Source organism: Micromonospora marina (genome assembly GCF_900091565.1).
Classification (GTDB): domain Bacteria; phylum Actinomycetota; class Actinomycetes; order Mycobacteriales; family Micromonosporaceae; genus Micromonospora; species Micromonospora marina.
Genome location: NZ_FMCV01000005.1, coordinates 62964 through 293649, shown reverse-complemented (window position 1 = coordinate 293649; position 230686 = coordinate 62964). Strand labels below are relative to the sequence as shown.

The 230686-nt window shown below is 73.3% G+C and carries 211 protein-coding genes, 6 pseudogenes and 1 riboswitch (1 of these 218 running past the window's edge); of the genes and pseudogenes, 143 read left to right on the top strand and 74 right to left on the bottom strand.

Going from position 1 to position 230686, the window contains the following annotated elements; genetic code table 11:
- The 6 genes from GA0070215_RS09850 to GA0070215_RS09825 all read left to right on the top strand — a co-directional run.
- Positions 1-171, top strand: partial view of an MFS transporter gene (locus GA0070215_RS09850; RefSeq protein ID WP_091044259.1) — the 3' end only. The gene continues 1056 nt to the left of window position 1, outside the view; the window shows 171 of its 1227 coding nt (coding positions 1057-1227); the start codon falls outside the window, past its left edge; the stop codon is at positions 169-171.
- Between the two features lie 64 nt (positions 172-235).
- Positions 236-1075 (top strand): GNAT family N-acetyltransferase, encoded by an 840-nt coding sequence (locus tag GA0070215_RS09845; RefSeq protein WP_018785850.1) that lies wholly within the window; start codon positions 236-238, stop codon positions 1073-1075.
- Positions 1076-1151: 76 nt separating this feature from the next.
- Positions 1152-1886, top strand: a complete 735-nt coding sequence (locus GA0070215_RS09840) for an ATP-binding cassette domain-containing protein (protein ID WP_244166928.1) — start codon at positions 1152-1154, stop codon at positions 1884-1886.
- The gene (locus GA0070215_RS09835) at positions 1883-4033 is read left to right on the top strand and encodes a YhgE/Pip domain-containing protein (RefSeq protein ID WP_091044251.1); all 2151 of its coding nucleotides are present in this window, start codon (positions 1883-1885) and stop codon (positions 4031-4033) included. Before GA0070215_RS09840 ends, GA0070215_RS09835 begins: the two co-directional genes overlap by 4 nt.
- A 10-nt stretch (positions 4034-4043) precedes the next feature.
- Complete coding sequence (locus tag GA0070215_RS09830; protein ID WP_091044248.1) at positions 4044-4637, top strand: TetR/AcrR family transcriptional regulator; 594 nt, start codon at positions 4044-4046, stop codon at positions 4635-4637.
- 89 nt (positions 4638-4726) lie between these two features.
- Positions 4727-8212, top strand: a complete 3486-nt coding sequence (locus GA0070215_RS09825; RefSeq protein WP_091044246.1) for an ATP-binding cassette domain-containing protein — start codon at positions 4727-4729, stop codon at positions 8210-8212.
- An 82-nt stretch (positions 8213-8294) separates the two neighbouring features.
- Here GA0070215_RS09825 and GA0070215_RS09820 read toward each other — a convergent pair whose 3' ends face one another.
- From GA0070215_RS09820 to GA0070215_RS09805, 4 genes are all read right to left on the bottom strand, one after another.
- Entirely contained in the window at positions 8295-9362 is a 1068-nt protein-coding gene (locus GA0070215_RS09820; protein WP_018785855.1) for an NADH:flavin oxidoreductase/NADH oxidase, read from the bottom strand.
- A gap of 69 nt (positions 9363-9431) precedes the next feature.
- On the bottom strand, positions 9432-10712 hold the full coding sequence (locus tag GA0070215_RS09815; protein ID WP_026267998.1) for a dicarboxylate/amino acid:cation symporter: 1281 nt from the start codon (positions 10710-10712) through the stop codon (positions 9432-9434).
- A gap of 136 nt (positions 10713-10848) precedes the next feature.
- On the bottom strand, positions 10849-11517 hold the full coding sequence (locus GA0070215_RS09810) for a DUF998 domain-containing protein (RefSeq protein WP_018785857.1): 669 nt from the start codon (positions 11515-11517) through the stop codon (positions 10849-10851).
- Positions 11510-12475, bottom strand: a complete 966-nt coding sequence (locus GA0070215_RS09805) for a glutathione S-transferase family protein (protein WP_091044242.1) — start codon at positions 12473-12475, stop codon at positions 11510-11512. Before GA0070215_RS09805 ends, GA0070215_RS09810 begins: the two co-directional genes overlap by 8 nt.
- Positions 12476-12571: 96 nt before the next feature.
- On the opposite strand from GA0070215_RS09805, the gene pcaF reads away from it, so the two are divergent.
- From pcaF to GA0070215_RS09765, 7 genes are all read left to right on the top strand, one after another.
- The gene (gene pcaF / locus GA0070215_RS09800) at positions 12572-13777 is read left to right on the top strand and encodes a 3-oxoadipyl-CoA thiolase (RefSeq protein WP_091044239.1); all 1206 of its coding nucleotides are present in this window, start codon (positions 12572-12574) and stop codon (positions 13775-13777) included.
- Positions 13778-13893: 116 nt separating this feature from the next.
- Complete coding sequence (locus GA0070215_RS09795) at positions 13894-14712, top strand: SAM-dependent methyltransferase (protein ID WP_018785860.1); 819 nt, start codon at positions 13894-13896, stop codon at positions 14710-14712.
- A 4-nt stretch (positions 14713-14716) separates the two neighbouring features.
- Complete coding sequence (locus GA0070215_RS09790) at positions 14717-16867, top strand: putative bifunctional diguanylate cyclase/phosphodiesterase (RefSeq protein ID WP_091044235.1); 2151 nt, start codon at positions 14717-14719, stop codon at positions 16865-16867.
- A 91-nt stretch (positions 16868-16958) separates the two neighbouring features.
- Positions 16959-17459 (top strand): DUF456 domain-containing protein, encoded by a 501-nt coding sequence (locus tag GA0070215_RS09785; protein WP_018785862.1) that lies wholly within the window; start codon positions 16959-16961, stop codon positions 17457-17459.
- 262 nt (positions 17460-17721) lie between these two features.
- Positions 17722-19296: an amino acid permease gene (locus GA0070215_RS09780; RefSeq protein WP_091044233.1), complete on the top strand. Its 1575-nt coding sequence runs from the start codon at positions 17722-17724 to the stop codon at positions 19294-19296.
- 29 nt (positions 19297-19325) lie between these two features.
- Positions 19326-19703: a nuclear transport factor 2 family protein gene (locus tag GA0070215_RS09775; RefSeq protein ID WP_091044229.1), complete on the top strand. Its 378-nt coding sequence runs from the start codon at positions 19326-19328 to the stop codon at positions 19701-19703.
- Between the two features lie 192 nt (positions 19704-19895).
- Positions 19896-20228: a hypothetical protein gene (locus GA0070215_RS09765; protein WP_208600310.1), complete on the top strand. Its 333-nt coding sequence runs from the start codon at positions 19896-19898 to the stop codon at positions 20226-20228.
- 69 nt (positions 20229-20297) lie between these two features.
- Here GA0070215_RS09765 and GA0070215_RS09760 read toward each other — a convergent pair whose 3' ends face one another.
- Complete coding sequence (locus GA0070215_RS09760; protein WP_091044225.1) at positions 20298-21470, bottom strand: PQQ-dependent sugar dehydrogenase; 1173 nt, start codon at positions 21468-21470, stop codon at positions 20298-20300.
- Positions 21471-21556: 86 nt separating this feature from the next.
- Between GA0070215_RS09760 and GA0070215_RS09755 the strand changes: the two genes are divergently transcribed.
- From GA0070215_RS09755 to GA0070215_RS09735, 5 genes are all read left to right on the top strand, one after another.
- Positions 21557-22921, top strand: coding sequence for a glutamine synthetase family protein (locus tag GA0070215_RS09755; protein ID WP_091044220.1), 1365 nt, complete (start codon positions 21557-21559; stop codon positions 22919-22921).
- 119 nt (positions 22922-23040) lie between these two features.
- Positions 23041-24396 carry an aldehyde dehydrogenase family protein gene (locus GA0070215_RS09750; RefSeq protein ID WP_091044217.1) on the top strand — a complete coding sequence of 452 codons (1356 nt, stop codon included), beginning with the start codon at positions 23041-23043 and terminating at the stop codon, positions 24394-24396.
- 5 nt (positions 24397-24401) lie between these two features.
- Positions 24402-25169, top strand: coding sequence for a 3-oxoacyl-ACP reductase (locus tag GA0070215_RS09745; RefSeq protein ID WP_026268003.1), 768 nt, complete (start codon positions 24402-24404; stop codon positions 25167-25169).
- An 11-nt stretch (positions 25170-25180) separates the two neighbouring features.
- The gene (locus GA0070215_RS09740) at positions 25181-25900 is read left to right on the top strand and encodes a gamma-glutamyl-gamma-aminobutyrate hydrolase family protein (RefSeq protein ID WP_244166927.1); all 720 of its coding nucleotides are present in this window, start codon (positions 25181-25183) and stop codon (positions 25898-25900) included.
- Positions 25901-26103: 203 nt separating this feature from the next.
- The gene (locus GA0070215_RS09735; protein WP_091044208.1) at positions 26104-29766 is read left to right on the top strand and encodes a SpoIIE family protein phosphatase; all 3663 of its coding nucleotides are present in this window, start codon (positions 26104-26106) and stop codon (positions 29764-29766) included.
- Here GA0070215_RS09735 and GA0070215_RS09730 read toward each other — a convergent pair.
- Positions 29763-30074 (bottom strand): STAS domain-containing protein, encoded by a 312-nt coding sequence (locus GA0070215_RS09730; RefSeq protein WP_244166926.1) that lies wholly within the window; start codon positions 30072-30074, stop codon positions 29763-29765. The two genes, GA0070215_RS09735 and GA0070215_RS09730, sit on opposite strands and share 4 nt — an antisense overlap.
- 94 nt (positions 30075-30168) lie before the next feature.
- Here GA0070215_RS09730 and map point away from each other — a divergent pair, with 94 nt between their 5' ends.
- Both map and GA0070215_RS09720 read left to right on the top strand, forming a co-directional pair.
- Positions 30169-31026 (top strand): type I methionyl aminopeptidase, encoded by an 858-nt coding sequence (gene map / locus GA0070215_RS09725; protein WP_091044204.1) that lies wholly within the window; start codon positions 30169-30171, stop codon positions 31024-31026.
- The gene (locus GA0070215_RS09720) at positions 31023-31739 is read left to right on the top strand and encodes a VIT1/CCC1 transporter family protein (RefSeq protein WP_091044199.1); all 717 of its coding nucleotides are present in this window, start codon (positions 31023-31025) and stop codon (positions 31737-31739) included. The genes map and GA0070215_RS09720 overlap by 4 nt, the downstream gene beginning before the upstream one ends.
- 27 nt (positions 31740-31766) lie before the next feature.
- Here the strand turns inward: GA0070215_RS09720 and GA0070215_RS29810 are convergent, their stop codons facing one another.
- The 3 genes from GA0070215_RS29810 to GA0070215_RS09705 form a co-directional block, all read right to left on the bottom strand.
- Positions 31767-31895 (bottom strand): hypothetical protein, encoded by a 129-nt coding sequence (locus GA0070215_RS29810; RefSeq protein ID WP_377467091.1) that lies wholly within the window; start codon positions 31893-31895, stop codon positions 31767-31769.
- Between the two features lie 469 nt (positions 31896-32364).
- The gene (locus tag GA0070215_RS09710) at positions 32365-32898 is read right to left on the bottom strand and encodes a GNAT family N-acetyltransferase (RefSeq protein ID WP_091044340.1); all 534 of its coding nucleotides are present in this window, start codon (positions 32896-32898) and stop codon (positions 32365-32367) included.
- A gap of 47 nt (positions 32899-32945) precedes the next feature.
- The gene (locus GA0070215_RS09705; protein WP_091044194.1) at positions 32946-34160 is read right to left on the bottom strand and encodes a helix-turn-helix domain-containing protein; all 1215 of its coding nucleotides are present in this window, start codon (positions 34158-34160) and stop codon (positions 32946-32948) included.
- A 214-nt stretch (positions 34161-34374) separates the two neighbouring features.
- Here GA0070215_RS09705 and GA0070215_RS09700 point away from each other — a divergent pair, with 214 nt between their 5' ends.
- Positions 34375-34689 (top strand): DivIVA domain-containing protein, encoded by a 315-nt coding sequence (locus GA0070215_RS09700; protein ID WP_091044189.1) that lies wholly within the window; start codon positions 34375-34377, stop codon positions 34687-34689.
- Positions 34686-34940 carry a hypothetical protein gene (locus GA0070215_RS09695; RefSeq protein WP_091044186.1) on the top strand — a complete coding sequence of 85 codons (255 nt, stop codon included), beginning with the start codon at positions 34686-34688 and terminating at the stop codon, positions 34938-34940. Before GA0070215_RS09700 ends, GA0070215_RS09695 begins: the two co-directional genes overlap by 4 nt.
- A 9-nt stretch (positions 34941-34949) precedes the next feature.
- On the opposite strand, the gene GA0070215_RS09690 is transcribed toward GA0070215_RS09695, so the two are convergent.
- The 6 genes from GA0070215_RS09690 to GA0070215_RS09665 form a co-directional block, all read right to left on the bottom strand.
- Positions 34950-35417 carry a nitroreductase family deazaflavin-dependent oxidoreductase gene (locus GA0070215_RS09690; protein ID WP_091044182.1) on the bottom strand — a complete coding sequence of 156 codons (468 nt, stop codon included), beginning with the start codon at positions 35415-35417 and terminating at the stop codon, positions 34950-34952.
- Positions 35418-35515: 98 nt separating this feature from the next.
- Positions 35516-38197 carry an ABC transporter permease gene (locus tag GA0070215_RS09685; protein ID WP_091044178.1) on the bottom strand — a complete coding sequence of 894 codons (2682 nt, stop codon included), beginning with the start codon at positions 38195-38197 and terminating at the stop codon, positions 35516-35518.
- Positions 38194-38925, bottom strand: coding sequence for an ABC transporter ATP-binding protein (locus tag GA0070215_RS09680; protein WP_091044175.1), 732 nt, complete (start codon positions 38923-38925; stop codon positions 38194-38196). The genes GA0070215_RS09685 and GA0070215_RS09680 overlap by 4 nt, the downstream gene beginning before the upstream one ends.
- 19 nt (positions 38926-38944) lie before the next feature.
- On the bottom strand, positions 38945-39526 hold the full coding sequence (locus GA0070215_RS09675) for a PadR family transcriptional regulator (protein WP_091044172.1): 582 nt from the start codon (positions 39524-39526) through the stop codon (positions 38945-38947).
- A gap of 69 nt (positions 39527-39595) precedes the next feature.
- On the bottom strand, positions 39596-40093 hold the full coding sequence (locus tag GA0070215_RS09670; RefSeq protein ID WP_244166934.1) for a ferritin-like domain-containing protein: 498 nt from the start codon (positions 40091-40093) through the stop codon (positions 39596-39598).
- Positions 40094-40203: 110 nt separating this feature from the next.
- Positions 40204-40710: a hypothetical protein gene (locus tag GA0070215_RS09665; protein WP_377467087.1), complete on the bottom strand. Its 507-nt coding sequence runs from the start codon at positions 40708-40710 to the stop codon at positions 40204-40206.
- 206 nt (positions 40711-40916) lie between these two features.
- Between GA0070215_RS09665 and rimP the strand changes: the two genes are divergently transcribed.
- From rimP to GA0070215_RS09605, 12 genes are all read left to right on the top strand, one after another.
- Complete coding sequence (gene rimP / locus GA0070215_RS09660) at positions 40917-41567, top strand: ribosome maturation factor RimP (RefSeq protein WP_018785889.1); 651 nt, start codon at positions 40917-40919, stop codon at positions 41565-41567.
- Positions 41564-42607, top strand: a complete 1044-nt coding sequence (nusA, locus tag GA0070215_RS09655; protein WP_018785890.1) for a transcription termination factor NusA — start codon at positions 41564-41566, stop codon at positions 42605-42607. Before rimP ends, nusA begins: the two co-directional genes overlap by 4 nt.
- 15 nt (positions 42608-42622) lie before the next feature.
- Positions 42623-42958: a YlxR family protein gene (locus GA0070215_RS09650; RefSeq protein ID WP_081635938.1), complete on the top strand. Its 336-nt coding sequence runs from the start codon at positions 42623-42625 to the stop codon at positions 42956-42958.
- A 93-nt stretch (positions 42959-43051) separates the two neighbouring features.
- Positions 43052-46054, top strand: coding sequence for a translation initiation factor IF-2 (gene infB, locus GA0070215_RS09645; protein WP_091044168.1), 3003 nt, complete (start codon positions 43052-43054; stop codon positions 46052-46054).
- A gap of 82 nt (positions 46055-46136) precedes the next feature.
- Positions 46137-47180, top strand: coding sequence for a TRM11 family SAM-dependent methyltransferase (locus tag GA0070215_RS09640; RefSeq protein WP_091044164.1), 1044 nt, complete (start codon positions 46137-46139; stop codon positions 47178-47180).
- 41 nt (positions 47181-47221) lie between these two features.
- On the top strand, positions 47222-47515 hold the full coding sequence (locus GA0070215_RS09635; protein WP_013284668.1) for a DUF503 domain-containing protein: 294 nt from the start codon (positions 47222-47224) through the stop codon (positions 47513-47515).
- A 181-nt stretch (positions 47516-47696) separates the two neighbouring features.
- A complete protein-coding gene (gene rbfA, locus GA0070215_RS09630) occupies positions 47697-48179 on the top strand; it encodes a 30S ribosome-binding factor RbfA (RefSeq protein WP_091044329.1) in 483 nt (160 codons plus the stop codon).
- Positions 48176-49204 (top strand): DHH family phosphoesterase, encoded by a 1029-nt coding sequence (locus tag GA0070215_RS09625; RefSeq protein WP_091044161.1) that lies wholly within the window; start codon positions 48176-48178, stop codon positions 49202-49204. Before rbfA ends, GA0070215_RS09625 begins: the two co-directional genes overlap by 4 nt.
- 145 nt (positions 49205-49349) lie before the next feature.
- Positions 49350-49757 (top strand): hypothetical protein, encoded by a 408-nt coding sequence (locus tag GA0070215_RS09620; RefSeq protein WP_018785896.1) that lies wholly within the window; start codon positions 49350-49352, stop codon positions 49755-49757.
- Complete coding sequence (locus GA0070215_RS09615; protein WP_208600315.1) at positions 49757-49966, top strand: DUF6186 family protein; 210 nt, start codon at positions 49757-49759, stop codon at positions 49964-49966. Before GA0070215_RS09620 ends, GA0070215_RS09615 begins: the two co-directional genes overlap by 1 nt.
- 533 nt (positions 49967-50499) lie before the next feature.
- Positions 50500-51009 carry a P-loop NTPase family protein gene (locus GA0070215_RS09610; RefSeq protein WP_244166925.1) on the top strand — a complete coding sequence of 170 codons (510 nt, stop codon included), beginning with the start codon at positions 50500-50502 and terminating at the stop codon, positions 51007-51009.
- Positions 51010-51056: 47 nt separating this feature from the next.
- The gene (locus tag GA0070215_RS09605) at positions 51057-52379 is read left to right on the top strand and encodes an MATE family efflux transporter (RefSeq protein WP_091044153.1); all 1323 of its coding nucleotides are present in this window, start codon (positions 51057-51059) and stop codon (positions 52377-52379) included.
- Between the two features lie 6 nt (positions 52380-52385).
- Here GA0070215_RS09605 and GA0070215_RS09600 read toward each other — a convergent pair whose 3' ends face one another.
- On the bottom strand, positions 52386-53327 hold the full coding sequence (locus GA0070215_RS09600) for a hypothetical protein (RefSeq protein ID WP_091044148.1): 942 nt from the start codon (positions 53325-53327) through the stop codon (positions 52386-52388).
- An 84-nt stretch (positions 53328-53411) separates the two neighbouring features.
- Positions 53412-53711: a hypothetical protein gene (locus tag GA0070215_RS09595; RefSeq protein ID WP_091044144.1), complete on the bottom strand. Its 300-nt coding sequence runs from the start codon at positions 53709-53711 to the stop codon at positions 53412-53414.
- A gap of 516 nt (positions 53712-54227) precedes the next feature.
- On the opposite strand from GA0070215_RS09595, the gene truB reads away from it, so the two are divergent.
- The 7 genes from truB (at position 54228) to GA0070215_RS29535 (ending at position 61600) form a co-directional block, all read left to right on the top strand.
- The gene (truB, locus tag GA0070215_RS09580; RefSeq protein WP_091044136.1) at positions 54228-55112 is read left to right on the top strand and encodes a tRNA pseudouridine(55) synthase TruB; all 885 of its coding nucleotides are present in this window, start codon (positions 54228-54230) and stop codon (positions 55110-55112) included.
- 32 nt (positions 55113-55144) lie between these two features.
- A complete protein-coding gene (locus GA0070215_RS09575; RefSeq protein ID WP_018785906.1) occupies positions 55145-56071 on the top strand; it encodes a bifunctional riboflavin kinase/FAD synthetase in 927 nt (308 codons plus the stop codon).
- Positions 56072-56253: 182 nt separating this feature from the next.
- Positions 56254-56523 carry a 30S ribosomal protein S15 gene (gene rpsO, locus GA0070215_RS09570; protein ID WP_013284678.1) on the top strand — a complete coding sequence of 90 codons (270 nt, stop codon included), beginning with the start codon at positions 56254-56256 and terminating at the stop codon, positions 56521-56523.
- Between the two features lie 219 nt (positions 56524-56742).
- Positions 56743-59100: a polyribonucleotide nucleotidyltransferase gene (locus GA0070215_RS09565; protein WP_091044133.1), complete on the top strand. Its 2358-nt coding sequence runs from the start codon at positions 56743-56745 to the stop codon at positions 59098-59100.
- A 121-nt stretch (positions 59101-59221) separates the two neighbouring features.
- Positions 59222-60589, top strand: a complete 1368-nt coding sequence (locus tag GA0070215_RS09560) for a M16 family metallopeptidase (RefSeq protein WP_036345631.1) — start codon at positions 59222-59224, stop codon at positions 60587-60589.
- Between the two features lie 46 nt (positions 60590-60635).
- Positions 60636-61397 (top strand): 4-hydroxy-tetrahydrodipicolinate reductase, encoded by a 762-nt coding sequence (dapB, locus tag GA0070215_RS09555; RefSeq protein ID WP_018785909.1) that lies wholly within the window; start codon positions 60636-60638, stop codon positions 61395-61397.
- 74 nt (positions 61398-61471) lie between these two features.
- Positions 61472-61600: an N-acetyltransferase gene (locus GA0070215_RS29535; RefSeq protein ID WP_255327268.1), complete on the top strand. Its 129-nt coding sequence runs from the start codon at positions 61472-61474 to the stop codon at positions 61598-61600.
- 136 nt (positions 61601-61736) lie between these two features.
- On the opposite strand, the gene GA0070215_RS09545 is transcribed toward GA0070215_RS29535, so the two are convergent.
- Positions 61737-62330 carry a GNAT family N-acetyltransferase gene (locus GA0070215_RS09545; RefSeq protein ID WP_091044130.1) on the bottom strand — a complete coding sequence of 198 codons (594 nt, stop codon included), beginning with the start codon at positions 62328-62330 and terminating at the stop codon, positions 61737-61739.
- A gap of 35 nt (positions 62331-62365) precedes the next feature.
- Here GA0070215_RS09545 and GA0070215_RS09540 point away from each other — a divergent pair, with 35 nt between their 5' ends.
- Positions 62366-63670: a glycosyltransferase family 87 protein gene (locus GA0070215_RS09540; protein WP_091044327.1), complete on the top strand. Its 1305-nt coding sequence runs from the start codon at positions 62366-62368 to the stop codon at positions 63668-63670.
- On the opposite strand, the gene GA0070215_RS09535 is transcribed toward GA0070215_RS09540, so the two are convergent.
- Positions 63575-64120 (bottom strand): GNAT family N-acetyltransferase, encoded by a 546-nt coding sequence (locus GA0070215_RS09535; RefSeq protein WP_091044127.1) that lies wholly within the window; start codon positions 64118-64120, stop codon positions 63575-63577. The genes GA0070215_RS09540 and GA0070215_RS09535 overlap by 96 nt on opposite strands.
- 79 nt (positions 64121-64199) lie before the next feature.
- Here GA0070215_RS09535 and GA0070215_RS09530 point away from each other — a divergent pair, with 79 nt between their 5' ends.
- From GA0070215_RS09530 to GA0070215_RS09505, 6 genes are all read left to right on the top strand, one after another.
- On the top strand, positions 64200-65429 hold the full coding sequence (locus GA0070215_RS09530) for a winged helix-turn-helix domain-containing protein (protein WP_091044124.1): 1230 nt from the start codon (positions 64200-64202) through the stop codon (positions 65427-65429).
- Entirely contained in the window at positions 65419-66105 is a 687-nt protein-coding gene (locus GA0070215_RS09525) for a DUF2752 domain-containing protein (protein ID WP_091044120.1), read from the top strand. The genes GA0070215_RS09530 and GA0070215_RS09525 overlap by 11 nt, the downstream gene beginning before the upstream one ends.
- 114 nt (positions 66106-66219) lie before the next feature.
- A complete protein-coding gene (thyX, locus tag GA0070215_RS09520) occupies positions 66220-66957 on the top strand; it encodes an FAD-dependent thymidylate synthase (RefSeq protein ID WP_026268015.1) in 738 nt (245 codons plus the stop codon).
- Positions 66958-67009: 52 nt separating this feature from the next.
- Entirely contained in the window at positions 67010-67936 is a 927-nt protein-coding gene (dapA, locus tag GA0070215_RS09515) for a 4-hydroxy-tetrahydrodipicolinate synthase (protein ID WP_091044117.1), read from the top strand.
- 51 nt (positions 67937-67987) lie between these two features.
- Complete coding sequence (locus GA0070215_RS09510; RefSeq protein ID WP_018785918.1) at positions 67988-69676, top strand: ribonuclease J; 1689 nt, start codon at positions 67988-67990, stop codon at positions 69674-69676.
- A 174-nt stretch (positions 69677-69850) separates the two neighbouring features.
- Positions 69851-71401, top strand: coding sequence for a S1 family peptidase (locus tag GA0070215_RS09505; protein WP_091044114.1), 1551 nt, complete (start codon positions 69851-69853; stop codon positions 71399-71401).
- Positions 71402-71498: 97 nt separating this feature from the next.
- On the opposite strand, the gene GA0070215_RS09500 is transcribed toward GA0070215_RS09505, so the two are convergent.
- Complete coding sequence (locus tag GA0070215_RS09500) at positions 71499-73193, bottom strand: YbjN domain-containing protein (RefSeq protein ID WP_377467076.1); 1695 nt, start codon at positions 73191-73193, stop codon at positions 71499-71501.
- Entirely contained in the window at positions 73142-73621 is a 480-nt protein-coding gene (locus tag GA0070215_RS09495) for a type III secretion system chaperone family protein (protein ID WP_091044106.1), read from the bottom strand. Before GA0070215_RS09495 ends, GA0070215_RS09500 begins: the two co-directional genes overlap by 52 nt.
- Positions 73622-73734: 113 nt before the next feature.
- Here GA0070215_RS09495 and GA0070215_RS29805 point away from each other — a divergent pair.
- The 3 genes and pseudogenes from GA0070215_RS29805 to GA0070215_RS29665 form a co-directional block, all read left to right on the top strand.
- Positions 73735-75264, top strand: a pseudogene (locus tag GA0070215_RS29805) (DNA translocase FtsK 4TM domain-containing protein); the annotation flags it as partial.
- Positions 75247-76389: pseudogene (locus GA0070215_RS29800) on the top strand (LAGLIDADG family homing endonuclease); the annotation flags it as partial. The pseudogenes GA0070215_RS29805 and GA0070215_RS29800, both read left to right, overlap by 18 nt.
- Positions 76390-76503: 114 nt before the next feature.
- Positions 76504-77583, top strand: coding sequence for an FtsK/SpoIIIE domain-containing protein (locus GA0070215_RS29665; protein WP_341844972.1), 1080 nt, complete (start codon positions 76504-76506; stop codon positions 77581-77583).
- Positions 77584-77643: 60 nt separating this feature from the next.
- Here GA0070215_RS29665 and GA0070215_RS09485 read toward each other — a convergent pair whose 3' ends face one another.
- Both GA0070215_RS09485 and GA0070215_RS09480 read right to left on the bottom strand, forming a co-directional pair.
- A complete protein-coding gene (locus GA0070215_RS09485; RefSeq protein WP_026268018.1) occupies positions 77644-77886 on the bottom strand; it encodes a hypothetical protein in 243 nt (80 codons plus the stop codon).
- An 84-nt stretch (positions 77887-77970) separates the two neighbouring features.
- Positions 77971-78285 (bottom strand): DMT family transporter, encoded by a 315-nt coding sequence (locus GA0070215_RS09480; protein ID WP_013284696.1) that lies wholly within the window; start codon positions 78283-78285, stop codon positions 77971-77973.
- 58 nt (positions 78286-78343) lie between these two features.
- Positions 78344-78409: riboswitch (guanidine-III (ykkC-III) riboswitch) on the bottom strand.
- Between the two features lie 95 nt (positions 78410-78504).
- Between GA0070215_RS09480 and GA0070215_RS09475 the strand changes: the two genes are divergently transcribed.
- From GA0070215_RS09475 to pspM, 7 genes are all read left to right on the top strand, one after another.
- A complete protein-coding gene (locus tag GA0070215_RS09475; RefSeq protein WP_208600309.1) occupies positions 78505-79437 on the top strand; it encodes an ornithine cyclodeaminase family protein in 933 nt (310 codons plus the stop codon).
- Between the two features lie 63 nt (positions 79438-79500).
- Positions 79501-81003, top strand: coding sequence for a 30S ribosomal protein S12 methylthiotransferase RimO (gene rimO / locus GA0070215_RS09470; RefSeq protein WP_018785925.1), 1503 nt, complete (start codon positions 79501-79503; stop codon positions 81001-81003).
- Positions 81004-81050: 47 nt separating this feature from the next.
- Positions 81051-81632, top strand: coding sequence for a CDP-diacylglycerol--glycerol-3-phosphate 3-phosphatidyltransferase (gene pgsA, locus GA0070215_RS09465; protein ID WP_026268019.1), 582 nt, complete (start codon positions 81051-81053; stop codon positions 81630-81632).
- A gap of 76 nt (positions 81633-81708) precedes the next feature.
- Entirely contained in the window at positions 81709-82266 is a 558-nt protein-coding gene (locus GA0070215_RS09460) for a CinA family protein (RefSeq protein WP_091044096.1), read from the top strand.
- A gap of 209 nt (positions 82267-82475) precedes the next feature.
- The gene (locus GA0070215_RS09455) at positions 82476-82916 is read left to right on the top strand and encodes a helix-turn-helix domain-containing protein (RefSeq protein ID WP_018785928.1); all 441 of its coding nucleotides are present in this window, start codon (positions 82476-82478) and stop codon (positions 82914-82916) included.
- A gap of 127 nt (positions 82917-83043) precedes the next feature.
- Positions 83044-83895 carry a PspA/IM30 family protein gene (locus tag GA0070215_RS09450; RefSeq protein WP_018785929.1) on the top strand — a complete coding sequence of 284 codons (852 nt, stop codon included), beginning with the start codon at positions 83044-83046 and terminating at the stop codon, positions 83893-83895.
- Between the two features lie 16 nt (positions 83896-83911).
- Positions 83912-84673 (top strand): phage shock envelope stress response protein PspM, encoded by a 762-nt coding sequence (gene pspM, locus GA0070215_RS09445; RefSeq protein WP_091044091.1) that lies wholly within the window; start codon positions 83912-83914, stop codon positions 84671-84673.
- A gap of 56 nt (positions 84674-84729) precedes the next feature.
- Here the strand turns inward: pspM and GA0070215_RS09440 are convergent, their stop codons facing one another.
- Together GA0070215_RS09440 and GA0070215_RS09435 are read right to left on the bottom strand one after the other, a co-directional pair.
- Complete coding sequence (locus GA0070215_RS09440) at positions 84730-88458, bottom strand: fibronectin type III domain-containing protein (protein WP_377467071.1); 3729 nt, start codon at positions 88456-88458, stop codon at positions 84730-84732.
- Positions 88459-88497: 39 nt separating this feature from the next.
- Positions 88498-89319, bottom strand: a complete 822-nt coding sequence (locus GA0070215_RS09435) for a DNA-formamidopyrimidine glycosylase family protein (RefSeq protein ID WP_018785932.1) — start codon at positions 89317-89319, stop codon at positions 88498-88500.
- A gap of 109 nt (positions 89320-89428) precedes the next feature.
- On the opposite strand from GA0070215_RS09435, the gene GA0070215_RS09430 reads away from it, so the two are divergent.
- Positions 89429-90679 (top strand): hypothetical protein, encoded by a 1251-nt coding sequence (locus tag GA0070215_RS09430; protein WP_091044323.1) that lies wholly within the window; start codon positions 89429-89431, stop codon positions 90677-90679.
- A 91-nt stretch (positions 90680-90770) separates the two neighbouring features.
- Here the strand turns inward: GA0070215_RS09430 and GA0070215_RS09425 are convergent, their stop codons facing one another.
- Positions 90771-91559, bottom strand: a complete 789-nt coding sequence (locus GA0070215_RS09425) for an SAM hydrolase/SAM-dependent halogenase family protein (RefSeq protein ID WP_091044084.1) — start codon at positions 91557-91559, stop codon at positions 90771-90773.
- A gap of 193 nt (positions 91560-91752) precedes the next feature.
- Positions 91753-96546 (bottom strand): Lhr family helicase, encoded by a 4794-nt coding sequence (locus tag GA0070215_RS09420; protein WP_091044081.1) that lies wholly within the window; start codon positions 96544-96546, stop codon positions 91753-91755.
- Positions 96547-96723: 177 nt separating this feature from the next.
- Here GA0070215_RS09420 and GA0070215_RS09415 point away from each other — a divergent pair, with 177 nt between their 5' ends.
- The 18 genes from GA0070215_RS09415 to GA0070215_RS09330 all read left to right on the top strand — a co-directional run bounded on the left by GA0070215_RS09415 (position 96724) and on the right by GA0070215_RS09330 (position 116529).
- Positions 96724-97068, top strand: coding sequence for a hypothetical protein (locus GA0070215_RS09415; RefSeq protein ID WP_018785936.1), 345 nt, complete (start codon positions 96724-96726; stop codon positions 97066-97068).
- A 150-nt stretch (positions 97069-97218) separates the two neighbouring features.
- Positions 97219-99954 (top strand): hydrogen gas-evolving membrane-bound hydrogenase subunit E, encoded by a 2736-nt coding sequence (gene mbhE, locus GA0070215_RS09410; protein WP_091044078.1) that lies wholly within the window; start codon positions 97219-97221, stop codon positions 99952-99954.
- On the top strand, positions 99951-100319 hold the full coding sequence (locus GA0070215_RS09405; RefSeq protein ID WP_091044074.1) for a sodium:proton antiporter: 369 nt from the start codon (positions 99951-99953) through the stop codon (positions 100317-100319). Before mbhE ends, GA0070215_RS09405 begins: the two co-directional genes overlap by 4 nt.
- Positions 100319-101782 carry a proton-conducting transporter transmembrane domain-containing protein gene (locus tag GA0070215_RS09400; protein WP_208600314.1) on the top strand — a complete coding sequence of 488 codons (1464 nt, stop codon included), beginning with the start codon at positions 100319-100321 and terminating at the stop codon, positions 101780-101782. The genes GA0070215_RS09405 and GA0070215_RS09400 overlap by 1 nt, the downstream gene beginning before the upstream one ends.
- Positions 101783-101787: 5 nt before the next feature.
- Entirely contained in the window at positions 101788-102198 is a 411-nt protein-coding gene (locus GA0070215_RS09395; RefSeq protein WP_018785940.1) for a Na+/H+ antiporter subunit E, read from the top strand.
- Between the two features lies 1 nt (position 102199).
- Complete coding sequence (locus GA0070215_RS09390; protein WP_018785941.1) at positions 102200-102457, top strand: MrpF/PhaF family protein; 258 nt, start codon at positions 102200-102202, stop codon at positions 102455-102457.
- Positions 102454-102819: a monovalent cation/H(+) antiporter subunit G gene (gene mnhG, locus GA0070215_RS09385; RefSeq protein ID WP_018785942.1), complete on the top strand. Its 366-nt coding sequence runs from the start codon at positions 102454-102456 to the stop codon at positions 102817-102819. The genes GA0070215_RS09390 and mnhG (GA0070215_RS09385) overlap by 4 nt, the downstream gene beginning before the upstream one ends.
- Positions 102820-103083: 264 nt before the next feature.
- A complete protein-coding gene (locus tag GA0070215_RS09380; RefSeq protein ID WP_091044068.1) occupies positions 103084-105798 on the top strand; it encodes an HAD-IC family P-type ATPase in 2715 nt (904 codons plus the stop codon).
- A gap of 90 nt (positions 105799-105888) precedes the next feature.
- The gene (locus GA0070215_RS09375; RefSeq protein WP_167361500.1) at positions 105889-106515 is read left to right on the top strand and encodes a universal stress protein; all 627 of its coding nucleotides are present in this window, start codon (positions 105889-105891) and stop codon (positions 106513-106515) included.
- 133 nt (positions 106516-106648) lie between these two features.
- Complete coding sequence (locus tag GA0070215_RS09370) at positions 106649-109480, top strand: Na+/H+ antiporter subunit A (protein ID WP_091044061.1); 2832 nt, start codon at positions 106649-106651, stop codon at positions 109478-109480.
- Positions 109477-109959: a Na(+)/H(+) antiporter subunit C gene (locus GA0070215_RS09365; protein WP_026268024.1), complete on the top strand. Its 483-nt coding sequence runs from the start codon at positions 109477-109479 to the stop codon at positions 109957-109959. Before GA0070215_RS09370 ends, GA0070215_RS09365 begins: the two co-directional genes overlap by 4 nt.
- Entirely contained in the window at positions 109956-111461 is a 1506-nt protein-coding gene (locus tag GA0070215_RS09360; RefSeq protein WP_091044057.1) for a Na+/H+ antiporter subunit D, read from the top strand. The genes GA0070215_RS09365 and GA0070215_RS09360 overlap by 4 nt, the downstream gene beginning before the upstream one ends.
- A complete protein-coding gene (locus tag GA0070215_RS09355; RefSeq protein WP_091044053.1) occupies positions 111458-112105 on the top strand; it encodes a Na+/H+ antiporter subunit E in 648 nt (215 codons plus the stop codon). Before GA0070215_RS09360 ends, GA0070215_RS09355 begins: the two co-directional genes overlap by 4 nt.
- Positions 112102-112365, top strand: coding sequence for an MrpF/PhaF family protein (locus tag GA0070215_RS09350; RefSeq protein WP_091044049.1), 264 nt, complete (start codon positions 112102-112104; stop codon positions 112363-112365). The genes GA0070215_RS09355 and GA0070215_RS09350 overlap by 4 nt, the downstream gene beginning before the upstream one ends.
- Before the next feature lie 182 nt (positions 112366-112547).
- Positions 112548-112883, top strand: coding sequence for a monovalent cation/H(+) antiporter subunit G (gene mnhG / locus GA0070215_RS09345; RefSeq protein WP_026268025.1), 336 nt, complete (start codon positions 112548-112550; stop codon positions 112881-112883).
- A 163-nt stretch (positions 112884-113046) separates the two neighbouring features.
- On the top strand, positions 113047-114402 hold the full coding sequence (locus GA0070215_RS09340) for a hemolysin family protein (RefSeq protein WP_018785951.1): 1356 nt from the start codon (positions 113047-113049) through the stop codon (positions 114400-114402).
- Positions 114399-115463: a hemolysin family protein gene (locus GA0070215_RS09335; RefSeq protein ID WP_026268026.1), complete on the top strand. Its 1065-nt coding sequence runs from the start codon at positions 114399-114401 to the stop codon at positions 115461-115463. The genes GA0070215_RS09340 and GA0070215_RS09335 overlap by 4 nt, the downstream gene beginning before the upstream one ends.
- A gap of 136 nt (positions 115464-115599) precedes the next feature.
- Positions 115600-116529, top strand: coding sequence for a sporulation protein (locus GA0070215_RS09330; protein WP_091044046.1), 930 nt, complete (start codon positions 115600-115602; stop codon positions 116527-116529).
- A 63-nt stretch (positions 116530-116592) separates the two neighbouring features.
- Here GA0070215_RS09330 and leuE read toward each other — a convergent pair whose 3' ends face one another.
- Both leuE and GA0070215_RS09320 read right to left on the bottom strand, forming a co-directional pair.
- Positions 116593-117255, bottom strand: a complete 663-nt coding sequence (leuE, locus tag GA0070215_RS09325) for a leucine efflux protein LeuE (protein WP_026268027.1) — start codon at positions 117253-117255, stop codon at positions 116593-116595.
- Positions 117252-118499 carry a bifunctional pyridoxamine 5'-phosphate oxidase family protein/GNAT family N-acetyltransferase gene (locus GA0070215_RS09320; protein WP_091044042.1) on the bottom strand — a complete coding sequence of 416 codons (1248 nt, stop codon included), beginning with the start codon at positions 118497-118499 and terminating at the stop codon, positions 117252-117254. Before GA0070215_RS09320 ends, leuE begins: the two co-directional genes overlap by 4 nt.
- A 38-nt stretch (positions 118500-118537) precedes the next feature.
- Between GA0070215_RS09320 and GA0070215_RS09315 the strand changes: the two genes are divergently transcribed.
- On the top strand, positions 118538-119875 hold the full coding sequence (locus GA0070215_RS09315) for an aminotransferase class I/II-fold pyridoxal phosphate-dependent enzyme (protein WP_091044039.1): 1338 nt from the start codon (positions 118538-118540) through the stop codon (positions 119873-119875).
- Between the two features lie 80 nt (positions 119876-119955).
- Entirely contained in the window at positions 119956-120657 is a 702-nt protein-coding gene (locus GA0070215_RS09310; protein WP_018785957.1) for a UdgX family uracil-DNA binding protein, read from the top strand.
- Between the two features lie 168 nt (positions 120658-120825).
- Here GA0070215_RS09310 and GA0070215_RS09305 read toward each other — a convergent pair whose 3' ends face one another.
- On the bottom strand, positions 120826-121479 hold the full coding sequence (locus tag GA0070215_RS09305; RefSeq protein WP_091044036.1) for a 4a-hydroxytetrahydrobiopterin dehydratase: 654 nt from the start codon (positions 121477-121479) through the stop codon (positions 120826-120828).
- A gap of 82 nt (positions 121480-121561) precedes the next feature.
- Here GA0070215_RS09305 and GA0070215_RS09300 point away from each other — a divergent pair, with 82 nt between their 5' ends.
- The 10 genes and pseudogenes from GA0070215_RS09300 to rny all read left to right on the top strand — a co-directional run bounded on the left by GA0070215_RS09300 (position 121562) and on the right by rny (position 131231).
- Complete coding sequence (locus GA0070215_RS09300; RefSeq protein WP_141708168.1) at positions 121562-122089, top strand: hypothetical protein; 528 nt, start codon at positions 121562-121564, stop codon at positions 122087-122089.
- Positions 122090-122109: 20 nt separating this feature from the next.
- Positions 122110-123252 carry an acyl-CoA dehydrogenase family protein gene (locus GA0070215_RS09295; RefSeq protein ID WP_091044029.1) on the top strand — a complete coding sequence of 381 codons (1143 nt, stop codon included), beginning with the start codon at positions 122110-122112 and terminating at the stop codon, positions 123250-123252.
- A gap of 68 nt (positions 123253-123320) precedes the next feature.
- Positions 123321-124633 (top strand): annotated as a pseudogene (locus GA0070215_RS09290) (MFS transporter).
- Positions 124624-124824, top strand: coding sequence for a DUF3046 domain-containing protein (locus tag GA0070215_RS09285; protein ID WP_018785963.1), 201 nt, complete (start codon positions 124624-124626; stop codon positions 124822-124824). Before GA0070215_RS09290 ends, GA0070215_RS09285 begins: the two are co-directional and overlap by 10 nt.
- Positions 124825-125009: 185 nt before the next feature.
- A pseudogene (gene recA, locus GA0070215_RS29530) lies at positions 125010-125861 on the top strand (recombinase RecA); the annotation flags it as partial.
- A pseudogene (locus GA0070215_RS29655) lies at positions 125862-126470 on the top strand (LAGLIDADG endonuclease); the annotation flags it as partial.
- Positions 126471-126647: 177 nt separating this feature from the next.
- Entirely contained in the window at positions 126648-127151 is a 504-nt protein-coding gene (locus GA0070215_RS29520; protein WP_279616549.1) for a hypothetical protein, read from the top strand.
- Between the two features lie 11 nt (positions 127152-127162).
- Positions 127163-127864, top strand: a complete 702-nt coding sequence (locus GA0070215_RS09275) for a regulatory protein RecX (protein ID WP_026268030.1) — start codon at positions 127163-127165, stop codon at positions 127862-127864.
- Between the two features lie 51 nt (positions 127865-127915).
- Positions 127916-128623, top strand: coding sequence for a 3-keto-5-aminohexanoate cleavage protein (locus tag GA0070215_RS09270; protein ID WP_091044023.1), 708 nt, complete (start codon positions 127916-127918; stop codon positions 128621-128623).
- An 841-nt stretch (positions 128624-129464) separates the two neighbouring features.
- Positions 129465-131231, top strand: a complete 1767-nt coding sequence (gene rny, locus GA0070215_RS09265; RefSeq protein ID WP_091044019.1) for a ribonuclease Y — start codon at positions 129465-129467, stop codon at positions 131229-131231.
- 56 nt (positions 131232-131287) lie between these two features.
- On the opposite strand, the gene GA0070215_RS09260 is transcribed toward rny, so the two are convergent.
- The 4 genes from GA0070215_RS09260 to GA0070215_RS09245 are packed head-to-tail and all read right to left on the bottom strand — an operon-like array spanning position 131288 to position 134684.
- Entirely contained in the window at positions 131288-132256 is a 969-nt protein-coding gene (locus GA0070215_RS09260; protein WP_018785968.1) for an amino acid ABC transporter permease, read from the bottom strand.
- The gene (locus GA0070215_RS09255) at positions 132253-132960 is read right to left on the bottom strand and encodes an amino acid ABC transporter permease (RefSeq protein WP_091044016.1); all 708 of its coding nucleotides are present in this window, start codon (positions 132958-132960) and stop codon (positions 132253-132255) included. Before GA0070215_RS09255 ends, GA0070215_RS09260 begins: the two co-directional genes overlap by 4 nt.
- Positions 132961-132996: 36 nt before the next feature.
- On the bottom strand, positions 132997-133875 hold the full coding sequence (locus tag GA0070215_RS09250) for a glutamate ABC transporter substrate-binding protein (RefSeq protein WP_091044011.1): 879 nt from the start codon (positions 133873-133875) through the stop codon (positions 132997-132999).
- A 53-nt stretch (positions 133876-133928) separates the two neighbouring features.
- The gene (locus GA0070215_RS09245) at positions 133929-134684 is read right to left on the bottom strand and encodes an amino acid ABC transporter ATP-binding protein (protein WP_091044008.1); all 756 of its coding nucleotides are present in this window, start codon (positions 134682-134684) and stop codon (positions 133929-133931) included.
- A gap of 198 nt (positions 134685-134882) precedes the next feature.
- On the opposite strand from GA0070215_RS09245, the gene selD reads away from it, so the two are divergent.
- Positions 134883-135872 (top strand): selenide, water dikinase SelD, encoded by a 990-nt coding sequence (gene selD / locus GA0070215_RS09240; protein ID WP_018785972.1) that lies wholly within the window; start codon positions 134883-134885, stop codon positions 135870-135872.
- 212 nt (positions 135873-136084) lie between these two features.
- Positions 136085-136564 (top strand): hypothetical protein, encoded by a 480-nt coding sequence (locus GA0070215_RS09235; RefSeq protein ID WP_018785973.1) that lies wholly within the window; start codon positions 136085-136087, stop codon positions 136562-136564.
- A gap of 79 nt (positions 136565-136643) precedes the next feature.
- On the opposite strand, the gene GA0070215_RS09230 is transcribed toward GA0070215_RS09235, so the two are convergent.
- A complete protein-coding gene (locus tag GA0070215_RS09230) occupies positions 136644-136871 on the bottom strand; it encodes a DUF2277 family protein (protein ID WP_018785974.1) in 228 nt (75 codons plus the stop codon).
- 52 nt (positions 136872-136923) lie between these two features.
- On the opposite strand from GA0070215_RS09230, the gene miaB reads away from it, so the two are divergent.
- On the top strand, positions 136924-138423 hold the full coding sequence (miaB, locus tag GA0070215_RS09225; RefSeq protein ID WP_091044005.1) for a tRNA (N6-isopentenyl adenosine(37)-C2)-methylthiotransferase MiaB: 1500 nt from the start codon (positions 136924-136926) through the stop codon (positions 138421-138423).
- Positions 138424-138516: 93 nt separating this feature from the next.
- Here the strand turns inward: miaB and GA0070215_RS09220 are convergent, their stop codons facing one another.
- Positions 138517-139725 (bottom strand): DUF349 domain-containing protein, encoded by a 1209-nt coding sequence (locus GA0070215_RS09220; protein ID WP_018785976.1) that lies wholly within the window; start codon positions 139723-139725, stop codon positions 138517-138519.
- Between the two features lie 203 nt (positions 139726-139928).
- Between GA0070215_RS09220 and GA0070215_RS09215 the strand changes: the two genes are divergently transcribed.
- From GA0070215_RS09215 to dapF, 3 genes are read left to right on the top strand one after another with little or no spacing between them, the layout of a single operon-like run.
- Positions 139929-140648, top strand: a complete 720-nt coding sequence (locus GA0070215_RS09215) for a class III extradiol ring-cleavage dioxygenase family protein (protein WP_091044002.1) — start codon at positions 139929-139931, stop codon at positions 140646-140648.
- Complete coding sequence (gene miaA / locus GA0070215_RS09210) at positions 140531-141550, top strand: tRNA (adenosine(37)-N6)-dimethylallyltransferase MiaA (protein ID WP_167361502.1); 1020 nt, start codon at positions 140531-140533, stop codon at positions 141548-141550. Before GA0070215_RS09215 ends, miaA begins: the two co-directional genes overlap by 118 nt.
- A 7-nt stretch (positions 141551-141557) precedes the next feature.
- On the top strand, positions 141558-142403 hold the full coding sequence (gene dapF / locus GA0070215_RS09205) for a diaminopimelate epimerase (RefSeq protein WP_018785979.1): 846 nt from the start codon (positions 141558-141560) through the stop codon (positions 142401-142403).
- 323 nt (positions 142404-142726) lie between these two features.
- On the opposite strand, the gene GA0070215_RS09200 is transcribed toward dapF, so the two are convergent.
- Complete coding sequence (locus tag GA0070215_RS09200; protein WP_018785980.1) at positions 142727-144199, bottom strand: NAD-dependent malic enzyme; 1473 nt, start codon at positions 144197-144199, stop codon at positions 142727-142729.
- Positions 144200-144395: 196 nt separating this feature from the next.
- Between GA0070215_RS09200 and hflX the strand changes: the two genes are divergently transcribed.
- Both hflX and GA0070215_RS28390 read left to right on the top strand, forming a co-directional pair.
- On the top strand, positions 144396-145859 hold the full coding sequence (gene hflX / locus GA0070215_RS09195; RefSeq protein WP_018785981.1) for a GTPase HflX: 1464 nt from the start codon (positions 144396-144398) through the stop codon (positions 145857-145859).
- A gap of 50 nt (positions 145860-145909) precedes the next feature.
- The gene (locus GA0070215_RS28390) at positions 145910-147622 is read left to right on the top strand and encodes a hypothetical protein (RefSeq protein ID WP_167361499.1); all 1713 of its coding nucleotides are present in this window, start codon (positions 145910-145912) and stop codon (positions 147620-147622) included.
- Positions 147623-147677: 55 nt separating this feature from the next.
- Here the strand turns inward: GA0070215_RS28390 and lexA are convergent, their stop codons facing one another.
- The gene (lexA, locus tag GA0070215_RS09185) at positions 147678-148460 is read right to left on the bottom strand and encodes a transcriptional repressor LexA (RefSeq protein WP_018785983.1); all 783 of its coding nucleotides are present in this window, start codon (positions 148458-148460) and stop codon (positions 147678-147680) included.
- 490 nt (positions 148461-148950) lie between these two features.
- Here lexA and nrdR point away from each other — a divergent pair, with 490 nt between their 5' ends.
- From nrdR to GA0070215_RS09160, 5 genes are all read left to right on the top strand, one after another.
- Positions 148951-149451 carry a transcriptional regulator NrdR gene (gene nrdR, locus GA0070215_RS09180; protein ID WP_013284751.1) on the top strand — a complete coding sequence of 167 codons (501 nt, stop codon included), beginning with the start codon at positions 148951-148953 and terminating at the stop codon, positions 149449-149451.
- Between the two features lie 38 nt (positions 149452-149489).
- Entirely contained in the window at positions 149490-152387 is a 2898-nt protein-coding gene (locus tag GA0070215_RS09175; protein WP_091043995.1) for a vitamin B12-dependent ribonucleotide reductase, read from the top strand.
- Between the two features lie 206 nt (positions 152388-152593).
- Complete coding sequence (locus GA0070215_RS09170; RefSeq protein WP_091044320.1) at positions 152594-153919, top strand: polysaccharide pyruvyl transferase family protein; 1326 nt, start codon at positions 152594-152596, stop codon at positions 153917-153919.
- Between the two features lie 72 nt (positions 153920-153991).
- On the top strand, positions 153992-154675 hold the full coding sequence (locus tag GA0070215_RS09165) for a DUF2332 family protein (protein ID WP_091043992.1): 684 nt from the start codon (positions 153992-153994) through the stop codon (positions 154673-154675).
- Positions 154676-154806: 131 nt separating this feature from the next.
- Positions 154807-155448, top strand: coding sequence for a class I SAM-dependent DNA methyltransferase (locus tag GA0070215_RS09160; protein WP_091043989.1), 642 nt, complete (start codon positions 154807-154809; stop codon positions 155446-155448).
- A 55-nt stretch (positions 155449-155503) separates the two neighbouring features.
- Here GA0070215_RS09160 and GA0070215_RS09155 read toward each other — a convergent pair whose 3' ends face one another.
- Together GA0070215_RS09155 and GA0070215_RS09150 are read right to left on the bottom strand one after the other, a co-directional pair.
- The gene (locus tag GA0070215_RS09155; RefSeq protein WP_091043986.1) at positions 155504-156454 is read right to left on the bottom strand and encodes a hypothetical protein; all 951 of its coding nucleotides are present in this window, start codon (positions 156452-156454) and stop codon (positions 155504-155506) included.
- On the bottom strand, positions 156451-157047 hold the full coding sequence (locus GA0070215_RS09150) for an RNA polymerase sigma factor (protein WP_091044315.1): 597 nt from the start codon (positions 157045-157047) through the stop codon (positions 156451-156453). Before GA0070215_RS09150 ends, GA0070215_RS09155 begins: the two co-directional genes overlap by 4 nt.
- 195 nt (positions 157048-157242) lie before the next feature.
- On the opposite strand from GA0070215_RS09150, the gene GA0070215_RS09145 reads away from it, so the two are divergent.
- Positions 157243-157476 carry a DUF5522 domain-containing protein gene (locus tag GA0070215_RS09145; protein WP_018785988.1) on the top strand — a complete coding sequence of 78 codons (234 nt, stop codon included), beginning with the start codon at positions 157243-157245 and terminating at the stop codon, positions 157474-157476.
- A gap of 87 nt (positions 157477-157563) precedes the next feature.
- Positions 157564-158112 (top strand): hypothetical protein, encoded by a 549-nt coding sequence (locus GA0070215_RS09140; protein WP_091043982.1) that lies wholly within the window; start codon positions 157564-157566, stop codon positions 158110-158112.
- Between the two features lie 74 nt (positions 158113-158186).
- On the opposite strand, the gene GA0070215_RS09135 is transcribed toward GA0070215_RS09140, so the two are convergent.
- Positions 158187-158873, bottom strand: a complete 687-nt coding sequence (locus tag GA0070215_RS09135) for an iron-dependent transcriptional repressor DtxR (protein WP_026268035.1) — start codon at positions 158871-158873, stop codon at positions 158187-158189.
- A gap of 97 nt (positions 158874-158970) precedes the next feature.
- Between GA0070215_RS09135 and GA0070215_RS09130 the strand changes: the two genes are divergently transcribed.
- Genes GA0070215_RS09130 through GA0070215_RS09120 form a run of 3 tightly spaced genes read left to right on the top strand, consistent with a single transcriptional unit; the run spans position 158971 to position 163638 of the window.
- A complete protein-coding gene (locus GA0070215_RS09130) occupies positions 158971-159828 on the top strand; it encodes a sulfurtransferase (protein ID WP_091043980.1) in 858 nt (285 codons plus the stop codon).
- A gap of 47 nt (positions 159829-159875) precedes the next feature.
- The gene (locus tag GA0070215_RS09125) at positions 159876-161057 is read left to right on the top strand and encodes an acetoin utilization protein AcuC (RefSeq protein WP_018785992.1); all 1182 of its coding nucleotides are present in this window, start codon (positions 159876-159878) and stop codon (positions 161055-161057) included.
- A 25-nt stretch (positions 161058-161082) separates the two neighbouring features.
- Positions 161083-163638 carry a bifunctional acetate--CoA ligase family protein/GNAT family N-acetyltransferase gene (locus GA0070215_RS09120; RefSeq protein ID WP_091043977.1) on the top strand — a complete coding sequence of 852 codons (2556 nt, stop codon included), beginning with the start codon at positions 161083-161085 and terminating at the stop codon, positions 163636-163638.
- A 55-nt stretch (positions 163639-163693) separates the two neighbouring features.
- On the opposite strand, the gene GA0070215_RS09115 is transcribed toward GA0070215_RS09120, so the two are convergent.
- The 4 genes from GA0070215_RS09115 to sigB all read right to left on the bottom strand — a co-directional run bounded on the left by GA0070215_RS09115 (position 163694) and on the right by sigB (position 166130).
- Positions 163694-164101 carry a VOC family protein gene (locus GA0070215_RS09115; protein ID WP_091043972.1) on the bottom strand — a complete coding sequence of 136 codons (408 nt, stop codon included), beginning with the start codon at positions 164099-164101 and terminating at the stop codon, positions 163694-163696.
- A complete protein-coding gene (locus GA0070215_RS09110) occupies positions 164098-164589 on the bottom strand; it encodes an SRPBCC family protein (RefSeq protein WP_091043969.1) in 492 nt (163 codons plus the stop codon). The genes GA0070215_RS09115 and GA0070215_RS09110 overlap by 4 nt, the downstream gene beginning before the upstream one ends.
- An 82-nt stretch (positions 164590-164671) precedes the next feature.
- The gene (locus GA0070215_RS09105) at positions 164672-165034 is read right to left on the bottom strand and encodes an ArsR/SmtB family transcription factor (RefSeq protein ID WP_091043964.1); all 363 of its coding nucleotides are present in this window, start codon (positions 165032-165034) and stop codon (positions 164672-164674) included.
- A gap of 109 nt (positions 165035-165143) precedes the next feature.
- A complete protein-coding gene (sigB, locus tag GA0070215_RS09100; protein WP_091043961.1) occupies positions 165144-166130 on the bottom strand; it encodes an RNA polymerase sigma factor SigB in 987 nt (328 codons plus the stop codon).
- Between the two features lie 220 nt (positions 166131-166350).
- Here sigB and GA0070215_RS09095 point away from each other — a divergent pair, with 220 nt between their 5' ends.
- Positions 166351-167139, top strand: coding sequence for a sporulation protein (locus tag GA0070215_RS09095; protein WP_091044311.1), 789 nt, complete (start codon positions 166351-166353; stop codon positions 167137-167139).
- Here GA0070215_RS09095 and dtd read toward each other — a convergent pair.
- Both dtd and GA0070215_RS09085 read right to left on the bottom strand, forming a co-directional pair.
- The gene (dtd, locus tag GA0070215_RS09090; RefSeq protein ID WP_018785998.1) at positions 167136-167558 is read right to left on the bottom strand and encodes a D-aminoacyl-tRNA deacylase; all 423 of its coding nucleotides are present in this window, start codon (positions 167556-167558) and stop codon (positions 167136-167138) included. The genes GA0070215_RS09095 and dtd overlap by 4 nt on opposite strands.
- Positions 167558-169042 (bottom strand): DUF7782 domain-containing protein, encoded by a 1485-nt coding sequence (locus GA0070215_RS09085; protein WP_208600308.1) that lies wholly within the window; start codon positions 169040-169042, stop codon positions 167558-167560. Before GA0070215_RS09085 ends, dtd begins: the two co-directional genes overlap by 1 nt.
- Positions 169043-169225: 183 nt before the next feature.
- Between GA0070215_RS09085 and GA0070215_RS09080 the strand changes: the two genes are divergently transcribed.
- From GA0070215_RS09080 to GA0070215_RS09070, 3 genes are all read left to right on the top strand, one after another.
- Positions 169226-170446: a S8 family peptidase gene (locus tag GA0070215_RS09080; protein WP_018786000.1), complete on the top strand. Its 1221-nt coding sequence runs from the start codon at positions 169226-169228 to the stop codon at positions 170444-170446.
- Between the two features lie 125 nt (positions 170447-170571).
- Positions 170572-171147 carry an HhH-GPD-type base excision DNA repair protein gene (locus GA0070215_RS09075; RefSeq protein ID WP_091043957.1) on the top strand — a complete coding sequence of 192 codons (576 nt, stop codon included), beginning with the start codon at positions 170572-170574 and terminating at the stop codon, positions 171145-171147.
- 72 nt (positions 171148-171219) lie between these two features.
- Complete coding sequence (locus GA0070215_RS09070; protein WP_091043954.1) at positions 171220-172476, top strand: low temperature requirement protein A; 1257 nt, start codon at positions 171220-171222, stop codon at positions 172474-172476.
- Positions 172477-172480: 4 nt separating this feature from the next.
- Here GA0070215_RS09070 and GA0070215_RS09065 read toward each other — a convergent pair whose 3' ends face one another.
- Complete coding sequence (locus GA0070215_RS09065; RefSeq protein WP_018786003.1) at positions 172481-172792, bottom strand: hypothetical protein; 312 nt, start codon at positions 172790-172792, stop codon at positions 172481-172483.
- Positions 172793-172982: 190 nt separating this feature from the next.
- Here GA0070215_RS09065 and GA0070215_RS09060 point away from each other — a divergent pair, with 190 nt between their 5' ends.
- Positions 172983-173339 carry a DUF3099 domain-containing protein gene (locus GA0070215_RS09060; protein WP_026268038.1) on the top strand — a complete coding sequence of 119 codons (357 nt, stop codon included), beginning with the start codon at positions 172983-172985 and terminating at the stop codon, positions 173337-173339.
- Between the two features lie 39 nt (positions 173340-173378).
- Here the strand turns inward: GA0070215_RS09060 and GA0070215_RS09055 are convergent, their stop codons facing one another.
- Together GA0070215_RS09055 and GA0070215_RS09050 are read right to left on the bottom strand one after the other, a co-directional pair.
- Positions 173379-174275 (bottom strand): carbohydrate kinase family protein, encoded by an 897-nt coding sequence (locus GA0070215_RS09055; RefSeq protein WP_091044303.1) that lies wholly within the window; start codon positions 174273-174275, stop codon positions 173379-173381.
- 53 nt (positions 174276-174328) lie between these two features.
- Complete coding sequence (locus GA0070215_RS09050; protein WP_091043951.1) at positions 174329-175264, bottom strand: pseudouridine-5'-phosphate glycosidase; 936 nt, start codon at positions 175262-175264, stop codon at positions 174329-174331.
- A gap of 88 nt (positions 175265-175352) precedes the next feature.
- Between GA0070215_RS09050 and GA0070215_RS09045 the strand changes: the two genes are divergently transcribed.
- The 3 genes from GA0070215_RS09045 to GA0070215_RS09035 all read left to right on the top strand — a co-directional run bounded on the left by GA0070215_RS09045 (position 175353) and on the right by GA0070215_RS09035 (position 178235).
- Complete coding sequence (locus tag GA0070215_RS09045) at positions 175353-175571, top strand: DUF3039 domain-containing protein (protein ID WP_018786007.1); 219 nt, start codon at positions 175353-175355, stop codon at positions 175569-175571.
- A 40-nt stretch (positions 175572-175611) separates the two neighbouring features.
- Complete coding sequence (locus GA0070215_RS09040) at positions 175612-176262, top strand: trimeric intracellular cation channel family protein (RefSeq protein WP_018786008.1); 651 nt, start codon at positions 175612-175614, stop codon at positions 176260-176262.
- Positions 176263-176513: 251 nt separating this feature from the next.
- On the top strand, positions 176514-178235 hold the full coding sequence (locus GA0070215_RS09035) for a DEAD/DEAH box helicase (RefSeq protein WP_018786009.1): 1722 nt from the start codon (positions 176514-176516) through the stop codon (positions 178233-178235).
- A gap of 152 nt (positions 178236-178387) precedes the next feature.
- On the opposite strand, the gene GA0070215_RS09030 is transcribed toward GA0070215_RS09035, so the two are convergent.
- A complete protein-coding gene (locus GA0070215_RS09030) occupies positions 178388-178621 on the bottom strand; it encodes a DUF7455 domain-containing protein (RefSeq protein WP_013284786.1) in 234 nt (77 codons plus the stop codon).
- 244 nt (positions 178622-178865) lie between these two features.
- The gene (locus GA0070215_RS09025; RefSeq protein WP_018786010.1) at positions 178866-180467 is read right to left on the bottom strand and encodes an RNA polymerase sigma factor; all 1602 of its coding nucleotides are present in this window, start codon (positions 180465-180467) and stop codon (positions 178866-178868) included.
- Between the two features lie 286 nt (positions 180468-180753).
- On the opposite strand from GA0070215_RS09025, the gene GA0070215_RS09020 reads away from it, so the two are divergent.
- Complete coding sequence (locus GA0070215_RS09020) at positions 180754-181575, top strand: inositol monophosphatase family protein (RefSeq protein ID WP_018786011.1); 822 nt, start codon at positions 180754-180756, stop codon at positions 181573-181575.
- Between the two features lie 72 nt (positions 181576-181647).
- Here GA0070215_RS09020 and GA0070215_RS09015 read toward each other — a convergent pair whose 3' ends face one another.
- A complete protein-coding gene (locus GA0070215_RS09015) occupies positions 181648-182163 on the bottom strand; it encodes a LytR C-terminal domain-containing protein (protein WP_208600312.1) in 516 nt (171 codons plus the stop codon).
- A 438-nt stretch (positions 182164-182601) separates the two neighbouring features.
- Between GA0070215_RS09015 and GA0070215_RS09010 the strand changes: the two genes are divergently transcribed.
- Both GA0070215_RS09010 and GA0070215_RS09005 read left to right on the top strand, forming a co-directional pair.
- Entirely contained in the window at positions 182602-182898 is a 297-nt protein-coding gene (locus tag GA0070215_RS09010) for a DUF4193 domain-containing protein (protein ID WP_013284790.1), read from the top strand.
- A gap of 214 nt (positions 182899-183112) precedes the next feature.
- Positions 183113-183919 carry a hypothetical protein gene (locus GA0070215_RS09005; RefSeq protein WP_091044300.1) on the top strand — a complete coding sequence of 269 codons (807 nt, stop codon included), beginning with the start codon at positions 183113-183115 and terminating at the stop codon, positions 183917-183919.
- 45 nt (positions 183920-183964) lie between these two features.
- On the opposite strand, the gene GA0070215_RS09000 is transcribed toward GA0070215_RS09005, so the two are convergent.
- Positions 183965-184456 (bottom strand): DUF3093 domain-containing protein, encoded by a 492-nt coding sequence (locus GA0070215_RS09000; protein WP_018786014.1) that lies wholly within the window; start codon positions 184454-184456, stop codon positions 183965-183967.
- A gap of 85 nt (positions 184457-184541) precedes the next feature.
- On the opposite strand from GA0070215_RS09000, the gene dut reads away from it, so the two are divergent.
- The 4 genes from dut (at position 184542) to GA0070215_RS08980 (ending at position 186899) form a co-directional block, all read left to right on the top strand.
- Complete coding sequence (dut, locus tag GA0070215_RS08995; protein ID WP_208600307.1) at positions 184542-185039, top strand: dUTP diphosphatase; 498 nt, start codon at positions 184542-184544, stop codon at positions 185037-185039.
- A 25-nt stretch (positions 185040-185064) separates the two neighbouring features.
- Positions 185065-185685 (top strand): DUF3710 domain-containing protein, encoded by a 621-nt coding sequence (locus GA0070215_RS08990; protein WP_091044297.1) that lies wholly within the window; start codon positions 185065-185067, stop codon positions 185683-185685.
- Positions 185686-185841: 156 nt separating this feature from the next.
- Positions 185842-186222, top strand: a complete 381-nt coding sequence (locus GA0070215_RS08985; protein WP_013284795.1) for an OB-fold nucleic acid binding domain-containing protein — start codon at positions 185842-185844, stop codon at positions 186220-186222.
- The gene (locus GA0070215_RS08980) at positions 186219-186899 is read left to right on the top strand and encodes a DUF3159 domain-containing protein (protein WP_018786018.1); all 681 of its coding nucleotides are present in this window, start codon (positions 186219-186221) and stop codon (positions 186897-186899) included. The genes GA0070215_RS08985 and GA0070215_RS08980 overlap by 4 nt, the downstream gene beginning before the upstream one ends.
- Positions 186900-186903: 4 nt before the next feature.
- On the opposite strand, the gene GA0070215_RS08975 is transcribed toward GA0070215_RS08980, so the two are convergent.
- Positions 186904-187593, bottom strand: coding sequence for a potassium channel family protein (locus tag GA0070215_RS08975; protein WP_018786019.1), 690 nt, complete (start codon positions 187591-187593; stop codon positions 186904-186906).
- 3 nt (positions 187594-187596) lie between these two features.
- A complete protein-coding gene (locus GA0070215_RS08970; protein ID WP_026268043.1) occupies positions 187597-188262 on the bottom strand; it encodes a potassium channel family protein in 666 nt (221 codons plus the stop codon).
- A 158-nt stretch (positions 188263-188420) separates the two neighbouring features.
- Here GA0070215_RS08970 and GA0070215_RS08965 point away from each other — a divergent pair, with 158 nt between their 5' ends.
- The 5 genes from GA0070215_RS08965 (at position 188421) to GA0070215_RS08945 (ending at position 195633) form a co-directional block, all read left to right on the top strand.
- Positions 188421-190472 (top strand): APC family permease, encoded by a 2052-nt coding sequence (locus GA0070215_RS08965; RefSeq protein ID WP_091044295.1) that lies wholly within the window; start codon positions 188421-188423, stop codon positions 190470-190472.
- A gap of 71 nt (positions 190473-190543) precedes the next feature.
- Entirely contained in the window at positions 190544-191758 is a 1215-nt protein-coding gene (locus tag GA0070215_RS08960) for a class I SAM-dependent RNA methyltransferase (protein WP_091044292.1), read from the top strand.
- Between the two features lie 79 nt (positions 191759-191837).
- Positions 191838-193004, top strand: coding sequence for an anhydro-N-acetylmuramic acid kinase (locus GA0070215_RS08955; protein WP_091043940.1), 1167 nt, complete (start codon positions 191838-191840; stop codon positions 193002-193004).
- Between the two features lie 58 nt (positions 193005-193062).
- The gene (gene dxs / locus GA0070215_RS08950) at positions 193063-195006 is read left to right on the top strand and encodes a 1-deoxy-D-xylulose-5-phosphate synthase (RefSeq protein WP_091043936.1); all 1944 of its coding nucleotides are present in this window, start codon (positions 193063-193065) and stop codon (positions 195004-195006) included.
- Between the two features lie 96 nt (positions 195007-195102).
- On the top strand, positions 195103-195633 hold the full coding sequence (locus GA0070215_RS08945; RefSeq protein WP_091043933.1) for a GNAT family N-acetyltransferase: 531 nt from the start codon (positions 195103-195105) through the stop codon (positions 195631-195633).
- Between the two features lie 292 nt (positions 195634-195925).
- On the opposite strand, the gene GA0070215_RS08940 is transcribed toward GA0070215_RS08945, so the two are convergent.
- On the bottom strand, positions 195926-197116 hold the full coding sequence (locus GA0070215_RS08940; RefSeq protein WP_091044288.1) for a hypothetical protein: 1191 nt from the start codon (positions 197114-197116) through the stop codon (positions 195926-195928).
- 156 nt (positions 197117-197272) lie between these two features.
- Between GA0070215_RS08940 and GA0070215_RS08935 the strand changes: the two genes are divergently transcribed.
- Both GA0070215_RS08935 and GA0070215_RS08930 read left to right on the top strand, forming a co-directional pair.
- Positions 197273-199177 (top strand): DUF6311 domain-containing protein, encoded by a 1905-nt coding sequence (locus GA0070215_RS08935; RefSeq protein ID WP_091043929.1) that lies wholly within the window; start codon positions 197273-197275, stop codon positions 199175-199177.
- Positions 199135-200919: a DUF6311 domain-containing protein gene (locus tag GA0070215_RS08930; RefSeq protein WP_091043926.1), complete on the top strand. Its 1785-nt coding sequence runs from the start codon at positions 199135-199137 to the stop codon at positions 200917-200919. Before GA0070215_RS08935 ends, GA0070215_RS08930 begins: the two co-directional genes overlap by 43 nt.
- A 9-nt stretch (positions 200920-200928) precedes the next feature.
- On the opposite strand, the gene GA0070215_RS08925 is transcribed toward GA0070215_RS08930, so the two are convergent.
- Complete coding sequence (locus GA0070215_RS08925; protein WP_208600311.1) at positions 200929-202818, bottom strand: DUF6311 domain-containing protein; 1890 nt, start codon at positions 202816-202818, stop codon at positions 200929-200931.
- 93 nt (positions 202819-202911) lie between these two features.
- Between GA0070215_RS08925 and GA0070215_RS08920 the strand changes: the two genes are divergently transcribed.
- Complete coding sequence (locus GA0070215_RS08920; protein WP_244166923.1) at positions 202912-203190, top strand: hypothetical protein; 279 nt, start codon at positions 202912-202914, stop codon at positions 203188-203190.
- Here GA0070215_RS08920 and GA0070215_RS08915 read toward each other — a convergent pair whose 3' ends face one another.
- Positions 203191-204426 (bottom strand): peptidase C39 family protein, encoded by a 1236-nt coding sequence (locus GA0070215_RS08915; RefSeq protein WP_091043919.1) that lies wholly within the window; start codon positions 204424-204426, stop codon positions 203191-203193.
- Between the two features lie 381 nt (positions 204427-204807).
- Between GA0070215_RS08915 and GA0070215_RS08910 the strand changes: the two genes are divergently transcribed.
- The 4 genes from GA0070215_RS08910 (at position 204808) to GA0070215_RS08895 (ending at position 210023) form a co-directional block, all read left to right on the top strand.
- The gene (locus GA0070215_RS08910) at positions 204808-205476 is read left to right on the top strand and encodes a response regulator transcription factor (RefSeq protein ID WP_018788976.1); all 669 of its coding nucleotides are present in this window, start codon (positions 204808-204810) and stop codon (positions 205474-205476) included.
- Positions 205473-206630 (top strand): sensor histidine kinase, encoded by a 1158-nt coding sequence (locus tag GA0070215_RS08905; RefSeq protein WP_018788977.1) that lies wholly within the window; start codon positions 205473-205475, stop codon positions 206628-206630. Before GA0070215_RS08910 ends, GA0070215_RS08905 begins: the two co-directional genes overlap by 4 nt.
- A 209-nt stretch (positions 206631-206839) precedes the next feature.
- Complete coding sequence (locus GA0070215_RS08900) at positions 206840-209389, top strand: malectin domain-containing carbohydrate-binding protein (RefSeq protein ID WP_091043914.1); 2550 nt, start codon at positions 206840-206842, stop codon at positions 209387-209389.
- A gap of 247 nt (positions 209390-209636) precedes the next feature.
- Positions 209637-210023: a VOC family protein gene (locus GA0070215_RS08895; protein WP_091043910.1), complete on the top strand. Its 387-nt coding sequence runs from the start codon at positions 209637-209639 to the stop codon at positions 210021-210023.
- A gap of 56 nt (positions 210024-210079) precedes the next feature.
- Here GA0070215_RS08895 and GA0070215_RS08890 read toward each other — a convergent pair whose 3' ends face one another.
- From GA0070215_RS08890 to GA0070215_RS08875, 4 genes are all read right to left on the bottom strand, one after another.
- Positions 210080-210850 carry a hypothetical protein gene (locus GA0070215_RS08890; protein WP_018788981.1) on the bottom strand — a complete coding sequence of 257 codons (771 nt, stop codon included), beginning with the start codon at positions 210848-210850 and terminating at the stop codon, positions 210080-210082.
- A gap of 187 nt (positions 210851-211037) precedes the next feature.
- Positions 211038-213101 carry a 3-hydroxyacyl-CoA dehydrogenase NAD-binding domain-containing protein gene (locus tag GA0070215_RS08885; protein WP_018788982.1) on the bottom strand — a complete coding sequence of 688 codons (2064 nt, stop codon included), beginning with the start codon at positions 213099-213101 and terminating at the stop codon, positions 211038-211040.
- Positions 213098-214291 carry a thiolase family protein gene (locus GA0070215_RS08880; protein WP_018788983.1) on the bottom strand — a complete coding sequence of 398 codons (1194 nt, stop codon included), beginning with the start codon at positions 214289-214291 and terminating at the stop codon, positions 213098-213100. The genes GA0070215_RS08885 and GA0070215_RS08880 overlap by 4 nt, the downstream gene beginning before the upstream one ends.
- A 101-nt stretch (positions 214292-214392) precedes the next feature.
- Entirely contained in the window at positions 214393-215715 is a 1323-nt protein-coding gene (locus GA0070215_RS08875; protein WP_091043906.1) for a ribonuclease D, read from the bottom strand.
- 232 nt (positions 215716-215947) lie between these two features.
- On the opposite strand from GA0070215_RS08875, the gene GA0070215_RS08870 reads away from it, so the two are divergent.
- Positions 215948-217468 (top strand): S1C family serine protease, encoded by a 1521-nt coding sequence (locus tag GA0070215_RS08870; protein ID WP_091043901.1) that lies wholly within the window; start codon positions 215948-215950, stop codon positions 217466-217468.
- Positions 217469-217554: 86 nt separating this feature from the next.
- Positions 217555-218370: a hypothetical protein gene (locus tag GA0070215_RS08865; protein ID WP_091043898.1), complete on the top strand. Its 816-nt coding sequence runs from the start codon at positions 217555-217557 to the stop codon at positions 218368-218370.
- Positions 218371-218520: 150 nt separating this feature from the next.
- On the opposite strand, the gene GA0070215_RS08860 is transcribed toward GA0070215_RS08865, so the two are convergent.
- The gene (locus GA0070215_RS08860) at positions 218521-219093 is read right to left on the bottom strand and encodes a DUF3000 domain-containing protein (RefSeq protein ID WP_018788986.1); all 573 of its coding nucleotides are present in this window, start codon (positions 219091-219093) and stop codon (positions 218521-218523) included.
- A gap of 173 nt (positions 219094-219266) precedes the next feature.
- Here GA0070215_RS08860 and hemE point away from each other — a divergent pair, with 173 nt between their 5' ends.
- The 4 genes from hemE (at position 219267) to GA0070215_RS08840 (ending at position 223602) form a co-directional block, all read left to right on the top strand.
- Positions 219267-220355: a uroporphyrinogen decarboxylase gene (gene hemE, locus GA0070215_RS08855; protein ID WP_208600306.1), complete on the top strand. Its 1089-nt coding sequence runs from the start codon at positions 219267-219269 to the stop codon at positions 220353-220355.
- Between the two features lie 9 nt (positions 220356-220364).
- Positions 220365-221774 carry a protoporphyrinogen oxidase gene (gene hemG / locus GA0070215_RS08850; protein WP_091043889.1) on the top strand — a complete coding sequence of 470 codons (1410 nt, stop codon included), beginning with the start codon at positions 220365-220367 and terminating at the stop codon, positions 221772-221774.
- Positions 221771-222472: a hydrogen peroxide-dependent heme synthase gene (hemQ, locus tag GA0070215_RS08845; RefSeq protein ID WP_018788989.1), complete on the top strand. Its 702-nt coding sequence runs from the start codon at positions 221771-221773 to the stop codon at positions 222470-222472. Before hemG ends, hemQ begins: the two co-directional genes overlap by 4 nt.
- An 89-nt stretch (positions 222473-222561) precedes the next feature.
- Positions 222562-223602 (top strand): IS630 family transposase, encoded by a 1041-nt coding sequence (locus GA0070215_RS08840; RefSeq protein ID WP_091043885.1) that lies wholly within the window; start codon positions 222562-222564, stop codon positions 223600-223602.
- Positions 223603-223678: 76 nt separating this feature from the next.
- Here GA0070215_RS08840 and GA0070215_RS28960 read toward each other — a convergent pair whose 3' ends face one another.
- The 6 genes and pseudogenes from GA0070215_RS28960 to GA0070215_RS08815 form a co-directional block, all read right to left on the bottom strand.
- A complete protein-coding gene (locus tag GA0070215_RS28960; RefSeq protein WP_244166931.1) occupies positions 223679-223786 on the bottom strand; it encodes a hypothetical protein in 108 nt (35 codons plus the stop codon).
- Positions 223741-224088 (bottom strand): annotated as a pseudogene (locus tag GA0070215_RS29650) (hypothetical protein); the annotation flags it as partial. The pseudogene GA0070215_RS29650 and the gene GA0070215_RS28960, both read right to left, overlap by 46 nt.
- The gene (locus GA0070215_RS08830) at positions 223977-224474 is read right to left on the bottom strand and encodes a GNAT family N-acetyltransferase (protein WP_091043882.1); all 498 of its coding nucleotides are present in this window, start codon (positions 224472-224474) and stop codon (positions 223977-223979) included. The pseudogene GA0070215_RS29650 and the gene GA0070215_RS08830, both read right to left, overlap by 112 nt.
- A gap of 87 nt (positions 224475-224561) precedes the next feature.
- Complete coding sequence (locus tag GA0070215_RS08825; protein ID WP_244166922.1) at positions 224562-226076, bottom strand: hypothetical protein; 1515 nt, start codon at positions 226074-226076, stop codon at positions 224562-224564.
- Positions 226077-226201: 125 nt separating this feature from the next.
- Positions 226202-226879, bottom strand: a complete 678-nt coding sequence (locus tag GA0070215_RS08820) for a hypothetical protein (protein ID WP_091043876.1) — start codon at positions 226877-226879, stop codon at positions 226202-226204.
- 55 nt (positions 226880-226934) lie between these two features.
- Entirely contained in the window at positions 226935-227195 is a 261-nt protein-coding gene (locus GA0070215_RS08815; protein ID WP_013284826.1) for a hypothetical protein, read from the bottom strand.
- Between the two features lie 155 nt (positions 227196-227350).
- Here GA0070215_RS08815 and GA0070215_RS08810 point away from each other — a divergent pair, with 155 nt between their 5' ends.
- Positions 227351-227626, top strand: a complete 276-nt coding sequence (locus GA0070215_RS08810; protein WP_018788995.1) for an isoamylase early set domain-containing protein — start codon at positions 227351-227353, stop codon at positions 227624-227626.
- A gap of 8 nt (positions 227627-227634) precedes the next feature.
- On the opposite strand, the gene msrB is transcribed toward GA0070215_RS08810, so the two are convergent.
- Entirely contained in the window at positions 227635-228081 is a 447-nt protein-coding gene (msrB, locus tag GA0070215_RS08805; protein WP_377467035.1) for a peptide-methionine (R)-S-oxide reductase MsrB, read from the bottom strand.
- An 11-nt stretch (positions 228082-228092) separates the two neighbouring features.
- Here msrB and ligD point away from each other — a divergent pair, with 11 nt between their 5' ends.
- Positions 228093-229118: a non-homologous end-joining DNA ligase gene (ligD, locus tag GA0070215_RS08800; RefSeq protein ID WP_091043867.1), complete on the top strand. Its 1026-nt coding sequence runs from the start codon at positions 228093-228095 to the stop codon at positions 229116-229118.
- 14 nt (positions 229119-229132) lie between these two features.
- Here the strand turns inward: ligD and GA0070215_RS08795 are convergent, their stop codons facing one another.
- Genes GA0070215_RS08795 through GA0070215_RS08785 form a run of 3 tightly spaced genes read right to left on the bottom strand, consistent with a single transcriptional unit; the run spans position 229133 to position 229889 of the window.
- Positions 229133-229378: a hypothetical protein gene (locus GA0070215_RS08795; RefSeq protein WP_026268739.1), complete on the bottom strand. Its 246-nt coding sequence runs from the start codon at positions 229376-229378 to the stop codon at positions 229133-229135.
- The gene (locus GA0070215_RS08790) at positions 229375-229638 is read right to left on the bottom strand and encodes a DivIVA domain-containing protein (RefSeq protein WP_091043863.1); all 264 of its coding nucleotides are present in this window, start codon (positions 229636-229638) and stop codon (positions 229375-229377) included. The genes GA0070215_RS08795 and GA0070215_RS08790 overlap by 4 nt, the downstream gene beginning before the upstream one ends.
- Entirely contained in the window at positions 229635-229889 is a 255-nt protein-coding gene (locus tag GA0070215_RS08785; RefSeq protein ID WP_018789000.1) for a hypothetical protein, read from the bottom strand. The genes GA0070215_RS08790 and GA0070215_RS08785 overlap by 4 nt, the downstream gene beginning before the upstream one ends.
- 281 nt (positions 229890-230170) lie before the next feature.
- Between GA0070215_RS08785 and GA0070215_RS08780 the strand changes: the two genes are divergently transcribed.
- The coding region (locus tag GA0070215_RS08780; protein ID WP_141708169.1) for a Scr1 family TA system antitoxin-like transcriptional regulator at positions 230171-230686 on the top strand (516 nt) is incomplete at its 3' end.

Sequence of the window (230686 nt, the reverse complement as noted above, 5' to 3'; positions counted from 1 at the left end):
ATGGTCGCCCCGGTGGTCGTGACCACGCTCGCGATCGGGTGGGGCGTGCCCGGGTGGCTGGTGCTCGGCGTGGTGTTCCTGCTGCTCGGCGTGCTGGTGCCGCCGGTGGTGCGGTGGGCCGCCCGGACCCGGCCGCCGGCGCCCGAACCGGTGCCGGCGGCTGCGGGTTGAGCGCGGTGCGGCAGGTGCCCGGTCGGCCCGCGCGCGCCGGGGTGGATCTGGCAGGCTGGTAGCCGTGCTCACGGTGCCGGTACGCCAACTGGGGGAGTCGGAGCGCCGCGCGGTCGAGCGGCTGCTCGACCTCGACCCGTACGCCGGCGCGCAGGTCGCCGAGCGGGTGGCGGCACGCGGGCTGGCGTGGTGGCGGGCCGAGGCGCGGATCCTCGGGTACGGCTCCCGCCGGCACCTGGAGTCGATCTGCTGGCTGGGCGGCAACCTCACCCCGGTGCTCGCGTCCGAGTCGGCGGTGACCGCGTTCGCCGACCAGCTGAGCGCCGAGGAGCGGCTCTGTTCCTCGATCGTGGGCAGTGCCGACGCGGTGCTCGGGCTCTGGGACCGCCTCTCCGCCTACTGGGGGCCGGCTCGGGACGTACGCCCGAACCAGCCGCTGCTGGCCACCGACGCGCTGCCCGCCGTGGCGCCCGACCCGCAGGTCCGGCGGGTGCGCGGCAACGAGGTCGACCGGCTGTTCCCGGCGGCGGTGGCGATGTACACCGAGGAGGTCGGGGTGTCGCCGCTGGCGGAGGACGGCGGGCGTGGTTACCGGCGGCGGGTGACCGAGCTGGTGCGCGCCGGCCGCGCCTACGCCCGTTTCGTCGACGGGCGGGTGGTCTTCAAGGCGGAGCTGGCGGTGGTGACCCGCCGGACCGCGCAGGTGCAGGGCGTCTGGGTGGCACCCGAGTGGCGTGGCCGGGGCATCGCCACCGCCGCGATGGCCGCGGTGGTCCGCGACGCGCTGGCCCGGGTCGCGCCCACCGTGAGCCTCTACGTCAACGACTTCAACCTGCCCGCCCGCCGGGTCTACGAGCGCTGCGGTTTCCGCCCGGTCGGCACGCTCGCCACAGTGCTGTTCTGAGGATCACTCCCGCCGGACCGTCCCGAACCGGACAACCGGCGCTATGCTGGGCATGTTTTTATACTGACCAGTCAGTTTGGAATTCGGGTTCCTGATGAACATCGTCGAGGCCCGCGGCCTGGGGCTGCGCACCCGCCGGGGCTGGGTCTACCGGGATGTCGACCTCACCGCCGCGAGCGGTGAGCTGCACGCCGTCACCGGCCCGCCGGGCAGCGGGCGCACCTCGTTGCTGCTCGCGCTGGCCGGGCGCTTCCCGCACAACCACGGTGAGCTGCGCCGCCGCGGCCCGGCAGCGCTCGGGCAGGTGGCGGGCGTGCACGAGCCCGATCCGACGCTCACCGTCGCCGAGCACATCACCGAACGACTGCTGCTGCTCGGCCCGGTGCCGCGCCGTCGGCGCCGGCTCGTCCCGGTGGCAGCGGTCCGGGCCCGCCGGGCCTACCGCCGTGACGCCTACGCCGCCGCCGTCGCCGGCGCCGGGCTCACCGACGAGCCGCTGGACCCCGGCCGGTACGGCAGAGACCTCACGCCGGTCGAACGGCAGGTGCTCGGGCTGGTGCTCGCCGGCCTCGGCGGCCCCGGCCTGATCGTCGCCGACGACGTGGACGCCGGTGCCGACCGACCCGAGCGGGAGTGGATGTGGGGCGCGCTGGAACGCCTCGCCGGCCAGGGGTACGCCGTGGTCGCCAGCGCCCGCGCCGTCGAACCCGGGGTCGCCGCCACCGTGCACCGCGTCGGCGACCCGGCAGTGCCCGTCCCCGCCCTTCCCACCGAGCCCGCTCCCGCCGAACCCGCCGAGGTGCCCGCATGAGCGTCCTGCGACTGGCCCTGTTCGAGCTGCGCCGGATGACCCGGGGCCGGCTGCCCCGCGCCGCCCTCGCGGTGCTCACCGTCGTCCCGCTGCTCTACGGCGCGCTCTACCTGTACGCGTTCTGGGATCCGTACGGGAAGATGGACCGGATTCCGGTCGCCCTGGTCGACGCCGACCGCCCGGCCGCCGCCGGTGACGGCAGCGAGGTGCACGCCGGCCGCGACCTGACCGAGAAGCTGCTCGACCGCAAGGTGTTCGGCTGGACCGTCACCGACCAGGCCGACGCCACGAAGGGGCTGCGCGACGGGCGCTACCACCTGATCTTCTCCATTCCGGAGGACTTCTCCGCCACCCTCGCCGCCGGTCCGGAACCGGACCGCCCGGCCCGGCAGGGCGAACTGAAGGTCGTCAACGACGACGCCACCAACTACCTCTCCGGCCTGCTCGCCCGGTCGGCGTTCAGCGAGATCCGGGCCGCCGCCGCGCAGAGCACCGCCGCCACGTACTTCGACCGGATGTTGATCGGCTTCACCGACGCCAAGGCCGAGACCGGGCGCGCCGCCGACGGCGCCGGCAGGATCGCGGACGGGCTCGGCAGCTCCCAGCAGGGCGCGGACGAACTCGCCGACGGGCTCGGTGACGCAGGGAACGGCGCCGGGCAGCTCGCCGGTGGGCTGAGCCAGTCGGTCCAGGGCGCGGACAAGCTCGCCAAGGGCCTCGACCAACTGCGTACCGGCGCGGCCCAGCTCGCCGACGGCGCCGGGCGGGCGGCCACCGAGACCAGGGCGGCGGCGGCCACCGTGAACGCCGCCGCCGACAGGTACGAGCCGGTGCTGCGCCGCAACGCCGACAGGATCGAGAAGGCGGCCACGCTGGTCGCCGACGGCGCGCAGCAGCTCGCCGCCGGTCTGGACGCGCTGCCGGGCCGGGCCGCCGAGGTGGTCGCCACCGCCGAGGAGGTCCGCGACCGGCTCGACGCGGTCGCGAAGGAACACCCCGAACTGGCCGACGACCCGGACTTCGCCGCCGCCCGCAAGGCCGCCGACCGGGCCGTCACGCAGGCCCGCTCGGTGGTGGCCGCGCTGGACGAGACCGACATGGCCACGCTGCGCAAGCAGATGACCGACGTGTCGAAGACCGCCCGCGAGGTCGCCGCCGCCGCGCCGCACCTGGCCGACGACGTCGCCTCCGCCCGCGCGAAGGTCAACGAGCTGGCCGGCGGGCTCGCCACGCTTGCCCAGGGCAGCGCCGAGCTCCGCGACGGGCTGGGCGACGCGTCGACCGGCGCGAACGGGCTGCGCGGCGGCCTCTACCGGCTCGCCAGCGGCGCCCGCCAGCTCGACGGCGGCCTGGCCCAGCTCGGCAGCGGCAGCAACCGCCTGTTCGACGGGCTGACCCGGCTGGAGGGCGGCGCCGGTGACCTCGCCGACGGGCTCGCCGCGGGGGAGCGGAAACTGCCCGGGTACGACGACGCGGCCACGCGCGCCGAGGTCCTCGGTGACCCGGTCGGCCTGATCCGCGACTCGCAGAACCCGGCCGGCTCGTACGGCGTGGGCTTCGCCCCGTACTTCCTGTCGCTGGCGCTCTGGGTCGGCGCGATGATCACGTACATGCTGTTGCGGCCGGTCAACCGGCGGCACGTGATGTCCGGCGCGCCCGGCTGGCGGGTCGTGCTCGCCGGGTGGCTCCCGGCCGCGGCGATCGGGCTGGCCCAGGTCACTGTGCTCTACACGGTGGTGACGCTGGCGCTCGGGCTCGGCCCGCGGCACGGGCCGGCCACGTTCGGGCTGCTCGCCCTCACCTCGCTGGCGTTCACCGCGATCATGCAACTGCTCGGCGTGGCGCTCGGCCCGGCCGGCCGGCTGGCCGCCCTGGCGCTGCTGATGCTCCAGCTCACCTCGTCCGGCGGTACCTACCCGGTGCAGACCTCGCCCGGCTTCTTCCAGGCGGTCCACCCCTGGCTGCCGATGACGTACGTGGTGGACGGCCTGCGGCACACGGTCAACGGCGGCGCGACCGCCCCGGTCGTCACCGCCGCGCTGGTGCTGCTCGCGTTCGGGCTGGGCGCCATGGCGCTGACCGTCGGCGCGGCTCGCCGGTCCCGCCGCCTGACCCCGGCCAAGCTGCACCCCGAACTGACCATGTGAGGATGAGCCGGTGACGGACGGACGGACGCGCCGGCGCGAGGACACCCGCCAGCGCCTCTTCGTGGCGGCGGTGGACCTCATCGCCGAGCAGGGCTTCTCGGCCACCACCGTGGACCACATCGCGGCCCGGGCCGGCGTGGCCAAGGGGACCGTCTACTACAACTTCGAATCAAAGACCGTCCTGTTCGAGGAGCTGCTGCGGCACGGCGTCGGCCTGCTCACCGCCGAGTTCCGGGCCGCCGTCGACGGGCTGCCGCCGCTGGAGGCGCTCGGCGCGCTGGTCCGGGCCCAGCTGGAGTACATCCGCCGCTACCGCGCCTTCGCCCAGCTGCTGCTCTCGGAGATGTGGCGGACCAACCGGGAGTGGCAGCAGACGCTGCGGCTGCTGCGCGGCGAGGCCATCGCGGTGATCGCCGACACGGTGCAGGCCGGGGTGGACAGCGGTGACCTGCCCGCCGACCTGGACGTGCGTACCGCGAGTTCGGCGCTGTTCGGCGTCGGGCTGGTGGTGGCCGTGGACTGGCTGGTCTTCTCGCCGGAGCGGCCGATCGACGAGGTGCAGGAGTCGCTGCTCGGCATCGTCCGGCGGGTCGCCCGGACCTGACCAAGGGCCGGTAATTCGGTTGAATCCGGGCCGTCGTGAGGACGAGGCTGGGGACACCGCCCCACCGATCCGAGTCCGGAGGACCCTCCATGCGCCTGCTCCGAGATCTCTGGGCCACGGCGCCCCGGCGGATGGCGGCGGTCCTGCTGCTGATCGTGCTCGGCGCCGGTGGCCAGGCGGCCGCCGCCGCGCTGGCCGGGCCGGTGCTGGTGCACCGTTCGTCCGGCTGGTTCGTCGCGCTCGCCGCGGCGCTCGTCGCGGCTGTCGTCACTGACCTGCTGATCGGCCTGATCATGGCCCGGCTCACCGCCGACTGGTCGGCCGACGTGCGGCGGCGGCTCTGCCGGGTCGCGCTCGGCCAGGACCTGCCCACCCTGGAGACCACGCCGGTCGGCGAGCTGCTCGACCGGATCGACAACGACGTCTACCAGGTCGCCGCCGAGATGCGGAACACCGGCGTACGGCTGGCGCAGGGTCTCGCGGTCTGCGCCCTGTCGCTGGTGGGCGCGCTGATCGTCTGGTGGCCCGCGGGTGTCGGCATGATCCTGCTCACCGCGCTGCTCGCGGTGACGCTGCGCCGCCCGACCGCCCGTATCGCCCCGGCCCGGATGGCCGAGGAGGAGGCGTGGTCCGACCTCGCGGCCGTGATGGAGGAGGCGGTGCACGGGCAGGACGACGTGCGCACCAGCCTCGCCCGGCCGTACGTGCTGCGCCTCTACGCCCGCCGCGCGGCCGAGGTGATCGCCCGGTGCGTCCGGGTCTTCCGGCTCTCCGCGCGGGTCACCGCGATCGCCGCCGGCGCGGTCGGGCTCGGCGTCGCGGGCGTGGTGCTGGGCGGCGCGTGGGCGCTGGCCACCGGCCGGGTGGACGCCGCGCGGCTCACCGCGATCTGGCTGCTGGCCGTCGCGTTCGGCGCGACGGTCGAGCAGATCGCCCGCTGGGTGCCGCACCTGCAACAGGCGTTGGGCGCGTGGGGCCGGGTGCAACTGCTCGCCGGATCGCCGCAGGAGCCGGACGGCGGCGAGGCCCCGGTCGACGGCGACCTGACCGTGCGCGGGCTCACCTACCGCTACCCGGCCGGCGGGGACGACCGCGGGCCGGCGCTGCGCGACGTGCGTCTCGACTTCGTCCGCGGGCGCTCGTACGCCCTCGTCGGGCGGACCGGCTCGGGCAAGTCGACGCTGGCCAAGGTGCTCACCCGGGCGGTCGACGTGCCGCGCGGCGCGGTGTTCCTCGGCGGCACCGACCTGGTCGACCTGGACGTGGAGGAGCTGCGCCGGTGGATCGCCGTGGTGCCGCAGCGCACCGAGATCCTGGCCGGCACGCTCGCCGAGAACGTGGCGCTGTTCGATCCGGAACTGCTGGACGCCGCCGAGCGGGCGCTCGCCGAGCTGGGCCTGGCCGGCTGGATCGCCGAGCTGCCCGACGGCGTGCACACCCGGCTCGGCGACGGCGGGTACGTGCTCTCCGCCGGGCAGGAGCAACTCGTCGCGTTCGCCCGCATCCTGGTCCGCGACCCGCACGTGGTGATCCTCGACGAGGCCACCGCGCGGCTCGACCCGGTCACCGAGAACCGGGTACGCGAGGCCACCGAACGGCTGCTCACCGACCGGATCGGCATCGTCATCGCGCACCGGCTCTCCTCGGTGCGCCGCTGCGACGAGGTGGTGGTGATGGCCGACGGCGCGGTGCTGGAGGCCGGTCCGCTGCGCGAGTCGGCCCGCTTCGCCGAGCTGCTCGCCACCAGCCACGCCGGGGCGTACGCCGGGGTGGGCGCCCGGCGCGGCGGCGTGGACCTGCTCGACGTGCCCGCCTGGGACGACGCGCCCGCCACACCGACCGCGCCCGCGACCCGGCCGGCGGCCGTGCCGCGCGCCGACCCGCCACCGGCGCCGCCCACGCCGCCCGCGCGGACCATGCGGGAGATCTTCCGGCTGGGCACCAACGACCCGCGGTACGGCCTGCTCTCGGTCGGTCTGTTCGTCGTGATGACGGTGCTCGGCCTGGACGGCGCGGTCCTGCCGTGGCTCTGGGCCGACCTGGTCGGCGGCGGCGACCCGTGGCTGCCGGCGCTGGGCATCGTGGCCGCGCTGCTGGTGGTGCTGCCGTTGCCGTACCTGACCAACCTGTGGTTCCCGCAGTGGTGGATCCGGCAGATGCTGCGGATCAGCGCCCGGCTGGTGCACGGGCAGACCGGCGCGCGCCGGGTCAGCGGGCACACCCCGGCCGAGGTGGTGGCCCAGGGCGGCGACACCGAACGGGTGGTGCGCCTCGCCGACAACCTGATGGACCAGGTCATCTCGCTGGTCATCGTGGTCGCCATGACGCTGGTGACGGGGAGTCTCGTACCGGCGCTGTTCTTCGTCGGCACGATGGTGGTCTCCGGGCTGGCGGCGACGCTGTTCGGACCGAAGCTGGAACGCACCGCCGCCGGCACGGTGAAGGCGCGCGCCGCGTTCGCCACCGCGCTGGTCTCCGCGCTGTCCGCCGCCCGTACGGTGAAGCTGGCCGGCGCGACCCGCCCGGTGCTGCGCCACCTCGCCCGGCTGGACGAGGTCCGCAGCGAGCGGCAGCGGCGCGAGATCGCCATGCAGGTGTGGGCGCGGTCCACCCCGTCGGTGGCGAGTGGTCTGCTGCCGATCGGCGCGTGGGCGCTCTACCTGGCCGGTGAGCTGTCCGCCGGGGCCACGCTCGTGGCCGTCTCCACCCTGGGCGCAGCCCGCTGGTTCGCGTGGACCACCGCGTCACTGGTGTCGCAGTACCCGTCGGCACGGGTGTGGACCAGGCGGACGGTGGCGATGACCGGCGAGGCCGTGTACGCGGCGCCGGTGCCCGGACTGGACCTGGTCGCCGGCACCGCGCCCGCGCCCGAGCCGCCGCCCCGGCACCCGCTGCGCCGCCTGGAACTGTCCGGCTTCGGCGCGCTGCACTCCGACGGCACGCTCGCCGTCCGCGACGTCGACCTGGTGGTCGAGCGCGGACAGTTGGTGCTGGTCGTCGGCCCGGTCGGGTCCGGCAAGTCGTCGCTGCTGCGGGCGCTCGCCGGGATCGTGCACCACGTCGGCGAGCTGCGCTGGAACGGCGACCCGGTCACCGAACCGGAGATGTTCCTGCGCCCCAACCAGGTCGGGTACGTGGGCCAGCTGCCCCGGGTGCTCTCCGGCACGGTGGCCGACAACATCGCGCTCGGCCACCAGGTGGACGCCGCGGGGGCGGTCTCGACCGCCCAGCTCGAACACGACCTGGCCGCGGCCGGGGGCGGGCTCGGTCTGCTGATCGGGCACAAGGGCACCCGGTTGTCAGGCGGTCAGCTCCAGCGGCTGGCGCTGGCCCGGGCGCTCGCTCCGCGTACCGAGCTGCTGGTGGCCGACGACGTGTCGTCGGCGCTGGACGTGGGCACGGAGCTGGCGCTGTGGGCGGCGCTGCGCGAACACGGGGTCACAGTGGTCGGCTCGACCGCGAAGCGGGCCGCGCTGGTCCGGGCCGACCACGTGGTGGTGCTGATCGACGGCACGGTGGCCGACCAGGGCACCTGGACCGACCTGGAACCCCGCTGGAACCACCTGGCCGGCTGACCGCGTCTTCCTGGTTGATCATGAGGTTGGCGGCGACAAATCGGACGCCGTCCGCCGCCAACCTCATGATCGACGCGCAAGGTCAGACGGCTCGGGTGTACTGGTCGGGCCAGGTTGGGGTGGCTCCCAGCTTGGCTGCGGCGCGGTGGGGCCAGTACGGGTCGCGCAGCAGTTCCCGGCCCAGCAGCACCAGGTCCGCCTCGCCGCCGGCCACGATCTGCTCGGCCTGCTCGGGCTCGACGATCATGCCGACGGCGCCGGTCGGCACCCCGGCGTCGCGACGGATCCGGGCGGCCAGCGGCACCTGGTAGCCGGGGCCGACCGGGATGGACGCCTGGACCGCCGCGCCGCCGGAGGACGTGTCGACCAGGTCGACCCCGGCGGCGGCCAGTTCCCCGGCGAGCACCACGCTGTCGTCGACGGTCCAGCCGCCGTCGGTCCAGTCGGTGGCGGAGATCCGGGTCAGCACCGGCACCGACTCGCCGACGGCGGCGCGTACCGCGCGGGCCACCTCCAGCGTGAGCCGCATCCGGGCGGCCCGGTCACCGCCCCAGCCGTCGGTGCGCCGGTTGGTCAGCGGGGACAGGAACTCGTGCAGCAGGTAGCCGTGCGCGGCGTGGATCTCCACGGCGGCGAACCCGGCGTCGAGCGCCCGCCCGGCGGCGGTGGCGAAGGCGTCCACCACCGCCGCGATCCCCGCCTCGTCCAGCGCGGTCGGGGTGCGGTAGTCCGGTACGAACGGCTGGTCACCCGGGCCCACCGGGGTCCAGCCGCCCTCGGCGTCCGGCACACCGCCGCGGGCCGGCGCCCATGGGCGGTACGTGGACGCCTTGAACCCGGCGTGCGCGAGCTGCACGGCCGGCACCGCGCCGTGGGCGGCGACGAACGCGGTGACCGGCCGCCACGCGTCGACGTGCGCGCCGGACCAGAGGCCGGTGTCCTGCGGGCTGATCCGGCCCTCGGGCACCACAGCCGTCGCCTCGGTGATCACCAGGCCGGCCCCGCCGACCGCGCGGGAACCGAGGTGGACGCGGTGCCAGTCGGTGGGCAGGCCGTCGGGTCCGGCGCTGTACTGGCACATGGGCGCCAGCGCGACCCGGTTGGGCACCGTGACGCCGCGCAGGGCGAGCGGGGTGAACAGGGCACTCATTCTTCAGGCTCCTCCGGTCGTGGCAACGGGTGCGACTCCTTCCCGGCAGGCGCACCCGTTGGTTGTGGATCAGGCGGGTACGGGGTCGAGCCGCTCGGTCTCGACCGGCTCGATCAGGTCGCGCTTGCCGGCCGAGTCGTACGCGGCCCGGTCGAGCGTGCCCTCCCGGGCGGCCACGATGGTCGGCACCACTGCTTGCCCGGCCACGTTCGTGGCGGTACGGATCATGTCCAGGATCGGGTCGATCGCCAGCAGCAGACCCGCCCCGGCCAGCGGCAGGCCCAGCGTGCTCAGGGTCAGCGTGAGCATGACGATCGCGCCGGTCAGGCCGGCGGTCGCGGCCGAGCCGACCACCGAGACGAACGCGATCAGCAGGTAGTCGGTGACGCCCAGGTTCACGCCGAACACCTGCGCCACGAAGATCGCGGCGAGCGCCGGGTAGATGGCGGCGCAGCCGTCCATCTTCGTGGTGGCGCCGAACGGCACCGCGAAGGAGGCGTACTCGCGGGGGACGCCGAGACGCTCGACCGAGCGCTGGGTCACCGGCATGGTGCCGACCGAGGAGCGGGAGACGAACGCCAGCTCGATGGCGGGCCAGGCGCCGGCGAAGAAGCGCAGCGGGTTGAGCTTGCCGGCCACCGCCAGCAGCACCGGGTAGACCACGAACAGCACCAGCGCGCAGCCGACGTAGACGGCGGTGGTGAACTTCGCGAGGGGGGCGAGCAGGTCCCAGCCGTACGAGGCGACGGCGTTGCCGATCAGGCCGAGCGTGCCGATCGGGGCGAGCCGGATGACCCACCAGAGCGCCTTCTGCACGATCGACAGCAGCGAGCGGTTGAGCGCCACGAACGGCTCGGCGGCGTCGCCGACCAGCAGCGCGGCGGCGCCCACCACCAGGGCGAGGAAGACGATCTGCAGGACGTTGCCCTCGACGAACGCGCCGACCGGGTTGGTCGGGACGATGCCGGTGAGGAAGTCGATCCAGGAGCCGGTGGTCTTCGGTGCGGAGGCGCCGGCCGGGTCCAGGTTGACGCCCCGGCCGGGGTCGGTGAGCAGGCCGAGGCCGATGCCGATGCTCACCGCGACGAGCGCGGTGACGCCGAACCAGAGCAGCGTCTTGACTGCCAGCCGGGCGGCGTTGGCGACGCCGCGCAGGCTGACCACGCTGACCACGATGGCGGTGAAGACCAGCGGCGGCACGGCCAGCTTGAGCAGCTGGACGAAGAGGCCGCCGACGGTGTCGAGCGTGCTGGTCAGCCAGGCGAGGTCGGCGGCGCGGGCGAGGAAACCGAGTGCCACGCCGAGCACGAGGCCGAGCAGGATCTGGACGGAGAAGGGGATTCTGCGCAGGGCGGAGGTCATGGGGACGAATCCAAGGTCTGGAGAGGGAAGGCGGGCGTCGGGGCGTGGAGCTACGCCGGACAGACGCCGCTGGCCTGCCGTCGCAGGTCGACGTACAGGCGCTCGGTGAGGCACCAGACATTGGTCATCGTCGCGACACGTTACTCCCGTCCGGAGTCCGAACGGAAGGACCGTCGGCGGTGAGGCTCCTTACAGCCAGGTAGCCGGAGGTGGCCAGTCCCCAGACGGCGACCACCGCGAGCAACACCCGCTCCGACACCCCGAGCAGCGTGCTGCGCCCGACCAGCAGCAGCGCCGCCGCGACCACGGCGGCCACCGGCAGCGCCAGCGCCGCGCCGATCGCGGCGATCCGCCGCACCCCCCGGTCCGCCGCCGGGGAGACCAGCAGCACCAGCATGGCGAGCACCACCGCGGCGGTCGCCGCGATGCTGGCCCCGCCGTGCACCAGGTCGGCCACCGTGGTCGCCTCGAACGGCGGCAGCGGGCAGCCCTCGCTGCACGTCACCGCGCCGGAGAGCACCGTGGCCACCGCGCCGGCGCCGAGCAGCCCGGCCGCCGCGCGTACCCCCGGTGGCAGCGCCCCGGCGAGCAGCAGCAGCGACGCGGCCACCGAGAAGATCCCCGTCCGGTACGCCCCGGCGTACCCGCTGTCGGTGACGCCCGCCTCACTCACGTACCCGGTCAGGCCCGGACCGGGACCGGCGACCACCGCGACCGTCACCGCTGTCACGCCGGCAGTCAGGCAGACGGCGGCGAACGCGGCGGCGATCCGGCGGGCTGTTCCCTCAGCCACGCCCGTGCGCTGTGGTCCAGCCGGACAGGTCCGGGCCCAGCGGCACGATCCGGGTCGGGTTGATCATGTCGTGGGTGGCGTAGTAGTGCCGCTTGATGTGGTCGAAGTCCACCGTCTCGCCGAAGCCCGGCGTCTGGAACAGGTCCCGCGCGTACGCCCAGAGCACCGGCATCTCGGTGAGCTTGCGCTCGTTGCACTTGAAGTGCCCGTGGTACGCCACGTCGAAGCGCACCAGCGTGGTGAACAGGCGCACGTCCGCCTCGGTGATCGCGTCGCCCATCAGGTAACGCCGCCCGGCCAGCCGCTCGCTGAGCGCGTCGAGGCGGGCGAACAGCGCGGTGAACGCCTCGTCGTACGCCTCCTGGGAGGTGGCGAAGCCGCAGCGGTAGACGCCATTGTTGACGTCCCGGTGGATCTCCGCCATGAGCGCGTCCATCTCCGGGCGCAGCTCGACCGGGTAGAGATCGGGCGCGTCCGGCGCGTGGAACCGCCGCCACTCGGTCGAGAGGTCCAGCGTGAGCTGCGGGTAGTCGTTCGTCACCACCCGCCCGGTGAGCGTGTCCACGAGCGCCGGCACTGTCACCCGGCCGGTGTAGTCCCTGTCGGTGGACAGGTACGCCTCGGACAGGAAACCGATGCCGAGCACCGGGTCGAAGCCGTCCGGGTCGAGCGCGAACCGCCAGCCCCGCTCGTCCCGGATCGGGTCGACGGTGCCCAGCGAGATTACCTCGTCCAGGCCGAGCAGGCCGCGCACGATCCGGGCCCGGTGCGCCCACGGGCAGGCCCGGCACCAGATCAGCCGGTAGCGGCCCGCCTCCAGGGGCCAGCGCCCCTGATCGTCCGGCCCGCCGCCCTCCGGTGCTGTGGAGTGCGGGGTGACCCGGCCGGTGAACCGGTTGGGCTGGCGGACGAACGCGCCGCCGCCGCTGGTCTCTGCGCTGAACTGAGCCCCGGACATGCGGCAAACCTATCCGCTCGGGTCACGGATATCCTGGCGCCGGGTACCCCCGCGACCCGCCCCGACCCCTTCCCACCCCCGAAGGACGTACGCGCGATGACAGTGGCCTACCTCGTTGCCGGAGTCCGTACCCCGATCGGCCGGTACGCCGGCGCCCTGGCCGGGGTCCGCCCCGACGACCTGGCCGCGCACGTCGTCCGCGAGCTGGTGGCCCGCCACCCGTCGGTCGACTGGGCCCGCACCGACGACGTGATCCTCGGCTGCGCCAACCAGGCCGGCGAGGACAACCGCAACGTGGCCCGGATGGCCGCGCTGCTCGGTGGCCTGCCCGAGGAGGTGCCGGGCAGCACCGTCAACCGGCTCTGCGGCTCCGGCCTGGACGCGCTCGCCTCCGCCGCCCGCGCGATCGTCGCCGGGGAGGCCGACCTGGTGGTGGCCGGCGGCGTGGAGAGCATGAGCCGCGCGCCGTTCGTCATGCCGAAGGCGGCCACGCCGTTCGCCCGCACCGCCGAGGTGTACGACACCACGATCGGCTGGCGGCTGGTCAACCCGCTGATGCGCGAGGGCTGGGGCATCGACTCGATGCCGGAGACGGCGGAGAACGTGGCAGCCGAGTTCGGCGTGGACCGGGCCGCGCAGGACGCCTTCGCGTACCGGTCGCAGCAGCGGGCCGCCAAGGCGCAGGCCGACGGCCGGCTGGCCGAGGAGATCGTCCCGGTGACGGTGCCCGCCGGCAAGCGGGAGACGAAACTGGTCGAGGCCGACGAGCACCCGCGCGAGACGACGCTTGCGAAGCTCGCCGCGCTGCCCACCCCGTTCCGCGAGGGCGGCACCGTCACCGCCGGCAACTCCTCCGGCGTCAACGACGGCGCCGTCGCGCTGCTCGTGGCCTCCGCGGCCGCCGTCGCACGCTACGGCCTCACCCCGCTGGCCCGGGTACGCGGCGCCGCGTCGGCGGGCGTACCGCCACGGATCATGGGCATCGGCCCGGTTCCGGCGACCCGGAAGCTGCTCGACCGGGCGGGCCTGTCGCTCGCCGACGTGGACGTGATCGAGCTGAACGAGGCGTTCGCCGCGCAGTCGGTGGCGGTGCTGCGCGAGCTGGGCCTGCCGGAGGACGCCGAGCACGTCAACCCCGGCGGCGGGGCGATCGCGCTGGGTCACCCGCTCGGCGCCAGCGGTGCCCGGCTGGCGTTGACCGCCGCGCTGGAACTGCGCCGCCGGGGCGGCCGGCGGGCCCTCGCCACCATGTGCATCGGCGTCGGCCAGGGCATCTCGCTGCTGCTGGAGTCGGCCGACTGACCCGGGCCGCCGGCATCGCCTCCGGCGGATCTCCCATACCTGGCCGTACCAGCCTAGAGTGGTCTGGACCACATGATCCGCCATCGACGGCGGACGACGACCTGGGGGACCGAGCGATGCAGACGCCGGAGAGCCTGCCCACCGAGATCGACCTGAGCCGGCCGAGCGCCGCCCGGGTCTACGACTACTTCCTGGGTGGGGCGCACAACTTCGAGATCGACCGGCAGCTCGCCGAGCAGATCGCGGCCATGACGCCGAACCTGGCCGCCACCATGCGTTCCGGGCGGGAGTTCCTGCGCCGGGCCGTACGGGTGCTGCTCGACGCCGGCATCGACCAGTTCCTCGACATCGGTTCCGGCATCCCCACCGTCGGCAACGTGCACGAGGTCGCCCAGGCCGCCGACCCGGACGCCCGCATCGTGTACGTCGACACCGACCCGGTCGCCGTGGCGCACAGCCACGAACTGCTCGCCGGCAACGACCGGGCCACCGCGATCCTGGCCGACCTGCGCGAGCCGAAGCTGATCCTGGACCACGCCCGCGCCAGCGGCCTGATCGACTTCGACCGGCCGCTGGGCATCCTGCTCGCCGGCGTGGTGCACTTCGTGCCGGACGCCGACCGCCCGGCCGACATCCTGGCCACGCTGCGCGCCGCCGCCGCGCCCGGCAGCTACCTGGTCATCTCCCACTCCACGTTCGAGGACCAGCCGCAGGAGATGCTTGACGCGCAGCGGCTGTCGGCGCGTACCGCCACCGAGATCACGTTGCGCTCGCGGGCCGAGATCACCGGCTTCTTCGGTGACTGGACGATCCTCGAACCGGGCGTGGTGCACATGCCGCTGTGGCGGCCCGACTCCCCGTCGGACGTGGACGAGCACCCGGAGCGGTTCGGAGCCTTCGGCGGCGTCGCCCGGCACGACCGCGCCGCCGGCTGAGACCGTGCGCGCCCCGGACAGCGACGGGGGAGACGTCAGCCGGCCCGGCGCCGCCGCGTACGCCACCGAGTGGGCTCGGGCGGTGCGCCGCATCGGGTTCGTGCCGCTGAGCGCGGCCGAGACCGAGCGCCTGCTGATGCCGCTCACCGAACGGCTCGGCGAGGCCCTGGTCGCCCCCACCTTCTCCGCCCGCCCGGCGGAGGAGGTGGGGCGTGCCCTGGTCGAGGCGCACCTCACCGAGCCCGGCGTACTCGACTGGTCGGTGCAGGCACTCGGCGACCGGTTCCTGCAGTGGGTGCTGCCGTCGCGGACGGAGTCGCCGGAACTGCGCGAGCGGGTCGCTCTGCTCCAGGGCGCGTTCGCGGCCGGGTTCGCCCGCGCGCTGCGCGACCGGGTCTTCAGCCAGCAGGAGCGGATCGCCCGGTCCGCCTGGCAGGCCCGGGACACCGTCGAGCAGGCGCTGCGGGACAGCGAGGCACGGTTCCGGGCGGTCTTCACCGGCGCCGCCATCGGCATCGGCATCGCCGGGGTGGACGGGCAGATCATCGAGGTCAACCAGTCCTTCGCGGACATGCTCGGCTACACGGTCGCGGAGATGCGGCGGATGAACGTGTCGGCGCTGGCCTACGCCGACGATGCCTCCGGGATGTGGGAGCTGTACCAGGAGCTGATCGAGGGCAAGCGGGACAGCGCCCGGGTGGAGAAGCGCTACTACCGCAAGGACGGCAGCGTGGTCTGGACCGACCTCGCGGTGTCGCTGATCCGGCACGACGACGGCCGGCCCCGGTTCACGGTGGCGATGGTGGAGGACATCACCCAGCGGTACGAGTTGCAGCAGCGGCTGCGCTTCCAGGCGCTGCACGACCCGCTGACCGGCCTGCCCAACCGGACCCTGTTCTTCGAGTCACTCGAGGACGTCTTCGACGGCGCCGGCCCGGACCAGCGCGTCGGGCTCTGCTTCATCGACCTGGACGGCTTCAAGGCGGTCAACGACAGCCTCGGTCACGACCTGGGCGACCGGCTGCTCAAGGTGATCGCCCGGCGGCTCAGCGACTGCGTGGCCGGCCGCGGTCACCTGGTGGCCCGGATGGGCGGCGACGAGTTCGTCATCCTGGTCGACTCCGACGGTGGCATCGACGACGCGGTGGAGGTCGCCGAGCTGGCCCTGGCCGCGGTGTCCGCACCGGTGCACGTCGGTGACCAGCAGCTCGCCGTCTCGGCCAGCATCGGCATCGTGGAGTGCCCGGCGGCGGAGACGAGCGTCGGCGACCTGATGAAGGCCGCCGACACCACGCTCTACTGGGCCAAGGCGGAGGGCCGGGGCCGCTGGGCGGTGTACGACCCGGAGCGCAGCGCCGCCGACATCGCCCGCTCCGCGCTGGCCGCGAACCTGCCCGCCGCGCTGGACCGGGGCGAGTTCGTGCTGCACTACCAGCCGATCGTGTCGCTGCTGGACGGCACGATGGTGACGGTCGAGGCGCTGGTGCGCTGGCAGCATCCGGAGCTGGGGCTGATCGGGCCGGACCGGTTCATCGGGCTGGCCGAGGAGACCGGCCTGATCGTCCGGCTCGGTGCCTGGGTGCTGCGGCAGGCGTGCCGCGACGCCGAGTCGTGGCGGCGCGCGTACCCGGACACCAGGCCGGTGGTGAGCGTCAACCTGGCCGCCCGGCAGGCCGACGACCCGGCGATCGTGGAGACGGTGGCCGAGGCGTTGCAGCACACCGGCCTGCCCGCCGAGCTGTTGCAGCTGGAACTGACCGAGAGCGCCGTCATGGGCAGTGCCGGGGAGCCGTTGCGGACGCTGCACCAGCTGGCCGGCCTCGGGCTGCGCCTGGCCATCGACGACTTCGGCACCGGCTACTCGAACCTGGCGTACCTGCGGCGGCTGCCGATCCACTGCGTGAAGCTGGCCGGCCCGTTCGTCGAGGGGATACGCGGCGACGGCGCCGACGCGGTCGCCGACCACCGGGACGAGCGGATCGTGGACGCGCTGGTCCGGCTGGCGCACGCGCTGGAGCTGTCGGTGACGGCCGAGGCGGTGGAGACCGAGGTGCAGGCCGAACGGCTGCGGGCGCTGCGCTGCGACACCGGGCAGGGTCGGCTGTTCGGCGCCCCCATGCCCGCCGACGGCATCCGCGCCCGCCTGGGCGGGTAAGGAAGGGCCCCCTCTTAACGCCTCCGGTAGAGGAGGGGGCCCCGCTTAACACCTTCCGCGCAGACGCGGCAGGCGAGGAAGGGAGAACCGGTTGAGCCTCACCGATTCGCAGGCCGTGGTGTCGGTGGTCGCCGCGCTGGCGATCGTCGCCGGCCTGGCCGGAGTGGTGGTGCCCGGGTTGCCGGCGTTGCCACTGTGCTGGGGCGGCGTGCTGGTGTGGACGCTGTTCGGCGACGCCGGGCCGGGCCGCTGGGCGGTGCTCGCCGCCGCCACGGTGCTCGCCGCCGGCGGCACCGTGCTCAAGTACCTCTGGCCGGGGCGCAACCTGAAGCGGACCGGGGTGCCGACCACGTCGCTGCTGGCCGGCGGGCTGCTCGGCGTGGTCGGGTTCTTCGTGATCCCGGTGGTCGGGCTGCCGATCGGGTTCGTCGGCGGCATCTTCGGCGCCGAGCGGCTGCGGCTCGGCGACACCCGGCTGGCCTGGCCGGCCACGGTGCAGGCACTCAAGGCGGCCGGGCTGTCGATGGTCCTGGAGTTCACCGCCGGCCTGATGATCGCCGCGCTGTGGGTCGCGGGGCTGCTGTTCGCCTAGAGGTGCGGCGGCGCGGGGCGTCCGGAGGGTACGGCCGATCGCCGTACATCAGTGAGAGAGAGGTGGACGCCGCGCGCCGCCGCGGACCGGGCGTTGCCGAGCGCCCGGTGCCGGCCCGTCGGGTCGGGCCTGGTCACGCCCACAATGATGCCCCGGGCGGGATCGGCCGACAACGCAATTACCGGGGTACGTATTGACCGCCTTGATCGGCCGGGAGCACACTGCGAGCACTCGCACGAGCATCGCCTCGAGGAGGTGTGCAGTGGCCACGACGCCCGCGCCGACCGCCGAGCAGCCGATGGACGACGACGCCCGACGACTCGCCGAACTCGGCTACAAACAGGAGCTGCGCCGCAAGTGGAGCGGCTTCTCCAACTTCGCGATCTCGTTCTCCATCATCTCGATCCTGGCCGGCTGCTTCACCACGTTCGGCCAGGCGTGGAACAACGGCGGCCCGGTGGCGGTCTCCTGGGGCTGGCCGCTGATCTCGCTGTTCATCCTGATCATCGGCTTCTGCCTGGCCGAGCTGGTGTCGGCGTACCCGACAGCGGGCGGGATCTACTGGTGGGCGGCGAAGATGGGCCGGCCGGTGCACGGCTGGTTCACCGGCTGGCTCAACCTGATCGGGCTGGTCGCGGTGACCGCGTCGGTCGACTACGGCTGCGCCACGTTCCTCAACCTGACGCTGTCGGCGCTGTTCGACGGCTGGGCCGGCACCGGGCATCAGACGTTCGGGCTGTTCGTGGTGATCCTCGCCCTGCACGGGCTGATCAACATCTACGGGCACCGCATCATCGACGTACTCCAGAACGTCTCGGTCTGGTGGCACGTGGCCGGCGCGGCCGCTGTGGTGCTGATCCTGGTGCTGGTTCCGGACGACCACCAGAGCTTCCGGTTCGTGTTCACCGAGCGGTTCAACAACTCCGGCTTCGGTGACGGCGACAGCGGCGGACTGGCGTTCTGGTTCTACGTGCTGCCGCTGGGCTTCCTGCTCACGCAGTACACGATCACCGGCTTCGACGCCTGCGCGCACGTCTCCGAGGAGACCCGGGGAGCGTCCAAGGCCGCCGCCCAGGGGCTGTGGCGGTCGATCTTCTACTCCGCGGTGGGCGGCTGGATCCTGCTGCTGGCGTTCCTGTTCGCGGCCACCGACGTGGACGCGATCAACGAGGCGGGCGGCTTCTCCGGGGCGATCTTCGAGAGCGCGCTGACGCCGTTCTTCTTCAAGGCCGTCATCATCATCTCCACCATCGGGCAGTTCTTCTGCGGCATGAGCTGCGTGACGTCGATGTCGCGGATGGCGTACGCGTTCAGCCGCGACCGCGCGGTGCCCGGCTGGAAACTCTGGTCGAAGGTGAACCGCAACGGCACGCCCGTCAACGCCATCATCGGCGCGACGCTGGCCGGGCTGGTGCTCACGCTGCCCGCGCTCTACCAGCGCGGCGGCATCCCGGTGGCGTTCTACGCGGTGGTGTCGGTCGCGGTGATCGGGCTGTACCTGTCCTTCATCATCCCGATCTTCCTGCGGCTGCGGATGGGCGACCGGTTCACCCCGGGCCCGTGGACGCTCGGCCGGCGCTACAAGCTGCTCGGCTGGATCGCGGTGGTCGAGATCGCCGTCATCTCGGTCTACTTCGTGCTGCCGATCGTCCCGGCGGGTGTACCAGGCAATCCCGACTTCAGCTGGACGGCGGTCAACTACGCGCCGATCGCGGTCGGCGGCGTGCTGCTCGGCGTCGCCATCTGGTGGTACGCCTCGGCCCGCAAGTGGTTCACCGGCCCGCGCCGCACCGTCGACCAGCCCGAGCCCGAGCCCGAGCCCGCCGAGCCGTCGTAGCTGTCGGTGGGGCCTGCCATGATCCGGCCATGGACTCGGAAGCTGTGGTAAGCGCGTTGTGGGATCGCATGCAGGCCCGGGACTGGACCGGCGTCGGTGACCTGCTGGCCGACGACGTGGTGGTCGAGTGGCCGGTCAGCGCCGAACGGATCGTGGGCCGCGAGAACTACGTGAAGGTCAACGCCGAGTACCCGGAGGGCTGGTCGATCCGGGTACTGCGGGTGGTGGCGTCCGGCGACACCGTGGTGTCCGAGGTGGAGGTGCCGCACGAGGGGATGGGCGTGCACCGGGTCGCGTCGTTCTGGACGGTGCGCGACGGGCGGATCGTCGACGCGCGGGAGTACTGGACGAGCCTCGGCGCGGACCCGTCCCCGCAGTGGCGATCCGCCTGGGTCCAGCCGATCTGACCGCCGGGCCGTCCGGAGAACTCGTTGTTGGCTTTGCCGGTCAGGTCGCAGGCCCGATCTGTTCGGCCAACACGACGAACGCTCGCCACGACGACGGCGTGCCGTAGAGGGTGCCGCCGTCGCGGTCCTTGCTGGACGCAGTCGGTGTTGCCGCTGCGGGTCGCTGTGCGCCACCTCGTGCCGCCCACATCCATGACCGCGTTCGCCTCTCCCGGTCGGTCACCAGTAGATCTTGGCGAGTTGTCGTTCGGTGCGAACAAGAACTCGCCAAGGTCGCCCCGCGACGACCTGTCGTGCGAGCGCTGCCGCGAGCCGTGGCCTTGTCCCACCCTGCGTCGCATCCCGCGCGATCAGCTCGAACCGGTGGCGCTCATCCGGATGATGGCGTTCCTCGCCCGCGGCGCGATTCGGGACCTGCGTGGTCACGTCGAAGGGCCGGAACCGCCCGAGATCGTCAGGCGGTTCTTCTGGTTCCTTCCACTCAGCGACGACGAGGCGCGTGCGATCGCCCGAAGGCCGCGGTGATGGGCCGTTTCCTGGCCTGGGCGCGGGTTCGTGACTGACGCGGGGTGGGCTGTCCGCGTACCCCAGGGGTCAGATCGTGGGGCGGCGGTGGGTGAGCGGGAAGCGGAGGATGCGGTCGTCGCCGGCCGCCGGGGTGCCGCGGCCGTCGCGGTTGCTGGTCGCCACCCAGAGCGCGCCGTCGGGGGCCACCTCGACGGTACGCAGGCGGCCCCACGTGCCGGCCAGCTCCGCCACGGGTACGCCGACGTGGCCGGCGTTGTCGACGGGCACCGCCCAGAGCCGGGCGCCGCGCAGCGCGGCGACGTAGAGCGTGCCCCTGGTGAACGCGGCGCCGCTCGGAGACGCCTGCGCGGGCGGCCAGACGACGACCGGGTCGCGGAAGCGGGGATCACCGGCGACGCCCTCGACCAGCGGCCAGCCGTAGTTGCCGCCGGGCACGATCCGGTTCACCTCGTCCCAGGTGTTCTGCCCGAACTCGGTGGCGAACAGCCGCCCGTGCCGGTCCCAGGCGAGGCCCTGCACGTTGCGGTGGCCGTAGCTGTAGACGAGCGAGCCGGGGAACGGGTTGCCCGCCGGCACGCCGCCGTCCGGGCGGATCCGCAGGATCTTGCCGTTGCGGCTGGTCAGGTCCTGCGCGCGGGCGGCAACCCCGGCGTCGCCGATGCCGGCGTAGAGCATGCCGTCGGGGCCGAACGCGATCCGGCCGCCGTCGTGGACGGCGCTGCGGGCGATGCCGCTGACCAGCACCTGCGGCGGCCGCGACGAGCCGAGACGGAATCGGACGATCCGGATGTCGGCAGCGGTGGTGTAGGCGGCGTAGACCCACCGGTCGCGGCGGTAGCGGGGGGAGACCGCCAGGCCGAGCAGGCCCGCTTCGCCGCCCGCGGCCACGTCGGCGATGCGGGCCACCTGCCGGGCCGGGCGTCCCGGGCGTACGCGCAGGATCGTGCCGGAGTCCCGCTGCGCGACCAGGGCGCTGCCGTCGGGCAGGAAGTCCAGCCCCCACGGCGCTTCCAACCCGGTCGCGACGACGTGGGGTCGGGTCAGGTCGTAGCCGGACCAGCCGGCGCGCCCGTCGAACCCGTGCAGGTCGAGCGCGACCGGGCGCGCGTCGGCGGGGACCGGCCGGTCCGGGCCGCCGGCGGGTCGCTCGCCGGTGGGCCGGTCGCCCGCGTGGGCGTCGGTCACCGCGAGCACGATCGCGAGGCCGGCGGCGACGACAGCGACGGTACGACGGCGCATGTGCACTCCCCGGTTTCGCACCCGACCCCGCCGGGGCATTGACGGTGATCCGGTTTGCCAGTAGACCTTGGTGATGGAGGCCCCTGATGAAGCAAACGCCGCTCTCGCTGGAACAGTTGCGGGTCGCCGTCACCGAGGGTGAGATCGACACGGTGGTGCTCGCCCTCACCGACATGCAGGGCCGACTGCAGGGCAAGCGGTTCCACGCGCCCTACTTCCTCGACCAGGTGGTCACGCACGGCAGCGAGGGCTGCAACTACCTGCTCGCGGTGGACGTCGACATGAACACCGTCGACGGGTACGCGATGTCGAGCTGGGAACGCGGCTACGGCGACTTCGCCATGCGCCCCGACCTGGACACGCTGCGCCGGATGCCCTGGCAGCCCGGGTCCGCGCTGCTGCTGGCCGACCTGGAGTGGCTGGACGGCTCCGGCCCGGTGGTCGCCTCGCCCCGGCAGATCCTCCGCAAGCAGCTCGACCGGCTGGCCGCGCACGGGCTGACCGCGTACGCCGGCACCGAACTGGAGTTCGTGCTCTACCGCGACTCGTACGAGGAGGCGTGGCGGCGCGGCTACCGCGACCTGACCCCGGCCAACCAGTACAACGTGGACTACTCGCTGCTCGGCACCGCCCGGGTCGAGCCGCTGCTGCGCCGTATCCGCACCGAGATGGCGGGCGCCGGGCTCACCCCGGAGAGCGCGAAGGGCGAGTGCAACCTCGGCCAGCACGAGATCGCCTTCCGGTACGACGAGGCGGTGCGTTGCGCCGACCACCACGTCATCTACAAGAACGGCGCGAAGGAGATCGCCGCCCAGGAGGGCATGGCGATCACGTTCATGGCGAAGCCGAACGAGCGGGAGGGCAACTCCTGCCACATCCACTTCTCGCTGCGCGACGCCTCCGGCTCGTCGGCGATGCTGGGGGACGGGCCGGCGCACCTGAGCGTCACCGGTCAGCGGGTGCTGGCCGGGCTGCTCGCCACCATGCGCGAGTTCAGCCTGTTCTTCGCGCCGAACATCAACTCGTACAAGCGTTACCAGCCCGGCTCGTTCGCGCCGACCGCGTTGCGCTGGGGCACCGACAACCGCACGTGCGCGCTGCGGCTGGTCGGGCACGGGCAGGGGATGCGGGTGGAGAACCGGGTGCCGGGGGCCGACGTCAACCCGTACCTGGCGATCGCGGCGCTGGTGGCCGGGGCGGTGCACGGCATCGAGAACGAGCTGGAACTGGCCGACGAGTGCACCGGCAACGCGTACGACGACCCGGACGCCGAGCGGGTGCCCACCACGCTGCGTGACGCGCTGGACCTGTGGCAGCGCTCGGCGGTGGCCCGGGAGGCGTTCGGCGACGAGGTGGCCGACCACTACGCCAACCAGGCGAAGGTCGAGCTGACCGCGTTCGACGCCGCGGTGACGGACTGGGAGCTGACCCGTGGCTTCGAACGCCTCTGACGCCGCCGCGCTCCCGGCCCGCCTCGGCGATCTTGCACTTGCGGTCCCCGGCGCGGGTGTTGTGCGGCTTTTGCCAGGGCGGCAACTGCAAGATCGCCGGAGTAGGGGGAGGGGGACGGTTGGGTGAGGTGATCTCGCCTGTTGACGGAGCGGGGATCGGGGTCGTTGCGGGGTGCTCCGTCGACGACGTGGATGCGGCAGTCGCGCGTGCCGCCGTGGCGTTCGAGACGTGGCGGAACATGGCGCCGGGGGATCGGGGGCGGCTGCTGCGGCGGTTCGCGGCCACCGTCGACGCGCACCTGGAGGAGCTGGCCCAGCTGGAGGTGCGCAACGCCGGGCACACCGTCGGCAACGCGCGCTGGGAGGCGGGCAACGTCCGCGACGTACTCGACTACTACGCGGGCGCGCCGGAACGGCTGACCGGGCACCAGATCCCGGTGCCCGGCGGGCTCGACGTCACGTTCCACGAGCCGTTGGGCGTGGTCGGCGTGATCGTGCCGTGGAACTTCCCGATGCCGATCGCCGGCTGGGGGTTCGCCCCGGCCCTCGCCGCCGGCAACACGGTGGTGCTGAAACCGGCCGAGCTGACCCCGCTGACCGCGCTGCGCCTGGCCGAACTGGCCCGCGACGCCGGCCTGCCCGACGGCGTGTTCACCGTGCTGCCCGGCCGGGGCAGTGTGGTCGGCGAGCGGTTCGTCACCCACCCGGCGGTCCGCAAGATCTGCTTCACCGGCTCGACCGAGGTCGGCACCCGGATCATGGCCGGCTGCGCCGACCAGGTGAAGCGGGTGACGCTGGAGCTGGGCGGCAAGTCCGCCAACATCGTCTTCGCCGACGCGGACCTGGAGAAGGCGGCGGCCACCGCGCCGTACGCGGTCTTCGACAACGCCGGCCAGGACTGCTGCGCCCGCTCCCGGATCCTGGTCCAGCGCCGGGTCTACGACCGCTTCCTGGAACTGCTCGAACCGGCCGTGCGGGCGGTGCGGGTGGAGGACCCGGCCCGGGAGACGGCCGAGATGGGCCCGCTGATCTCCGCCGCGCACCGGGACCGGGTCGCCGGGTACGTCGACGGGGCGGACGTCGCCTTCACCGGCTCGTGCCCCGACGGCCCCGGCTTCTGGTACGCCCCGACCGTGCTGCTCGCCGCCTCCCCGGCGGACCGGCACTGGCGGGAGGAGGTGTTCGGCCCGGTCGTCTCGGTGCTGCCGTTCGACGACGAGGCGGACGCGATCCGGCTCGCCAACGACACCGAGTACGGCCTGTCCGGCTCGATCTGGACCCGGGACGTCGGGCGCGCGGTGCGGGTGGCCCGCGCCGTCGAGTCCGGCAACCTCAGCGTCAACTCGCACTCCTCGGTGCGCTACTGGACCCCGTTCGGCGGGATGAAACGCTCCGGCCTGGGCCGGGAGCTGGGTCCGGACGCACTGCACGCCTTCACCGACGTCAAGAACGTGTTCATCGGCACCGAGGAGTGATCACAGTGCAGGGACGGCTTACCGACCGGGTGGCGGTGGTGACCGGCGCGGGCAGCGGCATCGGGCTGGCCACCGTACGCCGCTTCGCCGCCGAGGGCGCCCGGGTGGTCTGCGTGGACATCGACGCCGACGCCGGCACCCGGGCCGCGCAGGAGGTGGACGGCGAGTTCGTCGCCGCCGACGTGGCCGACGAGACGGCGGTCCGCGACCTGTTCGACGGCGTGGTGCGGCGGCACGGCCGGGTGGACGTGTCGTTCCACAACGCGGGCATCTCGCCGCCGGACGACGACTCCATCCTGGAGACCGGCCTGGACGCCTGGGAACGGGTGCTGCGGGTCAACACCACGAGCGTCTACCTGTGCTGCAAGTACGTCATCCCGCACATGCGCCGGCAGGGCAAGGGCTCGATCATCAACACCGCCTCGTTCGTGGCGCTGATGGGCGCGGCCACGTCGCAGATCGCGTACACGGCGAGCAAGGGCGGGGTGCTGGCGATGACCCGGGAACTGGGTGTGCAGTTCGCCCGTGACGGCATCCGGGTCAACGCGCTGTGCCCCGGGCCGGTGGCCACGCCGCTGCTGCTGGACCTGTTCGCCAAGGACCCGGAGCGGGCCGCCCGGCGGCTGGTGCACGTGCCGATGGGCCGGTTCGGCGATCCGGCCGAGATCGCCGCCGCGGTGGCGTTCCTGGCCAGCGACGACGCCTCGTTCATGACCGCCGCGCAGTTCGTCGTCGACGGCGGCATCACCGGCGCCTACGTCACACCCCTGTGAGCGCCGGCACTGTGGGCGCGAGACGGCCGGTCATCGGCATCACCGCGTACGTCGAGCCGGCCGGCTGGGCGGTGTGGCGGGACGTGCCGGCGACGCTCGTGCCGCACGCGTACGTCCGGTCGGTCACCGCGGCGGGCGGCCGGGCCGTGGTGCTGCCCCCCGACGACGCGGACGCGGACGTGCTGGGGCTGCTGGACGGGCTGCTGCTGGCCGGCGGCGCGGACGTCGGCCCGGAACGGTACGGCCAGCCGCCGGACCCGCGTACCGAGAGCCGCCCGGAGCGTGACGCCGGGGAGACGACGCTGCTGACCGCCGCGCTCGCCGCGGACCTGCCCGTGCTGGGCGTGTGCCGGGGGATGCAACTGCTCGCGGTGGCGTACGGCGGCCTGCTGCACCAGCACCTGCCGGACGTGGTCGGGCACGACGGGCACCGCCCCGCGCCGGGCGTGTACGGGTCGCACCCGGTGCGCTTCGCCGCCGGCAGCCGGGCCGCCGAGGTGATGGCCGGGGTGGACCGGGTCAACTCGTACCACCATCAGGCGGTGGCCGACAGCGGCGGCCTGGCGGTCACCGGCTGGGCCGACGACGGGGTGATCGAGGCGGTGGAGGACCCGGCGCGGCGCTTCGTGCTCGGTGTGCAGTGGCATCCGGAGAACGAGGCCGACCCACGGCCGGTGGAGGCCCTGGTCCGGGCCGCGATGTCGGCCAGATCACACATCCGCGTTTCGTAGGTCAGGACAGCCGGATCGGGGGCCCGCCGCCGCGGCCAGGACCGCCCGAGTCGCCCCGCCGCGCCGGTTACGCCAGGATGAGGCGGAGGTAAGCAGCGTCGAACGGTGCGGGTGCGTTACGTTGCTCATCCGTCGGGGTAGTACGCGGGGACGGTCGGCGGAGATCGCCGGCCGTCGTGATCATGGCCGGAGCGGGAGGCTGCATGGGTTCGGCCCTGGGGGACGGGAAGGACGGCCGTTCGTCCCCGTCGGCCGGCGAGGCGTCATTCCCACCGCTGCTGGCCGCGGCGTTCGCCGCCGGTGGCGAGATGGGCGAGCGGCTGCGCGGGTTCGACTGGTCGACCACCGCCCTCGGCACACCGGACAGCTGGCCCGCCGCGCTCTGCCACGCGGTGAGCACCATGCTGTCGTCCCGCGCGCAGATGGTGGTGTTCTGGGGCGAGGACCACCTGGCCTTCTACAACGACGCCTACCGGCCGACCATCGGCGACAAGCACCCGGCCGTGATCGGGCAGGCCGCACGCCGGCACTGGGCGGAGACCTGGGACGTGCTCGGCCCGCTGCTGGACGGGGTACGCCGCACCGGCGTGCCGTACCGGGGCGAGAACCACCCCTTCGTGATCAACCGGCACGGCTTCCTGGAGGACGTCTACTTCGACGTCTCGTACGACCCGATCCGCGACGCCGACGGCACCGTCAGCGGGATCTTCTGCTTCGTCAACGAGACCACCGGCCGGGTGCTCGGCGAACGCCGGCTGCGTGTCCTCGCGGAGCTGGGCAACGAGCTGGGCGACGTACCGGGCCTGATCGAACTGGGCGGGGCCGTCGCCCGGGTGCTCGACGCACACCGCGCCGACGTGCCGTTCAGTGCGGTCTGGTTCCAGGGTGAGGGCGGGACGCTGGTGCCGGCGGGCTGCACCGGGGTGGACCCGGGCACCGTCGCCGGCCCGCCGCCCGGACCGCCCGGCGACGGGCCGCTCACCGAGCCGCGCTGGATCGCCACCGCCGACCTGCCCGGCGCGGTGCCGCCGGACGCCGCCGACCAGGCGCTCCTGCTGCCGCTGACCGCCACCAACGAGCCGGCCGGCGTGCTGCTGCTCGGGGTGTCCCGTCGGCTGCCGTTCACCGACGACTACCGCCACTTCGTCGACCTGGTCGCCGCGCAGGTCTCCCGCGCGGTGGGCAAGCAGCGGGCGTACGAGCAGGAACGCGCCCGCGTCGCCGAGCTGGCCGCGCTGGACCGCGCCAAGACCAACTTCTTCGCCAACGTGAGCCACGAGTTCCGTACCCCGCTGACGCTGGTTCTCGGCCCGCTGGAGGAGATGCTCGCCGACCGGGAGCTGCCCGAGCGCTACCTCGATCGGTTGGCCGTCATGCACCGCAACGGGCTGCGCCTGCTCAAGCTCGTCAACACGGTGCTCGACTTCTCCCGGCTGGAGTCCGGCCGGTCGGCCGCCCGCTACCAGCCCACCGACCTGTCCGACTACACCTCCCGGCTGGCCAGCACGTTCCGCTCGGCCGTCGAACGGGCCGGGCTGCGCCTGGTGGTGGACTGCCCGCCGCTGCCCGCACCGGTCTACGCCGACCGGGACATGTGGGAGAAGATCGTCCTCAACCTGCTGTCGAACGCGGTCAAGTTCACCTTCGACGGGGAGATCCGGGTCCGGGTACGCCCGGCCGACGGCGCCGCCGTCCTGGAGGTGACCGACACCGGAGTCGGCATCGCGCCGGAGGAGCTGCCGCAGGTCTTCGAGCGGTTCCACCGGGTGGCAGGTGCCCGCTCCCGTACCCACGAGGGCACCGGCATCGGGCTCGCCCTGGTTCGCGAGCTGGTCGAGATGCACGGCGGCACGGTGACCGCGCACAGCGTCGTCGACCGGGGCACCACGTTCACGGTGACCATGCCGTTCGGGTACGCACACCTGCCCGCCGACCACGTGGCCGCGCTGTCCCCGGTGCCGCTGAGCGAACCGGCACAGGCCCGCCTGTACGTCGCCGAGACGGCGCTCTGGACCGACGAGGTGGCCCGCCCCGCCGGGCTGCCGGCGCCGTCCGGCACGCCGGGTGGCTCCGGCCGCGTCCTGTTCGCCGACGACAACCCCGACCTGCGGGAACACGTCGTCCGGCTGCTCTCCCCGGCGTACGAGGTGGTGGCCGTGCCGGACGGCGTGGAGGCGTTGCGGCTGGCCGTCGAAACCCCGTTCGACCTGGTGCTGACCGACGTGATGATGCCCCGGCTGGACGGCTTCGGGCTGGTCACCGCGCTGCGGGCCGAGCCGGCCACCCGGTACGTGCCGATCGTGCTGCTCTCCGCGCGGGCCGGCGCCGCCGAGGAGGTCGCCGGCCTGTCCACCGGGGCCGACGACTATCTGACCAAGCCCTTCTCCAGCCAGGAGCTGGTGGCCCGGGTCCGGGCCAATGTCGAACTGGGTCAGTTGCGCGGGCAGATCATCCGCCGGCTGCGGGCACTCGCCGACGCCGCCGTGGAGATCAACACCGCCCGGTCCACAGCCGAGGTGGTCCGGGTGGCCGCGCGGCACGCGCTGCGCCTGGCCGAGGCCGGACGCGTCCGGGTCACCGCCACCGGGGCCCGCCACGAGGAGGACGCCGGAGGTGACCTGCCCGCCGAGCCGACCGCGGTGCTGCCGCTCACCGGCACCTCCGGCGAGCAGCTCGGCGAGCTGCAGGTGTGGCGCCGGGAAGGCGGCGGCACCGAGGAGGCGGCGCTGGCCGAACTGGCCCGGCTGATCGGCGTACGGCTGGAGAACGCCCAGCTCTACGAGGCCGAGCACCACATCGCCACCACGCTCCAGCACAGCCTGCTGCCGCGTACGCTGCCGCAGTTGCCCGGCGCGGTGGTGGCCAGCCGCTACCTGCCCGGCAGCGCCGACGTGGAGGTCGGCGGCGACTGGTACGACGTGATGGCCACCTCTGACGACGACCTGATGCTGGTCATCGGCGACGTGGTGGGCAAGGGCGTTCGGGCCGCCGCGGCGATGGGCCAGCTCCGCAACGCGCTGCGGGCGTACGTCCTGGAGGGCTACGACCCGGGCGAGGCGCTGACCCGGCTCAACCGGCTCGTCCACTCCGCCGGCAGCGGCTCCTTCGCCACGGTGGTCTGCCTCGGCTTCTCCCCGCGCACCGGTCGGATCCGGTACGCCAGCGCAGGCCATCCCTCACCCCTGCTGATCCGAGGAGACGACGTGGCGTTCCTGCACGATCGGGCCCTCGGGCCGCCGATCGGGGCGATTCCCGGCACGGCCTATCCGACCGCAGAGGGGGACCTCGCGCCGGGCAGCCGGCTCCTGCTCTACACCGACGGCCTGATCGAGGACAGGGCCGCGGGCATCGACGCCGGGCTGGGCCAGTTGCGGGTGGACGCGACCACGCGCGCCGGGCACGTGGCCGACCTGGTCGACGCCGTCATGGCGCGGGTGGCCGGGCGGTCCCGGCACGACGACGTGGCGGTGCTCGCGCTGGAGGCGGCCGAGCCGAACCGCTTCGCGCTGCGCCTGCCCGCCGATCCGACCCGGCTCAGTGTGCTGCGCAAGCGGCTGGAGGACTTCCTCGTCGCCCACCACGTCGGCGAGACCGACCTGTTCGACCTGACGGTGGCGGTCTCCGAGGCGGCGGCGAACGCGATCGAGCACCCGGTCGACCCGGCGGACCCGACGATCGAGGTCGAGGTGACGGTCGCCGACCGGACGGTCACCGCGACGATCCGGGACAGCGGGCGCTGGCGGGAGTCGAGCGGGTCGAGCTTCCGGGGACGCGGGCTGGCACTGATCCAGGCGCTGGGGGAGATGACAGTGACCCGTACCGCGAACGGCACCGAGCTGACGCTGCGCCGCCGGCTGGCCGACTAGTCGGCCAGCCAGTCCTGTTCGCCCAGGCCGGAGATGTCCAGCACGCGCCGGACCTGCGGGGACGGCAGCACTGTCAACGCGTCCGGGAACCGCTGGGCGAGCCGGACCACCGCGTGGATGGCGGCCGAGTCGAAGAAGGTGACCGCCCGCAGGTCGAGCGTGAGCCGCTTGGCGGGCTCGCGGAGCGCGGTCTGGAACATGGTGTCGGCGGTCGCCATGTCGACCTCGCCGGTCACCTGGACGCGCAGATGGTCGCCGTCGACCTGCGCGGTCACGGAGAAGACGGGCGCCGCGCCCCCTTGATCCACGGAGCAACAATGGCACAGCGTTTGCGGCACGGCAACAACCTCCCCGGCGGGCCTGTGGCGGGGGGCACACCGGCCCCGGCGATAGGCTTGCGCCATGACCGTCCGTGCGCCGCTGACCCCCGGCACGCTCTCCCCGTGGCGAGCGGTTCCCGCCCACATCCCGCGCCCGGAGTACGTGGGTAAGAAGCGCCCGCAGGAGTGGCGCGGCTCGCACGTGCAGACGCCGGAGACCATCGAGAAGATGCGCGTGGCGGGGCGTCTCGCCGCCCAGGCCACCCGGCTCGCCGGTGAGCACTGCAAGCCGGGGGTGACCACCGACGAGATCGACAGGGTCGTGCACGAGTTCCTCTGCGACCACGGCGCCTACCCGTCGACGCTCGGCTACCGGGGCTTCCCCAAGTCGTGCTGCACCAGCATCAACGAGGTGATCTGCCACGGCATCCCCGACACCACTGTGCTCCAGGACGGCGACATCATCAACGTCGACGTCACCGCGTTCCTGAACGGCGTGCACGGCGACACCGACGCCACGTTCTGCGTGGGCGAGGTGAGCGAGGAGGCCCGCCTGCTGGTCGAGCGGACCCACACCGCGATGATGCGCGGGATCAAGGCGATCGCCCCGGGGCGGCAGATCAACGTCATCGGCCGGGTGATCGAGTCGTACGCGAAGCGCTTCGGCTACGGCGTGGTCCGCGACTTCACCGGGCACGGCATCGGTGAGGCGTTCCACAGCGGCCTCTACGTGCCGCACTACGACAGCCCGCGCCCCACCGACGTGATGGAACCGGGGATGACGTTCACCGTCGAGCCGATGATCACGCTCGGCACCTACCAGTACGACATGTGGGACGACGGCTGGACGGTGGTCACCAAGGACCGCAGGTGGACGGCCCAGTTCGAGCACACCATCCTCGTGACCGACGACGGCTACGAGATCCTGACGCTGCCGTGACCGACACCCCTGCGGCGCTGCGCGAGGCGCACCACGCGGATGTCTCCGGCGGCTGGCTGCGTCCGGCTGTCTTCGGCGCGATGGACGGGCTGGTCACCAACATCGCGCTGATCGCCGGTGTGGGCGGCGGCGGGGTGTCCCCGCGTAACGTGGTGCTGACCGGCACGGCCGGTCTGGTGGCCGGCGCCATCTCGATGGGCCTCGGCGAGTACACGAGCGTCCGGTCCGCGAACGAGCAGGTCGCCGCCGAGGTGGCAAAGGAGCGGCGGGAGCTGGAACGCCACCCGGAGGCCGAGGCCCGGGAACTCGCCGACGCCTGGGTCGCCCGCGGACTGCCCCGGGATCTGGCCACGCAGGTCGCCGAGGCGGTACGCGCCAACCCCGAGGAGGCGCTGCGCGTGCACGTACGGGAGGAACTGGGCGTCGACCCCGACGACCAGCCCAGCCCGTGGGCCGCCGCGATCTCGTCGTTCGTCTGCTTCTCCGTCGGCGCGCTGGTGCCGCTGCTGCCGTACCTGCTCGGCTTCACCAGCCTCTGGCTGGCACTCGCGGTCGGCGGCGTGGGGCTGTTCGTGGCCGGTGCGGTCGTGGCCCGGTTCACCAACCGGGCCTGGTGGCGCAGCGGCCTGCGGCAGTTGCTGCTCGGCGCGCTGGCGGCCGGCGCGACCTATTTGATCGGCGCGCTGATCGGCGTCGGCGGCGGCATCGGCTGACGCCGAGCCGTCCGCGACCGTCAGCGGTCAGCCGGACAGCAGGTCGTCGATGGTGCTGTCGACCGGGCGGCCCCGGGCGGCCAGCTCCTCGGCCTGGCGGGTCAGCGCCGCGCCCACCTCGGTCATGTCCGCCCCGGCCAGCCCGGTACGCCGCACCGCGCGGGCGTGCGCCGCGCTGCCCCGGTACCACGCCTGCCGCGCCGCGCTCGTGAACTCCGCCGGCCGGGCGCGTGCCAGCCGCGCCAGGTGCTCGTCGCGCAGCTTCCGCAGCCAGCCGGTCGGATCGTGCTGGGCGCGGGTGGTGACGTACCGGTCCGCGGCCAGCGGCCAGCGGCCAGCGGGACGTGATCGTCGTCGCCCGGCGCAGGTAGTCGTCCGCCCCGGCCACCGTGAGGTCGACGAGCACCCCGTCCACCCGCCGGGTGGCGGGCGGCGGTCCGGCGCCGGGCCGGTAGGTGACGACCAGGAGGCCGACCTCGCGGTCCCCGCCGCCGTCGTCGTCGCCGTGCGCGAGCGGACAGTGTACGGCGACCGCCAGCACGTCGGCCGGGAACCGCCGCAGGACGGCGTCACCGACCCTCTCGGCCACCTGCCACCGGTGGATCGTCCAGACGCTGCTCGGCGTTCACGTCGACAGCCACGATCCACCTCCGTCAGACCGCTCGCCTGCGGCAACCCTAGCCAGATCGCGGACCAGCAGTTCCATCGAAGGGCCCCAGGGCAGCTCGGAGTGCCCGGCAACTCGCCAGCCGTTGCGCCGGTAGATGCCGTTCGCCAGGCTGCGCGGATCGGAGGCGAGGGTCGCCCAGCTCTCCGGGCGCCCCTGAAGGAGCCGACGCATCAACTCCGCGCCGATGCCGCGAGACCGATACCGCGGATGGACGATCCATTCCAGTACGGCCAACTTGTCGCGATCCCGCACCTCGGCCGGGGGTTCCTCCTTCGCCCGCGACCACCAGGTGCCGGCTGCCATGGTCCACCCGTACGCCGCTCCGATCAGTTCTTCGCCCTCTCTCGCCAGGACGAGGCGGAATCCGAGCCGTGCTGCCTCGTCGGGCAGCCCGGCCCGGAACCGGGCGACCTGTGCCGGGCCTTCGAGGTAAGGCGGTTCGGCGTAGACCAGCGCGTACAGGTCGGCGAGGGCGTCGACGACAGACATCAACTCGTCCGGACGGCATCGGTCGAAGGTGACGGACGGCGGAGGCGTCACCGCTGGACTCGGTCCATGAGTTCCGTGTAGAGCGGCCGGTGCCGCTCTCTGTCGGGTACCGCCGCTGCGACCTGCAGAGTGACCGCGCGCACGAGTTCGTTGTGTTGTTCCCGAGGCAGGCGGTCCAACAGATCGGCCGCCGCCGTCAGGCCGTCCATGATGTCACCGGCCCGGACCGTGGCCGCCGCGTGATGCAGTTGTACCTGCGTACGCAGCCGGATCTGGGAAGCGGGATACAGCTCCAAGGCCCGGGCCTGCGCTGCCGCAGCCGCCCTCCGGTCACCGGAATGGGTGTAGACCCAGGACTCCGTGTGTCGCAGGCGATGCTCCGGCCAGCCCCACAGCGATTCGACGTCCCCGACGACGGCGGCCGGGAGCTTCTCGATCTGCTCGCTCAGATGACGCACGGTCGCGACTGCCTCGTCGTGCCGGCCGGCGAGGGAAAGTGCCTGCGCCCGGCCCGCCAGCAGACCGCAGGTGGCAGCCGACGGCCTCCCGGCGAGCGGCAGCACCTCATCGGAGATCGCTACGACGGTCAGGGGCCGTCGAGCGTCGTAGCAGCCGTTGACGACGTCCCAGGCGCGGGTCAGGACTCGCGTGTCAGGGTCACCGGACCCGTCGGCGGCTCTCTGGGCGCTGGCCCACCATCTCCTCGACAGTAGAGCATGTCCTGACGCGACGAGGCTGAGCGCGACGATCACCGACAGCGCCGCGGCGGCACGTAGCAGCTGTGGGCGGCGCCGATCGTCAACTGCGGCGAGCTGCTGCTGGAGGACCGTCAAATCCCGGCCGAGTTGGGTCATCAGCTGGTCGTGCGGCTGGCGATAGTAGGCCGTGCCGTAGGAGGCGACGATCTCTGCCCACGCGTCGGAGTCGACGTCAATCGCGGTGTCGAGGCCGTGCCGCAGCGCCTCCCAGCCAACCATACGGTCGACGGCGGGGAGAGCAGCGAGCGAAGTCATGGCCTGGAGGACCGACCTTCTCGGCATGTCGGTGTCGTCGGCACGCCTGCTGTCGTATGCCTTCTGGATCAAGCCGTCGGTCGATAGTGCCCGGTCGTAGGCGGCCACGACGGCGGGGTTGACGGGTCGGTTGCCACGCTCGATCTGCCCGAGGTAGCCGAAGTCGTATCTGATGAGGTCGGCGAACTTCCGCAGCGACCAACCGGCGGCTACCCGGTGCTGCCTGAGTATGTCCCCGAAATGGTCCATGCCGCCCTCTCAGGTCGTGGGCTTGCGTGTGGGCCCACTGCTCACCGCTGTCGCCTGCGCTCCGTAATCGGGATGCTACCGGGGCCGACCGATTCGGCGCGGCCCGTGTGAGCCCTGTCGGCGTACCGCGATCACGCTGCGACGGCAGGTGCCGGGGGCGGGCCGTATCCGCCCGCCCTCAACGGGCGGATGGCACCGACAGAGGACAGGTTCGATGAGGATCATCCCTTTCCGACGCCTGCACAACCGCCGGCCCGAGCGCCGCGCGACGTGCTACCGCTCCGCGGTCTACCGGCCGCTGCGCCCATGGCAGGTACGGGAGCGGACGTTCGGCTCCACGCCGCTGGGTCGACGCGGGCTCGATCCCGAACAGGTTCGGGAGTTCCTGGACCTCGTGGCGGGCGATCTCGCGACGGTCTATGACGCGCTGGCCGAGAGCCGCCGGGAGACCGACCGGGTGAAGGACGCCCTGCGGCGCTGGCAGTCCGAGCAGGCGCGTGCGCGGGCCGAGCGGGAGCAGGAACGATGACCGAACGGTGGGTCATCCATCTGCCGATGGTCGTCAACGACCTCGTGTCGGCGCAGCGACTTGCCCGGGTGGTGGCGCATTGGAGCCACGTCCTCCCGCAGACCGAACCCGGTGGCACCAGCGTCTCGCCCGAGGACGACCAGAACGTACGGCACTGGGTCTTCTGCGACCGCTACCTGTCCGAGGGGCGACGCTGCCTGCTCCGGCCGGATCACGACGGCGACTGCTCGCCGCGACTCCGGCCACGGTGAGCCGCCCGCTCAGGCGTTCGGGACCAGGCGGAATACGCGGATCTCGCGGCCACCGGCGCGCTCGACGTACGTGCGGTACGCGGGCCACTCCTGCACCAGCCGCTGGAACAGCCGTTCCCGTTCCTCGCCCGTGACCTGCTCGGCGGTGACCGGGATCCGGCGGCCCTTGACGTCCACCTCGGCACCCGGGTGGGCCATCAGGTTGAACGTCCAGGACGGCTGGTGCTGCTGCCCCCAGTTCGAGCCGATCACCACGTAGGCGTCGCCGTCGGGGACGTACACCAGGGGGTTGCTGCGCGGCTTGCCGGAGCGGCGGCCGGTGGAGGTGAGCACCAGCGTGGGCACGAGCCCGAAGGCGACCACGCGACCCTTCGTCATCCGGCCGACCAGCCGGTCGGCCGGGACGAGCAGGCGCATGGTGGCGCCGAACCAACGCTGGTGACCGAGGCGGCGGGTGAGGGATCCCAGGGCTGACATCCGACAAGTGTGCCGCCCGCACCGCGCCCCGTCACCCCTCGGACGGTCAGACCGCCCGGACCGCTGTCGATCATGGTCGGGCGCACCGGACGGCCGGCTCAGTCGAGCCGGCGTTCGATCGGCAGGCGGGACCGGGTGAACAGCGCCGCGCCGCCCATCGCCACCAGCGGCACCACGACCAGCGCGGCGAGCGTCACGCCGGGCACCGTCACCGGGTACGGCGGCTGCACCGGCCAGGACTCGGCGTACCGCTGGTTGAGCGAGGCCAGGACGACCACGGCGGAGCCGAGCCCGGCGACGATGCCCAGCGCGGAGCCGAGCACCGCGATGACCCCGGCCTGGCAGAGGGACAGCAGGCGGCGTACCCGGGGATCGGCGCCGACCGCCGCGAGCGTGGACAGGTCCCGGCGACCCTCGGCCGCGGCGAGGCCGGTGGCGACCGCGGCGGCGCCCAGCGTGATCACCCCGGAGGCCACTGCGAGCAGGAGCAGCATCGGGCGCTGGTCCGACGGCGGGTCGGCGGTCGCCACCTGCGCCGACACGGGCACGATGTCGTACAGCTCGTCGGTCAGCAGCTCGATCTGCCGGTCGGTGGGCGAGCCGGCGGTGTCCAGCAGGTAGCCCATCGGCACGGCGGTCAGGCCGAGCGTGGCCGCGGCGACGGGGGAGAGGACCAGCCGGTCGACCGGAAGACCGCCGTGCAGCACGTACGCGGGCAGGAGCCGCCCGGTGGGCAAGCCGCCGGAGTTGTCGTTCACCTCCACCCGGACCTGCCCGTCCACCACCCGCCGGGGGTCGGTGACCACCACGCCACCGGTGGCGAGCGTCCGGCGCGCGGCGGCCAGCTCGTCGTCCGGTGCGCCGGTGAGCGCGGCCAGCGCGCCGCCGTCGTCCACGAGCGCCGGCAGGTAGACGTCGACCGGCTCCTGGAGAGGGCTGACGCAGCGCGGATCCCGCCGGGCCGAGTCGGGGACGGCCTGCTCGGAGGGGCTGTACGGGCAGCGCTGCTCGGGCGGGACGAGCGCGTACGCGGTGCAGTCGTTCTTGTCCCGGATCCTGCCGGCGCAGCCGGGGAAGGCGACGGATGCCACTGTGGCGTCGGGCAGGACCGAGCGGGCCCGGTCGGCGACGACCTCGGCCGACGGCGGGACCGCCGGGGTGTCACCGGAGTAGGTGAGCAGCACGTTCCCCGGCGGGATGCCGGGCTGCCAGAGCTCTCTCGACCGGGTCTCGTCGCTCGCCACGTAGATGCCGAGCGCGACGCTTCCGGCGACCGCCGCCATCACCGCCGAGATGGCGGGCGCGGCCGACGACCGGTTGCGGCTGGCGTCGCGCAACGCGAGCCGAGGGGTCAGCGGCAGCAGCCGGCCGGCCCGGCCCAGGACACCGACCAGCGTCGGGGTGCAGAACACCAGCCCCAGCTCACCCAGGGCGACGCCGGCCAGCACGCCGGTCTGCGAGGTACGGCCGGCGGCGAACGCGGCGATCGCGGTCCCGGCGACGGTGAGCGCCACCCCGATCAGCAGCCAGCGGCGGCGGGGCCGGCTCGCGTCGCGCCGGCCGGCCAGACCGGTCGCCACGTCCTGCCGGGCCGCCGTCCAGGCCGGGGCAATCGCCGCCAGCACGCCGGCCAGCACCGCCGTCGCGGCGATCGCCAGCAGCGCGGTCGGGAAGATCCGGTACGCCCCGAGGCGCTCCCCGAGCACGTACTGCTCGACGAGCGGCCGGCCGGCGAACGCGGCGCCGATGCCGAGCAGCAGGCCGAGAGCAGCCCCGCCGGCACCGAGCACCACCCCGTCGGCGAGCACGATCCGGCGCAGGTGGGAGGCGTCGCCACCGGCCACCGCGACGAGCGCGAGGTCGCGCCGCCGGCGCCGGACGCTCACCGCGAAGGCCGGGCCGACCAGCAACACCACCTCCAGCAGGCCCAGCCCGCCGACCACCCCGACGACGCCGGCCTCGTCGGCGTCCGGCATGGTCATGCCGCGGGAGAACTCGTCCCGTCCGGGCAGCCGGTCGCGGGCGACGACCTGGACGCCCTGCGCGTTCAGCCGGTCGACCAGTCCCGGGTCCAGCGGGCCGGGCAGGTCCACCAGCCAGGTGTCGCTTCCGGCCGCGCCCTCCGGGGCCACCCCGGGCAGCGTGATCACGTCCCGGAGGTTGTCCGGGTACTCCACCACCCCGACCACCCGGTAGGTGGTGCCGTCGATGCCGCGGACCGGGTCGCCGATGCGGGTCTCCAGCCGGCGCAGCGCCGCCGGGCTGACGGCGATCTCGTCGGGGCGTACCGGCGGGCGGCCGTCGCGGACCCGCGCCAGCGGCCGGGTGAGCGGGTCGGCCAGGTCCACGGCGCGCGCGTCGAGCGTCTCGACGTGCCGGCCGATCCGGGTCGAGAACGTCATCCACAAGCGCGTGCGGGCGACCCGGCTGCCCTCGGGCAGCAGCGCGCGCACCTCCTCGGCGGTCGCCGGACGGGTCCGGCCGACCCAATCGCCCTCGACCGGCCAGGCCGACTCGCCCCAGGCGTCCTGCGTCACCGGCGTCAGGCTGTCCCAGCGCAGCGCAGCGTCGCCACCGCCGAGCTGGCGCTCGATGCGCTCGGCGCGGGTCAGGTCACCCATGTCGTAGCTGACCGCGGCGAAGCTGAGGCCGAACACCGGCAGCGCGATCATGACCAGCACCAGCAGCGTCCGCCGCCGGGACCGCCGTGCCTCCCGGCGGGCGATCCGCAGCGCGGTCCGCCACGATCCGCGTACGGCGGCGAGGCGGCCGCCGCTCACCGGCTGCTGCCGCTGAGCAGGTGCTCGACGCCGATCAGCGGGGCGGTCGAGTCGACCATCACCCCGTCGCGCAGGAAGACCACCCGGTCCGCCCAGCCGGCGTGCCGGGCCTCGTGGGTGACCAGCACCCCGGCCGCTCCGGCGTCCACCCGGCGGCGCAGCAGATGCAGCACCGCCTCGCCGGTCTGGGAGTCCAGTGCGCCGGTCGGCTCGTCGGCGAGGACCAGGCGGCGTTCGCCGACGAGTGCCCGGGCGATGGCGACCCGTTGCTGCTGGCCGCCCGACATCTGGTCCGGGAAGCGGTCGGCCAGGTCCTTCAGGTCGACCTCGCGCAGTGCGGCCAGCGCCAGTTGGCGGGCCGCCCGTGCGCCGGTGCCGTCCAGTTCCAGCGGGAGCGCCACGTTCTCCACGGCGGTCAGGCTGCCCAGCAGGTTCAGATCCTGGAAGACGTACCCGATCCGGCGGCGGCGCAGCCGGGCCAGCCCGCGGGCGGACAGCCCGGCCAGCGCCTCGCCCTCGACCACCACCTCGCCGCCGGTGGGCCGGTCCAGGCCGCCGGCCAGCGCCAACAGCGTGGACTTGCCGGACCCGGAGGGGCCCATCACCGCTACCAGCTCCCCGGCCCGTACGGTCAGGCTCACGCCGCGCAGCGCGTGCACGGCGGCCGCACCGGCGCCGTGGGTCCGGCGTACGTCCCGCAGTTCCAGCACCCCGTCGACCGGGTCCATCAGCGCCTCCCGTTCCGGGTCACCGGCGGGCTTCGTCGCCGGCCTGGTCCACCGCCTCGGGCTGGTCGACCGCCCGGATCGGCGCCGGACGGTGCCGGACCAGGCTCGTCTCGCAGTGGTCGAGCCACCGCACCTCGGCCTCGGTCTGGAAGATCATCGCGTCCAGCACCAGCCGCCAGGGTAGATCCTCCGGCTTGTCACTCGTGTACTTCAACCGGGTGAACTCCTGGAGGGCACGCATGGTGGCGGTGCGCTGGGTCTGCACCACCGACCGCACGTCGACGCCCGGGGTGGTCAGCGCCAGCGCCAGCTTGATGGACAACTCGTCACGGGGCCGGTCGGCGCGGCTGATCGGCGTGGCGAACCACAGCGCCAGGTCCGCCCGTCCGGCGTCGGTGATCTCGTACGGCCGCTGCCCGCTCTCGTTCTCCGGCAGCGGGCGGACCAGGCCGTCACGTTCCAGCCGCGCCAGCGTGGTGTAGACCTGTCCGATGTTCAACGGCCAGGTCGACCCGGTGGACTCCTCGAACGCGGCACGGAGCTGGTAGCCGTACATCTGGCCGCGTTCGAGCAGGGCGAGCAGGCCGTGACGGATGGACATGACCGCGAGTATGCATACCTGGTATGCGCTGCGCAACCGGAGGGTTCCGCCGGGTGACCGGCATCGCGCTCAGGCCGGGCGGCCCGGGAACGGAACGGTGACCGGTGTCACGCCCGCCGTACGCCGCCAACGGGTGGCGCGCAACGCGCAGTCGGTGAGCGCGGCGAGCGCCGTGTTCCGGTCCGCGCCCGTGGTGTGCACCAGCGCGGCCCGCCAGTGCCCGGCCGTCCGCTCCTCGATCTCCACCGCGAGACGCAGCGCGCTCGCCTGGTCCGTCACCGGGTGGGGCAGCGCGTACCCGGCCTGGTCGGCGGGCACCTGCCCGGAGCCCTCGGCGAGCTGGAGCAGCAGCGCGTCGCGGCGGGACCGGTGGGCCGCCTCGGCGGCACGGGCGGCCGTACGCGCCGCCTCGGTCAGGTGCACACCGATCACCCCGTACGCCCAGATCGCCGCGTACTCGGCGGCGAGCGCGTCGGCGAGCGCCGAGGCCGGACCGTTCGTCGGGTTCACGCTGCTCCAACCGGGCGTGAACCCACGGCCCTCGCTCCGCTCGGTGCGTTCGGTCATGCTGCTCCAACCGGGCGTGAACTCACGGCCCTCGCTCCGCTCGGTGCGTTCGTTCACGCTGCTCCAACCGGGCGTGAACTCACGGCCCTCGCTCCGCTCGGTGCGTTCGTTCATTTGAGGGCCTCCACGTGGGTGGCCCGCGCGGCGGCGATCGAGCCGAGCAGCGCGGCCCGCTCGGCCGGCGCGGCGGCGCACGCCCTGGCCGCGTTCGTCCGGCCCTCCTGCTCGGCCCGGCGCAGTTCGGTGAGCGCGGCGTCGGGTGCCGGCGCGCTCGCCGCCCCGGCGGACGCCGGGGCGCCGGAGGGCGCCGGACGGCCGATCACGCGGCGTAGCTCCTCGGCGTGCGCCCGGTGCGCGTCGGCGATCGGGGTGAGTTGGCCGGCCAGCGCCGGAGCGGCGGTGGCGGCGGCCCGGTAGCGGGCCTCCAGCGCGAGCGCCTCGGCGGCGAGCGGCTCCAGCGCGTCGGGCGCCGGTGGCTCCTTGTCGCGGTCGAAAAGATCACAACCGGTCAGCGGCACTGTCGCGCCGCCGAGTGCCACGAGCCCGCCGGCGCGCAGCAGCCAGCGCCGGGAATGCCCCGTTCTGACCCGGTCGGATGGTGTTCTGCCGATCCCCACCTGACAGAGTCAACACCATCCGCGCCGCCTCGTGGGGCAGGGTCTCGGTGCGCCGCCGGGCCCGCCGACGGCCACAAGCGTTACGCTCTGCGCAACCACCGGGCGCGGACGCCCCGGTGGCGCGCCGGTATGGCGGGCCGATCGCCCGCACCGGCCCGGGACAACACGGCCCGCGGGTCGTGGCAACAGCAGGAGAGGTGCGCGCAATGACGCAGCGTGGCCGTGCCACCCGGTCGACGGGGCCCGCCGGGCGGCCCCGCCGATCCGACGGGCCCCGCGGCACGGACCGGAGTGGCGCACCCCGCGGCGATCTCGCCGCCCGCCGCAACCGGCTGCGCGAGGTGATCGAACCGGTCGTCACCGCCGCCGGTTACGACCTGGAGGACCTCTCCGTCTCCCGCGCCGGCCGGCGGCACGTGGTCCGGGTGATCGTGGACGCCGACGGCGGGATCAACCTGGACGCCGTGGCGGACGTCTCCCGCGCGGTCTCGGCGGCGTTGGACGCGGCCGAGGAGGCCGGCGGCGACATCGTGGCCGGCGAGTACCAGCTGGAGGTCAGCTCGCCCGGCGTGGACCGCCCGCTCACCCTGCCCCGGCACTGGCGGCGCAACGCCGGGCGGCTGGTCAAGGTCACCGTCCGCGGCGACGCGGGGGACCGCCAGCTCACCGGCCGGATCACGGCCGCCGACGACGAACGCGTGGTGCTGGAGACCGACGCCGGCCCCGCCGAACACCCGTACGCCGAACTCGGGCCCGGCCGGGTCCAGGTGGAGTTCAACCGCCTGGACGACCTGGCCGACGAGGACTTCGGTGACGACACCGACGACGACGAAGATCTGGAGGACGAGGAGAGGTGAACATCGACCTCGCGGCGCTGCGCGCCCTGGAGCGCGAGCGGGAGATCCCGTTCGACACGATCCTCGCGGCGATCGAGACCGCGCTGCTGACCGCCTACCGGCACACCGACGGTGCCGAGGCGCACGCCCGGGTGGAGATCGACCGCAAGAGCGGGGCCGCCTCGGTCTACGCGCGGGAGCTGGACCCCGACGGCACGGTGACCCGGGAGTGGGACGACACTCCGCACGACTTCGGGCGGATCGCCGCCATGACGGCCAAGCAGGTGATCCTCCAGCGGCTGCGGGAGGCCACCGACGAGGTGCACTTCGGCGAGTACGTCGGCCGCGACGGTGACCTGGTCACCGGCGTGGTGCAGGCGCACGAGACCCGCCGCGAGAAGGGCATCGTCAGCGTCGACCTGGGCAAGCTGGAGGGCGTCCTGCCGCAGTCCGAGCAGGTCCCGGGCGAGCGGTACGAGCACGGCGAGCGGATCCGCTGCGTGGTCGTGCACGTCGCCAAGGGCATGCGCGGGCCGCAGATCACGCTGTCCCGGTCGCATCCTGCGCTGGTGAAGAAGCTGTTCGCGCTGGAGGTGCCGGAGATCGCCGACGGCACCGTGGAGATCGGCGCGATCGCGCGTGAGGCAGGTCACCGTACGAAGATCGCCGTACGCTCGACCACGTCCGGCGTCAACGCGAAGGGCGCCTGCATCGGCCCGATGGGCCAGCGGGTCCGCGCCGTGATGAGCGAGTTGCACGGCGAGAAGATCGACATTATCGACTGGTCGGACGACCCGGCCACCTTCGTCGGCAACGCGTTGTCGCCGGCCAAGGCGCTGCGGGTCGAGGTGGTCGACCTGGCCTCCCGGACCGCCCGGGTGACCGTCCCGGACTTCCAGCTCTCGCTCGCGATCGGCCGGGAGGGGCAGAACGCCCGCCTCGCGGCCCGCCTGACCGGTTGGCGCATCGACATCCGGTCCGACGCGGAGACCGCGGCACCGCAGAGCCGGGGCGGAGCTGATCACGTACCGGAGCCGGGCGGCGCGATCTCGGGAAGCTAGGGGTAGACTTTCTCAGTGGTACGACGCGCGCTGCCGGAGCGCACCTGTGTGGGCTGCCGGAAACGAGCGCCGGCCAGCGAGTTGTTGCGGATCGTCGCGGTTGGTGACGAGGCTGGTCACATCAGTCTCCGGCCCGACCCGGCCCGCAGACTGCCGGGTCGGGGAGCGAACATGCACCCTGATCCGGCCTGCTTCGCGCAGGCGGTGCGACGCCGCGCCTTCGGGCGGGCACTGCGCCTCACCGAGGTCCCCGACCACGGTGCGCTTGCGGAGCACGTCGACGCGCAACCCCCGACGACCGGTCAACCCGACCGGTCGAGGGTCGCTAGCAAGGTAGGACGACCGACATGAGCACACGATGAAGTCCCAGAAATGACCAGGCTTCAAGTGCACGAGTGAGGTCGCTGCGGGTGCTGCCCGCACGACCTCGGAGTGAGGAGTGCAGTGGCAGGAAAGGCCCGCGTACACGAGCTCGCCAAGGAGCTCGGGGTCGAAAGCAAGACCGTTCTCGCCAAGCTCAAGGAGATGGGCGAGTTCGTTAAGTCCGCGTCCAGCACCGTCGAGGCGCCTGTCGCCCGGCGGCTGCGTAGCGCGTTCGTGGCCGGTTCGTCGGCGCCCGCCGGCCCGCCGGCTGCCGCGCCCAGTGGCCCGGCGCCGACCCCGACGCCCACCCCGACCCCGGGTGCCCCCCGGGTCTCGGCCAAGCCGATGCCGCCCCGGCGTCCGGCCGCGCCGACCCCTGGACCGAAGCCCAAGGGCCCGGTCCCCGGCCCGCCGCAGCCGGCGACTCCGGTCGCCAAGCCGGCGAGCGCGCACGACATCGAAGTGGCGGCCGCCGAGGCGCGTGCCGCCGCCCTCAAGGCTGAGCAGGAGGCCGCGGTCAAGGCCGCCCAGGCCGCCCGCCAGCAGCAGCGCGAGACCGTACGCCGGGAGCCCCCGGCCGAGGGCGGCCCGCGCCCGGGTCCGCGTCCCGGCCCGAACGCCATGCCGCCGCGTCCGGGTTCCCCGGCCGCCGGTCGTCCCGGCGGTCCGGGTCAGGGTCAGGGCCCCGGTGCCCGGCCCGGCGGTCGTCCGCCGGCGCGCGGCGCCGGTAACAACCCGTTCGGTATCCAGGGCGGCCAGCAGCAGCGGCCCCCGGCCGGTGGTGCGGGCGGTCCCCGTCCCAGCCCGGCCGGCATGCCGCCGCGGCCCAGCCCGGCGTCGATGCCGCCGCGGCCGAGCCCGGCCTCGATGCCGAGCCAGCGGCCGACCACCGGCCGTCCCGGCGGCCCCGGTGGCGGTCGTGGCGGGCCCGGCGGCGGCGCCGGTCGTCCCGGCGGTGGCGGTGGCTACCGCGGTGGACCCGGTGGTGGCGGCGGTGGCGGTGGCTACCGCGGCGGGCCCGGTGGTGGCGGCGGTGGCGGTGGCTACCGCGGCGGTCCCGGTGGCGGTGGCGGTGCTCCCGGTGGCGGTTTCCGTCCGGGTGGTCCGGTCGGCGGCGGTGGCCGTCCCGGCGGCGGTGGCCGTGGCCGTGGCGGTGGCGCGGCGGGTGCCTTCGGGCGTCCCGGCGGCCGGCCGACCCGCGGTCGCAAGTCCAAGAAGCAGCGCAGACAGGAGTTCGACAACCTGTCGGCCCCGACCATGTCGTCGGGCGCGCCCCGCGGCCAGGGTCAGGTCGTCCGGTTGTCCCGTGGCGCCTCGCTGTCGGACTTCGCCGACAAGATCAATGCCAACCCGGGTTCGCTGGTCCAGGAGATGTTCAACCTGGGCGAGATGGTGACGGCGACCCAGTCGTGCTCCGACGAGACCCTGCAGCTGCTGGGCGAGCACCTCGGCTTCGACGTGCAGATCGTCAGCCCGGAGGACGAGGACCGCGAGCTGCTCGCGCAGTTCAACATCGACCTCGACGCCGAGGTCGCGGAGGACCGCCTGGTCAGCCGTGCGCCGGTCGTGACCGTCATGGGTCACGTCGACCACGGTAAGACCAAGCTGCTCGACGCGATCCGCAAGGCGAACGTGGTGGCCGGCGAGGCGGGTGGCATCACCCAGCACATCGGCGCCTACCAGGTCCACGTCCCGCACGAGGGCGAGGACCGCGCGGTGACGTTCATCGACACCCCGGGTCACGAGGCGTTCACCGCCATGCGTGCCCGTGGTGCCCAGGTCACGGACATCGTGATCCTGGTGGTCGCGGCCGACGACGGCGTCATGCCGCAGACCATCGAGGCGCTCAACCACGCCAAGGCGGCCGAGGTGCCGATCGTGGTCGCGGTCAACAAGGTCGACAAGCCCGAGGCGAACCCGGACAAGGTCCGCCAGCAGCTGACCGAGTACGGCCTGGTCGCCGAGGAGTACGGCGGCGAGACCATGTTCGTCAACGTGGCGGCCAAGCCCGGCATCGGCATCGAGGAACTGCTCGAGGCCGTGCTGCTGACCGCCGACGCGTCGCTGGAGCTGACCGCTCCGATCGACGGGCCGGCGCAGGGCGTCGCGATCGAGGCGCACCTGGACAAGGGCCGTGGCGCGGTGGCGACCGTGCTGGTGCAGAAGGGCACCCTGCGTGCCGGTGACTCGATCGTCGCCGGTGGGGCGCACGGCCGCGTCCGGGCCATGCTGGACGAGAACGGCAAGCCGGTCGACGAGGCCGGTCCGGCCCGTCCGGTCATGGTGCTGGGTCTGACCACGGTGCCGGGTGCGGGTGACACCTTCCTGGCCGCCGAGGACGACCGCACCGTGCGGCAGATCGCCGAGCAGCGGCAGGCGCGGAGGCGGGCGGCGTCGTTCGCCAACTCCCGTGGCCGGGCCACTCTCGAGACGCTCATGGAGCAGCTCAAGGAGGGCGAGAAGACCTCGCTCAACCTGGTGCTCAAGGGCGACGTCTCCGGTTCCGTGGAGGCGCTCGAGGACGCGCTGTTCAACCTCGACATCCCGGAGGAGGTCCAGCTTCGGATCATCCACCGGGGCGTGGGCGCGATCACCGAGAGCGACGTCATGCTCGCGAGCGCCTCGTCCGAGGCGGTCACGATCATCGGCTTCAACGTGCGGGCCTCGAACAAGGTCCGCGAGATGGCCGACCGCGAGGGCGTGGAGATCCGGTACTACACCGTCATCTATCAGGCCATCGAGGAGATCGACGCCGCGCTCAAGGGCCTGCTCAAGCCGGAGTACGAGGAGGTCGAGCTGGGCACCGCGGAGATCCGCGACGTCTTCCGCTCGTCCAAGATCGGCAACATCTCCGGCTGTATCGTCCGGTCCGGCCTCATCCGCCGCAACGCCAAGGCGCGGCTGCTGCGGGACGGGGCGGTCGTGGCGGACAACCTCACGATCAGCTCCTTGAAGCGGTTCAAGGACGACGCGACCGAGGTCCGCGAGGGCTTCGAGTGTGGTCTGACACTGGGCGGCTACAACAACGTCCAGGTCGGCGACGTCATCGAGACGTTCGAGATGCGCGAGAAGCCGCGCGCCTGACGACCACGCGTACGACCGGCCGACGGCCGGGGCCTGCGGGCCCCGGCCGTCGCCGTCTCCGCAGGCTGCGACAATCTCCGGCGTGATCCGGTACGCACTGCTCCTCGCCCCGTCCGCCAACCGCGTCTACGCCGGTGCGGCGGCCCGGCTGGCCCGCGCCGAACTGGCCGTGTTCGCCGGATCCGGCGTACTGGGCGTCGTACCGGCCGACGCGGAGGTGACCGGGATCGGCGGGGTGGAGTACGTGACGTTCACCACCGCCGAACCCGGGCTCGGCGAGCGGGACCTGGCCCACCTGGCGAACCTGTCGGCGGCGTACGCGCTGTTCGAGCGGGTCGGCGACGACCTGCTGCGGCCGGTGCCGCTGCGCCCGCTGGCCCGGTACGACTCCGACCTGATCACCATCCCGAAGTACGCCGGCAAGACCAACGAGCAGTTCACCCGGCTGCTGCTCAACGTCACGGTGCTCGCCTCCGCCGCCGCGCCGCGGATGCTGGACGGCCCGGTGGTGGTGCTGGACCCGCTCTGCGGCCGGGGCACCACGCTCAACCAGGCGCTGATGTACGGCTACGACGGCATCGGCATCGAGCGCGACGGCAAGGACGTGGACGCGTACGCGGCGTTCCTGCGTACCTGGCTGCGCCGCAAGCGGCTCAAGCACACCACCGACTCGACGTCGGTGCGCCGGGACCGCAAGCTGGTGGCCCGCCGGTTCGAGGCGGTGCTCGCGCCGTCGCGGGACGAGCACCGGGCCGGTGCCACCCAGCGGGTGACGGTGCTGCACACCGACACCACCCGTGCCCGCGAGGCATTGCGTCCCCGATGCGCGGACGTGATCGTCACCGACGCGCCGTACGGGGTGGCGCACGGCAGCCGTACCGACCAGGGGTTGTCCCGCAGCCCGCTGGAGCTGCTCACCGCCGCCGTGCCGGTGTGGCGGGAGCTGCTGCGTCCGGGCGGCGCGCTCGGGCTGTCCTGGAACACGCACGTGGCACCGCGGGCGCAGGCGGAGGCGGTGCTGACCGACGCCGGGCTGCGGGTGCTCGACGGCCCGGGCTTCGGTGACTTCGCGCACCGGGTCGACCAGGCGATCGAGCGGGACGTGCTGGTGGCGGTGACGCCTTAATCGCGTGCCGGGACGCGCCGCCCGGCGTACCGTTGCTCGCCGTGTATACCGGAACCGCACTGTTCGACCTGTTGCTCCCGGGTGACTCCCGGTCCCTGAAGGCCAAGCGGTCCTACGTCCGGCCGATCGTCGCCGCGTTGCGCAAGTTCGAGGTCTCCGCCGCCGAGGTGGGGGCGCTGGACCTGCACGGCCGGGCCGAGATCGGGGTGGCGGTGGTGGCCGCCGAGCCGGCTCACGTCCGCGAGGTGCTCGACTCCTGCGAGCGGCTGGTCGCCGCCCGTCCGGAGACCGAGCTGCTGTCGGTGCGCCGCCGTCTGCACGGCGCGGACGACTGACGGCGCGTCGCGCGGCACTCCGGCCGTGCCGCGCGATGCCCGGCCGGGCGCGGGTAGTGTTCTTCAGCGTTGAGCGGTCGGATCCGGCGGCGCCCACGCGCCCGCCGTCTCCGGCCGACGGCCCGGGTCGCCTGGTGATCCGGCGTCGTCATCGGTACAGGTGATCCCGGAGGTGGGGGACATGTCGGATCCGGCCAAGGTACGCAGGCACGCGGAGCGCATCCGGGAACTCGTCGCGTCGGTGGTGCGCAGCCAGATCAAGGACCCCCGGCTCGGCATGATCACGATCACCGACGCCCGGATCACCGCCGACCTGCGTGACGCCACCGTCTTCTACACGGTGCTCGGCGACGCGGCAGCCCAGGCGAGCACCGCCGCGGCGCTGGAGAGCGCCAAGGGCATGCTGCGCAGCACCGTCGGCAAGGCGCTCGGGCTGCGGCACTCGCCGACGCTGACCTTCGTCCTGGACGACGTGCAGGACCAGGTCAAGCACATCGACGACCTGCTGGCCGCCGCGCGTACCGCCGACGCCGAGGTGCAGCGGCTGGCCGCCACGTCCTCGTACGCGGGCGACGCCCAGCCGTACCGGGTCGAGGACGACGACGAGGACGCCTCGGCCGACGACGAGGGCGACGACGAGCCGCGCGCGGGCGATCGCCGGTGACCGAGGCCGCCGGGCCCACCGAGACCGCGTGGGCGGCCGCCGTCGCGGCGGTACGCGATCTCCCCGCCGCCGCGCGGGTGCTGCTGGTCTGCCACGTGAACCCGGACGGGGACGCGCTGGGCAGCATGCTGGGCTTCGGGCTGGGCCTGCGCCGGCTGGGCGTACGCGATCTCCAGGCCACCTTCCCCGGCCCGCCGGAGGTGCCCGAGCCGTTCCGGTGGATGCCCGGGGTGGACCTGCTGGTGCCGCAGGACGACGCGTACCCGGTGCCGGACCTGGTGATCTGCTTCGACGCGGCCAGCGAGTCCCGGCTGGGCGACCTGGCCGACCGGCTGGACACGGCGGGCACGTCGCTCGTGCTCGACCATCACGCCTCGAACAGCGGGTTCGGCCGGATCAGCCTGGTCGACCCGCACGCCGCCGCCACCTCCGTGGTCGCGCTGGAGCTGCTGGACCGGCTCGGTGTGACGCTGGACGCGGAGATGGCGACCGGGCTGTACGTCGCGCTGGCCACCGACACCGGCTCGTTCCGCTTCGAGGCGACCACGCCGGCCGTGCACGAGACGGCCGCGCGCCTGGTCGCCACCGGCATCCGGCCCGGTGACATCTCCCGGCGGGTCTTCGACACCCGCCCGTTCGGCGCCGTCCGCCTCTTCGGCGAGGTGCTCGGCCGGGCCACCCTGGAACCGGCGGCCGCCGCCGGGCACGGCCTCGTCTGGACGTACGCCACCCGCGACGACCTGGTCCGCCACGACCAGCCCGCGTACGTGCTGGAGGCGCTGATCGACTCGGTGCGCTGCACCGCCGAGGCGGACGTGAGCTGCGTGGTCAAGCAGGCGGGCGAGGCCGAGTGGGCGGTGTCGCTGCGCAGCAAGGGCGCTGTCGACGTGAGCCGGGTGGCGGTGGCGCTCGGCGGCGGCGGGCACCGGTTCGCCGCCGGTTTCACCGGCCGGGGTTCCCTCGACGAGGTGGTCGGGTGGATCCGTGCCGAGCTGGCCGCCGGCGCGGTGACCCCCGTGGCGTGAGGCGCCCGGTTAGGGCGATTCGTCCTTCTGGTCCGGTCGATCCGGTGCGGCGGCGATCGGAAGTGTGAGCCGATCGGCGCGTTTTCGGGGGATCACGACGCGTGCCGGGCTTTCCGCGGTGCGTCACCCTGGGGACAATCGGGTGATGGATCATCCCCGTGAGCTCACCGTCGAGGCGCCCCGGGCCTGGGACCGGCCGGTCGTCTCCGTGCCGGTGCTGATCTGCCTCTCCCTGGTCGGCGGCCAGTTGCCGTCCTTCTCGACCGCGGCGAACCTCTACATCCTCACCACCGGCGGGGGGCTGATCTGGGTCGGCCTGAACAACCGGGTGCCCCGGCGCCCGGCGCCGCGCCGGCTGCCGTCGGTCGCGCTGTGGTGGCTGGTGCCGGTGACCGTCTTCGGTGTCTTCGAGGGGGCGACGTTCGTGATGGCGGCGGGTGACGACTTCCCCACCTTCTCCCGGCTGGCCGATCCGCTGCTGGAGGACAACCTGGCCCGTTCGGCGGCCTGGTTCGCGTGGCTGTCCGCGTTCTGGGGACTGGTGCGCCGATGATGCGGGCACTGGCGATCGGCGGGTTCGCAGTCTCGATCGTGCTGTTCGCCGTGGTCGAGTGGGCCGCGCGCCGGGAGGGGTCGGGGATCCCGTCGCTGGCCGACATCTGCGCGTTCGTGATGCGGTACGAGGTGGGTCCGGTGCCGGTCGGCCGGATCGGGCTGTTCGGCTTCTGGTGGTGGCTGGGCTGGCACTTCCTGGCCCGCTGACCGCCCTGGCCGAGCCGGGACGACGACATCGATCTTTCCGCATTTCGGGAACAGTGGGCAGTATCTGGAAAGTGAACGTTAATTTGGGTGCGGGACCGGCGCTTCGCGGCGCTGGTCACGGGCGGTGGTGCCGCACCCGGCTTCGCCTCCCTCCAGGGTCAGACCGACCCGGGCTCCCGCTGCCAGGCGAGCCGCTCCGGTGATCCCGGACCGCTGCCGGGCGCTCAGCCGCCGACGACTTCCGGTCGGGGCGCGATTCGCTGTCGCGCCGAGCCGGAGCGCCGGGCGCCCGTAGGACCGCCACGTCCGGCGGTCCGCACCCTGGAAGGACCTCAGATGCCCAGCAAGCGCAAGCCGCAGAACGAGACCACCACCGACGAGACGCGCGAGCAGATGCGCCGCGCGCTGCAGACCTCGATGGACACCCGTCAGTGACGTACGCCGTCCGGCGGTGACGCCGGCCGGGCCGCACGCGCGGTCCGCCGTCGACGTCACCGCCGCGCGGAAACCCGCTCCCGCGCTACCGTCGCCCGGTGCGACGCATTCTCGTGGTCGGCAGCTCCGGCGCCGGCAAGAGCACGCTCGCCGGTGACCTGGCCCGGCGACTCGACCTGCCGCTGATCCACCTCGACCGGCACTACTGGCGTCCCGGCTGGGCCGCCCCCACCGTCGACGACTTCCGCGCCGAGGTGGCCGCGCTCGCCGCCCGCCCGGCCTGGGTGATGGACGGCAACTACGCGAGCACGCTCGACCTCCGGTTGCCCCGCGCCGACCTTCTGGTGCTCTGCGACACCTCCCGGCCCCGCTGCCTGGCCCGGATCGTGCGCCGCCGGTGGGCACATCGCGCCGCGCCCCGCCCCGACCTGCCCGAGGGCTGCCCGGAGCGGCTGGATCTCGGCTTCCTGCGCTACGTGTGGCGCTACCCCCGTGACTCCCGGCCCCGGGTGCTGGCCGCGCTCGCCGAGCACGCCCCCGGGCTGCCGGTACGCCGTCTGCGCGGGCGGCGTGACACCGCCCGCCTCCTGGCCGGTGTGGGTAAGTAGTCCCTGGCCTTGTAGACCTTACTTGGGACATGCCAGGATCAGCGGCGATGAGCACCACCGCCGCTCCCGCCGTCACCGCCTCGCCGCGGCGGATCGCCGCGCTCGCGCTCCCAGCCCTCGTGGTGCTGGCCGCCGAGCCGCTCTACGTCCTGGTCGACACCGCGGTCGTCGGCCACCTCGGCCGGGTGCCGCTGGCCGCGCTCGCAGTCGGCGGCACGGTCATGACGCTCACCGCCTGGGTCGGCACCGTCGTCGCGTACGGCACCACCGGTCGCTCGGCCCGCCGCTTCGGGGCGGGGGACCGGGCCGCCGCGGTGGCCGAGGGCGTCCAGGCATCCTGGCTCGCCCTCGCCACCGGAGTGCTGGTGGCGGTCGCCATCGGCATCGGCGGCGGCGCGCTGGCGCGTACCCTCGTCGGCGGCCCCGGCGAGGTGGCCGACGCCGCCGCCGGATGGCTGCGGGTCGCCGCGCTGGGCGCGCCCGGCCTGCTGCTCGCCGCCGCCGGCAACGGCTGGCTGCGCGGCATCCAGGACACCCGCCGCCCGCTGCTGTTCGTGCTCGGCCCGAACCTGCTCTCCGCGGTGCTCTGCCCGCTGCTGGTCTACCCGGCCGGGCTCGGCCTGGTCGGCTCGGCGGTGGCGAACGCGATCGCGCAGACGCTCTCCGGTGTCCTGTTCGCGGCGGCGCTCGTCCGCGAGCGGGTCTCGCTGCGGCCCCGGCCCCGGGTGATCGGTCAGCAGCTCGTGCTCAGCCGTGACCTGCTCGTGCGGGGCGTCGCGTTCCAGGCCAGCTTCCTGTCCGCCACTGCCGTCGCGGCCCGGTTCGGCGCCGCCGCGGTGGGTGCGCACCAGATCGCCGTACAGCTGTGGTTCTTCACCGTGCTGGTGCTCGACGCCCTGGCCATCGCCGCGCAGTCGCTGGTCGGCGCCGCGCTCGGTGGCGGCGACGCGGCAGCCGCGCGGTTCCTGGCGCGCCGCGTCGCGCTGCTCGGCGGCCTGTGCGGCGTGGCCTTCGCGGTGCTGATCGCCGCCGGCGCCGGCCTGGTGCCGTCGTGGTTCAGCTCCGATCCGCAGGTACGCGAGCAGGCCATGACGGCCTGGCCCTGGTTCGTCGCGCTCCAGCCGATCGGCGGCGTGGTGTTCGCGCTCGACGGGGTGCTGATCGGCGCGGGCGACGTGCGCTACCTGCGCAACCTCACCATCGTGTGCGCGTTCGGCGGGTTCCTGCCGGCGATCTGGCTGGCCTACGCGTTCGACCTCGGGCTGGGCGGGATCTGGGCCGGGCTGACGCTGTTCGTGGTGCTGCGCCTGGCCGGCCTGCTGCTGCGGACGCGCTCGGGCGCGTGGGCGGTGACCGGCGCGGTGCGCTGACGCCGATCAGCAGGGCTGGAACGAACCGGGACCGCCCGTCCACGGCTCGACCACGAAGAAGCCCTCGCCCAGCCGCGCGCAGTCGACGTTGCTCGTGCTCGCCTGAGCGGAGACGAGCCAGAGGCCACGCTTCGCCGCCGGCAGTCTGTCGGGGTGGGGGACCTCCCAGACGACCCGGTCGCGGATGGTGGCGATTCCGGCCCGGCCCGGCGTCGTCCGCGGCACGTCGAACGCGTACATCCAGACGTACTCGGTGGTGATTCGCAGGATCGGCAGGCCGTCGTCGCCGGTGACGGCCCGGTAGCGCATCTCACCCCGGACCCGGATCTCGTCGGCGCTGTCCTGCGAGCCGATCCGGGTGGCGTAGTGCAGGAACGACGAGTCCTCGAAGTCGGTACGCATCTGCGCGCGCGAGGCAGGCGCCAGCAGCGCCAGGAACGGCTCCGTGTCGCCGAGGATCATGGACAGGTCGAGCCGGGCCTGGATCAGCGCGGCCCGGACCTGGGTCAGCGCCGCGGCCACCTCGCGGGTGGTGAACGGCGGTCGCGCCGCGGCCTGCGGTAGCACGATCCCGGCCTCGCCGACCGCGAAGTCCGCGCCGAGGGTGCCGGCGAAGAGGTCGCGCGGCTCGCCCACCCGGCTGAGCGGGACCGGCGACGGGCTGGCCTCGGCCGAGGCCGCGGCGGCGCTGCCGCCCCGAACCCGGTCGACCGTGACCCGGCCGAGCACGGCCGTGCCGCCGATCAGCACCAGGGCGAGCACCACCACGAGCGTGACGTAACGCTTGCCACGCTGCCGGGACCAGACCAGGCGGAACCGCTCGGCCCGGGTCAGCGGCACCTGCGCGTCCGCGCCTGTCATCCAGCTCGGTAGCTGGACCTGCTCACCCCGGGTGGCGACGACGTAGGGGTCCGGGCCGGGGGGAGTGGTTCCGTTCTCGGTGCTCATGAGGCGTCCCAGGGAGTGCAGGGGGCGGGCCGTGCATGATCATCGCACCCGGAGGGCTGGCGCGCTGCCCCGTGGCTGCGCCGGTCAGATCCGCCCCTGCCGGATCGCCCAGGCGAGGTAGAGCATGCCGACCACGAGCAGCGTCGCCGTCACCGCGACGAACACGAACGACCCGATCGCGGCCACCGTCGGGTGCCGCTCGCCGAACCGGGTCCGGCCCTGCCAGGCCCAGATCCGGCGGCGCGCCACCGCCAGCGCCGGTACGCCGTCGACCAGGTCGGACAGGCGGCGGCCGAGGGTACGGCGGGGCGGCTCCGGATTGCGCATCCAGTCCGGCAGGTCGACTCGGGCACGGTGCGGTGACGGGGGCGGGGCGTCGCTCATCGAAAGGCTCCTATCGCGGGGCGGTGTGGTGAGACGGGCTGGTCAGCAGGTGTCCGGCAGGTCGACCGGCTTGTCCGGGTCGAAGACCGCGTCCGGGTCCGGGTCGGCCGGACCGGCGAACGAGGGCCGGCCCAGCGCGAGCAGCCCCTTGTCCAGTGCGTCAGTCGATGTTGGAGGCGTACGAGTCGGCCCGCTCGATCCACAGCCCGGCGGAGGCGGTGGTCACGTCGGCCGGGTGTGGCACGGCCAGCGTGTCGGCCACCTGCCGAGCGTGATCCGCAGGCGGTCCGCGCGGCCGGGTGGCACCTCGGGCGCGGGCTGGCGCAGCCACTCGGGCACCCGCCCCAGTTCGTCCTCCGACGGGCGATCGGTGGCGTAGGGATCGGGGACGGAACGGTGATCGGTCATCGGACTTCCCGGGCAGACGAGGCGCTGGCGCATGATCTTGGCACCCGGCCGAAGCTGGGCGGTATCCCCCGCAGGGCCGATCACCGCCGTCTGGCAGGCTTGGCGGTCGTGAGCACAGACGGTCTGATCGTGGTCGACAAGCCCGGCGGCATGACGTCGCACGACGTCGTGGCCCGCATCCGGCGGCTGGCGCGTACCCGCCGCGTCGGCCACGGCGGCACGCTCGACCCGATGGCCACCGGCGTCCTGGTGATCGGGGTGGGCCGGGCGACCCGGCTGCTCACCTACGTGATCGGCGCCGGCAAGAGCTACGCCGCGACGATCCGGCTCGGTCAGTCCACGGTCACCGACGACGCCGAGGGTGAGGTGGTCGCGACCACCCCGGCCGGCGCGGTCACCGACGACGGGGTACGCGCCGCGCTGGCCGCCCTCACCGGCGAGATCGACCAGGTGCCGAGCGCGGTCAGCGCCATCAAGATCGACGGGCGGCGGGCGTACAAGCGGGTCCGCGACGGCGAGGCGGTCGACCTGCCTTCCCGCCGGGTCACCGTGTCGCGGTTGGATGTGCGCGCGATCCGCCGGGACGTCCCGGACGTGGTGGACGTGGACGTGGACGTGACCTGCTCGTCCGGGACGTACATCCGGGCGCTGGCCCGCGACGCGGGCGCGGCCCTCGGCGTCGGTGGTCACCTCACCGCGCTGCGGCGTACCGCCGTGGGCGGGTTCACCCTCGCCGAGGCGGCCACGCTCGACCAGCTCGAAGAACGTGCGCCGGACGTGGTCAACCTGCCGCTGGACGCCGCCGCCGGGCGGTTCTTCCCGCGCCGGGACGCCACCGCCGACGAGACCCGGGTGCTGTCCCACGGCGGGCCGCTGGCGCCGGCCGGGATCACCGGGCCGTACGCCGTCTTCGACCCGGCGGGCGGGCTGATCGCTATCGTCAGCGAGCGGGACGGCCGGGCCCGCGCGGAGATCGTGCTGGCCCCGGCCTGAACGGCGCGCGGGCGGACAGGGGGAGGAACGGCATGCAGCGGTGGCGGGGGTACGAGGCGGCGCCCGGAGGCTGGGGACGCTCGGTGGTCACCATCGGCGTCTTCGACGGCGTGCACCGGGGGCACCAGGCGACCATCGGTCACGCTGTGGCGCGCGCCCGGGAGCTGGGCGTCAAGTCGGTGGTGGTGACGTTCGACCCGCACCCGGCCGAGGTGGTACGCCCCGGGTCGCACCCGGCGGTGCTGACCGAGCCGGCCCGCAAGGCCGAGCTGATCGAGGCGCTCGGCGTGGACGTGCTCTGCGTGGTGCCGTTCACAGTCGAGTTCTCCCGGCTGCCACCCGAGGCGTTCGTGCACGACGTCCTGGTCGCGCACCTGCACGCCGCGCTCGTGGTGGTCGGCGACAACTTCCGCTTCGGGCACCGGGCCGCGGGTGACGTGCCGTTGCTGGAGCGGCTGGGCCGTACCTTCGGGTTCGCGGTCGAGGGCGCGCCGCTGGTCGCCGAGGCGGGGACCGTCTTCTCGTCCACGTACATCAGGTCCTGCGTCGACGCGGGCGACGTGGGCGCGGCGGCGGCGGCGCTCGGCCGCCCGCACCGGGTCGAGGGCGTGGTGGTCCGCGGCGACCAGCGCGGACGTGAGCTGGGCTACCCCACCGCCAACCTGCTGACCCACAGGTACGCGGCGGTGCCCGCCGACGGGGTGTACGCGGCCCGCCTGGTGCGCCGCGACGGCGAACCGCTGGCGGCGGCGGTGTCGATCGGCACCAACCCGACGTTCTCCGGCCGGGAGCGGCGGGTGGAGGCGTACGCGCTGGACTTCACCGGCGACCTGTACGGCGAGCGGCTGGCCCTGGACTTCGTGGCGCACCTGCGTGAGCAGCGGACGTACGACGCGATCGAGCCGCTGGTGGCCCAGATCGCCGAGGACGTGGAGCGCACCCGCCGGGCGGTGCTCTGACCCGCGGAGGGCGACCTTGACCGGCCGTCCGGCCCGGGGGCTGGTAAGCTGGCGGAGACGTCGGCTGACCGACGGGGGCCTCGCGTGCCTGCACGACGCCGCGGGTGCGAGGAACCGGTCCGTTGCACCGGTCACCACGACCGCTCCGGACCTCATCGAATGACCCACGAAACAGGGAGAACATGGCGCTCGACCAGGAAGCCAAGGCCAAGATCCGCCAGGAGTACGCGACCGCCGAGGGCGACACCGGCTCGCCCGAGGTGCAGGTCGCGGTCCTGACCAAGCGGATCGCGGAGCTCACCGAGCACCTGAAGGTGCACAAGCACGACCACCACAGCCGCCGTGGGCTGCTGCTGCTGGTCGGCCGGCGCCGCCGGCTGCTCAACTACGTCCAGAAGAAGGACATCAACCGCTACCGGTCGCTCATCGAGCGGCTCGGCCTGCGCCGATGACCTGACGGGGGAGTGGCCGCTGGGCCGCTCCCCCGTTCCGGTACCACCGAAGAACCCGGCCGCGCGACACCCGAGAGGGAGCCGGTCAGCACCGGTCTCCGGTAGTGGCCCCCGGGAATCCCGGCACGACGCCGGCCACCCCGGGCGCTTCGATCGAAGACCGGCCGCCTGAGCAGTTCCCGTGTCGTCGGCCGACGACGCGAAGGAGCACCACAGCACATGACCGAGACCAACCTCGGCACCGAATCCCGCACCGCAGTGATCGACAACGGGGCCTTCGGCACCCGCGAGATCACCTTCTCCACCGGCCGTCTGGCCCGCCAGGCCGCCGGCTCCGTCGTCGCCCAGCTCGGCGAGACGGTCGTCCTCTCCGCCACCACCGCCGGCAAGCAGCCGCGGGAGTCGTTCGACTTCTTCCCGCTGACCGTCGACGTCGAGGAGCGGATGTACGCCGCGGGCCGCATCCCCGGTTCGTTCTTCCGCCGCGAGGGCCGGCCCAGCGAGGACGCCATCCTCACCTGCCGGCTGATCGACCGGCCGCTGCGCCCGTCGTTCGTCAAGGGCCTGCGCAACGAGGTCCAGGTCGTCGAGACCGTGCTGGCGCTCGACCCGCAGCACCCGTACGACGTGGTGGCGATCAACGCCGCGTCGATGTCGACCAAGCTCTCCGGCCTGCCGTTCTCCGGCCCGATCGGTGCGACCCGGGTCGCGCACGTCGACGGCCAGTGGGTCGCCTTCCCGACCCTGGAGGAGCTGGAGCGGGCCACCTTCGACATGGTCGTGGCCGGCCGCACCCTGCCGGACGGCGAGGTCGCGATCATGATGGTCGAGGCCGAGGCCACCCCGAACGCCGTGACCCTGATCTCGGGCGGCGCCACCGCGCCGACCGAGGAGATCGTGGCCAGCGGCCTGGAGGCCGCCAAGCCGGCCATCCGCGAGCTGTGCCGGGCGCAGAGCGAGCTGGCCGAGGTGGCCGCCAAGCCGGTCGCCGAGTTCCCGATCTTCCTGGATTACCAGGACGACGCGTACGACGCGGTGGCCGACGTGGCCCGCGCCGACGTCGCCGAGGCGCTGAAGATCGCCGGCAAGGCCGACCGCGAGGAGGCCCTGGACCGGATCAAGGCCAAGGTCGCCGAAGAGCTGACCGGCCGGTTCGAGGGCCGCGAGAAGGAGCTGTCCGCCGCGTTCCGCTCGCTGACCAAGTCCGAGGTCCGCAACCGGGTGCTGCGCGAGCAGGTCCGCATCGACGGCCGCGGCCCGCGCGACATCCGCTCGCTGACCGCCGAGGTCGGCGTGCTGCCGCGGGTGCACGGCTCGGCGCTGTTCGAGCGCGGCGAGACCCAGATCCTGGGCGTCACCACGCTGAACATGCTGCGCATGGAGCAGATGGTGGACACGCTGTCCCCGGAGAACCGCAAGCGCTACATGCACAACTACAACTTCCCGCCGTACTCGACCGGTGAGACCGGTCGGGTCGGCTCGCCGAAGCGGCGCGAGATCGGCCACGGCGCGCTCGCCGAGCGGGCGCTGATCCCGGTGCTGCCCTCGCGCGAGGAGTTCCCGTACGCCATCCGGCAGGTCTCCGAGGCGCTCGGCTCCAACGGCTCCACCTCGATGGGTTCGGTCTGCGCCTCGACGCTGGGCCTGCTCTCGGCCGGTGTGCCGCTGAAGGCGCCGGTCGCCGGCATCGCCATGGGCCTCATCTCCGACGAGGTCGACGGCAAGACCCGGTACGTGACGCTGACCGACATCCTCGGCGCCGAGGACGCGTTCGGCGACATGGACTTCAAGGTCGCTGGCACCCGTGACTTCGTCACCGCGCTCCAGCTCGACACCAAGCTGGACGGCATCCCGTCGGACGTGCTGGCCGCCGCGCTCCAGCAGGCGCACGAGGCCCGGCAGACCATCCTCGACGTGATGCAGCGGGCCATCGAGGCGCCGGCCGAGATGTCGGACTACGCCCCGCGCGTGACCACCGTCAAGATCCCGGTCGACAAGATCGGCATGGTGATCGGCCCGAAGGGCCAGACCATCAACGCGATCCAGGACGAGACCGGCGCCGAGATCTCCATCGAGGACGACGGCACGATCTACGTCGGCGCGACGAACGGCCCGTCCGCCCAGGCGGCCGTCGACCGGATCAACGGGATCGCCAACCCGACGCTGCCGAAGGCCGGCGAGCGGTTCCTCGGCACCGTGGTGAAGACCGCCGCGTTCGGCGCCTTCATCTCGCTGCTGCCGGGCCGCGACGGCCTGCTGCACATCTCCAAGGTGGGCGACGGCAAGCGGGTCGAGAAGGTCGAGGACTTCCTCAACGTCGGCGACAAGGTCGAGGTCGAGATCGCCGACATCGACGCCCGCGGCAAGATCTACCTGGACAAGGTCCGCCCGGAGGGCGCCGAGGCGCCGGCCGCCGCCGAGGGTGGCGACCGTCCGTCCGGCCGGGACCGCGGCGGCGACCGTGGCCCGCGTGACCGGGGTGACCGGGAGCGCCGTTCCGAGGGTGGCGAGCGTCGCTCCGAGGGTGGCGAGGGCGGCGGCGAGTCCCGTCCGCGCCGCCGGACCCGGCACAGCTGATCCACCGACCGGCCCGGGTGACGTCCGCGTCACCCGGGCCGGCCCACGGCTCCAGGTCGCCTGCGCGAACTGGAGCCGTCGTACGTCCCGCCGTTCCTCGTCACCCGGAGAGCAGGTTCTCGTGAGTTCGTCAGTCGCCTCGACGGGACGGGGGGTGGCGTCGACCGGTTCGGCGGCCCGCGCGGTCACCCGGACGCTCAGCGACGACCCGCTCGGCGGCACCGTCCGCCGTACCGTGCTGCCCAGCGGGCTGCGCGTGCTCACCGAAGCGGTCCCGGCGATGCGCAGCGTGTCGTTCGGCATCTGGGTGTCGGTCGGCTCGCGCGACGAGACCGGCACGCAGGCCGGCGCCGCGCACTTCCTGGAGCACCTGCTGTTCAAGGGCACAAACAAGCGCAGCGCGCTGGAGATCTCGGCGCAGATCGAGGCGGTGGGCGGCGAGACGAACGCCTTCACCACGAAGGAATACACCTGCTACTACGCGCGGGTGCTGGACGAGGACCTGCCGCTGGCCATCGACGTCATGTGCGACCTGGTCGCCGACTCGGTGCTGGCCCCCGCCGACGTCGAGACCGAACGCGGCGTCATCCTCGAAGAGATCGCCATGCACGACGACGAGCCCGGCGACGAGGTGCACGACCTGTTCGCCCGCGCCGTCTACGGCGACCACCCGCTGGGCCGGCTCATCTCCGGCACCGAGGAGACCGTCACGCCGATGACCCGGCGGCAGATCCAGGGCTTCTACCGCCGCCGCTACACCGCGCCGCAGATCGTGATCGCCGCCGCCGGGAACCTCGACCACACAGCAGTGGTCAAGCTGGTCCGGCAGGCGCTGCGCGGCACCCCGCTGGACACCGATCCGGCGTCGCCGGCGCCGCACCGCCTCGCCACTCCGGCGGTACGCACCAAGCCGGCCACCACGCTCGTCGAGCCGAAGGAGACCGAGCAGGCGCACGTCATCCTCGGCTGCCCGGGGATCGACCGCACCGACGACCGGCGGTTCGCCCTCGGCGTGCTGAACAACGTGCTCGGCGGCGGCATGTCCAGCCGCCTGTTCCAGGAGATCCGGGAGCAGCGCGGCCTGGCGTACTCGGTCTACTCGTACGCCAGCCAGTACGCCGACAGCGGCGTGTTCGCCGTCTACGCCGGCTGCGCGCCGGGCAAGGTGGACGAGGTGCTGGACCTGACCCGCGCGGAGCTGGCGCGGGTGGCCGCCGAGGGGATCACCGAGGCCGAGCTGGCCCGGGGCAAGGGGATGAGCAAGGGTTCGTTCGTGCTCGGGCTGGAGGACACCGGCTCGCGGATGAGCCGACTCGCCAAGGGGGAGCTGCTCTACGGCAACCTGATGCCGGTGGACGACCTGCTGGCCCGGGTGGAAGCGGTGACGCTCGACGACGTGAACACCCTCGCCGCCGACCTGCTCGGCCGGCCCATGTCGCTGGCCGTGGTCGGCCCGTTCGACTCCGGCAGCTTCGCGGCCACCAGCTGAGCGGCCCGCCGGACCACGCGCCGGGCGCTGGGATAGGTTGTGGCCCGTGACTGAGCAGCAGAGGACGGCGGCCCGGGTCGGTGTGCTGGGTGCCCGGGGCCGGATGGGCATGGAGGTCTGCAAGGCGGTCGAGGCCGCCGCCGACCTGGAGCTGGTCGCGGCCGTCGACCAGGGCGACGACCTGGACGCGGTGGCGCGGGCGGGCGCCGGTGTGGTCGTCGACTTCACCACCCCCGACGCGGTCATGGACAACCTGCGCTGGTGCGTCGAGAACGGCGTGCACGCGGTGGTCGGTACCACCGGCTTCACCGAGCAGCGGCTCGCCGAGGTGCGGGGCCGGCTCGCGGACCGGCCCGGCGTGGGCGTGGTGATCGCCCCCAACTTCGGCATCGGCGCGGTGCTGATGATGCAGTTCGCGGCACGCGCCGCCCGCTACTTCGAGTCGGTCGAGATCGTCGAGCAGCACCACCCGCGCAAGCTGGACGCACCGAGCGGCACCGCCACCCACACGGCCCGGCTGATCGCCGCCGCCCGCGCCGAGGCCGGCCTGGGGCCCGCGCCGGACGCGACCCGCGACGAGGTGCCCGGCGCCCGCGGCGCCGACATCGACGGGGTACGCGTGCACGCCGTACGCGCCACCGGCCTGGTCGCCCACCAGGAGGTGCTGTTCGGCACCACCGGCGAGACGCTCACCATCCGGCACGACTCGTACGACCGGGTGTCGTTCATGCCCGGCGTGCTGCTCGCGGTCCGGGAGGTCGGCCGTCGTCCCGGTCTGACGGTCGGCCTGGACGCCCTGCTCGACTGACCCGTGGCGCGGCCTGCTCCGGCCTGTGTGGAAACCGTTTTGCCTGGTCGGCGGCGTGGACCTAGGCTGTTTCCATGATCGATTCCGGACATGTGGACCCCGACAACAAGCCCGCCGCCGCCCTCTACACCTCGCTCGGCTTCCACCCCACCGGCGCGACGGAGGACGACGAACTGGTGGCCGAACTCCGCCCCGCAGCCTGACCGCTCTCCTTCGGCTGATCATGGAGCCGGCTCGCTGAACCGCCGGGTGAGGGCGGGGTGGGGTGGCGGCGGTCCCGCCCCGTGTCGGGACCGCCGGCCCACCCACGTAAGGGTGGACCGGCGGCCGGGCGGAGACTCATCGGCCGGCTGAGGATTTTTCCCCTGCGGTCTCCGGGACCGCCACGTGCAGGCGGATCTGGGGGACCAACATGTCGTCCACGTCCAGCGCGCGGGCCGCGCCGTCCGGCTCCCAGCCGGTCGAGCCGAGGAACTTGCGGGTCGCCGCGTCGGCGTCGAACGCCCACGCCACCGCCCGGGTCAGACCGTCGGCGCGCCAGTGGTCGACAGCCGCGGCGAGCAGCCGGCTGCCGTGCCCGCGCCGCCCCCACCGGGGCTCGACCAGCAGGTCCGTGACCGCGGCGACGCCCGGACCGAGGGCCTCGGCCGGCTCGTCCGGGGCGAGCGCGTCGGCGTCGGCCGGACCGGAGGCGACGAACCCCACCAGATAGGATTGCGCCGCCTGTTCGACGGCGACCAGCACCCGGTGCGCGCCCGAGGGCGGCTCCTGCACCGCCGCGCTCCACCGCCGCGCGAGGTACGCCTCGTCGAGGTTGTCGAGCACGTGCCGTGGCAGGATCCGGCGGTAGGCGACCCGCCAGGTCGCGAGCTGGATGCGTGCGATCTCGCCGGCGTCGGAGGGACGCGCGGGCCGGACGTAGCCTGCAGCCATGGCACGAGAGCCTACGCAGGGCGAGGAGGGTGACGGTGGCGCAGGGTGCCAGGCGGACGGTCGTGCAGGTCGTCGCCGTGGTGGCGCTCGCCGCGGCGGTCACCGTGTTCCTCTCCGTGGCGGCGGTGCGGCACGGCTTCTTCGACCTCCAGGTCTACTACGGCGCGTTGACGTACTGGGCGCGTGACGGCGGGGAGATCTACGACTTCCTGCGCCCCGGCACGCAGTACGGCTTCACCTACCCGCCGTTCGCCGCGCTGGTGATGCTGCCGATGGCGTACCTGCCGTGGAACGCCGCGATCGTGGTGAGCGTGACCGCCACGGTGCTGGCGAGCGCCGCGGTGATCTGGCGGCTGCTGGATCCGGTGGCCCGCCGGTCCGGCTGGACCCGCTGGTTCGCGCTCGCGGTCGCACTCTGCCTGGCCGCCGCGTACGAGCCGATGCGTGAGACGGTCAACTTCGGCCAGGTCAACATGCTGCTGCTGTTCCTGGTCGCGGTGGACCTGCTGTGGCTGCTGCCGGCGCGCAGCCGCTGGGCGGGTGTGGGCATCGGCCTGGCTACCGCGATCAAGCTGACGCCCGGCATCTTCATCGTCTACCTGCTGGTCACCGGCCGGTGGCGGGCCGCCCTGACCACTGCCGGCACCGCCGCCGTCGCCACGCTGGTGGCCGCCGGCCTCTTCCCCGACGCCTCCCGGGAGTTCTGGACCGAGGCGCTGTGGAACACCGACCGGGTCGGTGAGCTGGCGTTCGTCTCCAACCAGTCGCTGCGCGGGGTGGTGGCCCGGCTCGACCCGCAGCACCCGAGTACGGTCGCCTGGCTGGTGCTCGTACTCCTGACGCTCGTGGTGTGGGCGTGGCGTTCGCGGGCGGCGGTGGCCGCCGGGGACGAGGCCACCGGCCTGGCCCTGACCGGCGCCGTGATGTGCCTGGTCAGCCCGGTCACCTGGGTGCACCACCTGGTCTGGCTGCTGCCCGGGTTGATCCTGCTCGTCGACAACGGCATGGCGGCGCCCGCGCGCAGCCGCCGGCGCCGCCTGCTGCTGGGCGCCGCGTCGATCGGGTACGCGCTGCTGTGCAGCCGGATCGTCTGGTCCTGGGAGAAGGACTTCACCGGCGTGGACGGGTTCCTCGGCAGCAACACGTACGTGTGGATCAGCCTGGCGCTGCTGCTCGGCCTGCCGATCCGCCGCTGGCTCACGCCGGGCGGCGGCGAGCGGCGTGGCGACGACGTCCCGGCCGGGTCAGCCGCCGCTGGTGTACCGCAGCTCGCGGAGCAGGACCGGGGGGAGCCCGCCGGACAGCGGCACCGGGTAGGTGGACTCCTCGCCGTCCGGTGAGTGCCCGGCCCGCTCGTAGAAGCGGCGGGCCCGGATGTTGTCGGCGAGCACCCAGAGCCGGTACGCGGTCCAGCCCCGCTCGGCGAGGCCGTCGCGGGCCGCCGCGAGCAGCGTCCGGGCGGCGCCCGAGCCCCAGTGCGCCGGTTCCAGGTAGATCGCCAGCAGTTCGCCGTGCGCCGGGTCGAGGTCGCCGCGGTCCTGGTTGTTCCGGTACGGCCCGAACGTGGTGAACCCGACGACCGTGCCGGCGTCCTCGGCGACGAGCGTGGTGAACGGGTGTTCCGGGTCGGCGGTGCCGAGGTCACGGCGGCGCTGCGCCCAGGCGCGGGGGTTCAGCCGGCTCAGCACCTCCGCGGGCATGATCCCGGCGTAACCGGCCTGCCAGCCGTGGACGTGGACCCGGGCGATCGCCTCGGCGTCGTCCGGTTCCTCCCGGCGGATGGTGAGCACCTGTCCGTTCTATGCCTCGACGGGCGATCGGTCCAGCCGCCGCTCCCGGTGTCGTACCCCTGGATTAGGGTCGCCGACGATGGCCGTACCGGAATCGCTCTCCCTCGCCCAGGCCCGCCGGATCGCCCTGGCCGCCCAGGGCTTCGCCGACCCGGCGCCTGCCGGCGTGCCCACCCGGCGGCACCTGCGGCGGGTGCTCGACCGGGTCGGGCTCGTCCAGATGGACTCGGTGAACGTGCTCCAGCGCGCGCACTACCTGCCGCTCTACAGCCGGCTCGGGCCGTACCCGACCGCCCTGCTGGACACCGCCGCCTACCGCCGCCCGCGTGAGCTGTTCGAATACTGGGCGCACGAGGCGTCGCTCGTGCCGGTGGGGCTGCACCCCGCGTTGCGCTGGCGGATGGCCAAGGCCCGCGACGAGGCGTGGGGCGGGATGCGCCGGGTCGCGGAGGAGCAGCCCGGACTGGTCGCCTGGGTCCGCGACGAGGTGGCCGCCCGGGGGCCGCTGACCGCGGCCGAGATCGAGCACGACGCGCCGCGGGAGACCGGCAACTGGGGCTGGAACTGGTCGGCCGTGAAGCGGGCACTGGAGTTCCTGTTCTGGGCCGGCGAGGTCACCGCCGCCGACCGGACCAACTCGTTCGCCCGCCGCTACGACCTGCCCGAGCGGGTGCTCCCGGCCGCCGTGCTGGACGCGCCCACTCCGAGCGACGCCGAGGCGCACCGGTCGCTCGTGTCGATCGCCGCCCGCTGCCTCGGCGTCGCCGCCGAGACGGAGCTGCGCGACTACTTCCGGCTGCCGGTCGCCGGGGCGCGGCGGGCGGTGGCCGAACTGGTCGAGGCGGGCGAGCTGATCCCGGTCATGGTGCAGGGCTGGCGGCATCCGGCCTATCTGCACGCGGACGCCCGGCTGCCCCGCCGGGTCCGCGGCAACACCCTGGTCAGCCCGTTCGACCCGTTGGTCTGGGAGCGGGCACGCACCGAACGGCTGTTCGGCTTCACCTACCGGATCGAGATCTACGTGCCGGCGCCCCAGCGGGTGTACGGCTACTACGTGCTGCCCTTCCGCCAGGGCGAGCGCTTCACCGCCCGCGTCGACCTGAAGGCCGACCGGAAGGCCGGGACGCTGCTGGTGCCCGCCGCGTGGGTCGAGCCGGACGCCGACCCGGGGGAGACCGCTGTGGCGCTCGCCGCCGAGTTGTACCGGCTGGCCGGCTGGCTCGGCCTGGACGCGGTCGCCCCGCCCGCCGCCGGCGACCTCGCGGGGCCGCTGGCCGCCGCGCTGGTGGGCGTGGCCGGTGTACGGTGAGCGCGTGACGAGCGTTGACCGGCCTGCCACCGCGACCGACCCGCACGCCGAGCCGCACCCGCACGGGCACGCGCAGCCGGGGGCCGGATCGCAGGGCGAGGCGCACGCCTACGCGTACGCCGGGCACCCTTCGCACGCCGAGACGCACCCGCACGCCGGCCCGCCTGCTTCCGCCGGGGCGCCCGGAGCACCGTGGCCGGGTCACCCGGTGGCCTACCAGCCGGTCGAGCCCGACCGTTTCACCCGGATGGTGCTGCGCCTGCACGCCCGCGCCCCGCGCTGGGCGGTGCCGCTGGCCGCGCTCGGCTGCGTCGGTCTCGGCATCGCGTACGCGCTGATCAGCGACCCGACCCGCAGCGACCCGGACGCCGCGCCGACCTGCCTGCTCAAGCTGACCACCGGGCTGGACTGCCCGGGTTGCGGCGGCACCCGCGCGCTCTGGTTCGTGCTGCACGGCGACCTGCCCGCCGCCGCCCGGCACCACTTCCTGTTCGTCTTCGCTCTGCCGTTCCTGGCCTGGCTCTTCGTCGCCTGGGCCGGCAACCGGGCGTTCGGCTGGAAACTGCCCGAGGCGCGGTTCAGCCCCAAGGTCATCGGCATGTTCCTGGCCGCCTGGGGCGTCTTCTCGGTGGTCCGCAACCTACCGTGGGAACCTTTCACCTCGCTCTACGTCTAGCCTCCCGCCGGACCCACATGACGGGACCCAGGGCGCGACGGAGCCGACGGCCTCGGCCGCGTGCCCGATTTCCGCGGCGACGGCGGGGCCACTACAGTCGCAGGAATGCCGGACATGGTGCAGCCCCAGGTCAAGTTGATCGCGTGGACCCAGTTCCAGGCGCCGGAAGAGGTGCCCTGGTCCACCGACGCCGACGGCGGGCAGGCGCTCGCCGAGTTCGCCGGCCGGGCCTGCTACCAGAGCTGGAAGAAGCCGAACCCGGCCACCGCAACGAACGCCGGTTACCTGGCACACATCCTGGAGGTCGGCCACCTGAGCGTGCTGGAGCACGGCTCGGTGAGTTTCTACTTCAGCGGCGTCTCCCGCTCGTTCACCCACGAGCTGATCCGGCACCGGCACTTCTCCTACTCGCAGCTCTCCCAGCGCTACGTGCCCGAGCGGGACGCGGCGATGGTCGAGCCGTCGGTGATCGCCGACGACCCGGAGCTGCACAAGAAGTTCGTCGAGGCCACCGACGCGGCGGTCCGGGCGTACACCGAGTTGCTGGAGGGGCTGGAGGCCCGGTTCACCGACGAGCCCAACCCGACGCTGCGCCGCAAGCAGGCCCGCCAGGCGGCCCGGGCGGTGCTGCCGAACGCCACCGAGACGCGGATCGTGGTGACCGGCAACTACCGGGCCTGGCGCCACTTCGTGAAGATGCGCGCCACCGAGCACGCCGACGTGGAGATCCGCGAGCTGGCCGTCGAGTGCCTGCGCCAGCTCAAGGGTGTCGCGCCGAACGTCTTCGCCGACTTCGAGATCTCCACCCTGCCCGACGGCACCGAGGTGGCAGCGTCGCCGCACGCGGAGTGACTCGTCGCCCTTCGCCGCCGGGCCACCGGCGGCCGTCCGCTAGGTTGTGAGCATGACGCACGACCACTCCGCCGCCCCGAGCCGGGGCGCGTCGCGCCCGTTCGGGCGAGTGATGACGGCCATGGTGACCCCGTTCACGCCGGACGGCGGCCTGGATCTCGACGGCGCCGCCCGGCTGGCCGAATACCTCGTCGACGAGCAGGGCAACGACGCGCTGGTGCTCAACGGCACCACCGGCGAGTCCCCGACCACCACCGAGGCGGAGAAGGAGTCGCTGATCCGCACCGTGGTCGAGGCGGTCGGCGACCGGGCCCGGATCGTCACCGGGGTGGGCACCAACGACACCCGGCACACCGTCGAGCTGGCGTCGCAGGCCGAGAAGGCCGGTGCGCACGGCCTGCTGGTGGTCACGCCGTACTACAACAAGCCGCCGCAGGCCGGGCTGCTGCGTCACTTCACCACCGTCGCGGACGCCACCGGCCTGCCGGTCATGCTCTACGACATCCCGCACCGCGCGGGCGTGGCGATCGCCACCGAGACGCTCGTGAAGCTGGCCGAGCACGGCCGGATCGTCGCGGTGAAGGATGCCAAGGGCGACCTGTTCGCCACGTCGGAGGTGCTCAGCCGCACCGACCTGGCCTACTACAGCGGCGAGGACGCGCTCACCCTGCCGATGCTGTCGGTGGGCGCGGTCGGCGTGGTCGGCACCTCCACCCACTTCACCGGCGCGCTGACCAAGCAGATGATCGAGGCGTTCGAGGCGGGCGACAACGGCCGGGCGCTCGCCCTGCACCGGCAGTTGCTGCCGCTCTACACCGGCATCTTCCGCACCCAGGGCACGATCCTGGTCAAGGCCGGCCTGGGGACGCAGGGCCGCCCGGCCGGCCCGGTGCGACCGCCGCTCGTCGACGCCACCGGTGACGAACTGGCCCAGCTGCGCGCCGACTGCGCCGCGGCGGGCCTGCCCCTGCCCGAATGAACCAACGACACGACGGACGCCGCGCGACGGCGTCGCAGAATGAGGTGACGCGTGACCGAGGCGCACATCGAGGGTGAACTGCCCCCGCCGCTGCCCGAGGGCGGCCTGCGGATCATCCCGCTCGGCGGACTCGGTGCCATCGGCCGGAACATGACCGTCTTCGAGTACGACGGCAAGCTGCTCATCGTCGACTGCGGGGTGCTGTTCCCCGACGTCGAGCAGCCGGGTGTGGACCTGATCCTGCCCGACTTCGGCCCGATCCTGGACCGGCTGGCCGACGTGCAGGCGATCGTGCTCACGCACGGCCACGAGGACCACATCGGCGCGGTGCCGTACCTGCTCGCCCACAAGCCGGACATTCCGCTGGTGGGCTCGCAGTTCACGCTCTCGCTCGTCGAGGCGAAGCTGGCCGAGCGGCGGATCCAGCCGTACTCACTGACCGTGCGGGAGGGCGGCCGGGAACGGCTGGGCCCGTTCGAGTGCGAGTTCTTCGCGGTGAACCACTCGATCCCGGACGCGCTGGCGGTGGCCATCCGTACCCCCGCCGGCCTGGTGCTGCACACCGGCGACTTCAAGATGGACCAGCTCCCGCTCGACGGGCGGATCACCGACCTGGCCGGGTTCGCCCGGCTCGGCGCCGAGGGCGTCGACCTGCTGCTGTCCGACTCGACGAACGCGGAGATCCCCGGGTTCGTCACGCCGGAGCGGGAGATCGGCCCGGTCCTCGACTCGATCTTCGCGAAGGCCAAGGGGCGGATCATCGTCGCCTCGTTCGCCTCGCACGTGCACCGGGTGCAGCAGGTCTTCGACTCGGCGGTCGAGCACGGCCGCAAGGTGGCGCTGATCGGCCGGTCCATGGTCCGCAACATGGGCATCGCCCGCGACCTGGGCCTGCTCAACATCCCGGCCGGCCTGGTGGTCGGGATCGAGGAGGCCACGAACCTGCCGCCCGAGCGGATCGTGCTGATGTCCACCGGTTCGCAGGGTGAGCCGATGAGCGCGCTGGGCCGGATGGCCAGCGGCGACCACCGGCACATCACCATCGCGCCCGGCGACACCGTGGTGCTGGCGTCCTCGCTGGTGCCCGGCAACGAGACCTCGGTCTACCGGGTGATCAACCGGCTGGCCCGGGCCGGTGCCGTGGTGGTGCACAAGGACGTCGCGAAGGTGCACGTGTCCGGCCACGCCCCGGCCGGCGAACTGCTCTACCTGCTCAACGTCGTACGCCCGAGCAACCTGATGCCGGTGCACGGCGAGTGGCGCCACCTGCGGGCGCACGCCCGCCTCGGCATCGAGTCCGGCGTCGCGCCGGACCGGGTCGTGCTCTGCGAGGACGGCGACGTGGTCGACCTGGTCGAGGGCCGCGCCAGCCTGGTCGGCCGGGTCAAGAGCCGGTACGTCTACGTCGACGGCCTCGCCGTCGGCGACGTCAGCGAGTCGCTGCTCACCGAGCGCCGGATCCTCGGCGACGGCGGGTTCATCGCCGCGACGGTCGTGGTCGACTCGGTCACCGGCAAGGTGGTCGCCGGGCCGACCGTCTCGGCGAAGGGCTTCTCCGAGGACCCGGCCGCGTTCAACCCGGTGGTCCCGCTGGTCACCGAGGCGCTGAACCGGGCCGCCGCGGACGGCATCACCGACCCGCACCAGCTCCAGCAGATCGTCCGCCGCACGGTGGGCCGCTGGGTCAACGACGCGTACCGCCGCCGGCCCATGATCGTCCCGACCGTCGTCGAGGTCTGACCCGACCGCCACGCGCGCCGGTCCACCGTCCGCGGTGGGCCGGCGCCGTCGCTTTCCGGGTACGCCCCGACACGGCGCGTCGAAACGTGGTGACCGTCCTCATCCGATCGGCGTCCGTCTCCGTACCTCCCGATGGCCGGCGTGCCCCTGCGCCGGTCGGGAGGAGCGTGGCGGATGGACCGCAGACGGATGACAGCCATCGGCGTACTGGTGGCGGCGGCCGGATTGACGGCGGCGGTGACCGTACCGTCGTTCGCCGGTGAGGAACCCCGGCGGGCCGCCCCGGCGGCCGGCGGCGTCGCCCCGGAGGTCCTTGATGCGATGGGCCGCGACCTGGCGCTGACCCGCGACCAGGCGGTCGAGCGGCTGCGGACCGAGCGGTGGGCGGCCGGCACCGTCACCCGGCTGCGCGGGGAACTCGGCGCCGGTTACGGCGGCAGCTGGCTCAGCGAGGACGGCGCCACGCTCACCGTGGCGGTGGCCGACCCGGCCGGTGAGGCGCGGGTACGGGCCGCGGGCGCGGTCCCGAAGCGGGTCTCCCGGGGCGTCGCCGAGCTGGACGCGGTGAAGACCCGGCTGGACGCGGCGGGCGCCGAGGCCAGCCCGGACGTGGCCGGCTGGTACGTCGACGTGGCAGACAACGCGGTGGTCGTGATCGCCCGGCCGGGCGCGGAGGCCGACGGCCGCCGGTTCGCCGCCGCCGCGGGGTCGAAGGCCGGGATGGTCCGGGTACGTACCGCCGACGAGGCCCCACGCCCGCTGTTCGACGTGCGGGGCGGCGACGCCTACCTGATCAACAACGCGGGCCGCTGCTCGGTCGGCTTCTCCGTGGTCGGCGGGTTCGTCACCGCCGGGCACTGCGGCCGGCCGGGGGACCGCACCACCGGATCGAACCGGGTCGCCCAGGGCACGTTCGCCGCCTCCTCGTTCCCCGGTGACGACTGGGCGTTCGTGCGGGTGAACGCCGACTGGACGCCGCAGGGTGTGGTCACCGACTTCGCCGACGGCAGCACGGTGGCGGTGAACGGCTCCACCGAGGCGCCGGTCGGCGCGTCGATCTGCCGGTCCGGTTCCACCACTGGCACCCGCTGCGGCCTGATCCAGGCGAAGAACGCGACGGTCAACTACGCCGAGGGGACCGTCACCGGGCTGACCCGCACGAACGTCTGCGCCGAGCCGGGTGACTCCGGCGGCGCGTGGCTCTCCGGCGACCAGGCGCAGGGCGTCACCTCCGGTGGCTCCGGCGACTGCACCCGGGGCGGCACCACGTTCTTCCAGCCGGTCAACGAGATCCTCCAGCGCAACAACCTGACGCTCGTCACCGCCGGTGACCAGCCCGCGCCCACCCAGCCACCGGCCGGCGGCGGCGAGACCACGCCGCCGGTGACCGCCGAGCCCACCCCGCCGGCCGACGACACCGGGTGCTCCGGCCAGGTGAGCCGGACCGGCCGGATCGCCGCCGGGCGGACCCAGATCCAGCCGGACGGGCGCTTCTACCGGGTGCCCGACGGCACCCAGGAGGCGTGCCTGTCCGCGCCGGACGGCGCCCGGATGGTGCTGGAGCTGCAACGCTTCACCGGCGGCACGTTCCGTACCGTGGCCCGCGCGGCCACCGCCGACGGCACGGCCCGGCTGACCGCCGAGACCCAGGCCGGTGCCTACCGGTACCGCGTCGTCGGGTTGTCCGGCTCCGGCGAGTACACGCTGGCGTTCTCCGCCCGCTGACCGCCGCCCCCGGACCGCGGCCCCCGCCCACCCTCGCCCGGTGGTCGGGGGCCGCGCCGCGCCGGCGGACGGTTCGCCGGCCGGCCGGGGCGGCGGCTCAGGGCAGCGCGGCGACCGCTTCGGCGTACGCGCTGCCGGTCCGGACCGCGGCGGCCACCAGCACCGCGAGCTGCGCCGGGGCCACCCCGCAGGACAGGTCGGTGGAGACGCCCGCGGCCAGCACGAGCGTCCCGTCGCCCGGCTCGTGCACGTACGCGGCGGGCAGCAGCCGATCGTGGTTCCAGGCGTTGCAGAACGCGTACGCCTCGGCGCGCCGCCCGGCCGCCAGCCGCCGCTGCGCCACCACCCGGGCGTGCAGCACGTCGCGGTGCCGGCCGAGGAGGCGGAACTGGATCGCGGCCTCACCCCACCGCCCGACGAGCGTGCCGTCCGGCTCAAGCGTGTACGGTTCGCCCCGGGCGTCGAGCGCGGCGGCGAGCAGCGCCGCGTCCAGCGGCGCCGGTTCCTCCGGTCCGGGCGGCCCGGGCTCGGCCGGTTCGGCGTCCGGCTCCTCGTCGAACCCGCTCTCGGCAGCCAGTGGCACCGGCGCGGCGAGCGGGCGCTCGGCCAGCCAGGAGGCGATCCGGCCGGACTGGTGCCCGGTGCCGTTGCGAGCGTCGAAGCTGCCGGCGAGCGCTGTCGCCAGCGCCTGCAACTGCGTACCGAGCGTCGCCACGTCCACCTCGGCCGCGGGCCGGGAGCCGTGCCCGGGGCGGTGGATGCGCCGCCCACCCAACCCGGCCTCGGCGGCCAGGCCGCACAGCAGCGCGCCCGCGGCGGCGAACTCCATCGCGGACAGGTCGTCGGCCGGGCGGTCCAGCTCGGGCAGCTGCTCGGTCAGGATCTCCAGCCCGCGGTGCAGGTAGCCGCCCAGCGCGCAGAACCGCAGGTGCGCGGCGAGCAGCGGGAACGCGGCCCGCTCGCCACGGTGCCGGCGGTACGCGTGCACGTGCGCCCGGGCCGCCCGCGTCACCGCGCCGGTACGCAGCCACGGCAGCAGCCCCACGGCGAGCGCCCGTTCGGGCTGGTCGGTGCAGGCCGTCGTACCGGCCGCGGCCGCCTGCCGTTCGCCCCGCCGGGTCGGTGGCGCCTGCGGCTCGGCCCAGCCGGTCAGCGCCGGCGCCAGCGCCGCCAGTGCCGCGTCCGGCTCGCCCCAGCCGGCCAGCAGGTCGGCCCGCCGCGCCGGGGCGCACCCCGCACAGCCGCCCACCGGGTCCGCAGCGTCCGCGGCCGACCAGCGTTCGTACGCGCGCCGGGCGGCCGGCTCGTCGCCGAGATGGTCGGCGAGCCGGCAGCGCAACTCCGCCACCGGCGCGGCGTCCTCGCCCAGCTCGGCGGCGAGCGCGTCCAACAGGGACCGGGCCTGGTCCAGGCCCACCCGGGGCGTGCCGAACGACGCCTCCACCGCCTGCCGCTGGTGGCGGCGCAGCCGGGTCAGCTCGTCCGGGCGGGCGTCCAGCAGCCCGGGGTGCCGGGCCAGCGTGGCGCGTATCCGCCGGACCGGCTCCACCGCACGCCACCGCTCGCCCCGGTGCAGGTACGCCTCGACCAGCGCGAACCGCGCCGACAGCGCGGTACGCGGGTCGCCGGTGGCGTCCGCCCGGGACGCGATCCGCTCCAGCTCGGCGCAGCGCTCCGCGCCGTCGGGCCGGTCCCGGGCGTCGGCGAGCGCGGCGGCCAGCCCCCGGTCGCGTGCCGTGGTCACCGGAGCGTCCCGCCGGCCAGTTCGTCGACGGCGGCGGCGAGCTGGCATCCGGTGGTCACGCCACAGTCGACGAGCCGGTCGAGTTGGTGCGGCGTCACCCCGCGCTCCAGGTCGGTGGTGACCTCGCCGCACACCTGGGCCGACCCGTCGTCGGCGACGTGCACGTACGCCTTCGGCCAGAGCCGGTCGTGGTTCCACGTGTTGCAGAAGGCGTGCAGCTCGGGCACGCGCTCGATGCCGAAGTGGTGCGCGACGACGGTGCGTACCTGGAGCAGCTCTCCGGCCGCACCCCGGCGGTGGAACCAGATCAGGTTCCGCTCCCAGCGGCCCACCAGCGCGCCGTCTGGTTCCTCGGCCACCGCGTAACCTCGGTGGCCGAGCACGGCGGCGATCAGCTCGCCGGTCAGCGGGCGCAGTTCCTGCGGGTGTCCGGCCAGTGGACCGTCCCGACCGTCCTCGATCTCCGGCGACGCCATCGGGCATCCCTTCTGAGGCGAATAACACAAACGACGGTCCGACCCGTGCTGCGACGCGCGGACACGACCCGGAAAAGCGGCGATCCACCGGGTGCCGCCGTTACCGTGACTCTATGGCGGGCCGTACCTCTCAGGCGAGCCGGCGGCGCGGCGCGTCGCCGCGTGGCACCACTAACAACCGCGCCCGGCAACCGGCGAAGAAGCCGGCGGCGCGGAAACCGGCTCGGCGGCGTCCGGCCGCCGGGCCGAGCCCTGCCGCGTTCGTCGGCCGGGCGGTCGGCGCCGTCTGGATGGGACTGGCCCACACCGTCGGCTGGACGTTCCGGGCGGCCGGGCGGCAGGCGGCGTCCACCCGGGAGCTGGATCCGGAGCACCGCCGCGACGGCGCCGGGCTGCTGCTGTTCGGCCTGGCCATCCTCAGCGCGGTGGGCATCTGGGGCGGCGCGGCCGGGCCGGTGGGCCGGCACCTGGCCGACACCGTGCGCCTGTTCATCGGCGCCATCTCGATAATCCTTCCGGTGCTGTTCATGGTCGGCGCGTGGCGGCTCATGCGGACCCCGGCCGACCCGGAGCACCGCGGTCGCGGCCTGGTCGGCTGGGGCTCGATGATGCTGGCCACCGCCGCGATGCTGCACATCGGGCAGAACCCGGTCGACGAGGTCCAGCGTGACTTCGCGGGCGGCCTGATCGGCGCGGGTGTGGGTGACCTGCTGGAGTCGGCGGTGACCGCCTGGGTGGCCATGCCGCTGCTGCTCCTGCTGCTGGTGTTCGGCCTGCTGGTGGTCACCGCGACGCCGATCAACAAGATCCCGGAGCGGCTCGGCCTGCGCGCCGACCCGGCCGGGGCGGACGCCGACGAGGAGTTCGTCGAGGACGAGGCGCCGGCGAAGCCGGCCCGTAAGCGGCCCGCGAAGCGGATGCCGTCGCCGCTGGAGCCGCTGGACCCGGACGACGAGCTGGCGGGCGTCGACCTCCAGGAGACGCTCGTGCTCCCGCGCAAGCCGCCGAAGGCGTCGGCGAACCGCAAGCCGGTCGAGCCGCCGGAGCACTCGCCGCTGCCCACCCGCGCCGAGCAGCTCGCGCTCACCGGGCTGGCCGGCGACTACACGCTGCCGCCGGCGAACCTGCTCGGCAGCGGTGCCAAGCCGAAGAGCCGCAGCAAGGCCAACGACGAGGTGATCGCGGCGCTCACCGGCGTCTTCGAGCAGTTCGACGTGGACGCCGCCGTCACCGGCTTCACCCGCGGCCCGACGGTCACCCGGTACGAGGTGGAGCTGGGTCCGGGCGTGAAGGTCGAGCGGATCACCCAGCTGTCCCGCAACATCGCGTACGCGGTGAAGTCGCCGGACGTGCGCATCCTCAGCCCGATCCCGGGAAAGAGCGCGGTCGGTGTGGAGATCCCGAACACCGACCCGGAGAACGTGTCGCTTGGCGACGTGCTGCGCTCCCGGGCGGCGACCAGCGACCACCATCCGATGGTGGTCGGACTCGGGAAGGACATCGAAGGCGGGTACGTCGTCGCGAATCTGGCGAAGATGCCGCACATCCTGGTGGCAGGAGCGACCGGAGCCGGCAAGGCCCTGGCCCTCGACACTCCGATCGCCACCCCCACCGGTTGGTCGACCATGGGTGATCTGCGTGTGGGTGACCAGGTGTTTGACGAGAGAGGGCGGCCGTGCAACGTCGTCGCCGCGACCGAAGTGATGCACGGAAGGCCGTGTTACGAGGTCGAGTTCTCTGACGGCACCGTCATCGTGGCGGACGCCGAGCACCAGTGGCGGACGACGACAAGGGCTGGCCGTACCCAGCGCAGACGCGGATGGAAGGACGGCAGCTGCTGGACGCAGAACGACCGTGGTCTGGTGTCTCGCCGGATCAAGGATGTGTTGAGCGAGCCGGACCGTCCGGTGTCAAGCGGCGAGGTGATCACAGACCTGGGAGAGCAGTTCCGTAACGTCCTGTACCGCGTACTGCGACCCATCCCGGCCGAGGCTCATCTGGCGCGGCGCCCGTACGAGCGCGGCGGCCGTCACCTCACTCGCTGGGTGAGGACCTACTCCCGCCATCGCGTGTACGAAGGGCTTTCAAGACAGGTTCTCGCCCCGGGGCGTTCCGTCGGCCTTAAGGACCACGATGCAACGCCGATCACCACCCGCCAGATCGCGGAGAGCCTGAGGGCCGGACCGCGTGGTGAGTGGGCGAACCATGCCATCGACGTTGCATTGCCGCTGGTCTGTTCCGAGCAGGAGCTACCCATCGGCCCGTACACACTGGGCTGCTGGTTAGGGGACGGGACGACCGGAGCCGCCACCATTACAAGCATTGACCAAGAGATCCTCGACGGGATCAGGTCTGAGGGCTACGAGGTCCGCAAGCAACCAGCCAGTGAGTTTCTTTACACCATCTCCAACCGGCAGGAACGCGAGCGTCGGATCGTGGATGCCCTACCCTGCGACGACGCTTCGCCCGGTCCAAGGCGCACGGCGACTGCCCTGCCTTACCGTACGATGCGGGCCTTGTTCCGAGAGATCGGCGAAAAGCACATTCCCTTCCCCTACCAGCGTGGGTCCGAGACCCAGCGACGGGCTCTGCTGGCTGGGCTTCTGGACACGGACGGCACGGTGTCGAAGCGCGGAGGGGTGGAACTGGCTCTCACATCCGAGCGGTTGGCACGAGACGCACTCGAGTTGATTCTGGGTCTGGGCTACCAGGCGACGATGACGACAAAGCCCGTGAAGGGCCGGTCCTCGGCGACGTCCACCTGTTATCGGATCCACTTCACCCCAGCAGACAGGGTCTTCCGGCTTACCCGGAAGGCGGATCGGCAGATCACGCAGAATCGTCCCAGCACGACAAGGCGCTACATCGTCGATGTACGGCCGGTGCCCTCAGTGGCGGTGCGCTGTATCGAGGTGGACAGCCCCAGTCATCTGTTCCTGGCCGGTAGGACTCTGGTTCCCACACACAATTCCAGCCTCCTCAACTCACTCCTGGTGTCGATCCTCACCCGGGCGACTCCGGACGAGGTGCGTCTTCTGCTGGTGGATCCGAAGCGAGTTGAACTGACCAGTTACGAGGGCATCCCGCACCTGGTCACGCCGATCGTGACCAACCCGAAGAAGGCGGCCGACTCGCTGGAGTGGGTCGTCCGCGAGATGGACATGCGCTACGACGACCTCGCCGCCAACGGGGTCCGGCACATCGACGACTTCAACCGCAAGGTGCGCAACGGCGAGATCAAGGCGCCGCCGGGCAGCGAGCGGGAGATGCGGCCGTACCCGTACCTGCTGGTGATCGTGGACGAGCTGGCCGACCTGATGATGGTCGCGCCGCGCGACGTGGAGGACTCCATCGTCCGGATCACCCAGCTCGCCCGGGCCGCCGGCATCCACCTGGTCCTCGCCACCCAGCGACCCTCGGTCGACGTGGTCACCGGCCTGATCAAGGCGAACGTGCCGTCCCGGCTCGCGTTCGCCACGTCCTCGCTCGCCGACTCCCGGGTCATCCTGGACCAGCCCGGCGCGGAGAAGCTGCTCGGCCGCGGCGACGGCCTGTTCCTGCCGATGGGCGCGTCGAAGCCGCAGCGCATCCAGGGCGCCTGGGTGACCGAGCGCGAGATCTCCGACGTGGTGAAGTTCTGCAAGGACCAGCGCGAGCCGGAGTTCCGCCCGGACGTGCTCACCCCGGCGCAGGACAGCAAGAAGAAGATCGACGAGGACATCGGCGACGACCTGGACCTGCTCGTGCAGGCGGTCGAGCTGGTGGTCACCTCGCAGTTCGGGTCGACCTCGATGCTGCAGCGCAAGCTGCGGGTCGGCTTCGCCAAGGCGGGCCGGCTGATGGACCTGATGGAGACCCGGGGCGTGGTCGGCCCGTCCGAGGGCTCCAAGGCCCGCGACGTGCTGGTCAAGCCGGACGAGCTGGAGGAGGTCCTGGCCGGCCTGCGCGGCGACGGGGACTGACCTCTGGACATGACGACGGCGGCTCCACCATGAGGTGGGGCCGCCGTCGTCGGTTGCGGATCAGTTGAGCAGCGCGGCGACGAGCACGGCGCCGATGATCGCGCCGACCACGCTCGCGGCGGCGGCGTACCAGCCCAGCGGCTTGTCACCGAGGACGGCGCCGACGATGCCGAGGATCAGGCCGAGAACCCCGAAGATCAGCGGGGACAGGAAGATCGCGAGGGCGGCGAAGACGAACGCGATGATCGTGCAGATCCGGGCGGCGTTGCTGCGCGGACGGGCGCTGGCGTGGATGTCGGCCATGGGGTCCTCCGTGATGATCGCTCTGTCGGTCAACGGGAGACCGGGTACCCCGGGCGATGCATCGTCCAAACCGGATGCCTGGGATCAGGCGAACAACTTCAGTCCGATCACGCCGGCGACCACCAGCAGCAGGCAGGCCACGCGCGGCAGGTTGACCGGCTCACCGAGCGCGAGCATGCCGACCAGCGCGGTACCGACCGCGCCGATGCCGACCCACACCGCGTAGCCGGTGCCGACCGGGATGTCGCGCAGCGCGTACGCCAGGCCGGCCATGCTGCCGACCAGCGTGACGGCGAAGACGGCGGAGGGGAGCGGACGGGTGAAGCCGGCGCTGCGGTCCAGCGCGATCGCCCACGCGGTCTCCAGGAGTCCGGAGATCACCAGCACGATCCAGGCCATGGGTATCACCTCTGACGGGCGGGCCCGGCGCGGAGCGGGCCGGGCGACGGTCGGGTCACGCGGGGCGTCTTGGCCTGACCGGGTACGCCCACCACTCGTCCGGGACAGCCCACGGGCCGTCGTGGCCGACGGTAGCACCGCCCCGGCCGGATCGTCCGTGGGTGAGAAAGGCCACCATCGGTGGAGTTGATGTCAACTTCAAGTTCCAGGATGGATGCCATGACCCTGCTCTTCTCCGACGACGACGTCGCGGCCGCCGTGGACGCCCCGCTCACCGTCGCGGCCATGCGGGACGCGCTGCTGGCCGCGCACGCCGGGCGGCTCGTCGCCCCGCCCCGGGCGTCCGCGCCGCTGGGCGGGGGCCGGATGGTGCTCACCGCCGGGCACCTCACCGGGCAGTGGTACGGCTTCCGCTCGTACGACACGTTCGGCCACCCGGGAGGCGGTCAGCTCGTCGTGCTGCACGACGCCACCACCGGGGCGGTACGCGCCATCGCCGTCGGCGAGGAACTCGGCTCCCGGCGTACCGGAGGACTCGGTGGCGTGGCGGTGGACGCCCTGGCCCGCGCGGACGCCGCCACCCTCGGCGTGGTGGGGTCCGGCCGGCAGGCGTGGTCCCAGGTGTGGGCCGCGGCGGCGGTCCGGCCGCTGCGCGAGGTGACCGTGTTCAGCCGCTCGGCGGCCCGGCGGGAGGCGTTCGCCGCGCGGGTCCGCGCCGAGCTGGGCGTGCCGGCCCGCGCGGTCGGCTCGGCCGCCGCCGCGGTACGCGACCGCGACGTCGTGGTGCTCGCCACCACCAGCACCGTCCCGGTGCTCGACGCCGCCGACCTGGCCCCCGGCACCCACGTCAACACGGTCGGCTTCAAGCAGGTCGACCGGCACGAGTTCGGCAGCGACCTGCTCGACGCCGCCGGCCTGCTGGTCACCGACTCACCCGGGCAGGCCGCCGCGTACGTCCCGCCGATGGTCGCCGCCGTCGAGCCGTACGCCGGGCGGCTGCGCGACCTGGGCGCGGTGCTGGCCGGCGCGGTTCCCGGCCGGACCGCCGCGGACCAGATCTCGGTCTTCTGCTCCACCGGCCTGGCCGGCACCGAGGTGTTCCTCCTCGACCGGCTGGCCCGCACCCCGGCGCACGCACGCCCGCGGCGGTGAGAGGGGAACCCTTCTCTACCGCAGGCGTTAACAAGGGGCCCTTCCTTGCACCTGTACCCTCGGATGGTGTCTGCCTCCTCCTCCACCCCGCGATCCGACGGGCGCCGCGTCGCCCTGCTGACCCTCGGCTGCGCCCGCAACGAGGTCGACTCGGAGGAACTGGCCGCCCGGCTGCACGCCGACGGGTGGCAGGTCACCACCGACGGCGAGGGCGCCGACGTGGTGGTGGTGAACACCTGCGGGTTCGTCGAGAAGGCCAAGCAGGATTCGATCCAGACGCTGCTGGCCGCCGCCGACACCGGCGCCAAGGTGGTCGCCGCCGGGTGCATGGCCGAGCGGTACGGCCGTGAGCTGGCCGACAGTCTCCCCGAGGCGCAGGCGGTGCTCAGCTTCGACGACTATCCGGACATCGCCTCCCGGCTCGACTCGGTGCTGGCGGGCGAGGCGATCGGCGCGCACACCCCCCGCGACCGGCGGGAACTGCTGCCGCTGACCCCGGTGCAGCGTCGCGACGCGGCGGTGTCGCTACCCGGGCACGGCACCCCGGCCCGGGTCGCCCCGGAGACCGACGCGCACACCCCGGCGCACCTGCGGCAGGTGCTGCGGCACCGGCTCGACACCGGCCCGGTGGCCTCGCTGAAGCTCGCCAGTGGCTGCGACCGGCGCTGCGCCTTCTGCGCCATCCCGGCGTTCCGCGGCGCGTTCGTCTCGCGTACCCCGGACGAGCTGCTCGCCGAGGCCGAGTGGCTGGCCAAGACCGGCGTACGCGAGCTGGTGCTGGTCAGCGAGAACTCCACCTCGTACGGCAAGGACCTGGGCGACCCCCGCGCGCTGGAGAAGCTGCTGCCGCAGCTCGCCGCGATCGACGGGATCGTGCGGGTACGCGCCAGCTACCTCCAGCCCGCCGAGACCCGGCCCGGCCTGGTCGAGGTGATCGCCACCACGCCGGGCGTGGCCGCGTACTTCGACCTGTCGTTCCAGCACTCCAGCGAGCCGGTGCTGCGCCGGATGCGGCGCTTCGGCTCCACCGACCGGTTCCTGGAGCTGCTCGCGTCGGCCCGCGCGCTGGCGCCGGACGCGGGCGCGCGCAGCAACTTCATCGTCGGCTTCCCCGGCGAGACGAAGCAGGACGTGGCCGAGCTGGTCCGCTTCCTGACCGAGGCCCGGCTGGACGCGATCGGCATGTTCGACTACAGCGACGAGGACGGCACCGAGGCCGCCGGGCTGACCGGCAAGGTGTCCGCCGCCACTGTGAAGCGGCGGTACGACAAGCTCAGCGCGCTGGCCGACGAACTCTGCTCGCAGCGCGCCGAGGAGCGCCTCGGCGCGACGGTGGAGGTGCTCGTGGACTCGACCGCCGACGGTGTGGTGGAGGGGCGGGCCGCTCACCAGGCTCCCGAGGTCGACGGCTCGACCACGCTCGTCGCACCCGTCGGCGGCGGCGTCGATCTGGCCGCGCTGCGCCCCGGTGACCTGGTCCGGGCCACGGTGACGGCGACCGAGGGCGTGGACCTGATCGCCGTGCCGGATGAGATGATCTCGGCGGCGCCCGGCGCGGCACGGTGACGGCGGGCCCTGATGGAGCGGGGAAGCCACGTGGGGCGATGCGGGACATGACGGGAGCGGAGTCGACGGCGGCTGCCCCCGTACCGCTGCTCAACGCGGCGAACCTGCTCACCGGCGCGCGGCTGGTGCTGGTGCCGGTCTTCGTGGCCACCGTGATCGCCTCCGGCATGAGCCACGCGGGCTGGCGTACGGCCGCCTGCCTGATCTTCGTGGTGGCCTCCGCGACCGACCTGGTCGACGGCTGGATCGCCCGCCGGTACGAACTCGTCACCTCGCTGGGCAAGGTCGCCGACCCGATCGCCGACAAGGCGCTCACCGGCGCGGCCCTGGTGCTGCTCTCCTTCTACGACCGGCTGCCCTGGTGGGTGACGGTGGTGATCCTGGCCCGCGAGCTGGGCATCACCGCGCTCCGCTTCTGGGTGATCCGGCACGGCGTGATCGCGGCCAGCCGGGGCGGCAAGGTCAAGACGGCGCTGCAGATCCTGGCGATCACCTGGTACCTCTGGCCGATGCCGGAGGCGCTCGCCGCGATCGGGCCGTGGATCATGGGGGCGGCCGTGGTGGTCACCGTGGTCACCGGGTTCGACTACATCGCCCAGGCGTTGCGGCTGCGCCGCCCGGCCCGTTGAGCCGCCCGGCCCGTTGAGCCGGTCGGCGGGTCCGGCGATCCGGTCGACCGACGAGTAAGCCGGCGCGGTGCGGGAAATGGGGGCGGGCATGGACACGGACGCGAGGGACCCCCGGCCCGCCGGCAGCCCGGCGGCTGCCGTTGTGCACCGGCTGCACGAGTGCGGCGAGACGCTGGCCACCGTCGAGTCGCTGACCGGCGGTCTGCTCGCCGCCGCGATCGTGGAGATCGCCGGGGTCAGCTCGGTCTACCGGGGCGGCATGGTGGTCTACGCCACCGAACTCAAGGCGACGCTGGCCGGCGTACCGGAGGGCCTGCTGGCCGACCGCGGCCCGGTCGACCCGGACGTGGCGGCGGCGCTGGCCGAAGGCGGACGCCAGCGGTGCGGTGCCGACTGGGGCCTGGCCACCACCGGTGTGGCCGGGCCGGAGCCGCAGGACGGCAAGCCGGTCGGCCTGGTCTACGTGGCGGTCGCCGGGCCGGACGGCACCGGGGTGCGCCGGCTCGACCTCGACGGCGGTCGCGACCACATCCGCTCGGCCGCGGTGATCGAGGCGCTGCGTCTGCTCGCCGACCGCATCCAGCTTCCCGGGGACGCCGACGCCGCCGAGGCGGCGGGGGCCGGCCACCGGTGAGCCGGCGGTTCCGTCAACACGCCCGGCGGCGGGACCGCCGGACCGGCCGATCCGCCCGGATTTCCGAGGCGGGGTGGGATGTCGTCGTGGCGACCAACGGGTACGGTTGCGGGAAGGCTCCGGCGGTCGCCGTCGGCGCCGGAGCGGTCCGCCGCGTCCGGCGCGACGCGGACGGCCGGGGATGGTGGTCCCGTTCAGGGGGAGGTGCGATGGTCCTGCTACGCCGGGTGATCGGTGACGCGCTGCGAGCACGCAGGCAAGGGCAGCACCGCACCCTCCGCGAGGTCTCCTCCGCCGCCAACGTCAGCCTCGGCTACCTTTCCGAGATCGAGCGTGGCCAGAAGGAACCCTCCAGCGAGCTGCTGGCCGCGATCTGCGACGCGCTCGGTGCCCGCCTGTCCGAGCTGCTGCGTGAGGTGAGCGACACGGTCGCCCTGGCCGAGCAGATGCCAGGCGTGCTGGTGCCGGTGGCCGACGAGTCGGCCCCGGTGGCCCCGGCCGCCGTGCGTAAGGCGACGAACCGGGGTGTCCGGCAGGTCACCTCCGACGGCGGCGTCGCCGTCCAGGTCCGGCAGGACTCGCCGCTCAAGGCCACGCTGCGCAGCACCCGGGTACGCCCCGCCGAGCGGGATGTGGTCTGCGCCGCCTGACCCGGCCCGTCGCGTCATGGGCGGTGCTGGCGTCCGCGTCGTACTGTTGATCAGGAGCGTACGGGTGCCGGGGTGGCGTCCGGCTGGGACGATGTAGGCGCGACGCTACTGAGGGGACGAGGCGGAGATGGCTAACCCGTTCGTCAAGGGTTGGAAGTACCTGATGGCGCTCTTCGGCGCCAAGATCGACGAGCACGCCGATCCGAAGGTGCAGATCCAGCAGGCCGTCGAGGAGGCGCAGCGCCAGCACCAGGCGCTGGTCCAGCAGGCGGCGGCGGTGATCGGCAACCAGCGCCAGCTGGAGATGAAGCTGTCCCGGCAGATGACCGAGGTGGAACAGCTCCAGGGCAACGCGCGGCAGGCGCTCGCAGTGGCCGACCAGGCCCGCGGCAAGGGTGACGAGGCCGAGGCCGGTCGCTACGAGCAGACCGCCCAGATGCTGGCCACCCAGCTGGTCTCCGCCGAGCAGGCACTGGAAGACCTCAAGACGCTGCACGACCAGGCGCTCGGCGCGGCCGCACAGGCCCGCAAGGCGGTCGAGAACAACTCGATGATCCTCCAGCAGAAGCTGGCCGAGCGCACCAAGCTGCTCAGCCAGCTGGAGCAGGCCAAGATGCAGGAGAGCGTGGCCCACTCGCTGGAGTCGATGTCGTCGCTCACCGCGCCCGCCAACACCCCCTCGCTGGACGAGGTCCGCGACCGGATCGAACGCCGCTACGCCACCGCCATGGGCCGGGCCGAACTGGCCGGCAACTCGGTCGAGGGCCGGATGCTGGAGGTCCAGAAGGCCACTCTCGACTCGGCCGGATCGGCGAGGCTGGAGCAGATCCGGTCGAGCATGGCCGGCGAGCAGCTCGGCAGCCGGTCCGAGACCCCCGCCGTGGGGCAGCCGGCCGACCCGGCCGCCGCCGCCCGGCTCGACGAGATCCGGGCCAGCATGAGCCGGGAACGCGGCACCGGGGAGACCACGACCGGCTGACGGAGGGGCGGACACGATGGCGGACGAACGGGCCCGGCACTTCCGCAGGCTGCGCAGGCTCCGCAACTCGGCGCGGCGGTGGAGCGTGCTGGCCGGAGGACTCGGCGGTGCCGCCGCGGTGCTGACCCCGTACGCCGGACTGGGCCTGGCGGACGCGGCCTGGGCCGGCGCCGCGGGCAGCGCGATCGCGGTGGCCGCCTGGCGCTGGATCGACCACCGCGCGCTCGCCGCCGTGCCGCCCCCGCCCGCCCTGGACCCGGCCGAGGCCGCCGCCCGTTCCCGCGCCCGGCTGGTCGCCGCCGTCGAGCGGCTCCCCGTGGGCCCGGGCGTCGTGGCCGAGGTACGCCGGGTCCGCTCCCGCCTCGCGCTACGTGGCACCGCCGCGGCCGAGCCGTGGGCCCGGCTGGACCGGGCCGCGCTCACCCTGGCCGGGCTGGCCGGGCGGCTGACCGGGCTCGCCGAGCCGGCGGTCCGGGAGGCGGCCGAAGCGGACCGGTCCCTGCGCGAGCTGGCGACCCGGCTGGCGGGCGTGGAGCGCGCGGCGAAGCTGACCCCGCAGAGCCCGCTGAATGAGGTGCACGCCACGCTCGTGGCCCAGCTGGAGGACGGGGTGGCCGCGTACGAGCGGCTGGTGGTGGCCGCCGCCGGTTACGTGGCCGAGGAGGCGCGTCCGAACACCGAGCACCCGGCCGCCGCGCGCCTGACCGAGGCCACCGACCTGCTGCACGGTGTGGCCTCCGCCCTGGCCGAACTCCGCACCCCGCTGCGCGCCCCCTGACAGTCCCCGCTGCTCCGGCCGGCTCCCGCCCCCGCGCCCCCAGGGAGGGGGAGGGGTCAGGTGGGGGTTGTGGTGCGGGTCGGGGCGGTCCAGGGGGAGGTGCCTACGACGTTCGTGGCTCTTACCCGGTAGTGGTAGGTCGTGCCTCTCGTCAGGCCGGTGTTGGTGAAGCCGCGGCCGGTCACGTGGAACGTCGCCGGTTCACGGGTGAAGGCGGCGTCGGTGGCGCGCTGCACGACGAACCCGGCGCCCGGTCCGGTCGGCGTCGGTGCCGACCAGCTCACCGTCACGGTGGCGGTGTCCGGCCCGGACACGCTCGCGGTGACGCTCACCTCGGTGGGCGCGACCGGCCGGGCGGGGGTGGTCACGGTGGCCACCGTCGACCAGGGGGAGGCGGCCCCCAGGTACGTCGTGCGTACCCGGTAGTAGTACGTGGTGTCCGGCGCGACGGCCGGGTCCACGTGGGCCTCGCCCACGGCGATGGCCGTGGTGCCCGGACCGCTGGTGAACGTCGGGTTCGTGGCCCGCTGCACGTCCACCCCGGTGGCGAAGGAGTGGTTGGCCCAGCGCAGCGCCACCCGTAGCGGCGCGGCCGGCGGCAGCACCGCTGTCAGCCGGGCCGGCGCGGTGAGGTGCACCGCCGCCGGTACGGCGTTGGACCAGGACGAGCAGCTCACCGCGTTCTCGGCCCGGATCCGGTAGTGGTAGGTGACGCCGGGGGTGACTGTGGCGTCGGTGTACCTCGTGGCGGTGGCGGCCACGGTGATCTCGGTCAGCCCGGTGGTGAATGTGCTGTCGGTGGCGCGTTGCAGCCGGTGGCTGGTCGGTACGGGACGGCTGCCGTTGCCGGTCCACGTCAGGGCGATGGCGGGGAGCGCGGTGGCGCTGCCGGGCGCCGGGGTGGCGGTGAGCCCGGTCGGCGCCCTGGGCGCGAGGCGCAGGACCAGCGGGCGGCTCATGCCCTGGTCGCGCAGTCCGGCCGAGCGGGTCTGCCAGCGGTACTCCCAGCCCAGGTTGACCAGCTGGTTGACCACGACGGCGGGGCGGCCGTCGGCCGGGCTGACCGGACCGGCGTCCAGCCGTGCGCCGGCCGGACGGGCCGGGTCGAGCAGCCGTACGCTGTCGCCGATCTTGAAGGGCAGGGCGGGCGGGACGGGGCGCAGCGCCACCACCACGTCCTCCCGGGGGTTGACCCGGACGGTGTCCTTCCAGCCCAGCTCGCCCGGGTCCGGCGGGCGGACCGTGCCGTCCCAGCCGACCCGGTTGACCAGCTGCACGTCGCAGCCCTCGATGTGGACGGGATGGGTACGCGGGGCGTCGCCGACGATCCGCCAGAGCTGGGTGCCGTCGCCGGGCGTGCCGACCGCCACGGCCGGGTCGGTGGCGTGCAGCACCTCGGTGGCCGGGTCGGCCGGCCCCAGCGGCAGGGTGGCCGGGGCGAGCGGCCCGCCGACCGGGTGGCCGACGCCGAGCCGTCCCACCGCGCGGCCGTGCCGGGCCTCGAACACCTGCCCGACCGACTTCACCGCCAGCGGCAGCGTGACCGGGGCGGTCGCGCCGGCCGGGGTGAACGTGACCGAGGTGGCCCGCGCGGGAACGAGCGTCGGGCGTGGGGTGGAGGTGCCGATCGCGGCGTCGTACGCGGGTTGCGGCACGATCGGCGGCGGCTGGCTGCGGGCGTACGCCCCGGGCAGCCGGTCGGCGAGCCGCCGGGTGTCGTACGGCTCGGCGGGGGTGCCGGTGACCCGGATCTGGAGCAGGGTGCGGGTGTTCGGGCCGTACCCGGGGCGGGTCGGCGGCAGGCCACCGGCGGCGGTCCGGTCCGGCGCGCCGGTGTGGTGGTCGTAGCGGGGATCGAACCGGGGCAGCGGTGCGGGGCAGTCGTTGTAGAGGATGAGCGTGCTGCCCGGCGGGACGGTGGAGAAGTCCACCACCACGTCGGCCCGTTCGCCGGGGGCGAGCAGCAGTGCGTGCCCGTCCACATTGAGCACGGTCGGGTCCTGCCTGTCGTACCGGTAGTCCACCGGCCGGTTCGTCAGCACCACAGGGGCCGGGAGCAGACCGCTCTCGTTGCCGATCTGGATCATCTCGGGTCCGGCGGCGGCCGGGTCGGGCACGCCGCCGTCGCGCCCGTCCACCGGCCAGTACGCGGGCCGTCCCGGCGCGCGTACCGCCTCGACCATCGGCACCTCACCGGCGCCCGGGTCGGCCGGGCTGCCGTCGTCGGCCCACATCGGCGCGTCCGAGGCGGCCCGGTAGAGCTGGAGGTTGAGCGCCCGGTCGGCGCAGGCGTTGAGGATCCGGAACCGGTACGCCCGTGGCGCGACCTCCAGGTACGGGTAGGCCACGCCGTTGACGAGCGGGGTGTCGCCGTACGCGTCGGGGACCGCTGACGGGTACGGCACGCCGGGTACCAGCGGCGGCTCGTCGGGATCGGTGTCGGGGTCGTGGTGCGGGTTCGGCACCGGGGCGACCCACGGGCTGTGGCCGCCGTCCGGGTCGTGGGTCCACGGCCCGTAGTCCCAGCGCCCGGTGGGGTTGGTGCCGGTGAGCCGGTACGGGTTCTGCCGCGGCTGGTAGACGTGCGGGTGCCAGAGGCTGCCCTTGGCGCCCCAGCGGTCCCGGTCCCAGGTGGGGTCCTGGGCGGCGAGCTGCGCGTCGTCGGGGACGAACGTCTTGTCCTCGATCACCAGCGGGAGCTGGTCGGCGGGTAGCACGCCGTCGTCGACGAGCCGTTCCTCGGCCGGGTCGGTGAGCAGGTAGAGCGCGATCTGCCCGGAGTAGACGGTGAGCCGGGACAGGCCGAGCGTGTTGTCGTGCAGCCACATGAGCCGGCCGCTCTGGTCGTTCGGGAAGTACAGCGTGGTGGCCCCCGCTCCGGGTGGCGGCATGTCCGGCACCGGCGTCACGCCCACACCGGCCGGGTACGGGGTGATCTCGCCGGCCGGGGTCACCCACTGCCACGGGTTGCCGGCGCTGATCCACCCGGTCTGCGCGCCGGACAGGTGCGGCACGGCCCGGTTCTGCGGGTACGGCGCGGGACCGTCCAGCGGTCCGGCACCGGCGCCGTCGACAGTCTCGTCGACCGGCAGGAACAGCTCGCCGGCCCGTCCGGTGGGGAGCTGGTTGATGAACTTGATCCGCACCGGGCGGCCCCGCCGGGCCACGATCATCGGCCCGAGGTGCCAGGGGCGGCCGGGCGGGCTGACCGTGTTGTGCCCGGACGCGTCGGTGCCCAGGTTGAGCTGGCGGTAGCCGCGCAGCCGGGTGGCCGGCAGGTCGCGGTGCAGGCGTTGCGCGTACTCCTGGAGGCCGATCTCGTAGTAGTCGCAGCCCGGCCAGGTGATGGTGTCGGGAACGGCGACGGGCAGGCGTGCGCCGAGCCCGGCGGTGGCCGGCTGCCCGGGCAGCGGCAGCGGGTCGACGAACTTGCGGACGCCGGTGCCGGGCACCGGACTGCCGTCCGGGTCGAGCGTGGGCAGCGGGCTGGCGGCGGTGTTCGGCACCGGGCCGAACAGGCGCGGCACGGCGGCCGGGTCCAGGCTCGCCGGCGCCGGGCGGTGCGCGTCGTCGCCGTCCCGGGCGGCCGGGACGGCGGGCGCGACGGAACCGGCAGGCGCGGTCGGCGCGGTCTCGTCGGCGACGACGGCGGCGCGGTCGGGACGTCCGGGCCGGCTGCGGCGGAACAGCACCATGGCTCTCCCCGGGTCTGGGCGCGCCGGCCGACACCCCGGCGTGGCGGGCGTACGCGCTGATGACGATCCGTGAGCGTTCCACCGCAGCATGCGACGTCACAGGGGTGAGGCGGAAGTACCCAATCGTCCCTATCTCGGCCGATCTTGGGTGTTTCGTGGAAGTTCCACGCCCGGCTGGCAGGCCGGGCACCAGTAGGTGACCCGTTCGCCCAGTTCCTCCTTGCGGATGGCGGTCCCGCAGCGGCGGCACGGCTGCGCCCGGCGGCCGTAGACGTAGCTGGTCCCGCCCCGGTGCAGCACCCCCGTGGTGCTCTGCGTCCAGCGGCCCCGGTTGGCCGCCAGCAGCCGCTGGGCCAGCGCGACGGTGCCGGGCAGGTCCGGCACCGCGCCCACCGGCGTCCACGGCGACACGCCGCGCAGGAACAGCACCTCGCACTTGTAGAGGTTGCCCACCCCGGCCAGGTTGCGCTGGTCGAGCAGCGCCTCGCCGATGGTGCGGTCGGGGTCGGCCGCCAGCCGGCGGACCGCCTCGCCGGCATCCCAGTCCGGCCCGAGCAGGTCCGGGCCGAGGTGGCCGACGAGCGACTCCTCCTCGGCGGCCGGCACCAGTGCCAGCTCGTGCAGGTGGTAGCCGACAGCGACCGCGGCCGGGGAACGCAGCACCACCCGGATCAGGTGCGCCGGCCGTCCGCGCCAGCGCTCGCCCGGGGCGTACGCCCGCCAGGCGCCGTCCATCCGCAGGTGCGAGTGCAGCGTCCAGGGCGCGGCATCGGTGGCCGCCAGGCGCAGCAGCAGGTGCTTGCCCCGGCTGGCCGACTCGCGCACCGTCCAGCCGGTCAGGTCGGTGGCGGCGAGCTGCGGCACGCGGAAGTCGGACCCGGTGAGCCGGGCCCCGGCGAGTGCGCGTTGCAGGACGCGCGCGGTGTTCCAGACGGTGTCGCCTTCGGGCACCCGGCCATTGTCCCCCGCCCGAGCGGAATTCGCATGTGTCGCTATTTGTACTGAGGTTCCACTTGATCTGCGGAAACGACACGATCAGGGGGTTCTGAGGAGAATGCTGATGGCCCGTTCCCGACGCCGTACCGTCGTCGCCCTGACCGCCCTGCTCACCGTGGCCGCCGGACTGCCCGGCACGCCCGCGCCGGCCGCGCCCCCGCCCGCCGCCGTACCGTCCCGCGCCGCCGCACCCGGCCCCGAGCGCTGGTCCGTCGACCTCGCCGTCGCCGGCGGCGACGACGTCAACGTCGCCTGGCGGTCCGGCCGCCTGCGGCTCGCCGACCCCCGTCCCACCGCCCGCACCCGCCCGGCCGCCGCCGGCGGACCGGTCGCCGAGGGCATCCTGCTCTCCGCGCCGCGCACCCTGGACCGGCCCGCGACCCGGGTACGCGCCCAGTTCGCCGCCCGCACCGGCGACGGAGGTACGGCGGTGGCCCAGGTACGTGGCTGGCGTACCCGCGGCTGGACCGAGTGGCGCGACGCCACCGAGGCGGTCTTCGACGCACCGGTCAGCCGGATCCAGGCCCGCGTCGTGCTGACCAGCAGCGACGCCGCGTCGGAGGCCACCGTCACCGGCCTGACCCTGGCCGCCGACCGGGTCGCCACCACAGCGGTCCAGCCGGCCGCCGCGCTCAGGTACCGGGTGTACGCGACCCGGATCGGCCTGGTCGGCGGCACCACCGCCAACGGGCACACGGTGCGCACCCGGGACCACTTCGCGGCGCTGCCCACCCGGCGCGGCCTGTCCCCGCGCGGCACCGGCGACTACACGGTCAAGGTGTGCACCACGAGCGGCAGCCGCTGCGAGTACGCCCCGGTGTGGGACGTCGGCCCGTGGAACACCCGGGACGACTGGTGGAACCCGGCGTCGGTCCGGGAGAACTGGAAGGACCTGCCGCGCGGGTTGCCGCAGGCGCAGGCGGCGTACCAGAACGGCTACAACGGCGGGCGCGACCAGTTCGGCCGCACCGTGCGCAACCCGGCCGGGCTGGACCTGGCCGACGGGACGTTCTGGGACGGGCTGCGGCTCACCGACAACGCCTGGGTCGACGTGACGCTGCTGTGGACCGGGGGCGGAGCGCGGGCCGTGGTCGGCTCGGGGCCGCTGAACCTGCGCACCGGGGCGAGCGCCTCGTACGCGAGCCGGGGCCTGGCCGCCACGTACGCCCACATTCCGGTGCAGTGCTACGTGACCGGGCAGCGGATCGCCGGCACGTACCGCACCACGACGAGGTGGTACCGCCTGGTGGGCGGCACCTACGTCAGCCACGCGTACCTGTCCTCGATCTACGGCGGCACAGTCCCCCGCTGCTGACCCCCTGCTCCCCTCGTTGATCTTGCGCTTGCGGCCCGACCTTCGGGGCTTCTGCCCCTTGTGCCGGGGCGCCAAGTGCAAGATCGCGGGGTCAGGGGTGGGTGATCGTAACGACGTCGCCCGGGGCGGTGTGGAGGGTGTCGGCGGCCCGGCCGGTGTTCACCGCCACGGCGACCCGGGCGGCGGAGTCGACGTAGACCACCAGCGTGCCGGGCTCGGCGTCGCCGAACGTGCGGCCGTGCACCGCCTCGTGGCCGTTCACCAGTAATCGGGACGGCAGGCCGTCGAGCAGCGCGCCCGGTGCGGCGAGCTGGACGTTGCCGAAGTGGTCGACGGTCAGCACCTCGGCGCGGAGGCCGCCGGGCTCGGCGCGTACCACCGGTTCCGGCAGCCGGACCAGCGCGCCCGGGTCGACGGCCGGTCCCGCCCCGGCCGGCGGCGCGCCGAGCGCCAGCCGGGCGGCCACCGGCGCGAACACGTCCCGCCCGTGGAACGTGCGGGAGACGGACGGGCCGAGCCACTCCGGGTTGGTCAGCTCCACTGCGGCGGTCACACCCCCGAGAGCCTCCGCGGCCGCGATCAGCAGCCCGTTGTCCGGCCCGACCAGCAGCCCGCCGGGCGCGGCGAGCGCGACCCCGCGCCGCGCGGTGCCGACACCCGGGTCGACCACCGCCACGTGCACGCCCCACGGCAGGTACGGCACCGTCTGCGCGAGCACCGCCGCGCCCCGGCGCACGTCGGCCGGTGGGATCAGGTGCGACACGTCGATCACCCGGACAGCCGGGGCGAGCCGGGCCAGCACCCCGTGGCACGCCGCCACGAATCCGTCGGCCAGGCCGTAGTCGGTGGTCAGCGAGACACACAGCGGGCTGCCGTTCACCCGTTGCCCGCCCTGGTCACCTGCCGCGCCAGGCGCAGCTCGTCGTGCAGCGGGATCCCGTCCGCGCCGATGTGCGGAATGCTCGGCTTGACCGCCCGCCGTCAGCGCGGCACGGTCCCCGTCGCGCGCCTGTCGTACCCGGATCGAGGCCACCGGCACACCCTACGTTCCCGCTCCCCGGAACTCCGGGCGGTCAGCCGCGCAGGCGCAGACCGCGCGGGGTGGCGCGGAAACCGGCTGCGGTCAGTGCGTCGCGCAGCGGGGACGCGTGCACGGCTTCGCCGTCGGCGCGCTCCACCGAGATCGCGCCGAGCGCACCCGAGTGCACCGCGTCGGCGAGCGCCTTGCCGGCCGCGCCGAGCGTGTCGGTGTCGTCGGTGAACGACAGGATCGTCCGGCCGCCCCGCTCCACGTAGAGCACCAGGTCACCGCCGACGAGAACGACCAGCGCTCCCGCCTTGCGCCCGGCCCGGTGACCGGTGGCCGGTGCCGCGCCGTCGCCGGAGTCGACCACGCGTTCCGGCCACGGCAGCGCCGCGCCGTACGGGTTGGCCGGGTCGGTGGCCGCGAGGACGACTGTCGGACCGCCCCGGCCCTGGCTGTCGTCGGCGAGCGCCCGGATGCGGTCCACCGCGCCGGGCACCGCGAACTGCGCCGCGCCGAGCCCTTCGACGAAGTAGCCGCGGCGCGCCGCCCCGCGTTCCTCCATCGCGGACAGCACCGGGTAGACCCCGGCGAAGCCGCCGGTGACCTGTTCGGCCACGACCGCGCCCCGGGTCACCACGCCGTGCCGCTCCAGCAGCAGATCGGCCAGGGCGGCGGCCCGGCGGGTGGGGTCGCTGTCGCGTTCGGGCAGCCGGGACCAGCGCCCGGCCATGATGGGCGGACCGCCCCGGCTGGGCAGCGCCACCCGGCCCGGCCGGCGGTAGCGGGTGCGCGGCGCCGAGGGCCGGGACCGGTGCGCCCCGCCCGCGCCGAGCGCGGCCCGCAGCGGGGCGAGCGTGTCGTTGGTGAGGTGACCGGCCCAGACCAGATCCCACACCGCGCCCGAGAGCGCGGCGTCGTCGGTGGCGCCGACCCGGTCGGACAGCGAACGGAAGAACAGCGCCTGCCCGTCGGCGAGCGCGTCCAGCACCGACTCGTGCAGCGGGGTCAGCGTGAGCGCCTCGTCCGGCGGCGGGAGCAGCAGCGGCGCCACGTCGGCGTACGCGAGCGTCACCCACCCGTCGCCGCCGGAGATCGCGCCCGCACCGGCCCACACCACCTCGCCACCGGCGCACAGCTCGTCGAGCTGGGCGGGGGAGTAGTCGGCGACCCGGGCGGGGAGCACCAGCCGTTCCAACGCGGACGCCGGCACGCTCACGCCCTGCAACTGCTCGACGGCCGCGGCGAGCGCCTCGACCCCCCGGGCCGACGAGCCGACCTGCTGCCAGCGGGGCAGGAACGTGGCGAGCGCGCGCGGCGGCACCGGCTCGATCTCCCGGCGTAGCGCCGCCAGCGAGCGGCGGCGCAGCAGACGCAGCACCTCGGCGTCGCACCACTGGGTGCCCACACTGTCCGGCGCGAACTCGCCCGAGACCACCCGGCCGCCCGAGGCGAGCCGCCGCAGCGCCTGCTCCACCACGAACACGCCGAGCCCGAACCGGGCCGCGCAGGTGGCGGCCGCGAACGGGCCGTGCGTGCGGGCGTACCGGGCGACCAGGTCGGTGAGCGGATCAGCGACCGGTGCGAGGTACGCCTCGGCGACCCCGACGGGCAGCGCCACCCCGAGCGCGTCGCGCAGCCGGGCGGCGTCCTCGACGACCACCCAGCGGTCCTCGCCGGCGATGCGGACCCGCAGCACCCGCCGGGCCGCCGCCAGCTCGCCGGTCCAGGACTCCGGTACGCCCCGCTCGGCCAGCTCGGCGCCGCTCAGGTCACCGACCACGCGCAGCAGCTCGACCACGTCCTCCGGGTCGCGGGGCCGCCGCTGCTCGGTACGCCAGCGCAGTTGCCGTGCGGTCTCGGCGAGCACCTCCGGGTCGAGCAGTTCCCGCAGGTCGACCCGGCCGAGCAGCTCGCCGAGCAGCCCGGAGTCGAGCGCCAGCGCGGCGGCCCGCCGCTCGGCCAGCGGGGCGTCGCCCTCGTAGAGGAACGCGCCGACGTATCCGAACAGCAACGACCTCGCGAACGGCGACGGGCGCTCGGACTCCACCTCGACCAGGCGTACCTTGCGGGCGGCCAGGTCGCGCATCAGCTCGCCCAGCGCCGGCTGGTCGAAGACGTCCTGAAGGCACTCGCGGGCGGCCTCCAGCGTGACCGGGAAGTCGGCGTACTCCCGGGCCACGTCGAGCAGCTGCGCGGCGCGCTGGCGCTGCTGCCACAGCGGCTGCCGCCGGCGGGGGTCACGGCGTGGCAGCAGCAGCGACCGGGCCGCGCACTCGCGGAACCGGGACGCGAACAGCGCCGACGTGCCGACGGACTCCTCGACGAGCTGGGCGATCTCGTCCGGCTCGAAGACCACCACGTCGGCGCCGGGCGGGGTCTCGGCGGTGTCCGGCAGGCGCACCACGATGCCGTCGTCGGAGGGCATCACCTGGGCGTCCACGCCGTACCGCTCGGCCAGCCGGCGGCCGATCGCCAGCGCCCACGGCCCGTTGACCCGCGCGCCGAGCACCGAGTGCACGGCGAGCCGCCAGTCGCCCAGCTCGTCGCGGAACCGCTCGACCACCACCGTCCGGTCGTCCGGCAGCGACCGGGTGGCCGCCTTCTGCTCGCGCAGGTAGTTCATCAGGTTGCCGGCGGCCCAGTCGTCCAGCCCGCCGGCCCGCAGCGCCGCCACCGCGTCGGCGTCGGACTGCCGCAGCAGCGCCCGGACCTGGGCGCCGATCGCCCGCCCCAGCTCGACCGGGCGGCCGAGCTGGTCGCCCTTCCAGAACGGCATCCGGGCCGGCTGACCGGGCGCGGGGGAAACGAGCACCCGGTCGGGGGTGATCTCCTCGATCCGCCAGGACGACGAGCCGAGCAGGAACACGTCACCCACCCGGGACTCGTAGACCATCTCCTCGTCCAGCTCACCGACCCGCGCCGCCCGCTCGGCGCCGGCCAGGAACACACCGAACAGGCCCCGGTCGGGGATGGTGCCGCCGCTGGTCACGGCGAGCCGCTGCGCGCCGGGCCGGCCGGTCAGCACGTCGGTGGCCCGGTCCCAGACCAGCCGGGGACGCAACTCGGCGAACGCGGTGGACGGGTAGCGCCCGGAGAGCATGTCGAGCACCGCGTGCAGCGCCGAGTCGGGCAGCTCCGCGAACGGTGCCGCCCGGCGGACCAGCACCGCCAGGTCGCCGAGCCGCCACGGTTCCAGCGCCACCATCGCGACGATCTGCTGGGCCAGCACGTCGAGCGGATTGCGCGGGTAGTGCAGCTCCTCGATCGCCCCCGCGCCCATCCGCTCGGCCACCACCGTGCAGGAGAGCAGGTCACCCCGGTGCTTGGGGAAGACGACGCCGCGCGAGACCGCGCCGACCTGGTGCCCCGCCCGTCCCACCCGTTGCAGCCCGGCCGCCACGCTCGGCGGTGCCTCGATCTGCACCACCAGGTCGACGGCACCCATGTCGATGCCCAGCTCCAGGCTGGACGTGGCGACCACGGCGGGCAGCCGGCCGGACTTGAGCGCCTCCTCGATCTGCTTGCGCTCCTCGCGGGACACGCTGCCGTGGTGCGCCCGGGCGATCACCGCCGGCGCGCCGGCCGCCGCACCGGACTGCGCCATCACCTCCGCCGGCTGGCGCGGCGCGCGCACCGGCCCGCCGAACGCCTCCGCCGCTCGCCGCGCCCGGCCCTCGTGGACCGGCTCGCCGCCGGACACCGGGCCGAGCCCGCCGAACGGCCCGTCGCCGTCGCGCGGACGGCCGTCGCCCGGCTCGCCACCGCGCAGTGGACCGAGCCCGTCGGCGTCGTCGAGCCCGTCGCCGTCCGGGCCGGGCAGCAGATCGGATACGCGCACCGGCTCCCCGCCCCGGGCCACGCGGCTGCCCTCCGGGGCGGACGCCGCCTCCGTCTCCTCGGCGGCCAGCTCGTTGAGGCGGGCGCAGAGGCGTTCGGCGCTGCGCCGGGAGTTGGTGAACACGATCGTGGACCGGTGTGCGCGGATCAGCGCGAACACGCGTTCCTCGACCGCCGGCCAGATCGACGGGCGGCGGGGGGCGAGGCCGCCGAGGTCGTCCTCCGGCGGCTCCTGCTCGTCGAGGCGGGTCATGTCCTCCACCGGGACCTGGACGCTGACCTCGATGGTCTTGTCCGAAGGTGGCTGCACCACGTCGACCGGGCGCGCGCCGCCGAGAAAGCGGGCGCACACGTCGATCGGCCGGACGGTGGCGGACAGCCCGATCCGCTGCGCGGGGCGCTCCAGCAGCGCGTCGAGCCGTTCCAGGGACAGTGCCAGGTGGGCTCCGCGCTTGGTGCTCGCGACCGCGTGCACCTCGTCCACGATCACCGTGTCGACGCCGCGCAGCGAGTCGCGGGCGGCGGAGGTGAGCAGCAGGAACAGCGACTCGGGCGTGGTGATGAGGATGTCCGGCGGGGTGCGGGCGAAGGCCCGCCGTTCGTCGGCCGGGGTGTCGCCGGTCCGCATGCCGACGGTGATGTCCGGCGGGACCAGGCCGAGCCGGGAGGCGGCCTGTCGGATGCCGGTGAGCGGGGCGCGCAGGTTGCGTTCGACGTCGACGGCGAGCGCCTTGAGCGGGCTGACGTAGAGCACGCGGCAGCGGCGCCGGGGATCGGCCGGCGGCGGCTCCTTGGCGAGCCGGTCGAGCGACCAGAGGAACGCCGCGAGCGTCTTGCCGGAGCCGGTCGGCGCGACGACGAGGGCGTTGTGAGCGGCGGCCACCGAGCGCCAGGCGCCCTCCTGGGCCGGGGTGGGCGCGGCGAACGCCGCGGTGAACCACTCCCGGGTCGCCGCGCCGAACTCCTTGAGCACCCCACCTGACCGGTTCGCCTCGTCCGCCACGGTCCCATCCTGCCGCGCCGGTGCGACATCCGGCCGATCGCCGGAGCGTTCTGTCCGGGCGTCGGGGCCGGATTGTGGAATGTGCGTTTCTTCCGTTAAGTCTTACTTAACTGCTTGCTTGCGCAGTGCAACATAAAGTAACTTCACTCGCGATTGCGGCGTGGGCTGGAGGCTTGGATGACCGTCGAGGAACGAGGCTCCGGGCCTGGCACCGACCTGCTCCTCCGGAAGGTGGACAGCCGGCTGACCGCACTCCGCGCCGGGCTGCACGGTCCCGACCTCGAACTCGCCGAGGACCTGGCCCGGCGGCTGCGCGAGATGATCCTGGCCACCGCCCGTTCCAGCGCCGCCGACCGGGCGCGTGTCCGGGCCGCTGTGCACTACTTCGTCCAGCGCCGGGAGACCCGGGACGCCCGACTGCCGGTCCGCTCCCTCGCTGCGGCGCAGCGAGCGGCCGACCGGGCGGCGAGTCAGCTGGCGTGTGCCGACGTGGCGGCCGAGCGCCAGGCGGGCCGGCGCTGACGTCTCCGAGGCGTGAGCGGGGCCCGCCTACCGCGTTCACGGCCCTGAGGTCGCTTTTGTCCTGTATCAAGGAAGCATGTCCCTTCCCCGTGGTTCTCGGCATCCGCGGGCGCCGAGGCTCGGCGCGGGGCACGGCCCGGGCACTCCCGCATGATCCTGCTGCTCGCCCTGGCCTGGCAGGTCGGGCTGGCCGCGGCGGTGCCCGCCCTCATCCGCCCGCTGGGACGTGATGTCGGCTACCTCCTTGCCGTCGGTTACCTGGCCGGGGCCGCTCTGCTGCTCAGCCACCTCCCCACCATCCTGCGCGACGAGGCCGTGGAGGTCTCGTGGCGCTGGTTGCCGGCCATGGACATCTCCGTCGCCTTCCGGATGGACGCGCTCGCGCTGATCTTCGCGCTCCTGGTTCTGGCGGTCGGCGCGCTGATCATGATGTACACGCCGCGCTACCTGAGCGCCTCCGGCCGACACGCCACCCTGTACGTCACCCTGACCCTGTTCGCGGCCGCGATGCTGGGCCTGGTGCTCGCGAACGACCTTCTGGTGCTGTTCGTCTTCTGGGAGCTCACGTCCATCCTGTCGTTCGTCCTCATCGGCCGGAACCAGCCCTCGGCGACCCGGCCTGCGGCGCACGCGCTGTTGGTCACGTCCGGTGGCGGCCTCGCCCTGCTCGCCGGTTTCGTGGTGCTGATGGTCAGCCTCGGCACAAGTGATCTCACGCGGATCCTCGCCGAGCCCGATCGGGTGGCCTCCGGGCCCGCCGCGGCGGCCGGCGCGCTGATCCTGGTGGGGGTCTTCACGAAGTCGGCGCAGATGCCGTTCCACTTCTGGCTCCCCGGAGCCATGATCGCGATCACCCCGGTCAGCGCCTACCTGCACGCGGCCACGATGGTCAAGGCAGGAATCTATCTGGCCATGCGTTTCTCCGCCCTGTTCGGCGGCTACTGGCCCTGGCGGGTGACCCTCGTCGGCGTCGGTCTCGTGACCGCGGTGCTCGGCGCCTTCCTCGCACTGCGTCAGTACGACCTCAAGGCGATGCTGGCCTACTCCACGGTGAGCCAGCTCGGGCTGCTGATCGGCGTGATCGGGGTGGGAACCCCGGAATCCGACGCGGCAGCCATCCTCTACACGGCCGCCCACGCACTGTTCAAGGCGACGCTGTTCATGCTCGTCGGCATCATCGACCACGAGGCAGGCAGCCGTGACCTCCGCGAGTTGTCCGGCCTCCGCCGGAAGATGCCGGTCACGACCATGATCACCGCACTGGCGGCCATGTCCCTCGCCGGACTGCCGCCGACCATCGGGTTCGTCGGGAAGGAGGCGATCTTCGAGGCGTTCGGCAAGGCACCGGGCATTTCCTGGCCGGCATGGACCGCCGTGGGGCTGGCGGTCCTCGCATCAGTGCTCACCTTCGCCTACGCGGCGCGGCTCGTGCACGGCCTCTTCGCCGGCCCGTCCCGTCAGCGGGCGCTCTACGAGCCCTCCTGGTCGTTTCTGGCACCCGCGGTCGTGGCGGCCGTGGCGGCAACCGCGGCGGGGCCCCTGGTCGGCCTGATCAGCCCGCTCGTCGTCCGCGCCGCGAACAACGCCCGACCGCAGGGCGAACCGGCCGACCTCGCGTTCTGGCACGGTGTCACTGTTGCGTTGCTGCTCTCGGTGCTGACCTTCGTCCTCGGCACGGTGATCTTCGCGCTTCGACGGCGCGTCGACCGGCGACTCCTCCGCACCCCCACCCCGCGCCCGTTCGGGTGGCAGTTCGACCGCGGTTACCAGTGGCTGCTGCGCGTCGGCGAGTGGGTCGCAGCCCCGGCCCGCAGCAGCCGGGTCGGGCCCTTCCTGGCAGTTCCCCTGCTGGTGGTGATCGCGCTCGGTGCGGCGGGTCTCGCGTTGGCCGGACCCCTGCCGGCATCGACGGGAGACCTCACGCAGTTCGGTGACGTGGTCGTGCTCGCGCTGCTCGTGCTGGTGACCGCAGGGCTGGTCGGCGCACGTTCGGTGCTGGCCGCGATCAGTCTGACCGGCGTCGTCGGGCTGATCCTGTCGGCCTGGTTCGTGACCCTCGGCGCGCCGGACGTCGCGGTGACCCTGTTGCTGGTGGAGGTGCTGACGACCATCGTGATGATGCTCGCCCTGCGCCGGCGGCCCAGGGAACTGCACCGTCCGCGACTCCGGGGCTCGGCCGGTGCCGCCGCCCTCGCGGTCGGAGTCGGCGTGGTGGCCGCCGCCGCCACGGCCGCCCTCACCGGACGCCGGGAGACGTCCCCGCCCGGGCGGTACTACCTGGAGCGGGCCGAGGAGATAACCGGCGGTCACAATGTCGTAAACGTGATCCTGATCGATTTTCGTGCGTTGGACACACTCGGTGAGGCGGTCGTCCTCACGGTCGTCGCGCTCGGTCTGGCCGCCCTGCTGCGGCTCGGCCCGCCGGCCTTGCGGGCGGGGTCCGCTCCGCCCCACCCGGACCTGGTCTTCTGCTTCGCCTACCGCGTGCTCACCCCGGTGATGCTGGTGGTCTCGGCGTATCTGTTCGCCCGCGGGCACGAGGAAGTGGGTGGCGGGTTCATCGGGGCCCTGGTCGCGGGCACCGCAGTGGGGCTCGGGCACATCGCCCACGCCGGGTCGGCGTCGCCGCCGCTCGGCTGGCTGCGAGCCCGGCCACTGCTCGTGTCGGGGCTGCTCCTGAGCCTTGTCGTCGGCCTGGCGCCGATGGCGTCGGGCAGACCGATCCTCAGCCCTGGAACCCTGCCGTTGCCCGGCCCACTGTCGCTCTCCTCGGCGACCCTGTTCGACCTGGGCGTCTACCTCATGGTCCTGGCGCTCGCCGTGTCCGCGGTACGCCGGCTCGGTGCGTCCATGGTCGACAGCCGCGCCGCCGGGGCGGAACCGTGAGCGCGGCGGCGCTCCTTGTCGGCCTGCTCGCCGCGGCCGGCACGTTCATGCTTCTCCGGGGGACACAACTCCGGCTCATCATCGGCTTCATCCTGCTCACCCACGCCGTGAACGTGGTGTTGCTGTCCGCCGGAGGGCTACGGTGGCGGGCCCCCGCCTTCGCCGGTGGCGGACCGGGACGCGCCGACCCGCTGCCTCAGGCGTTCGCCCTGACCGCCATCGTGATCACCTTCGGCATCACCATCTACCTGCTGGGGCTGCTGGTCAGGACCGGCCGGGACGCGGCCGGCGGCGGGGCGGATCCGACCGACGACGACCGGGCGGACACCCGGCCGGGCGACGGACGCGAGCAGGACGAGCTGTGATCGGATCCCTGGTCGTGGTACCGGTGGTGGCGCCGCTGGCCACCGCTGCGGTGCTGCTGGCGTTCGCGAGGCGTCGGGCGTTGCGCCGCGTGGCCGGCCTGGTCGTGTCGGGCGTCGTACTGGTCGCCGCGGTGTGTCTGCTGATCTTGGTCCGGGACGGCTCGGTGCTCGTCGTGCGGATCGGCGGGTGGGCGCCGGTGGTGGCCATCGGCTTCGCGGCCGACACGTTCACGGCCCTCATGCTCTGCGCCGCCGCGCTGGTGGTGCTGGTCTGCCTCGCCTCGGCCGCGGCCACCGGGCAGGACGGTCACCCGTTCTTCGTGCCGTTGGCCCTGGTGCTCGCGGCCGGCGCCAACGGCGCCCTGCTGACCGTCGACCTGTTCAACCTCTTCGTGCTGATCGAGGTCATGCTCGTGCCGTCCTACGTGCTCCTCGCCCTGCGCGGCGAAGCCCGGGACATGAGAGCGAGCCGGGTGTACGTCGCCACCAACCTGCTCGCCTCCACACTGCTGCTGACCGGCGTCGGTCTCCTGTACGGGGTTTCCGGCACCGTGCAGCTCGCCGAGCTCGTCGGTGCCGGCCGGGAATCGTCCCCGGCGGCCCTGGCGGGTGGGCTCGTCCTGGTGGCGCTGGCGCTGAAGAGCGCCGTCGTACCGGTGCACGCCTGGCTTCCGCGCAGCTACTCGGATGCGCCACCGGTGGTGGTCGCGCTCTTCTCCGGACTGCTCACCAAGGTGGGGCTGTACGCGCTCATCCGCGTGTTCGCGGTCGTCTACGGCGGCGCGGCGGACTACCTGTGGATCATCGGCGTCGTGGCGTTGGTGTCCATGGTCGTCGGCGTCCTGGGGGCGGTGGGCGAGCACAGCATGCGCCGGATCCTCTCGTTCCACATGGTCAGTCAGATCGGTTACGTGCTGCTCGGCCTCGCCCTCTTCACCGAGGCCAGCCTGACCGCCGCGATCTTCTATCTGGTGCAGTACATCCTGGTCAAGGCCGCTCTGTTCCTCAGTGTGGCGGCGGTACACGCGGATCGCGGCACGGACCGGCTGGCGTCGTTGGGCGGTTTGGCTGCGACCCGCCCGATCCTGGCCATGTCCTTCGCGGGGGCTGCGCTCTCGCTCGCCGGCCTGCCGCCCTTCTCCGGGTTCCTGGCCAAGTTCCTGCTCATCCGTGCGGCGGTGGACAGCGGAGCCTGGCTCGCGGTGGCGGTGGCCCTGGGAGTCAGCCTGCTCACTCTCACGTCGATGCTCAAGATCTGGGGCTCGGTCTTCTGGGGGCCGCCGGGCCCGGCGGAGCCGGTCGCGCTCGGAGAGGGGGCGCGGACCTGGGCTACGGCGTCCGCACTGACGCTCGCCGTGGTGACTCTGCTGCTCGGTCTCGCCGCCCAGCAGTTGCTGGTCCTCTCCGGGGAGGCCGCCACCGGCTTGACCGATCCGGTGGAGCACCCGCGGGTCGAACGGTGAATCACATGAGGCGCGGGACCGACCTGCCGTCGCGGCTGCTCCGGCGGACTCTCCGGATCATGCGCTTCGCCGGGTACTTCGCTGTCCAGTTGGTGCAGGCGAACTTCGTGGTCGTGCGGGAGATCGTGACGCCCGGTTCCGGGCTGTGTCCGGCGATTGTCCGGATCCCGCTACGGGCGAGAACCGACGGTGAGATCGTGTGGATGGTGCTCTTCGTCGGTCTGACGCCGGGCACCCTGCCGCTCGCGATCGACCGGCCCGCGCCGGCGATGTTCGTGCACGGCATGCACGTTCACGACGAGACGGCGTTCCGTCTCCGGCTCGCCACTCTGGAGGACCGGCTGTTGTCCGCTCTGCGCCCCGCCACCGCCGACGGGCGACAGTCCGGCCCGGCCGGAGACAACGACCGAGGGTGACGTGCTTCTCCTGGACATCGTGCTCGTCGCACTCGCACTGTCGATGATCCTGGTCATCGGCCGGCTGGTGATCGGCCCGTCCGACGCCGACCGGGCCACGGCGCTCGACCTCGCCTTCGTCCACGTCCTCGCCGCCGTCGCGGTTCTCGCCGCCCGGCTCGACATTCCCGCCATCCTGGATCTGGTCCTCGTCGGCACTCTGGTGGGTTTCCTGGCGACGGTCTCGCTGGCCCGGCTCCTCGACCGGGGCCGGTCGTGATCCGCCAGGTGCTGGCATCGGTCCTGCTCCTCGGTGGGGTGGGCCTGGTCGTCGTGAGTGCCGTCGGACTCGTCCGGTTGCCCGACGCCTACAACCGGATGAACGCGATCGCCAAGGCGGCCAGCCTGGGGGCGGTAGGCGTGCTGCTGGGCGTCCTGCTGCTCATGCCGAGCCTGCGAACCGGCGTCGTGCTGCTGCTCGCCATCGGGCTGCAACTGTTCACCGCCCCGCTCGGCGGCTACGCTCTCGGCCGCGCCGCCTACCGGGCGGGAACGCCGCTCGCGCCGGTCACCCGGCGCGACGACCTCGGCGCCCGTGGGCCGACTCCGCCGTCGTCGTCCGGAGAGCCGGAAGCCTCGTGACTGTCGCATCGCCCGCCGTCACCGTCGCCGGTCGCCTTCGGATGAGCGGCCCGCCGACCGGCCGGGAGTACGGAGATCCGGTCGCCGCCGGACACCAGGTGGCGTGCCGGCCGGATCGGTGAACAGCGCCGAGCGCGGCCCGGCGGACCGGGCGCAGGGTGTTCAGATTCCCGGTTCTGTCGCGGCTGACCTGCCTATACTTCGGATGCCGAGTCCGTGGCGACGTCTGGGCGGGCGGGTCCGCGTCGGGGTCGGGGGTGACCGATGGACTCGAAGGGTACGGCCGATCCGCGCGATGGGGCGCACCACGAGATGTCGGCCCACGAGGTGGTGCTCCTCCTCGAGACCGACCCGCAGCGAGGGCTCGGCGGTGACGAGGCCACCCGTCGCCGAGACCGTTACGGCCCCAACGTGCTGCCGACCGCGGGCGGTCCCGGGGTCCTGCGCCGGATCCTGGGGCAGTTCCATCATCCCCTGATCTACGTGCTGCTCGCGGCGACCGCGGTCACCGCCGCGTTGCGGGAGTACGTCGACTCCGCTGTGATCTTCGGGGTGGTGCTCATAAACGCCACCGTGGGGTTCGTCCAGGAGTCGCGGGCCGAAGCGGCGCTGGACAGCCTCCGGTCGATGGTGCGCACCGGGGCGCGGGTGATCCGCGACGGCGAGACCCGGTCGGTCGGCTCCGAGGAACTCGTGCCCGGCGACCTCGTCGAGTTGGAGCCGGGCGGCAAGGTTCCGGCGGATCTCCGGGTCGTGCACTCGGGCGGGCTGCGGGTGGACGAGTCCGCGTTGACCGGTGAATCAGTCCCGGTGAGCAAGGACGAGGCGGAACTGCCGGACGTGACGCCGGTGTCCGACCGCCGCAACATGGCCTACTCCGGCACGCTGGTCACGGCCGGCGGTGGCAGGGGCATCGTGGTCGCCACCGGCGCCCGCACCGAACTCGGGCAGATCCATCGGCTTGTGGGTTCGGCGGAGGCTCTGGCCACACCGTTGACCCGCAAACTGGGGTGGTTCAGCAAGGTGCTCACCATCTCCATCCTCCTGCTGTCGGCGGCCACCTTCGGCGTGGGGACGCTGCGGGGTCAGGAGCCCGTCGAGACGTTCACCGCGGCGGTGGCCCTCGCAGTGGGCGCCATTCCGGAAGGTCTGCCCGCGGCGGTCACCATCACGCTGGCCATCGGGGTGACCCGGATGGCTCGCCGCCGCGCTGTGGTCCGTCGACTGCCCGCCATCGAGACGCTCGGCAGCACCACGGTGGTCTGTTCGGACAAGACCGGCACCCTGACCGAGAACCAGATGACGGTACGTGCCGTCTGGACGCTCGACGGCGAGTACGCGGTCACCGGCTCCGGATACGCGCCGGACGGCGAGCTGACCGACCAGGAGCGGAGGAGGGTCACGGCGGCCACGAGCAAGTCCCTGGAACGCTGTCTGCTCGCGGGCGCCGGCTGCAACGACGCCTGCCTCGGCCGCAGGGACGGCGAGTGGGTGCTGACCGGGGATCCCACCGAAGCCGCGATGCTCGTGGTCGCCACCAAGGGCGGACTCGGTCATGACGACGTCGTCCGGCGGTATCCGCGGTCCGAGACGATTCCCTTCAGTTCGGAACGGCAGTACATGGCCACTCTGCACCACGATCGCGACACGGGTCGCCCGTTCGGGTTGGTCAAGGGGAGTGTCGAACGGATCGTGGCCATGTCCGACGCCGCGATGCGCGCCGACGGGTCGCTTGACCCGCTCGACGACAAGCGGATCCTGCGGGCGGCGGAGGACCTGGCAGGTCGGGGCCTGCGGGTGCTGGCGACCGCCGAGCGTCCGCCCGGCGTCACGCGCGCGTTCGGCGAGGACGAGTTGCCGGGCACGCTGGTCTTCACCGGCCTGCAGGCCATGCTCGACCCGCCTCGGGCCGCCGCCGCCTCGGCCGTCGAGGCGTGTCACTCAGCGGGCATCCGAGTCAAGATGATCACTGGCGACCATGCGGCGACCGCCTCAGCCATCGCCACCCAGCTCAAGGTGCTCGGAACGGACCAGTGCGACCGGGTGCTGACCGGGGCGGAACTGCGCGATCTGCCGGACGGCCGGTTCGCGGAGGTGGTGGAGGAGACCGCCGTGTTCGCACGGGTCTCACCGGAGCAGAAGCTGCGGTTGGTCGAGGCACTCCAGGGGCGCGGGCACGTGGTGGCGGTCACCGGCGACGGCGTCAATGACGCTCCTGCCCTGAGGCAGGCCGACATCGGCGTCGCGATGGCCCGGTCCGGCACCGAGGTGGCCAAGGAGGCCGCCGACATGGTGCTCACGGACGACGACTTCGCCACCATCGAGGCCGCGGTGGAGGAAGGCCGCGGTGTGTTCGACAACCTGACCAAGTTCCTGGTCTGGACGTTGCCGACGAACCTCGGCGAGGGCCTGGTGGTACTCGTGGCGATCGTGCTCGGGGCCACGCTGCCGCTGCTGCCGACTCAGATCCTGTGGATCAACATGACCACCGCCGTGTTCCTCGGCCTGATGCTCGCCTTCGAGCCGAAGGAGGCGGGCCTCATGCGGCGGCCGCCCCGTGATCCCGCCCGCCCTCTGCTGACCCGCCCTCTGATCGTGCGGGTGTTCCTGGTGGCGGCGCTCCTCGTGGCCGGCGCCTCGTGGATCTTCCATTGGGAGCAGCAGACCGGGCAGCCGGTCGCCGAGGCGCGTACGGCCGCGCTCAACCTGTTCGTCGTGGTGGAGATCTTCTACCTGTTCAGCTGCCGGACGCTCAGCCGGCCGGTCTGGCGCACCGGTCTGATGTCCAACCGGTGGATCCTGCTGGGCGTCCTGGCGCAGGCGGCCGGCCAACTCGCCATCACCTACGTGCCCGTCATGAACCGGATCTTCGGCACGGCGCCGCTGTCAGGTGGGGCGTGGCTGCGAATCCTGGCGGTCAGTGCCGCCGCCGCGCTGGTGGTGGCGGTGGACAAGCGGCTACGGCGGCATCTGGTGTGACCCGGCCGGCGGCGGTCAAGTGGCCTAGCCGTCGGCGACCCGGGTAGTAACGGACATGACTCCGGCATCGTCGCCGGCCCGGAGCCGGCCGTGACCTCCTGGTGGTGGGTTCTCCTGGTGGCCGTCCTGTGGCTGACCGTCGGCCTGCTCACCGCGGGCTGGTTCGTGATCCGGGGCGGCCATCCCCACCTCTCGTGGTATCTCGTGGGTGGGCTGCTCGGCCCGCTGTTCATCCCGATCGCTGTGGAACGGGGCCGCGCCCGGCCGGCGGTGGTCGACGTGGTGCACCGGCCCTCGTCCCGGGAGGGCAGTGGACTGCGCGTCGCGATAGGCGTGGACGGATCCGCCGAGGCCGACCGTGCGCTGCGCGCAGTCGCCCGGACGCTCGGCCACACCGCCAGTCATCTGGTCCTGGTCACCGTGACCAGCCCGGACTCGGTAGGCGAGGACCAGGCGGCCGAGTCACGGGAAGCCCGCCGGCTTCTCGAGGAGCGGGCTGAGGCCCTGCCCTCGGGCCTGCCGGCGCCGACCGTCGAGCTGGTGCGGGGACATCCGGTGGACGCGTTGCTGGCGGTGGCGGAGGCGCACGACGTCGACCTCCTGGTGGTCGGCCGGCACGGCCACGGGATCCGGGACCGGCTGCTGGGCAGCGTGGCGGAGGAACTCACCCGCCGGTCCTCCCGGGCGCTGCTGCTGGGCAGCCTCCCGGACCGCTGAGCGGGACTGGGCCGGATGACCGCCGTGCGGGGTGGGTTTTGCGGAAAACGGCCCGGCTGGGTGGGGAAGTGGCGTCTGATCGGTCGTACCCGCAGCGTGTTCCGGCGCGCTGTCACCTCGACCGGGAGTACGCGTGCTCGTCCTGCTGATCGTGCACCTGGTGGCGGCGCTGCTCGCCCCGTTGCTCGTCCGCCGGTGGGGTCCGCGCGCATGCCTGCTGCTCGCGCTCGCCCCGGCCGCCACGGCGGTCTGGGCGGCGGCGCACACCGCTGCGGTACGCGACGGCGGCGAGGTGGTCGAGACGTACCCCTGGATCTCGCAGCTCCAGCTCGACGTGGCGCTGCGGGTCACGACGCTGTCCTGGCTGATGCTGTTGCTCGTCGGCGGCGTCGGCGCGCTGGTGCTGGTCTACTCCGCCCGCTACTTCCGGCCCGGGTCCACCGGGCTGGCCCGGTTCGCCGCCGTCATGGTCGCCTTCGCCGGGGCGATGCTCGGCCTCGTCGTCTCCGACAACCTGCTGCTGCTCTACGTGTTCTGGGAACTGACCACCGTCTTCTCCTACCTGCTCATCGGGCACAGCACCGAACGCCGGTCCAGCCGGTGGGCCGCCGCGCAGGCGCTCACCGTGACCACGCTGGGCGGGCTGGCCATGCTCGTCGGGTTCCTGCTGCTCGGCCACCACGCCGGGGGCTACCGGTGGTCGGAGGTGACCTCGGCGCCGTTGCCCGGCGGCGGGTACCTGACCGTCGCGGTGCTGCTCATCCTCACCGGGGCGCTGACGAAGTCGGCGGTGTTTCCGTTCAACGCCTGGCTGCCGGTGGCGATGGCCGCCCCGACGCCGGTGAGCGCGTACCTGCACGCGGCGGCGATGGTGAAGGCCGGGGTCTTCCTCATCGGACTGCTCGGCCCGGTGCTCGCCCCCGCCGGCGGGTGGCGGCCGGTCACCGTGGTGGCCGGACTGGTCACGCTCGTCATCGGCGGGTGGGCGGCGCTGCGGCAGACCGACCTGAAGCTGCTGCTGGCGTACGGGACGGTCAGCCAGCTCGGCCTGCTCGCCGTGGTGTTCGGCGCGGGCACCCCGAAGGCGGCGCTGGCCGGCGTGGCGATGCTGGCGGCACACGCCCTGTTCAAGGCGGCGCTGTTCCTGGTCGTCGGCATCCTCGACCACGAGGCCGGCACCCGTGACCTGCGGGAGCTGTCCGGGGTGGGACGGGCCGCGCCGGTGCTGGCCACCGTCGCCACCCTGGCCGCCGCCTCGATGGCCGGGGTGCCGCCGCTGGTCGGGTTCGTCGCGAAGGAGGCCGCGCTCGCCGCGTTCACCGGCGATCCACTGGTGCTGGCCGTGCTGGTGGTCGGCAGCGCGCTCACCGTCGCGTACAGCATCCGGTTCCTCTGGGGCGCGTTCGCCGCCCGGCCCGGCGTGCCGGACACACCGCCGGCCCGGCCGCCCGCCGCGATGCTCGTACCCCCGGCGCTGCTCGCCGTGGCCGGGCTCGCCGCCGGTCCGGCCGCCGGGTGGCTGAGCGGCCTGTTCGAGCCGTACGCCGAGCTGTTCGGGCCGGTCGAGGAGCACCTGGCGCTGTGGCACGGACCCACGGCGGCGCTCGGCCTGTCCGCCCTCGTGCTGGCCGGCGGTGTGGTGCTGCACCTGGTCCGCGGCCCGCTGGCGCCCGCGCTGGCCCGGCTGCGCTCGCCGGTGAGCGGCAACCAGGGGTACGAGTGGGTGACGCACCGCTTCGACCGGCTCGCCATCGAGGTCACCGGCGCCACCCAGCGCGGTTCGCTGCCGCAGTACCTCGGCACCGTGCTGCTCGCGCTGGTGGTCGTGCCGGGCGGGGCGATGATCGCCACCGCGCCCTGGCGGGTCGAGCTGGCGGCCTGGGACAACCCGGCCCAGCTCGTGGTCTGCGTGGTGATCGCGGTCGCCGCGCTGCTGGCGGTCGGCGCGCGCCGCCGGCTCACCGCGATGCTGCTCGTCGGCGTGACCGGTTACGGCACCGCGATGATGTTCGTCCTCTACGGCGCGCCGGACGTGGCGCTCACCCAGTTCCTGGTGGAGACCGCCACGATCGCGGTGTTCGTGCTGGTGTTGCGGCGGCTGCCGGAACGCTTCTCGGCCCGCCCGCTGCGCCGCAGCCGCTGGGTGCGGCGCGGCATCGGCGTCGCCGCCGGGGTGGTGATGGCGGGTCTGGCGCTGGCCGCGGCCGGTGCGCGGCGGGCACCGTCGATCTCCGCGGAGTTCCCCGATCTCTCCGTGGCCGAGGGGTACGGCCGCAACGTCGTGAACGTGACGCTGGTGGACATCCGGGCCTGGGACACAATGGGGGAGATCTCGGTGCTCGTGGTGACCGCGACCGGTGTGGCCAGCCTGATCTACGAGCGTTCCCGCACCGGGCCGCGTCCCCGCCGTCCCCAGCCGGCCGCGCTGCGCGCCGGCGACCGGCGCACGGTGTGGTTGCGTGGCGGGCAGACGCTGCCGGAACGGCGGCGTTCGATCGTGTTCGAGGTGGTCACCCGGCTGATCTTCCACACCGTGCTGATCTTCTCGCTGTTCCTGCTGTTCTCCGGGCACAACGCCCCCGGCGGTGGCTTCTCCGGCGGGCTCGTCGCCGGCCTCGCGCTGGCCCTGCGGTACCTGGCCGGCGGCCGGTACGAGCTGGCCGAGGCGGCGCCGGTCGGAGCCGGCACGGTGCTCGGCGCGGGCCTGGGCATCTCGGTGGGCAGCGGGGTGCTCGGTCTGGCGCTCACCGGCGAGGTGCTCCAGAGCGTCAAGGTCAACCTGTGGCTGCCCGTGGTCGGCGACTTCTACCTGGTCACGTCGCTGTTCTTCGACATCGGCGTCTACCTGGTGGTGGTCGGGCTGGTGCTGGACATCCTGCGGAGCCTGGGCGCCGAGGTGGACCGGCACGTGGAGGCCGCGGGTGAGGCGGGGCGCGGCCTGGTGGTCCAGCGGGAGTCCTCATGATGAGGGGAGCGGCCGGGCCGACGCTGGTGCTGGTGCTGGCGGTCGGGGTGCTCGTCGCCGCCGGGGTCACGCTGTTGCTGGAACGCAGCCTGACCCGGATCCTGCTCGGCATCATCCTGCTCGGCAACGGCGTGAACCTGCTCATCCTGCTCGGCGGTCGGGCCGGCGCGGCGCCGTTCGCGGGGTCCACCCCGCCGGGCGCGATGAGCGACGCGCTGCCGCAGGCCATGGTGCTCACCGCCGTGGTGATCATGCTCGGGTTGACCGCGTTCCTGCTCGCTGTCGCCTACCGGAGTTGGTACACCAGCGGCGACGACGAGGTGCAGGACGACCTGGAGGACCGATACATCGTCCGGCTCGCCGAGAGCAATGAGGTGTCCACGGCGGACCTCGGCGGCGAGGGCCCGGGCGGCGACCCGGAGCAGGTGGATCCGGAACCGGCCCGACGACGGTTGCGCCGCGACGGGAAAAGTCCATGAGTGCCCTGGTGCCGCTGCCGGTGGTGGTGCCGCTGCTCGGCGCGGCACTCACCCTCCTGCTGTCCGGACGGCCCCAGCTGCAGCGCTCGGTGAGCGTGCTCTGCCTGGGCAGCGTCCTGGTGGTCGCGGCGGTACTGCTGGTGCAGTCGTACCGGTTCGGGCCGGTGGTGGTGCGGGTGGGCGGCTGGCCTGCGCCGGTGGGCATCGTGCTGGTGGCGGACCAGCTGGCGGCACTGATGGTGCTGGTGTCGTCGGCGGTGACGCTGTGCGTGCTGCTCTACTCGATCGGCCAGGGCCGGGCGGAGACCGGGGAGACCGCGCCGGTGAGCATCTTCCACCCCACCTACCTGGTGCTGACCGCGGGCGTGACGAACGCCTTCCTGGCCGGGGACCTGTTCAACCTGTTCGTCGGCTTCGAGATCCTGCTGGCCGCGAGCTTCGTGCTGATCACGCTCGGCGGCACCGAGGTGCGGTTGCGGACCGGATCGACGTACGTGGTGGTCAGCATCCTGTCGTCGCTGCTGTTCCTGTCCGCCGTGGGCCTGGTGTACGCGGCGACCGGCACGCTGAACATGGCGCAGCTCGCCGGCCGGCTGGACGCGCTGCCGTCGGACGTACGCCTGACCCTGCAACTGACGCTGCTGCTCGCGTTCGGGATCAAGGCGGCGGTGTTCCCGCTGTCGGCGTGGCTGCCGGACAGCTACCCGACCGCGCCCGCCCCGGTCACCGCGGTCTTCGCCGGCCTGCTCACCAAGGTCGGCGTGTACGCGATCATCCGCACCGAGACGCTGCTGTTCCCCGGCGGCCACGTCGCCACGCTGCTGATGGTGGTGGCCGGACTGACCATGGTGGTCGGCATCCTCGGCGCGGTCGCCCAGTCGGACCTGAAACGGCTGCTCTCCTTCACACTGGTCAGCCACATCGGCTACATGATCTTCGGGGTGGCGCTGAGCAGCGTCGCCGGCCTGTCCGGGGCGATCTTCTACGTGGTGCACCACATCACCATCCAGACCACGCTGTTCCTGGTCGCCGGCCTGGTCGAGGAACGCGCGGGCAGCACCGACCTGCGCCGTGTCGGCGGGCTGGCGCGGATCGCTCCGATGCTCGGCGTGCTCTTCTTCGTCCCGGCGATGAACCTCGCCGGCATCCCGCCGTTCTCCGGCTTCCTCGGCAAGCTCGGCCTGCTCCAGGCCGGCGTGGCGGCCGGCGGGGTGCTGCCCGCCGTGCTGGTCGCGGCCGGCACGCTGACCAGCCTCCTGACGCTCTACGCGGCGTCCCGGGTGTGGAACATCGCGTTCTGGCGGGCGCCCCGGCTGGCCACCGCCACCCCGCCGGCCCGGCTGCCCGGACTGATGGTCGGCGCGACCACCGCCCTGGTCGCGCTGGGCGTGCTGTTCACGCTGCTGGCCGGGCCGCTGTTCCAGGTCACCGCTGACGCGGCCACCGACCTGCGCGAGCGCACCCCGTACGTGCGGGCGGTCCTGCCCCGGGACGTGCCGTGACCGACGGCCCGCCCCCGGGCGGGGGCGTCCCCGGGGAGCCGTCGGGCGTACCCCCGGCGGCGCCCGCCGCGGACGCGCCGGCGCCGGCAGTCGGCCGGGTCGGGCGGTGGCGGGACCAGGCGCTCGCGCTCGGCTGGCTGGTCGCCGCCTGGATGCTGCTGTGGGGCGACGTGTCCTGGGGCAACCTGGCCGCCGGCCTGCTGGTCGGCACCGCCGTGCTGCTGTTCTTCCCGCTGCCGCCGGTCACCTTCGGCGGCCGGTTCCGCCCCCGGGCGCTGCTGGTGTTCCTGGCCACCTTCGTGGCCGAGCTGGTCAGCGCCAGCCTGCACGTCGCCGCCGTGGCGCTGCACTTCGGCTACCGCCCGCGCGGCGCGATCATCGCGGTGCCGTTGCGCGTGCGCACCGACCTCAACCTGGCGCTCACCGCCGAGGTGATCTCGCTGGTGCCGGGCACGCTGATCCTCGACATCGACCGGGCCCGGGGCGTGCTCTACGTGCACGTGCTCGACGTGCGTGGACCCGGCGACCTCACCGCCAGCCGTGAGCGCGTGCTCGCCGTCGAACGGCGCATCGTCCGCGCCATCGGATCTCCCGACGAGGTACGCCGGCTCGACCTCGAACCCACCGAACGGAGGAACCCGTGACCGCTCTGCTCGCCGTCGCGCTGACCGTGCTGCTCTCGGCCACCGCGCTGCTCGCCATGGCCCGGATCTACAGTGGCCCGTCCCTGCTCGACCGCGTCGTCGGCGCCGACCTGCTGCTGACGGCGATGCTCGCCGGGGTGGGGGCGGAGGCCGCTGTGAACCGGCACGCCACCACGCTGCCCGTGCTGGTGGTGCTCTCCCTGCTCGGCTTCGTCGGTTCGGTGTCGCTGGTGCGCTTCGCGGTCCGGGCCGAAGCGTGAGCGCGAGGAGTGAGCCGGTCTTGCGAGCCCCGCAGTCGCGAACGGAAGGGGGCTCAGCGTGAGCGCGAGGAGTGAGCCGGTCTTGCGAGCCCCGCAGTCGCGAACGGAAGGAGGCTCAGCGTGAGCGCGAGGAGTGAGCCGGTCTTGCGAGCCCCGCAGTCGCGAACGGAAGAAGGCTCAGCGTGAGCGCGAGCACCCTTGCGGACTGGGTGGGGGGATTCCTGCTGCTGGCCGGGGCGACGCTCGGCCTGGTCGCCGGCATCGGGCTGGTCCGGTTCCCGAACGTGCTGGACCGGATACACACGGCCACCAAGCCGCAGGTTCTCGGCGTCCTGCTGCTCCTGGCCGGGTTGGCGCTGCGCCTGCGTACCCCCTCGGACCTGGGCATGCTGGTCCTGGTGGCGATCTTCCAGCTCTCCACCGCGCCGGTGGCCGCGCAGATGATCGGCCGGGCCGCGTACCGTTCCGGACGGGTCGACCGGACGCTGCTGGACGCCGACGAACTGGCCGGACGCTGAAGCGCACGGGCGGGAGGCTTCCCGGCACCCTCAGCGAACGTCCAGCGGGTACCGATAAAATAGGCCGCATGATCGACTCTTCTGCCCCGGAGGGCAGCAGTAGCCGGCCGGGTAGTACCCGGCGAATTCCCTTCCCGACGACCGCGGGAGCCCTGAACCTCCCGTGTTGATCCTCGTCGGTCTCCTTCTCATCACCGTCCTCACCGCCGCCACCGGTTACTTCGTGGCCCAGGAGTTCGGTTACGTCGCCGTGGACCGGGGCAAGCTCAAGCAGCTCGCCGACGGTGGCGATCGTGCCGCGGCCCGGGCCCTGGAGGTGACCGGGCGGCTCTCCTTCATGCTGTCCGGCGCGCAGCTCGGCATCACCGTGACCGCCCTGCTCGTCGGTTACGTCGCCGAGCCGTACCTGGGTGCCGGGCTGGCCGACCTGCTCGGCCTGGCCGGGGTGTCCAGCTCGGTGTCGCTGCCGCTGTCAGTGGCCCTCGCCCTGATCATCGCCACCGTGGTGCAGATGGTCCTCGGTGAGCTGGCCCCGAAGAACCTGGCCATCGCGCGGGCCGAGCCGCTCGCCCGGGCGCTGTCCCGGTCCACCCTGGTGTACCTGAAGATCGCCGGTCCGCTGATCACGCTGTTCGACCGGGCCGCCGTACGGCTGCTCCGCCGGATCGGCATCGAGCCGATCGAGGAGCTACCCAGCGGCGCCACCCCGCAGGACCTGGAGCAGATCATCGCCGAGTCCCGGGAGGAGGGGCATCTCGACGCCGAGATGTCCGACCTGCTGGACCGGGGTCTGGACTTCCGGGAGCTGACCGCCGGGGAGGCGATGGTGCCCCGGGTGGACGTACACACCGTCCGGGCCGACGAACCGGTCAGCCGGATCGTCGAGCTGCTGGACACCGGCCACTCCCGGTTCCCGGTGAGCGGCGCCGAGGGCGTCGACGACCTGATCGGCGTGGTCGGCATCGCCGACGTGCTCGGGGTGCCCCCGGCGCAGCGCGCGACCACCCGGGTCGACGCGGTGGCCGTACCCCCGTTGCTGGTGCCCGAGACGCTGCCGCTGCCGACGGTGCTGGACCGTCTGCGGTCCGGGCACCGGCAGCTCGCCTGCGTGGTCGACGAGTACGGCGGCTTCGCCGGTGTGATCACGCTGGAGGACCTGGCCGAGGAGCTGGTCGGGCCGATCCGCGACGAGGACGATCCGCCGGACCGGGCTGCGGCCCGGCAGGAGGACGGCTCCTGGGTGGTCCCGGCGCGCTGGCGGATCGACGAGGTCGCCGACAGCACCGGCATCGAACTGCCCGAGGCGCCCGAGTACGACACGCTCTCCGGTCTTGTGATGAGGGAGCTGGGCCGGGTGCCCGAGGTCGGTGACCGGCTGGAGATCCCGGTCGTCGCGGACGGCGACGGGCCGGCCGACGGCCCGCGGGTGCTGGTCGAGGTGCTCGCGGTGGACCGGCACGTGGCCGACTCGGTGCGGCTGCGGCCGACCGCCGGCGTGTCCGGGGAGGGTGCCGCATGAGCCCCGGGTTCGCGTTGTTCTTCTCCGTGGTGCTGCTGGCGCTCAACGGGTTCTTCGTGGCCGCCGAGTTCGCGCTCGTCGCGTCCAAGCGGTACCGCCTGGAGCAGGCGGCTGCCGGTGGCGGCCGGGCGGCCCGCGCGGCGCTGGACGGCGTCCGCGAGCTGAGCCTGATGCTGGCCGGCGCGCAGCTCGGTATCACGCTGTGCACGCTGGGTCTGGGCGCGCTGGCCGAGCCGGCCATCGAGCACCTGCTCAGCCCGCTGCTGCACGCGGTCGGCCTGCCCGAGGCGGTCAGCCATCTGGTGGCGCTGGTGTTCGCGCTGTCGCTCGTGACGTTCCTGCACCTGGTGGTCGGTGAGATGGCCCCGAAGTCGTGGGCGATCACCGACGCGGAGCGTTCGGCGGTGCTGCTGGCGCTGCCGTTCCGGGCGTTCGCCCGGATCTCCCGGCCGGTGCTGTCCGCGCTCAACGGGCTCGCGAACGCGATGCTGCGCCTGTTCGGGGTGCAGCAGCAGGACCAGCTCGCTCAGGTGCACGGCCCGGACGAGCTGCGCATCCTGCTGGAGCAGTCCCGGGAGCACGGGCTGCTCGGCGCCGAGCAGCACCAGCTGCTGACCAGCATGCTGGAGCTCCAGGGCACCACCGTCGCGCAGGTGATGGAGCCGTTCGACCGGATCGTCACGGTGGGCCGGAGCGAGACCGCCGAGCGGATCGAACACGTCTCCCGCGACAGCGGCCGGTCCCGGCTGGCGGTGGTCGACTCCGGTGGCGAGGTGTGCGGCCTGGTGCACGTACGCGAGGCGGTGCGCGCCGTCACCACCGGCCGCCCGGCGACCGCCGGAGAGCTGATGACCAGCGCCTTCACGTTGCCGGCCGAGGCGTCGGTGACCGAGGCGGTGGCCGCGATGCGGGCCCGCCAGGCACAGCTGGCGCTGGTGAGCAACGGTGGCGGGCCGACCAGGCCGATCGGGTTCGTCGCGCTGGAGGACCTCCTGGAGGAGGTCATCGGCGAGTTCGACGACGAGACCGACCCGGTGCCGCGGGGCCGCCGGATGCGCTGACCGTCGTGATCCGTACCGGCCCGGCGAGGTGGGACACCACCTCGCCGGGCCGGCGTCCGTTTCGGCGTGCTGCCCGGCCTCGCCGGTGCTGGAGGCGAGCGGGGCATGGCCGGGCGGGCAGCGGGAAAGCCCCGGCATGCGGTTGACCGGCGTGTCGCGGGACTCCGCCTGGACCGGGCTCTCGGTGAGCACGACGGTGCCCAACCCGAGCACCCGGCCGGGTCTGCGCCTGCCGGGCCGGGTGACGCTCGCCGCCGGTGACTCGGACGTGCCGGTCCGGCACATCCGGCTGGGGCTGGTGACGCAGGTCGAACCGGATGATCCGGAGGCGCCGCGCCGCCTGGTGCAGTTCCAGACCTGGACGATCGCGGGACGGTTCGTGGTGCCGGCCGGGCGGCGGCGCGCAGTCGACTTCGCGGTGCCGCTGCCGTGGGGGGCGCCGGTGACCACGTACGGCGGGGTGCCGCTGCTGAGCCTGCGTACCGGGCTGCGCACCGAGGTGTCGGTGGACCCGGAGGTGGACCAGGGTGCGATGGTGCCGGTGCTGATCCACCCGCTGCCCACCCAGGAGCACGTGCTCGCCGCGCTGGACACGCTCGGCTTCGCGATCCGGCAGGCCGGGCTGCGCGACGGCCGGCTGCCGGGCGTGGAGCAGGCGCTGCCGTTCCAGCAGTGGTACGGGTTCTGGGCCGCCCCGCTCTACGCCGGCCCGATGACGGAACTCGAAGTGATCATGCTGACCGACTCGGCCGGCATGGAGGTGCTGCTCTGGCTGGACCGACGGCTCTCCCTGGCCGGGATCACCCATCAGAGCATCAGCCGGTTCCGGGTCTGGCACGCGGGGGCCGACCGGCGGGACTGGGTGGCCACCGTGGACGGCTGGCTGCGGCACGCCATCGACAGGCACGCGGCGGCCGCCGCGCACGCCGACTGGTCGGCCACGATCCGCGAGTCGGCGCACGTCAGCCGCCCGCCCGACCGGCCGGTCGCGCCCGGTTACGGACTCGGGGGTACGGCCGGCGGAGCGGGCATCGGCGGTGGTGGCGGAGGCGGCGACGGGACATGATCGTGTTAAGAGGGGGCCCCTGCTCTACCGGAGGCGTTAAGAGGGGGCCCTTCCTTACACCCCTCAGCCGGCGGCGAGCTTGAGGCTGAAGCCGAGGAACAGCACCGCGACCGCTGTGGTGCCGCTCGCGGCGAGCCGGCGGCGCTGCCGGAACTGGGCCGCCAGGTACGTGCCGGTGAAGATCAGCACGGTCAGGTAGAGCGCGCTGGCGACCTGTGCGATCAGCCCGAGCAGCAGGAACGACAGCGCCGGCCACGCGTACCGGGGGTCGACGAACTGGATGAAGAACGAGACGAAGAACAGGATCGCCTTCGGGTTGAGCAGGCTGATCACCAGCGCCCGGCGGAACGGCTCCCGCTGCTCCGCCGGCTCCACCTCGTCGATCAGGCGCGGCGTGGCCGGGTCGTTGCGGTCACGCCAGCGCCGCCACGCGCCGCGCAGCATGGCCAGCCCCAGATACCCGAGGTACGCCGCGCCGGCGTACTTGATCACCAGGTAGAGCGGCGGGTACGCCTGGAGCAGCGAGGCCACCCCGGCGGCGGAGAGGACCATCAGCACCGCGTCGCCGACGAACACCCCGGCGGCGGCCCGGTAACCGGTGGCCACGCCCCGGCGGGCGGCGGTGGCCAGTACGAACAGCGAGTTCGGGCCGGGCAGCAGCACGATCGCCACGGTGCCCAGCACGTACGTCCAGATGTCGGTGATCCCCAGCACGCCGGACATCATGACGCCGCGGGTGCCGCCGGGCGAAGCCTTTCCCGCAGACCGGCCTGTGCCGTCGGCCACTCCTGGGCGAGCATGGAGTACTGCACGGTGTCCCGCCAGGAGCCGTCGGCGCGCTGCTTGTGCCTGCGCAGCACGCCTTCCCGGCTCGCGCCGAGCCGTTCGATCGCCCGCTGGGACCGCTCGTTGCGGATGTCGGTGTACCAGACCACGCGCATCGCGTCCAGCTCGTCGAACGCCCGGCCCAGCAGCAGCAGCTTCGCCTCGGTGTTGACGCCGGTGCGCCACCAGGGGCGGCCCAGCCAGGTGTAACCGATCGCCAGTGACCGGCGGACCGGGTCGATCTCGTAGTAGGAGGTCGTGCCGATCACCGCGCCGGTGACGGCGCACCGCTGCGCCCAGCACACCTGTTCGCCGCGTTCCTGCGCGTCCAGGTAGGCGGCGACCGTCCGGAGCATCTCGGCGGCGTCGGCCGGCTGGACGCCGCCCAGGTGCCGCCACACCTCCGGGTCGGCGGTGGCGGCGTACAGCTCGTCGGCGTGGGCGAGGTCGAGTGGCTCCAGCACGACGTGCTCGCCGCGCAGCACCGCCGGCTCGTGCCACGGGGAGCGGGCCGAGCGAAGGTACGCCGGCACCGGCGCGGCCACCCCGGGCGCGGGTTGGGGCCGGCCCGGCGTGAGCCGCAGCGGCACCACTCCGGCCCAGTAGGGCAGCGCCTCGTCGGCCGGTTCGTCGTTGACGCCGCCGGTGCGCATCCGTACCGACACCTCGCGCAGCGGCAGCGCCAGCACGGCGGTCTCGGCCAGCTCGCGCCGGTTCGGCGGGCGGCTGTCGGCGGACCGGCCGGCGGCCACCTTCTCCACCAGGGCGGTCAGCACCGCTGCCTTCTCGCCGGCGTCGTCGACCAGGCGGGCTGTCCCGCGCGCCACCACTGACCGGTAGTTGGCGCTGTGGTGGAACTGGGAGCGCGCGTAGATCAGCCCGTCGAGGTGGGTGACAGCGACGCAGACCGGCAGTCCGGCCTCGCCCCGGGCGGCCAGCAGCGGCCGGCTGCCGGTGGACCCGTGCAAATAGAGCGTGTCGCCGACGCGCACGTGCAGGGTCGGCAGGACCCGTGGTTCACCGTCCACAACGAAGGCCAGCGCGCAGTGGTACGCCTCGTCCAGCAGCGCGTACGCGGTGGGCCGGTCGTAGTGCATCCGGTCGCGGACGCGGCTGGCGGTGGTGCGTTCGGTCGGGGGGTACACGTGTCATCCCACCTTTGTTCTAGTACAATCTTCGAACTGTGGCAGCACATTATCAGGTCGTAGGGTCAACCTCGGCCGCGATTTCGGCAAGCGTCGAATCCGGCATCCGCACCGGCGATCTCGCAGCGGGCGACGCCCTGCCCGCGGTCCGCGCGCTCGCCGCCGACCTCGGCGTCAGCCCGGCCACCGTCGCGAAGGCGTACCGGGAACTGCGCCAACGCGGCCTGGTCACGACCGCCGGCCGGCACGGCACCCGGGTCCGCCCCCGACCGCCGGTCGCCGCCCGCCGCGCCGCGCTGCTGCCCCCGCCGCTGACCGGCGGCCGCGACCTCTCCGCAGGCCAGCCCGACCCCCGGCTGCTGCCCCCGCTCGGGCCGCACCTGGCCGCGCTCGCCGCCGAGATCGGACCCCCCGGCGGGTACGCGACCGACGCCGTCCTGCCCGACCTGGCCGCCCTGGCCCGGGACCGGCTCGCCGCCGATCGCGTGCCGGCCGCCGAGCTCACAGTCACCGGCGGTGCGCTCGACGGCATCGAACGGCTGCTCGCCGCCCACCTGCGCCCCGGCGACGCGGTGGCGGTGGAGGACCCGGGCTGGGCCAACCTGCTCGACCTGATCGCGGCGCTCGGGCTGCGTACCGTCGGGGTGCCGGTGGACGACGACGGGCCGACTGTCGGCGGCGTCCGGGCGGCACTCGCCGCCGGGGTCCGGGCGCTCGTGGTGACCAGCCGGGCGCAGAACCCGACCGGCGCGGCCGTGACCGCCGACCGGGCCGACGCGCTGCGGACGCTGCTCGCCGGCCGCGCCGACCTGCTGCTGATCGAGGACGACCACGCCGCCGAGCTGGCCCGCGTACCGGTGCACCCGCTCGCCGGCGCGACGCCGGCGTGGGCCTTCGTCCGGTCGGTGAGCAAGCCCTACGGCCCCGACCTGCGGCTGGCCGTGCTGGCCGGCGACGAGGCGACGGTGGCCCGGGTGGCCGGGCGGGCGCGGGTCGGCGCCGGCTGGGTCTCCACGGTGCTGCAACGGCTGGTCGTGTCGCTCTGGCGCGACCCGGCCACCGCCGGGCTGGTCCGGCGCGCGGCGGACAGCTACGACAGGCGGCGCGACGGGCTGGTGGCCGCGCTCGCCGCGCGCGGGGTCGCCGCGCACGGGCGTACCGGGATCAACGTCTGGGTGCCGGTGCCCGACGAGACGGTGGCGGTCACGGCGCTGCGCGACGCCGGGTGGTCGCTCGCCCCCGGCGGCCTGTACCGGATCGCGGCCGCCCCCGCCGTGCGCGTCTCGGTGAGCGCACTCGACGAAACGGACGTCCCCGCGCTCGCCGACGCCCTCACCGCCGCAAGGAAGGGCCCCTTCTTAACGCATTCGGTATAGGAAGGGCCCCTTCTTAACACCTCCGGACAGCGCGGCGGGCCGCTCGCGTGCGCGGCGCCGGACGGGGTAGAACGATCGGCATGGCCGAGACCGAGAGCGCCCCCGGAGCGCAGGAGTTCATCCCGCCGTCGGCGGACACCATCGACGAGCTGCGCGCCGCGGCGGACGGCTGCCGGGGCTGCGAGCTGCACCGGGATGCCACCCAGACCGTCTTCGGCCGCGGTGACGAGCACGCGCGCGTCGTCTTCGTCGGCGAGCAGCCGGGCGACATCGAGGACCAGAAGGGACTGCCTTTCGTCGGCCCGGCGGGGCGGCTGCTGCGCAAGGCCGTGGACGACGCGGCGCTCGACCCCGCCCAGATCTACCTCACGAACGCCGTGAAGCACTTCCGGTTCGAGCTGCGTGGCCGGCGGCGCATCCACCAGACCCCGGACCGGGTGCACGTCACCGCCTGCCGGCCGTGGCTGGTCGCCGAGTTCGCCCGGCTACGCCCGGAGATCGTGGTGGTGCTCGGCGCGACCGCCGCCAAGGCGCTGCTCGGCCCGTCGTTCCGGGTCACGAGGCAGCGTGGTGAGCTGCTGCCCTGGCCCGCCGCCGCGCAGCATCCGGAGGACTTCGAGCGGGTGCCGGTGGACCGGACGGGCGCGGTCGCCGACGCCCCGGCGGCCCGGCTGCTCGCCACCATCCACCCGTCGGCGGTGCTGCGCGCCGACAACCAGGACGTGGCCTACGAAGGGCTGGTCACCGACCTGAAGGTGGCCGCGGAGGCGCTCAAGAAGTGACCTTGCCGAAGACGTCCTTGGCGACGATCCGCCCGTCCCGGGCCCGATAGACGTCCAGCCCGCGAAGCACTGTGCCGTCCTCGGCCGGCGGCCAGGCCCACTCGCGGACCGCCCGGTCGCCGGTGGTCCAGACCCGCGCCGAGCCCCGTCCGCCGCTGCCCCGCTCCGTCAGGAGCGCTGCTGCCAGGTGCAGAGGCAGACCCGGTTGCCGTCCGGGTCGGCGAGTACCCAGAAGCTCGGCGCCTCCGCGTCGCTGACCAGCGTGCCGCCGGCCGCCAGCGCCGCCGCGATGCGCGCGTCCACCTCGGCCGGGTCGACCCACACGTCCGGATGCCACCGCTGCCGGGGCTCGTCCCGGCCGGAAGCCTGGAACCAGACCGTCGGCAGCACGCCGTCCGGGTCGCGTACCTCGTCGTCGGGCCCTCGGCCGGGCGCCGCGCCCCACGTCAGGACCGCCCGCCAGAACGGCAGCACCGCGGCGTGCTCCGGGGTGTCCAGCGCGAGTTCCAGGCGGGACAGCCCGGCCGCCGACAGGGCCAGCCCGGCGTCGGCGGCCAGCGCCGAGATCGTCCGGGCCAGGCGCAGGTCGCGTCCTGTCACGCCGCCCGCGTCGTGCGACCACAGCCGGACGTCCACGTGGGTGTAGCGCAGGTCCAGATCCGGGTGATGGTCGACCCGCTCGGCCTCCGCGCCCACCGCGGCCACCAGCGCCAGCCCGGCCGCGAAACCGGGGGTACGGATGCGCGTCTGCAACGCCCCCAGCAGGTACGTCCACCCGTCCAGCCCGGCCTCGGCCACCTGTCTCCCCGTGAGTGTGCTCATCCGGCCATCCTGGCGTGCCGCCCGCCCGCCCGCCACCATCCACAGGGGATTGGCGGACGGCACGCGGGGGTACGGCCCCGCTATGGCGGACTCCCGACCTCGTGCGTCGCTGCTCCGGCTGGGTGCTCCCGGCCCCTACGTGATGGCCACGGTGATCGCCGGACTCCTCTGGCTGCCGGTCCGGCTGTGGGAGGAGCGGGACGGGCCCGTGCAGGTAGCGGTGGTCGAGGCCGGTCTGAACGCGGTGATCTGGGGCTTCTTCTTCTTCGTGCTGGTCCGGGTCGGGAAACCGCGCCCCGCCGAGGCGGAGCGGGCCGCCGCCTGGGCGACCACCGAGACCGCGTTGCGCCGGGGCGCGCCGCCCGCCGACGAGGCGGGGCGCGCGGCGGTGGCGGACAACCTTCCCGCCGTACGCCGGGGCGCGCTGTTCGGGGCGGCCGGTGGCGTCCTGCTGCTCGGCCCGCTGATCGTGCTCGCGATCCGCGCCGGGTGGGAGGTCGCCGCCGTCGGGTTCGGGATCGTGCTGGTCGCGATCCTGGCCGTGGCCGTCCGTACCGGCCGGCGGGAGCGGCGGCTGCGAGCGGCGCTCACCCCTGTCCGGGGCAGCTGAGCGGTGTCAGACTTGCCGCCATGGAGCAGCATCTCTACGAGCCCGTCCACGACGAGTTCCGCGACCTGTGCCGCCGGTTCCTCACCCGGGAGGCGGTGCCGCACCACGAGCGCTGGGAGGCCGACGGGATCGTCGACCGGCAGGTGTGGCGGGCCGCCGGCGCGGCCGGGCTGCTCGGCCCCGACGTGGACCCCGAGTACGGCGGCGGCGGGCAGCGCGACTTCCGGTTCAACGCGGTGCTCGACGAGGAGATCGTCGCGGCCGGGTGCACCGGCCTCGGGTTCGGGCTGCACAACGACGTGGTCGGCCCGTACCTGACCGAGCTGACCACCGGCGACCAGCGCAAGCGGTGGCTGCCCGGCTTCTGCTCCGGCGACCTGGTCACCGCCGTCGCGATGAGCGAGCCGGGCGCGGGCAGCGACCTGGCCGGCATCCGCACCACTGCGGTCCGCGACGGCGACAGCCTGGTCCTCAACGGGCAGAAGACGTTCATCACCAACGGCGAGATGGCCGACCTGGTCATCGTGGTGGCCAAGACCGCGCCGGACCAGGGCGCGCACGGGGTGAGCCTGGTCGTGGTGGAGAACGGCACGCCGGGCTTCAGCCGGGGCCGCCGGCTGGCCAAGGTCGGGCTGAAGGCCAACGACACCGCCGAGCTGTTCTTCGACGACTGCCGGGTGCCGGCGGAGAACCTGATCGGCACCGAGAACCACGGCTTCTACCACCTGATGGCCAACCTGCCCCGGGAACGGCTGAGCATCGCCGTGGTCGCGGTGGCGGCCTGCGAGAAGCTGCTCGCGCTCACCATCGAGTACGCCCGCTCCCGGGAGGCGTTCGGCCGGCCGATCGGCCGGTTCCAGCACAACCGGTTCCTGCTGGCCGAGCTGGACACCGAGGTCACCATCGCGCGGACGTTCGTCAACCACTGCGTCACCGAGTTCAACGCGGGCCGCCTCTCGGTCACCGACGCGGCGAAGGCCAAGTGGTGGACCACCGAGTTGCAGACCAGGGTCGCGGACCGGTGCGTGCAGCTGCACGGCGGCTACGGCTTCATGGCGGAGTACCCGGTGGCGAAGGCGTGGCTGGACAGTCGGGTGCAGACCATCTACGGCGGCACCACCGAGATCATGAAGGAGATCATCGGCCGGGGCCTCGGCCTGTAGCGAAACCGGGTGCCGGTCGGACGGACCGGCGGGAGAGGATGGGGCATCCGTCCTCACCAGGAGCGCGCATGTCCACCGACCTGACCGCGCCGGCCCCGCCCCGGCCCGACGTCGCCGGCATCCAGCGGCGTACCGTCCGGCTGCTCTTCCTCACCCAGATCATCGGCGGCATCGGCGTCACCATCGGCATCTCGGTCGGCGCGCTGCTCGCCGCCCGGGTCGCCGGCACCGCCCTGGCCGGGCTGGCGCAGAGCGCCGGGGTGGTCGGCGCCGCGTTGCTCGCCATCCCCGTCACCCGGCTGATGGCGGCCCGGGGCCGGCGACCCGGCCTGGTCCTCGCGTACGCGGTGGGTGCGGTGGGCGGTGTGCTGGTGGTGGTTGCCACCGCGACGCGCCTGGTGCCGCTGCTCTTCGTCGGGATGCTGCTGTTCGGCGGCGGTACGGCGGCCAACCTCCAGGCCCGCTACACGGCGGTGGACCTGGCCGAGCCGCACCGCCGGGGGCGGCAGCTCTCGCTGGTGGTGTGGGCGACCACCATCGGCGCGGTGGCCGCGCCGAACTTCGCCGCGCTCGCCGACGACACCACCCGGGGCTGGGGCCTGCCGGCGCTGGCCGGCCCGTTCGCCTTCAGTGCCGTCGCGTTCGCGCTCACCGCCGCCGTACTCCTGGTCCTGCTCCGGCCGGACCCGCTGCTCACCGCGCGCCGGCTGACGGCGGCCGACCCGGCACCCGGCGCCGCACCGGCGGTCACCCGCCGTGGTGGCATGGTCGCCGCCTGGCGCACGGTACGCGGGCGGCCGGCCGCCCGCCTCGGCATCGCCGCGGTCGCGGTGGGGCACCTGGTGATGGTCGCCGTCATGTCGATGACCCCGGTGCACCTCGGCGAGTGGCACTCCGACGCGGACGTGCTACCAGTGGTCGGCCTGGTGCTCAGCCTGCACATCGCCGGCATGTACGCGCTGTCGCCGGTGGTGGGCTGGCTCACCGACCGGCTGGGCCGCCGGCCGGTGATCCTCGGCGGGGTGGCGCTGCTGCTGGCCGCGTGCGCGGTCTCCGGCACCGCCGGGCACCACACGCCGCTGCTGTCGGTGGGGCTGACGCTGCTCGGGCTGGGCTGGTCGGGCACGATGGTGGCGGGCTCGACGCTGCTGTCGGAGTCGGTGCCCACCGCCGACCGGCCGGGCGTGCAGGGCCTGTCCGACCTGCTCATGGGGCTGGCCGGGGCGGGTGCGGCGGCGGCGAGCGGGTTCGTCATGCGAGCCGTGGGGTACCCGACGCTCACCCTGCTGGCGGCGATCGCCGTGGTGCCGCTGGTGGCGCTGGCACTGCGGCGTCCCGGCCCGGCACCACTCGACGAGGAGGACTGAACACGTGCGGCTGACCGACTTCTGGACGCGGCTGGAGGAGGCGTTCGGCCCGGGGTACGCGGCCAGCATCGCCAGCGACCAGGTGCTGTCCCAGCTCGGCGGGCGGACCGTCGAGCAGGCCCTCGCCGCCGGTGAGGAAACGCACGTGGTCTGGCGTGCCGTGGTCGCCGCGTACCCGGACCGGGTGCCCGCCCGACTACGCTGAGCAGCCTTTTCGTCGATCCCGTGTGTCGCTTGCCCAGTCGTACACCTGTTCGGCTATTGTCCACAGCGGGGTGCTCGTCCACAGCTCACGGCCCGTCGGCTGGTTTTCTGTCGGACCCAGCGCCTAGCGTGTCCCGCGTGACGCGAAGCTCAGGAAAGACGCCGGCGAAGGCAGGGGTGGCAACGATGGCAGCAGGGCCTGACCGGGAGAAGGCGCTCGACCTTGCTCTCGCTCAGATCGACAAGCAGTTCGGCAAGGGTTCGGTGATGCGCCTGGGGGAGCGGCCCGTCGTGCAGACGGCTGTCATCCCGACCGGCTCCATCGCGCTCGATGTGGCGCTCGGCGTGGGCGGTCTGCCCCGCGGCCGGGTGGTCGAGATCTACGGTCCGGAGTCCAGCGGTAAGACCACCGTCGCGCTGCACGCGGTGGCAAACGCCCAGCGCGCCGGCGGCATCGCCGCGTTCATCGACGCCGAGCACGCGCTCGACCCGGAGTACGCGCGGGCCCTCGGCGTCGACACCGACGCCCTGCTGGTCTCCCAGCCGGACACCGGCGAGCAGGCGCTGGAGATCGCCGACATGCTGGTCCGCTCCGGCGCGATCGACATCATCGTGATCGACTCGGTGGCGGCCCTGGTGCCGCGCGCCGAGATCGAGGGCGAGATGGGCGACAGCCACGTCGGTCTCCAGGCCCGGCTGATGAGCCAGGCGCTGCGGAAGATCACCGGCGTGCTCAACAACACCGGCACCACCGCGATCTTCATCAACCAGCTCCGCGAGAAGATCGGCGTGATGTTCGGCTGCATGTCGTACTCGACCAGGGTCACCCTGGCCGACGGCTCGCAGGAGAAGATCGGCAAGATCGTCAACCAGCGGATGGATGTCGAGGTTCTCTCCTACAACCCGGACACCGACCGGACGGAGCCCAGGCGGATCACCAACTGGTTCAACAACGGGCCTGCGGAGCAGTTCCTCCAGTTCACCGTCGCCAGGTCCGGTGGCAACGGCCGTGCCCAGTTCGCCTCGACCGCCAATCACATGATCCGGACGCCCGGCGGCTGGCGGGAGGCGGGCGAGTTGATCGCCGGTGACCGGGTCATGCTGGCTGAGCCGCGTCGTCTCAGCGAACAGCAGTGGCAGGTCGTGCTCGGATCGCTGATGGGCGACGGGGCGCTGTCGCCCAACCAGCGGGACCGCTCCGGTGTCCGCTTCCGGATGGGGCACGGTGCCCAGCAGGTCGGCTACCTCGACTGGAAGGCCTCCCTGCTGGGCAACATCAGCCAGTCTCGCCGCACCGACGCCCGTGGCGCGAGTTTCGTCGACTTCACGCCGCTGCCCGAGCTGGACGAACTGCGTCGCGCGGTATATCTCGGTGACGGCAAGAAACACCTTAGCTGGGACTACCTCAAAGCGTTGACCCCGCTGGCGCTCGCTGTGTGGTTCATGGACGACGGTTGCTTCACGCTGCGTTCCAAGGGGCTGCTGGAGCGAACGGCCGGTGGTTCGGGGCGGATCGAGATCTGCGTCGAGGCGATGGCGGAGGGGACCAGGACCCGTCTGGTCGACCACCTGCGCGACGCGTACGGCCTGGACGTGAAGCTGGTCGCGCTAGGCGCCCGGCAGACCGCGTCGATCATCTTCACCACTGACGCGTCGGCGATGTTCCAAGCGTTGATCGCGCCCTACGTTCCGGCGACCATGGAGTCGAAGCTACTGCCCCGATTCCGCGGGCAGTGCGTGGTAGAGCCGCAGTTCGTGCCGGAGGAGCTCACCCCGGTGCCGGCGCGGATCATCGACGTACGGATCAAGCCCCGTACCCGGTCGATGAACCGGTTCGACATCGAGGTGGAGGGCAACCACAACTACTTCGTCGACGGCGTCATGGTGCACAACAGCCCGGAGACCACCACCGGTGGCCGGGCGCTGAAGTTCTACGCCTCGGTCCGGCTCGACGTGCGCCGCATCGAGAGCCTCAAGGACGGCACCGACGTGGTCGGTAACCGCACCCGGGTCAAGGTCGTGAAGAACAAGGTCGCCGCGCCGTTCAAGCAGGCCGAGTTCGACATCATGTACGGCAAGGGCATCTCCCGCGAGGGTTCGCTGATCGACGTCGGCGTGGAGCAGGCGATCATCCGCAAGTCCGGCGCCTGGTACACCTACGACGGTGACCAGCTCGGCCAGGGCAAGGAGAAGGCCCGCGAGTTCCTCCGCGAGAACCCGGACGTGGCGGCCGAGATCGAGAAGAAGATCCTGGAGAAGCTGGGCGTCGGCACCGGTGGTACGGGCGACGCCGCCGGTGGCCCGGAACTGCCGCCGGTCGACTTCTGATCCGCTGACCCGTGGCAGGACGACGCGCCCGTACGGGCCGGGGCTGGGATGCCGGCCCACCCCGTACGGGCGACGCCACAGGTACGCCCCGGCCTCGCCGGGGACGCGGTGATCGCGCGGCGGAGCCCGATGCAGGGGAGGCTCCAGCTTCGCCGCGCGACGAGGCCGAACTGGCCCGGGAGATCTGCCTGCGGCAGCTCGCGGTGCGCCCGCGCACCCGGGCCGAGTTGGCCGGCGCGCTGGCGCGGCGCGGCATCTCCGAGGAGGTCGCCGAGCAGGTCCTCGACCGGTACGACGAGGTCGGCATCGTCGACGACGCCGCCTTCGCCCGCGCCTGGGTGAGCAGCCGGCACAACGGCCGCGGGCTGGCCCGCCGGGCGCTCGCCAACGAGTTGCGCCAGCGCGGCGTCGACGGCGAGGTGGCCGGCGCCGCCCTGGACGGGCTGGACGAGGAGACCGAGGCGCAGACCGCCCGCGCCCTGGTGGAGCGCAAGCTGCGCAGCACCAGGGGCGAGCCGGACGCGGTGTTCCGGCGCCTGGTCGGCATGCTGGCGCGTAAGGGCTACCCGGCCGGGGTGGCGTTCCGGGCGGTGAAGGACGCGCTGGCCGCGCAGAGCGCCGAGGCGGCCGAGTTCGCCGAGCACATCGACGCCGACGCGATGGCCGATGCCGAGCACGACCTCGACTCCCGCCCGGCCCGACTGACCGACTGATCGACCGGGCGCACCCGTCAAGGCCGCCGTCCCGAGGAGAGGCGCACACCCGTGCTGAAGGCGTGTCTCAACGGCACCAGGCGGCGGGGCGAGCACCCCGCGGTGCCGCTCACCCCGGTCGAACTGGCCGCCGACGCGGTGCGCTGCGCGAGCACCGGGGTGGCAGCGGTGCACGTGCACCCGCGCGACGACAGCGGCGCCGAGTCGCTCGACCCGGCGGTGGTCGCCGCCGCGGTCAGCGCCATCCGCGACGCCCGTCCCGGCCTGCCGGTCGGCGTGAGCACCGGCGCCTGGATCGTCCCCGACCCGGCCGCGCGGGTCGCCGCCGTCCGAGCCTGGACGGTGCTGCCCGACTTCGCCTCGGTGAACGCCCACGAACCCGGAGCGGCCGAGGTCGCCGCCGCGCTGCACGAGCGCGGCGTGATGGTCGAGGCCGGTCTGTGGACGCCGGCGTCGGTCGGCGCCTGGCGCCGCTGGTCCGCGCCCACCGGGCGGATCCTGGTCGAGTGCATGGCCGAGCGGGTCGAGACGGCGCTCGCCGACGCGGCGGCGATCCTCGCCGCGCTGCCCGGCGGGCACCCGCCGGTGCTGTTGCACGGCGAGGGCCCGGCCACCTGGCCGGTGTACGCCGAGGCGGTCCGGCGTGGTCTGCACACCCGGATCGGCCTGGAGGACACGCTGCTGCTGCCCGACGGCGCCCAGACCCCCGACAACGCCACCCTGGTGACCGCGGCCCGTACCCACCCCACTCCCCATTGACACCCCGCCCCACGGCACCGCCCCCACCCAGCCGCCGTGCGCCGGTGCGCCGGTGCGCCGATCATGAACTTGGCGGCGTTTCCCGTCCGTTTGTCCAGGCCAACCTCATGATCACGCCCGCCAACCTCATGATCGCCGGATATGTCGGATGGCCCGCAGCGGTGATCAAGGAGTTTGTGTGGCCGGGAGGCCCGTGGGGGACGCCAACTCCTTGATCACCAGGGGGCGGCGGGAGTCGGGGAGTCGCCGGGAGTGGGAGAGGGTCTGAGCAGGTCGGGAGCGGTGCTGCGGGGCGGCGTTTGTCCTGGCCTGTCCGGCATATGATCACCAATGAGTGACGCCGTAACTTCTCTCCGTCCGGGTGGTTTGATCATGACTCCTTGACCGAACGGCCCCTCGCGACCTAGCCTCGCCATACAGGCTCACTTTGCCCGACCAGCGCAGGCTAAGCGCACAACATAGATCTCGTAACAGAACAGCATCACTTTGGCCAGCCACACCGGCCCTTGACGGGTGCTCCGGAGCCTCCGGAGCCTCCGACAACTGCAACCGGCCGCCAGCGGTGCCCCGTACGGGACACCGCCGACGGAAAGCTGCCCAGAGTCAGCCGCTCCGGTCGGGCGTCCAGAGCCGCAGGCGCGTGTCCTTCGCGCGTGTCCTGCGGCGCCGACGTTCAGGGGGAGGCGGCCATGGCAGGGCGGCACAGGTTCACCGGCGGTCTGCCACACGGCCCCGATCCCTCCCCGGCGGGTGACAGCCCGGCCACCGAGCCCCGACGGAGCGGTGACGCCGGCGGAGCACGGCGGGCGAGCGTGTCCGCAAACCGCTGCGGAGCGGCTCGATGAGCGCCTTCGACGTCGTCCTCCTCCTGGTCGTGCTGCTGCTGGTCGTGGTGGTGGTCGGTGCCGTGCTGCTCGGCGTGCGAGCCCTCAAGCGGCTCAGCCTGGCGCCCGCGCCGGAGGACCCGGCGTTCATCGCGGAGAAGGACCGGCAGGAGCAGTCCCTCGCGGCGTTGCGGACGGCAGCCGACGAGGTGAACAGCACCATCGACGTGGCGAAGTCCGCCGCGGCGGCGGCGCGGGCCGAGGCGGCCGCCGCCAAGGCCGAGGCGAAGGCGGCCCGTGCCGAGGCCCGGCGGGTGCTCGACGACGCCCGCGCCGAGGCGGACACGGTGCTGGAGCGCGCGCACAAGCAGGCCGAGGCGGACGCCGAGCAGTTGCGCGCGACGGCGCGGCGCAGCGGTGAGCGGGAGGTGGCGGTGCTGGCCGCCACCACCCGGGAGCAGGCCGCCGAGGTGGAACGCCGGGCCGCCCGGATGGATGAGCGGGAGCGGCTGCACACCGAGGAGGTGGAGCGGCTGGCCGAGCGGGAGCGGCAGCTCACCGCCGCCACCGCGGCGCTCGCCGCCCGGGAGGCCGCCCTGGTCGAGCGCGAGCGGACGCTGACCGAGGTGGAGGAGCAGCGTCGCCGGGAGCTGGAGCGGGTGGCCGGGCTGACCGCCGACGCGGCCCGCGCCGAGCTGGTCGAGTCGATCGAGGGGCAGGCGAAGCGGGAGGCCGCGCTGCTGGTCCGGGAGATCGAGGCGGACGCGCGCGGTAGCGCGGAGCAGCGTGCCCGCAACATCGTGGTGGACGCGATCCAGCGGGTGGCCAGCGAGCAGACCGCGGAGAGCGTGGTCAGCGTGCTGCACCTGCCCGGGGACGAGATGAAGGGGCGGATCATCGGCCGGGAGGGGCGCAACATCCGTGCCTTCGAGTCGGTCACCGGCGTCAATCTGATCATCGACGACACGCCCGAGGCGGTGCTGCTGTCCTGCTTCGACCCGGTACGCCGGGAGGTCGGTCGGGTCACGCTGGAGAAGCTGGTGCTCGACGGCCGGATCCACCCGCACCGGATCGAGGAGGTCTACGACGTGGCCCGGCAGGAGGTGGAGGAGCTGTGCTTCCGGGCCGCCGAGGACGCGCTGGTCGAGGTCGGCATCACGGAGATCCACCCGGAACTGGTCACGCTGCTGGGCCGGTTGCGCTACCGCACGTCGTACGGGCAGAACGTCCTCAAGCACCTGGTGGAGACCGCGCACATCGCCGGGGTGATGGCCGCCGAGCTGCGGCTGGACGTGCCGACGATCAAGCGGTGCGCGTTCCTGCACGACATCGGCAAGGCGCTGACCCACGAGGTGGAGGGCAGCCACGCGATCATCGGCGCGGACGTGGCCCGCAAGTACGGCGAGAGCGAGGACGTGGTGCACGCCATCGAGGCGCACCACAACGAGGTGCCGCCGCAGACCATCGAGGCGGTGCTCACCCAGGCGTCGGACGCCTGCTCGGGCGGGCGGCCGGGCGCGCGGCGGGAGAGCCTCGAGGTGTACGTCAAGCGGCTGGAGCGGATCGAGGAGATCGCGGCCGGCAAGCTGGGCGTGGAGAAGGTCTTCGCCATGCAGGCGGGCCGCGAGATCCGGGTGATGGTCAAGCCGGACGACGTGGACGACATCGGCGCGGCGGTGCTGGCCCGCGACGTGGCCAAGCAGATCGAGGAGGAGCTGACCTACCCGGGGCAGATCCGGGTGACGGTGGTGCGCGAGTCGCGGGTCACCGAGATCGCCCGCTAGATCGGGGAACACGAAAGGGCTGGCCGGAGACGGCCAGCCCTTTCACGTGTGGCGGGTCAGGGGCCGCCGGCACCCTCGGCCTGCGCGGTGAGCGCGGCCGGCGGTGGGGTCGGCGTCGTGGTGCCGGCGCTCTTGCGGCCCTGGGAGAGCCGGTGCTGGACGTACTGGGCCAGCTTCGACAGCGAGTAGTTGATGGCGATGAACAGTACGGCGATGACCACGTACACCTGGATCGGGTTGCCCAGGACGCCGATGATCTGCTTGCCGATGTTGAGCGTCTCCTCGTAGCTGATGATGAAGCCCAGCGAGGTGTCCTTGAGTACCACCACGAGCTGGCTGATGAGCGCCGGGAGCATGATCCGGAAGGCCTGCGGCAGCAGAATCAGCCCGGTGGTCTGGAACGGGGAGAGCCCGATCGCGGCGGCCGCCTCGGCCTGCCCGCCGGGCAGGCCCTCCATCCCCGAGCGCAGGATCTCGGCGATGACCACCGAGTTGTAGACGGTCAGGCCGATGACGAGGTACCAGAGGTTGTCGAACGAGGCACCGAACTCGGGGAAGCCGCGGGCCACGAAGAAGATGGTGATGACGACCGGCAGCCCGCGGAACACCTCGACGCAGACCCGGGTCACGACGGCCAGTACCCAGCTCAGCCCGCGCAGCAGGTACGCCAGGGGCGCGGCCGTTCCGGTGAACCGCCGCCGGGCCAGGCTCTTGAGCTGGATCCGTAGGACGGCGAGGAGGGTGCCGACGACGAGCGACGAGACGATGGCCAGCGCGGCGGCCACGAGGGTGTTCTTGAGGCCGAGTCCGATCCGGTCCCAGACGAGCGGGAAGTTCTCGTTTGAAGGGTCGACGAGCGGCCCCCACAGCTCCATCGAGAACTGGCCCTTGTCGGCCAGCGGCCGATAGATGAACAGGTAGGCGCCGGCCAGCACCACCACGACGGCGACCAGGCTGCTGATGAGCGTGACGCGCCGCTGGCGCGGCCCGGGGATGTCGTAGAGGACGCTGCTCTGCTGGCTCATCGGGCCACCGCCTGTCGCTTCTCGATCCGGTCCAGCAGGGCGCCGAGCGGGACCGTCATGATCAGGTATCCGACCGAGATGCCGATCGCCACCGGGATGAAGGGGTAGCCTCCGGCGGAGGTGAGCTGGTCCGCGGTCTGCGAGAGGTCACCGACCACGCCGAAGAAGCCGACGAGCGCGGAGTTCTTGATCATCGCGATGATGACCGAGCCGAGCGGCACCACCGAGGCCTTCCAGGACTGCGGGAGCACGACGTGCCGCAGGTTCTGGCCGAAGGTGAGGCCCAGCGAACGGGCCGCCTCGGCCTGCCCGGCCGGCACCGCGTTCACGCCGGACCGCAGAGCCTCGCAGACGAACGCTGCGGTGTAGAGGACCAGGGCGATCAGGCCGAAGCGGAAGTAGGGCAGGTCGGTGCCGAGCCGGCTGAAGATCGACTCCAGGCCCGGGATGCGCAGGAAGTCGGCGTTGGAGCCCAGCGCCGGCAGGCCGAACGCGGCGAAGAAGAGCACCACGGTCAGCGGCAGGTTACGGAAGATGTTCACGTACGTGGTGCCGACCGCGCGCAGCGGTGGCACCGGCGAGATCCGCAGCACCGCCACGACGGCGCCCAGGATCAGGGCGCCGATCGCGGCGAGAAAGCAGATCTGGAGGGTGAGCCAGAACCCGCCCGCGAAGACGTCGAACTTGTCGATGAGCACATTCACGGGTCGGTTTCCTCCCCACCCTCCGGATCTAGCGGATCAGTAACGGTTGACGGCGGGCGGGTCGCCCAGGGTGGCGCCGAACTTGCCGGCGGTCTCGTCCCACGCCTTCTTCCAGCTACCGTCCTCGAAGGCCTTGTCGAGGGTGTCGTTGATGAAGTCACGGAAGTCCGTGTCCTCCTTCTTGACACCGATGCCGTACGGCTCCTTGGTGAAGTTGTCGCCGGCCATCTTGAAGGACGCCTCGTCCTTGGCGATGTAGCCGAGCAGGATGACGTTGTCGGTGGTGACTGCGTCGACCTGCTTGCCCTTCAGGGCGTCGCGGCACTTGTCGTAGGTGTCGAAGAGCACCAGCTGGGTGGCGACGTCCTTGACGTACTTCTTGATCTCCTCGGCCGGGGTGGAGCCGGTGACCGAGCAGACCTTCTTGGTGCCGTCGGAGAACGAGTCGGGGCCGGTGATGGCGGCCTCGTCCTTGCGGACCATGATGTTCTGGCCGGCCTCGTAGTACGGCCCGGCGAAGGCGATGCGCTCCTTGCGCTTGTCGTTGATCGTGTAGGTGGCCGCGACCAGGTCGACGGTGCCGTTCACGATGACGTCCTCGCGGACCTTCGACGGCGTCTCGACGTACTCGATCTTGTCCTCGGGGATGCCGAGTTCCTTCACGATCAGCTTCGCGATCTCGACGTCGAAGCCCTCGGGCTTGCCCGACAGGCCCTTCTGGCCGAAGCCCGGCTGGTCGAACTTGGTGCCGACCTTGATCTTCTGGGCCGTGTTCAGCCGCTCCATGGTGCTGCCGGCGGCGAAGTCCTTGTTGCCGGCGCCGGTGCCCGCGTCGTCGCTGTCGCCACCGCAGGCGGACAGGCCGAGCGTCAGAGTCGCCGCTGCGGCGACCGCCGCCACGCGCTTGTAACGCATACTCAATCTCCTTCTTCGACGGAGCCGCCGGGGACGACTCCACTACGGGACGCTCAGTGGGTGAGGATCTTGGAGAGGAAGTCCTTGGCCCGCTCGCTGCGCGGGTTCGCGAAGAACTCGGCCGGCGGCGCGTCCTCGACCAGCTGCCCGTCGGCCATGAATACCACCCGGTTGGCCGCGTGCCGGGCGAAGCCCATCTCGTGGGTCACCACGACCATGGTCATGCCCTCGCCGGCCAGCGAGGTCATCACGTCCAGCACCTCGCCGACCATCTCCGGGTCCAGCGCGCTGGTCGGCTCGTCGAACAGCATCGCCTTGGGCTGCATGGCCAGCGCGCGGGCGATCGCCGCCCGCTGCTGCTGACCGCCGGAGAGCTGCGCCGGGTACTTGTCCGCCTGGTTGGCGATGCCGACCCGGTCCAGCAGGGCCAGGCCACGCTCACGAGCCGCGGCCGGCTTCTCCTTGCGGACCTTGACCGGCCCCAGCGTGACGTTCTCCAGGATGGTCTTGTGCGCGAAGAGGTTGAACGACTGGAACACCATGCCGACCTCGCTGCGCAGCTTGGCCAGGGGCTTGCCCTCCGCCGGCAGCGGCTGCCCGTCGAACGTGATGGTGCCGTTGTCGATGGGCTCCAGCCGGTTGATGGTGCGGCAGAGCGTCGACTTGCCGGAGCCGGACGGGCCGATCACCACGACCACCTCACCCCGGCCGACGGACAGGGACACGTCGTCGAGCACGTGCAGCGGCCCGAACCACTTGTTCACCCCGTCGAGCACGATCAGCGGGTCGCCCGTCGTCACGTCGTCCACCGTCCCTGTCGTCCATGGCGGAATCCGGGAGTCGGTCGACCCTCGGTTGGGCAACTGTAGGCGGGGTGATGTGGCAGAACGCAACCCAGATGGTCACGGAGCGGTAACACCGGTCGCCGCCGTGCCGGCCCGTCCGAATTTCGTCACCCGCCGGGTGGCCGAGTGGCGGCGTCGCCACCGGCCGGAGACCATGAGGGGATGACCGACGCGATCCGGCTGACCGACTACGCCCGCGGTGGCGGTTGCGCCTGCAAGATCCCGCCCGGCGAGCTGGAGGCGATGGTCGCCGGGCTCGGCGCGACCGGCGGCTCCGCCGATCTGCTGGTCGGTCTGGAGAACGGCGACGACGCCGCGGTGGTCCGGCTGGACGAGCGTACGGGCCTGGTGAGCACCGCCGACTTCTTCACCCCGGTGGTCGACGACGCCTACGACTGGGGGCGCATCGCCGCCGCCAACGCGCTCTCCGACGTGTACGCGATGGGCGGCACCCCGCTCGTCGCGCTGAACCTGCTCTGCTGGCCGCGCGGCATCCTGCCGCCGGAGATGGCCCGCGAGGTGCTGCGCGGTGGCCTGGACGTGGCCCGGGAGGCGAACTGCCACCTGGCCGGCGGGCACAGCGTGGACGACGACGGCCCGAAGTACGGCCTGGCGGTCACCGGCGTGGTCCGGCCGGAAGAGCTGATCACGCTCGACGCGGGGCGGGCCGGGCGGCCGCTGTCGCTGACCAAGCCGCTCGGGGTGGGCGTGCTCAACACCCGGCACAAGCAGACCGGGCAGCGTTTCCCCGAGGCGGTCGACTCGATGGCCCGGCTCAACCGGGACGCGGCCCGCGCGGCGGTGGCCGCGGGCATCCGCTGCGGCACCGACGTGACCGGCTTCGGCCTGCTCGGGCACGCCTCGAAGCTGGCCCGCGCGAGCCGCCTGACGGTGGCGATCGACGCGGCGGCGGTGCCGTACCTGCCGGGTGCGCGGGAGGCGCTGCGCGACGGGTACGTCAGTGGCGGCACCCGGCGCAACCTGGACTGGGTCACGCCGTGGACCGACTTCGGCGGCGCCGACGAGGGGGAGCGGCTGCTGCTGGCCGACGCGCAGACCTCCGGTGGCCTGCTGGTCGCCGGTGAGGTGCCGGGCGGCACGGTGATCGGCGAGTTGCTGCCGGCTTCGGAGCATCTGATCCGGGTTCGTTGAGTGACGGTTCGCGGCGTGGCCTGGCCGCCACCGCGGCACCGTACCCGATAAACTGTCATCTTCCAGCTACTCTGGGCAACGTCGCCCGAGGGAATTTTGCCCGGAATGGTCACAGACCGGTAACTTGCGCCCGGTTGGGGGCAAACGCAGCCCACCATCGTCATGAAGGCCCGATCCGGAGGCCGGTGGAACGAGCGCAGCGAGGAGGCGGCATGACCGAGCTGTGGAACTGGAGAATCGACGGCGGCGAGCCGGTGGAGGTCTACCCGGCACTGGCCGAGGCGCTCGGCCGGGTGGTGATGCCCATGGCCGTCGCCGACCCGATGCGGCTCCCCGCGTACGCGGTGGTCTGCGACGTGTGGGAGGCGCCCGGGCTGTACGGCACCGTGGTCGACTGTTACGGCGTGCCCGAGAGCCTGACCGAGCTGCCCGCGATCGCGGCGCTGGCCCGGCTGCTGGGCCGCAACTGCCTGACGCGCGACGACACGCTCGACGCCGGCCGGCACCTGCTGGTCGCGCCGGACGGCACGATCCGGCCGGTGCACTTCGACGTCGCCGACACCGACGACGGCGAGGTGCTCAGCCACCACCGGCTGTGCACGGTCGCCGACGCACGCTGCCGGGGCTGGTCGCAGTGCCACCGCTCCCGGTGGGCCCCGGACACTGTCGCACCGGCGCTCGCCGCCGCCTGAGCGCGGACGCCGGCCGGCACCCGTGAGGCGGTGCTCGCCGCCGTGTCCCCTCCGGCGGCGAGCGGTGGCGGGCCCGGACTCACCCCCGGGCCGCCTGCTGCTGCCCCCGCACCACGAGCTGGTCCAGCAGCGTCGCGGTGGCGGCGGCCACCGCGTCCACCGCGGCGTCGAACGCTGCCGCGTTGTGGGCGGCGGGGGTACGGAATCCGGAGATCTTCCGGACGTACTGCAACGCGGCGGCGCGGATGTCCTCCTCGGTCACCACCGGGACGTACGGCTCACGCAGGGTCTTGATGCTCCGGCACACAGCTCCTCCTCGTTCGATCCGATCGGCTCCACCCGGATACGCTGTCCGGGTCATGACTACCGCAGCCGCGGGCAGCCCGCGCACCTACCAGGTGCGTACGTACGGCTGCCAGATGAACGTGCACGACTCCGAGCGCATCTCCGGCCTCCTCGAGGACGCCGGGTACGTGCGCGCCGCCGAGGCCGACGAGCAGCCCGACGTGGTGGTGTTCAACACCTGCGCGGTCCGGGAGAACGCCGACAACCGCCTCTACGGCAACCTGGGTCATCTGCGCCCCGTGAAGGCGAAGCATCCCGGGATGCAGATCGCGGTCGGCGGCTGCCTGGCCCAGAAGGACCGCGGCGACATCGTCCGCAAGGCGCCCTGGGTGGACGTCGTCTTCGGCACGCACAACATCGGCGCGCTGCCGGCGCTGCTGGACCGGGCCCGGCACAACGCCGTGGCCGAGGTCGAGATCCTGGAGTCGCTGGAGGTCTTCCCCTCCACGCTGCCGACCCGGCGCGAGTCGACGTACGCCGGGTGGGTCTCGATCTCCGTCGGCTGCAACAACACGTGCACGTTCTGCATCGTGCCCTCCCTGCGCGGCAAGGAGAAGGACCGCCGCCCCGGCGACATCCTCTCCGAGGTCCGCGCGCTGGCCGACTCCGGCGTGCTGGAGGTGACGCTGCTCGGGCAGAACGTCAACTCCTACGGCGTCGAGTTCGGCGACCGGTACGCCTTCGGCAAGCTGCTGCGCGCCTGCGGGGACATCGACGGGCTGGAGCGGGTGCGGTTCACCAGCCCGCACCCGAAGGACTTCACCGACGACGTGATCGCCGCGATGGCCGAGACGCCGAACGTCTGCCACTCGCTGCACATGCCGTTGCAGTCCGGCTCGGACGACGTGCTGCGGGCGATGCGCCGGTCGTACCGGTCGGAGCGTTACCTGGGGATCATCTCCAAGGTCCGGGCGGCGATGCCGGACGCGGCGATCACCACCGACATCATCGTCGGCTTCCCGGGCGAGACCGAGGCCGACTTCGCCCGCACGCTCGACGTGGTGCGGGAGGCGCGGTTCTCCTCGGCGTTCACGTTCCAGTACTCCAAGCGCCCCGGCACGCCGGCCGCCACGATGGACGGGCAGTTGCCCAAACAGGTCGTGCAGGAGCGTTACGAGCGGCTGATCGCCTGCGTGGAGGAGATCACCTGGGCGGAGAACAAGAAGCTGGTCGGGGAGACCGTCGAGGTGCTGGTGGCGGTCGGCGAGGGCCGCAAGGACGAGCGCACCGGCCGGATGTCCGGACGCGCCCGCGACGGCCGGCTCGTGCACTTCGCCACCGGTGAGCTGGCCGGGCGTATCCGTCCCGGCGACATCGTGCACACAGTCGTCACGTACGCCGCCCCGCACCACCTCAACGCCGACGGTGCGCCGCTGGCGCACCGGCGCACCCGGGCCGGGGACGCGGCCGAGGCGGGACAGGTTCCGCGTACCCCGGGGGTGCTGCTGGGCCTGCCGACGATCGGCGCGCCGGCCGCGGCACCCGCCCCCGTAGGCGGCTGCACCGCCCAGTGACCGCACGCAAGGAAGGGCCCCCTTTTAACACCGAGTGTTAAAAGGGGGCCCTTCCTCTACCGGAGGCGTTAAGAAGGTGCCCTTCCTTCCGCGTCAGCCGGCCTGCTCGGCGAGCTGGAGGAACTGCCGCTTCGAGGCGAGTGCCTGCTCGGCATCCTTGATCCGGCGGGCGTCACCGGCAGCCTGGGCCCGGGCCAGCCGGTCCTCGGCCTCGGCGACCTGGGCGCGCATCTGCGCCAGCAGCGGGTTGTCCTCCTTGGAGGTACGCCGCCACGCCGAGTCCATCACCTCGCGGACCTTGTCGTCCACGGCCCGCAGGCGGCGCTCCAGCCCGGCGGCGGCCTCGCGGGGCACCCGGCCGGCCTCGTGCCACTGCGCCTGGATCTCCCGCAGCTTCGCCTGGGCGCCCTTCGGGTCGCCGTCGACGTCCAGCGCCTCGGCCTCGGCCAGCAGCGCCTGCTTGCGCTCCAGGTTGGCGCGCTGCTCGTTGTCGCGCGCCGAGAAGACCTCGCTGCGGCGGGTGAAGAACTCGTCCTGCGCGGCGCGGAACCGTTCCCAGAGCTTCTGCTCGGCCTCCTTGGCGGCGCGCGGCGCGGCCTTCCACTGGGTCATCAGGTCCTTGAGCTGCCCGGCGGTGACGCCCCAGTCGGTGGAGTCCTTGAGCTTCTCCGCCTCGGCGACCAGCTCCTCCTTGACCGTCTGCGCCTGCTTGCGCTGCTGGTCGAGGGAGGCGAAGTGGGCGCCCCGGCGGCGGGTGAAGCCGTCGCGCGCGGCGGCGAACCGCTTCCACAGCTCACCGTCGGCCTTCTTGTCGACGCCGCGGATGGTCTTCCACTCGTCGAGGATCTCCTTGAGCCGGTCACCGGCGGTCTTCCAGCCGGTCGACTCGGCGGCGAGCTTCTCGGCCTCCTCGACCAGAGCGGTCTTGCGGGCCAGTGCCTCGCCCCGGGCAGCCTCGCGGGCCGCCTTGGCCTCGCCGGCCTTCTCCTCGGCGACGGTGGCCAGCTTGTCCAGGCGGGCGGCCAGGGCGTCGATGTCACCGACCACGTGCGCCTCGGCCAGCGACCCACGGATCCGGCGGATCGTGGTCAGGGAGTGACCGGCGTCAGCCGCGCCCGAGTTGAGCCGGGCCTCGGTCAGGTCGACCTCGGTCACCAGGTCGGCGTAGCGCCGGGCGAAGTGGGCGAGCCCTTCCTCCGGTGCCCCTGCCTGCCAGGATCCGACCACCCGCTCGCCCTCGGCGGTCTTGACGTAGACGGTGCCGTCCTCGTCGACCCGTCCGAAGGCAGTCCAGTCGCTCATGTGCCCATCCTCGTTCTCCCGGCGTCGAGGGGACAGCCCCCTCGTCCGCCGCCACGGCGCAGCAAACTTTCTCCCGGCATTGTCACAGGTCCGCCCCCGTCCGTGTCGAGCGCCTGTCGCCGACCGTGACCATACGGTGTTGTACGCCCCCGATGACCGGATCGGCGCGGGGACGCACCGGGAGATCCCGATAGGTTTGGGGCGTGCCCCTGGTTGCCGCCGCCGTCTGCCCCCACCCGCCGCTTATCGTGCCCGAGCTGGCCGGCGCCGCCGCGCCCGAGCTGGACGACCTGCGCGCCGCCGCCGACGCCGCGGTCGCCCGGCTGCTCGCCGCCGGTCCCGAGGCGGTCCTGCTCGTCGGCGGCGGACCGGAGACCGTTCGGTTCGCCGCCGCCGACTCGGGCTCCCTGCGCGGCTTCGGGCTGGACCGGCCGGTGCGGCTGTGGCAGACCTCCTGCTCCGGCGCGGAGCGCCTGCCGCTGAGCCTGACCATCGGCGCCTGGCTGCTGAACCGCTCCGGCACGACGCTGCCCCGGCTGGCCCGGTCGGTGGCGCACGACGCCACGCCGGCGGAGTGTGTGGCGTTCGGCGCGAGCCTGATCGCCGACGACGATCCGCCCGTCGCGCTGCTCGTGCTCGGTGACGGGTCCGCCTGCCGGGGCGTCAAGGCGCCGGGGTACGACGACCCGCGCGCCGCGGCGTACGACGAGGGGGTCGCCGCGGCCCTGGCCGGCGCGGACGCCGACGCCCTGCTCGGGCTGGACCCGGGGCTGTCGGCGGAGCTGCGGGTCGCCGGGCGGGCGCCCTGGCAGGTGCTGGCCGGCGCGGCCCGGGCGGCGGGCGGCGACTGGTGCGGCGAGCTGAGCTACCACCGCGCCCCCTACGGCGTTGCCTACCTCGTGGCGAACTGGGAGCGGTCGTGACAGTCGTGGCGGTGGTCGGGCCGACCGCGGCCGGGAAGTCGGCGCTGAGCATCGCGCTGGCGCACGCGCTCGACGGCGAGGTCGTGAACGCCGACTCGATGCAGCTGTATCGGGGCATGGACGTCGGCACCGCGAAGCTGTCGCCGACCGAGCGCGAGGGCGTGCCGCACCACCTGCTGGACATCTGGCCGGTGACCGAGCCGGCCAGTGTCGCGGAGTATCAGACGCTGGCCCGTGCGGCGGTCGACGACATCCTGGCCCGGGGACGGGTGCCGCTGCTGGTCGGCGGCTCCGGGCTGTACGTGCGGGCGGTGCTGGAGCGGTTCGAGTTTCCCGGCACCGACCCGGCGCTGCGGGAGCGGCTGGAGGCGGAACTCGCGACGGTCGGCCCCGAGCCGCTGCACGCCCGGCTGACCGAGGCCGACCCGGACGCGGCGGCGAGCATCCTGCCCACGAACGGCCGCCGGATCGTGCGGGCGCTGGAGGTGATCGAGCTGACCGGCGCGCCGTTCACCGCGTCGCTGCCGTCGCCCACTCCGTACTACCCGTCGGTGCAGCTCGGCGTCGACCTGGACACCGCTTCGCTGGACGAGCGGATCGCGTTGCGGGTGGACCGGATGTGGGCCGACGGGCTGGTCGACGAGGTGCGGGCGCTGGTCGCCGAAGGGCTGCCCGAGGGGCGGACGGCGAGCCGGGCGCTCGGCTACCAGCAGGTGCTGCGGTTCCTGGCCGGGGAGCTGACCGAGACGGAGGCGCACGAGGATACGGTCCGCGCGACCCGCCGGTTCGTCAGGCGGCAGCGCTCCTGGTTCCGGCGTGACCCGCGCATCCACTGGCTGGACTCGGCGTCGCCCGGGTTCCTCGGCACTGCCCTGCGGGTGGTCGCCGAGCATCGGGGATGATGGAGGCGTGGAGTTCACAAAGGGTCACGGCACCGGCAACGACTTCGTCATCCTGCCCGACCCGGACGGCGCCCTCGACCTGACGCCCGGCCTGGTCGCCGCGCTCTGCGACAGGCGGCGCGGGCTCGGCGGCGACGGCGTGCTGCGCGTCGTACGGGCCGCCAAGCACCCCGAGGGTGTCGCGCTGGCGGGCGAGGCCGAGTGGTTCATGGACTACTGGAACTCCGACGGCTCGTTCGCCGAGATGTGCGGCAACGGGGCCCGTGTGTTCGTCCGCTACCTGCTGGACCGGTCGCTGGCCGCCCCGTCGGGCGGGACGTTGCCGATCGCGACCCGCGCCGGCCTGGTCCGGGCCCGCGTCGAGGGCGCTGGTGTGGCGGTCGAGATGCGCCGCCCCCGGCTGTACGACACCGCGACCGCCACGCTCGGCGGGTTGACGCTGCCCGGCACCGCCGTGGACGTCGGCAACCCGCACCTGGTGTGCCCGCTGCCCGCCGCGCTGGAGCTGACCGGGCTGGACCTCACCCGCGCGCCCGGGGTCGACGCCTCGACGTTCCCGTCCGGGGTGAACGTCGAGTTCACCTCGCCGGGCGAGCCGGTCGCCGGCACCGACGGGCACGTGCTGATGCGGGTCTACGAGCGCGGCTCGGCCGAGACGCTCTCCTGCGGCACCGGCGCGTGCGCGGTGGCGGCGGTGGCGTTGCGCGACGCCGGCCTGGACACCGGCACGATGACCGTGGACGTACCCGGCGGACGCCTCACCGTGACGGTGACGGCCGACACCTGCTGGCTGTCCGGTCCCGCGGTCCTGGTGGCCACCGGCACCCTGACCCCCTCCACCCTTCACCAATAGCCCGCCCGCGTTGCTTCTGCCAGTTGATCAAGGAGTTTGTGGCGGAATCCCGGTGCTCCGGTGACGCGAACTCCTTGGTCGGCACGGGGCTGAGTGCGCGCTGCGGTCCGGCTGGCCGGCATTCCTTCCAAGATCTCGTGTAGGACGTGCCGGGGACGCCTGACTGCGCCGGGTTGCGGGTGTGGGGTGGTGCGCTGAGCCGGGCGCGGGCGGGCCCGTGGGAGGAGATGCCGCCTCGCGAGGTGCTGTCCCGCGAGGTGCTGCCCCCGCGAGAGGGTGCTGGCCTGCGCGAAGGCGCCGCGCAAGGCCGGGCGGGGAACAGGTCAGGGAGTGGCGCTGGCGTTGGCGGCGATCTCGGGCAGGTCGGCCGGGCCCGGGTCGGCCGCCGGGGCCGGCGTCGCGGCCGGGTTCTGGGCGGCGGCCCGCACCGCGGCGGCCACGGCCGGGGCGACCCGGGAGTCGAAGACGCTCGGCACGATCACCGTCGGGTTGATCTTGTCCGCACCGACCACGTCCGCGATGGCTTGCGCGGCGGCGAGCGCCATCTCGTCGGTGAACTCCTCGGCGTGCGCGTCGAGCATGCCGCGGAACACGCCGGGGAAGGCCAGCACATTGTTGATCTGGTTCGGCTGGTCCGAGCGGCCGGTGGCGACCACTGCGGCGTGCTTGCGCGCCTCTCGCGGGTCCACCTCCGGATCGGGGTTGGCGAGCGCGAAGACGATCGCGTCCTTCGCCATCTGGGCGACGTCCTCGCCGGTGAGCAGATTCGGCGCGCTCACGCCGATGAACACGTCCGCGCCGCGTACCGCCCCGGCCAGGTCACCGGAGTAGTTCTCCTTGTTGGTGTTGTCGGCCAGCCACCGCCAGGCCGGGTTGAGGTCCGGCAGTCCGCGGTGCAGGGCGCCCTGGCGGTCGTACGCGATGATGTCGCCCACGCCCTGGCGCAGCAGCAGCTTCATGATCGCGGTGCCGGCCGCGCCGGCGCCGGAGACCACGACCCGGACGTCCGCGAGCTGCTTGCCCACGACGCGCAGCGCGTTCGTCAGCGCGGCCAGCACGCAGATCGCGGTGCCGTGCTGGTCGTCGTGGAAGACCGGGATGTCCAGCGCCTCGCGGAGCCGGGCCTCGATCTCGAAGCAGCGCGGCGCGGCGATGTCCTCCAGGTTGATCCCGCCGTACGCGGGCGCGATCGCCTTGACGATCGCCACGATCTCGTCGGTGTCCTGCGTGTCCAGCACCACCGGCCAGGCGTCCACCCCGCCGAAGCGCTTGAACAGCGCCGCCTTGCCCTCCATCACCGGCAGCGACGCGGCCGGCCCGAGGTTGCCCAGGCCGAGCACCGCGGTGCCGTCGCTGACCACGGCGACGGTGTTGCGCTTGATGGTGAGCCGGCGGGCGTCGGCCGGGTTCTCCGCGATCGCCATGCAGACCCGTGCCACGCCCGGGGTGTACGCGCGGGACAGCTCGTCCCGGGTGCGCAGCGCGACCTTCGGGGTGACCTCGATCTTGCCGCCGAGGTGCAGCAGGAAGGTGCGGTCGGAGACCTTGCGGACGTCCACCCCGTCGAGCGCGGTGAGCGCGTCGACGACCTGGTCGGCGTGGCCGGCGTCGGCGGTGTCGCAGGTGAGGTCGACGATCACGTGCGCGGGGTCGGAGTCGACCACGTCCAGCGCGGTGACGATGGCCCCGGCCTCGCCGGCGGCGGTGGTGAGCCGGCCGATGGAGGTGGCGTCGGCGGGTACCGCGATCCGGATGGTGATGGAGAATCCGGCACTCGGCAGTCGTGTGTTGGCCACGAGAAACTCCTCCGTCGGCGCTGAGCGGCTCGACTGGCATTTCTACTCGCCCGCCCTGGTCGCCCGGCATCCGCCCCCGCTACCGGTGGGTAGCGTCGCGGGCATAACACACGTGCGTCAGGCGTTGTCACATGTCAGGATTGCTGTCACGCGCCGAAAATTCCCGGCGTTGCACATAACGGACAGGAGACGCAGTTTGCGCGACCAGGAGACCTTCCACCCCTACACCGACGACGAGTTCGACGCCACCACCGGCGAGTACGAGCTGTCGGAGCGGCAGGCGCTACGGCGGGTCCCCGGCCTCTCCACCGAACTCACCGACATCACCGAGGTCGAATACCGCCAGCTCCGGCTGGAGCGGGTCGTCCTGGTGGGGGTCTGGACCGAGGGCACCCAGGCCGACGCCGACAACAGCCTCACCGAGCTGGCGGCGCTGGCCGAGACGGCCGGCTCGCAGGTGCTCGAAGGGCTGATCCAGCGTCGCCACCGGCCCGACCCGGCCACGTACATCGGCCGCGGCAAGGTCGACGACCTGGGCGCGGTGGTGCTGTCCACCGGAGCCGACACGATCATCTGCGACGGTGAGCTGTCGCCGTCGCAGCTGCGCAACCTGGAGCAGCGCACCAAGGTCAAGGTGGTCGACCGGACCGCCCTGATCCTCGACATCTTCGCCCAGCACGCCAAGAGCAAGGAGGGCAAGGCGCAGGTCGAGCTGGCCCAGCTCGAATACCTGCTGCCGCGCCTGCGCGGCTGGGGCGAGACGCTGTCCCGGCAGACCGGTGGTAGCGGCCGCGGCGGTGGCGCCGGCGGCGGCGTGGGCCTGCGTGGTCCCGGTGAGACCAAGCTGGAGACCGACCGGCGGCGCATCCGCCACCGCATCGCGCGGCTGCGCCGCGAGATCAAGAGCATGGCGACGGTACGCCAGACGAAGCGCGCCCGGCGCACCCGGAACGCGGTGCCCGCAGTGGCCATCGCCGGCTACACCAACGCCGGCAAGTCCAGCCTGCTCAACCGCCTGACCGGTGCGGGCGTGCTGGTGGAGAACGCGCTGTTCGCCACGCTGGACCCGACCACCCGCCGGGCCACCACGTCCGACGGGCGGCTCTACACGCTGTCCGACACGGTCGGGTTCGTCCGGCACCTGCCGCACCAGATCGTCGAGGCGTTCCGCTCGACGCTGGAGGAGGTCGCCGACTCCGACCTGGTCGTACACGTGGTCGACGGCACGCACCCGGATCCGGAGGAGCAGGTCCGGGCGGTACGCGAGGTGCTCGCCGAGGTGGGCGCCGACCGGCTGCCGGAACTACTGGTGGTGAACAAGACCGACGCCACCGACGAGGAGACGATGCTGCGACTCAAGCGGCTCTGGCCGGACGCGGTCTTCGTCTCCGCGCACAGCGGGCGCGGGATCGACGAGATGCGTGCGGCCGTCGAGCGGCGGCTGCCCCGGCCGGCCGTCGAGGTGCGCGCGGTGCTCCCGTACGACCGGGGTGACCTGGTCGCCCGGGTGCACCGGCAGGGTGAGGTGCTGAGCACCGCGCACCTGCCCGAGGGCACGCTGCTGCACGTGCGGGTCAGCGAGGGGCTGGCCGCGGAGCTCGCGCCGTACCGGGCGGGTGACCGGCTGACCAGCGACGAGCGGGTGAGCGCCGGGCGGTGAGCCGTCCGGCGTCACCCGGCGGAAACCCGCGCCGTGCGACACTGAGCGTCATGCGGCACGTTGTCTCCTCGGTCACGCTCGCGCTCGGCCTGGTCGGCGCGGTCGTGGCGCCGGCCGGGCCGGCCCCCGCGGCCCCCGTGCTGGCCGCGGCTCCCAAGAAGAAGTGCACGGTCACCGACGACCGCCTTCGCGAGCTGTCCGGGCTCGTCGCCACCAGCAACGGGTACGTCGTGATCAACGACGGGTCGGACGACCCCAGCCGCAAGCGGGTCTTCTACCTGGACACCAAGTGCAAGGTCGACAAGGAGGTCCGTTACTCCGGTGACGGGCCGCTCGACACCGAGGACCTGGCGCTCAGCCCGGACCGCAAGAACCTCTGGATCGCCGACACCGGCGACAACGTGGAGAAGAAGACCCGCCGGGAGCGGGTGGCGGTCTGGACGATGCCGCTGAGCGGCTCGAAGCAGCCGGTGCTGCACCGGCTCAGCTACCCGGGCAAGGAGCCGCACGACGCGGAGGCCCTGCTCGTCGACGACGACAACATGCCGCTGGTGATCACCAAGGAGCTCTCCGGCAAGTCGGAGATCTACACCCCGACGGTGAAGCTGAAGGCGAGCGGTGACACCGAGCCGATCCCGATGAAGAAGGTCGGCGAGTTCACGCTCCCGAAGACCAGCACCGACAACAAGCTCGGCTCGCCCGGGCGGGCGCTCGTCACCGGCGCGGCCCGCTCACCCGACGGCGGCAGGGTCGTGCTGCGCACGTACGCCGACGCGTTCGAGTTCGACGTGGCCGGCGGCGACATCGTCAAGGCGATCACCACCGGCAAGCCCCGGGTCACCCCGCTGGCCGACCCGTTCGGCGAGGCGATCTCCTACACGCCGGACGGCAAGACGTTCGTCACCGTCTCCGACGGCGGCACGCTCGACGAGTCGGACCCGATCGACATCCTCAGCTACACCCCGTCGACCACTGGCGCGGAGGCGCTGCCCAACGGCGGCAAGGCCGACACCAAAGCGGCCGCCGAGAAGTCCTGGCTCGAAGGGCTCTCGCTCGACGAGATCACGTACCTGATCGCGGCGGTCGGGGTGATCGGCGCGCTGCTGATGGGCGCCGGCGTGTTCGGCATCCTGCGGGCGCGGCGCAAGCCGGCGCCCCGGGCACCGGCCGGCGACCCCGAGCGCAGCGGCGACTTCCCGGTGAACAACGGCTTCCCGTCGGGCGAACGGCCGGACGCCCCGCGCGGCGGTGTCTACGGCGGTGGTCAGGGCGGCGTCTACGGCGGCGCGGCCAAGGGCGACCGCCCGGCGTCCGGCGGTGTCTACGGCGGTGGCCGGTCGGGCGGCGGCGTGTACGGCGGCGGCGCCCAGGGCGGTGGCCGTCCCCCGGGCGGGGCTCGTCCGCAGGGTGGCGGCGTGTACGGCGGCGGTGGTGCCCCGGCCGGTGGCGGGCGCGGTGGCGGCGTCTACGGCGGCGGGGGCCAGGGCGGACCGGGCGGCGGCCAGGGCGGTCCCGGCCGTAGCGGTCCGGGTGGCGGCGGTCCGGGTGGCGGCGGTCAGGGCAGTCCGGGCCGCGGCGGCCCGGGTGGGGCCGGATACCGCGGGCAGCCGAACGGTGGTGGGCCGCGGGGGGAAGGCGGCCGGGCCGAGCCGCCGCGCCGCGGACAGGACCCGCGTGGCGGGCGCCGCGACGGTTACGACGACCAGGGCCGGTACGGCCCGGTGTCCGGCGGCGGCCGGGAGTACCGGGGCGACCGCTACTGAGACGACACGGAAAAGGGGTGACCGGCCACGGTCACCCCTTTTCGCTGCTGTCGCCTCAGATGCGCCGCAGCACCGCCACCACGCGGCCCATGATCGTGGCGTCGTCGCCGGGGATCGGGTCGAAGGCCGGGTTCTGCGGCATCAGCCAGACGTGCCCGTCGCGCCGCCGGTACGTCTTCACCGTCGCCTCGCCGTCGAGCATGGCGGCCACGATGTCGCCGACCTCGGCGTTCGGCTGCTGCCGGACGACCACCCAGTCGCCGTCGCAGATCGCCGCGTCGAGCATCGAGTCACCCTTGACCTGGAGCATGAAGACCTCGCCCTCGCCGACCAGCTCGCGGGGGAGGGGGAAGATGTCCTCCACCGCCTGCTCGGCCAGGATCGGCCCACCGGCGGCGATGCGGCCCAGCATCGGCACGTACGCCGGGGCGGGCCGCTGGGCGCGGGCCGCCTCGTCGTCCGCCTCGCCCGGCGCGCGGACGTCGACGGCGCGCGGACGGTTCGGGTCGCGGCGCAGGAAGCCCTTCTTCTCCAGCTCCTTGAGCTGGTAGGCGACGCTGGACGGGGACACCAGCCCGACCGCCTCGCCGATCTCGCGCACGCTCGGCGGGTAGCCGTGGCGCTCGACCCAGGTGCGGATGAACTCCAGGATCCGCCGCTGCCGGGCGGTCAGGTCGACGGTCGTCGGGTCGGGGAAGCTGCTCACCACCGGGGTGACCGGACGCACCGCCGCGGGAGCGGTGCGGCTGCGGGCGGTGCGGGGGCGACGGGTCGCCGGCGGCCCCGCCCCGTCGTTCGGCTGCGGGTTCTTCTGCCGGCTGGCCCGGTCCTCGGTCACGTCCGTCCCTCCCTGGTCGGCGCTGGGGTGCCTCGTCGGCTCGTGGTGCGTGTGGTCTGACCGTATAGGTGAGATCGGCCATTTTCAAACATCTGTACGACCTGCTGTCGGCGTGTCGTGCCGAGTTCCTGGATTTCCGAACTGGTGTTCTGATAGAAGGGTACGCCGATCGAACGGATGTTCCATCCCGGCCGCCCGTGACCAGTGCGGGAGGCGGTCCGTTGGGCTCCTCGGTGGCGTCGCGCCGGACGTGATCCTGATGACGCGCCGGACGCGCCGGTCAACTTGACCTCGCTTGGGGTTCGGCATACGGTCGACCCCTAGATGTAGTAGTCACACGGGCGTAAGTTGCCTACAGGTTGGGTTCAACTACCGAACGCACTCCCGCACCGCGCACCCGGCGACGGTCATCGGACGATGGCCCCGCCGTGTCGACGCGTGTCCGGGAGCCGGTAGGTGTGCCCGCGATCGACGACAGGAGGTCGGGCGAATGCGGTGTCCGTACTGCCGGCACGCCGACTCCCGGGTGGTCGACTCGCGGGAGGCCGACGACGGCCAGCTCATCCGGCGGCGGCGGTCGTGCCCGGAGTGCGGCAAGCGGTTCACCACCGTCGAGGAGGCGGTGCTCGCGGTGGTCAAGCGCAGCGGGGTGACCGAGCCGTTCAGCCGTACGAAGATCATCGGCGGGGTGCGCAAGGCGTGTCAGGGGAGGCCGGTCGACGACGACTCGATCGCGCTGCTGGCACAGAAGGTCGAGGAGACCGTGCGGGCCAAGGGGGCGGCCGAGATCCCCAGCCACGAGGTGGGCCTGGCCATCCTCGGCCCGTTGCGTGACCTCGACGAGGTGGCCTACATGCGGTTCGCCAGCGTCTACCGGTCCTTCGACTCGCTCGCCGACTTCGAGCGCGAGATCGAGACGCTGCGGGCCGCCGCGCGCGCCCGGGAGGGCGCCGGTGCCGGTGCGGCGGACGCCGCCGGCGCGATCAGCTGACATTTTCCGGTTTCTGACAGGTACACGAGGCGCGGTGGGTGACCGTTGCCGACGAGGGGGGCGAGGGCGTGACGACCAGCAGGTCACGGAACAAGGCCGGGGCGGGGCTGAAGATCGAGCGCGTCTGGACGACCGAGGGGGTGCATCCCTACGACGAGGTCGCCTGGGAGCGCCGCGACGTCGTCATGACGAACTGGCGGGACGGCTCGATCAACTTCGAGCAGCGCGGGGTGGAGTTCCCCGCGTCCTGGTCGGTGAACGCGGCGAACATCGTGACCACCAAGTACTTCCGGGGCGCGGTGGGGACCCCGGAGCGGGAGTGGTCGCTCAGGCAGCTCGTCGACCGGGTGGTCGACACCTACCGCACCGCCGGTGAGGAGTACGGCTACTTCGCCACCCCGGCCGACGCCGAGGTGTTCGCACACGAGCTGACCTGGATGCTGCTGCACCAGGTGTTCAGCTTCAACTCGCCGGTGTGGTTCAACGTCGGCACGCCTTCGCCGCAGCAGGTCTCGGCGTGCTTCATCCTCTCCGTCGACGACTCGATGGACTCCATCCTCGACTGGTACAAGGAGGAGGGGCGGATCTTCCAGGGCGGCTCCGGCGCCGGGGTCAACCTGTCCCGCATCCGTTCCTCGAAGGAGCTGCTCTCCTCCGGCGGCACCGCCTCCGGCCCGGTCAGCTTCATGCGCGGTGCGGACGCCTCCGCCGGCACCATCAAGTCCGGTGGCGCCACCCGGCGTGCGGCCAAGATGGTCATCCTCGACGTGGACCACCCGGACATCGAGGAGTTCGTGGCGACCAAGGCGCGCGAGGAGGACAAGATCCGCGCGCTGCGCGACGCCGGGTTCGACATGGACCTGGGCGGCGCCGACATCGTCAGCGTGCAGTACCAGAACGCCAACAACTCGGTCCGCGTCTCCGACGAGTTCATGACCGCGGTGGAGAACGGCGGCGGCTTCGACCTGCGCGGCCGGCTCGACGGGCAGACCATCGAGACGATCGACGCCAAGAAGCTGTTCCACACCATCTCCCAGGCGGCCTGGGAGTGCGCCGACCCGGGTTTGCAGTACGACGACACCATCAACGACTGGCACACCTGCCCGGAGACCGGGCGGATCACCGCGTCGAACCCCTGCTCGGAGTACCTGCACCTGGACAACTCCTCGTGCAACCTGGCCTCGCTGAACCTGATGAAGTTCCTCCGCGCCGACGGCGGCTTCGAGGTGGAGAAGTTCGTCAAGTCGGTCGAGTTCGTCATCACCGCGATGGACATCTCGATCTGCTTCGCCGACTTCCCGACCGAGAAGATCGGTGAGACCACCCGCGCCTACCGGCAGCTCGGCATCGGGTACGCCAACCTGGGCGCGCTGCTGATGGCCTCCGGCCTGCCGTACGACTCGGAGCAGGGCCGGGAGGTGTCCGCCGCGATCACCTCGCTGATGACCGGCACCGCCTACCGCCGTTCCGCCGAGCTGGCCGGCATCGTCGGCCCGTACGACGGCTACGCCCGCAACGCCGAGCCGCACAAGCGGGTCATGCGAAAGCACGCCGCCGCCAACGACGCGATCAAGGCGACCGGCACCGTGGCCACCGCCGTGCAGCGCGAGGCCACCAAGCAGTGGACGTCGGGCAACAAGCTCGGTGACAAGTTCGGCTGGCGCAACTCGCAGGCCAGCGTGCTCGCCCCGACCGGCACCATCGGCCTGATGATGGACTGCGACACCACGGGTGTCGAGCCGGACCTGGCGCTGGTGAAGTTCAAGAAGCTGGTCGGCGGCGGCTCGATGCAGATCGTCAACCAGACCGTGCCGCGCGCCCTGCGCAGCCTCGGCTACCCCGAGGAGCAGGTCGAGGCGATCGTCGAGCACATCGCCGACCACGGGCACGTGGTGGACGCCCCGGGCCTCAAGCCGGAGCACTACCCGGTCTTCGACTGCGCCATGGGCGAGCGCTCGATCGCGCCGATGGGCCACGTGCGGATGATGGCGGCCGTCCAGCCGTTCATCTCCGGCGCCATCTCCAAGACGGTGAACATGCCGGAGCAGGCGACCGTCGCCGACGTCGAGAAGATCTACTTCGAGGGCTGGAAGCTCGGCCTCAAGGCCCTGGCGATCTACCGGGACAACTGCAAGGTCGGCCAGCCGCTGTCGGCGGCGAAGAAGAACGACGCCAAGGCGGACACGACCGCCGTCGCGCAGGCCGCGCCGGAGAAGGTCGTGGAGAAGGTCGTCGAGTACCGCCCGGTACGCAAGCGGCTACCGAAGAAGCGCCCGTCGGAGACCATCTCGTTCTCGGTCGGCGGCGCGGAGGGCTACCTCACCGCCTCGTCGTACCCGGACGACGGCCTCGGCGAGGTCTTCCTCAAGATGTCGAAGCAGGGCTCGACCCTGGCCGGCGTGATGGACGCCTTCTCGGTGGCCATCTCCATCGGTCTCCAGTACGGCGTGCCGCTGGAGACGTACGTCAGCAAGTTCACCAACATGCGTTTCGAGCCGGCCGGTATGACCGACGACCCGGACGTGCGGATGGCCGCCTCGGTGATGGACTACATCTTCCGTCGCCTGGCGCTGGACTTCCTGCCGTACGACCGCCGCGCCGAGCTGGGCATCTTCACCGCCAGGGAACGGGCCGCCCAGCTCGCGGCCGAGGCGGAGGCGGAGGCGAGCGGTGCGGACCTCACCGCGATGGCCGCCTCCGCCCCGGTCGAGGCGACCGAGCCGAAGACCGGCCCGGTCGCGCAGCCGGCGCAGGAGATGGCCGACGCCGCGGCCGTGAAGCCGGCCCCGGCCGTGGGTTCCAGCACCGAGCTGCTGGAGGCCGTGATCGGCAAGGCCGCCGACGCGCCGCTCTGCTTCACCTGCGGCACGAAGATGCGGCCCGCCGGTAGCTGCTACGTCTGCGAGGGCTGCGGCTCCACCAGCGGTTGCAGCTGACAGTCGGGAGACCAGCGACCGCCCGGTCCGGTAGGGGGCGGGCGGTCGCTGCGGCAGGGACGTGACGGCCGGCAGGTGGGATCCGGACCGGCGTGGAGATGGCATAGGATTTCTGCTCCTGCACGGAACGGGGCCGTGCCCGGCCGATCGCGCCGCTTCGGCCTCGCCGGGCGCCGTGGCGTCCGGGACGAAGGGTGGACACCCGGATGCACCAGCGGATCCTGTTGCGCGCCCGCAAGGGCCCGTTCGACGTCGTCACCGCCGAGGAGACCTACGAGCGGGACTGGATCGGCAAGAACAGTGGCAACCTGGTCTTCAGCCACGCCGCGCACAAGCTGCTGTCCACCTCGGCGGCGGAGATCACCCCGTCGCGGTTCCGGGCGGACCCGCGCGATGCCGACGAGATCAACGAGAAGTACGACGTCTTCGTGATCCCGCTGGCGAACGCGTTCCGCCACGACTACACGAACCGGCTGATCTCGATGACCCGGCTGATCGAGCGGCTCAAGATCCCGGTGGTGGTGCTCGGGGTCGGTGTGCAGACCGACGTGGACGGCGACCGGGAGTTCCTGCGCCCGATCGACGAGCCGGTGAAGGCGTTCTGCCGGGCGGTGCTGGACCGGTCGCACAGCATCGGCGTACGCGGCGAGATCAGCGAGAGCTACCTGCGTACGCTGGGGTTCTCGGCCGTCGAGCAGATCGGCTGCCCGTCGATGTTCCTGCACGGCGACAGCTTCCGGGTCGAGAAGATGAAGGCGACCCTGGGCCCCGAGGACCGGCTCGCGTTCGTCATCTCGCCGTACGTCCGCGCGTTGGCCCCGCTCGTCCGCCACCACCACCAGCGCTACCCGAACCTGCGCTACCTGGCCCAGGGCCTGTACACCCTCGGCACCCTGCTCTACGGCGACGAACCGAAGTTGCGGGGCAAGACCGACGACCTGCCGATCCACACCTCACACCCGCTCTTCGCCGAGGACAAGGTGCGGATGTTCGTGGACCCGTGGCCCTGGATCGAGTACCTCTCCGGGTTCGACTTCGCCTTCGGCACCCGGATCCACGGCACCATCACGGCGCTGATCTCGGGCACGCCCGGTTATCTCCTCGCCCACGACTCGCGCACCCTGGAACTGGCCCGCTACTTCGACATCCCGCACCGGCTGATGCGCGACGTGCCGGCCGACGTGGACGCCGCGCGACTCTACGAGGAAGCCGACTACACGGCCCTGAACGAGGGCCACAAGGAGCGCTTCGCGCGGATCACCGCGTTCCTCGCCAAGCACGACCTCGGCCTGTCGTTCGCCGACGGGGACAGCGCCACCCGCTTCGACGAGCAGGTCCGCCGCACCGTCTACCCGCCGGCGGTCCGGCCGGCCTCCGCCCACACCACGGAGGAACTGCTGGCGCGCATGCAGTGGCTGCGGGACGAGAACCGGACGCTGCAGCAGAAGCTCAAGACACGCCGCGCAAAGCCGTTGCGCGAGCAGGTCAAGCAGGCGGTGGGCAGCCGGGTCCGCCGGATGCTGTCGCGCTGACCGTCGTACGCCTGCGCGTCCGGGTGCGGGCGGTCACAGACCATCGGGTACGCGGACCGGAATGCTCACGGGATGAGTACTGCCGACATCTACCGGGTCTTCGCGGAGCGTGAGACGCGCGGCGTGTCCCCGGCGTACGAGCGGTTGTCGCGGACGGTCGCCGGTGACCCGGAGCTGCTCGCCCTGCTCGACACGCTGCCGCCGGCCAAGCGTCAGCCGAACCTGCTGTTCGGGGTGGTGCGGCTGCCGGTGCTCGACTGCGTCCTGACGGGCGTGGATCCGCCGGCGCGGCGCCCGGAGGTGGTGTGGCGGGCCGGGCTGGACGTGAACCCGCTCGACGTCACCGACCCGGCCGACGTGGCCTGGCTGGAGGCGCTGATCTGGCCGGAGCACCGGCACCGCCGGGAGCGGTTGCGCGCCGCGGCGGCGGTCGCGGCGGCCGATCCGCCCCTGCTGGTACGCGGAGACCTGGTCGACGACCTGCCGGCGCTGGCGGCGCGTGCTCCGGCCGGGGCGACGCTCGTGGTGTTCCACAGTTCGGTGCTCTACCAGGTGCCGAAGGCCCGCCGGGACGCGTTCACCGCGCTGGTACGCACGTTGCCGGGCCACTGGATCGCCAACGAGGATCCGTCCGTGCTGCCACTCGCCGACTTGCCGGAGCCGCCCGCGGACGGTTTCCACAACGTCCTGGCCCAAGACGGCCGCCCGGTCGCGTGGACGACGGGCCACGGCCAGTCCATCACCTGGTTCCGCTGACCCCGAAGCGGGCCCGTCCTCGTCGATCACGAAGTTGACGGCGCGACACGCCGATACGACGCCCGCCAACTTCATGATCGACGAAGGTCGCGCCGGGCGCGGACGGCAGGCGTCTATTAGGGTCGGCGGGCGTGACCGAACCCGCCTGGCTGGTCGAGACGCGCACCGCCTACGACACAGTCGCCGAGGACTACGCGCGGCTGCTGCCCGACGTGGTGGAGCCGCCGCTGGACCGGGCACTGCTCACGGCGTTCGCCGAAACGGTCGGGCCGGGCCGACCCGTGCTGGAGGTGGGCTGCGGCACCGGCCGCGTCACCGCCCACCTGCACCGGCTCGGCCTCGACATCAGCGGGGTCGACCTGTCGCCCGGCATGGTGGCGGTGGCCCGCCGCGCCTGTCCGGACCTGCGCTTCGAGGTCGGCTCGCTCACCGAGCTCACCGCGCCGGACGGGTCGCTGGCCGGGCTGGTCTCCTGGTACTCGCTGATCCACCTGCCACCCGACCTGCTGCCCGAGGTGTTCGCCGGCTTCCGCCGGGTGCTCGCCCCGGGCGGTCACCTGCTGCTCGCGGTGAAGGCCGGTGACCGGCGGGACCGGCGGGAGCGGGCGTACGGCCATCCCGTCCGGTACGACGTCTACTGGCTGTCGCCGGAGCGGCTGACCGCGCAGCTCGCGGCGGCCGGATTCGCGGTGACGGCGACGATGGTCCGCGCGCCGGCCGACGGCGAGCGGCAGGCTCAGGCGTTCCTGCTCGCGCAGCGCCCGGCCGACTGAATCGGACGCGGCTCGACCGGACGCTGACGACGAAAACCGGGCCGGCAGCGTCCGGTCAGGCCCGGCGCGGAGTCACCGATATCTGCTCGGCGATCGCGATGACCTGCCCGGCGGAGAGCCGTAACGGCGCCTGCAGGTTGACCACCGCCCCGCCCGTGACCTCGGCCTGCAGGAACCACATGTCGTCGGCGCGGATCAGCCGCGCTTCCCGGCCGCCCACCGTGACTCTTCGCTCCTCCCGGGCTCCCGTCACGTTGAGCAGAAGGTCCGGATCACGGCGCGGCACCACCTGCACGGTGAGCGTCTCGTCGGGGGAGCCGCCCTGCAGGGTCAGGATGGTGTCGTCCTTGAACATGGCGACCCGCCAACCGCGCGGCGCCAGCCGGACCCGCAGCGGCACCTGCTGCGGCTCGTCGACGAGGTGCTCGGCCAGCCGGAGCAGCGCCGCGTCGTCGGCGAACCTGCGGTGGCCGGTCAGCGACACCCACTGACCGGGCGTGCGTTCCCACGACATGGCGAGCCGGCGGGGTCCGCCGGGGTTCGACTCCTCGTAGATCTCGGCCGGGCGGCCTGCGACGGTCACCGGGCGTGACGTCGTCGCGATCGGCGCCGGTCGGCTGTCCCCGACGAGGAGGTAGACGTCGTCGGTGGTGCTGCGGGACAGGAACACGGCGAGAAACTGGCCCGGAGCGTAGCTGTAGCGAGGTGGGCTCAGCGTCGCCGGCCGCGACCGCAGGGTCAGCGGAAACTCCGGGATCGTGGTAGCCACCAGGGTCAACGGCTCCGCCGGACCGAGCGGACGTACCGCGAGGCCCACGCCCGCCCCGGCCACCACCGTGGCCCCGGCTGCCACCAGGAGCGTCCGACGCCGCAGCGGCGGGACGGTCCGGCGTACGGGCGCGGCGGCGAACTCGCGGGCGAGGCGGTCCTTCGCGAGGCGGAGCGTCTCGGTGGACGCTTCCGGGGCGTCCGGCCCGTGCGTTCGTAGCAGGTTGATCTCGTTCATGTCGGCTCCTCGAGGGCGAGCGCGAGTCGGGTGAGTCGGCGGGCACGGTGCAGGCGGGAACGGACGGTGCCGATCGGGATGTCGAGCACGGCGGCGATCTGCTCGTACGACAGGTCCGCCCATGCGGTGAGCAGCAACACGTCGCGGTCCCGCCGGTGCAGCGAGGCCAGCGCCAGGGCCAGGTCCCGGCGTAGGGCGGCGGCGTCCAGCCGGTCGATCGCGTCCTCGATCACCGACGGTGTCGACTCGCCGGCGGCGAGCCGGGCCAGCGCGCGGTAGCGGCGTTCCTCGGTCCGCACGTGCCGGCGCAGGAGGTTGGTGGCGATCCCGAAGAGCCACGGCCGTACCCCGACGCCCGAGGTGTACGACGCCCTCCGCCGGAATGCGACCAGGAAGGTCTCGGCCAGGAGGTCGTCCGCCGCCGGACCGATCCGGCGAGCCAGATAACGGTGCACGGGGAGGGCGTGCCGGTCGAACAACGGCCCGAACCGCTTCGGCTCAGCGAGGGACGCGCGTATCACGTCGTCGTCCGACGGCTCGTCGGGCGGCGCGACCCCGGGATGTCCCCGCTCGTGGGCCTCGACCCGGTGCATCTTGTTCGTCACATCCGTTCATGCCCGGTCGGCTTCGACCGGTTCACGGCGGGCCGCGGTCCGGTCGTGGTGCCCCTCCCGGGCAGCCGGCGCGACGCCGACACCGGCGTGAGCATCGCCCTCGGCGAGACCATTGCGACGGGGCGGATGCCGGTGGTGTCGACCTCGCGAGGGCGCCCTCCGTAGACTTCAGCGGTGCGTGACGAGCCGGCGGACCGGCCCCTTACCGAACCGCACCCGTCCCGGCTGTCGCCGGATCACCCCGGGCGGGAGCGGATTCTCGCCGCGCACGCCGCCGCCCTGGCCGCCGGGGATGCCGGTTACCTGGACCCGGAGACCGGGTTGTTCGTGCTCAGCGCCGGGTTTCTGGCCCGGCGCGGCACGTGCTGCGGGCGAGGCTGCCGGCACTGTCCGTACGTGGCCGATTAGGGGGCTTCCGTCCCCGCTGGGGCGCACCGTACGGTGTCCGACGGAACTCTGGCGGGCCGGACCCGCCGCCGACCGCGGAGGTCTCCCGTGCGTGCCCGTATCTGGCTGGTCGTTCCGGCCGCCCTGCTCGCCGCCGGCTGCGCCGACGAGGGGCCGACCGAGGCCGGGCCGCCGCCCCCGCCCTCGCCGGTGCCGGTCGCGGCGGCGTCCTCGGGCGGGGCGTGCCGGCTGCTCGACTTCGCGGTGATCGCCGAGCACACCGGCGGCACGTTCGACGTGGCGGCGGCCACCGAGCGGGGCGACACCCACACCTGCCTGGTCCGGTCGGCCGGGGCGGTGCTGCCGGAGCTGACGCTGTCGGTGACCGAGACGTCGATCGACGCGGCGACGTTCACCCTGGACGTGCAGCCGAGCGGCGCGGCGAAGATCAGCAAGCTGGGCAAGGCCGCCTACCGGCACACGCTGCCCAAGACCGCGAAGTCCGGCCCGGCCGCCGAGGTCGGCTGGCTGGACACCGAGGGACAGCTCGCCACCCTGCGCTGGACCGCCCCGCCCGGCATCGCGACGGCGGAGGTGGACAAGACGGCCGGCAAGCTGGTCACGCTGGCGAAGGTGATCGACACAGGGCAGCTCTGACCGAAGGTCGTACCGGCAGCTCTGACCGAAGGTCGTACCGGCAGCTCTGACCGCAGGCCAGAGCTGCCGGACGATCAGCGGGCCGCGACGAACACCCGGGACGCCACCTCACGGGGCAGGCGTACCCGGTCACCGGAGCGGTCGATGGAGACGGCGTCGCGTTCCTGCGCCACAGTCACCGTCGCGCCCGGGTCGACGCCGGCGGCGTGCAACTGCCGGAGCACGTCCGAGTCGGTCTGCACGCTCTCGCAGATCCGCCGCACCACGACCGGGCCGGACAGGCCGGGGAAGGCCAGGTTGCGCTCGCCCTCGACGGCGTCGGCAGGCGTCTGCCCCGGGTCGCCCAGCTCCGCCAGGCCCGGGATCGGGTTGCCGTACGGCGAGCGGGTCGGGCGGTTGAGCAGGTCGAAGACCCGCTTCTCCACCGCGTCGCTCATCACGTGCTCCCACCGGCAGGCCTCCTCGTGGGCCTCCTCGTAGGGCATCCCGATCACGTTCACCAGCAGCAGCTCGGCCAGCCGGTGCTTGCGCATCACCGACACGGCGGTGTTGCGGCCCTGCGGCGTGAGGGTCAGATGCCGGTCGCCCTCGACGGTGAGCAGGCCGTCGCGCTCCATGCGGGCGACGGTCTGGCTCACGGTCGGACCGCTCTGCTTCAGCCGCTCGGCGATGCGGGCACGAAGCGGCGGCACGCCCTCCTCCTCGAGTTCGAGGATGGTGCGCAGGTACATCTCAGTGGTGTCAACAAGGTCGTGCTTCACGTCTGCGGCCTCCTGGGCTCCGATGGTACCCGCTACCACCGACCATCGACGCAGGCCAAGCCGGAGGTGGCGCGTCGAATGGTGTTGACTGGACCGCATGTCCGCCACCGCAGACCTGCTGGTCGAGCCCGACCGGCTCGCCGCCGAACTCGATCACGCCGACCCGCCGACCCTGCTCGACGTCCGCTGGCGGCTGACCGGCCCGCCCGGCCGCGACGACCACACCGCAGGCCACCTGCCCGGCGCCGTCTTCGTCGACCTGGACACCGAGCTGTGCGGGCCGCCCGGCGCCGCCGGCCGGCACCCGCTTCCGGACCCGGCGGCGTTGCAGGCCGCGTTGCGGGCCGCGGGCGTCCGCGCCGGTCATCCGGTGGTGGTGTACGACGGCGGCGACGGCATGTCCGCCGCCCGCGCCTGGTGGACGCTGCGCTGGGCCGGGCACCGGCAGGTGCGGGTGCTGCACGGCGGCTTCCCGGCCTGGACGGCCGCCGGCCTGCCGGTCGACACGAGCGTGCCCGCTCCCGTTCCGGGCGACGTGACGGTGACGCCCGGCGCCCTGCCGGTGCTGGACGCCGCGCAGGCCGCCCGGCTCGCCGTCGCCGAGCCCGGCGTGCTGATCGACGTCCGGGCCGCGCCGCGCTACCGGGGCGAGCACGAGCCGGTCGACCCGGTCGCCGGGCACGTGCCGGGCGCTGTCAACCTGCCCGCCCCGGAGTACGTCACGCAGGGGCGGTTCCCCGCCGCCGAGGCGCTCCGGGAGCGGTTCGCCGCCGCCGGAGTGGACGCGGACGCCCCGGTCGGCGCGTACTGCGGCTCCGGGGTGACCGCCGCGCAGGCGGTGCTCGCGCTGCACCTGGCCGGTCGTCCGGACGCCGCGTTGTACGTCGGCTCGTGGAGCGAGTGGGTGGCCGACCCGGACCGTCCGGTCGCGACCGGTGGCACGTCCGGCCGGTGAGCGTACGACCCGTGGGCGCGCCCCGGACCACGTGCGACGATGGCCGCATGGCCGACGACACGGTGGTGGTGTGGGACGAGGCTCTCCTCGCCTACGACATGGGCGACCATCCCCTCGACCCGGTCCGGGTCGAGCTGACCATGGCGCTCGCCCGCGAACTTGGTGTCCTGGACCGGCCCGGCGTGCGGCTGGTCAAGCCCGAGCCGGCGGACGACGCGCTGCTCACCCGCGTACACGATCCGGCCTACCTGGACGCCGTCCGGTCCGCGCCGCGCGACCCGCTGTTCGCCGGCTTCGGTCTGGGCACCTCGGACAATCCCGTCTTCGACGGGATGCACGAGGCGAGCGCGCTGATCGCCGGCGCCACGACGGCCGCCGCCGAGGCGGTGTGGCGCGGCGAGGCACGGCGCGCGGTGAGCGTGGCCGGTGGGCTGCACCACGCCATGCGCGCCCGGGCCGCCGGGTTCTGTGTCTACAACGACCCGGCGGTGGCCATCGCCCGGCTGCTCGACCTCGGCGCGCAACGGATCGCGTACGTGGACGTGGACGTGCACCACGGCGACGGCGTGCAGGAGATCTTCTACCGCGACCCGCGGGTGCTCACCGTAAGCCTGCACGAGACGCCGCTCGCGTTGTTCCCCGGCACCGGGTTCCCGGACGAGACCGGCGGTCCGGGCGCGGAGGGCACCGCTGTCAACGTGCCGCTGCCGCCGGGAGTGGGTGACGCGGGCTGGCAGCGGGCGTTCCACGCGATCGTGCCGTCGGTGCTGCGCGCGTTCCGGCCGCAGGTGCTGGTCACCCAGTGCGGAGCGGACGGGCACCGCAAGGATCCGCTGGCCGACCTGCACCTCTCCGTGGACGGGCAGCGGGCCACCTACCGCGCGCTGCGGGCGCTCGCCGACGACCTGTGCGACGGCCGCTGGGTCGCCACCGGCGGCGGCGGGTACGCGCTCGTCGAGGTGGTGCCCCGGGCCTGGACGCACCTGCTCGCGATCGCCGCCGGCGAGCCGGTCGACCCGGCCACGCTGACCCCGCCCGGCTGGCGGGACCTGGCCGCGCGGCTGCGACCCGGGCACGAGGTGCCGTTGCGGATGACCGACGACGTGGACCCGTCGTACCAGCCGTGGCAGCCCAGCGGCGAGCCGAACGCGGTGGACCGGGCCGTCGCGGCCACCCGCAAGGCCGTCTTCCCGCTGCTCGGGCTCGATCCGCACGACCCGCGCGACTGAGCCGGCGGCAGGGGAGGACCGACCGGTGACCACTGTCGAGCAACCGCTGGACGTGCTGCTCAGCGACGGCACGACCGTCCAGCTGCGACCGATCCGGCCGGAGGACGCGGCCGAGATCGTGGCCATGCACGGCCGCTTCTCGGAACGCACCCGATACCTGCGGTACTTCTCGCCGTACCCGCGGATCCCGGAACGCGACCTGAAGCGCTTCGTCAACGTCGACCACCGCGACCGGGAGGCGTTCGTGGTGCTGGCCGGCGAGCGGATCGTCGCCGTCGGCCGCTACGAACGGCTCGGTCCCGCCTCGCCAGAGGCGGAGGTGGCGTTCGTGGTCGAGGACGCCTACCAGGGCCGCGGCATCGGCTCGGTGCTGCTGGAGCACCTGGCCGACGCGGCCGGGCGCAACGGCATCGTGCACTTCGTCGCCGAGGTGCTCCCGGCCAACGGGGCGATGCTGCGGGTCTTCGCCGACTTCGGCTACCAGGTGCAGCGCCAGTACGCCGACGGCGTGGTGCACCTGAGCTTCCCGATCGCGCCCACCGAGGCGACCCTGGAGGTGCAGCGCGGCCGGGAGCACCGCACCGAGGCCCGGTCGATCGCCCGGCTGCTCGCGCCCCGGGGCATCGCCGTCTACGGCGCCAGCACCACCGGCCAGGGCGTCGGCGCGGCGCTGCTCGGGCACCTGCGCGACGGCGGCTTCGCCGGGTCGATCGTGCCGGTGCACCCGAGCGCGACGACTGTGGCGGGGCTGCCCGCGTACCCGTCGGCGGCCGACGCCGGCCAGGACGTCGACCTGGCCGTGGTGGCGGTCCCGCCGGACGCGGTGACCGACGTGGTCCGCGACGCGGCCCGCGCGGGCGCGCACGGCCTGGTGGTGATCTCGGCCGGGTTCGCCGAGTCCGGCCCGGCCGGCGCTGCCGCGCAGCGCGCGCTGGTCCGCGCCGCGCACCTGGCCGGCATGCGGGTGATCGGCCCGAACTGCCTCGGTATCGCCAACACCGACCCGGCGGTACGCCTCAACGCCACGCTCGCCCCGGCGCTGCCCGCGGCGGGCCGGGTCGGCGTGTTCAGCCAGTCCGGGGCGTTCGGGGTGGCGCTGCTGGCCGAGGCGTCCCGGCGCGGGCTCGGGCTGTCCAGCTTCGTCTCGGCCGGCAACCGGGCCGACGTGTCCGGCAACGACCTGCTCCAGTACTGGCAGGACGATCCGGCCACCGACGTCATCACGCTCTACCTGGAGACGTTCGGCAACCCGCGCAAGTTCGCCCGGCTGGCCCGGCGCATCGGCCGCCGCAAGCCGGTGGTGGCGCTCGCCTCGCTGGCCCGGCCGCGCGGGGTGGGGGACGCGCCCGCGCTGGACGCGGCGGCGGTGAGCGCGCTGTTCGCCCAGTCCGGGGTGATCCGGGTGGACACCGTGTCCGAGCTGCTCGACGTGGGCGTCCTGCTGGCCCACCAGCCCCTGCCGACCGGGCGGCGGGTGGCGGTGGTGGGCAACTCGTCGGCGCTGACCGGGCTGGCCGCGACCGCCTGCGCCGCCCAGGGACTGACCGTCGCCGACGGCTACCCGCAGAACGTCGGGCCGAGCGCGGGGGCCGCCGCGTACGCCGCCGCGCTCGGCGACGCGGTGGCCGGCGAGCAGGTGGACGCCGTGGTGGCGGTGTTCGCGCCGCCGTTGCCGGGCCAGCTCGCCGACCCGGCGGCCGACTTCGCGGCGGCGCTGCCCGACGCGCGGGTCACCGGCAAGCCGGTGGTGGCGACGTTCCTGGCCGGGCTGGTGCCGGCCGGGGTGCCGGCGTACCCGAGCGTGGAGGAGGCGGTACGCGCGCTGGGCCGGGTCACCGGGTACGCGGACTGGCTGCGCCGGCCCGCCGGTGTGCTGCCGGAACTGGCCGACGTGGACCGGGCGGCGGGGCACGCCGCGCTGCGGCCGGACGGGGCCGACGCGGCGGCGTTGCTGCGCGCGTACGGGATCGACGTGGTGGAGTCGGTCCCGGCCGGCAGCGCCGACGAGGTGCTGGCGGCCGCCGACCGGCTCGGCCGGCCGGTGGCGCTCAAGGCCGCCGCACCCGGACTGCGGCACCGCCTCGACCTCGGCGCGGTACGCCTCGACCTGGCCGACACCGCCGCGCTGCGCCGCGCGTACGCCGAGATGGCCCCGGTGTTCGGCGCGGAGGTGCTGGTCCAGCCGATGGTCGCGCCGGGTGTGGCGTGTGTGGTGGAGCTGGTGGAGGATCCGGCGTTCGGGCCGGTGGTCGGTTTCGGGCTGGGTGGCGTGGCGACCGAGCTGCTGGGTGACCGGGCCTGGCGCGCGGTCCCGCTCACCGACCGGGACGCCGCCGAACTGGTCGACGAGCCCCGGGCGGCACCGCTGCTGCGCGGGCACCGGGGCGCCGCGCCGGTGGACCGGGCGGCCCTGGTCGACCTGCTGATGCGGGTCGGCCGCCTCGCCGACGAGCAGCCCCGGGTGCGGTCGCTCACGCTCAACCCGGTGCTGGCCCGGCCGGACGGCATCTCGGTGCTGCACGCCACGGTCCGCACCGGCACGGAGTCCCCGCGCCCCGACACGGGCCCCCGGCGGTTGTAAGGAAGGGCCCCTTGTTAACGCCTCCGGTAGAGGAAGGGCCCCTTCTTAACGCTCCTCAGCCCCGGGCGGAGATCTGCTGCACCGCCCACTCGTTGCCGTCCGGGTCGCGGAAGAAGACGAAGCCGACGTTGTCCAGCGGGTGCGGCACCGGGCGCGGGTTCTGGCCCACCACCTGGATCTCGCTCACCTCGGCGCCCCGCTCGACCAGTTCGGCGCGCGCCTTCTCCAGGTCGGCCACCACCAGTTGCAGGCCCTTGAGCGAGCCCGGCGGCATCTCCGGTACGACGCCCCGGCCGAGGACGATCGAGCACCCGGATCCCGGGGGAGTGAGCTGGACGATCCGCCCCGCGCCGCCCAGATCCGTGTCGTGGTCGACGGCGAAGCCGAGCCGTCCGGCGTAGAACTCCTTGGCCCGGTCCACGTCGGAGACCGGTACGACCACCACTTCCAGCGTCCAGTTCACGTTGTCGCTCCTGTCGTCGAATCGTTGTGCAGCACGGCCGTGAGCCGGTCGAACGCCTCGCTCAGGCCGCGGGTCATCGGATAGCGCAGGACGGTGTCGCGGCCCTGCGCGGTGGCGTACCGCAGGTGGGTGACGACCGTGGTCCGGCCCGCCGAGCCGGTGAAGTCGTGACGCACCAGCGTCTCGCCGGGGTAGGACTGGTCGTCGAACATCTCGGTGCAGACCAGCCGCGCGGGCGGGTCGATCTCGCGGTAGGTGCCGCCCTGGGCCATCAGGTCACCGTCCGGCCCTCGGGAGACGAACCGCCAGCGCCCGCCCACCCGCAGGTCGACCTCGCATTTGACCAGGTGCCAGCCGCGCGCGCCCCACCAGCGCACCAGCAGTTCGGGGCGGGTGAAGGCGGCGAACACCAGATGGCGCGGGGCAGCGAAGCCGCGGCTGAGCCGGACCTCCCGGTCGCCGTGCAGCGTGACGGTCAGATCGGTCATCGCTGCTCCCCGGCGGTCAGGCCGCTCATTGCGGCTCTTCGGCGTTCAGGCCGCTCATCGGGCCTCCCGGCGGTCAGGCCGCTCATTGCGGCTCCCGGCGGTCAGGCCGCTCATTGCGGCTCCCGGCGGTCAGCTCGGCGAGGACCTCGTCCAGCCGTGCGTAGCTCTCCGCCCAGTAGTCGCGGTAGTCCGCCAGCCACGCGACGGCCTCCCGCAGCGGCCGGGCGTCGAGCCGGCAGGGACGGCGCTGGGCGTCCCGGCCCCGGGTGACCAGGCCGGCGCGTTCCAGCACCCTGAGGTGCTTGGAGACGGCCGGCTGGCTCATCGCGAACGGCTCGGCCAGCTCGGTGACGGTCGCCTCCCCGGCGGCCAGTCGGTTGAGGATGGCACGCCGGGTGGGGTCGGCGAGCGCGGCGAAGGTGGCGTCGAGCAGATCCGCGGACAATTCTATAACCTCCCGGTTGTGTAACCAGTCGGTTGTATATGGCGGGAGCGCCCGGGTCAAGCACGACAGGCCCCGGCGAACCGCCGGGGCCTGTCGGACCGGGTGTGGATCAGCAGGCGTACGCCTCCAGCCGGTTCGCCCGCTCCGGGTCGCGCAGCTTGAGCAGCGTGACCTTCTCGATCTGCCGGATCCGTTCCCGGGACAGGCCGAACTCGCGGCCGACCTCGTCCAGCGTGCGCTGGCGGCCGTCGTCCAGGCCGAAACGCAACCGGATCACCGCCTGCTCCCGCTGCGACAGGGTGGCCAGCACGATGCGTACCTCGTTGCGCAGCTCGCCGTTCGCGGCGGCGTCGCCCGGCTCGGCGCGCGGGTCGACAGCGGCGACGAAGTCGCCGAGGGCGCTCTCGCCGTCCTCGCCGACCGCCTGGTCCAGGCTGACCGGCTCCCGGTCGTAGGAGATCAGCTCGATCACTTGGAACTCGGGGATCTCCAGCGCCACCGCCACCTCGCTCACATTCGGCTCGCGGCCCAGCGTCACCGACAGCTCGCGGCGTACCCGGACCATCCGGTTGACCTGCTCGACCATGTGCACCGGGATGCGGATGGTGCGGGCCTGGTCGGCCATGGCGCGGGTGATGGCCTGGCGGATCCACCAGGTGGCGTACGTGGAGAACTTGTAGCCCTTGGTGTAGTCGAACTTCTCGACCGCGCGGATGAGGCCGAGGTTGCCCTCCTGGATGAGGTCGAGGAAGGCCATGCCGCGGCCGGTGTACCGCTTGGCGATGCTCACCACCAGCCGCAGGTTCGCCTCCAGCAGGTGGTCCTTGGCGGCGCGGCCCTCGGCCACGATCAGCGTCAGGTCCGCGCGCAGCTCGGCGGAGACGGGGGTGCAGGTGGCCAGCTTCTCCTCGGCGAAGAGGCCGGCCTCGATCCGCTTGCTCAGCTCGACCTCCTGCGCCGCGGTGAGCAGCTTGGTGCGGCCGATGCCGTTCAGGTACGCCCGGACCAGGTCGGTGGAGACGCCGCGCTCGTCGGTGGCGTCGAGGTCCGTGAGGGTGACGTCCATGTCCTTGTGCTCGATCATCTGCTGGGTCATCTCTGTTCTCCCCGTGTCCGACGTGCCTACCGGTCCCGTGCCGCCCACGCGGTGGTGGCCGATGACAAACAGCTTGGCGGTCGGGGCGTGAGACGGGAGTGAGGCGATCGGAGACCCGACAGGAATCCTCGCGGGAATCCGGCATCCGCTTGCCCGGCACGGTTACCGTGCCAGCGACCGGCCGTCGGGGCCGGTGCGGCACTGACGATCGGAGAACGTGGTGGTCTTCAAGCGGCTCATGCAGGCGATGGGTGTGGGCGGACCGTCGGTGGAGACGGTGCTGGCCAACCCGAACTGCCGCCCGGGCGGCGTTCTGGAGGGCCGGATCCAGGTGGTCGGCGGCGACCACCCGGTGGACGTGAGCTACGTCGCACTCGGCCTGGTCACGCGGGTCGAGGTGGAGAGTTCCGATTCGGAGTACGACGTCAACCAGGAGTTCGGCCGGGCCCAGATGACCGGCCCGTTCCGGCTGGAGCCGGGGCAGCGGCACGACGTGCCGTTCCGCTACCAGGTGCCCTGGGAGACGCCGCTGACCGACCTGTACGGCCAGCACCTGCACGGCATGACGATGGGTCTGCGTACCGAGCTGGAGGTGGCGCGGGCGGTGGACAAGGGCGACATGGACGCCGTGTCGGTGCACCCGCTGCCCGCCCACGAGCGGTTGCTGGAGGCGCTGCTACGGCTGGGTTTCCGCTTCGCCCGCGCCGACGTCGAGCGTGGACACATCTACGGCCTGCACCAGCAGTTGCCCTTCTACCAGGAGATCGAGTTCTACCCGGCGCCGCAGTACGCGGGCGCGATGAACCAGCTGGAGGTCACCTTCGTGACCGATCCGCGCCAGGTGCACGTGGTGCTGGAGCTGGACAAGCGGGGCGGCCTGTTCACCGAGGGCCGGGACGCGTTCGGCCGGTTCACGGTGGACCACGCGACGGCGGACCGTACCGACTGGGCCGCGCAGCTCGACGGCTGGCTGCGTCAGTCGCTGTCCCGTCGCGGACTGTTCTCCTAGAGGTCGAGCACGAGGGTGCGGGGACCGACGTTGACGCTCTCCACGAGCATGTGGGCGCGGAAGCGGCCGGTCTCCACCTTCGCGCCCCGGCCACGCAACTGTTCGACCACGGCGTCCACCAGGGGTTCGGCCACCTCGGCGGGCGCGGCGGCGGTCCAGCTCGGCCGCCGGCCCTTGCGGGCGTCGCCGTAGAGCGTGAACTGGCTGACCACGAGCAGTGGCGCCCCGACGTCCGCGGCACTGCGCTCGTCGTCGAGGATGCGCAGTTCGTGCAGCTTGCGGGCCATCGTGGCGGCCACCTGCGGGGTGTCGGTGTGGGTGACACCGAGCAGCACCAGCAGCCCGTCGGCGATCTCCCCGGTCACCTCGTCGTCGACTGTCACCCGGGCCCGGCCGACCGTCTGCACCACCGCTCGCATCAGTCGGTCACCGGCTCGACGATGCCGCGCTCGACCAGGTGCGCCACGATCGGTCCGGCCGCCTCGGCCAGCTCGTCCGGCGCCACGTCGTGCGCGGCGGCGAGCAGGGCGAGCTGGTCGCGCAGCGGCAGGCGGCCGTCGGCGCCGCCGACCAGGGCGAGTACCAGCGGGTCGATCTCCTCCGACCAGCGCAGGCCGCGGGGCGTGGCCAGGACCTGCCGGTCCACCGCCCAGCCGTCGTCGCCCATGGTGGCCTCCTGCCGCAGCTGGAGCCCTTCGGCGGCGCGGTAGCGGGCGGCGAGCATCGCCTCGGTGTCCCGGGCGCGCAGCCAGTCCTGCCGGGCGAACCACTCGCCGATCCGGTCGCCCAGCGGCGGCTCGACGCGCTGGCGCAGGTCCTCCACCCGGACGACCGGTTGGTCGTGCCCGGAGCGGCGCAGCGAGACGATGCCGAAGCCGACCGCCTCGACCTTGTGCGCGTCGAACCAGTCCAGCCAGGCGGCCATCCGCTGCGGGTCGGCGCTCTCGCCGACGTCGGTGAGCCAGAGGTTCACGTACGCCATCGGGTCGGCCACCTCGCGCTGGATGACCCAGGCGTCCAGGCCGGTTCCGCCGAACCAGCCGGTGACCCGCTCGGCCCAGTCCTCGCCGGTGACGTGCACCCAGTTCGCCAGGTACTGCATGGTGCCGCCCTCGGTGAGCAGGCCCGGCGCGGCGGCGGCCAGCTCCGCGCCGATCGCGTCGCCGACCCGCCCGGAGTCCCGGTAGACGTGCGTGGTGGTGCCCGGGCCGACCACGAACGGCGGGTTGCTGACCACCAGGTCGAAGCGACGCCCGGCCACCGGGGCGACCATGTCCCCGCGCAGCAGCTCCCAGTCCTGCCCGTTGAGCGCGGCGGTGGTCGCGGCGAACCGCAGCGCCCGCTCCGAGACGTCGGTGGCGGTGACCCGGCGGGCGTGGGTGCCCAGGTGCAGCGCCTGGACGCCGGAGCCGGTACCGAGGTCGAGTGCGGTGTCCACGGCCGGGCGTACGGCGGCAGAGATCAGCGTCTGGGTGGCGCCGCCGATGCCCAGCACGTGCTCGGCGTGCAGCGGGCGCCCGGGCCGTGCGGCGGCTGGCACGTCGGCGAGCACCCACCAGTCGTCCCCGTACGGCTCCAGGTCGACCCCGGCGCGCAGGCCGTCGCCGTGCCGCTCCACGATGCCCCCGGCCAGCGCCTCGTCCACGGCGAGCGGGGCCAGCGCGGCGGCGACCGCCGCCTCCGGCTCGGTCTGGTCGCAGATGAAGACCCGGATCAGCGTGGCCAGCCGGTCCCGGTCCTGGGTGGCGCGCAGCGCGGCCCGGTAGTCGTTGCGGGCCACCGCGCCGGTGCCCTGCGGGCCCAGGCGGTCGGCGATCCCGTTGGCGGTGAAGCGGGCGAGCGTCAGCGCGGTGCGCAGCGCGTCGATCCCGGCGGGGGAGAGCAGCATGTCGTGACGGTCCACGTGCCCATCCTGCCCCGGGCGCCGCCCGGCGTGGCGCGGCACCCGCCGAATCCATAACGCCGACCGCATCTATCGGTAACTATCTCTTTCATGTTTATCGATCTCTGGTTAGCATTCCTGCCAACATCAGTCGATGAGGGCGATCCGGCCACAAGCCGGGCCGCCCCGGTAGGGAGCCAGACGATGCCCGACGTGTCCCTTCCCCGGCGGCGCGCGCTGCGTGCGCTCGCCGTCACGGCCGCCGCCGCGGCCTTCGCCGCCGCCGCCTCCACGCCCGCTCTCGCCGCGCCCACCGGGGAGATCCGGTACGCCGGCGCCGCGGACGCCGTCAGCGGCAGCTACGTGGTCGTGCTCAAGGGCGACGCGGTCGGCACCGCGAACAGCCTCGCCGCCCGCACCGCCGTACCGGACCGGGCCGCCGGCCTGGCCAAGCGCTACGGCGGAAACGTCGGCACGGTGTGGAGCTCCGCTCTCACCGGCTACAGCGCGAAGATGACCCCCGCCCAGGCTCGCCGGCTCGCCGCCGACCCGGCCGTCGCGTACGTCGAGCAGGACCGCGTGATGACCACCCAGGGCACCCAGACCGGCGCCACCTGGGGCCTGGACCGGATCGACCAGCGCAACCTGCCGCTCAACGGCACCTTCACCTATCCGAACACCGCCAGCAACGTGCGCGCCTACATCATCGACACCGGCATCCGCACCACGCACACCGACTTCGGCGGCCGGGCCACCTGGGGCACCAACACGGTCGACACCAACAACACCGACTGCAACGGCCACGGCACCCACGTCGCCGGCACGGTCGGCGGCACCAAGTACGGCGTGGCGAAGGGCGTGCGCCTGGTGGCCGTCAAGGTGCTCAACTGCTCCGGCAGCGGCACCACCGCCGGTGTGATCAGCGGCGTCAACTGGGTCACCTCGAACGCGGTGAAGCCGGCCGTCGCCAACATGAGCCTCGGCGGCGGCGCCAGCAGCACGCTTGACAACGCGGTGGTCAACTCGATCAACTCCGGCATCACGTACGCGCTCGCGGCCGGCAACTCCAGCGCCAACGCGTGCAACTCCTCGCCCGCCCGGGTCGGCGCGGCGATCACCGTCGGCTCGACCACCAGCAGCGACGCGCGGTCGTCCTTCTCCAACTACGGCTCCTGCGTGGACATCTTCGCCCCGGGTTCGTCGATCACCTCCGCGTGGCGCACCAGCGACACCTCGACAAACACGATCAGCGGCACCTCGATGGCGTCCCCGCACGTGGCCGGCGCGGCGGCGCTCGTCCTGTCCGCGAACACCTCCTACACCCCGGCTCAGGTGGCCAGCTACCTGACCAGCAACGCCACCACCGGCAAGGTGACCAACCCCGGCTCGGGCTCACCGAACCGGCTGCTCTTCGTCGTCAACTGACGACACGGGTGACCTGACCACCCGGTGGGCCGCGGCCCGGTGGACCTCGCAGGGGTCCGCCGGGCCGCGTCACGTCGCCGGGGAGTCGCCGCCCGGTCGGCGGCGCGGCGCGGCACTATGTCCCCATGACGCTGTCACTGCCCATCGACCCGCAGGCCAACGAACTGCTGGCACGCAGCCCGCTGGCCCTGCTCCTCGGCATGGTGCTGGACCAGCAGGTGCCGATGGAGAAGGCGTTCTCCTCCCCGTACGTGCTGGCGCAGCGGCTCGGCCACGAGCCCGACGCCGCGGAACTGGCCGGGTACGACCCGGAGGCGCTCGTGGAGGTCTTCGCCCGGGCGCCCGCGCTGCACCGGTTCCCCAAGGCGATGGCGGCCCGCGTGCAGGAGGTGTGCCGGGCCCTCGTCGAGCGCTACGACGGCGACCCGGCCCGGCTCTGGTCCGACGTGACCGACGGCCGGGAGCTGCTGCGCCGGGTGGGTGAGCTGCCCGGGTTCGGCCGGCAGAAGGCGCAGATCTTCGTCGCGTTGCTCGGCAAGCGGTTCGGGATCACCCCGGACGGCTGGCGCGAGGCGGCCGGCGACTACGGCGACGCCGACGCCCACCGGTCGGTCGCGGACGTGACCGATCCGGAGTCGCTGCGCCGGGTACGCGAGTTCAAGCAGCGGATGAAGGCGGAGGCGAAGGCCGCGAAGGGCTGATCCGCCGCCCGCCGCCGCAACCGGCCCACCGTCCCTGTCGTTTGTCGCCAGGACGGGGGACGGGGGCCGACGATGACCGAGCAGCGGGGCGGGGCGCTGCTGCGTACCGGGTCCAGTCCCGGGCGGGCCACGTTCCTGGAGCTCTTCTTCGACCTGGTCTTCGTGTTCGCACTGACCCGGGTCTCGCAGCGGCTGATAGGCGGACTCGACGGCTCGCCCGGTGCGGTGGCCGCCGAGGTGGGCAAGACCCTGCTGCTGTTCCTGGTGCTCTGGCACGTCTGGACGATCACCACCTGGGTCACCAGCCGGTACGAGCCGGAGCGCGTCGCCATCCAGACCGTGGTGGTCGGCACCATGTTCGGCAGCCTGGTGCTGGGGGTGACGCTGCCCCGTGCGCTGGAGGAACGGGCGCTGCCGTTCGCGCTCGCGTACGTGGTGGTGATGGTCGGCCGGCCGCTGGTCATCGCGGCGGCGTTGCGCGGGCACCCGCGGCGCCTGGTGCCGCTGCGGCTGGCCGCCTGGGCGGCGGCCGGCGCGCCGCTGTGGATCGCCGGTGCCCTGATGGCCGACGTGCGCCTGCCGCTGTGGGTCGTCGCGCTGACCGTGGACTACCTCGGCACGTTTCGCGGCTGGCCGCTGCCGGGGATCGGGGCGTCGCGTATCCGGCAGTGGCTGGTCGCCGGGGAGCACCTCGCCGAGCGCTACCAGCAGATCTTCCTCATCGCGCTCGGGGAGTCGATCCTGGTGATCGGCATGACGTACAGCGGGAAGGAGTTCTCCGTCGACGCGGCGGCGGCGTTCGCGATCTCGTTCGTGATCACCGCGTTGCTCTGGCGCATCTACTTCTACCGGGCCGGTCATCTGCTGGCCGAGGCCCTGCGGATGGCCGGCACGCCGGGGCGGCTGGCCGAGTCGGCCGCGCAGACCCACCTGTTCATGGTGCTCGGCGTGCTCAGCGCCGCTGTCGGTTACGAGCTGGTCATCGCCCACCCGTACGACACGGCCCGGCCGAGCTGGCTGGTCTTCGTGGTGGGCGGCCCGGCGCTGTTCCTCGCCGCCCGCTCCCGGTTCGAGTACGAGATCTTCGGCCGGGTGTCCCGCCCCCGGCTGGCCGGGATGCTGGTCCTGGTCCTGGTCCTGGTCCTGGTCCTGGTGCTGCTCCTGCCCGCGCTGGCGGCCGTGCCGGCGATGTACGCGCTCGGTGCGGTGGCCCTCGTGCTGGCGCTCGTCGCATTCGCGGACGCCCGCCGGGCCTGGCACCGGCCGCCGGAGCCCTCCGCCTCGCCGATCGGCCGGGAGATGCTCGGCGAGGCCGGCCCGGAGGCGTGAGCCGTCAGGTGGCGGTCGGGCGGGACAGCGACGCCAGCGCGCGGCGTACGTCGGCCAGCGAGACGGTGGCGGAGTCGTCCAGGTCGGCCAGACCGGCCTCGATCCACTGCCGCATCAGCGTGGTAACGCCGATGCCGCGCGCGTCGGCGGCGGCGCGGACCCGCTCGTAGGTCTCCAGTGGGAGCCGGACCGACCGGCTGACCATCGGCACGTCGGTGTCGGGGGTGGGTAGCTGCGCCGGTGACGTGTCGTCGATCAGGTCGGCGAACGCGTCGCCCCCGGCGTGGAACCGCTTGGTCGCCTCGTCGCGGTGCATCGTGACCGCCTCCTCGTCGGTGTGACGTCGTCGACCCGCAGGTTCGCCAGCGCCTCGTCGGTGAAGCTGAACCGGTTGGCCACGGGACGAAGCGTACCACGCGCGTAACACGCAGTCGCCTGTCACGATTCTCGCCGATCAGCCGTCCGGAGTGACAGGATGGGCCCTATCCCCTCGTAGGAGGTCCGTGGTGAAGCGTCAGGCGTACCAGCCGATACTGATCACCGACGCCCCGCGCAGCCAGGACGACCAGCTCAACAGCCGGCAGAAGCGGTACGTGCTGATGATGGCCATCCGGGTCGCGTGTCTGGTCGCGGGCGCGATCCTGGTCGGCGCGAAGGCCCCGCTGCTCTGGCTCTGGCTGCCGCTGTGCGCGCTCGGCATGGTGCTCGTGCCCTGGCTGGCGGTGCTGCTGGCGAACGACCGGCCGCCGAAGGAGGAGCACCGCCTGGCGAACCGTTTCCACCACCGGCGCCGCGAGGAGCCCGCCCCCACCGCGCTGACCGCGCAGGAGAACCCGCACAAGATCATCGACGCCGAGCCCTGACCGGTCCGGGCGGAACACCGCCCGGACCGGCCGCCCGCGTCAGGGTGCCGGGCGGGCGCCCACGGTCGTCACCGCCAGCGCGCCCAGGTCACCGGCCCGCCCCAGCGCGGCACGCGGGCCGGCACCGGCCAGCCACGCGGTGAGCAGCCCGGCCGCGAACGCGTCCCCGGCGCCCGTCACGTCCACCACGTCCACCCCGGGCGCGGGCGCGAACTCCACCACTCCGCCGCGCTCCACCCACACCGCCCCCGCCGCGCCGCGCTTGACCACCACCCGGTGCGCCACCGCGGTCAGCGCCCGCGCCTGCGCCGCCGGGTCCAGCCCGCCGGCCAGCACCGTCGCCTCGTCCGTGTTGACCAGCAGCAGGTCGACGTCGCGTACCCAGGTCAGGAACGCCCCGCCGACGCGCCGCAGCGGCGCCGCGGACGCCGCGTCGACGCTGACGGTCAGCCCGCGCTCGTGGGCGGTGGCCAGCGCGCGCAGGCCGGCGCCGCGCGACCCGACGTCCAACAGGGTGTACGCGGACAGGTGCAGATGCCCGGCGTCGGGCGCGGCGGCCAGCGCCGCGTCCACGTGCCCGGCGGTCAGCCGCAGGTTCGCGCCCCGCTGGCTGATCATCGTGCGCTCCCCGTCGTGGGCGAGCACGATGACGGTGCCGGTCGGGTAACCCTCGTGCCGCTCCACCACGCAGTCGACACCGATCCGGGTCAGCTCGGCCACCCGTTCCCGGCCGGTCTCGTCGTCGCCGACGGCGGCGACGAGCGTCACCGCCGCGCCCTGCCCGGCGAGCCAGGCCGCGGTGTTCGCCGCCTGCCCGCCGCCGCTGAACCGGATCCCGGCCGCGGTGTCCGAGCCGGTCGCGAGCGGCCCGGACAGCACCGCGAGCACGTCGGTGATCACGTCGCCGACGACGACGACGCGCGGCCTCCCGCTCATGGAGTGCTGGCTGGGCATGTCCGCACGGCCCTCGCTGCGCTCGGTGCGTTCGGTCATGGGGTGCGAGTGCGTCGGGCCGCCGCCACGGCGACCGCGATCCGGGCCGCGAGGTCGGCGTTGCGCAGGATGATCCGGACGTTGACGGCCAGGCTGGCGCCCTCGGTCGCGGAGTGGAAGTGCGACAGCAGGAACGGCGTGACCGCCTTGCCGGTGACCCCCTGGCGCGCCAGCGCGGCCAGTCCCTCGGCGAGCGTGCGGTCGTGCAGCGCCGGATCGAGCTGCTCGTCGGCGGGCAGCGGGTTGGCCACCACCAGCCCGCCGTGGTGCACGCCGTGCGCCGCGCGGGCGGCCAGCACGTCCGCCACCTGCTCCGGCGACTCGACCGACCAGTCCAGGTCGAAGCCCGCGTCGGTGCGGTAGAAGCCGGGGAAGCGGCGGGTGCGGTAACCGACCACGCCCACCCCGAGCGTCTCCAGCCGCTCCAGCGTGGCGCCCACGTCGAGGATCGACTTCACCCCGGCGCAGACCACGGCGATCGGCGTCCGGGCCAGCGTGACCAGATCGGCCGACTCGTCGAACGTCTGCGCCGCCTCCCGGTGCACGCCGCCGAGCCCGCCGGTGGCGAACACGCCGATCCCGGCCGCCGCCGCGACCGCGCTCGTGGCCGCGACTGTGGTGGCGCCGTCCGCGCCCGTCGCCGCCGCCGGGGCCAGGTCGCGGACCGAGAGCTTGCTCACGCCGTCGACGGTGGCGAGCCGGGTGAGCTGGGTGTCGTCCAGCCCCACCCGCAGCTCGCCGGCGACCATGCCGATGGTGGCCGGCACCGCGCCCGCGTCCCGTACCGCCTGCTCGATCTCGCGTGCCACGCGCAGGTTGTCCGGCCGGGGCAGCCCGTGCGAGACGATCGTGCTCTCCAACGCCACGACCGGGCGGCCGTCCCGCAGGGCGTCGGCCACCTCACTACCGAGACTGATGTGAAAGTTGGTCACGTCGGTTACCGTACGGGCCGCTTCCGGCCGGGGCCCAGGTGGACCGGGGCGGATCGACCTGCAAAACTGGGACGCGGGAGGTGGAGTCGTGAGCACAGAGATCCTCGAGCGTCCCGAGCTGAAGGACGCGGACACTGGTCCGGAGATGTTCCACTACGTCCGCAAGGAGAAGATCGCCGAGAGTGCCGTCATGGGCACCTACGTGGTCGCGCTCTGCGGCGAGACGTTCCCGGTCACCAAGGCGGCCAAGCCGGGCTCCCCGGTCTGCCCGAAGTGCAAGGAGATCTACGACTCGTACGCCGAGTGATCCCGGGCGGCTCCGCCGCCCCTGGACGTAACCTGCGGCGGTGACCACCTCCACCGCCCTTCTGCTCGCCGACCTGACCGGCGTGGCGGTCTTCGCCGCCTCCGGCGCCTCAGCGGCGGTGGCGAAACGGCTCGACCTGTTCGGGGTGGTCTTCGTCGGCGTGGTCGCCGCCCTCGGCGGCGGCATCTTCCGCGACCTGGTCATCGACGAGGTGCCCCCGCTGGCGTTCGCCGACTGGCGCTACGCCGCAACCGCGGCGGTCACCGCCGCGGCCGTGTTCTGGCTGCATCCCCAACTCGCCCGGCTGCGCACCACGGTGCTGGTGCTGGACGCGGCGGGTCTCGGCCTGTTCACCGTCACCGGCACGCTCAAGGCCCTCGACGCCGCCGTGCCGGCGGTCGGCGCCTGCATGATCGGCATGCTCACCGCGATCGGCGGCGGGTTGGGCCGGGACCTGCTGACCGGCGAGATCCCGGTGGTGCTGCGCCGGGAGATCTACGCGCTCGCGGCGCTCGCCGGCTCGGTCGCGGTGGCGCTGCTGTCGGCGTGCGGACAGGCCACCGCCGTGCCGCTCACCGGCGCCGCGCTGTTCGTGTTCGGGCTGCGTCTGGTCGCCCTGCGCCGCCGCTGGTCCGCCCCGGTGGCGACGCTGCGACCGCCGCGTACCGGCACCCGGGGACCACTGCCCTGACCCGCGTCTCGCGCCCGTCCCACGCCGGGACGCCGCCTACCTCGTGATCGTCCGGCGGCTCGCGCCGTGCGCCGGGGTGGGCGGATGTGACGGGCGTGGCGTCGAGTGGGGTGTCCGGCCCGCGCTGGTTATGCTGAACCGGCCTTCGCGGCACCGGATGCGCGAGGGCGTTTTCATGGGCGGCGGCTCCCGTGGCCCCGGGCGGGCCCGCCGCCGTCCGCGGCGGAGAGGAGCTACGCGTGCCACCGCGGATGCCGGCGCTCGACACGTTCCCGCCCCTGCGCGCCTGGCAACGCAAGGCGCTCGTGGAGTACCTGCGCCGCCGGACCGAGGACTTCACAGCGGTCGCCACGCCGGGCGCCGGTAAGACCACGTTCGCGCTGCGCATCGCCGCCGAGTTGCTCGCCGACGGCACCGTCGAGGCGGTCACCGTGGTCGCGCCGACCGAGCACCTGAAGACCCAGTGGGCGCAGGCCGCCGCCCGGGTCGGCATCCAGCTCGACGCCGCGTTCCGCAACGCCGACCTGCACTCCGCCGCCGACTTCCACGGCGCGGTGGTCACGTACGCCCAGGTCGGCATGGCGCCGCAGGTGCACCGGCGGCGCACCATGACCCGCCGCACGCTGGTCGTCCTCGACGAGATCCACCACGCCGGCGACTCCCGTACCTGGGGCGACGGCGTCAAGGCGGCGTTCGATCCCGCGGTACGCCGGCTGATGCTCACCGGTACGCCGTTCCGCTCCGACGACAACCCGATCCCGTTCGTCACCTACGAGCGCGGCGGCGACGGGCTGCTGCGCTCCCGCGCCGACTCGGTCTACGGCTACTCCGACGCGCTGCGCGAGGGCGTGGTGCGGCCGGTGCTGTTCCTGGCGTATTCGGGGGAGACCCGGTGGCGCACCAACGCCGGGGAGGAACTGGCCGCCCGCCTCGGCGAGCCGATGACCCAGGACCTGGTCGCCCAGGCGTGGCGGACCGCGCTGGACCCGGCCGGCGACTGGATGCCGCAGGTGCTGCGTGCCGCCGACGCCCGGTTGACGGTGCTACGAGCCAACGGCATGGCTGATGCGGGCGGCCTGGTCATCGCCAGCGACCAGCAGGTGGCCCGCTCGTACGCGAAGCTGCTGGAGCAGGTGACCGGTGAGAAGGCCGCCGTGGTGCTCTCCGACGACCAGGGCGCGTCCGCGCGGATCGCGACGTTCGCCGCCTCGCAGCAACGGTGGCTGGTCGCGGTGCGGATGGTGTCCGAGGGTGTCGACATCCCCCGGCTGGCGGTCGGCGTGTACGCGACGAGCGCCAGCACCCCGCTGTACTTCGCGCAGGCGATCGGCCGGTTCGTCCGGGCCCGCCGTTCCGGCGAGACCGCGTCGGTGTTCCTGCCCAGCGTGCCGCACCTGCTCGGGCTCGCCAGCGAGATGGAGGCCGAGCGGGACCACGTGCTCGGCAAGCCGAAGGACCGCGAGGGCTTCGACGACGACCTGCTGGAGCGCGCCCAGCGCGACGACGGCGCCAGCGGTGAGCTGGAGAAGCGTTTCGCCGCGCTCTCCGCGACCGCCGAGCTGGACCAGGTGATCTTCGACGGGGCGTCGTTCGGCACCGCCGCCCAGGCCGGCACCCCGGAGGAGGAGGAGTACCTCGGCCTGCCCGGTCTGCTCACCGCCGACCAGGTCTCGCTGCTGCTGACCAAGCGGCAGGCCGAGCAGCTCGCCGCGCAGAAGCGCCGGGCCGCCCAGCGGACCGCTGAGCCGGCCGCTGCGGCCCCGGCGGTGGCGCCCCCACCGATGAGTGCCGCACAGCGCCGGGTGGCGCTACGGCGGCAGCTGAACGCCCTGGTGGCCGCCCGCCACCACCACACCGGCCAGCCGCACGGGAAGATCCACGCCGAGCTGCGCCGGATCTGCGGTGGCCCGCCTAGCGCGCAGGCCACGATCGAGCAGCTCGAGGAGCGCATCGCCACCGTGCAGACCTTGTAAGGAAGGGCCCCCTGTTAACGCCTCCGGTAGAGCAGGGGCCCCTTCTTAACACCGCACCGTCTCAAGACCGCACCGCACGAAAAACCGGCCGGCGGCTCCCCTTGCGGGTGCCGCCGGCCGGTCATGTCGGGTTGTGGACTTCTTGTCGGACCTCAGTTCGCCATCAGATCGGCGCCTCGCCAGCTGAACTCCGGGTCCGACGCGTAGCGCACGGTGATCTTCACGAGATCCTCCGCGTACTTGTTCGCGTGGTGCCCACAGAACACCAGCTCGCTCCCACCCGCCAGAGTGATGCGGAGCTTGCCGGCAGCATTGCAGCGGTCGCACCGTTCATCGGCGGCCGGGGGGCTCACCGTCTCGGGCGGCGGCGTGAGGGTCGGGGTCATCGCCTTCCTCCTCTGGTCGTCACCGATGAACACTCTCTTCGGTTGCTCACCTATCGTGCAACACCCATCTCGGGCCCTGCCTTCCCTGTGTGCCCGCGGGGGACCGAGGTCACACCTGGCGTGGGAGACAGTGTGCCGTGCACCAAGGGTGCCACGTCAACGATCACAAACAGGCAACCGACCGATCACCGTTCAGTGTTCTACGGCTGGTGATCAAACCGGCACGATTTGTTGACGTGCGCGGTCAGTCCAGGTAGTCGCGGAGCACCTGGGAACGCGAGGGGTGCCGCAACTTGGACATGGTCTTGGATTCGATCTGCCGGATGCGTTCCCGGGTCACGCCGTACACCTGGCCGATCTCGTCCAGAGTGCGCGGCTGGCCGTCGGTGAGGCCGAAACGCAGGCGCACCACGCCCGCCTCACGCTCGGACAGCGTCTGGAGGACCTGCTGGAGCTGGTCCTGGAGCAGTGAGAACGACACCGCGTCGACAGCGACGACCGCCTCGGAGTCCTCGATGAAGTCGCCGAGTTGGCTGTCGCCCTCGTCACCGATGGTCTGGTCGAGCGAGATGGGCTCCCGGGCGTACTGCTGGATTTCCAGCACCTTCTCCGGTGTGATGTCCATCTCCTTGGCCAATTCCTCCGGGGTGGGCTCGCGGCCCAGGTCCTGGAGCAGCTCGCGCTGGATCCGGCCGAGCTTGTTGATCACCTCGACCATGTGCACGGGGATGCGGATGGTGCGGGCCTGGTCGGCCATGGCGCGGGTGATGGCCTGGCGGATCCACCAGGTGGCGTACGTGGAGAACTTGTAGCCCTTGGTGTAGTCGAACTTCTCGACCGCGCGGATGAGGCCGAGGTTGCCCTCCTGGATGAGGTCGAGGAAGGCCATGCCGCGGCCGGTGTAGCGCTTGGCCAGCGAGACCACGAGCCGCAGGTTGGCCTCCAGTAGGTGGTTCTTGGCCCGCTCGCCGTCCCGGGAGATCCACATCAGGTCGCGCTGGAGATCGCGGACCAGCTTCTCCTCGCCCTCGTCGGCGGCGCGCAGCCGCTCGGCGGCGTAGAGGCCGGCCTCGATCCGCTTGGCCAGCTCGACCTCCTGCTCGGCGTTGAGCAGCGGCACCTTACCGATCTGCTTCAGGTACGCCCGCACGGAGTCGGCGGAGGCGGTCAGCTCGGCGTCCCGGCGCGCCTGCTTGAGCGCCTCGGACTCCTCGTCGTCCCACTCGAAGTCGTTGTCGGTGGCGGAGCTGGCCGCGTCGGCCTCGGCGGCCTTGGTCAGCTCGGCCGGCTCCTCGACCACCACGTCCTCGATCTCGGCGGCCAGTTCCTCCGGGTCGATCTCCCCGTCGGGGCCCTCGGTCTTGCCGCCGGCCTTGGCCGGCTTGGCCGCGGCGGTCTTGGCCGCCACCGTCGCCTTGGTGGCGCGGGTCGCCTTGGTCGCCTTCGCCGGGGCCGCGGCCTTGGCCACGTCGGCGGTGGTGGCCTTGCGCGCGGTCGCCTTCCGGGGGGCCGGGGCGGGCGACTCCTCGGCGGCGGGCGCCTGCTTCGGGGCGGGCGCGGCGGCCTTCTTGGTCGTCTTGGCCGTGGTCGCGCGGGAGGCGGGGGTGGCGGACCGGGCGGCGGCGACGCGGCGGCGGGTGCTCGCCGAGCCGTCCACCACCACCGTCACGCCCGCCTCGGAGAGCGCGCGGAGGATCTTCTTGGCCTGGGCCGGGGTCACCTCAGCGGACTCGACGGTGCGCGCGAGCTGGGCCGACGTGAGCTGGCCGCCGGCGCTCTGCGCGTGGGCGATCAGGGTGTCGGTGAGCGAGCGAACGTCGGCGCCGGTCTGGCGGGGATCTGTCACGAAGACCTTCCGGAGGCGAAAGAGCGAGCACGGCCGGGTCGTCCGGCGCAGCGTGGGACGGCCGCGCCGGGCGAGTCGTTGAGGACCCCCGTGTCCCGGGCCGTCCGGTCGCTGGCGGTCCGTGGCGCGTGGGCAGGGTGAATTGTAACGCCGTCTGCCGCGATCATCCCGCGCCGCACGGCGGACCTGCGGTCCGGGACCGCAGATTCGGCGCAGATGTGGACTTTGTAAGGATGATACCCGCGCACGAGACGGCCGGTCCCGATCGTGCCGGAAGGGGAAAGACATGATCACCTCGACGCCCACGGCGCGGGAGTTGCTCACGATCGCTGTCGACGTGGCCCGGGAGGCCGCCGTCACCGCGTACCGGATGCGGGTCGAGGGCGTCTCGGTGGCCGCGACCAAGAGCACGGTGACGGACGTGGTCACGGCCGCCGACCGGGCGGTGGAGCGGCAGGTGGTCGCCGCGCTGCGGCAGCGGCGCCCCGGTGACGCGGTGCTGGGCGAGGAGTACGGCGCGGGCGAGACCGGCCCCGCCGACCCCGACGGCGTGCGCTGGATCCTCGACCCGATCGACGGAACCGTGAACTACCTGTACGGGCTGCCGTACTGCGCCGTCTCGCTGGCCGCCGAGGTGGCCGGCGAGGTGGTCGCCGGCGTGGTCCGCAACATCGTCACCGGCGAGGAGTGGACCGCGACGCTCGGCGGCGGCGCCTGGCGCGACGGGCAGCGGCTGCACGGCTCGACCGCCACCGAACTGGGGCAGGCGCTCGTCGCCACCGGGTTCGGCTACGACGCCGGCCGCCGGGCCCACCAGGCACGGGTGGTGACCGAGCTGATCCCGCACATCCGGGACATCCGTCGGATGGGTGCCGCCGCGCTCGACCTCTGCCTGGCCGCCGAGGGACGGGTGGACGCGTACTACGAGAAGGGTCTGGCCGACTGGGACCTGGCCGCCGGCGGGCTGGTCGCCCGGGAGGCCGGACTGCTGGTGACCGGCCTGTCCGGCCGCCCGCCCGGCCCGGACCTGGTGCTCGCCGCGCCGCCGGCGCTGCAGGGGCCGCTGCACGACCGGCTGGTCGACCTGGACGCCTCCGGCGGGCCGTGACCGGCACCCGGGCGCGCGACGGGGCGGCCTCCGCGGAGGGAGACCGCCCCGTCTCGTCGTCGCGCCCGCCGCCTACTTCTCGATCGGCATCGGGCAGGTGCCGGTCGGGGCCTGCGGCGCGCCCAGGTCGCCGAGCGACTGGTTGACCTCGGTGGTGGTGGCGAGCTGCTGGTACTGCTCGCCCAGGACCACGTCGACCACGTCGTCCTTGCGGTTCGCGTCGAACTTCTGGTTGGCCTCGTTCAGGAAGTACGCGCGCAGCAGGTGCGCCGAGCCCACGGCCTTGGGGCCGAACCGCAGCTCGGCCACGCCGTCGAACGCCTTCTTCTCGTTGCCGACGTTCTTGACCTGGAACTTGCGGTTGCGGAAGTCGCCCGCGACGCTGCCGGCCCGGCCGGTCTCGTCGGTGGCGTTGTAGACGTTGATCTTGACGTCCTTCTGCTCCCGCAGCCGCAGGTCGACCAGCGGCCAGCCGTCCGGGCAGGCGTCCGCCGTACCGGCTGTGCCCTGACTGTCCTTCAGCACGGCGACGACCACGACGACCAGGGCGACGACCGCCAGCAGTCCGACGACAACGAGTGCCCGCACTCGCGCAAAACTCATCCTGGGCGCTCCCCGGACAGTGATTGGGTGGTGGCGGGCGACGCGGTCGGGCCGCGACCGGTCGGCCGTCCAGTACGCCGCTGAGGTTAACGCTTGTCCGGCTCAGGCGTGGAAACAGTCCGACATACCGGCGCGCCACGCGGTGAACCGGTAGGACTACCCCTATCTTCGTGTCGCCTGAGTCACATTGGGAACAACTTCGGGCGCAGAGGCGTACATCTCTCCCGCGAGGGCGGTATACATGCCTCGCCCACAGGGGGGTAACGTTCCGCGCTCACCGGGGGCACTTCGCACCGGCGAGCCCGGCCCACCGCTCGTCGGGTCGGGTGCCCGACAGAGATGGTGGCCGGTCAGGGGAACCGAAACGGCGTCGTCCGGCGTTACAACCGGCAGCGACAATATCGATATTGGAGAGTGAAACCGATGGCCACCGACTACGACGCCCCGCGTCGCGACGAGGTCGACCTCGGCGAGGACAGCCTGGAAGAGCTCAAGGCCCGGCGGGTCGACTCACAGTCGGGCGCCGTGGACGTCGACGAGGCCGAGGTGGCCGAGAGCTTCGAGCTGCCCGGCGCCGATCTGGCCGACGAGGAGCTCACGGTAAAGGTCCTCCCGATGCAGCAGGACGAGTTCCGGTGCGCCCGCTGCTTCCTGGTCCACCACCGCAGCCAGCTGGCGGTCGAGCGCAACGGCGACCTGATCTGCCGCGAGTGCGTCTGACCCCGGACGGGGACACCAGCGGCGGCCTCCTCGACGGGGCCGCCGCTGTTCGAGCCGCCGCCGTGCGCGCGCGGCCGGGAGCTGCTTGACTCGTCACGGGCGGCTGCCACGCCGCGCGGAGCGGGAGGGCGGACGGGTGAGCGAGCGCAGCGAGGGAACCGGTGCCGATCGGACCCCGGCTCCGCAGGTGAGGCCGGCACCGGCCGGCCCGGACGTGACAGCGGCGGGACCGGACACGGGACCGACCGGCCCGGACACGGCACCCGATCCGACCGGCCCGGACACCGACGAGCTGGGTGCCACGGTCGCCGCCCTGACCGTCGACGACATCGCGCCGGCCCGCCGGCGGCAACTGCTCACCCGGCTGGTCGGGCAGGCCCGCGCCCGCGGCATCACCGACCTGTTCAAGCCCCGCGCGGCGGCGCGCTGGATGACCGACACGGTCGCCGAGGTCGCGCCGCACGTGCCGATCCGCGACCTCGCCACGCTGCGGCGGCACTTCCCCGGCCTGGACGACGAGGCGCTCGCCGACCGGCTGGTCCGCAACGCGTCCCGCGCCACCGCCGGGGTCGGCGCCGCGGGCGGCGGGGTCGCCGCCGTCGAGTGGGCGGTGACGCCCACCCTGCTCTCCGCACCCGTCCTGCTGGCCGCCGAGACGGTGGCCGTGGTGGCGATCGAGCTGAAGCTGATCGGCGAGCTGCACGAGGTCCACCGGGTGCCGCTGCCGGCCGGGGGCACCGGCCGTGCCGTGGCGCTCGTGCAGTCCTGGGCCACCCAGCGGGGGATCAACCCGATGATGCCGGGCGTCGGGGTGAGCGCGGTGCTCGGCACCGCCGCGCGCCGGGAACTGCGGGACAGCCTGATGCGCCGATTCGGGCGAAACCTCACCACGCTCGGGCCGTTCCTGACCGGCGCCGCAGTGGCGGGCTACCTCAACCGCCGGGCCACCCGCGCGCTCGGCGAGCAACTGCGCAAGGACCTGCGGCGTACCGCGCGTGCCCTGCCCGAGGTGCCGTCCTGACCGGGCCCGTGCCGGGACGTGGCGGAGGCGGGCCGGGGTGGACCGTCAGGCCGCGTCGCGGGCGGCCAGCAGGGCGGTCGCCAGCTCGACCGGGTGCCGCGTGCTGACCACCCAGAACGGGGTCGGGTCGGCCGGATCGTCGAGCACCACCTGCACCGCGCCACCGATCCACGGCCGCTGCACCACGAAGGCGAGCGGGTCGGAGCCGACGCCGAGCACCTCGCGCCGGCCGGACGCGTCCAGCGGCACCACGTCCGCGACGTACCGCACCGGCAGGTGGGCGTCGTCCACCCGCAGTTCGCCGTCACGCACCTCGACCCGGATCCGGCCCAGCCACCACAGGGCGGCCACCGCGGCCGGGATCAGCAGCACGAACGGCAGCCAGGCCCGTACCCCGGTCGCGCCCATCCAGAGCTCGACCGCGAGCAGAGCGGCAGTGGCCAGCCCGGCCGGCCAGGCCCACCAGGGCAGCCCGAGGCGCTCCGCGTACGGCGCGGCGGTGGCCGTCGGGGCGGCCGCAGATGACGACTGACGCACACAGACGAGGGTACGGCGCGTCGACGGCCCGGCAACCGGCAGGATGGCAGGGGCACCCCGCAGGACCGGACGGAAGAGGATGACCGTGACAGACGTCGTACCCGTGCCCGTGCGGCTGCTCGACCCGGAGCTGCCACTGCCGGCGTACGCCCATCCCGGCGACGCCGGGGCGGACCTGGTGGCCGCCGCGGACGTCGAGCTGCCCCCCGGCGGCCGGGCCCTGGTGCCCACCGGCGTGGCGGTGGCGCTGCCGGACGGTTACGTCGGGCTGGTGCACCCCCGATCCGGACTCGCGGCCAGACTCGGCGTGACGGTGCTCAACGCGCCCGGTACGGTCGACGCCGGCTACCGGGGTGAGATCCTGGTCAACCTGATCAACCACGATCGGGACACGCCGGCCACGATCAGCCGGGGTGACCGCATCGCGCAGCTCGTGGTCCAGCGGGTCGCCCGGGCCGAGTTCCGGCCGGTGGCCGAGCTGCCCGAGTCCCGGCGTGGCACGGGCGGGCACGGGTCCACCGGCGGGCACGCCGGACTGGTCCCGGCGCCGTCCGGCGGGCAGAACGAAGAGGTGGCAGGGTGAGTGTGAACAGCGGAGGGTGGGCGCAGTGATCTTCTCCCGGAAGCGGGCCGACGAGGCGCGTGACAATGGGGTCCTCGACGCCGAGGAGACCTCGTCGGCGCCGGCACGCGGCCCGTACGACGTCAGCGAGGCGCCCGACGCGCCTCGGCTCGACCTGGGCAGCCTGCAGATCCCGGCGGTGCCGGACGTCGAGGTGCGGGTCCAGGCCGACCCGCAGGGCGTGATCCAGCAGGTCGTGCTGGTGCACGGGCAGAACGCGCTCCAGCTCGGCGTCTTCGCCGCGCCCCGTTCCGAGGGCATCTGGGACGAGGTGCGCGAGGAGATCCGCCAGTCGCTCGTCAGCGACGGCGCGACCGCCCAGGAGGTCGAAGGGGAGCACGGGCCCGAGCTGCGCGCCCGGGTGCGTACCCCGGACGGGCCGACCGACCTGCGGTTCGTCGGCATCGACGGCCCGCGCTGGATGGTGCGCGGCGTCTTCCAGGGCGCGGCCGCCACCGACCCGGCCGCCACCGGGCCGCTCGCGGCCTGCCTGGACGGCCTGGTCGTCGACCGTGGCCAGGAGGCCAAGCCGGTGCGCGAGCCGCTGCCGCTGCGGCTGCCCCGCGAGGTCGCCGAGCAGCAGGCCGCCGACGCGCAGGAGGTCTGATCCACGCGTTCCCGGGCCCGGCGCCGATCGGCGCCGGGCCGCGGTGTGTCCGGGGGCGGCGACACGTCGCTCCCCCCGGCGGGCCACGGCGGCGTACGCTGGCGGGACGGTTCCGCCGCCCGCGGGGCCCCGCTGTGGAGAGGTGACGCGGAGGTCATGACGACCGACGAGAGCCGGGGGTCGCTGCGGCGGCTCCTGCACCGGCTCACCGCGAGCGAGGCCGAGATCGAGGCGCAGGAGCTGCGCCGGGAGAGCGCCGAGTCCGGCGGCACCCCCGCCCACCAGTGCAACAGGGGCCAGGTGGTGTCGGTGGCCGGTCGGCTGCGTACCGTCGTCTACACGCCCCGCACGAACCTGCCGACGCTCGAAGCCGACCTGTACGACGGCAACGACGTGGTGACCCTGGTCTGGCTGGGCCGCCGGCACATCGCCGGGATCGAGCCGGGCCGGCACCTGACCGCGCGCGGCCGGGTGGCGGTGCGCGACGACCGCAAGGTGATCTACAACCCGTACTACGAGCTGGAGTCGCCGAAGTGACGACCGGACAGCAGCACACCCCGTCGGGCCTCGGCCCCCAGGACGAGGAGCGGCTGCCGAGCCTCGCCGAGCAGATGGCCGACCAGCTCGGCGGATGGCGCGGGCTGGTCGAGTCGAGCATCCCGGTGGTGGTCTTCGTGATCGCCAACGTGATCGGCGAGCTGCGCCCCGCCGTGTACGCCTCGGTGGCGGTGGCGCTGCTGATCGCCGGGCTGCGGCTGGCCCAGCGCAAGCCGGTGCGGCACGCCGTAAACGGTCTGTTCGGCGTCGGCATCGGCGCGCTGCTGGCGCTGCGCACCGGCGACGAGCGCGACTTCTACCTGCCGGGCATCCTCTACGGCATCGGGTACGGCCTGGCGCTGCTGCTGTCGGCCGCGATCCGGCAGCCGCTGGTCGGCTGGATCTGGTCGGTGCTGGTGGCCAAGGGCCGCTCCGAGTGGCGCGACGACCCGAAGCTGGTGCGCACCTTCACCCAGCTCACCGTGCTCTGGGGCGTGGTGTGGCTGGCCAAGGTCGGCGTGCAGGCCGCGCTCTACCTGGCCCACCAGGACACCGCGCTCGGCGTGGCCCGGCTCGCCCTGGGCTACCCGCCGTACGCGCTGCTGCTGCTGATCACGGTCTGGGTGGTGCGCCGGGTCACCCGGGAGCCCGCACCCACCCCGCTGCCCGGCGCCTGACGCCTCAGGAGCGGTCCCGGTGGCGGTCCGCGCTGGCCGGGCCGAGAATCACCGCGCGCACGTCGTCCTCCACCGCCGCGGTGCAGACGAACACCAGCTCGTCGCCGGCCTCGATCGGGTCGTCCGGGGTCGGCACCAGCACCCGCTTGCCGCGCACGACCGCCACCAGCGCCGCGTCCCGGGGGATCGGCACCGCGTGGATCGGCTGCCCCACGTACGGCGCGGTCGGCGGCAGCGTGATCTCGACCAGGTTCGCCTCACCCTGGCGGAACGTCATCAGCCGGACCAGGTCGCCGACGGTGACCGCCTCCTCGACCAGCGCCGCCATCACCCGCGGCTTGCTGACCGCGACGTCCACGCCCCACTGCTCGGTGAACAACCACTCGTTCTCCGCCCGGTTGACCCGGGCCACCACGCGGGGCACCGCGAACTCGGTCTTGGCCAGCAGCGACACCACCAGGTTGACCTTGTCGTCGCCGGTGGCGGCCACCACCACGTCGCACCCGGCCACGTTCGCCTCCTCCAGGCTGGCCAGCTCGCACGCGTCGGCGAGCACCCAGTCGGCGGCCGGCACCCGGTCGGGCCGCAGCATCTTCGGCTGCCGCTCGATCAGCATCACCTGGTGGCCGTTGTCGATCAGCTCCTGGGCGATCGAGCGGCCCACGTTGCCGGCGCCGGCGATGGCGATCCGCATGGCTCAGTGCCCCCCTTCCGGCGGCGCCGCCGCCCCCGACGTGACCGGGCCGTTGACGTCGTCGGTTACCAGCATGAAGATCTGGTCGCCCTCCTGCACCACGGTGGAGACGGTGGGCAGCGTGCCGATCCCGAACCGGTTCAGGTAGGCCACCCGCGCGCCGACGGCCTGCTCCAGCTGCTTGAGCGGCCGGCCGATCCAGTCCTTGTGCACCGGCACCTCGATGATCGAGATGGTGCTCGTCGGGTCGCGGAAGATCTCCACGTTGCCCTCGGGGACCAGGTGACGCAGCATCCGGTCGGCGGTCCATCGGACAGTCGCCACGGTGGGGATGCCGAGCCGCTCGTAGACCTGGGCGCGGCGCTGGTCGTAGATGCGGGCCGCGACCCGGGACACGCCGAACGTCTCCCGGGCCAGCCGGGCCGAGATGATGTTGGAGTTGTCGCCGCTGGACACCGCCGCGAACGCGTCGGCCCGCTCGATGCCCGCCTGACGCAGCACCTCGCCGTCGAAGCCCGCGCCCGTGACGGTGATGCCGGCGAAGTCGGGCCCGAGACGGCGGAACGCGTCCGCGTCCTGGTCGATCACCGCCACCGAGTGTCCCCGCGACTCCAGGCTGTGTGCCAGGGTCGACCCGACCCGGCCACAGCCCATGATCACCACATGCACGGTGTCCGCTCCTCCCACGGCGCCGCCCGCCGACCCGTCGTCTGCGAGCCTGCCACGTCCCGCTGCGGGACGGGGGACCGAACCGTACCGCGTGCCCGCACCCGGGGGAGATCGACCACCCCCACGCCGCGGACACCGTGGTCGTACGCTTGGCGGTTGTGGCCCGACCCACCTCGCTGCTGAAGCGACTCCTCCTCGGTCGACCGTTCCGGTCCGACCGCCTGCAGCACACGCTGCTGCCGAAGCGCATCGCGCTGCCGGTCTTCGCCTCCGACGCGCTCTCCAGCGTGGCGTACGCGCCGGACGAGATCCTCCTGACGCTGTCCATCGCCGGCGCCTCGGCGTACTTCTTCTCGCCGTGGGTCGCGCTCGCGGTCGTCGTGGTCATGCTGACGGTGGTGGCGAGCTACCGGCAGAACGTGCACGCCTACCCCTCCGGCGGCGGGGACTACGAGGTGGCGACGGTCAACCTCGGTCCCAAGGCCGGCCTCGCGGTGGCGAGCGCGCTGCTCGTGGACTACGTGCTCACCGTCGCCGTCTCGGTCTCCTCCGGCGTGGCGAACCTCGGCTCGGTGGTGCCGTTCGTGGCCACCCACAAGGTGCTCATCGCGGTCACCGCGGTCGTGCTGCTCACCGCGATCAACCTGCGCGGCCTGCGCGAGTCGGGCAACGCCTTCGCCATCCCCACGTACGGCTTCGTGATCGTGATCGGCGGCATGCTGCTGACCGGGCTGATCCGCATCTTCGTGCTCGGTGACGACCTGCGCGCGCCGAGCGCCGGCCTGGAGATCCAGGCCGAGCACAGCGTCACCGGATTCGCGCTGGTGTTCCTGCTGCTGCGCACGTTCTCCTCCGGATGCGCCGCGCTCACCGGCGTCGAGGCGATCTCCAACGGCGTACCGGCGTTCAAGAGCCCGAAGTCGAAGAACGCCGCGACCACGTTGCTGCTGCTCGGCGGCATCGCGGTGGCCATGCTCGTCGGCATCATCTGGCTGGCCCGCCTCACCGGTCTCCAGTTCGTCGAGGACCCGAGCGCGCAGATCGTCGCCGGCCCGGACGGGTACGTGCAGAAGACCGTCACCACCCAGCTCGGCGAGACCGTGTTCGGCAGCGGCTCGGTGCTGCTCTACGTGGTCGCCGGGATGACCGCGCTGATCCTGTTCCTGGCCGCCAACACCGCCTTCAACGGCTTCCCGGTGCTCGGCTCGATCCTCGCCCAGGACCGCTACCTGCCCCGCCAGCTGCACACCCGCGGCGACCGGCTGGCGTTCTCCAACGGCATCCTCTTCCTTGCCGTCTTCGCGGTGGTGCTGATCGTCGGCTTCCAGGCCGAGGTGACCAAGCTCATCCAGCTCTACATCGTCGGGGTGTTCGTCTCGTTCACGCTCTCCCAGGCCGGCATGATCCGGCACTGGAACCGGCACCTGCGCAACGAGCGCGATCCGGAGGCGCGCCGCCGGATGATCCGCTCCCGGTCGATCAACACCTTCGGCATGGCCATGACCGGCGTCGTGCTGATCATCGTGCTGGCCACGAAGTTCCTGCTCGGCGCCTGGATCGCGATCGTCGCGATGGCCGTGATGTACGTGGTGATGCTCGGCATCCGCCGCCACTACGACCGGGTCGCCGAGGAACTGGAGCCGACCGAGCAGCGGGGTGTGCTGCCCGCCCGCAACCACGCCATCGTGCTGGTGAGCAAGCTGCACAAGCCGACGCTGCGGGCCGTCGCGTACGCCCGCGCCACCCGCCCGGACACGCTCACCGCGGTCACCGTGAACGTGGACGAGCAGGACACCCGCGACCTCCAGGCCGACTGGGAGCGCCGCGAGCTGCCGGTGCCGCTGACCGTGATCGACTCCCCGTACCGGGAGATCACCCGCCCGATCCTCGACTTCGTCGCGTCGGTGCGCCGGGAGTCGCCGCGCGACGTGGTCACCGTCTTCATCCCGGAGTACGTGGTGGGGCGCTGGTGGGAGAACCTGCTGCACAACCAGAGCGCGCTGCGGCTCAAGGGGCGGCTGCTGTTCGAGCCGGGCGTGATGGTGACAAGCGTGCCCTGGCAGCTCGCCTCGACCGCGAGCAAGAACCTGGACCGGCTGGACGCCACGCTGACCCGGGGCCCGGCGCGCGGCCCCCGGGTGGCGCCGCAGAGCACGCTGCCGCCGCCGGTGGCGTCCACGTCCGCCGGCGAGCGGGAGGAGCGGCCGTGAGCGCGGCGGAGCGGCTCGGGCCCGCGTCGCCGGCCGGGCGTCCCGGGCCCGCGTCGCCGGAGCGCTCCGGGCTGGAGGAGGCCGAACGGGTCGAGCTGACCGTCGACGCGGTCGCGCCGGGCGGGCACTGCGTGGCCCGGGTCGGCGGGCAGGTGGTCTTCGTCCGGCACGCGCTGCCCGGCGAGCGGGTGGTGGCCGAGGTGACCGAGCTGCACCGGGGCTTCGCCCGCGCCGACGCGGTGCAGATCCTCGACGCCTCGCCGGACCGGGTCACCGCGCCGTGCCCGTACGCCCGGCCGGGCCGGTGCGGCGGCTGCGACCTCCAGCACGTCGCCCCGGCCGCCCAGCTCGACTGGAAGCTCGCAGTGGTGCGCGAACAGCTCACCCGGCTGGGCGGCCTCACCGCGGAGCAGGTGGAGGCGCTCGGCGTACGCGTCGAGGCGCTGCCCGGCGGGCCGCTGGGCTGGCGTTCCCGGGTCCGCTACGCGGTCGACGCGGCCGGTCGGGCCGGGCTGCTCAAGCACCGCTCGCACGAGGTGGTGCCGATCGACAGGTGCCTGATCGCGCACCCGGCGATCCAGGACCTGCCGGTGCTTGCGCCCACCGGTGCCCGCTGGCCGGACGCCGACGCGGTGGAGACGGTCGCCAGCACCGGCGGGGATGTCGCCGTGGCCGCGTACGCGCACGGGGTTCCGGCGGCGGTGAGCGGGCCGGAGCGGGTCCGGGAGACGGCGGCCGGGCGATCCTTCACGGTGCCCGCCTCCGGGTTCTGGCAGGTCCACCCGGCCGCGGCGGACGCCCTGACCGGCGCGGTCCTCGACCTGCTCGACCCGCGGCCCGGCGAGACCTCCTGGGACCTGTACGGCGGGGCCGGGCTGTTCGCCGCCGCGCTCGCCGAACGGGTCGACGGCGCCCGGGTGACGCTCGTCGAGTCGGCGCCGGACGGCGTGGCAGCGGCCCGGGAGAACCTGTCCGGCCTGCCCGCCGTCGAGGTGGTCGCCGCGCGGGTGGAGGCCGCACTGTCCCGGCGCCGGATCACCGGACCGGTCGACCTGGTGGTACTCGACCCGCCGCGCTCCGGCGCGGGCGCGCCGGTGGTGCGCGGTGTGGTGGCCGCCCGGCCGCGCGCGGTCGCCTACGTGGCCTGCGACTCGGCCTCCTTCGCCCGGGACGTGCGCACGTTCGCCGAGGCGGGGTGGCGGCTGGCCGCGCTGCGCGGCTTCGACCTGTTCCCGATGACCCAGCACGTGGAACTGGTGGGCCTGTTCCTGCCCCCGCAGCGTTGATCTTGTCCGCGGCTCCGCGCGTTGACCGCGTTAACAAGGGGCCCTTTCACTACCGGATCCGTTAAGAAGGGGCCCTTCCTTGCGCATCGTCGGGCTGATGTCGGGCACGTCGTACGACGGCGTGGACGTGGTGGCGGCCGAGTTCACCGCCGACGGCGGCACGCTGCGGCTGCGACCGCTCGGGCACCGGGAACTGGCGTACCCGGACGACCTGCGGGCCGAGATCGCCGCGCTGCTGCCCCCGGCGGCCACCACGATCGAGGCGGTCTGCCGGCTGGACAACCGGCTCGGCGAGGTGTTCGCGGAAGCGGCGGCGGCCGGTGTCGAGCTGGCCGGGGGCACTGCCGACGCGGTCGTGTCGCCCGGTCAGACGGTCTTCCACTGGGTCGAGGACGGCCGGGTGCGGGGCACGCTCCAGCTCGGCGCGCCGGCCCGGGTGGCCGCCCGGGTGGGCGTACCGGTGCTGCACGACCTGCGCTCGGCGGACGTGGCGGCCGGCGGCCAGGGCGCGCCGCTGGTCCCGGCGTTCGACGCGCTGCTGCTCGACCCGGCCGCCGGGGCTGCACCCCGCGCCGCGTTGAACCTCGGCGGGATCGCGAACCTCACAGTGGTCGCGCCCGGCGCGCCCGTCCTCGGGTACGACGTGGGCCCGGCGAACGCGCTGCTGGACGCCGCCGCCCGGCGCTTCCTGGACCGGCCCTGCGACGTCGACGGCGCCCGCGCCGCGGCCGGCCGGGTGCACGGGGTGCTGCTGGCCCGGCTGCTCGCCGAGCCGTACTACGCCGCGCCGCCGCCCAAGTCGACCGGCAAGGAGCTGTTCCACGGCGGCTACCTGGACGCCGCGCTGACCGCGCTCGGCGAGCCGGTGGCAGCCGACGACGTGCTGGCCACGCTCACCGAGCTGACCGCCCGCACCGTGGCCGACGCCTGCGACCGGCACCGGGTCACCGAGGTGGTGGCCGCCGGCGGGGGAGTGCGTAATCCCACACTCCGGGCTCGGCTGGCGGCGCTGGGGGAGGGACGCTGGCGGCTGCGCACCACCGACGAGCTGGGCGTACCGGCCCAGGCCAAGGAGGCGTACGCGTTCGCGCTGCTGGGCTGGCTGTCCTGGCACGGGCTGCCAGGCGCGGTGCCGTCGGTGACCGGGGCGTCCCGGGCCGCCGTGCTCGGCTCCTGGACCCCGTCCGGCCCGTCCGCCGCCGCGCCGCGCCCACCTGCGCCCCGGCGGCTGGTGGTGGACGCCTGACCTGGGTCGATGCACGGCCGGGCTGCGGACTGTTCCGCGGCCGATAGACTCTCGGGTCATGAGTGTTGAAGAGGGCACGGTCAACCACGGTCGGCTGCTGGGCACCGTCTGCGGCCCGCAGGACGTGAAGCGGATGACCGCCGAGCAGCTGGACATCCTCGCCGCCGAGATCCGTGACTTCCTGATCGCCAAGGTCTCCCGCACCGGCGGCCACGTCGGCCCCAACCTCGGTGTGGTCGAGCTGACCCTGGCGATGCACCGGGTCTTCGACTCCCCGCGTGACCGGCTCCTCTTCGACACCGGCCACCAGGCGTACGTGCACAAGATCCTCACCGGCCGGCAGGAGGGCTTCGACAAGCTCCGCCAGCGCGGTGGCCTCTCCGGCTACCCCAGTCAGGCGGAGAGCGAGCACGACCTGATCGAGAACTCGCACGCCTCCACCGCCCTGTCGTACGCCGACGGGCTCGCCAAGGCGTACGCGCTGCGCGGCGAGAAGCGCTCGGTGGTCGCCGTGGTCGGCGACGGCGCGCTCACCGGCGGCATGTGCTGGGAGGCGCTCAACAACATCGCCACCGCCGGCAACCCGCTGGTGATCGTCGTCAACGACAACGGCCGGTCCTACTCGCCGACCATCGGCGGCCTCGCCGACCACCTGTCGTCGCTGCGGCTCAACCCCGGCTACGAGAAGGTGCTCGACACGGTCAAGGACGCGCTGGGCAACACCCCGTTCGTCGGCAAGCCGATGTACGAGGTGCTGCACGCGGTCAAGAAGGGCATCAAGGACGCGGTCGCCCCGCAGGCCATGTTCGAGGACCTCGGCATCAAGTACGTCGGCCCGGTCGACGGCCACGACGTGCCGGCGGTCGAGGCGGCGCTGCGCGCCGCGAAGAACTTCGGCGGCCCGGTGATCGTGCACGCGGTCACCCGCAAGGGCTACGGCTACCGCCCCGCCGAGGACGACGAGGCCGACTGCCTGCACGGCCCCGGCGCGTTCGACGCCGAGACCGGCAAGCTGCTCGCCGTCCCATCGGTGAAGTGGACAAACGTCTTCGCCGACGAGCTGGTCGCGATCGCCGACGAGCGTCCCGACGTGGTCGGCATCACCGCCGCCATGGCCGAGCCAACCGGTATCGCCACGCTGGCCCGCAAGTACCCGGAGCGGGTCTACGACGTGGGCATCGCCGAGCAGCACGCGGCCACCTCCGCCGCCGGCCTGGCGATGGGCGGGCTGCACCCGGTCGTCGCGGTCTACGCCACGTTCCTCAACCGCGCGTTCGACCAGGTCCTGCTGGACGTGGCGATGCACAAGCTGCCCGTCACGTTCGTGCTGGACCGGGCCGGCATCACCGGCCCGGACGGGCCCAGCCACTACGGCATCTGGGACATGTCGGTCTTCGGCGTCGTGCCCGGCCTGCGGATCGCCGCGCCCCGCGACTCGGCCACGCTGCGCGAGGAGTTGCGCGAGGCGGTCGCCGTGGACGACGGCCCGACCATCCTGCGCTTCCCGACCGGCACCGTCGCCGCCGACCTGCCGGCCGTACGCCGGGTCGGCCCGGTCGACGTGCTGGCCGAGTCGGCGCGTACCGACGTGCTGCTGGTCGCGGTCGGCTCGTTCGCCGGCCTCGGCGTCGAGGTCGCCGCCCGGGTCGCCGAGCAGGGGTACGGCGTGACAGTCGTCGACCCGCGCTGGGTACGCCCGGTGCCGGCCGAACTGGTCGAGCTGGCATCCACGCACCGGCTCGTGGTCACCGTCGAGGACGGCGTACGCATCGGCGGCGTCGGTTCCGCGCTGGCCCAGGCGATGCGCGACGCCGACGTCCGCGTACCGGTCAAGGACCTCGGCGTGGCGGCCGACTGGCACCCGCACGGCAGCCGCGCGCAGATCCTGGCCGATCTGCGGCTGACCGCGCAGGACGTGGCGCGCGACTGCACCGGCTGGATCTCCGGCCTGGACGCGGCCCCGGTGGACCCGGCCACGAACGGAGCCCGGGCCCAGAGCTGACCCGGTTCCCCGCCCGCCTGCGTTGATCTTGCACTTGCGGCCCTCCTGATGTCAGCTTCGCCCGATAAGGGAGGGCCGCAACCGCAAGATCGCCGGATGTCTGGTGTGGAGGAAGGGCTCGTGGAGGTACGGGAGGCGGGGCTCGGGGATCTTTCGAGGATCGTCGAGCTGCACAGTCGGGCGCGGGTCGCCTACTACGGGGCCGGTGGGCTGCCGGTCGGGGAGATTCTCACTCCGAAGCTGGCCCGGGAGCAGCGAGAGGGCTGGTCAGCGGCGGTCGCCTCGGCGCACAAGCGGGTGCGAGTCGCCATGGTGGACGGCGCCCTGGCCGGGGTGCTCGCCATGGGGCCGCCGCACTCGTCCGACCTGGATCCGCGGACCACCGCGCAGCTCTACCAGATCCACGTCGATCCGGAGCTCTGGGGCCGGGGCGTGGGTGGTGCGCTGCACGCGCTGTTCGTGCGTCACCTGGCGGACGAGGGGCTGGCGCTGGGAGTACTGGAGGTGTGGGAGCGCAACACCCGGGCCCGCGCGTTCTACACGCGCCACGGTTGGCGCCCCGACGGCACCTCCCGCCCCGGCCCAGCCCAAACCCCCTACCTAGGCATGCACCTACCTCACCCCTAGCGCGGCCCAGCCCTCCCGGCCCCGCCGATCTTGCACTTCCGGCCCCCAGCTTGCCCGTTTCGCCCTGATTGCAAGGGGCGCCAACTGCAAAATCGCCAGAGCTGGGGTGAGCATGCCCTGTTGACCAAGGAGTTTGGGTGCGCGCGAGGCCGCCTGGGTGACACAAACTCCTTGATCACCCGGGGCGGTGGGGTGATCGTGAGGTCGGCCGTGGATGGTGTCCGGTTTGTCGCTGTCAACTTCATGATCGACGGGGTGGGGCCGACCCGGGTGCGCGGGGCCGGAAGCGCGGTCAGGGGGTGGGGAGGGAGCGGTACCACGTCTTCTCGGTGCCGGCCAGGCTGAACGTCTGCCTCCGGTCGGTGTGCTCGACCACCACCAGGCCGGGACGGTCGACCAGGCGGGTCGTGCCGGGCGGGGCGGAGAACGAGGCGTCCCGGGTACGCCAGGACAGCACCGCCAGCGGCCGGCCCGGCATCGGCAGGTGGTACGCCTGAAGCGTGGTGGACATGTCGGCGGGCGAGACCACCGGGACGCCGCCGTCGGCCGGCCGGTAGACCACGGCCGTCATCGTCCCGGCCGGCGTCTCCCAGCTGAGCTGTTCCAACTCGCCCGGCTCACCGTCACCGAGGGCCACCGAACCGAGGGAACGCGTCGCGATCTTCGCCATCGGCCAGGACTCCGGCGCGGAGCGGGGCGCCTCCCGGTCGCCGATACGGCGCGGCACGCTGCCGAACGGGCCCCGCTCACCGGCCAGCACGCAGGTGTCCAGGCCGGTCAGCGCACGTCTGCCGGCACCCGTCTCGTCGCGTACCAGGGGGTAGCGGGGCGCTTCGGTCGCCGTACCCAGGTCGAGGACGCGGTCCGCGGCCCGGCCGCGCGGCAGCGACGGCGTGGGCCGCAGCGTCGCGGTCAGTTCGACGGCCCGGCAGTCCGGTACGGCGACCGGGTCGGTGACGCCGTCGGTGCTGCCGAGCACCTTGCCGTCGGGCCCGGTCAGCCGCTCGACGCGGGTCGAGGTGAGGTAGCGGCGGCCGTCGGGTTCCCGCACCGGCAGCACGTCGGAGTAGACCAGGTAGCCGGGGTCGGTGTACTCGGTGGCGTGGACGACCCGCCAGCGCTGCCCGTCCCGGCCGAGTTGCAGCAGCCAGGATGCGGCCTCGCCGGGGACGTCCGCGGCGACGAGCGCGAGCGCCGACCCGGCGACCTGACCGGAGAAGAGGATGCCGGAGGTGGGCACGTGCACCCGGTCGTCCACCGGGGAGCGCCAGTCGCGTACCGCAGTGGTGATCGCGGCGGTCGCCGCGGTGTCCCGGGCGAGGCTGCCGCGCGGCGGCCACACCGCGAGGGTGCCGTCGAGACTGTCGTAGCCGACCCGCAGGTCCGCCGGCTGCCGTTCGGCGACCGGCCCGCAACCGGCCGTGACCAGCAGCAGAGCTGCCAGCGCGGTGCCCGTCGTAGCGCCTCGGCGGGCTGAAAGCACCCTGATCCCCTCGCCGGTCGTCGGTCGGAAGCCCACATGGTACGAGACGACAGGTCACCCGGCCGCGCCCGGCTCACCCTTTCGGCTGACCGGCCACTGCGGAACGTGATGCGCGATTCGGGTGTCAATATCCGGCTCCGGTAGACTCCGCCGACTGTGACGCCTGCCGAGACCCGCGCCGCCTCGACGCCGGACGCCGCCGCCCCGACGGGCCACCGCGCCGTCACCCTGGACCCGCCACCGGTCACCGTCGCCGAGCCGGAACCGGCCACCACCACCGAGCCGGCCACGCCCGAGGCGCCGGGCGCACGGCGCGCGCGCCGGTGGACCCGCCGCCGGATCGACCTCACCGTGTACGGCGGATTCCTGCTCGCCGCGATCTGGGTCACCAGCGGCATCTGGGCCGACCCGGCCGGGCGGGTGGCCGCGCTCTACAGCAGCGACCCGGCGCAGGTGCAGTTCTTCCTCGCCCACTCGGTACGGGTGGTGCTGCACGGCGAGTTCCCGTTCTTCACCGAGCAGTTCAACTACCCCGACGGCGTCAACCTGATGGCGAACACCGCCATCCTGGCGCTGGGCATCCCGATGGTGCCGGTGACCCTCCTGTTCGGACCGGCGGTCACCTTCGTCACGCTGGTCACGCTCGGCCTGGCCGGCACCGCCGCCGCCTGGTACCGGGTGCTGTCCCGGCACCTGATCCGGCACCGCCCGGCCGCCGCCGTGGCGGCCTGGTTCTGCGGTTTCTCCCCGGCCATGCTGTCGCACGCCAACTGGCACCCGAACATCATCAGTCAGTTCCTGCTGCCGTTCATCGTGTGGCGGGTGCTGGTGCTGACCCGGTCGGCCCGGCCGGTCCGCGACGGCGTGCTGCTGGCGCTGCTGGTGACCGCGCAGGCGTTCATCAACGAGGAGATCCTGCTCTTCACCGCGCTGGCCCTGGGCGTGTTCCTGATCGCCGTGGTGGTGCAGCAGCGCGAGCGGTGGACGACCGCCTGGCGGCCGCTCGGCGCGGGGCTGGCGGTCTGCGCGGCGCTGGCCGGGGCGCTGCTGGCGTACCCGCTGTGGGTGCAGTTCGCCGGGCCGATGGCGTACCACGGGCTCAGCGACGCGGTACGCGACTACGGCAACGACATCGCCGCGTTCTTCGCGCCCGGCTCGCCCACGTTCGGCGGCAACGAACGCGCCAACGTCAACCTCGCGCCGAACTACTCGGAGGAGAACGCGTTCTTCGGCTGGAGCCTGTCGCTGCTGGTCGTGGGCATCGTGGTGTGGCTGCGGCGGGACGTGATCGTCCGCGCGCTCGCCGCCACCGGGCTGTTCTTCGCCGTGCTCTCCCTCGGCGAGCGGATCTCCTGGTGGGACCGCGAGATCGCCACCGGCCCGTGGGAGCTGCTGGTCCGGCTGCCGCTGCTCGACGCCGTGGTGCCGACCCGCTTCGGCCTGATCACCGGCGTGACGGTGGCGATCCTGCTCGCGTACGCGGTGCGGCGCGCCTGGGCGCTGCGCGGCGTGGACCGGCGTACCGCCCGCAAGCTCACCGCCGCGGGCCTGGTCCTCGCGTTGCTGCCGATCGCACCGATGCCGTTGAAGGTCACCACGCGGGAGCCGGTGCCGGAGTTCATCACCGCCGACCGGTGGCGCAAGTACGTCGGGCCGGACCAGACGCTCGTCTCCGTGCCGGTGCCCGCGATGGGCAACACCGACCCGATGCGCTGGGCGGCCAGCACCAACCTCGACTTCAAGATCCCCGGCGGCTACTTCCTCGCGCCGCGCAACGGCGTCACCGGCGACCCCGGGCGCTTCGGCGGCCGGCCCAGCGGCATCGGCGAGATGTTGCGGGAGGTATCGTCCACCGGCCGTACGCCGAAGCTGGACGACCGCCAGCGCCGTCGCTACCTGGACGAGCTGCGGCACTGGAACGCGGCGGTGGTGGTGCTGCCGCGCGACGAGCAGAACGCCGAGCCGCTGCGCCGCACCGTGGAGCAGTTGGTCGGCCCCGGACGGCAGGAGCTGGACGTGTGGCTGTGGGACGTGCGGAAACTGACCGACCGGACCGCCTGACCGAACCGGCGGTCCCCGCCCCCGCGCCCCGCCGTCGCCGGCCCCGCCCGGCCGACGTGCTGGTGGTGGCCGGCTACCTCGGTCTCGCCGTCCTGCTCACCACCGGCCAGTGGCGCCGGCCGGAACGGCTGTTCCACCAGGCCGGCGACCAGATGCTGTTCGAGTGGATGTTGGCCCGGGCCGCCCGCGCGGTCACCGGCGGCGAGAACCCGTTGTGGAGCGGCGCGCTGAACGCCCCGGACGGGGTGAACCTGATGGCGAACACGTCGGTGCTCGGGCTGGGTGTGCCGCTCACCCCGGTCACAGTCGTCTTCAGCTCCCAGGCGGCCTTCCTCGTCGCCGTGACGCTCAGCCTGGCCGGCACCGCCACCGCCTGGTACGCGCTGCTCGCCCGCCGGCTGGTCCGCTCCCGGGCCGCCGCCGCGGTGGGCGGCCTGTTCTGCGGCTTCGCCCCCGGCATGGTGGCGCAGGCCGGCGCGCACCTGCACATGGCCGCCCAGTTCCTGGTGCCGGTGATCCTCGCGCTGGTGTTCCGCCCCGCCACCGATCGGGTCCGGCGCGACGGCGTGCTGCTCGGGCTCGCCGTCGCCTACCAGGTGTTCCTCGGCGAGGAGGTGCTGGTCTTCCTGGCGCTCGCCGCCGGGGTGTTCGCCGGGGCGTACGCGCTCGCCGACCGGGCCGCCGCCCGCCGGCTGGCGCCCGTGGTGGCCCGCCGGTTGGGCATCGGCGCGCTGGTGGCGGGCGTGCTGCTGGCGTACCCGCTGTGGTTCCAGTTCGCCGGCCCGGGCCACTACCGGGGGATGCCGTTCCACACCGGGGGCTACCGGCTGGACGTGGTCTCGTTCGTCACCACCGCCCGGCAGAGCGTCGCCGGGGACGCCCGCCGGGCCGGGTTGCTGTCACCGAACCCGACCGAGCAGAACTCGTTCCTCGGCCCGTTCCTGCCGCTGCTGGCCGTCCTCGTGGTGGTGCGGCTGTGGCGGCGCCCGCTGGTGCGCGCGCTCGCCGCGTGCGGCCTGCTGTTCGCGCTGCTGTCGCTCGGTTCGCCGGTGGTGGTGAACCGGCACGACACCGGGCTGCCCGGCCCGTACCGCCTGCTCGCCGACGTGCCGCTGCTGGACCTGGTGGTGCCGGCGCGGTTCGCGCTGGTCTGCGTGCCGGTGCTCGGGGTGCTGCTGGCGCTCGCAGTGGACCGGGTCCGGCGCGGCGGCGTGCGCACCTGGGCGCCGTGGGCCGGCGCGGTCGCCGTCGCGCTGCTGCCGCTGGCGCCGACGCCGATCCGCACGGTGCCGGTCACGCCGGTCCCGGCCGTGGTGTCCGGCGGCGGGTGGCGGGAGTACGTGCCGGCGGGCCGGACGCTGGTGCCGGTGCCACCGGTGACCGGGGCGGCGGTCAGCCCGGCCATGTTCTGGTCGGCGCGCACCGCGCTGGCGTTCGACGCGCCGGGCGGCTACTTCATCGGCCCGCGGTCGGCAGGCGACCCGGCCGCCCGCTGGGGCGCGCCGGACCGGCCCACGTCGCTGCTGCTGCGCCGGGCCGCCGAGACCGGCCGGGTGCCGCCGGTCGGTGCGGCGGAACGCCGGCAGGCGGTCGACGACCTGCGGCACTGGCGGGCGGCGGCACTGGTGCAGGCCGACTCGTCACCCGGCGACCCGGTGCGTACCACGGTGGACGCGCTGGTCGGCCCCGGCCGGGACGTGCCCGGCGGGTACCTGTGGGACGTCCGCCCGCTCGTCGGCTGACCGGCGGGGTCACACCCGGTCGCGGACGTCCCAGATCCACACGTCGTCCACCCGCTGTGGCGGGCCGAGCAGTTCGGCCATGAGGTCGCGCAGCACCGCCTCGCGCGGACCGGCCCCGAGCACCACCACCGAGGCCCGCCAGAAGCGCAGGTCCTCCACGGCCTGGCGGCGGTTCTCCGCGGTGATCTCCGGCACCTCGCCCGCGTCCATGGTGGAGTAGATGAGCGTGCTGGTGGGCCGGTTCGGGGCGCCGAAGACACCTTCGCCGCGCTCGTTCGGCCCGATGAAGTAGCCACCCGGGATCGGGAACTCGTGCCCGGTCAGCGCGCTCCAGCGCAGCGTGTGCAGCCCGTGCACGTTGCTGGGGATCGGCACCGGCACGAGCGTGCGGCCCTGCGGTACGTACGGCCGCCAGCCGCCGGCGGTGATGAAGTGCGGCGGCGGGTCGATCCGCTCCGCCGGCAGCGGACGCGGGATCAGCGGCACCAGGGCGGCGGCGATCGCGACGAACCCGGCCAGGCGCAGCACCCGGCGGCGCGTGTCGCGCGCGGCCGTCCCGCGGTCGCCGCTCTCGTCGTCCGCGCCCTCGTCGTCCGCGCCCTCGTCGGCGGCGGTGCGGGGGGCGGGCACCGGCGGGCGGCCGGCCCCGGCTAGCCTGTCCCAGGCCAGGGCGAGCAGCACACCGACGGCGGCCACCACGACCAGGCTCAACCGGGTCGGCATCATCATCTCGACCAGCGGCAGGTCGTCCGGCACGTACGCCCACGGCCCGTCGATGTCGGTCTCCGCGCCGTTGAACCGGACCACCGGGCCGATCGAGGCGGTCGTGAACACGACCACCAGCACGGCCAGGATCCGGGCCGGCACCGAACGGCGGACCAGCAGCACCAGCGCGGCCAGCGCCACCAGCACCAGCGGCCAGCCGAACCAGGTGTTCTGCTCGGTCAGGCCGATGGTCTTCTCCACCGCCTCGTCGCCGGCGACGGTGTCCCGGGCGAACGTGACGAAGGCGACCAGGTCCTCGCCCCAGTTGTGGAAGACCCCACCCTGCAGGCCCCGGTAGGACTGCGGGCCGTTGAACTGGAACCAGATCGGGTACGCGGTCAGCAGCAGCGCCAGGCCGCCGCCGAGACCGAGCGCGGCCAGGAACGACCCGGCCCGCTCGCGGGCCGCGCGGGGCCGCTGCACCGCGTACGCCACCACGACGACCAGGCAGGCCAGCGCCGTGAGCAGCAGCATCTCCTCGTTGATGAAGATCTGGTACGCGACCAGCAATCCGAGTGCCGTCCCGTTGCGCCGCCAGCGGCCCGGCTCGCCCAGCCGCAGCACCCGGGCCACGATCAGCGGCAGGAGGAAGTTCGACACGAAGTTGGGCTGTCCGTTGGCGTGGTGCACGATGCCCGGCGCGAAACCGAGGAACGCGCCGCCGACGAACGCGGCGGCCCGGGATTGGACCAGGTGCCGGGACAGCACCCAGTACGACGTGGCGGCGGTCGCGGACAGCGCGGCGCCCAGGTAGAGCGCGTAGATCACCTGTGGGCCGAGTAGCAGCGTCAGCGGCGCCAGCGGCAGCGTCACCCCGAGCAGCGAGGTGTTCGCCATCATGTTCACCCCGTCCGGCGCGTTCTGCCGGGTGGTGAACAGCGGGTTCTCCAGGTGCTGCACCGAGTACGCGCCGTGCGCGAACAGCCACTCGAACCAGCTGTGGTCGGTGGGCAGGTGCGAGGAGACCCGGTTCTCGACGTCGCCCCAGTAGTTGAGGCAGACGAGAACGCCGAGCAGCACATAGGTGCCGATGGCCAGCAGGTCGGCGCGGGCCGGCCGGCGACGGGCGCGGCGTGGCGGGTCGGCCACGACGGGGTCCGCCTCGACGGGCGAGGGGTTCAACGAGGGGTCCACCACGGGCACGGCCACGACGCGCCATCGTACAGGCGGTTCGTCACGCGACCGGTCTCGGTCGGGCGGCGGCCCGGCGCGCGGGAGAGGATGGTAGTGGCCGTCATCGATCTGGCAGAGCTGCGCGACGAGGCACCGCCAGGTCCGGCGCCCCGCCCGGCCGTCCGGCCTGGTCGGACGAGCGGTGGGCCGCTGCTCGGGCTGCGCACGCTCACCGAGGACCGGACGCTCGTCGGCGCGCTGGACGTGGCGGCCGGGCAGGTACGGAGCCGGGGGATCCTGCCCGGCGCCAGCTCCGAGTGCGCGGACACGGGTACGGAACCGGTGTGCCTGCGCCCCACCGGCGGCATGGCGATCTGGCCGGTCGGCCGCTGATCACCAGTTCGCCTGTGCCGGGGCCGGGGGCAGCGGCGTCGACTCGGGACGCAGCACGTACGCGATCCCGCCGCTGCCCGCCTGCCAGGCGCTCTCGAACGGCCCGCGCGCAACGGTGCGGCGGACCCGCTCGTCGTCCGGCGCGTACGGGTCGTTGAGCACCGGGTCGCCCTCGGCGGTGAAGCCGGCCAGCACCATGAGGTGTCCCCGGGTGTCGTAGTCCAGGCCGGGCACCTGGCCGGCGGTGAACGCGGCCGAGACGATCAGGGGGATGCCGGCGGCCACGAACCGTTCCGCCTCGGTCAGCGAGCGCAGCCGGGTGACGAAGGCGTCCACCCCGTGCGTCGCCGCGTACGCCGTGTTGAACGGCCAGTTGCCGGGCCCGCCGTAGGCGTGGTCGTAGCAGTGCCGGGCGGCGTGCATGACCTGCGGGCGCGGGCCGGGGGGCGCCACCCAGGCGTACCGGTCCGGCGTGGGCCCGGTGCCCCAGAAGTCGAGCACCATGGATACGCAGGTGGGGCTGCACCAGGAGTCACCGCCGCCACCCCAGCGGGTCTCCCCGGCGGCGTGCAGCCGTTGCGCGTACCGCGGCACGTCCAGCACGCGCCCCCACGCGCGGATGTCTCCGGTCCCAGCCTCCGCGCTGCGGGCGTTCGCGCTGCGGGCCTCCGCGCTGCGGGCGTTCGCGTCGTCGGTCTCCGCGCCGACCGGCGGGTCGGCGGAGGCGAGCACCCCCACCGTGCGCAACGCCGGGCCGGCGGGTGCGTCGAGCCGGCGCAGCAGGGTCACCCGGACCTGCCAGCCGGTCGCCGTCGCGCCGGTCACCCGCAGTGTGTCGGCGGCGACCCGCGCCCGGTCGTCCTCCTGCCCGGGTACGGAGGCGCGGTGCACGGCGCTGTCGTCGGCGGCCCAGTGGCCCAGCTCGTACCAGCCGGTGGTGGCCGCGTCGTCGGCCCAGCCGCGCAGGTCGACCTGCAGCCAGCAGCCGGGCGGGGTGTCGGCGGTCCAGGAGGGCACCAGTTCGGTGACCGCGAAGCCGGCGGGCGTCACGGGGGAGGTCCAGGTGCCGGCGGCGTACTCGGCAGTGGTCCCGGAGTGCGGGTCGGTGTGCGTGACGCGGCCGGCCGCGCCGTCGAGGGTCAGGCCGCCCGGCCCGGCGCGCAGCCCGTCCGCGCGACCCCGGTCCCGGTCCGCCGGGAAGCGGAACCGGCGGTACGCGACGTCGCGACCGCTCATCGGGAACCCGCCCGGCGTGACCGTGACCTGTGCCTGCTACGCCTGTCGATCATCGCCGCCGAGCATCGCGTACCCGAAGGTTTTCTGCAATGGCGGCCGGTGCCGCCGCCCGCGATCGGCCCACCGCGGCGCTGTCACCGACAGTGGCCGAAGTGCGCCCACGGGATGATCCCCCGCGGAGGGACATCCCCGCCGTCGGGGACCGATGTGATGTTTCTGCTGGTCGCGACGATACGGTCGGCCGGTCGTCCCATGCGGTCGAGCAAGCACTCGTCACGGTGCGTGACTTGCCGGTGGGGCGCTCATCGGCGGCCGGCTCCTCCGGCGGCGGGTTTTACCTGCCGCACTAGGTTGTCAGGGGTCACGAGGTGGGAGGCCGGGATGCGGGTACTGGTGGTCGAGGACGAGCGCAACCTCGCCGACGCGATCGCGCGCGGGCTGCGCAAGCGCGGGATGGCAGTCGACGTCGCCTACGACGGCGACGCCGGGCACGAGGCGGCGTTCGTCACCCGCTACGACGTGGTGATCCTGGACCGCGACCTGCCCGGCGTGCACGGCGACCGGATCTGCGCCGACCTGGCCGCCTCCGGCGCGCTGACCCGGGTGCTGATGCTGACCGCCAGCGGCACCGTCGCCGACCGCGTCGAGGGGTTGCAGCTCGGCGCCGACGACTACCTGGCCAAGCCGTTCGCGTTCGACGAGCTGGTGGCCCGGGTGCAGGCGCTCGGCCGCCGGGCCACCCCGGCCGCGCCGCCGGTGCTGGAGGTGGCCGACCTGGTGCTCGACCCGGCCCGCCGGGTGGTGAGCCGGGGCGGCGTGCCGCTCGACCTCACCAACAAGGAATTCGGCGTGCTCGCCGAGCTGCTCAAGGCGCGTGGCGCGGTGGTGTCCAGCGAGGAGCTGCTGGAACGGGTCTGGGACGCCAACACCGACCCGTTCACCACGATCGTGCGGGTCACCGTGATGACACTGCGCAAGAAGCTCGGAGACCCGCCGCTCATCGACACCGTGGTGGGCGCGGGCTATCGCATCGGCGGGGTACGGCAGTGAGCGCGCGCCGGGTACGGCCGACGCTGCGGCTGCGGCTGACCCTGCTCAACGGCGTGCTGCTGGTCGGCGCCGGGGCGATCCTGGTGCTGCTGGCCTGGCTGCTGGTCCGCGACGCGCTGCGCCCCACCGACGAGCTGCTGCCCGGCACCACAGTGGTGCTCACCGACGGGCGGACGCTCGACGCCGGGCAGTGGCAGCGGCAGTTGGTGGACGCCGCATCCCAGGAACTGCTGGTCAAGGGGCTGCTCGCGCTGGCGGCGATCAGCGTTGTCGGAGTGGCCGGGGCGTACCTGGTGGCCGGGCGGGCGCTGCGCCCGCTGCACCAGGTCACCGCCACCGCCCGCCGGCTCGGCGAGGCCACACTCGACGAGCGGATCGGCTGGTCCGGCGCCGACGACGAGGTGGCCGAGCTGGCCGAGACGTTCGACGCCATGCTCGACCGGATCAGCGGCGCGTTCGAGGCGCAGAAGCGGTTCGTCGCGAACGCCTCGCACGAGCTGCGGACACCGCTGGCGGTGATGCGTACCGAAATCGACGTGACACTCAGCGACGACGACGCCGACCTCGCCGAGTACCGGCGCATGGCCGGCGTGGTGCGCGACGCCTCCGAGCGCGCCAACGGCCTGGTCGACGCGCTGCTGGTGCTGGCCCGCAGCGAGGCGCAGACCGGCCGGCGGCTCGGCCGCCGTGCCGAGTCGGACCTCGCCATCGGCACCGCGAACGCGCTGTCGGCGGTCTCCCGGGAAGTGGAGCGCATCGGCCTCAAGGTGCACACCTCGCTGCGCCCCGCGCCGGTGGTCGGCGACCCCGGGCTGCTCGACCGGCTCGCCGGCAACCTGGTGGAGAACGCGGTCCGTTACAACCACCTGCACGGCCGGATCTGGGTGCGTACCGGCACCGACGGGGAACGGTCCTGGCTGGTGGTGGGGAACACCGGCTTCGAGGTCGCCCCGGCCGACGTACCCGGGCTGTTCGAGCCGTTCAGGCGCGGCGGACAGGAACGCACCGGCGCACGTGGCTCCGGTCTCGGCCTGTCGATCGTGCGGGCCGTCAGCGACGCGCACGGCGGCACGGTGAAGGCGGTCGCCCAGCCCGGCGGCGGCCTGGAGGTGACAGTGACGCTTCCGTCGGCCGACCCGGCGGCGGCCACCTGACCGCCGACCGACCCGGCCCGCCCGGCCGGTGAGACGGCCTCACCTTTTCGTGCGGACGGCCTCGGCTGTCCTGGCCGGTGCGGGCGGTGGTCGGCCCCCGGCGGCACGGTGGTCGGGCAGAATGCGCCGCCAGTGCTGGACGCGGAGCCGGTGATCAACGGAGAGTGAGCGCAGCGACACCTCATCCCGCTCACCCACCGGAGCTGCCCGTGACCCACCCCCCGGCCCCGCGCCGCCGCCGTCTCCTCGCGGTCCTCACCGCCGGCGCCCTCACCGCCGCCGGCCTCTCGCCGGCCACGCCCGCGGCAGCCGCCGCCGTGCCCGGCCACGACGCAGTGGTCCACACCGTCCCCTCCGCCGCCTCGCCCGACGTCCAGGACGGCTCGGTCGACGCGATCCACGACGCCGGTACGAAGATCATCGCGGGTGGCTCCTTCACCCAGGTGCAGAACCGGAACTCCGACGTCGACATCCCCCGCGACTACCTGCTCGCCTTCGACAAGGCCACCGGACAGGTGGACGCCGCCTTCGCGCCCACGCTCGACAACGAGGTGACGGCGGTCGTGGCCGGGCCCACGGCGGGCACCGTCTTCGTCGCCGGCAAGTTCAACACCGTCAACGGCGTGACCCGGCGCAAGGTCGCCCTGCTCGACGTCGCCACCGGGGCGGTCGTCACCAGCTTCGCGCCGCCGGCGTTCAACGGGCTGATCAAGGACATCGCGCTCGTCGGCGACCGGCTGCTGGTCGGCGGCATCTTCACCACGGCCGGCAACCCCAACCCGCGCGGCGGGCTCGCCTCGCTCGACGCCACCACCGGCGCGGTCGACGGCTACCTCACGACCACGCTGACCGAGAACCACAACTGGGACGGCGTCAGCGGTGCCAAGGCCGGCGTCGGCGCGGAGAAGCTCGCCGTCTCCCCGGACGGCACGCAGCTCGTCGTCATCGGCAACTTCAAGAAGGCCGACGGGGTGCTGCACGACCAGATCGTCAAACTCGACCTGGGCGCCACCGCCGCCACCGTCACCGACTGGAACACAGCCCGCTACACGCCGCGCTGCAAGTGGCAGTCGTTCGACTCGTACGTCCGCGACGTCGCGTTCTCCCCGGACAACAGCTACTTCGTGGTGGTCACGACCGGCGCCCCCTACGGCGGGACGCTCTGCGACACCGCGGCCCGCTGGGAGGCCGGCGCGACCGGCGACAACCTCCAGCCGACCTGGGTCGACTACAGCGGCGGCGACACGTTCCTGTCCGTCGGCATCAGCGAGCAGGCCGTCTACGTCGGCGGTCACCTCCGCTGGCTCAACAACACCACGGGCACCGACAACGCCCGCGCCGGCGCGGTCGGCCGGGCCAGCATCGCCGCGCTCGACCCGGCCAACGGCCTGCCGCTGTCCTGGAACCCGGGCCGGCACCCGCGCGGCATCGGCGCCTCGGAGATGCTCGTCACCGACGCCGGGCTCTGGATCGGCGGCGACACGCTCTGGATCGGCAACTTCCAGTACCGGCGGGAGCGGATCGCGTTCTTCCCGCTCGCCGGTGGCAAGGCGCCGCACCCGACCACCACCGCGACACTGCCCGGCAACGTGTACCAGGCCGGCCTGCCGAAGCCGACAAACGTGCTGTACCGGGTGAACGCGGGTGGCCCGGTGGCCGCCGCCGGCGACGGCGGACCGGACTGGGCAGCCGACACCAACTCCAGCCCCAGCCCCTACCACAACACCGGCAGCTCGGCCTCCGGCTTCACCACGGTCGGCAGTCTGGACGCGACGGTACCGGTCGGCACCCCGGCCGCCCTCTACAGCAGCGAGCGGTACGACCCGGCCGGCGGCGCGGAGATGCTCTGGCAGTTCCCCGTGCCCACCGGCACCGAGGTGCACGTGCGGCTCTACCTGGCCAACCGGTACGACGGCACCTCAGCCCCGAACACCCGCGTCTTCGACGTGGCGCTGGACGGCACCGTCGTCCTGGACGACCTGGACCTGTCCGGCGGCGTCGGGCACAACGTGGGCACCATGCGGGAGTTCACGGTGACCAGCGACGGCACCGTCGACATCGAGTTCCGGCACGTCAAGGAGAACCCGCTCGTCAACGCCGTCGAGATCGTCAAGACCGGGCCTCCGCCGGCCGGCACCGGCGAGGAGGTGCAGGTCCGCTCGTACGACGGGCTGACCGGCGTCGGCACCCCCAGCCCGGTGGCGAACCCGGACGGGACCGTGTGGTCCGCCACCCGCAACGCCTTCTGGGTCGGCGGGACGCTGTTCTACGGCGCCGACGGCGCGCTGTGGCGGCGCACGTTCGACGGCACCACGTTCGGCACGCCGGAACTGGTGGACCCGTACCACGACCCGTACTGGGACAACGTGATCACCAACTCGGGACCGGCCGGGCAGACATACGTCGGCGCGACCACCGGCTTCTACGCCGAGATCCCGAACGTGACCGGCATGTTCTCCACCGGCGGGCGGCTCTACTACACGCTGACCGGGCAGAACGGCCTGTTCTGGCGCTGGTTCACGCCGGACAGCGGCGTGGTCGGTGCCGACCGGTTCTCCGTGGCCGGGGCGAGCGGGTTCTCCGACGCGGGTGCCGTCTTCGTGGCCGGCTCGACGCTCTACAAGGTCAACCGGAGCACCGGTGACCTGTCCGCCGCCGACTGGGCGAACGGCGCTCCGTCGGGGGCGTTCACGGTGCGCAGCGGCCCGGCGGTCGACGGCGTCGACTGGCGCGCCAAGGCGGTCTTCGTCGGCCCGTAAGGAAGGGCACCTTCTTAACGCCTCAGGTAGAGGAAGGGCCCCTTGTTAACACCTGGCTGTTAACAAGGGGCCCTTCCTTGCACCCAGGCGGGGTTGTGGGCGCCGCGGGGCGGTGGAATGATCATCGGGGTCAGCTCGAGAGGTGGAAGGGGGTGTGGTCGATGTCCGTCGTGAACCGTCCCGCGCCCCGCGTTCCCCGCTGACGTTCCCACTGTGCCGGGGCGCGCTCCCCACAGGAGGAAGCACCGTGAGTGCACAGATCCACTGCGTGACAGTCGAAACCGGCGACCCGTACGCCCTGGCCGGCTGGTGGGCCCGCGTACTCGACCGCCGGCTCGCCGACGACGACCACCCGGGCGACCCGGAGGCGGTCCTCGCCGCACCCGGCGGGCACGGCCCCGACCTGCTGTTCGTCCGGGTGGACGAGCGGCACGGAAAGGGCGCGTTCCACCTCGACCTGCACCCGGCCGAGGGCACCCGGGACGAGGAGGTGGCGCGGCTGCGCGGCCTCGGCGCCACGCCGGTGGCCGACCGGCGCCGGCCGGACGGGATCGGCTGGGTGGTGCTGGCCGACCCGGAGGGCAACGAGTTCTGCGTCTGCCGGAGCCCCGCCGAGCGGGCCGCGTCCGCCTGATCCGGAAACGGCACCGGGCCCCGCCGTCACGCGGGGGCCCGGTGCCGTGACGGGTGTCAGTCCTGCTTCTCGATCTCGCCGCGCATCGTCACGAACTCCGACTGGAGCTCGGCCGCGGACGTGAAGTAGACCACCACCATGCCGAGGCTGCCCCGGTCGGCCCAGATGCAGACGGCCACCGGCACGTCCGACGCCTTGCCGTCGGAGCACTTGGCGTCGCCGCCCAGTGGGCCCGCGTCGACCGTCTTGAAGTCCTTCGTGGCCAGATCCGGGGTGACCGCCGCGGTGGCGTCGGCCAGTTCCTGCTTCGGGTCCGCCATGACGCCGGACACCGCGACGATCATGACCAGGTCCTTCTTGGCCGGGTCGCCGTAGAAGGCGCCGACGGTGCTGGTCGCGTCCGGCACGTTCTTGCTGAGTTCGGACTTCATCTGCGCCGCGGCGGTCTGCAGCTGCGGGTCGGTGACCTTCGCCCGGCCGCCGAGTGTCTGCGGCTCGACCACCCGGGTCTTGGTGGCGGTGACCACCTCCTTGACGGTGTCCTTCGTGACGAGGTAGGCGGCGACACCGCCGCCGACGCAGAGCACCAGGACCACCGCGAGGACGATCAGCAGAACCTTGCCGACGCCGGACTTCTTCGGCGGGACCGGCGCACCGAGCTGGCCGCCGTACTGCTGCTGCGGGTAGTGGCCGGCGTACTGCTGCTGCGGAGTCTGCGGGTAGTCACCGCCGTACTGCGGCTGCTGCTGCGGCGGCGGGTAGCCACCGGGCTGTTGCTGAGGAGAGGGGTAGTTGCCGGAGTAGGGACTGGACGGCGGCTGGGACATGTCGGCAGCTCCTGTGAGAAAACTGGGCGCGTGATCGTAGCCAGCCTCAGCGTCCGCCCGCTGTCCGCCCGAGGGCGGCGACGCCAAACCGCTACCTACCCGTGACCTGGCCGCAGACGCCGATCGCGGTGGCCGGACCGTCCGGAACGGACAGCCCGACCACCGCGATCGATGCGATGCGGTCGCGTCAGCGCAGGCTTGCCGCGCCGCGCGGCAGGAACCGCTTGCCGGTCACCCGTTCGGAGGTGCCGGTCCGGTCCAGGTACGGCGTGACGCCGCCCAGGTGGAACGGCCAGCCGGCGCCGAGGATCATGCAGAGGTCGATGTCCTGCGCCTCGGCGACGACGCCCTCGTCGAGCATGAGCCGGATCTCCTGCGCCAGCGCGTCCAGCGCGTTCTGCCGGACCTGCTCGGCGGTGAGCGGCTCGTCGCCGACCACCAGCAGCTTCGCCACCTCGTCGTTGATCTGGTCGTCGACCACGATCGGCTGGCCCGAGTCGGCGATCCGCTTGAGGTTCTCGCTGACGCCGAACCGGTCCGGGAACGCCTCGTGCAGGGTGCCGCCGACGTGGTACGCCACCGCCGGCCCGACGAGCTGGAGCAGCGCCAGCGGACGCATCGGCAGGCCCAGCGGGTCCAGCGCGCTGTTCGCCACGTCCAGCGGGGTGCCCTGGTCGACGGCCGCGAACACGGTGCCGAGGAAGCGGGTCAGCAGCCGGTTCACCACGAACGCCGGGGCGTCCTTCACCAGCACCGACGACTTCTTGAGCTGCTTGCCGACCGCGAACGCGGTGGCCAGCGTGGCGTCGTCGGTCCGCTGGCCGCGGACGATCTCCAGCAGCGGCAGCACCGCGACCGGGTTGAAGAAGTGGAAGCCGACCACCCGCTCCGGGTGCTCCAGCTCGGCGGCCATCTCGGTGATGGACAGCGAGCTGGTGTTGGTGGCGAGCACCGCCTCCGGCTTGACGATCTTCTCCAGTTCGGCCCAGACCTGCTTCTTGACGCCCAGGTCCTCGAAGACGGCCTCGATGACGAAGTCACAGTCGGCAAATACGGACTTGTCGACCGAGCCGGACACCAGGCCGTACAGCTTGGCCGCGGTGCCCTTGTCCATCCGGCCCTTGCTGACAGCCTTCTCGATCTGGGCGTGTACGTAGCCGACACCCTGGTCCACCCGGGACTGATCCAGGTCGGTCAGCACGACCGGCACCTGAAGACGCCGGGCGAACAGCAGCGCGAGCTGGCTGGCCATCAGGCCGGCGCCGACGATGCCCACCTTGGTGACCGGGCGGGCCAGGCCCTTGTCCGGCGCGCCGGCCGGGCGCTTGGCCCGCCGCTGCACCAGGTCGAAGGCGTACAGGCCGCTGCGCAGCTCCTCGGAGAAGACCAGATCCGCCAGGGCCTCGTCCTCCGCCGCGGTGCCGGTGGCGAAGTCGGCGTCCTTCGCCGTCTCCAGCAGGTCCAGCGCCTTGTACGCGGACGGGACCGCGCCGTGCAGCCGCTGGTCCAGGGTCTGCCGGGCGAAGTAGAGCACGCCCGCCCACATGTCCTTGTCGACCTCGGGACGGGTCACGGTGACCTCGCCCCGGACCACGCCGGCGGCCCACTCCAGCGACCGCTCCAGGAAGTCGGCCGGCTCCAGCAGCACGTCCGCGATGCCCATCTCGGCAGCCTGCTTCGGCTTGAGCATCTTGTTCTGCATCAGCGGGTTCTGGATGATCACCTGCGTGGCGGCCGGGATGCCGATCAGGTTCGGCAGCAGCTGCGTACCGCCCCAGCCGGGGATCAGGCCGAGCGAGACCTCGGGCAGCGCCAGGGCCGCCGCGCCCGCCGACAGCGTGCGGTAGTGGCAGTGCAGCGCCAGCTCCAGGCCGCCGCCCATCGCCGCGCCGTTGACGAACGCGAAGGTGGGTACGCCGCTGTCCTTGAGCCGGGCGAAGACGCGGTGGCCGAGCCGCCCGATCTCCAGCGCCTGCTCGCGGTCCTCCAGCGCGGGCAGGCTGGTGATGTCCGCGCCCACGCAGAAGATGTACGGCTTGCCGGTGACCGCGATGAACGCCGGCTCCGCCGCCAGTGCGGCGGTGATCGCCTCGTCCAGGCTGGTCAGTCCGGCCGGGCCGAAGGTGTTCGGCTTGGTGTGGTCGAAGCCGTTGTCCAGGGTGATGAGGGCTGCGGGCCGGTCCAGCCCGGGTACGGCCACCTGGCGCAGCAGCGCCTTGGTGACGACCTCGTTCGGTGCGGCGAGGCTCACTGCGACTCCTCCCAGTGCGGGTTCTCCCAGATCACGGTGCCGCCCATGCCGATGCCGATGCACATGGCGGTGAGGCCGTAGCGGACCTCGGGGTGTTCGGCGAACTGGCGGGCGAGCTGGGTCATCAGCCGGACGCCGGAGGACGCGAGCGGGTGGCCGATGGCGATCGCGCCGCCCCACGGGTTGACCCGCGGGTCGTCGTCGGCGATGCCGAAGTGGTCGAGGAAGGCGAGCACCTGCACCGCGAACGCCTCGTTCAGCTCGAACAGGCCGATGTCGTCGATGCCCAGGCCGGCGATGCGCAGCGCCTTCTCGGTCGACGGGATCGGGCCGACGCCCATCACCTCGGGCTCGACGCCGACGAAGCCGAACGACACCAGGCGCATGCCGATTGGCAGGCCCAGCTCGCGGGCGGTGTCCTCGGCCACCAGCAGCGCGGCGGTGGCGCCGTCGTTCAGGCCGGCCGCGTTACCGGCGGTGACCTTGCCGTGCGGCCGGAACGGGGTCTTCAGGCCGGCCAGCTTCTCCATCGAGGTGTCCCGGGGCGCCTCGTCCACGCTGGCCAGGCCCCAGCCCGCCTCCGGGTCGCGGACCGCCACCGGCACCAGGTCGCCCTGGAGCTTGCCGTTGGCGTACGCCTTCGCGGTCTTCTGCTGGGACGCCAGCGCGAACGCGTCGGTGCGCTCCTTGGTGATGTGCGGGACGCGGTCGTGCAGGTTCTCCGCGGTGGAGCCCATCACCAGGGCGGACGGGTCGACCAGCTTCTCCGCGACGATGCGCGGGTTGGGGTCGACGCCCTCGCCCATCGGGTGGCGGCCCATGTGCTCGACGCCGCCGGCGATGGCCACGTCGTACGCGCCCATGGCGATGCCGCCGGCCACTGTGGTGACGGCGGTCATCGCGCCGGCGCACATCCGGTCGATGGCGAAGCCGGGCACGGTCTTGGGCAGGCCGGCCAGCAGGGCGGCGGTGCGGCCGATGGTCAGGCCCTGGTCACCGATCTGGGTGGTGGCGGCGATGGCCACCTCCTCCACCTTCTCCGGCGGCAGTTGCGGATTGCGGCGCATCAGCTCACGGATGCAGCGGATCACCAGATCGTCGGCGCGGGTGTTGGCGTACATCCCACCCGCCTTGCCGAACGGGGTACGGACGCCGTCGACGAAGACGACATCCCGGACTTCACGGGGCACTTGGAGCCTCCCTCGGCACGGGCATTTCCCCGGATGCTACTCGCCAGTAACCAAACGTGGCACCACCCCCCGCGTGGCCCACCTCACACCCGCCGTCGACGTTACTGCTGGGGAGTGCGCAGCGCCTCGGTAAGAGCAGACAGCAGCAGCCCGATCTGCCACTCGCGGGCGCCGAACCCGCGCAGCGTCTCCGCGACCGTCTCGTCGGTGATCTCCGCGGGCGGCTGCCACGCCAACCGGCGGATCGAGTCCGGCGAGATCAGGTTCTCCGCCGGCAGCCGGTGTGCCCCGGCGGTGCCGATCACCACCTCCCGGGCCCGGGCCAGCCGCCCGGCCGCCACCGGGTCGCGCTCGGCCCACCGGTGTGGCGGAGGCGGCCCCTCCACGGCCGGGCTGACCGGCAGCGCGTCGTCCGGCAGCCGACGCGCGTCATCGAGCGCCGCGAGCCAGGTACGCGCCAGCCGGCGCACCGACCGCCCGCCGAACCCGGGGAGCGTGAGCAGCGTCTTCTCGTCCTTCGGGTCCAGCTCGGCGGCGGCCACGATGGCCGAGTCGGGCAGCACCCGGCCCGGCGCGGCGTCCCGGCGGACGGCGATCTGGTCCCGCGCGTACCAGAGGGAACGCACCCGGGCCTGGGCCCGCGCGCCGCGGACCCGGTGGATGCCGGAGGTGCGCCGCCACGGCTCGGCGCGCACGCGCGGCGGGCGGGCGCCGCCCCGCACCAGCGCGTCGAACTCCTCCGCCGCCCAGCCGGACTTGCCCTGCCGCTGCAACTCCTCGTCCAGCGCGTCGCGCAGGTCCACGAGCAGTTCCACGTCCAGAGCCGCGTACGTCAGCCAGGACTCCGGCAGCGGCCGGCTGGACCAGTCGGCGGCGGAGTGGTGCTTCTCCAGGCTGAACCCGAGCAGCTGTTCGGTCAGCGCGGCCAGGCCGACCCGCTCGAACCCGGCCAGCCGGGCGGCCAGTTCGGTGTCGAACAGCCGGCGCGGGCGCAGCCCCACCTCGGCCAGGCAGGCGAGGTCCTGGCTGGCCGCGTGCAGCACCCACTCGGTCTCGGCGATCACCGCGTCCAGGGCGGACAGGTCGGGCAGCGGCAGCGGGTCGATGAGCGCGGTGCCGGCACCGCCGCGGCGCAGCTGCACCAGGTAGGCGCGCTGGCTGTAGCGGTAGCCGGAGGCGCGTTCGGCATCGAGGGCCACCGGGCCGGTGCCGGCGGCGAAACGGGCCACCACCTCGTCCAGCTCGGCGGGTGTGGCCACCGGGGCGGGCGTGCCGTCGCGCGGCGCGGTCAGGGGGACGGCCGCGCCCGGGTCGGTCTCGGTCCCCGCGTCCGCCGGCTCCGGCAGGGCCGACGTCGGATGGGCGGGAGCCTCTCCGGTACGGCTTTCGGCGGCCCGACGGCGCAGGGGTGGTTCGTCGGTCACCTGACAACCCTAGTAGGCCGGACGATCCGGTGTGCGCAGCCGGTCGGGCGCGTGTCGGCGCGATGGCCGTCAGATGACCGCCGAAAATGCGGGTTGCGGTGCCGTGAGAGGGTCGGACAAGGGGGAAGACAAAGCTCGTTCCCGCCGGTACGGTCCATCGAGCCGCGAACGGCGTACGGGTGCCGCAGCGGGTCGGGGGCGTCGGCGAAGCCGGCGGGGAGGACGGTCGAGCATGACAGGCGGGTACGGAACCGGCGACGACGTGCCGGGGCACGGCGGCGGCGACACGGCAGCCGACCGGCCGGGGCCGCTGCCGCCGCGCTTCGCCCCGCCCACCGGTCCGGCCCCGGCGCCGGGATCGTTCCCCGGTGGATCCGAGTGGGGCGGTACGCCCGGCCACCCGGCGCGAGCCGCCGTCCAGCCGCCCGCCGGCTACCCGGGCCGACCGGACCCGGCCGGCGGGCCGCCGCCGACGCCCAACGCGGCCTCGTCCGGCGTCGCGACCCCGCCCGCCCCGGCCCAGCCGTCGCCCTACGGCGCCGCATCCGGTCAGCCGCCCTACGGCGCCGCATCCGGTCAGCCGTCCTACGGCGCCGCGTCCGGTCAGCCGTCCTACGGCGGTGCGCCGGCCGAGCCGGGCCGGTCGTCCTACGGCTTCGGGCCGGCCCAGCCGCCGTCCTCCGGCGCCGTGCCGGCGCAGACCTCCCGGCCCGCCGCCGCGGCGTACCCGGGACAGCCGGCCGCCTCGCCGTCCTATCCGGGCGGGCCGGGAGCGCCGTCGTATCCGGGCTCGTCCGGCAGCGGTCCGTCGTATCCGGGTCAGCCCGTGTCCGGGCCCGCGTATCCGGGCCAGCCCGTGTCCGGGCCCGCGTATCCGGGCCAGCCCGTGTCCGGGCCGTCCCAGCCGGGCCCCGCGTACCCCGGTCAGCCCGCGCCCATCGGCGGCTTCGGCGCACCGGCGGCCGGTCCGGCGTCCCGGCGCAGCCGGGTGGCGGTGGTGGCGCTGACCCTGGCCGCGGTGCTGACGGTGGTCACCGGCGTGCAGGCGTACCAGATCTACCGGCTAGACGACCGGCTCGCCGCCGCCGACAAGCGGATGGCCGAGGGGCAGGGCGCGGACGCCGGCCGGCTCGACGGCCTGGAGGAGCGCGCCGGCAGCCTGGAGAAGCAGGCCGATGCCGCCTTCAACCCGGAGGCGGTGGCGAGCGCCGTGCTGCCGAGCGTGTTCCGGGTGCGGGCCGGGCAGTTCACCGGTACGGCGTTCGCCGTCGGCAAGGCCCCGTCGGGCGGCGGCACCACGCTGCTGACGAACTTCCACGTGGTCGAGTCGGTCTTCACCGCGGGTGAGCGCAAGGTGTTCCTGGAGCGCAAGGACCAGCGGTTCGAGGCGACCATCATCGCCACCGACAAGGACAAGGACCTGGCGCAGCTGCGGACCACCGCGAAGTTCACCGGGCTGGTCGCCGCCCGCAACCCGGTGCGGTCCGGCCAGCAGATCATCGTGGTCGGCGCGCCGCTCGGGTTGCAGGACAGCGTCACCACGGGCGTGGTCAGCGCGTTCCGCGAGGACGAGCGCGGCGGCGGTCCGGTGATCCAGTTCGACGCGCCGATCAATCCGGGCAACTCCGGCGGCCCGGTGATCAACGGTTCGAAGGAGGTCGTCGGCATCGCCACGGCCAAGGCCCGCAACGCCGAGGGCATCGGGCTCGCGGTGCCGATCAAGACCGCCTGCGACCGGTTCCGGCTCTGCTGACCGGTGGCCACACCGGCCCGGCCCCACCCATCGACCCCGGCCCGTCGGGCCACCCCACGGGGGACCAGCACATCTGGAGGAACAACATGTCCTACCCACCGGCCGGGGGCGACAACCCGCCCCCGGCGCCGGGGGGCGCGGTCTACGGCAACCCGTACGGTAGCCGGCCCGCGCCCCAGCAGTACGACCCGAACCAGCCGGCGCCGACGCTGCACCAGCCGACCGTGTCCGACGGCGCCCCCGGGTACGGCGGATACCAGCCCGCCGCGCCGGGACAGCCGGGGTACGCGCCGGGTGCCGCCCCGGTGCCCCCACCGGGGCAGCCGATGTCGGCGCCGCCGGTCTCCGTCCCGCCGGTCTCCGGACCCGGTTACGCGCAGCCGATGTCGGTTCCGCCCGCGTCCGCTCCGCCGGTGTCCGGCCCCGGCTTCGCGCCGCCGCCGATGTCCGGGCCGCCCGGCCCCTACGGCCCGGCGGGTGCCGCGCCGGCGGCCGGCGGCGGCCGGAGGTGGGCCGCGCTGGTGCTCGGCCTCGTCGCCGCGTTGCTGTTCGTCTTCGGCGGTGTCATGACGTTCCTGTACGTCTCCACGAACGGCGAGCTGGACGAGGCCCGGCAGACGGTCAGCCAGCGTGACGGCACGATCTCGGCGAACCAGCAGGAGATGGAGAAGCTCAAGGGTGAGCTGAAGGCGGTCCAGGAGCGGCTGTCGGACACCCAGCAGGACCTGACCGGCACCAAGAACGACCGGGACGAGCAGGCCCGGCAGAAGAAGGTCATCGCGAGCTGCCTGGACAAGCTGACCACCGCCATCGCGGCGGCGTCGCGCGGCGACCGGGCCGCCTTCGAGGCCGCGAACAAGGGCCTGGACAAGGTCTGCGACGAGGCCGAGAACTACCTCTGACCGGCGTTCATCCGAAAGGCCGCCCCGGCTCGCCCGGGGCGGCCTTCGCGCGTCGAACGGCAGGGGTACGCCCACCGCGAGCCGGTGGCGGTGACCCGGCGGGTGGCGGTGACCCGGCGGGTGTCCGGTCCCGCTCTGCGCAGCGGCGGGTCAGGCGGCACCGGCGGAGCGGCGGGTGGGCAGCGCGGTGACGCCGGGCGGCGGCAGGCCGGCCGTGGAGGCCAGCAGCGTGCACCAGCCCAGCAGGTGCGGACCCAGGTCGGCGCGCAGCGGCGTCCAGGAGGCGCGGATCTCGATGTCACCGGCGGCGGGCGGCCCGGCCAGCTCGCCGAAGCGGGTGGAGAGCGTCTGGGTGACGGTGCCGCCGATCGCGCGGTGCCCGGCGCCCTGCACGTCGAGCGCGTCGGTCAGCCAGGTCCAGCCGACGCCGGGGAGCAGCGGGTCGCTGGCGAGGTCGACCTCCAGTTCGGCGGTGACGTACGTGACCAGCCGCAGTGTGCCCTGCCACGCCTCGTGCCCGGCCGGGTCGTGCAGCAGGATCAGCCGGCCGGTGGACACCTCGTCGTCGTCGCGCATCACGGCGGCGGACAGCGCGAACGCGTACGGGGCCAGCCGCTGCGGCGCGCCGACCTCCTCCAGGACGATCTCCGGGCGGGGTGTGACCGACCGCAGCCCCGCGACCGCGCGAGCGAACGTTTCCGGGAGCGCGATCGGGGGGGCCATGCGGGCAGCCTATGCCGCGCTCACCGCGCGGCGCGTGACGGCGCGCCGGGTGATCGACGGTTAACAAGGGGCCCTTTCACTACCGGAGGCGTTAAGCGGGGGCCCTTCCTTCTACGTCACAAATGCGGACGGTGAGCGCGGGGGCGCACCGGGGGCGTGGCACGATTGCCGCGATGACCACCGACACCACGGGCACTGCCGCCCGAAACGGAGAACCCCGCCGCGGCGGGCCGGCCGACTCGCCCTTCGTCCGCGCCTGCCGGCGCGAGCCGGGCCCGCACACCCCGGTCTGGTTCATGCGCCAGGCCGGCCGGTCACTACCGGAGTACCGGGAGATCCGGGCCAACGTGCCGATGCTGGAGTCCTGCCGCCGGCCCGAGCTGGTCACCGAGATCACGCTCCAGCCGGTGCGCCGGCACGGCGTGGACGCGGCGATCCTGTTCAGCGACATCGTGGTGCCGGTCGCCGCGGCCGGCGTCGACCTGGACATCGTGCCCGGCACCGGGCCGGTGGTGGCCGAGCCGGTCCGCACCGCCGCCGACGTCGAGCGGATCAGCCCGATCGGCCGCGACGACGTGTCGTACGTGGACGAGGCGGTGCGCCGGCTCGTCGTCGAGCTGGGCGACACCCCGCTGATCGGCTTCGCCGGTGCCCCGTTCACGCTCGCCAGCTACCTGGTCGAGGGCGGCCCCTCGCGTACGCACGCCAAGACCAAGGCCCTGATGTACGGCGACCCGGACCTGTGGCACGCGCTGTGCGCGCGGCTGGCCGAGGTGACGCTGGCGTTCCTCCAGGTGCAGATCGACGCCGGGGTCTCCGCGGTGCAGCTGTTCGACTCGTGGGCCGGCGCGCTCTCCGAGGCGGACTACCGCCGGTTCGTGCTGCCGCACTCGACGTACGTGCTGGGCGGGCTCGGCGCCGGTGTGCCGCGGATCCACTTCGGGGTGGGAACCGGCGAACTGCTCGGCGCGATGGGCGAGGCCGGCGCCGACGTGGTGGGCGTGGACTGGCGGACGCCGCTGGACGTCGCCACCGGCCGGATCGGGCCGGACAAGGCGGTGCAGGGCAACCTCGACCCGACCGTGCTGCTCGCACCCTGGCCGGTGGTGGAGGCCGAGGTGCGGCGCATCGTGGAGCAGGGCCGGGCCGCTCCCGGCCACGTGTTCAACCTCGGTCACGGCGTCCTGCCGGAGACCGACCCCGAGGTGCTGACCCGGGTGGTCGCGCTGGTGCACGAGCTGACCGCGCGACCGGAGCGCTAGGAGGCGACAGTGGTGCGACCGTGGCGGGTGGCGATCGTCGGTGGCGGGATCACCGGGTTGGCCGCCGCCGTCCGGTTGCGCGACCGGGCCGGTGAACGCACCGAGATCACCGTGTACGAGCAGTCCGGCCGCCTCGGCGGCAAGCTGCACACCGGTGAGCTGGCCGGCGGGCCGGTCGAGTTCGGCGCGGAGGCGTTCCTGATGCGCGACCCGGCCGGTGGCGAGTCGGCGGCGGTGACGCTGGCCCGCCGTCTCGGCCTGGACGCCTCGATCGTGCACCCCACCGTCGGGCAGGCCGCCCTGCTGGTGGACGGCACGTTGCACCAGGTGCCGGGCGGCACGCTCGTCGGCGTACCCGGGGATCTGGACAAGGTGGCCGCGGTCGCGCCGCCGGCCGCGGACGCCGACCGCGACGCGGGCCACCCGCTGCTGGCCGACGGCGAGGACACCTCGGTCGGTGAGCTGGTCCGCAAGCGCCTCGGTGACGCGGTGGTGGAGCGGCTGGTCGACCCGATGCTCGGCGGCGTGTACGCCGGGCGGGCCGACGACCTGTCGCTGGTCACCACGATGCCGGCGCTGGCCCGCGCGGCACGCGCCGAGCACACCCTGGTCGGTGCGGTACGCGCCGCGCAGGCCGCCGCGCCGCGCGCGCCGGGGGCCCCGGTCTTCGGCACCCTCGCCGGCGGGCTGAGCACGCTCGTCGAGGCGGCGGCGACGGCGAGCGGGGCGACGATCCGCCGGGGCGCCGCGGTACGCGAGCTGCGCCGCACCCCGGACGGCTGGCGGCTCACCGTCGGGCCGACCCGCGACGCCGAGCACGTCGAGGCCGACGCGGTGCTGCTCGCGGTGCCGGCCCGCCCGGCCGCCCGGCTGCTCGCCGCCGCCGCGCCCGAGGCGGCCGGCACGGTCGGCGCGCTCGGCTACGCCAGCGTCGCCCTGATCACGCTGGCGCTGCCCGGCCCGGCCCTGCCGGAGTTGTCCGGCTTCCTGGTGCCGGCCGTCGAAGGGCTGACGATCAAGGCGTCCACGTTCTTCACCACGAAGTGGGGGCACCTGCGGCGGCCGGACGGGCTGGCGCTGGTGCGCGCCTCGGTCGGCCGGTACGGCGACGAGACGTCGCTCCAGCTCACCGACGACGACCTGGCCGACGCGGTGCACCGGGAGTTGTCGGCGGTGCTGGGCGCGCCGCTGCCGGTCCCGGTGGCCCGGCACGTGCAGCGGTGGGGTGGCGCGCTGCCGCAGTACACGCCCGGGCACACGGCCCGGGTGGCGGCGGTCCGGGCGGCGTTGCGCGCCGCCTGCCCGACGCTGGCGGTGGCCGGGGCCGGTTACGACGGCGTCGGCATCCCGGTCTGCGTCCGCTCCGGCGAGACGGCGGCCGAAGAGATCATCACGGCACTGGAAGGATCGGCAGCATGACCGAGCAGACCAACGCGGCGCGGCTGCGGGAGCTCAACGAGACCATCCGCTACACCATGTGGTCGGTGTACCGGGCCACCGGCCCGCTGCCGTCGCTGCGGGAGAACGTCGTCGACGAGGTCGAGTCGCTCTTCACCGAGCTGGCCGGCAAGGACGTGACGGTCCGGGGCACGTACGACGTGGCCGGGCTGCGCGCCGACGCCGACGTGATGATCTGGTGGCACTCGTCGTCGAGCGACGCGCTGCAGGACGCGTACCTGCGGTTCCGCCGCACCACGCTGGGCCGGGCGCTGACCCCGGTCTGGTCGCAGATGGCGCTGCACCGCCCGGCCGAGTTCAACAAGAGCCACGTCCCGGCGTTCCTGGCCGACGAGCAGCCGCGCGCTTACCTGTGCGTCTACCCGTTCGTGCGCTCGTACGAGTGGTACCTGCTGCCCGACGCCGAGCGGCGCGAGCTGCTGGCCGAGCACGGCAGGATGGCCCGGGGCTACCCGGACGTGCGGGCCAACACGGTGGCCTCGTTCGCGCTCGGCGACTACGAGTGGATGCTGGCGTTCGAGGCCGACGAGCTGCACCGGATCGTGGACCTGATGCGCGACCTGCGGGCCTCCGGCGCGCGCCGGCACGTGCGGGAGGAGATCCCGTTCTACACCGGCCGCCGCCGTCCGGTAGCCGACATCGTCAACTGCCTGGCGTGAAGGAAGGGCCCCTTCTTAACGCCTGCGGTAGAGGAAGGGGCCCTGCTTATTGACCCGTAACCCAAATATGCCGTTATCGTTGGGTATGTATGGGTGTGATGGTGCGTGATACGCGGTCGCTTTCCCCGGCGGCGCAGGAGGATCTGCGTCGCCGGGTGGTCGCGGCGGTGAAGGCGGGGATGAGTCAGGCCGCTGCGGCGAGGGCGTTTCAGGTGGCGCCCAAGACGGTGTGGCGGTGGGTGGATGCCTTCGACCGTAAGGGAAACCGGGCTTTGGATGCCCGTCGACGGGGACGCCGCGCGAACGAGCGGAAGGCGTTGACGGCGCGACAGCAGGCCCGGGTGCGGCGGGCGGTCATTCACAGGTGCCCGGATCAACTCGCTCTGCCGGGGCTGGTGTGGACCCGTGCGCAGGTGCGGCAGCTCATTGAGGCCTGGTTCGGCCTGGAGTTGTCATTGGTGACGGTCGGGAAGTACCTGCGGTCGTGGGGTCTGTCACCGCAGAAGCCGGTACGCCGGGCCTACGAGCAGAACCCGCAGGCGGTCGCCGAGTGGTTGGAGGTCACCTACCCAGCGATCGCCGCGCAAGCCAAGCGGGACAAGGCGATCACCCTGTGGCTGGACCAGACCGGGTTACGCTCCGACGCGGCGGTGGGCACCACGTGGGCGCCGGTCGGGCGAACACCGGTGGTGGCCAAGACCGGCCGCCGATTCGGGGTCAACGTGATGGCCGCGATCAGCAACAAGGGCGAGTTGTACTTCACCTGCTACCACGGTTCGTTCACCGGCGAGGTACTCCTGAGCTTCCTGGCCCGTCTCACACGTCACCTCGACCGCAAGATCCACCTGATCGTCGACGGACACCCCGTGCACCGCAGAGTCATGATCCGCGACTGGCTCACCGAGCGCACCGACGACATCGAGATGCACTTCCTGCCCGGCTACGCCCCTGAACTCAACCCCGTGGAACTGCTCAACCACGACGTCAAACACCATGTCGCACAAGCCCGCCCGGCCAGCCCTACAGATCTGGCCACCGCAGCCAGCCGGCACCTACGCCGCCGGCAGAACCAGCCAGCCACGGTGAAAGCCTTCTTCGGCAAGCCCGAAGTCCGCTACGCCGCAGAATAACCACGGCACATTTGCCCTACCCCTCAATAACACCCCGAAAGGGTGTCGAGCAGGGCCCCGACCGAGAAGACCGGCGTCAGAGGGTCGTCGTGCAGGACACGATGCCGGGCACCGGGTTCGGCGAACCGCTGCCGTTGGTCACCCGCACGTCGGCCTGGAAGCCGCCGCCCCACGAACCGGTGATCGCGTACGTCGCGGTGCAGCCGCCGGCCGGGTTCGGCGTGCTCGTCGTCCGCGTACCGGTCGGCGGCTTGCTGGTCGGCGGCCGTCCACCTCACGCGTACACTGACCGGCCGGCGTGTTGCCGAGCCGGCCGACCAGTTCCAGGTCACTGCGGCGCAGGGGCGAGGTGAGCGCGTTGTAGCCCTGCTTGCTCACGTACACCCGGATGTAGTCGGCGCCGAGGCTGGCCTGGTCGAACAGCTCGACCCGGACGTCGGGTCGCGGCGCATCGGGGTGTGCGGGATGCCGTCCTCGACGTAGCCGGGCCCGCTCTCCGCGAAGCCGAAGCCCGCATAGAAGCCGATCAGGTGCGTCTGCGCGTCGAGCACGCACCGCCGGTCACCCACCACCGCCAGGGCCTCGGCCATCAGCGCGCCGGCCAGGCCCGCGCCGCGGGCGGCCGGCGCCACCACGACCCGCCCGATGCGTGCCACGCCGCCGGGGTCGGCCAGGATCCGCAGGTACGCGACCACGGCGCCGTCGCGGCTCAGCCACAGGTGGCGGGTGCCGGGCTCGACGTCCCGGCCGTCCAGTTCCGGGTACGGGCAGGACTGCTCGACCACGAACGCGTCGATGCGCAGCCGGAGCAGGTCGTGGAAGGTGCGGGCGTCCAGGTCGGCGAAGCCGGCCAGGTGGGACTCGACGGGCATCGGCCCAGGTTAGGCGGCGCGTCTCCGGTCGGCCGCGCGCCCCCGGCGGGACACGTCGGTTCGGCGCGCCGCCGGCGCCCGGTCACGTCAGCCCCGGCACAGCGGCACGTCCGGTTCGACGACCGTCCGGTTGACGATGTCCTTCTTGAGGAAGTCCACCTCGTTCGGGATCGGAACCTTCAGTACCGTCTCGATCGCCTTGGCCAGTGGCTCCGACACGCTGAGTCCCTCACCGGACCGTACCGTCAGGACCAGCGTGGAGCCCCGGCACTTGACGGCGGGCCCGGCGAGCGGCAGCCCCACCCGGCCGGCCGCCGAGCCGTTCGTGAGCCCGATCGAGGCCACGACACCGACGAAGGCCCCGGCGCCCGCGACCGGCAGGCCGATCATGAACCCGAACCGGAACTCCGCGGCCACGACGATTCCCTCGACGCCGATCGACACACCGCTGATGGACTGCACGATGCTCTTCTCCACCGAGAAGGTGGGCGTCAGGAACGACGAGTCGACGTAGCCGATCGGCCCGTGGAGCCCCCACCGGCCGGTGGCCGACAGGTTGCCGTTCTTCGCCGAGAACGCCGTCGACACGAGGAACTTGAACGTCTGCTTCAGCATCGCGGGGAAGCCGCCGATGACGATCGGTTGCTTGATCTCGATGGGAAACTCGATCTTCGCCTTCTTGTTGTCGCTCAGCCCTCCCGCCGCGCCCGCGGCGACGGTGACCGCGAGACCCTCGACCCCGTCGACGCGGAACGACGGGTGCGGGACGACGCCGTTGGTGACCCGGATGTCACCCTGGACGCGAAGGTTCCGGACCAGCAGTTGGATGTCGAAGTCGACCTTGAGGCCGGCGGCGGCCGTCGCGTGCTGGGCGGTCAGTCCCAGCTTCGTGCTGTCCTTGTACCCCGTCACGCTCCAGTCGCCGATGCTCCGCTGGACGCGGTCGGCCGCCCCGGACCCCGGCTCGCGTGCCGGGCCGAGGACGACAGGCGGGGCGACGAGCCGGAACCCGGACGCCCCGATGGCGTTCACGCCCAGGCCCGCCGCCTCCGCGGGATCAGGCAGGACCGGCGTCGCGGGGCCCTCGTCGACGACCTCCCCGAGCAGATCGGGCAACTCCCCGAACGTCTGTGACTCGACGTCCAGTGCCTGGTCGATCGTGAAGTGGCCGTCCCGCACCACGTCGGTCAGCTCCACGGGTGCCAGCGTCACCGCCCGGTCGCCGCCCACCGGCTCGATCCGCACCACCCGGCCGAGCGCCTCGCTCGTCGCGAACATGATCTTTCCCGGTGCGAGGTCGGCCACACCCTCGGCGTCGCCGTCGATCACATAGGTGAACCCGTCCCCACTCACCGAACGGATGGCACCGCTGCCCCCGGACACGAGCACGACATCCGGCTGATAGACCACCGACGCGTCCGGCTTCGGGCCGTACCCGTACCGGCTGCCGGCCGCCTCGGAGCCGCCGGACCGGACCAGGCCGCATCCGGCGGTCAGCACCACGAGACACGTCAGTGCCGCGACGCCGCCGAACCTCCCTCGCGTCCCACCGGGTGTGCAGGTGCCGCCACCGCGTTCCGTCACGTAGCCACGTCTGGTCATGCGCCGAAGCTAGGCCGTCCGGCGCGTCACCGAATCCGGTGTCTCCCTATCTCTCGACGTGTTGCCGGCACCGCGACCGGCTGCCGTGCCGAGGGGTGCCGGGCGGCGCGGTCCGGTGCGCCGGTTCAGCCCTTCGACGCGCGCAGTCCCGCGGCGGTGGCGGTGACGGCGCGTGTGAACCAGGTGCCGGTGCCGGCCGCCGAGCGGGTCCAGACCGCCACGCACTGGGTCACCCGCCCCCGGTGCAGGCAACCGTAGCGGTGCGGGAAGCGGGTGCCGTCGGGAGCCGTCATGGTGGCCGACACCACCCGGCCCGGCACGCCCAGCCCGGCGGGCAGGTTACCGGCGGTGTGCCCGGTGGTCACCTGGCCGTCCTCCTCGTCGCGTCCGCACGCCTCCAGCACGCCGAAGATCTGCCGTACCGCGTCCGCGGCGGCCGCCTCGTCCGGGTAGACCATCGTCTCCTGGGCGATCTCGACGAACTCGCCGGTCGGGGTGCCCTCCGGGGTGACGAAGACCCGGGTGGACACGGCGAGCCGCCGGTCGAGCAGGGGCAGCGGGCGGCCACAGGCGACACCGTCGGAGTCGAGTTGCGCGCTGGCGTACCCGGGGTTCTCGGCCAGGCCGGCCAGGCTGCCGGTCGCGGCGTACCGGTCGCGCAGCGCCGCGGCGGCGCCGCCGTCGGTGGGTGAGGGCGCGGCGAGCGCGGGCGCGGGGGCCGTCGCGGTGCCGGGCCCGGTGGCGGAACCGCAGCCGGCGAGGACGGCGGTCAGGGCCGCCGCGATGATCAACCGTCGGGACACGGAGGGATGCTAGACGGAGATCGACGCCGGTGGTGCCCCGGGAGCGCCCCCGCCGTCAGGCGGGGCGGGCGCCGACCGCGTCGCGTACCTCGGCGCCCTGCTCGCCCTCGACGGCGCGGGCGCAGTGGGCGCAGCAGAAGAATCGGCCGGAGACCTCGACGCCGTGCCCGACGATCTTGATCTGGCAGTGCTCGCAGATCGGCGCCATCTTGTGCACCGCGCACTCGAAACAGTCGAAGGTGTGCCGCGACCCGTCGACGGTGCGCACCTCGAACGCCATCCAGTAGTCGTTACCGCAAACCTCGCAGGCAGCCATGCGAAACCCCCCGAAAACGGACCTGTTATTCGAGAGTCGCGCAGGCGACACCTTCGAGCAACCGGAACCGGCGAACCTGATCCGGCCCGACGGCGAGTCGCTCCCGGCGTGTCGAGCGTTGACCCTGGTGACCGCCGAAAATCCCCGGAGGATTCGTGATCAAGCGCAACAAGCTCTTCGGCAACCAGACCCGGGTGACGTTCTCGCTGCCCCGGGACACCCCGGCCGGCACGGTGAGCGTGGTCGGCTGCTTCAACGGGTGGGAGCCCGGCCGGCACGAACTGGTGCCGCGCCGCGACGGCACCCGCACCGTGACGGTCCGGCTCGCGCCGGGGGAGTACCACTTCCGCTACCTCGCCACCGGCGGGGTCTGGCTGGACGACGAGGCCGCCGACCAGGTGGACGAGGCCGGCGGCCTGCTGCGGCTGTGACGCCGCCGTCAGCCGGCGCTGGGCTCCAGCCGCACCGAGATCGAGTTGACGCAGTGCCGGGTGTCCTTGGGGGTGAAGCCCTCACCCTCGAAGACGTGCCCGAGGTGGCTGTCGCAACGCGCGCAGCGGATTTCTACGCGCCGCATCCCGAGCGTGTTGTCCGGGATCTCCTTGACCGCGCCCGGGATGGCGTCGTCGAAGCTCGGCCAGCCGCAGTGCGAGTCGAACTTGTCCTGGCTGCGGAACAGTTCCAGCCCGCAGGCCCGGCAGTGGTAGACGCCGGGGGTCCTGGTGTCGACGTACTCGCCGGTCCAGGGCGCCTCGGTGCCGGCCTCACGGAGCACCCGGAACTCCTCAGGGCTCAGCCGGACGCGCCATTCGTCCTCGGTACGGGGCAGGTCGTTGTCGGAAGGACTCACCGTTCCACGGTACGTCGGGTGTCGGTGGCATCGCATATGGTCGCGTGATGGCGGGCAAGGGCGCGGTCGAGGAAATCGAGGTGGCCGGGCGTACGGTGCGGCTGAGCAGCCCCGATAGGGTGATCTTTCCCCAGCGCGGCTTCACCAAGGCGGACGTCTTCCGCTACTACCTCGCAGTCGGCGACGGGATCATGCGCGCCCTGCGCGACCGGCCCACGACGCTCCAGCGTTTCCCCGAGGGCATCGAGGGCGAGATGTTCTTCCAGAAGCGGGTGCCGCAGCGGGGCGTGCCCCCATGGGTCCGCACCGCGCGGATCACGTTCCCGAGCGGCCGCCCGGCCGACGAGCTGTGCCCGGCCGACCTGGCGCACGTGGCCTGGGCGGCGCAGATGGGCACCGTCGTGTTCCACCCCTGGCCGGTGCGCGCCGCCGACACCGACCGCCCCGACGAGCTGCGCGTCGACCTCGACCCGCAGCCCGGCACCGACTTCGCCGACGCGGTGACCGCCGCCGGTGAGCTGCGCGGGCTGCTCGACGAGTTGGGCGTGCCCGGCTGGCCGAAGACCTCCGGCGGCCGGGGCGTGCACGTCTATCTGCGCATCCAGCCGCGCTGGACGTTCGTGGAGGTCCGCCGCGCCACCATCGCGCTGGCCCGGGAGCTGGAACGACGCCGCCCCGAGCTGGTCACCACCGCCTGGTGGAAGGAGGAGCGGGGCCGGCGGGTCTTCGTCGACTTCAACCAGATGGCGCGGGACCGCACCATCGCCTGCGCGTACTCGCTGCGCGCCAACGCCCGCGCCACCGTCTCCACCCCCGTCGACTGGGACGAACTGCCGGAGGTCGACCCGGACGACTTCCACCTCGGGACGGTGCCCGCCCGGTTCGCCGAGCGCGGCGACCCGCACGCCGGCGTCGACGACGCCCCGTGGGACATCACGCCGCTGCTGGCGTGGGCCGAGCGGGACGCCGCGGACGGGCTGGGCGACATGCCGTACCCGCCGGAGTATCCGAAGATGCCGGGCGAGCCGAAGCGGGTCCAGCCGTCGAAGGACCGCGACCGCCCGCGTCACTGACGCAATACGCCGGGTCACCCGCCGCACGGACCGTCGTGGTCGTTGCGGTGGCCGCACCGCCTGCTGGCGCCGCCGAGCCGGGCATCGCACCAGACCCGGGTACGCACGAACTGGCTGTCCTCCTCGCTCAGCGTGGTCTCGCCGAAGTCGATCACCGTGACGTGGCCGAGCGACTCGCGCAGCGTCACCGCGAGGGCGGCTGCCTCGTCGGCGCTGGTCAGCGTGGTGGGCAGGTGGATGATCCAGCGCTGCTCGGTCATCGTGGCCACCCGCCCGGCGGGGCGTCCGGGTCACGGAGACGGCAGGCACGATGCTGGGACTGCCACTGCCGCAGCGCCTGGCGGACGCGCTCGGCCTCGGTCCGCGTGGTGATCAGGTCACGGCTCAGCCGTTCGAGTTCGTCGGCCACCCGGTCGAGGTGGTCGCGTACCTGGGCGGGGTCGAGGCCCCGCCAGCGCCGGTCGAAGAAGGCGGCGCGGACCTGGTGCGGGAGCAGGCGTTCGCCGGTCACGTAGATCACCGCACGGGCGCCGTCTGCTCGGCGACGAGCGTGTGGATCTGCCGGTCGGTGAGCCCGCGCAGGTCGAGCACCCGCCGGCCCCAGCGGTGCAGCCGGCACGGGTGGGGCGCCCGGTCGTTGCGGCAGCGCGGTCCCTCCGGCCACTGCTCGGGGGCGTGCACGGTGATCGCCCGGACCGCGAAGGTGACATCCTCGGCCGTGACGTAGGGCGGAAGCGGAATGTCGCCCAGGATGCGATCGATCGAGTCCATGACTCTCCTTCGGGGATCGGCGCCAGGTGCGGGGACGGATGCCGGGATGAGGTATCGGGGAGAGGCATCCGTCCCCGCGAACCCGCCGCGTCCCCGGCGGGCACCACAATGGTCAATTCACCTCTGGCCCGAGACAATCTTTCGCGGCAGAATGCAGACCAAGGGATGAGGTGCCTTACGCGACAACACCAAAGGAGATGACGTGGACGACTCGGGAAGCACCGTCCCGCGTAGGCAGCTCGGCAGATATCTGAGAGAACTTCGCGAAGGCGCGCGTCACGGTGACCGCGGCGGCCAAGGAACTCGAATGGTCGGCACCCCGGATCTGGCGTTACGAAACGGGCCAGGTGCCGATGCACCCGAACGACGTGGAAGCCATGTGCCGCGTTTACGGCGCGTCGCGAGACACCATCGAAACCATGCGCTCGCTGGCCCGGGAAACCAAGGCGCACGGCTGGTGGCACAGCTACGGGGAGGCGATCAAGGACTGGTTCAAGCTGTACGTGGGTCTGGAGGCCGCCGCGACGAAGATCCGCCACTACGAAACGAATTTGGTGCCTGGACTGCTTCAGACAGTCGAGTACATGCGGGAGCTGATCGCGATCGACCAGCCCAGCCTTCCGGACGCCGAAAGTCAGGCGAAGGTCGACGTGCGGCTCCGGCGGCAGAGACTGCTGGCACGGGCTGTTCCCCGGGCGCCGTATCTGGACGTGATCCTCAACGAGGCTGTGGTGCGTCGGCCGTTACGCGATCGGCACGCATTGGCCCGACAGTTCGATGCCCTGGTGGTGGCCAGC

Bases quoted from the DNA above. Each gene is read 5' to 3' on its own strand.
- GA0070215_RS09170 (WP_091044320.1), top strand. From the start codon at position 152,594: ATGCACCAGCGGATCCTGTTGCGCGCCCGCAAGGGCCCGTTCGACGTC.
- GA0070215_RS09300 (WP_141708168.1), top strand. From the start codon at position 121,562: ATGGCGGACTCCCGACCTCGTGCGTCGCTGCTCCGGCTGGGTGCTCCC.
- GA0070215_RS09695 (WP_091044186.1), top strand. From the start codon at position 34,686: ATGACCGAACGGTGGGTCATCCATCTGCCGATGGTCGTCAACGACCTC.
- GA0070215_RS09835 (WP_091044251.1), top strand. From the start codon at position 1,883: ATGAGCGTCCTGCGACTGGCCCTGTTCGAGCTGCGCCGGATGACCCGG.
- GA0070215_RS09220 (WP_018785976.1), bottom strand. From the start codon at position 139,725: ATGAGCGACTGGACTGCCTTCGGACGGGTCGACGAGGACGGCACCGTC.
- GA0070215_RS09530 (WP_091044124.1), top strand. From the start codon at position 64,200: ATGGCCGTACCGGAATCGCTCTCCCTCGCCCAGGCCCGCCGGATCGCC.
- GA0070215_RS09335 (WP_026268026.1), top strand. From the start codon at position 114,399: ATGAGCCCCGGGTTCGCGTTGTTCTTCTCCGTGGTGCTGCTGGCGCTC.
- mbhE (WP_091044078.1), top strand. From the start codon at position 97,219: ATGATCCTGCTGCTCGCCCTGGCCTGGCAGGTCGGGCTGGCCGCGGCG.
- GA0070215_RS09605 (WP_091044153.1), top strand. From the start codon at position 51,057: ATGAGCACCACCGCCGCTCCCGCCGTCACCGCCTCGCCGCGGCGGATC.
- rpsO (WP_013284678.1), top strand. From the start codon at position 56,254: ATGGCGCTCGACCAGGAAGCCAAGGCCAAGATCCGCCAGGAGTACGCG.
- GA0070215_RS09565 (WP_091044133.1), top strand. From the start codon at position 56,743: ATGACCGAGACCAACCTCGGCACCGAATCCCGCACCGCAGTGATCGAC.
- GA0070215_RS09450 (WP_018785929.1), top strand. From the start codon at position 83,044: ATGGCTAACCCGTTCGTCAAGGGTTGGAAGTACCTGATGGCGCTCTTC.
- sigB (WP_091043961.1), bottom strand. From the start codon at position 166,130: ATGACCCAGCAGATGATCGAGCACAAGGACATGGACGTCACCCTCACG.
- GA0070215_RS08860 (WP_018788986.1), bottom strand. From the start codon at position 219,093: ATGGCCCCCCCGATCGCGCTCCCGGAAACGTTCGCTCGCGCGGTCGCG.
- GA0070215_RS09430 (WP_091044323.1), top strand. From the start codon at position 89,429: ATGGCCCGTTCCCGACGCCGTACCGTCGTCGCCCTGACCGCCCTGCTC.
- GA0070215_RS09035 (WP_018786009.1), top strand. From the start codon at position 176,514: ATGCCGGCGCTCGACACGTTCCCGCCCCTGCGCGCCTGGCAACGCAAG.
- miaB (WP_091044005.1), top strand. From the start codon at position 136,924: ATGACTACCGCAGCCGCGGGCAGCCCGCGCACCTACCAGGTGCGTACG.
- thyX (WP_026268015.1), top strand. From the start codon at position 66,220: ATGGTGCAGCCCCAGGTCAAGTTGATCGCGTGGACCCAGTTCCAGGCG.
- msrB (WP_377467035.1), bottom strand. From the start codon at position 228,081: ATGCGATGCCACCGACACCCGACGTACCGTGGAACGGTGAGTCCTTCC.
- GA0070215_RS29535 (WP_255327268.1), top strand. From the start codon at position 61,472: ATGATCGATTCCGGACATGTGGACCCCGACAACAAGCCCGCCGCCGCC.
- GA0070215_RS08830 (WP_091043882.1), bottom strand. From the start codon at position 224,474: ATGCCCGTCGAGTCCCACCTGGCCGGCTTCGCCGACCTGGACGCCCGC.
- GA0070215_RS09010 (WP_013284790.1), top strand. From the start codon at position 182,602: ATGGCCACCGACTACGACGCCCCGCGTCGCGACGAGGTCGACCTCGGC.
- GA0070215_RS08945 (WP_091043933.1), top strand. From the start codon at position 195,103: ATGTCTGGTGTGGAGGAAGGGCTCGTGGAGGTACGGGAGGCGGGGCTC.
- rimP (WP_018785889.1), top strand. From the start codon at position 40,917: ATGACGCAGCGTGGCCGTGCCACCCGGTCGACGGGGCCCGCCGGGCGG.
- GA0070215_RS28390 (WP_167361499.1), top strand. From the start codon at position 145,910: ATGCGGCACGTTGTCTCCTCGGTCACGCTCGCGCTCGGCCTGGTCGGC.
- dxs (WP_091043936.1), top strand. From the start codon at position 193,063: ATGAGTGTTGAAGAGGGCACGGTCAACCACGGTCGGCTGCTGGGCACC.
- GA0070215_RS09820 (WP_018785855.1), bottom strand. From the start codon at position 9,362: ATGAGTGCCCTGTTCACCCCGCTCGCCCTGCGCGGCGTCACGGTGCCC.
- GA0070215_RS09795 (WP_018785860.1), top strand. From the start codon at position 13,894: ATGCAGACGCCGGAGAGCCTGCCCACCGAGATCGACCTGAGCCGGCCG.
- GA0070215_RS09460 (WP_091044096.1), top strand. From the start codon at position 81,709: ATGGGGGCGGGCATGGACACGGACGCGAGGGACCCCCGGCCCGCCGGC.
- GA0070215_RS09110 (WP_091043969.1), bottom strand. From the start codon at position 164,589: ATGACCGATCTGACCGTCACGCTGCACGGCGACCGGGAGGTCCGGCTC.
- selD (WP_018785972.1), top strand. From the start codon at position 134,883: ATGACCGACGCGATCCGGCTGACCGACTACGCCCGCGGTGGCGGTTGC.
- GA0070215_RS09130 (WP_091043980.1), top strand. From the start codon at position 158,971: ATGTCCGCCACCGCAGACCTGCTGGTCGAGCCCGACCGGCTCGCCGCC.
- GA0070215_RS09680 (WP_091044175.1), bottom strand. From the start codon at position 38,925: ATGGACCCGGTCGACGGGGTGCTGGAACTGCGGGACGTACGCCGGACC.
- GA0070215_RS09440 (WP_377467071.1), bottom strand. From the start codon at position 88,458: ATGCTGCGGTGGAACGCTCACGGATCGTCATCAGCGCGTACGCCCGCC.
- GA0070215_RS09600 (WP_091044148.1), bottom strand. From the start codon at position 53,327: ATGAGCACCGAGAACGGAACCACTCCCCCCGGCCCGGACCCCTACGTC.
- GA0070215_RS09670 (WP_244166934.1), bottom strand. From the start codon at position 40,093: ATGACCGAACGCACCGAGCGGAGCGAGGGCCGTGGGTTCACGCCCGGT.
- GA0070215_RS09480 (WP_013284696.1), bottom strand. From the start codon at position 78,285: ATGGCCTGGATCGTGCTGGTGATCTCCGGACTCCTGGAGACCGCGTGG.
- GA0070215_RS08785 (WP_018789000.1), bottom strand. From the start codon at position 229,889: ATGGACTCGATCGATCGCATCCTGGGCGACATTCCGCTTCCGCCCTAC.
- GA0070215_RS09075 (WP_091043957.1), top strand. From the start codon at position 170,572: ATGACGCTGTCACTGCCCATCGACCCGCAGGCCAACGAACTGCTGGCA.
- GA0070215_RS09295 (WP_091044029.1), top strand. From the start codon at position 122,110: ATGGAGCAGCATCTCTACGAGCCCGTCCACGACGAGTTCCGCGACCTG.
- GA0070215_RS09360 (WP_091044057.1), top strand. From the start codon at position 109,956: ATGAGTGCCCTGGTGCCGCTGCCGGTGGTGGTGCCGCTGCTCGGCGCG.
- GA0070215_RS09500 (WP_377467076.1), bottom strand. From the start codon at position 73,193: ATGCCAGCTCGCCGCCGCCGTCGACGAACTGGCCGGCGGGACGCTCCG.
- GA0070215_RS08985 (WP_013284795.1), top strand. From the start codon at position 185,842: ATGACGACCGACGAGAGCCGGGGGTCGCTGCGGCGGCTCCTGCACCGG.
- GA0070215_RS09755 (WP_091044220.1), top strand. From the start codon at position 21,557: ATGAAGCAAACGCCGCTCTCGCTGGAACAGTTGCGGGTCGCCGTCACC.
- GA0070215_RS09310 (WP_018785957.1), top strand. From the start codon at position 119,956: ATGGCCGAGACCGAGAGCGCCCCCGGAGCGCAGGAGTTCATCCCGCCG.
- GA0070215_RS09330 (WP_091044046.1), top strand. From the start codon at position 115,600: ATGCGGTTGACCGGCGTGTCGCGGGACTCCGCCTGGACCGGGCTCTCG.
- GA0070215_RS09575 (WP_018785906.1), top strand. From the start codon at position 55,145: ATGCAGCGGTGGCGGGGGTACGAGGCGGCGCCCGGAGGCTGGGGACGC.
- GA0070215_RS09055 (WP_091044303.1), bottom strand. From the start codon at position 174,275: ATGAGCGGGAGGCCGCGCGTCGTCGTCGTCGGCGACGTGATCACCGAC.
- GA0070215_RS09710 (WP_091044340.1), bottom strand. From the start codon at position 32,898: ATGTCTGTCGTCGACGCCCTCGCCGACCTGTACGCGCTGGTCTACGCC.
- GA0070215_RS09165 (WP_091043992.1), top strand. From the start codon at position 153,992: ATGAGTACTGCCGACATCTACCGGGTCTTCGCGGAGCGTGAGACGCGC.
- GA0070215_RS09595 (WP_091044144.1), bottom strand. From the start codon at position 53,711: ATGAGCGACGCCCCGCCCCCGTCACCGCACCGTGCCCGAGTCGACCTG.
- GA0070215_RS09675 (WP_091044172.1), bottom strand. From the start codon at position 39,526: ATGTCCATCCGTCACGGCCTGCTCGCCCTGCTCGAACGCGGCCAGATG.
- GA0070215_RS09735 (WP_091044208.1), top strand. From the start codon at position 26,104: ATGGGTTCGGCCCTGGGGGACGGGAAGGACGGCCGTTCGTCCCCGTCG.
- GA0070215_RS09805 (WP_091044242.1), bottom strand. From the start codon at position 12,475: ATGTCCGGGGCTCAGTTCAGCGCAGAGACCAGCGGCGGCGGCGCGTTC.
- GA0070215_RS08975 (WP_018786019.1), bottom strand. From the start codon at position 187,593: ATGCGGATCGCCATCGCCGGCGCCGGCAACGTGGGCCGCTCGATCGCC.
- GA0070215_RS08870 (WP_091043901.1), top strand. From the start codon at position 215,948: ATGACAGGCGGGTACGGAACCGGCGACGACGTGCCGGGGCACGGCGGC.
- rimO (WP_018785925.1), top strand. From the start codon at position 79,501: ATGGTGTCTGCCTCCTCCTCCACCCCGCGATCCGACGGGCGCCGCGTC.
- GA0070215_RS09620 (WP_018785896.1), top strand. From the start codon at position 49,350: ATGGATCATCCCCGTGAGCTCACCGTCGAGGCGCCCCGGGCCTGGGAC.
- GA0070215_RS09690 (WP_091044182.1), bottom strand. From the start codon at position 35,417: ATGTCAGCCCTGGGATCCCTCACCCGCCGCCTCGGTCACCAGCGTTGG.
- GA0070215_RS09615 (WP_208600315.1), top strand. From the start codon at position 49,757: ATGCGGGCACTGGCGATCGGCGGGTTCGCAGTCTCGATCGTGCTGTTC.
- pspM (WP_091044091.1), top strand. From the start codon at position 83,912: ATGGCGGACGAACGGGCCCGGCACTTCCGCAGGCTGCGCAGGCTCCGC.
- GA0070215_RS09395 (WP_018785940.1), top strand. From the start codon at position 101,788: ATGAGGCGCGGGACCGACCTGCCGTCGCGGCTGCTCCGGCGGACTCTC.
- GA0070215_RS09475 (WP_208600309.1), top strand. From the start codon at position 78,505: ATGACCCTGCTCTTCTCCGACGACGACGTCGCGGCCGCCGTGGACGCC.
- GA0070215_RS09765 (WP_208600310.1), top strand. From the start codon at position 19,896: ATGACCGCGTTCGCCTCTCCCGGTCGGTCACCAGTAGATCTTGGCGAG.
- GA0070215_RS29520 (WP_279616549.1), top strand. From the start codon at position 126,648: ATGAACCGGTTCGACATCGAGGTGGAGGGCAACCACAACTACTTCGTC.
- hemE (WP_208600306.1), top strand. From the start codon at position 219,267: ATGACCACCGACACCACGGGCACTGCCGCCCGAAACGGAGAACCCCGC.
- rny (WP_091044019.1), top strand. From the start codon at position 129,465: ATGAGCGCCTTCGACGTCGTCCTCCTCCTGGTCGTGCTGCTGCTGGTC.
- GA0070215_RS08825 (WP_244166922.1), bottom strand. From the start codon at position 226,076: ATGACCAGACGTGGCTACGTGACGGAACGCGGTGGCGGCACCTGCACA.
- GA0070215_RS09150 (WP_091044315.1), bottom strand. From the start codon at position 157,047: ATGCACCGGGTCGAGGCCCACGAGCGGGGACATCCCGGGGTCGCGCCG.
- GA0070215_RS08795 (WP_026268739.1), bottom strand. From the start codon at position 229,378: ATGACCGAGCAGCGCTGGATCATCCACCTGCCCACCACGCTGACCAGC.
- GA0070215_RS08910 (WP_018788976.1), top strand. From the start codon at position 204,808: ATGCGGGTACTGGTGGTCGAGGACGAGCGCAACCTCGCCGACGCGATC.
- GA0070215_RS09030 (WP_013284786.1), bottom strand. From the start codon at position 178,621: ATGACCCCGACCCTCACGCCGCCGCCCGAGACGGTGAGCCCCCCGGCC.
- GA0070215_RS09250 (WP_091044011.1), bottom strand. From the start codon at position 133,875: ATGCGTTACAAGCGCGTGGCGGCGGTCGCCGCAGCGGCGACTCTGACG.
- dtd (WP_018785998.1), bottom strand. From the start codon at position 167,558: ATGCGAGCGGTGGTGCAGACGGTCGGCCGGGCCCGGGTGACAGTCGAC.
- GA0070215_RS09125 (WP_018785992.1), top strand. From the start codon at position 159,876: ATGGCCGACGACACGGTGGTGGTGTGGGACGAGGCTCTCCTCGCCTAC.
- GA0070215_RS08915 (WP_091043919.1), bottom strand. From the start codon at position 204,426: ATGAGCGGTCGCGACGTCGCGTACCGCCGGTTCCGCTTCCCGGCGGAC.
- GA0070215_RS09825 (WP_091044246.1), top strand. From the start codon at position 4,727: ATGCGCCTGCTCCGAGATCTCTGGGCCACGGCGCCCCGGCGGATGGCG.
- GA0070215_RS09365 (WP_026268024.1), top strand. From the start codon at position 109,477: ATGATGAGGGGAGCGGCCGGGCCGACGCTGGTGCTGGTGCTGGCGGTC.
- rbfA (WP_091044329.1), top strand. From the start codon at position 47,697: ATGTCGGATCCGGCCAAGGTACGCAGGCACGCGGAGCGCATCCGGGAA.
- dapA (WP_091044117.1), top strand. From the start codon at position 67,010: ATGACGCACGACCACTCCGCCGCCCCGAGCCGGGGCGCGTCGCGCCCG.
- GA0070215_RS08890 (WP_018788981.1), bottom strand. From the start codon at position 210,850: ATGTCCCAGCCGCCGTCCAGTCCCTACTCCGGCAACTACCCCTCTCCT.
- ligD (WP_091043867.1), top strand. From the start codon at position 228,093: ATGGCGGGCAAGGGCGCGGTCGAGGAAATCGAGGTGGCCGGGCGTACG.
- nrdR (WP_013284751.1), top strand. From the start codon at position 148,951: ATGCGGTGTCCGTACTGCCGGCACGCCGACTCCCGGGTGGTCGACTCG.
- GA0070215_RS09305 (WP_091044036.1), bottom strand. From the start codon at position 121,479: ATGAGCACACTCACGGGGAGACAGGTGGCCGAGGCCGGGCTGGACGGG.
- GA0070215_RS09505 (WP_091044114.1), top strand. From the start codon at position 69,851: ATGGACCGCAGACGGATGACAGCCATCGGCGTACTGGTGGCGGCGGCC.
- pgsA (WP_026268019.1), top strand. From the start codon at position 81,051: ATGACGGGAGCGGAGTCGACGGCGGCTGCCCCCGTACCGCTGCTCAAC.
- GA0070215_RS09080 (WP_018786000.1), top strand. From the start codon at position 169,226: ATGCCCGACGTGTCCCTTCCCCGGCGGCGCGCGCTGCGTGCGCTCGCC.
- GA0070215_RS08865 (WP_091043898.1), top strand. From the start codon at position 217,555: ATGTCCTACCCACCGGCCGGGGGCGACAACCCGCCCCCGGCGCCGGGG.
- GA0070215_RS09760 (WP_091044225.1), bottom strand. From the start codon at position 21,470: ATGCGCCGTCGTACCGTCGCTGTCGTCGCCGCCGGCCTCGCGATCGTG.
- map (WP_091044204.1), top strand. From the start codon at position 30,169: ATGACCGTCCGTGCGCCGCTGACCCCCGGCACGCTCTCCCCGTGGCGA.
- GA0070215_RS09700 (WP_091044189.1), top strand. From the start codon at position 34,375: ATGAGGATCATCCCTTTCCGACGCCTGCACAACCGCCGGCCCGAGCGC.
- leuE (WP_026268027.1), bottom strand. From the start codon at position 117,255: ATGATGTCCGGCGTGCTGGGGATCACCGACATCTGGACGTACGTGCTG.
- GA0070215_RS09380 (WP_091044068.1), top strand. From the start codon at position 103,084: ATGGACTCGAAGGGTACGGCCGATCCGCGCGATGGGGCGCACCACGAG.
- GA0070215_RS08815 (WP_013284826.1), bottom strand. From the start codon at position 227,195: ATGGCTGCCTGCGAGGTTTGCGGTAACGACTACTGGATGGCGTTCGAG.
- pcaF (WP_091044239.1), top strand. From the start codon at position 12,572: ATGACAGTGGCCTACCTCGTTGCCGGAGTCCGTACCCCGATCGGCCGG.
- GA0070215_RS08840 (WP_091043885.1), top strand. From the start codon at position 222,562: ATGGGTGTGATGGTGCGTGATACGCGGTCGCTTTCCCCGGCGGCGCAG.
- GA0070215_RS09235 (WP_018785973.1), top strand. From the start codon at position 136,085: ATGACCGAGCTGTGGAACTGGAGAATCGACGGCGGCGAGCCGGTGGAG.
- GA0070215_RS09545 (WP_091044130.1), bottom strand. From the start codon at position 62,330: ATGGCTGCAGGCTACGTCCGGCCCGCGCGTCCCTCCGACGCCGGCGAG.
- GA0070215_RS09495 (WP_091044106.1), bottom strand. From the start codon at position 73,621: ATGGCGTCGCCGGAGATCGAGGACGGTCGGGACGGTCCACTGGCCGGA.
- hemQ (WP_018788989.1), top strand. From the start codon at position 221,771: ATGACCGAGCAGACCAACGCGGCGCGGCTGCGGGAGCTCAACGAGACC.
- GA0070215_RS09070 (WP_091043954.1), top strand. From the start codon at position 171,220: ATGACCGAGCAGCGGGGCGGGGCGCTGCTGCGTACCGGGTCCAGTCCC.
- GA0070215_RS09775 (WP_091044229.1), top strand. From the start codon at position 19,326: ATGGACTCGGAAGCTGTGGTAAGCGCGTTGTGGGATCGCATGCAGGCC.
- GA0070215_RS09260 (WP_018785968.1), bottom strand. From the start codon at position 132,256: ATGAGCCAGCAGAGCAGCGTCCTCTACGACATCCCCGGGCCGCGCCAG.
- GA0070215_RS09020 (WP_018786011.1), top strand. From the start codon at position 180,754: ATGATCACCTCGACGCCCACGGCGCGGGAGTTGCTCACGATCGCTGTC.
- GA0070215_RS09415 (WP_018785936.1), top strand. From the start codon at position 96,724: ATGACCGTCGAGGAACGAGGCTCCGGGCCTGGCACCGACCTGCTCCTC.
- GA0070215_RS09485 (WP_026268018.1), bottom strand. From the start codon at position 77,886: ATGGCCGACATCCACGCCAGCGCCCGTCCGCGCAGCAACGCCGCCCGG.
- GA0070215_RS09455 (WP_018785928.1), top strand. From the start codon at position 82,476: ATGGTCCTGCTACGCCGGGTGATCGGTGACGCGCTGCGAGCACGCAGG.
- GA0070215_RS09705 (WP_091044194.1), bottom strand. From the start codon at position 34,160: ATGGACCATTTCGGGGACATACTCAGGCAGCACCGGGTAGCCGCCGGT.
- GA0070215_RS09065 (WP_018786003.1), bottom strand. From the start codon at position 172,792: ATGCACCGCGACGAGGCGACCAAGCGGTTCCACGCCGGGGGCGACGCG.
- GA0070215_RS09155 (WP_091043986.1), bottom strand. From the start codon at position 156,454: ATGAACGAGATCAACCTGCTACGAACGCACGGGCCGGACGCCCCGGAA.